The organism is Kitasatospora terrestris (genome assembly GCF_039542905.1).
Lineage (GTDB): Bacteria > Actinomycetota > Actinomycetes > Streptomycetales > Streptomycetaceae > Kitasatospora > Kitasatospora terrestris.
This window is the reverse complement of the sequence record NZ_BAABIS010000001.1, coordinates 4456459-4679480: the sequence shown is the minus strand read 5'-3', so window position 1 is coordinate 4679480 and position 223022 is coordinate 4456459. Positions and strand designations below refer to the sequence as shown.

The window sequence follows — 223022 nt, the reverse complement described above, 5'->3', positions numbered from 1 at the left end:
TCCTTGCTGCCCACCGGCTCGGCGCCCAGCGCCACCGCCTTCGCGTACCACGCCGCCGGGATGTCGTAGTGGTCCCGCTCGAAGCCCTTCGCGGGCGCGCCCAGGCGCTCCGCGAAGGCGTGCAGTTCCTCGTACGACACGTCGCTCACCAGGTGCGACCACCACTTGCCGTGCCCGGGCCAGTTCGGCGGGTCGATCAGGATCACGCCAGCTCCCCGACCGGCGCCACCACCACGCCGCGCTTGCCGCACACCCAGTGCGGGTCGGGCCCCAGCTCCGGCTCCACGCTCAGTGCGTGCGGGTCGTCCTCCTCCGCCGCGCAGGCCGCGCACAGCGGCCACCGCCCGTACTGCTCCAGCAGCGCGTCCTGGACGTCCTGCGCCACCAGCCCGAGCACGTACTCGGTGCCTTCCGGCCACTGCTCCGCCCACCACCGCCGGTGCGTCACGGCGTCCTCGACCAGCGACACCACGGCCGCGTCCGCGACGTCCCGCGCGGTCAGGTCGGCGAGGATCAGCGCACGGGCGCTGTGCAGGGCGGTTTCGATCTCGGTGCTGGCCATCCCCCCATTCTCCCGCACCCCGGAACGCCGCGAGGGCGGCCTCCCCGTGGTGGGGAGACCGCCCTCGCGGAGCGATCAGGAGCGTCCGATCCCGGAGGATCAGAAGTCCATGTCACCGCCCGGCATGCCGCCGCCGGCGGCCGCGGCGGCCTTCTCCGGCTTGTCGGCGATGACGGCCTCGGTGGTGAGGAACAGCGCCGCGATGGAGGCGGCGTTCTGCAGGGCGGAGCGGGTGACCTTCGCCGGGTCGATGATGCCCTGGGCGATCAGGTCGACGTACTCGTTGGTCGCGGCGTTCAGGCCGTGGCCGGCGGGGAGGTTGCGCACCTTCTCCACCACGACGCCGCCCTCGAGGCCGGCGTTGGTCGCGATCTGCTTGATCGGGGCCTCCAGCGCCACGCGGACGATGTTGGCACCGGTGGCCTCGTCGCCCTCGAGCTCCAGCTTGTCGAACGCGACACCGGCCTGCAGCAGGGCGACGCCACCACCGGCGACGATGCCCTCCTCGACGGCGGCCTTGGCATTGCGGACGGCGTCCTCGATGCGGTGCTTGCGCTCCTTGAGCTCCACCTCGGTGGCCGCGCCGGCCTTGATGACGGCCACGCCGCCGGCCAGCTTGGCGAGGCGCTCCTGGAGCTTCTCGCGGTCGTAGTCCGAGTCGCTGTTCTCGATCTCGGCGCGGATCTGGTTGACCCGGCCGGCGACCTGGTCGCTGTCGCCGCCACCGTCGACGATGGTGGTCTCGTCCTTGGTGATGACCACCTTGCGGGCGGTGCCCAGCAGGTCGAGGCCCGCGTTCTCGAGCTTGAGGCCGACCTCCTCGGAGATCACGGTGCCGCCGGTGAGGATGGCGATGTCGCCGAGCATGGCCTTGCGGCGGTCGCCGAAGCCCGGGGCCTTGACGGCGACGGACTTGAAGGTGCCGCGGATCTTGTTCACGACCAGGGTCGACAGGGCCTCGCCCTCGACGTCCTCGGCGATGATGACGAGCGGCTTGCCGCTCTGCATGACCTTCTCCAGCAGCGGGAGCAGGTCCTTGACCGAGGAGATCTTGGAGTTGGCGATCAGGATGTACGGGTCCTCGAAGGAGGACTCCATGCGCTCCAGGTCGGTCGCGAAGTACGCGGAGATGTAGCCCTTGTCGAAGCGCATGCCCTCGGTGAGCTCGAGCTCCAGGCCGAAGGTGTTGCTCTCCTCGACGGTGATGACGCCTTCCTTGCCGACCTTGTCCATGGCCTCGGCGATGAGCTCGCCGATCTGGGTGTCGGCGGCGGAGATGGAGGCGGTGGAGGCGATCTGCTCCTTGGTCTCCACGTCCTTGGCCTGGGCCAGGAGCTGGTCGGAGACGGCGGCGACGGCCTTCTCGATGCCGCGCTTGAGGGCCATCGGGTTGGCGCCGGCGGCGACGTTGCGCAGGCCCTCGCGGACGAGCGCCTGGGCGAGCACGGTGGCGGTGGTGGTGCCGTCACCCGCGACGTCGTCGGTCTTCTTGGCGACCTCCTTGACGAGCTCCGCGCCGATCTTCTCGTAGGGGTCCTCGAGCTCGATCTCCTTGGCGATGGAGACACCGTCGTTGGTGATCGTGGGGGCGCCCCACTTCTTCTCCAGGACGACGTTGCGACCCTTGGGGCCGAGCGTGACCTTCACTGCGTCGGCAAGCTGGTTCATGCCACGCTCAAGGCCGCGGCGGGCTTCCTCGTCAAAGGCGATGATCTTGGCCATCAGAAGTGGTCCTCCGGGACACGGTCGACTGCTCGGACCAAGGGGTGCCCGCGACGGACGGCCCTGCGAGCGGGGGTCTCGTCCCCTACCGCTCCCGGGACCTCACCGACCCGGTCCGCTTATCACTCTCACACTGTGAGTGCTAACGCCAATGATTAGCACTCTGGGGTGGCGAGTGCAAGCCCGTTCGGCAGATGTCCCAGACATGGCGACAGGCCCGCACGGAGGATCCGTGCGGGCCTGCTGCCGGTGCTGCGGGGATCAGGCCTCGGGCGAACGGACCATGTCCGCCTGCGGACCCTTCTGCCCCTGCGAGATCTCGAACTCAACCCGCTGGCCCTCTTCGAGGGTGCGGTAGCCGTCCATCTGGATCGCGCTGTAGTGGACGAACACGTCCGCACCACCGTCGACCGCGATGAAGCCGTAGCCCTTCTCGGCGTTGAACCACTTGACGGTGCCCTGAGCCATTCCGAACTCCCCTAGTGCTGTGCTGGCCCTTCACGGACCCGCACGCCGCGGGCCCAAGGTCTTGAAGGCCGGCCTGGGGAACCCCCCCGGAGGCAAGCCTTGTCGCGGCTGAATGTATCCGGATAAGTGCCCTCTGCAACAGGGTCAACTTCCGGGAAATCACCGTCCCCGACAAGGGATATGACGGGATGAAAGCCGCATCCACGGCAATTCACAGGGGACATAACGGACCGATCACCGCATATCCCTCGGAGAATCCTGACGACGACCTGACAGGATCGGGGTCGCACTGTCCCAGGTCCGTCTCAGCGGCCGGACAGGCCCTGCGTACCCGACCCGCGGCGGGCCGCACGGAGTGCGGGCGTTCGCACTCTATACCTCCCGACGTGCGGGAATTCCCACGGGCAATGCCGAGAGCCGCCGTCCGGACCGGAAATCCAGGTTCCGGCCCCGACGGCGGCTCTCAGGCGCTAATGGGCGGGTGACGGCGGCTCAGCAGCCGCCGGCCACCGCGGGGATGATCGAGACGGACGCGCCGTCCTTGATCTCGGTCGCCAGGCCCTCGGCGAAGCGCACGTCGTCGTCGTTGACGTAGACGTTGACGAAGCGGCGCAGCGCGCCGGCGTCGTCCAGGATGCGGGCGGAGATGCCGGTGTGGTTGGCCTCCAGGTCCGCGATCACGGCGGCCAGGGTGTCGCCCTCGGCGGTGACCTCGGCGGCGCCGCCGGTGTAGGTGCGCAGGATGGTCGGGATGCGGACGGTGGCGCTCATGCGGGCACTCCTTGGGTCGAGCGGGGGGCGGCGAGGGGCTGCGCGGGGGCGGTTCAGGCGGTGGCGAGGCCGGCGGCGCGGAAGGACTCCAGCGACGGCTTGATGACGGCGGTCATCCCGGCGTCGGAGACGGCGTCCAGGGTCTTCAGGCCGTCGCCGGTGTTGATCGCGACGGTCTCCTTCGACGGGTCCAGCTGACCCGTCTCGACCAGCTTCTTGAGCACGCCGACGGTCACGCCGCCCGCGGTCTCGGCGAAGATGCCCTCGGTGCGGGCCAGCAGCTTGATCGCCTCGACCACCTGGGCGTCGGTGACGTCCTCGACGGCGCCGCCGGTGCGGCGGGCGATGTCCAGCACGTACGGGCCGTCGGCCGGGTTACCGATCGCCAGCGACTTGGCGATGGTGGCCGGCTTGACCGGGCGGATCACGTCGTGGCCGGCCTTGAAGGCGGCGGAGACCGGGGAGCAGCCCTCGGCCTGGGCACCGAAGATCTTGTACGGCCGGTCCTCGACCAGGCCGAGCTTGATCAGCTCCTGCAGACCCTTGTCGATCTTGGTGAGCTGGGAGCCCGAGGCGATCGGGATGACGATCTGCTCCGGCAGCCGCCAGCCGAGCTGCTCGCAGATCTCGAACGCCAGGGTCTTGGAGCCCTCGCCGTAGTACGGGCGGAGGTTGACGTTGACGAAGCCCCAGCCCTCGCCGGCCGGGTCGCCGATCAGCTCGGAGCAGAAGCGGTTCACGTCGTCGTAGTTGCCGTCGATGCCGACCAGCTCGCCGCCGTAGACACCGGCCATCACGACCTTGCCCTGCTCCAGGTCGTGCGGGATGAACACGCAGGACTTGAAGCCGGCCCGGGCGGCGGCCGCGCCCACCGCGCCGGCCAGGTTGCCGGTCGAGGAGCAGGAGAGGGTGGTGAAGTCGAAGGCGCGGGCGGCCTCGATCGCGCAGGCCACCACCCGGTCCTTGAAGGAGTGGGTCGGGTTGCCCGAGTCGTCCTTGATGTGCAGCTGCGCGGTGAAGCCCAGCTCGCGGCCCAGGTTGTCGGCCTTGACCAGCGGGGTCCAGCCCGGGTTCAGGTTCGGCTTCTCGGCGACGTCGGCCGGGACGGGCAGCAGCGGCGCGTACCGCCAGATGCTGGTCGGACCGGCCTCGATCCGCTTGCGGAGCTCCTCGGCCTCGTACGAGCCGTAGTCGTAGGCGATCTCCAGCGGGCCGAAGCACTCCAGGCACGCGAAGCTCGGGCCGAGCGGGAAGCGGGTGCCGCACTCGCGACAGGACAGCGCGGCGGCGGGGCCGAGGTCGACGGTCGCCGAGGGTGCGGGGGTAGCGGTAGCCATGATGGCGGAGGCCTCTCTCCTCATCTTCCCCGTGGCACAGGTCGTGCCACAGGCCGGAATTGGCACCTGTCCCGCGGGGGCCTGCTACAGCCGCGCGGGAGGGTTGCCGGGACGTCAACGGGCCGTTCCCTCAGTCCCTCTGGATGAGCTCTGTGAAGTTGTGGTCATGCGCTGCGGGCGACCCCGGCGTGCGAAGGTCTGATCGCAGTACGAAGACTGTATCCGAAGGCCCGGACGGCGACCGCATACCGTCCGCCACCCGAGACAGACCCGACGAGGGAGTGAGATCTTGCCCGCCGAGCATGACCTGGGGGTCCTCCCGGAGGTGGCCGACTGGCTGCGCCGCCGCTCCTGGACGGCCGCCGACCGGCCGCTGGAGCAGCTGCTCGCCGCCAAGCGCGCCGCCGGGGCGGCCGGCACCGTCAGCGTGGTGCTGCCCGCCCTCGACGAGGAGCCCACGGTCGGCGAGATCGTCTCCGCGATCCGCACCGAGCTGATGGAGAAGGCGCCACTGGTGGACGAACTGGTGGTGGTCGACTCCGGTTCGGTGGACCGCACCGCCGAGACCGCCGCCGCGGCCGGCGCCCGCGTCGTCCACCGGGACGCGATACTCCCCCGGATCCCCGCCGAGACCGGCAAGGGCGAGGTGCTCTGGCGCTCCCTGCTGGTCACCTCCGGCGAGATCGTCTGCTTCGTCGACGCCGACCTGCGCGAGTTCGACCCCGCCCTGGTCCCCGGGATCGTCGGGCCGCTGCTCACCGATCCGGCGATCCAGCTGGTCAAGGCCATGTACGACCGGCCGCTGGAGACGGACGGCGCGGTCGTCCCGGCGGGCGGCGGACGGGTCACCGAGCTGGTCGCCCGGCCGCTGCTCAACCTGCACTGGCCGCAGCTGGCCGGCTTCGTCCAGCCCCTCGGCGGCGAGTACGCGGCCCGCCGCTCGCTCCTGGAGCGGCTGCCCTTCCCCACCGGCTACGGCGTCGAGCTCGGCCTGCTGGTCGACGCCCTCGACGAGGTCGGCCTGGACGCCCTCGCCCAGGTCGACGTGGGCGTCCGGCACCACCGCCACCAGGACGGCCAGGCGCTCGGCCGGATGGCCGCCACCATCTACCGCACCGCGCTGGAGCGGCTCGACCGCACCCACCGCCTCAAGGCCTCCACCGACCTGGTCCGCCCGCAGCTCACCCAGTTCACCCGCACCCCGGCCGGCTTCGCCCCGCACACCCACCCCGTCGGCGCCACCGAACGCCCCCCGGTGACCAGCCTCCCCGAGTACCGCAGCAACCGCTGAGCCCGCCCCGGGCCCCCGTCCTCCCGGGGAGGACGGGGGAGGACACGGGCCCCGCGCGACCTCCGCGGCGGCCGGACCCGTGATCGGTCGCCGGGTGCCCGCCGCGTCGAGTGGTTTGTACCGGCCGGTGCCCGGCAAGGTTGGCTGTATGGCCGATCTCGCGTCCGAACGTTCGAACCAGCCCGGCTCCGCCCCGATCCTGGTGGCCTCCAACCGCGGGCCGGTGTCCTTCATCAGCGAGGACGACGGCTCGCTGACCCTGCGCAGAGGCGGTGGCGGCCTGGTATCCGGGCTGTCCGCGATCGACGACCCGTCCGCGGTCTGGGTGTGCGCCGCGCTCTCCGAGGGCGACCGGCAGGCCGCCCGGCAGGCGCCCGACGGGCGGCTCGACCTGGCCGGCCACGACGTCGGCGGGCAGGCCGTCCGGATGCTGGACATCGACCCGGGCACCTTCGCCCGCGCCTACAACGGCGTCGCCAACTCCACCCTGTGGTTCGTCCACCACCTGCTGTACGACACCCCGACCACGCCGAACTTCGACGACCGCTTCCGCCGCGAGTGGGAGTCCTACACCGCCTACAACGCCGCCTTCGCCGAGGCGCTGGCCGCCGAGGCGGCCCCCGGCGCCGCCGTCCTGGTCCAGGACTACCACCTGTCGCTCGCCCCGGCCCTGCTCCGCGAGCTCCGCCCGGACCTGCGGATCGGCCACTTCTCGCACACCCCGTGGGCCCCGCCGGAGTACTACCGGCTGCTGCCCGACGACGTCGCCGCCGCCGTGCTCACCGGCATCCTCGGCGCCGACCGGGCCGGCTTCCTGACCAGGCGCTGGGCGCTGGCCTTCGCCGACTGCTGCGAGAGCGTGCTCGGCGCCGAGGTCGACCGCGAGGCGCTCACCGTCACGTACGGCGGCCGCACCACCGCGCTCGGCGTGCACGCCCTCGGTGCGGACGCCGACTTCCTGCGCGAGCGCGCCCACCGCGCCGACGTGGACGCCCGGCTCGCCGCCCTGCGCGAGGCGGTCGGCGAGCGCCGCACCGTCGTCCGGGTCGACCGCACCGAGCTGAGCAAGAACATCGTCCGCGGCCTGCTCGCCTACCGGCACCTGCTGCGCACCCGGCCCGAGTGGCAGGACCGGGTGGTGCACATCGCCTTCGCCTACCCCTCCCGGCACGACCTGCCGGAGTACCGCGAGTACACCGCCGCGGTCCAGCGGATCGCCCACGAGATCAACGACGAGTTCGGCACGGCGACCTGGCAGCCGCTGATCCTGCACGTCAACGACGACTTCCCGCGCTCGCTGGCCGCCTACCGGCTGGCCGACGTGGCGCTGGTCAACCCGATCCGGGACGGCATGAACCTGGTCGCCAAGGAGATCCCGGTGGTCTCCGACGACGGTTGCGCGCTGGTGCTGTCCCGGGAGGCCGGCGCCTTCGCCGAGCTCGCCGAGGACGCGATCACCGTCAACCCGTACGACGTGATCGCCACCGCGGACGCCCTGCACGCCGCGCTCACCATGCCCTCGGCGGAGCGGGCCGACCGGACCAAGCGGCTGGCCGCCGCGGCGACCGCGCTGCCGCCGCAGCAGTGGTTCCTGGACCAGCTCGCCGCGCTCTGACACCGGCTCGGCCCGCCCCCGACGGGCCGGGCTCAACGCGCCCGGATCAGCTCCGCCAGACCGCTCAGCAGCTCCACCACGCCGGCCGGGCCGGGCACCACGACGTCCGCCCGGTCGGCGAGTTCGCGCACCGGCGGCTCACCGGTGACCGGCCCGCTGCACACCAGCAGCGCCGGCAGGCCCTCGGCCCGCCGCCGCTCGACCGCCGCGTACGCGGGCAGGTCGCCGAGGTCGTCCCCGGCGTAGACCACCGGGCCCGGTCCGCGCTCGGCCAGGTAGCCGGTGAGCGCGGCGCCCTTGTCCACGCCCGGCGGGCGCAGCTCCAGCACCATCCGGCCGGGCTCCACGATCAGCGCGTGCCGCTCGGCGAGCTCCGCCAGCGGGGCGCGCAGCAGGTCCAGTGCCGCGTCCGGGTCGGCGGTGCGGCGGGTGTGCACGCCCAGGGCGCGGCCCTTGTCCTCCACCCAGGTGCCCTCGGGCGCGCCCGCCCGCGCCAGCGCGGCGGGCAGCTCCGCCCGCACCCCGGCCACCCCCGGGTGCACCTCCGGCGCCACCACCTCGCCGGTGGCGGCCTCCCAGCGCTCGGCGCCGTACTGGCCGAGCACGGTGAGGCGCTCCAGCCCGGGGACGTCCGCCAGCCCTCCGTACTCCACCGCCACGGCCGCCGGCCGGCCGGTCACCACGACCACCGAGTCGACCAGCGGGGCCAGCGCGGCCAGGGCCGCCGCGGCGCCCGGGTGCGCCCGCGCGGACGCCGGGTCGGCCACGATCGGCGCCAGCGTCCCGTCGAAGTCCAGTGCCACCACCGTCCGCGACGGCTGTGCCACCACCCCGGCCACCCCGTCCCGCCCGGCGGCCGTCATGCCCTCTGGAATACCCATGCACCGACAGTAAGCCCGGAGGGCCGTCCTCCGGGCGCAGGGGGCCGGGAGGCCTACCGGCTCCGGCGCTTGGCCTCCCTGACCCGCCGTAGGCGGTTGACCAGGACGGGGTCGTGGGCGAGTGCTTCCTCCCGGTCGAGCAGGGCGCCGAGCAGCTGGTAGTACCGGGTGGCCGAGATTCCCAGCTCCTCCCGGATCGCCCGCTCCTTGGCGCCCGTCGTCCGCCACTGCCGCGCCTCCAGCGCGAGCACGGCGAGGTCACGCTCACTCAGCCCAGCCATGGGCCGAGCCTATCGCCGGACCTTGCCCGCCTCGGCGGCCGCCACTCCCTGCAGGTCGGCCAGCGCCTTGTCGCCGTCGGGCCGGACGGCGGCGCCGATCTTCTGCTTGACCAGCACGCTGACCTTGTCCCACGAGGGGTCGCCGAGCGGGTAGAAGTTGGCGTTCGGCAGGGCGTTCAGGAACTCGCTCAGGTCCTGGTGGTTGCCGCTGCCGGTCATCTCGGCGCGGGTGTCCTGGGTGACGGGCAGCAGGTTGTACTGCTCGTCGAACTTGAGCGTGTTCTCCTTCTGGTAGACGAAGTTGAGGAACTTCTTGATCTGCGCCTTGTGGCCGTTGGCCTTGAAGGCCATGATCCAGTCGGCGACGCCGAGGGTGCTGGGCTTGGCCGCCGCGTCCCGGCGCGGGATGGCGGCCGTGCCGTAGTCGATCTTCGAGTCGATCGCCTTGCGGACCAGGCCCGGGTGCCCGTTGAGCATGGCGACCTTGCCGGCGGCGAAGTCGGCGAACGCGGTCTTGCGGTCGACCGTCCCGGGGTCGGCGTAGGTGAGCTTCCGGTCCACCAGGTTGGTCCGCAGCCAGCTGAAGGTGGCCCGGTTCTGCGGCGAGTCGATGGTGTAGTTGCCGGCGTTGTCGGCGAGCGAGCCGCCGCCGCTCATGGTCCAGATCATCGACTCGCCCTGGGCCTCCTCGGGCCCGAGCGGCAGCGCGTACGGGGTGACCCCGGGCACCTTCGCCTTGATCAGCTCGGCGTCCTTGCGCAGCTCGTCCCAGGTGACCGGCGGCGCGGTGATGCCGGCCTTCTGGAAGACCGCCTTGTTGTAGACGAACACCCGGGTGGAGGCGACGAACGGGATGCCGTACTGGCTGCCGAAGACCTGGCCGGCCTTGGAGAAGGCGTCCAGCATGTTGACCTGGGTGTCGATCGACAGCACGTCGCCGGCCGGGTAGAGGCGCTCGGCGGCGACCTGGTCGGCGTAGCCGCCGGTCTGCACGATGTCGGGCGTCTTGCCGGCGGCGATCAGCTCGCCGACCCGCTTGTCGATGTCGGTCCAGCTGACCGTCTCGACCTTGACCTTGATGCCCGGGGTGGCCGCCTGGAAGCGCTGGACCACGTCGTCCCAGTAGTGGCTGGTGCTGTTGGCCTCGCTGTCGCCGTAGTCGGCGGCCACCATCCGCAGGGTGACGTCACCGCCGTCACCGGTGAGCGTGCCGCATCCGGCGAGCAGCAGCGAGCCGGCGAGGACGCACGGGAGCAGCACAGATCTGTTCAAAAGAACCGCCTCACGGGAAAGGTAGCGGCGGCCACCCTCCCAGCCGGGCCCCCAGTGGTCCAGACCTGTAATGCGGGAAGTTATCGAAGTGTCAGTCGACGTTGCATCAGGTGCAACGCACCGGTCACGCGATGATCACCTCGACGCCGGCCTCGGTGAAGGCGTCGGCGAGTTCCTCGCTTACGCCCTCGTCGGTGACCAGGGCGTCCACCTGCTCGACCCCGCAGATCCGGGCGAAGGCGCGGTGGCCGAGCTTGGAGGAGTCCGCCGCGACCACCACCCGCCGGGCGCGTTCGGCCAGCAGCCGGTTCACGCTGGCCTCGCCCTCGTGGTGGGCGGTCGCGCCGTGCTCGACGTCCAGCGCGTCGACGCCCAGCACCGTGACGTCCAGGGCGAGTTCGCCGAGCACCAGGCTGGCCAGCGGCCCGATCAGCTCGTACGACTGCGGCCGGGCGACGCCGCCGGTGACCACGATCTTCACCTGCGGACGGACGGTCAGCTCGTTGGCGATGTTGAGCGCGTTGGTGACCACCGTCAGGCCCTGGCCGGGGCCGCCCTCGGGCCGCTCGGTGAGTTCGGGGCGCACCGCGAGCGCCCGGGCCACCTCGGTGGTGGTGGTCCCGCCGTTGAGCCCGACCACCTCGCCGGGCGAGATCAGGCCGGCGACGGCGGCGCCGATCCGCTGCTTGGCGTCCGCGTTGCGCGCGGTCTTGTAGCGCAGCGGCAGGTCGTAGGAGACGTTGTGGGCGACCGCGCCGCCGCGGGTGCGGGTGACCATCTGCTGGCGGGCCAGCTGGTCGAGGTCGCGGCGGATGGTCGCGGCGGAGACGCTCAGCGCCTCGGCGGCCTCCTCGACCTCCAACTTGCCGTGCTCGGTCAGCAGTTCCAGCAGTGCGTTCCACCGCTCATACCTGGACACGGGCGTCGCCCCTCCTGCGCACTCACCGCGCGGGACCGCGCGAAACACGCACAGCTTTGCACATGCGCACCCCCGTCCGCCCCGTTTCCGAGCGCCGGACCCCCCACCCATTGCGCAATCGTGCTCGAAACGGCTATAAATCAATCAGCTTTACGCAGCTATGGATCTCACCCGAGGGAACCGCGAAGGAGCCCGTACCCATGCCGCACCCCTCTCTGACCGGCGAGGAGATCGCCACCCAGCCCGCCGACTGGCGCACCGCGGCCTCCCAGGCCGTCGCCTCGGCCGCCGACCTGCCGCAGCGCGGCGAGCGCGTGGCCGTGGTCGGCTGTGGCACCTCGTGGTTCATGGCGCAGGCGTACGCCGTGCTGCGCGAGACCGGCGGCCACGGCGAGACCGACGCCTTCGCCGCCTCGGAGTTCCCGGCCGGCCGCACCTACGACCGCGTGCTGGCGATCACCCGCTCCGGCACCACCACCGAGGTGCTGCGGCTGCTCTCCGAAGTGAAGGCGCCGAGCACCGCGATCACCGCGTGCGTGGACCAGCCGGTCGCCGCGGTCGCCGACCGCCTGGTCGACCTGGGCTTCGCCGACGAGCGCTCGGTCGTGCAGACCCGCTTCGCCACCACGGTGCTCGCCCTGCTGCGGGCCCACCTGGAACTGGAGGGCGCGCTGCCCGCCGGGGTGGGCAGCGCGGCCCGGGCGGCGCTGGACGCCGAGCAGGCGGTGGCCTGGCAGGTGCCGGCCGAGCTGCTGGCCTGCGAGCAGTTCACCTTCCTCGGCGCCGGCTGGACCAACGGCCTGGCCCAGGAGGCCGGGCTGAAGATGCGCGAGGCCGCGCTGGCCTGGACCGAGGCGTACCCGGCGATGGAGTACCGGCACGGTCCGATCTCGATCACCGCCCCGGGCCGCGCGGTCTGGTCGCTGGGCGAGCCGCCGCAGGGCCTGGCGGACGACATCGCCGCGGCCGGCGGCCTGCTGGTGGCCGGTTCGGGCACCGGCGGACTGGACCCGCTGGCCGACCTGGTCCGGATCCAGAAGCTGGCCGTCGCCCTGGCCGAGAGCCGGGGGATCAACCCGGACCAGCCGCGCAACCTGACCCGTTCGATCATCCTCGGCTGATCCACCCGATCGGTAAGGATTGTTGTCCAAGGATCCACAAACCGACCAGGAGCTACCACAACAGGACGAATATCACCCCCATGGAATAGACCAATCGAGCAACTGGACTAGACCTCTCCGACCTGGCCAAGGGAAACTGTCCCCCGTGAAGCACGTCATCGCACTCGATGTAGGCGGCACCGGCATGAAGGCCGCGCTGGTCGCCCAGGACGGCTCCGTGCTGTTTGAAGCACGCCGACCGACCGGGCGGGAGCACGGCACGGAAGCCGTCGTCGCCACCATCCTCGACTTCGCCGCCGACCTGGCGGACGAGGGCCGCGCCCGCTTCGGGTGCGCGCCGCTCGCCGCGGGCGTCGCCGTGCCGGGGACGATCGACGAGAAGAACGGGATCGCGGTCTTCTCCGCCAACCTCGGCTGGCGGGACCTGCCGATGCGCAAGCTGCTCGGCGAGCGCCTCGGCGGCCTGCCGGTCGCCCTCGGCCACGACGTCCGCTCCGGCGGGCTGGCCGAGGGACGGATCGGTGCCGGCCGGGGTGTCGACCGCTTCCTGTTCATCGCGCTGGGCACCGGCATCGCCGGCGCCATCGGCATCGAGGGACGGATCGAGGCCGGCGCCCACGGCTACGGCGGGGAGATCGGCCACGTCGTGGTCCGCCCCGGCGGCCCGAAGTGCGGCTGCGGTGCCTCGGGCTGCCTGGAGACGCTGGCCTCGGCCTCCGCGGTCTCCCGGGCCTGGGCCGAGGCCAGCGGCGACCCGGACGCGGACGCGGCGGCCTGCGCCGCCGCGGTCGACTCCGGCGACCCGAGGGCGCTCGCGGTCTGGCGGAACGCGGTGGACGCGCTCGCCGACGGCATCGTGCTGGCCCAGAGCCTGCTCGACCCGTCGACGGTGATCGTCGGCGGCGGGCTGGCGGAAGCCGGTGACACGCTCTTCACGCCCCTGCGCGCCGCGGTGTCGGAGCGGCTGACCTTCCAGATGCCCCCGAAGGTCGTACCGGCCATGCTCAAAGACACCGCCGCATCCCTCGGCGCGGGTCTGCTCGCCTGGGATCTGCTCTCCATGGAGGTGACCGCGTGACAACCGCGGACCGCAAAGCATTCGCCGGAGCCCGTCTGGTGCTGCCGGGTGGCGTCGTCGAGCACGGCCGGATCTCCGTCGAGGGCTCGCGCATCGCGGGCCTCGGCGGCGAGCCGGAGCCGGGCGACCTCGACCTCACCGGGTACACCGTCGTTCCTGGCTTCGTCGACCTGCACGTGCACGGCGGCGGCGGCGCCTCGTACGCCTCCGGCATCGCCGAGGAGGCGCTCACGGCGGCGCGCACCCACCTCGCGCACGGCACCACCACCACCATCGCCTCCACCGTCACCGGGGAGATCGACGAGGTGTGCCGGCAGGCCGCGGTCCTGTCCGAACTGGTCGAGGACGGGGTGCTGGCGGGCATCCACTTCGAGGGGCCGTTCATCTCGCACAACCGGTGCGGCGCCCACCGCCCCGACCTGCTGCGCGACCCGGACCCGGCGCTGGTGCGCAAGCTCGCCGACGCCGCCCGCGGCCACGCGAAGATGTTCACCCTCGCCCCCGAGCTGCCCGGCGGCCTGGAGTCGGTCCGGATGCTCTCCGACCTCGGCATCATCGCCGCCGTCGGCCACACCGACTCCGACTACGACCTGACGCTCGCCGCGGTCGACGCCGGTGCCACCGTCGCCACCCACCTGTTCAACGCGATGCCGGGCATCCAGCACCGCGCGCCCGGCCCGATCGTCGCCCTGCTGGAGGACGAGCGGGTCACCGTCGAGCTGATCAACGACGGCATCCACCTGCACCCCTCGGTGCTGGAGCTGGCGTACGGCACGGCCGGCGCCGAGCGGGTCGCGCTGATCACCGACGCCATGGGCGCGGCCGGGATGGGCGACGGGCTCTACCCGCTCGGCCCGCTCCAGGTCCGGGTCGAGAACGGCGTCGCGCGGCTGGTCGAGGGCGGCTCCATCGCCGGCTCCACCCTCACCCTCGACGTCTCGTTCCAGCGGGCCGTCAACGTCCTGGGCCTCTCGCTGAACCAGGCCGTCACCTCCCTGTCCACCGTCCCGGCGCGGCTGCTCGGCCTGTCGGACTCCATCGGCTCCCTGGAGGCAGGCAAGAACGCCGACCTCGTCGTGCTCGACTCCGAAACCCTCGACCTCGTCGCGGTGATGCGCCGCGGCGAGTGGATCGTCGGCGCGGACCGCCTCACCAGGGCCCACGCGGCCTGAGCCCTCCCCGTCCTGCCGGGAGGGTGAGCAGCGGATTCACCTGCGCCTCGCTACTCACCTTCCCGGGGACACCCATGCCTCTCGCCCGTACCTCCGAGCTGCTCGCCGACGCCGTCGCCGCCCGCACCGGACTGCCCGCCTTCAACGTCATCACCCTGGAGCACGCCGAGGCCATCGCCACCGGCGCCGAGGACGCCGGCACTCCGGTGATCCTCCAGATCAGCCAGAACGCCGTCGGCTTCCACGGCGGCCGGCTGCTGCCGATCGCCCGGGCCTGCGCCGAGGTGGCCGCCGCCGCCCGCGTCCCGGTCTCGCTCCACCTGGACCACGTCGAGGACCTCGACCTGCTGCGGGCCGCGCCCGCCGCCGGCTTCTCCTCCGCGATGTTCGACGCCTCGCACCTACCGCACCACGAGAACGTCAAGGCCACCGCCGAGGCCGCCGACTGGGCGCACCGGCACGGCCTGCACCTGGAGGCCGAGCTGGGCCGGGTCGGCGGCAAGGACGGGGCCGCGCCGCTGTCCGCGCACGCCCCCGGCGCCCGGACCGACCCGGACGAGGCGGCCGCCTACGTCGCCGACACCGGGGTGGACGCGCTGGCCGTCGCGGTCGGCTCCTCGCACGCGATGACCGCGCGCACCGCCTCCCTCGACCACGGCCTGATCGGCCGGCTGGCGGCCGCCGTGCCGGTGCCGCTGGTGCTGCACGGCAGCTCCGGCGTGCCGGACGGCGAGCTGGCCGCGGCGGTCGCCGCCGGCATGGTGAAGATCAACATCGGGACGGCGCTCAACCTGGCCTTCACCCCGGCCGTCCGGGCCCACCTGGCCGGCGACCCGGCCGTCACCGACCCGCGCAAGTACCTCGACCCGGGCCGCCGGGCGATGGCCGCCACGGTGGCCCACCTGGCCGGGGTGGTCACTTCGTCGGGTAGGAGTTGACCCCCATCCCGGTCAGCGCCACCTGGTCCAGCAGGACCGAGCCGCCGCTCCCGGCGGGCAGGGACACCGTGAGGGTGTTCGTGCCCGCCTGCAGCTGCGGCCATATGTTCGTGGAGAACCAGGCCTGGGCCGGGTCGGTGTTGCCCTTCGAGTAGTTCTTGAAGGTGACGCCGCCCTCGCGGTCCTGCCCGTTGACGGCGACCGCCGCTGGGAGGTCGCCGCCGGTGTTGTTGAAGTGCAGCCAGAACTTGTACTGCCCGGCGGCCGGCACGCTCACCGTCCAGGTCACCGTGGAGCCCGGCTGCAGCGTGAGGTAGCCGCCGTCCGCCGAGACCGCGCCCTTGACGGCGTTGCCCGGGGCGGCGCCCTGCGCCTGCAGCTTGCCGGCGTCGGCCACCGGGTCGGTCGAGGCCGTGGCGCTCGCCGAGGCGGACGCGGAGGCCGAGGCCTGGGGGCTGGGCTGGGCCGGGGCGCTGGAGTGCCCGCCGCCCGCCGACGGCTTGCCGTCCGGGTCACCGGTGGACAGCGCGATGCCCGCGCCGATCGCTATGGCCGCGACCACCGCGACCGCGCCGATCACCGCGGCCTTGCCGCGCCCGCCGCCGGGCCGCTCCTCGCCCGGCTGCGGCCGGGAGCGCTCGGCGTACCGGGACTGCTGCGGCACCGCCATGGTGGGCGCCTCCGGCGGCGCCGGCCGGGCGTACGCCGGCTGCGCGGGCCGGTCGTAGCTGGCCCGTCCGACCTCCATCGGGCGGCTGTACGAGCTGCGCGGACGGTCGCCCGGCGCCTCGCCCTCGGCGGGGCGGTACAGGTACGCGAAGGGGTCCTCGTCGCCCGCGCTCTCGGGCGCGTCGTTGCTGCCGGCCGTGGTCACGGTCAACTCCCCAGTCCTGGACGCTCGTACCCAGGGCACCCTACCTGCCGTCCCCGACGGCGGGAAAAGCCGGTCAGCGCGGCGCTTAGCCCGCTCGGCGGTGTGAACGCTCCCCCCGCGCGCCCCTCACCGCTCCTCCACGCGCCCGCTTCTCGTCGTACATGCGCTCGTCGGCCGCCTGCAGCACCTCGTCGATGGACATCCCGCAGCCCGCCCAGCCGATGCCCAGGCTGACGCCGACCCGCATCGCCCGGTTGTCGATCCGCATCGGCGGGATGATCGCGTTGCGCAGCCGGCCCGCGAGGTCCTTGGCCTCCTCGCGGCCGATGCCGTCGGCCAGCACCACGAACTCGTCGCCGCCCATCCGGGCCACCGTGTCGCCCTCGCGGACGACCTGCTGGAGCCGCCGGGCGACCTCGATCAGCACCGCGTCGCCGGCGTTGTGGCCGAAGCGGTCGTTGACCGACTTGAAGCCGTCGAGGTCGCAGAAGAGCACCGCCAGGCCCTTGTCGGACGGCGGCGGCCCGCCGCGCCGGCCCCACAGCTCGCCGGCGGGCCCGTCCGCCGGGACCACCGCGTGCACGTGGTCGGCCGGGGAGCCGCTGTAGCGCAGCACGTGCCCGGCGGCGAACGCCTCCCGGTCGCGGTCCAGGGCGTCGTCACGGCCCGCGTAGCCGTGCGCGGAGGGTCCGGGCACCGCCAGACCGTCGTAGGCGCTGTGCGCGCTGTAGGAGGCGCTCTGGTAGCCCTGCGGGGCCATCGCGGGCGGGCCGGCGGGGGCGGCGTGGCCGCCGTGCTCCGGGTGGCTCCCGTGGCCGCCGTGCCCCGCGTACGCCGGTTCGCCCGCCGGGGCGCCGCCGCCGACCGGCTGCGGCAGGTTGCACAGCCGCCGGCCGAGCCGGGCCCGCAGCTCGGCGCCGTTCGGCAGGCCGGTCAGCGCGTCGTGGCTGGCCCGGTGGGCCAGCTGCAGCTCGTGCCGCTTGCGGTCCTCGATGTCCTCGACGTGGGTGAGCAGGAAGCTCGGGCCCTCGGTGGCGTCGGCCACCACCGAGTTGCGCAGGCACACCCACTGGTAACCGCCGTCCCGGCGGGACAGCCGCAGCTCCGCGCGGCCGCCCTCGGCGCTGGTGCGGCGCAGCAGCTCCAGGTCGTCGGGGTGGACCAGGTCGGCGAAGCGCTGCTGGCGCAGGGTGGCGCGGGGGCGGCCGAGCAGCCGGCAGAGCGCGTCGTTGACCCGGGTCAGCTGGCCCATCGCGTCGCCGTGCAGCTCGGTGATGGCCATCCCGCTGGGCGCGTACTCGAACGCCTGGCGGAAGCTCTCCTCGCTGGCCCGCAGCGCCTGCTGCTCCTTCTCCAGCCGGGCCAGGGCGCGCTGCATCTCGGCCCGCAGCCGGGCGTTGCCGATCGCGATGGAGGCCTGCAGGGAGAACATCTCCAGCGCCTCGCGGGTCCACGCGCCGGGCCGCTTGCCGCTGCGCGGGCGGTCCACCGAGAGCACGCCGAGCAGGTCGCCGCCGGCGCTGTACATCGGGGCGAGCAGGACGTCCTGCGGGTGCCAGTCGTTGGAGTAGACGGGCAGCGGGCCGTCGCCGGTCCACACCGGGATGTCGGTGCCCACCGCCCAGCCCCGGTCGAAGGGGAGGAAGCGCAGGGTGCCCCAGTGGTCGCTGACGCTCAGCATCCGCTCCCAGGACTCGCGGGAGCCGACCTGGCCGAGCAGCACCGCCGGCCCGCCGAACGCGCTCTCCTCGATCTCCCAGACCGCCGCCACCACCAGGTCGCCGTCCGGCCGCACCAGGCTGACCGCCGCCGCGTCGAACCCGAGCCCGTGCACCGCGCCCTCGACCACCGCCTGGAGCGTGCCGGCCAGGCTCCGGGCAGCGTTGAGGTCCGCCACGACCCGGTGCAAGGTGCGGAGGGTCGCGAGGCGGACGTAGGGCTCCGACTCGGCTTCCATGCGGGGGCTCCCCGGCTGCTTCGGATAGGTCTTGATGGTTATCGTCCGATTGCCAGAAGAACTGAATCACAGGGAGCACTGCGATCGGCACGCTCGGTCAGCAATAGGTAGCCACTGTGACTCAAATCACACAATGTGCACGCCAGCAAACTGCGCAGTACCTGCGAATACCAGGGCAATCCCTGACACCGGACCACCTTCTGGTCGGCCCGCCGCGAGCCGGACTCAAGCCGTGCTCACTCCTGAGAGTGATGGGGCGCCCGGGACCAGCGGCCGAGCGGTCCTACGACCAGGGCCCGATACCGGGAGCCCCGGACGGCGACTACGGTGCGGTACGTGTACAGCTCCCCGCAGCCCTCCTCCGCCGCCGCCTCCGCGACACCCGACGAGTTCCGCGCCGCCCTCGGCCAGCTCGCCTCCGGGGTGTCCCTGGTCACCTGTCACGACCCCGAGGACGGCGAGGACGTCGGGATGACGGCGACCTCGTTCCTCTCGGTGTCGCTGGAGCCGCCGCTGGTGCTGGTCTCGGTCCGCGAGGACTCCCGGATGGACGAGCTGCTCGCCCGCACCGACACCTGGGCCGTCTCCCTGCTCGGCGAGGAGCACCGCCCGCTCGCCTCCCGCTTCGCGATGAAGGGCCGGCTCAGCGACCGCCTGCTGTTCGCCGACGCGCCGCACCGCCGCGGCCCGCACACCGGCGCCCCGCTGATCACCGGCGCCCTGGCCACCGTCGAGTGCCGCACCGAGCAGCGGATCCCGGCCGGCGACCACACCCTCGTCCTCGGCCGCGTCCTGGAGGCGCACGTCACCGGGGCCGGCACCGGCCCGCTGCTCTACTTCCGCGGGGCGTACCGGCAGCTGGGGAGCTGAGCCGGGCGCTCAGAAGTCCTTGACCCGTCCCCGGGTCTGCTTCAGGCCCGCGCGCCGGCGCTTGTCGTCCAGCCGCCGCTCGACCATGCCGCGGCTCGGCTTGGTGGCCCGCCGGGCCTTCGGCGGCGGGGCGGTCGCCTCGCCGAGCAGCGACGCCAGCCGGGCCGCCGCGACCTCGCGGTTGCGCCACTGCGAGCGGTGCTCCGAGGCCCGGACGACCAGCACCCGCCCGTCCACCAGCCTTCCTGCGAGCCGCTCCAGGGCGCGCTCCTTCCACACCGGGGGCAGCGCCTGGGACGCCGCCAGGTCGTACCGCAGCTCGACCTGGGTGTCCGAGGTGTTGACGTGCTGGCCGCCGGGGCCGGAGGAACGGGAGAAGCGCCAGACGAGCTCGGCGTCAGGGACGACCACCGACCCCCGCACGCGTATGGGCTCAGTCATGCGCCCATCATCCCGCCGACCGGCACCCGGGTCACCCGGTTAACCCGGTAGACCCCGACCACCCGGTCAACGGGAACCCCCGCGCACCGCGACAATGACCGGTGTGATCGAGCTCGGATACTCCCTCTCCAACCGCTTCCCCGACCCGCCGCAGACGGACTACCGCACCGCGCCGGTCCGCACCCTGCGCCACGACCTGTTCTGCGGGGACGTCTACCTGGACGTGGAGGGCGAGGAGTTGGCCACCCGGTGGGCGTGGGTGCCGGTGCTCGACTTCGCCTGGGCGCTGTGCGACATCGTCGAGGAGCTCGACCTCGACCCCCGGGGCAGCCGCTCGGCGACGGTGCGCACCGCCGACCTGGACTTCACCCAGAACACCGAGCTGCTGCGGTTCGCGCGCCGGTTCGGCCTGGTGGAGGTCTCGGCGACCTGGCTGCCCGACGCGGAGCCGCTGGTGGTGCGTCACGCGGACCTGCGCCGGGAGTCCCGCGACTTCCTCCAGGACGTCCTCGCCGACCTGACCGACCTGCACGAGGGGCTCGCCGACAACCCCCACATCTGGACCGTCCAGGGCCGTTTCCCGAGAATCTGACCAAGAACCCGCCGTACCGGTGGAACCATGGACCCGTCTGCCGGCGTTCTTCCGGCAAAAGCGACGAAGGGACACCACAGACCATGCCAGTGAGCCTCTCCAAGGGTGGCAACGTTTCGCTGACCAAGGAGGCCCCCGGCCTGACCGCGGTCACCGTCGGCCTCGGCTGGGACGTCCGGACCACCACCGGCGCCGAGTTCGACCTGGACGCCAGCGCGATCGTGCTCAACAACGACGGCAAGGTGTACTCCGACCGTCACTTCGTCTTCTTCAACAACACCGCCACGCCGGACAACACCGTCGTCCACACCGGTGACAACCGCACCGGCGAGGGCGCGGGCGACGACGAGCAGATCAACGTCAACCTCGCCGGGCTGCCCGCCGACGTCACCCGGATCACCTTCCCGGTGTCGATCTACGACGCGGTCACCCGCGGCCAGAGCTTCGGCCAGGTCCGCAACGCGTACATCCGCGTGCTGAACGCCGCCGGCGGCGCCGAGATCGCCCGCTACGACCTCTCCGAGGACGCGGCCACCGAGACCGCCATGATCTTCGGCGAGCTCTACCGCAACGGCGAGGAGTGGAAGTTCCGCGCCATCGGCCAGGGCTACGCCTCCGGCCTGGTCGGCATCGCCCAGGACTTCGGCGTCAACGTCTGACCACCGCCCCGCAACGGGTGATGCCCCGGTCCCCCTCGCGGGGGCCGGGGCATCGGCGTACCGACGGCGGGTCAGGAACCGCTCAGGAGCGGCCCGCCCGCAGCTCCGGGAGCTCCAGCAGCTCGGTCTCGTCGTGCGGGGTCAGGTCGACCACCTCGGGCGCCGCCTGCGGCTCGCTGCGCTGGTGCGCCGGGGCCTGCTCGACCGCCTGGTGCTCGGGGGTGCCGCCGTCGGCCGGCCGCAGGGCGGCCTCGGCCGCGTAGCGCTCGCTGTCGGCCACCGCCTCGTCGCCCACCACGTCCGCCAGGTCGCCCACCGCCGGAGCCGGCGCGGCCGCCCGGAGCGCCGCCCGCGCCGTGCCCGGGCGCCCGAAGAAACTGAAGTTGCCGCCCCGCGGCCGGTGCACCGCCGCCGCCGGGGCGGACGCCGGGGACGCCTGCGCGGGCAGCGCGCGCGGCTGCGACGGCGCCTGCGGCTGCGCCGCGGGCATCGGGGTCACCACGGCGGAGGCGGGCGCCACCGGACGCAGGCCCGGGTGCACCGGCTGCAGGGTGGGCCCGGCAGCCGGCTCGGCCGCCTTCGCCGCCTGGCCGGCCGGCACCGGCTGCGGCATCTTCGGCCGCAGCTCCAGCTGCGCCCGCTGGTCGCTCTCCCGGCGCGCCTCGTCGACCACCGCCCGGCGCTCCAGGTGCCGCAGCGCGGCCGCCGCCCGGACGTACGCGGCCGGGCTGGCCGGGTGCTTGGGCCGGGCCGCCTCCAGCGCCTTCTGGACCGCCTCGGCCTCCTTCAGCGCCTGCTCCGCCACCATCACGGCGCGCTCGCGCAGCAGCCGGGCGATCTCCGTCTCCGCCTTCGCCAGCCGCGACTTCTCGGCCGTCAGCCGGCGGCCGAAGCGGGTCGCCCGCTCCTCGGCGACCTCGGCCGCGTACTCGGCCTCGGCGAGCTGCTCCTCGAAGCGCTCCTCGGAGCGCAGCCGGCGCACCATCGCCAGCTGCGCCGCCGTCCGCGCGGCCTTGTCGCGCTGGCGCAGCAGGACGCCCAGGCCGACCGCCGCGACCACCGCCGCGACGCCGACCGAGCGGGCCACGAGCGGATCCGGACTGGCGACCAGCGCGGCCAGCGCCGCGACGATCAGCACACCGGTGGCGACCGGGGGCAGGGACCGGCCCAGGAGGGAGGAGTGACGGTGGCGTCCGCGAGACATGCCAAGAAACTAGCGTGCGAATTGGTGCCCTGTCAGCCTGGACACTCATTCAGCTCTTGACAGTCCGTCGGAACTACGAGCCGTGACCGGGCTCTCACCCGGCGCTCAGCGCGCCGAGGGCGCCGCGCCGCGGGGCCGCCGCGGGTCGTCGTGGTCCTCGGGGAGCTTGCAGATGTGCTGCAGCCACAGGCCGACCGCCATCACCGCCGCGCCCGCCAGGACCGCCAGGCCGGCGGTGATCGCCTGGTCCCGGCGCGCCGGCACGTCGAGCTGGCCGAGCAGGACGACGCCGATGCCGCCGTACAGCCCGGTCACCACGGCGGCCACCAGGGCGCTGGCCTGGCCGAGCACCAGGGCCCGTGCGGCCGCCAGCGGATCGACCCGCTTCGCACCGGGCTGCCGCTCCCGCATCGCCTTCAACCGGGCCCGCAGCGAGATCGCCACGGCGAGCAGCACCACCGCGACGGCCGCGAGCACGATCGGCGCGTACGCGGGCACGCCGGGCATGGTGCCCAGCGAGTCCCAGAGTCTGGCACCGCCCCAGGCCAGCACCCCGGTCACGCCGGTGACGGCCAGCAGCAGACGGAGACGGATCGGCTTCACGCGGACGAGGTCCTTCCCGACGGACACCACGGCTGGGACCAGGCCACCGTACCGGCCCGGCCCCGTCCCCTCTCTCGTACGGCCCTGCCGCCGCCGAAGTTCCCGGGGCAGGGCGGACGGCTACTCGGGCAGGCGCAGCTGGAGGTCGGCGCGCAGCCGCACGCCCTGCCCGTCGGCGCCGCCGAGGCCCTTCAGCAGCTCGGCGACCGGGCCGTGCCCGGGCACCTCGGCGGCCGGGTCGGCGTCCAGCCAGGGGGCGAGCACGAAGGCCCGCTCGTGGGCGCGCGGGTGCGGCAGCAGCAGGTGCGGGTCGTCGCTGAGGACGCCCTCGTAGTCGAGGATGTCGACGTCCAGGGTGCGCGGGCCCCAGCGGACCTCGCGGACCCGGCCGAAGGCGTCCTCGACGGCGTTGGCGCGCTCCAGCAGGTCGACCGGCGGCAGGGAGGTGCGCAGCACGGCGACGGCGTTGAAGTAGCTCGGCTGGTCCGCGGGGCCGCCTACGGCGTCGGTCTCGTACACGGCGGAGAGCGCGGTCACCCGGACCCCGGGGGTGTCCGCCAGCGCGTCCACGGCGCCCTGGAGGGTCTCCAGGCGGTTGCCCAGGTTGGAGCCGAGCGCCACGACGGCGTGCCGGGTGGTGTGCAGGGTGGATTCGGCAGTGTCCACCCGGCGCTCCAGGTCGAACGTGGTCGGCGAGGCGGTCGGGTCACTGGTTGCCATGGAATTCCCTCTGCTCGGTGCTGCGCGGCTCGGCCCGGTCGTGTGCGCCGTTCAGGCGCGGCCCCGGTGGATGGTGATGGTGACGTCGTCGAAGGGGACGGTGATCGGGGCGTCCGGCTTGTGCACGGTGACCTCGACCTCCTGCACCGCCTCGTGCTTCAGGCACTGGTCGGCGATCCGCTGGGCGAGGGTCTCGATCAGGTCGACCGGGTCGCCGGCGATGACCGCGGTGGCCTCCTCGGCGATGATCCCGTAGTGCGCGGTGCGGCTCAGGTCGTCGCCCTCGGCGGCGGGCCGGGTGTCGAGGAAGAGCACCAGGTCGACCACGAAGGTCTGGCCCTCCAGGCGCTCGCGCTCGAAGACGCCGTGGTGGCCTCGGGCCCGCAGGCCCCGCAGGGTGACGCGGTCCAGCAAACGAATCACTGCTCCCAGATGACGTCCCCCGCCCGTCCCCGGGCAGGGTGAACGGCGGGCACCGTCGCCCGCCGTCCCCCGAATCTACCCGCGGCCGCGGACATCACCGGACCGCCTCCCCGGCCGCGCCCGTGGCCGGGGGCGCCGATTCGGCACTTGACGCCGCGCGCCGGCCGGCTCCCGGGCGCCGGGTTCAGTCCTCGTCGTCCTCGTCGTCGTCGCCGCTGGTCAGCACCGGCGATCCGTGGTGCGACCAGAGCTTCCACCCCTGCGGGGTACGCCGGAAGAGGTTGCTGGAGACCACCTTCCCGCCGACCAGCGGGCCGAGTTCGCCCTCCTCCTCGGGCTCGCCGCCGGAGAGGATGTTCTCGGTGCAGGTGACCAGGGCCACATCGCCGAACAGCTCGACCTCGACGTCGGTCAGGAAGAACTGGATGTACTCGGTGTTCGCCATGATCAGCATGTACGACCGGGTCACCTGGGCCCGGCCGCGCAGGACCGGCCACCCGGGGTGGACGCAGACCACCCCGCCCTTGTCGTCGGCGTGCTCCGGGCCGAGCCAGATCGACTCGACGGCTTCCGGGTCGCCGTTCTCCAGGGCCTCGTAGAAGGCCTGGTTGGCCGCGATGACCGCCTCGCGGTCGGCCTCGGTGCCGGCCGCGCGGTCGTTGCCGCTGACTGCCTCTGCCACGCCTACCCCCTCTGTGCCGCCCGCTGCCAGGCCGCGACCACCCGAACGGCGTCCGCCGTGCCGGCGACGTCGTGCACCCGGACGGCCCAGGCGCCGGCCTGGGCCGAGAGCACCGAGACGGCCGCCGTGGCGTCGTCGCGCTGCCGGGCCGGGCGCGGCTCCCCGGTTTCCGGGTTGGCGAGCAGCGTACCCAGGAAGCGCTTGCGCGAAGCGGCCACCAGGACGGGCCGCCCGAGCGCGGTGAGCGCGGGGAGCCGGCCGAGCACCGCCCAGTTGTGCTCGGAGGTCTTGGCGAAGCCCAGGCCCGGGTCCAGGATCAGCTGCTGCTCCTTGACCCCCGCGGCGAGCAGGGCGTTCATCCGGTCGGTGAGTTCGCCGACCACGTCGGCCACCACGTCCTCGCCGTAGACCGCGAGGCGCTCCATGTCGGCGGACTGGCCGCGCCAGTGCATCACCACGAACGGCACGCCGGCGGCGGCGACCACCCCGGCCATCGCCGGGTCGGCGAGGCCGCCGGAGACGTCGTTGACCAGCCGGGCGCCGGCCGCGACGGCCTGCTCGGCGACAGCCGCCCGCATGGTGTCCACCGAGACCACCACGCCGGCCGCGGCGAGCTCCCGGACCACCGGGATCACCCGGCGCAGCTCCTCCTGCTCGGTGACCCGCCGTGCGCCGGGCCGGGTGGACTCGCCGCCGACGTCGACCAGGTCGGCCCCCCGGGCGGTCAGGTCCAGGCCGTGCGCGACGGCCTTCGCCGGGTCCAGCCACAGCCCGCCGTCCGAGAAGGAGTCGGGCGTGACGTTGACCACACCCATCACGGCGCAGCGGTCGAGGTCGGGCAGGCCGGGGAGGGAAGAGCTCATGCGTCCATTATCGGACGCCTCCCCGGGGCCTACGCGGCCTGGTCGAGCAGCGCCGTCTCCGGCATCAGGCCCTGCCGCTGGCGCTTGCGGCCGAACCGCGGCATGCCGAGGGTGATGAACGCCTCGGCCTGCATCGCGGCCAAGCCGATCCGCGGCAGGTCCCGGGTGGCGGGGTAGACCAGGAAGCGCGGCTCCCACTCGGGCTGGAACTTGGCGTTGAACTTGTACAGCGACTCGATCTGGAACCAGCGCGAGAGGAAGACCAGCAGCCCGCGCCAGGCCCGCAGCACCGGACCGGCGCCGATCCGCTCGCCGCGGGCGAGCGCGGAGCGGAACATCGCGAAGTTCAGCGAGACCCGGCGGATGCCGAGCGCGCCGACCTGCTGGAGGGCGGCGACGATCAGCAGCTCGTTCAGGCCGGGGTCGGCCTCCCGGTCGCGGCGCATCAGCTCCAGCGAGATGCCGTCCGGGCCCCACGGGACGAAGTGCAGCACCGCGCGCAGGTCGTCGGTCTGCGCCGAGTCCTCCTCGGGCGCCTTGTGCGCGGTGACCACCACGCAGGCGTCGTCGCCGGGGTCGCCGAAGCGGCCGAGCGCCATCGAGAAGCCGCGCTCGGTGTCGGTGCCGCGCCAGCGGGCGGCGGCGTCGGCGATCTGCCGCTTCTCCTCCAGGGTCAGGTCGCCGACCCGGCGGACCTGGCAGGAGTAGCCGTTGCGCTCGATCCGCTTCACCATCTGGCGGACGTTGCGCATGGCCCGGCCGGAGAGCGAGAAGGTCGCGGTGTCGACGATCGCCTCGTCACCGAGCTCCAGGGCGTCCAGCCCGGCCTCCCGGGTCCACACCTCGCCGCCGACCTCGCTGCAGCCCATCACGGCCGGCACCCAGGCGTGCTCGCGGGCGGTCGCCATGAACACCTTGATCGCGCCGGGCCAGGCCTCGACGTCGCCGACCGGGTCGCCGGAGGCCAGCATCACGCCGGAGACCACCCGGTAGGAGATCGCGGCCTTGCCGGACGGCGAGAACAGCACGCTCTTGTCGCGGCGCAGCGCGAAGTAGCCCAGCGAGTCGCGCTCGCCGTGCCGGGCCAGCAGGTCGCGGACCCGGACCTCGTCCTCGGGGGTGAGCTCCGGCTCCGGCTTCTCCGGACGCAGCGCCAGGTAGGCGGTGGTGAAGGCGGTGACCAGGCCGAGCGCGCCGAGGGTGTACGCGACCAGGTCGGAGACCCGGTCGGAGGTGTAGTCGATCGGGCCCTCGAAGCCGAAGAGGCCGTAGCCGACGTGCTCCAGCCGGGTGAAGAAGGACGGGTCGCCGACCTCGGACTTCCAGCGGACGCTGACGATCACCATGCCGAGGACCACCGACACCGCGGCCAGCACCAGGAAGTTGGCCACCGCGCGCCAGCGGGTGCGCGGGTCGGCCTTGGCGTAGAACTCGCGGCGGTGCACCAGCATCACGGCGAGCAGGCCGAGCGAGATCGCCGCCTGCCCGAACTGGTGCCAGCGCACCAGGTGCAGCAGCGCGCCGACCGGCAGCAGCACGCAGACCGCGCGCCAGGCGCGGGCCTTGCGGCGGCGCAGCGCGTGCGCCAGCAGCACCAGCAGCATGCCGACCATCAGGGTGCCGGCGGCGGCCAGCGTGGTGACACCGCCGGGCAGGTGGCCGGCCCAGGTGTGCATCTTGGTGAAGCGCAGCTTCGGGAAGACGGCACAGCCGATGTCGATCAGGCCGATCAGCAGGCAGGCGTACCCGACCGCGGTCGGCAGCCAGGCGCGGGGCACGGCCGCCGCCTGGGTGCGCAGCGTCTGCAGCCCCCGGCGACGGGGCTGCGGGGGGATCGGCTCAGCGGGCACGGGAAGGCTCACGAAGGGTCAGCCTAAAGGCTTCCTGGGAGTTCCCTGACACCGCCGGCGGGGCGCCGTGATGGACCTTCATGACTCTTCCCCCGTTTGGTAATCCGCACGTCAAGTGGGCGTCCACGAACGACAGATGCGGCGCCCACCTGGTGGACGCCGCATTCTAGGCCCCCGGTTGCACCCCGGGAAGCCCCTACCTGCCGATGATGAGGGACATCGCCTCGGCCCTGGTGGCGGGGTCGCGGAGCTGCCCGCGGACCGCCGAGGTGAGGGTCTTGGCGCCGGGCTTGCGGATGCCGCGCATCGACATGCACATGTGCTCGCACTCGACGACCACGATCGCGCCGCGCGGCTCCAGGATCCGCATCAGCGAGTCGGCGACCTGGCTGGTCAGCCGCTCCTGCACCTGCGGCCGGCGGGCGTAGACGTCGACCAGCCGGGCCAGCTTGGACAGGCCGGTGATCTTCCCGCTGGTGGACGGGATGTACCCGACGTGGGCGACGCCCTGGAACGGCACCAGGTGGTGCTCGCAGGTGGAGAACACCTCGATGTCCTTGACCAGCACCATCTCGTCGTGGCCGAGGTCGAAGGTGGTGGTGAGGACGTCCTCCGGCTCCTGCCAGAGCCCGGCGAATATCTCCTTGTACGCCCGCGCCACCCGGGCCGGGGTCTCCAGCAGGCCCTCGCGGTCCGGGTCCTCGCCGACCGCGATCAGCAGCTCGCGGACGGCGTTCTCGGCACGCTTCTGGTCGAAGTGCCCGATCGGCGATTCGCCGTCGAGAGTCACCGGGTCGATCATGCGTGCCTCGCTCTGTACGGGTCGGGAGGGATGGGGAACAGCACGGATGCCGCGCCTCCAGGGTACAAACCCGGGAAACGCGGCATCCATTCCGATCCGAGGATCAGCTCTCCGGGGTGGACTCCGGCGGGAGCTTCACGACGTCGACCGGGGTGGTCTCCACCGGAGCGGCGGCGCCGTTGGTCAGCGCCAGCTCCTTCGGGGACTGCACCGGCGGCCGGGTGGACGGGGTCCGGCGGGCCGAACCGGTCCAGGCCGGACGGGCCGGACGCTTGATCACCGGGGCGAAGACCTCGGCGATCTGCTCCTTGTTGAGCGTCTCCTTCTCGAGCAGTTCGAGAACGAGGTTGTCGAGCACGTCGCGGTTCTCGACCAGGATCTCCCAGGCCTCGTTGTGCGCGGTCTCGATGAGGCTCTTGACCTCCTCGTCCACCAGCCCGGCGACCTCTTCCGAGTAGTCGCGCTGGTGGGCCATCTCGCGGCCCAGGAACGGCTCCGAGTCGCTGGTGCCGAACTTGATCGCGCCCAGGCGCTCGCTCATGCCGTACTGGGTGACCATGGCCCGCGCGGTGGCGGTGGCCTTCTCGATGTCGTTCGAGGCGCCGGTGGTCGGGTCGTGGAAGACCAGCTCCTCCGCCGCCCGGCCGCCCAGCATGTAGGCGAGCTGGTCGAGCATCTCGTTGCGGGTGGTCGAGTACTTGTCCTCGTCCGGCAGCACCATCGTGTAGCCCAGGGCGCGGCCGCGGGACAGGATGGTGATCTTGTGCACCGGGTCGGAGTAGTTGCAGGCCGCCGCGACCAGGGCGTGGCCGCCCTCGTGGTACGCGGTGATCTTCTTCTCCTTGTCGGACATGATCCGCGAGCGCTTCTGCGGGCCGGCGACCACGCGGTCGATGGCCTCGTCCAGCATGCCGTTGTCGATCAGCTTGCGGTCCGACCGGGCGGTCAGCAGCGCGGCCTCGTTGAGCACGTTCGAGAGGTCAGCGCCGGTGAAGCCGGGGGTGCGCTTGGCGACGGCCGACAGGTCGACGTCGGGCGCGATCGGCTTGCCCTTCTGGTGCACCTTGAGGATGTCCAGGCGGCCCTGCAGGTCCGGGCGGTCGACGGCGATCTGCCGGTCGAAGCGGCCGGGGCGCAGCAGCGCCGGGTCCAGGATGTCCGGGCGGTTGGTGGCGGCGATGAGGATCACGCCGCCCTTGACGTCGAAGCCGTCCATCTCGACCAGCAGCTGGTTGAGGGTCTGCTCGCGCTCGTCGTGGCCGCCGCCGAGACCCGCACCGCGGTGCCGGCCGACGGCGTCGATCTCGTCGACGAAGATGATCGCCGGGGCGTTGGCCTTGGCCTGCTCGAACAGGTCGCGCACCCGGGAGGCACCGACACCGACGAACATCTCGACGAAGTCGGAGCCGGAGATGGAGTAGAACGGCACGCCGGCCTCGCCCGCGACGGCGCGGGCCAGCAGGGTCTTGCCGGTACCGGGCGGGCCGTACAGCAGCACGCCCTTGGGGATCTTGGCACCGACCGCCTGGAACTTCGACGGCTCCTGCAGGAACTCCTTGATCTCGTGGAGCTCCTCGACCGCCTCGTCCGCACCGGCCACGTCGGCGAAGGTGGTCTTCGGGGTGTCCTTGGTGAGCAGCTTGGCCTTGGACTTGCCGAACTGCATGACCCGCGAGCCGCCGCCCTGCATCTGGTTCATCAGGAACAGGAAGACCAGCACGATGATCACGATCGGCAGCATCGACAGCAGCAGGCTGACGAAGGTCGACTGCTTCTCGGGGCTGACGGTGTAGTTGTCCGGCAGGTTGCCGGCCTTCTGGGCGGCCTGCAGCTTGTCACTGATCGCCGTCGCCTGGATGTCGGAGACGTACGAGGCCTGGAACTTGCTGCCGGAAGGCTGCTTGCCCGAGCTGTTGGCGGCCAGCTTCTGGCCGTCCTTCAGCTGGATCTTGATCAGATTCGAATCACCAGTGGTGATCTGCGCCGACTTCACCTGGTTGGTGTCGATCGCCGCGATCACCTGGCCGGTGTCGGCCGTCTTGTAGCCGCTGGTGTCGGAGACGACCTGCATCAACACAACGACGGCGACGGCGGCGAGCACGATCCACATGATCGGCGCACGGAAGTATCGCTTGACGTCCATCCATGCGGGGCGTCGCCGCCCCGTCCCTCCTGCCACTCAACGGCGCTGTTTGGCTGTGGGCCTCGGCGCATCCGGGTTCCGCTCGTCACAAGAGCGGTTAATGGGACCGTACCGCAGTACCACCCCTGGGCGGCGTGAGCACGACGGCACGGCGTATTTTCCTACCTCGGCTCAACGGGCGGGAACAGTGCGCTGTTCCCGCCCGTCACCCGAAGAGTGCGGCGTTCGGCTCAGCCGCCGTAGACGTGCGGCGCCAGGGTGCCGATGAACGGCAGGTTCCGCAGCTTCTCCGCGTAGTCGAGGCCGTAGCCGACCACGAACTCGTTGGGGATGTCGAAGCCCACGTACTCGACGTCGATCTCCACCTTGGCGGCGTCCGGCTTGCGCAGCAGGGTGCACACCTTGAGCGAGGCCGGGCCGCGCGAGCCGAGGTTGCCGAGCAGCCAGGACAGGGTCAGACCGGAGTCGATGATGTCCTCGACGATCAGCACGTCCTTGCCGGCGATGTCGGTGTCCAGGTCCTTGAGGATGCGGACCACGCCCGAGGACTTGGTGCCCATGCCGTAGGAGGAGACCGCCATCCAGTCCATGGTCACCTGGGTGTGCAGCGCACGGGCCAGGTCGGCCATGACCATCACGGCGCCCTTGAGCACGCCGACGAGCAGCAGGTCCCGCCCGGCGTAGTCGGCGTCGATCCGCGCGGCCAGCTCCGCCAGCTTGGCGTCGATCTCGTCCTTGCTGATGAGCACCTTCGCGAGGTCTGCGCCCATGTCGTTCTGATCCACCGGGGATACGTCCTCAAACGTTCGGGGTCCTGTGTCGGCGGCGGCCCTGCGACCCGCTGTGCTCAGTCGCCCTGTCGCCGAAAGACCAGCGTGCCACACCTGCGGATGGCTTCGACCCCCCCGGGTAGGTGCAGCGGGCCCTGGCCGCGCCAGCCGGTGACCAGCAGGTCCACGGTCTCCAGGTGTCGGGCGAACAGCTCGCCGGCCGGGCAGCCGGCGCGCAGTGCCGCCCGGCGCAACACCCGGCGGCGGACCGCGGGGGGCAGTTCGGCGAGCCGGCCGACGTCCAGCGCGCCTTCGGCCGTTCGGAGGTCGCGCTCGGCGAGGGCGGCCCACTGGTCGAGCGCGTCGGCGTCGTCGCGGAACAGCCGGGCGGTCCGGGCGAGCGCCTCCACCACGCCGCCGCCGAGGTGCTTCTCCAGCACCGGCAGCACCTCGTGGCGGACCCGGGAGCGGGTGTACGCGGGGTCGGAGTTGTGCGGGTCGTCCCAGATCGGGATGGACTGCGCGGAGCAGGCCTCGCGGGTGGCGGAGCGGTCCAGCTCCAGCAGCGGGCGGCGGTAGCGGCCCTTCTGCGCGGGCATCCCGGCCAGCGAGCGGGAGCCGGAGCCGCGGGCCAGGCCCAGCAGGACCGTCTCGGCCTGGTCGTCGCGGGTGTGGCCGAGCAGGACGGCGATCGCGCCGTGGCGCTCCGCGGCGGCGTCCAGCGCGCCGTAGCGGGCGTCCCGGGCGGCGTTCTCCGGGCCGCCGTGCCGGCCGACCTCGACCGGGACGGCCTCGACCGGGTCCAGGCCCAGCTCGCGCAGCCGCTCGGCGACCTGCGCGGCCCGCTCGGCGGAGCCGGCCTGCAGGCCGTGGTCGACGGTGACGGCGCCGACCCGCAGGCCCAGCTTGGGCGCCTCGAAGGCGGTCGCGGTGGCCAGCGCCATCGAGTCGGCGCCGCCGCTGACCGCGACCAGCACCAGCGGGGAACCCGGTGCGGCGGGGGTGCGGGGCAGCCCGGAGGGGTGGCGGTGGGCGTTGCCGATCAGGGTGGTTCCGGCACCGGCCAGCGCGGGCTGGGAGGGGCGGGGCTGCGCGGCGCGGGCGGGCGCGACGGAGACGACTCCGGCCTCGGCGGCGAGCTCGGCGAGGGTACGGCGGACGGCGAGGCGTATCGCCGCGACGGCGGGGTGTGGGCCCATGGGGATGCGCTCCTTGACGGAGGGGGGTAGCGGGGCCGCCGGCGGCTCTCGGTCACCAGGCGCTCACAGATGGTCGCAGAATCCGGCCACCGGCTCCGCCACCCGCGCCACCGGTACGACCACGGTCCCACGTACGGGTGAATGGGGAAACGTTCATCCTTCCGCCGCGTGGACGACCGGACGGCTGTGCGCTCCCGCGGTTCAGCCGATCACCCGGGTCACCCAGGCCGCCGGGTCGTGGATCTCCTCCTTGGTGGGCAGCGTGTTCGGCGAGGTCCAGACCCGGTTGAAACCGGCCATCCCGACCCGCTCCACCACGCCCCGGACGAACACCGCGCCGTCCTGGTACTGGCGCAGCTTGGCGTCCATGCCGAGCAGCCGGCGCAGTGCCAGGTCGAGCCGGCCGGCGCCGCGGTCCCGGCGCTTCTGGAACTTCTCGCGGATCTCCGCGACGCTCGGCACCACGGCCGGGCCGACCCCGTCCATCACCACGTCGGCGTGACCCTCCAGCAGCGACATCACCGCGGTGAGGCGGCCGAGGATCTCCCGCTGGGCGGGGCTCTGCACCACCTCCATCAGGGTGCCGGCGGAGCCGTTGCCGCGGCCGCCGAGGCCGGGGACGCCGCCGAACGCGTCCCGCACCCGGTCCATCAGGGCGGAGGGGTCGACGTCGGTCTGCACCAGGAAGTCCTGCACCTCGGACTGGATGTGGTCGCGCAGCCACGGCACCGCGGTGAACTGGGTGCGGTGGGTCTCCTCGTGCAGGCACACCCAGAGCCGGAAGTCGTGCGGCGCCACGTCCAGCTCCCGCTCGACCTGGACGATGTTCGGCGCGACCAGCAGCAGCCGGCCGGGCTGCTGGTCCAGGCCCCGGCGCGGCTGGGCGAACAGCGACTCCGGGGTGTCCGGCGCGCTCGGCAGCTCGGCCGGGGCGAAGGTCTCGTACTGCCCCAGCACCTTGCCGGACAGGAAGGCCAGCACCGCGCCGACCTCGACCCCGGTGGCCTTCTCCCCCAGCGAGGCGAAGGCGGCGGATCCGGGGTTCTCCGTCCGGCGCGCCCGCAGCTTGTCGACCAGCGGCTGGACGACGGTGCGGAAGCCCGCCACGTTGGCCCGCACCCAGCCGGGCCGGTCCACCACCAGCACCGGGGTGGCCGGCGCCTCCATCAGGCTGGAGGAGCCCATCCCGGTGAACGCCCGGACGTGCTCCTCGGCCTCCAGCGCGTGGCGGCGCAGCTCGGCGACGACCGCCCTGGCCTCCTCCCGGCTGACCTCCGGGCCGGGCCGGACCAACCGGGTCGCGGTCGCGACCGCGAGATTCCAGTCGACCATGTCCGCACCGCCGCTCGCGCTCGTCATGCCTTCACCGTACGGGTTCCCGCCCCTGACGGGGAGGGAACCCGCCACCGGTCACTGGCAGCCGCAGGCGATGATCCGCGCCACGATCCGGTCCACCGCCGCGCGGGCGGCGTCCGGACCGGCCGTGGTGCGGGTCATCATGGCGAACGCCAGCACCCGGCCGTCGTTGTCGACCACGGTGCCGGCCAGCGTGATCACTCCGGCCAGGGTGCCGGTCTTGGCGCGGACGATGCCGGCCCCCTCGGCGGCCCCCGACTTGGCGCCGTAGCGGTTCACCAGGGTGCCGGTGAACGCGGCGATCGGCAGTCCGGTGATCACCGGGCGCAGCTCCGGGTGGTCCGGCGAGGACGCCTGAGCGAGCAGCTTCACCAGGGTGATCGGGGGGATCAGATTGGCCTTGTTCAGCCCGCTGCCGTCGTTCAGCACCACCCCGGTCATCGGCACGCCGAGCTTGCCGAGCGCGTCGGTCACCGCCTTCACCCCGCCGTCGAAGCTGGCCGGCTGCTTGGCGGCGATCGCCGCCTGCCGGGCCACCGCCTCCGCCAGGGTGTTGTCCGACATCGTCAGCAGCCGCTCGACCAGCCGCTCGATCGTCGGCGACTCCACCTGGCCCAGCACCGCCGCGTCCGCCCCGGCGGTCGTCTGCGCGGGCTTGCCCTGGACGGTGATGCCCTGGGCGGTCAGGAAGCGCGCGAAGGAGTCCGCCGCCTGCCCGGCCGGGTCGAACACCCGGGCCGGCGCCTCGTCGGTCGACCTGGGGTCGATCCGGCCCTCGTCCACCATCAGCGGGGTGACCGCGGCGATGTTGGTCGCGTCGTGCTCCTTGTGCAGCAGCGGGCCGGAGTACAGCGAGGTGTCGTAGCCCAGCTTCACCGAGGTGACGCCCGCCGCCTTCAGCGCGGCCGCGGTGCGCTCTGCCAGGTCGGCCATCGACGCGGGGGCGCTCTCGGCGTCCACCGGCGCGCCGCCGATCCGGATCTGGTCCGCCGGCAGCGCGGTCAGCGTCGGGTCGCCGCCGCCGACCAGGGTGATCTCGCCGGGCTTGGCACCCTGCACCACCTTGGTGGCGATCCGGAAGTCGGCGGGCAGCAGGGAGAGCGCCGCGACCGAGGTGGCCAGCTTGGTGGTGGACGCCGGGACGGCCGGGACGGACTCCCCCGAGCCGAACAGGAACTCGCCGGTCGCCGCGTCCGCCACCGCGAAGTTCAGCGTGCCGAGCGACTTGTCCTGCAGCGTGGTGCCCATCGTCTGCTGCAGCCCGTGGTTGCTCGGGGCGTGCCCCGCCTGGTCGGTCGCGGCCAGCACCGGGCCGTGCACGGGCACCGAGCGGTGCCCGCCGCGGCGCTTGCCGGTGCCCGGCTGGCCGTCGTGGCTCCCCCTGGTCCCGGGCGGGGCGGACGAGGTCCCGGGCCGGTGCTGGTCCGTGCCGCTCCTGGGGTGCCCACTGGACTGGCTCGCCCCCGGCGTCGGCTGCGCGAACGCCGGATCCACCCCGACGGTCAGCCCGCCGGCGGCCAGCGCCATTCCCACCGCACCCGCGACCGCGGCTCTCCGACCGCGGCCCGCCCCCGCTCCACCGTTCACCGACCGGCCCCTTTCCAGAGCACTCCCTGCCGTACGAGACACTTGGATTCTGTCAGTCCCTACCGTTGGAGGAACCGTTGGAGTTCGACGTCCTGATCGAGATCCCGAAGGGCTCGCGCAACAAGTACGAGGTCGACCATGAGTCCGGCCGACTGCGCCTGGACCGCATGCTCTTCACCTCGACCCGCTACCCCGCCGACTACGGCTACGTCGAGGGCACCCTCGCGGACGACGGCGACCCGCTGGACGCCCTGGTCATCCTGGACGAGCCGACCTTCCCGGGCTGCCTCATCAAGTGCCGCGCCATCGGCATGTTCAAGATGACCGACGAGGCCGGCGGCGACGACAAGCTGCTCTGCGTCCCGGCGACGGACCCGCGCTGGGAGCACCTGAAGGACATCCACCACGTGTCGGAGTTCGACCGTCTGGAGATCCAGCACTTCTTCGAGGTCTACAAGGACCTGGAGCCCGGCAAGTCCGTCGAGGGCGCCGACTGGGTCGGCCGCGCCGAGGCCGAGGCCGAGATCGTCGCCTCGATCAAGCGCTTCGAGGAGCAGGGCGGTCACTGACCGCTCCCGTCAGGGGCTGCTCACGCACGCGAAAGGGGCGCGGGAGGATTTTCCCGCGCCCCTTTGGCGTGTCCGGCGTCTTCGGCGCGTCCGGCGTCGCCCGGTCAGTCGTCCAGGCGGAACCCGACCTTCAGGCCGACCTGGTAGTGCTCGATCTGCCCGTCCACGATGTGCCCGCGCACCTGCACCACCTCGAACCAGTCCAGGTTGCGCAGCGTCTGGGAGGCCCGGGTGATCCCGTTCTTGATGGCCGCGTCGACTCCGTCCTTCGAGGAGCCGACGATCTCGGTGACACGGTAGACATGGTCGGACATGGCGGTCTCCTGAGCAGTCGTCGTACGGAGCGGCCCCCCGTCCAACCGTGCAACAGGCTGACCGCGCCAGCAACCACAGCCGGGGTTCAGAAGGCCGCGCGGACCTCCCCGACCACCTGGCCGCCGCCGTGCAGGGGCTCGGCGCCGATCCGGTCCAGGACCGGGTCGGTGACGCCGGCCCGGCGGAGGGCCGCGGCGAGGACCGGGCCGCGGGCGCGCTCGGCGCCGTCGTCGATCTTGAAGGCGAGCGCCCGGCCGTCGGCCAGGGCGACGACCTGCACGGCCTCGGCGCCCATCTTGGAGAGCGAGCCCGGCACGGCCCGCATCAGCCAGGTGTCGGCCCGCCGGGTGCCGGCCACGTACTCGGGGTGGGCGCGCATCGCGTCCGCGACCTGCCGGCCGACGCTGCCCTCCTCCGCCACCACCAGCGCCCGGAAGCCCCGGGCGAGGCCGGTCAGGCTGACCGCGAGCAGCGGGGCGCCGCAGCCGTCGGTGCCGACGTGCGCCGCGTCCTCGCCGGTGAACTCCTCCAGCGCCTCGCGGGCGAGCAGCTGGACCGGGTGGTCGACGGCGAGGTAGCCCTCCAGGTCCCAGCCGTTCGCGGCGCTGGCGGCGAGCCAGCCGGCGTGCTTGCCCGAGCAGTCCATCAGGATCGGCGCGCGTCCGCCGCCGCCGCGCAGCAGCCGCTCGGCCTCGACGGTGTCGAGCGGCAGGTCGGCGGGGGTGCGCAGGGCGGCCTCGGTCAGCCCGGCGTCGGCCAGGATCCGCCGGACCTCGTCCTGGTGAAACGATTCTGCGGAGTGGCTGGAGGCGGCCAGCGCGAGCTGCGCGCCGCGCAGCGGGAGGCCGGCCCGCAGGGTGGCGACGGCCTGGAACGGCTTGGCGGCGGAGCGCGGGAAGACCGGCGCGTCCGGGGCGCCGAGGGCGAACTCGACCGAGCCGTCGGGCGCCAGCAGGACCAGGGAGCCGCGGTGGCTGCCCTCGGTGAAGCCTGACCGTATGACGTCGGCGAGCGCGGGCAGGACGACGGACTGCGACATGAGGGTGGACTCCGGGGTCGTGCGGGTGGAGGTGTGGCCCGGCCCGCCGTTCCCGCTCCTCAGCCCCCGCTGAGCAGGTCGTCGACCCGTGCTTCCCCTTCACGGTACCTGCGGGTGATCTCGGCGCTGCAGTCGTCCGCCGTCCGCTGCAGCGACTGCCGCCGGGCGGAGACCTCGCGCTCGTGCGCGGTCAGCCGCTCGACGGCGGCGAGCAGCGCGGCCGTCGGGTGCGCGGCCAGGTCGACCAGCCGGACGTCACCCATCAGGACGTCCGCCTCGCGCCGGTACTGCTCGCCGCGCGGCGGACCGAGCGTCACGTGCCGGGCCGGGCGGCGGACCGAGGACGGCGCGTCGGCGAGGATCGCCGGCAGCCGCTCCAGCAGGGCCGGCTCGCCGATCGCGGGGCCGGCCGGCTCCACCCGGCGGCGGTCCAGCTCGGCGCGCAGGATGTCCAGCCGGCCGTGCAGCAGGCGGCGCAGGTACGAGAGGTCGGCCTCCTGCTCCTGCGCGTCCCGGCGGAGCGTGCGCAGCTGCTCCAGACCGAGCCCGGCGAGCTCGGAACCCTCCCGGTGGGCCGTACCGCTCGCGTCCATCAACCAACCACCTGCCGTCGTCGCTGTGCCCACCCTGAGGCACGTCCGGCCGGTCCGGGCGGGCCCCGGTCGCGCGCGACGCCACCCGGTCGGGTGACGGGGCGGGCCCGGGTGGCGGGTCCTCGTGCCGTCCGACAGCGTGCCACCCCGGGTCGTCAGGTGCACGCCCGAGCACCCGAACGGCCCCGTGGCGAACCGGCCTGGCTAGTACTACTGATCAGCGCCACCGGCTCACCTGCACGAATAGGAGCGCACGCGCACGGAGACCGGCGCGCAGATGTGGTGCGTGCGCCCCCACCGGCCGGGCCGGGAGGGCCGGGCGCGCTTGGCACAATGGCGGCATGCGAGCAGTGGTGCAACGGGTCGCCGAGGCGGCCGTGGTGGTGGACGGCGAGACGGTCGGCGCGATCGAGGGGCCCGGGCTGTGCGTCCTGGTCGGCGTCACGCACGACGACACGGCGGAGAAGGCCGCGCAGCTGGCCCGCAAGCTGTGGTCGCTGCGGATCTTCCCCGGCAGCCCGGAGCGGTCCTGCTCGGAGCTGGCCGCCCCGCTGCTGGTGATCAGCCAGTTCACGCTCTACGGCGACGCCCGCAAGGGCCGCCGGCCCACCTGGAACGCCGCCGCCCCCGGCCCCGTCGCCGAGCCGCTGGTCGACGCCGTGGTGGCCGAACTCCGGGCGCTCGGCGCCAAGGTCGAGACCGGCCGCTTCGGCGCCGACATGAAGGTCTCGCTGACCAACGACGGCCCCTTCACCGTCCTCCTGGAGCTCTGACCCGCCCGCTCAGGCCGGGACGATGACGTCCTGGGTGGCGGGGACGCCGTCGGCGAGGAGGGTGGCGTCCAGCGGGGTGTTGCGCTTCACCAGGGCGAGGGCGATCGGGCCGAGCTCGTGGTGGCGGGCGGCGGAGGTGACGAAGCCGACCGGGCGGTCCTGGCCGTCCACGCGGACGTCGGCACCGCGGGCGGGCAGCTTCTCCTCGGTCCCGTCGAGGTGCAGGAAGACCAGGCGGCGCGGCGGCCGGCCGAGGTTGTGCACCCGGGCGACGGTCTCCTGGCCCCGGTAGCAGCCCTTCTGCAGGTGGACGGCGGTGGCCAGCCAGTCCACCTCGTGCGGGATGGTGCGGTGGTCGGTCTCGAAGCCCAGCCGCGGCCGGTGCCCCTCGATCCGCAGCGCCTCGTACGCCCAGACGCCGGCCGCCGGACCGAAGCCGGCCACCTCGGCGGCGAGCGCCTCGCGCGGCAGGAACAGGTCGCGGCCCCAGGAGAGCTCGCGGACGGCCGCGGCGCCGGAGGCGTCGGCGGTGGAGCCGGCCGGGAGGAAGACCACGGCGTACCGGTCGGTGGCGTCGGCGACCTCGACCCGGTTCCAGAACTTCATCGACTCCAGGTAGCCGATGAGCGCCTGCTGGGTGCCCGGCTCGACGTGGATCCAGACCGTCGCGCCGTCGTCGACGAGGTAGAGCGCGTGCTCGACGTGCCCGTTCGGCGAGAGGACCAGCGCCTCGGTGGCCTGCTGCGGGCGCAGGTCGCTGACGTGCTGGGTGAGCAGCAGGTGCAGCCAGGAGAGGCGGTCCGGCCCGGTGACGGTGACGACGCCGCGGTGCGAGAGGTCGACGTACCCGTGGCCGGCGGCGAGCTCGCGCTGCTCGCGGAAGATGTTGCCGTAGTGGGCGGCGACGCCCTCGTCGGGGCCCTCCGCGGGGACGGCACCGGGCAGGGCAAGCAGCGGGCTCTTCATACCGGCCAGCTTACGACTGCGCGTTCTCCTTCTTGGCGGTGCAGTCGGCGCAGCGCCCGAAGATCGCGAAGTGCTTGAGGTCGGTGTCGAAGCCGTGCTGGGCGCGCAGGCTGTCGATCAGCGGCGCGGCGATCGCGGTGTCGGTCTCGGTGACCTTGTCGCAGTCGCGGCAGACCAGGTGGAGGTGGGTGTGCCGGCCGGCCAGGTGGTAGGTGGGGGCGCCGTGGCCGAGGTGGGCGTGCGAGACCAGCCCGAGCTCCTCGAGGAGTTCGAGGGTGCGGTACACGGTGGAGATGTTGACGCCGCTGGCGGTCTTCCGGACGTGCCCGAGGATCTCGTCCGGGGTCGCGTGGTCCAGGACGTCGACCGCTTCCAGGACGAGTTGCCGCTGCGGGGTGAGGCGGTAGCCGCGCTCGCGCAGGTCGGCCTTCCAGTCGAAGGTCTCGGTATCAGCCACGCAGACAAGTGTAGGGACCGGCCACCGGGCCGGTCCCTACCTCGCGCACGTTCCGATCAGCGGAAGAAGGCGATGCCGTCGTCCGGCAGGTCGTTGATGTCCTTGATCAGCTGGGCGGGGCTGAGCACCTTGCGCAGCTGGGCCGACATGTAGGGCCGCAGCGGCACCTCGGGAGCGGCCTTCTCGCCGACCCACAACAGCTCGTCCTTGACCAGGCCGAAGAGGCGCTTGCCACCGCTGTACGGGGCCGCGCCCTCGATCCGGGCGACCGCGTCGGTGGCGAGGTCGATCTGCGGCTTGCCGTCGTGCAGCTTGCCGTACCAGATCTCCACGGTGCCGTCGTCGCGGACCGAGGAGACCTCGATCTCGCGCTCACCGCTGGTGCCGTGCTGGTTGCTGGTCACGCGCCAGAAGGAGTGCTCGTTCTCCAGCGGGCGGACCTTCTCGCCCTGCTCGTCCAGCACCCAGGTGCGCGAGCGGTACTCGAGGAAGGCCCGGCCGTCGTGCCGGAAGACGACTTCCTGGCCGAAGTTGCACTTCTCCGCGCCGGGGAAGTCGAAGACGCCGGCGCCTTCCCAGGTGCCGAGCAGGAAGGCCAGCGGGACGACGTCCTTGTGGAGGTCGGAAGGAATCTCGATCACAGCATCAACCGTACGGCAGGATCAGCGCTGGCCCTGGTACAGCTTCATGACCGAGAAGATGGCGAACCAGATGGTCGCGATCGCGATCAGGACCAGCAGGCTGTCGAAGAAGATTTCCAGACTGGACACGGGATGCTCCCAGGGGCACAGGGGTCGGCGAGGGTACGACCCGCCGAGTCTATCGGGGCCCCCCTTGGCGCGTACGCTCTGGGGCATGTCGAAGAAGCTGGTCATCAAGGTCACCGCGGGCGCGGACGCGCCGGAGCGCTGCTCGCAGGCGTTCACGGTGGCGGGGGTCGCCGTGGCGAGCGGCGTGGAGGTCTCGCTCTGGCTGACCGGCGAGTCCGCCTGGTTCGCGCTGCCGGGGAGGGCCGCGGAGTTCGGCCTGCCGCACTCGGCGCCGCTGCCGGACCTGCTGGAGGCGGTGCTGGCGGCGGGCACGGTCACGCTGTGCACCCAGTGCGCGGTGCGCCGCGGCATCGAGGAGGAGGACACCGTCGAGGGGATCCGGATCGCCGGCGCCCAGGTGTTCCTGAACGAGGTCATGGCCGACGGGGTGCAGGCGCTGGTCTACTGACCCCAGGGGTTGCGCCGGTCGTCGCCGGGGCGGTCGGGCGGGGATCCGTCGGGGCGGTCGCGGTCGTGGCCGGGGCGGTCCCAGTCCGGGTCGTCCCAGCGCGGGTCGTTCCACCAGTCGTCGTCCGGGTCCCGCTTGTTGGCCAGGATCGCGGCCACCGGCGGGATGACCATGGCGACCAGGCACAGCGCGATGGCGGCGCCGACCGACCAGAGGCGCACCAGGCCCCCCGCCAGGGCGAAGAGACCCACGCACACGCCCATCATCACGAAGTAGCGGACATGCCGCCGGTGCGCCTGCACGCTTCCAGGGTATGGCCGGGGCCCCCTGCCGCGGCAGGGGGCCCCAGTCGTGCGCAGCAGCGTCGGCGGTCGTCAGACCGCGATCGCGACCTCGGTGAACTCACCCTGGGCGGCGACCACCTGGCGGTCCACGGTGGCGCCGGGGACCAGCGCGCGCAGGGTCCACTTGCCCGGACGGGCGAAGAACCGGAACTGGCCGGTCGCCGAGGTGGGCACCTCGGCCGTGAACTCGCCGTTCTCGTCGAGCAGCCGCACGTAGCCGTTGACCGGCTCGTCGTTGCGGGTCACCGAACCCTGAATGATCGTCTCGCTCGCCACGTCAACTCCTGCCAGGTCCGGGCCGCCGGCCTTCGCACCGCACATGTCTTGTGTTCCCTTCTTGTGCTTCGAGCCGGTGGCTCAGTTGGAGCCGAGCTCGATCGGCACGCCGACGAGGCTGCCGTACTCGGTCCAGGAGCCGTCGTAGTTCTTGACGTTCTCCTGGCCCAGCAGCTCGTGCAGGACGAACCAGGTGAGCGCGGAGCGCTCGCCGATCCGGCAGTAGGCGATGGTGTCCTTCGCCAGGTCGACGCCCTCGGCCTGGTAGAGCGCCGCGAGCTCCTCGTCGCTCTTGAAGGTGCCGTCGTCGTTGGCGTTCTTCGCCCACGGGATGTTCTTCGCGGTCGGGACGTGGCCCGGACGCTGCGACTGCTCCTGCGGGAGGTGGGCCGGGGCGAGCAGCTTGCCGGAGAACTCGTCGGGCGAGCGGACGTCGACCAGGTTCAGGTTGCCGATCGCGTTGACCACGTCGTCGCGGAAGGCGCGGATCGAGGAGTCGGCGGCCTGGGCGGTGTACTGGGTGGCGGCGCGGGTCGGCACCTCGACGACCAGCTCGCGGGAGTCGAGCTCCCACTTCTTGCGGCCGCCGTCCAGCAGGCGGACGTCACCGTGGCCGTAGAGCTTGAAGTACCAGTAGGCGTACGAGGCGAACCAGTTGTTGTTGCCGCCGTACAGCACCACGGTGTCGTCGTTGGCGATGCCCTTGGCGCTGAGCAGCGCCTCGAAGCCGGCCTGGTCGATGAAGTCGCGGCGGACCGGGTCCTGGAGGTCGGTCTTCCAGTCGATCCGGACGGCGTTGCGGATGTGGTTCTTCTCGTAGGCGGAGGTGTCCTCGTCGACCTCGACGATGACGACCTTCGGGTCGTCCAGGCGGGCCTGGACCCAGTCGGCGTCGACCAGGACGTCGCTGCGGCTCATGGTGATGTCTCCATCCGGGGGCGGTGTGGCGGAAGGTGCTGCTGCTTCGGGGTGCGCGCCACCATCCGAGCATCTGTCCGAATGTCGAGACAGGGCGGATCACGGGTGACGCATGAGGTCAGTCTGGAAGGCGGAAGCGCCGGGGAAATCGGACAGGCCGGGAGATACCGGTCAGAACTGCCCGGTCAGCGCATTCGACAGAGGCAGCTCGACACGCGGCAGTGGTCTACCGCCCGCCGCTTCGTGAGGTCTGCCTGTCGCTTCATGGGGACGATGCTAGGGACACTCAAGGGCTGCTGTCATCAGCGTGTCGAATGCTGAGACCAGAACGGTCGGATGCTGAGATTTGCCCCGGCGCCGCCCAGGCGGGAGGCGGCAGGGGGTGGCCGGACCGCCTCCGCGGGCACCCGGGGAGGCGCTCCGCGGGCCGCGTCTGGACGGGCCGTCTCGCGGATCGGGACGGCGGGAGCCGCCCGCTCAGCCGATCAGGCTGAGGTTGCTGCCGGTGAACTCGAGCCGCAGGCCGTCGCTCTGCGGTGCGGCCGAGGCCAGGTTGAGCCCGGCCGGCAGGTTGGTCAGGGTGAACCGCCGGGCGTTCAGCCTGTCTCCCGCCATCCCCTTCAACGCCGCCGCGGCGCCGGTGAGTTGGAGGTCGTCCACGATCACCGTGTTGCCCTCGTTGCGCAGCCGGCCCTCGATCGCCCCGCCCGGCACCACCGACTTCACCCGGCCCGGCCCGGCGTACTCCAGCCCCAGCGGCACCACGCCGACGGTCAGCCTGGACAGGTCCGCGTAACTGATCAGCCCGCTGCCGCTGCCGCTGCGCACGGTGGCGTCGCGGTACGAGTCGGCGACCTTCACCCCGGATAGCCGGGCCTGGAAGGAGTGCAGCGCGACCTGCTCCCGGCCGTTGCTGACCGTCATGCCGTCGGCGGTCAGCCGCACCTCGTCGAACTCGCCGGACAGCGCCTGGGTGAGGAAGGGGAAGCCCTCGATGGTGACCTCGGGCCGGGAGCCGACCCGGCCGCTGCTCACCAGCTTGTCGGCGGCCTCGTCCTCGGCCACCCCGACCGCCAGCCGGTCGGCCCCGACCAGCAGGCCGGCCAGCACGGCCAGGCCGATCAGTGCCTTCACCGGTCCACGCATCGCCACTTCCCCCAGCCTCGGTACGCCTCGGGAGTACGACGATCACACCCCGAGCCCTGGTTCCCCTGTTCCGTCCCGCGCCCGCCCGCGGGCCGCTCAGCCGCCGGCGAAGGGCGGCAGCGCCTCGACCGTCCACCCCTCGGACAGCTCGACCTCGGCGTGGTCCCGCCCGCCGACCGGGTCGCCGTCCACCAGGAAGGAGCAGATCCCGAGCACCTTGAGCAGCTGCGGCCGGTCCGCGTGCCGGCTCCGGGCCCCGGCCAGCGCCTCGGCCAGGGTCGCGGCCTCGTAGCGCTCCTCCGCGGTCCCGGCGGCGGACTTGGCGGCCGCCCAGTAGCGGAGGGTCCCGCTCACCCGCGCGGGTGAGGCGGGCGTGGCGCGGACGTCGGCGGTGGCGGTCATGGCAGAGCCCTTCCAGGTGGTCCTCGCCCGGTGCGGCGGCCGGCTCGGTGCCGGGCCGCCCACGCCAAGGTGTACACGTACCGTGCGGCCGGTGCGGCCTCCATGATGGACCGACCGGCCCCCCGGGCGGCAATACCCCACGTCCCCGGCAGCGCGCCAAGTGTCGATAGTCACGGCCGGAAGGTGCCGCAATCGGCCGCGCGCACGCTGCGCGCCCCTCCCGGAGCGGGGTGTGGTCGGCTATTCTCGTGGCGTAAGGGATCCGGGCAGAGTCGCCCCCGGGTCCTTTTGTGCTTTCAGGACGCCAGTACGGACGTGCTTGCGAACCCGGTGCCCCACCCGCACCGCTCGCACGTACGGACGACCCCACCGGGGCGCCACAACGAGGTGCGCGCCGCCGGCGGGACAGACCGGAAGGTTCGCGGATGGGCAGCAGGTCAGCGGCACGGCGCAGGGGTTGCGGGACCTCGCACGCGCCGGGGCGGCCGTCCTGCCCAGCGGCGTATCGGCCGGTTCTGCGGGCGCTCCCCCACCCAACCCCGCGGAAGGACCGGTCCCCCCGGTGCCCCGCGACCGCGACCACCCGGAAAGGGGACTAACCGGGTATGAGTTCTCTCCTCCTGCTCACCAACGCCCTCCAGCCGTCCGCCGAGGTCCTGCCCGCGCTCGGCCTGCTGCTGCACAACGTGCGGGTCGCCCCGGCCGAGGGGTCCGCCCTGGTGGACACCCCGAGCGCCGACGTCATCCTGGTCGACGGCCGCCGGGACCTGCCGCAGATCCGCAGCCTGTGCCAGCTGCTGCGCTCCACCGGCATCGGCTGCCCGCTGATCCTGGTGGTCACCGAGGGCGGCCTGGCCGCCGTCACCGCCGAGTGGGGCATCGACGACGTCCTGCTGGACACCGCCGGCCCGGCCGAGGTCGAGGCCCGGCTGCGGCTGGCCATGGGCCGGCTCCAGGTCGCCGTGGACGACAGCCCGATGGAGATCCGCAACGGCGACCTGTCGGTCGACGAGGCCACCTACTCCGCCAAGCTGAAGGGCCGGGTGCTCGACCTGACCTTCAAGGAGTTCGAGCTGCTCAAGTACCTGGCGCAGCACCCGGGCCGGGTCTTCACCCGGGCCCAGCTGCTCCAGGAGGTCTGGGGCTACGACTACTTCGGCGGCACCCGCACGGTGGACGTGCACGTCCGGCGGCTGCGCGCCAAGCTCGGCGTCGAGCACGAGCAGCTGATCGGCACCGTGCGCAACGTCGGCTACCGCTTCGTGGTGCCGGAGAAGGCGGAGAAGGGCGAGCGGGCGGGTGCCGAGCAGCCGCGGGCGGCGGCCACCCGCGAGGCCTGACCAGGATTGTTGCCAAGGTGTGAGCAGGGAGCCGACCGACGGGTGGACCACCCGCGTAGACTCCCTGCGTGGCCAAGGTGACGCGCGACGATGTAGCCCGACTGGCTGGGACCTCGACCGCGGTCGTCAGCTACGTCATCAACAACGGGCCGCGCCCGGTCGCGCCCGCGACCAGGGAGAAGGTCCTGGCCGCGATCGAGCAGCTCGGCTACCGGCCGAACAGCGTCGCCCAGGCCATGGCCTCCCGCCGCACCAACCTGATCGGCATGGTGGTGCCCGACGCCCGCCAGCCGTTCTTCGCGGAGATGGCGCACGCCGTGGAACGGGCCGCCTCCGAGCGCGGCAAGCTGGTGCTGATCGGCAACTCCGACTACGTGGACGACCGCGAGGTGCACTACGTCCGCGCCTTCCTCGGCATGCGGGTGTCCGGGCTGATCCTGGTCAGCCAGGGCCCCTCGCAGCGGGCCGCCGAGGAGTTCGCCGCGATGGAGGGCGCCAAGGTGGTGCTGCTGCACCGCCGCCCCGAGGCGATCGACGACGTCGCGGTGGTCACCGACGACGTCGGCGGCGCCGAGGCCGCCGTCCGCCACCTGCTGGAGGTCCACGGCCACCCGTACGTGGTCTGCTTCGGCGGCCCGGTGGAGTCCCCCGCGCCCGGCGACCCGGTCATCGACCACGTCGAGGGCTGGGAGCGCGCGATGTCCGCGCACGGCCTGCCCACCGAACCGCACCTGGTCGACGCCCCCTTCCACCGCTACGGCGCGTACGAGGTGGCCGTCGAGCTGCTGCGCTCCGAGAACCGCCCGCCGGCGATCTTCTGCTCCACCGACGACCAGGCGATCGGCGTGCTGCGGGCCGCCCGCGAGGTCGGCCTGCGGGTGCCGCAGGACCTGGCGGTGGCCGGCTTCGACGACGTCCCGGAGGCGGCGCTCGCCGACCCGCCGCTGACCACCGTCGCCTCGGACCGGGACGCGATGGCCCGGGCCGCCGTCGACCTGGTGCTGGACGACTCGCTGATGGTGCCCGGCAGCGACACCGAGCGGGTCCGGAAGTTCGAGTCGCGGCTGGTCGTGCGGCGTTCCTGCGGCTGCGGAGAACCCTCGGCCTGACCAGGCTTTATGAGAAGCTGACGGGCTTCTCGGACAGCTCTGACCACGCTCTCATCGAGTTCTCACGAACCGGGCGGACGTTGGTTGCCATGAGCGACGACCAGTACCCCCAGCAGCCGTACCCGTACGAGCCCCGGCAGCCGCACCCCGGGCACCCGTACCCGGAGCAGCCCGCCGAGGCGCCGACCGCCCACGTCGTCGAGGGCACCGTGCTGCACAGCACCCAGGAGCCCGACCCGCCCGAGCGGGGCGGCCGTGCCGGGCGGGGCTTCCTCAAGGGCCGCCTCGCCCTGGTCACCGCCGTGGCCGCGGCCGCCGCGATGCTCGGCGGCGTCACCGGCGGAGTGCTCGCCCAGGCCGACCGGCACTCCTCGGCGTCCGGGACCACCGTGGTCAGCCCGGTCTCCGCCAAGTCGGACGGCAGCGCGGACGTCTCCGCGATAGCCGCCGCCGTCTCCCCCGCCGTCGTCCAGCTGACCGTGAAGACCTCCGGCGGAACCGCGACCGGCACCGGCGTGGTCATCACCTCCGGCGGGCAGATCCTCACCAACTACCACGTGGTCTCCGGCGCGGTCGACGGCGGCGGGCAGATCACCGTCACCTTCAAGGACGGGAAGACCACGACCGCCACCGTCACCGGCACCGACAAGTCCCTGGACGCCGCCGTCGTCACCGCCTCCGGCGTCAGCGGGCTGACCGCCGCAGCCCTCGGCGACTCCGACGCCGTCCAGGTCGGCGACTCGGTGGTCGCCATCGGCAATCCGGAGGGCCTCACCGGCACCGTCACCTCCGGCATCATCAGCGCCAAGGACCGCAAGGTCACCGTCCAGGTCGACGAGTCCACCACCAGCGGCAACGGCGGCTTCGGCTTCCCGAACCTGCCCGGGATGCGCGGCTCCACCTCCTCCGGCGGCTCCTCCGCCGGCGACACCGCCACCTACCAGGCGCTGCAGACCGACGCCGCGCTCAACCCCGGCAACTCCGGGGGCCCGCTGATCAACGCCGCCGGGCAGGTCATCGGCATCAACTCGGCGATGTACTCGGCCTCCGGCTCCAGCTCCACCGCCGGCTCCTCCACCGCGGGCAGCGTCGGCCTCGGCTTCGCCATCCCGATCGACAGCGTCAAGCAGGTCCTGCCGAAGATGCAGGCCGGTCAGAACCTGTAGTCAGCCACTGTCCGACGGACAATGGCCACACCATCACGGACACCGAGAGGGCCCGAGCCGATGAATCCCCCCGCCGACGACCGCACCCCCGCCGAGGCCCAGGGCGCCGGAGCCCGCGTCCTCGTGGTCGACGACGAACCCGCCCTGCGGGACGCCCTGGAGAGCAGCCTCGCCTTCGAGGGCTACCAGGTGGTCACCGCCACCGACGGCTACGAGGCCCTGGAGGCGGTCGAACGCGAGCACCCCGACCTGGTGCTGCTCGACATCATGATGCCCCGGATGGACGGCCTGACCGCCGTCCGCCGGATGCGCTCCCGCGGCGACTCCGTCCCGGTCCTGATGCTCACCGCCCGCGACGCCGTCGGCGACCGCGTCACCGGCCTCGACGTCGGCGCCGACGACTACCTCGCCAAGCCCTTCGAACTCGACGAACTGCTCGCCCGGGTCCGGGCCCTGCTCCGGCGCAACGCGCTCGCCGCCGAGGCCGCCGCGCGGATCGCCGGCGGCGACGACGAGGACGAGGTGCTCGCCTTCGCCGATCTGCGGATGAACACCGCGACCCGGGAGGTCACCCGCGACGGCAAGCCGATCGAACTGACCCGCACCGAGTTCATGCTGCTGGAGATGTTCCTCTCCCACCCCCGCCAGGTGCTGACCCGGGAACAGATCCTCAAGGCCGTCTGGGGCTTCGACTTCGAGCCCTCCTCCAACTCGCTCGACGTGTACGTGATGTACCTGCGCCGCAAGACCGAGCAGGGCGGCATGCCGCGGCTGATCCAGACCGTGCGCGGCGTCGGCTACGCCCTGCGCGCCGCGACCGGCGCCGCGGCGTGAAGCGGCTCGGCCGGCTGACGGGGTGGTTCCGCGGCAGATCGCTGCGGAGCAGGCTGGCCATGCTCACCGCCGCCGCCGTGGCGGTCACCATCGCGCTCGCCGCGCTCGCGTGCTGGTTCGTCGTGGAGGGGAAGCTCTACGACCAGGTCCGCAACGATCTGGCGCGCGCGCCGTACGACGTGATGAGCAACTGGCGGCTGGGCCGCAGCCCGGTCCAGGTCGCCGAGTGCGACACCACGGCGGCGGGCGCGGTGGAGAAGGCCCAGGCGACCGCCGCGAAGCTGGAGAGCACCACCGGCGGGACGGGCACCCCCGGCCCGCGGCCCGGCGCGGCCGGCCCGTGGAACGTCCAACTGCTCTCCGAGAGCGGCGACGTCTGCGCGCCGTTGAGCAGCCCCTACAAGGCCTTCAAGATCGAACCGTCCGACGTGGACGCGACCACGCTCGGATGGCACAAGGCCACCTACCGCGACGGGTCGTACGTCGACGGGACGCCCGCCATGGTCCGGCAGAGCAGTTGGACGGGAACGCTGGTGGACGCCGACGGGAAGACGACCACCGGGACGTTCGTGATGCTCACGGCGGTGCCGGTCACCAGTGTCCACGAGTCGCTCCAGCAGCTGGCGCTGGTACTGCTCGGAGTGGCGGCGGTCGGCGTGATCGGTGCCGGTGCGACGGGTCGGGTGGTGGCGCGGTCGGCGCTCAAGCCGGTGGACGACCTGACGGACGCGGTGGAGCACATCGCGCGGACGGAGGAGGTCGGGACGACCATCCCCGTCCACGGGAAGGACGAGATCGCGCGGCTGTCGACCTCGTTCAACTCGATGTCGACGGCGCTGCTGAACTCGCGGGAGCGGCAGACCCGGCTGATCGCCGACGCCGGGCACGAGCTGCGTACGCCGCTGACCTCGCTGCGGACCAACGTGGACCTGCTGATCCGCTCGGACGAGACCGGGCGGGCGCTGCCGCCGGCGACGCGGCAGAAGCTGCTGGGGAGCATGAAGGCGCAGATGCAGGAGCTGACCGTGCTGATCGGCGACCTGTTGCAGCTGTCGCGGCCGGATTCGCCGCGGCCGGGCGGGAGTCCGGCGGTGGTGGCGTTCCACGAGATCGTCGACCGGGCCGTGGAGCGGGGCAGGCTGCGCGGACCGGGCCTGCGGTTCGAGGTGTCGGTGGAGCCCTGGTACGTGCGCGGGGACGCGGCGGCGCTGGAGCGGGCGGTGGTGAACCTGCTGGACAACGCGGTGAAGTACTCGCCGCCGGGCGGGACGGTGGCGGTGGAGCTGCGGCAGGGCCGGCTGGTGGTCCGCGACCACGGCCCGGGCATTCCGGCGGACGAACTGCCGTACGTCTTCGACCGGTTCTGGCGGTCGCCGTCCTCCCGGCAGCTGCCGGGGTCGGGGCTCGGGCTGTCGATCGTGGCGCAGACGGTGCGGGAGACCGACGGCGAGGTGGCGCTCGGCCCGGCGCCGGACGGCGGTGCGGGGACGCAGGCGACGATGCGGCTGCCGGGCCGGTCGGACCGGCCGTAGCGACGGCGGAGGGGCGGGGCACCCGACCGGTGCCCCGCCCCTCACTGGTCCGGAGCAGGTGTCAGTCGACGTCCTGGCCGACACCGATGATCTTGATGCGGTCCTGGGCCGGGGCGGCCAGCGGGGCCGCCGCCGTGGAGTTGGCGGTCAGGTAGGCGGTGAACAGGTCCAGGTCGGACGCGCCCACCAGCTTGTCGGTGCCGGCCGCGAAGGCCGGGAAGCCGTCGCCGCCGCCGGCCAGGAACTCGTTGGCCGCGACCCGGTAGCCGGCGGTCGGGTCGATCGCCGCACCGTTCAGCTTGACCGAGTCGACCAGGACGCGGGCGGCGCCGGTCTTGTTCATGTCCAGGGTGTAGGTCAGGCCCTTGGAGCTCTGCAGGATCTTCGGCGCGGCCTCGTTGAGGCCGCTGACCTGCTGCTGCAGCAGCTGGATCAGCTGGGCGCCGGTCAGCGTCTTGACCTGCATCATGTTGGTGAACGGCTGGACGGTGAAGGCCTCGCCGTAGGTCACCACGCCGTCGCCCTCGCTGCCGGAGGCCTTGAAGACCAGGTCGGAGCGGATGCCGCCGGGGTTCATGAAGGCGACCTGGGCGCCGCCCTTCTCGGCGGGCGCGAGGCCGGCCAGCTGGGCGTCGGCGATCACGTCACCGAGCGGCTTCTCCAGGTCGCCGGAGCCGCGGCCGTTGATGTCCCCGGCGATGAAGCCCACCGCGCGGCCGGCGATCGGGGCGGCCAGCTTGGAGTAGTACGCGATCAGGTCGGTCATGTCCGGGGCCTTGTCCACCGTGCGGCGCACGATGTGGTTGGCGGCGGTCACCGACGGCCGGACGATCGCGCCGGTGCGCTTGTCCAGCTTGAGGTTGATCTCGGTGAACAGCCGGCCGAAGGACGCGGCACTGGTCACCGAGCGCGGGACGCCGTTCGGGTCCGGGATGGCGCAGGAGTACGCGTTGTGGGTGTGGCCGGTGACGATCGCGCCGATGGCCGGGTCGAGGTTCTTGGCGATGTCGACGATGGGGCCGGAGATGCCCGCGCCGGCGGCGCCGCAGTCGTAGTTGTAGACCTGGCTGGCCGGGAGGCCGCCCTCGTGGATCAGCGCGACGATCGAGTTGACGCCCCTGCGCTTGAGCTCGGCGGCGTACTTGTTGATCGTCTCGACCTCGTCGCCGAACTTCAGGCCCTTGACGCCCTCGGCGGTGACGATGTTCGGCGTGCCCTCCAGGGTCGCGCCGATGAAGCCGACCTTGACCCCGTGGACGTTCTTGATCCAGTACGGGTCGAGGATCGGCTTGCCGGTCTTCTCGTTGGTGACGTTGGCCGCCAGGTACTCGAAGTCCGCGCCCTTGAACTTGCGGCCCTTCACGTAGCAGCCGTCGGTCGGGTGGCAGCCGCCGTTCTGCAGGCGCAGCAGCTCGGTCTTGCCCTCGTCGAACTCGTGGTTGCCGACGCTGGTGACGTCCAGGCCGAGCTTGTTCATCGCCTCCACGGTCGGCTCGTCGTGGAAGAGCGCGGAGACCAGCGGGCTGGCGCCGACCAGGTCGCCGGCGGCGACGGTGACGGTGTTGGGGTGGCCCTGGCGGGCCTGGCGCAGCGCGGTGGCCAGGTACTCGACGCCGCCGGCCGGGGTGGAGACGGTCGCGCCGGTGGCGTCGATCTCCTTGACGGTGCCGGAGGAGCCGGCCGGGGGCTCCAGGTTGCCGTGCAGGTCGTTGATGGCGAGCAGCTGGAGGTCCTCGGTCTTCGGCTTGTTCCAGCCGTGGCCGTGGGCCTGGGCGACGCCAGGGAGGGCCATCGTGCCGAAGAGGGTGGCGGCGGCGACGAAGGCCAGCGCCGTTCGGCGGCGGCCGATCGAGGCGGAAATGGGCATGCGGGTTCCCCTGCACCGTCGGGGCCCCACATCAGCGTGGGGGCCGGGCGTGGTGTGACCAGTGCAGCCTAGGGTCAACGCGCGTAGCTGTCAGGGTCTCAGACGTAACGAGAGGGTTTCCAGCCGCCGACCTGCGGCTTGAGTACCGGTACTGTGGCCCACCATGACGCTGCGCAACACCCGGACGGCCGCCTTCGCGGTGGCCGCGTACTGGCTGGCCGGGCTGCTGGTCGCCGTCGGCCACGTCCTGCTGTCGGTCCGTCCGTTCGGCGGGTCCGCGGACGCGCCCGGCGAGGACGGGCTGGTGCGGGCCGTCCAGGCGATCGTCGAACTCGGCGCCGGCGCGACCCTGCTGGTCCCCGCGGTGCTCTGGCTGGCGGCCGCGATCCGGCTGGGCGGACGGCGCCGCTCGGGCCGCTCGCTGCTGATCGCCGCCGCCGTGTACGGCACGGTCAACGCCGCCGCGCTGGTCCTGGTGGCCTGGGCGCTCGCCCCGTGGCCGCCGACCTACGGCTACCTGGCGCTGGGCAGCGTGCTGGGCCTGGCGGTCCTGCCGCTGGCCACCAGGCCCGAACTGCTCGCCGAACTCACCGTCGCGGGCTGAGCCCCGACCCGGTGCCCTCCGACCCTCAGCGCCGGGGCTCGGCGGCCAGCAGCTGTTCGGCGCGCTCCCGCTCGGCGACCGCGTCCTCGGTCATCGCGCGGTCGGTGTACACCAGCGGGCGCTCCGACTCGGTGATGATGTGCTTGACCACCTGCACATTGCCGTTGACGTCCCAGACCGCGATGCCGGGCGACAGGGTCGGGATGATCTCCACCGCCCAGCGCGGCAGGCCCAGCACCCGGCCGGTGGCTCTCGCCTCCTCGGCCTTCTGCATGTAGATGGTCCGGGTGGAGGCCATCTTGAGGATCGCCGAGGCCTCCTTGGCGGCCGCGCCGTCCACCACGTCGGACAGGTGGTGGACCACCGCCACGAAGGACAGCCCGAGCCGGCGGCCGAACTTCAGCAGCCGCTGGAACAGCTGGGCCACGAAAGGGCTGTTGATGATGTGCCAGGCCTCTTCGACCAGGAAGATCCGTTTCACCCGGTCGGGCCGCAGCCAGGTGTGCTCCAGCCAGACGCCGACGATCGCCATCAGGATCGGCATCGCGATCGAGTTGCGGTCGATGTGCGAGAGGTCGAAGACGATCAGCGGCGCGTCCAGGTCGATGCCCGCGGTGGTCGGGCCGTCGAACATGCCGCGCAGGTCGCCGTCGACCAGCCGGTCCAGCACCAGGGCCACGTCCAGGCCCCAGGACTGCACCTCGCCCACCTCCACGCCGAGCGACTCCACCGCCGACAGGTCGGGGTTGCGCAGCGTGTCGATGATGTCGTCGAGCACCGGCTGACGGTCCTTCACCGTGGCGTGCACGTACGCGTGCGCGGCCTTCAGCGCGAAGCCGGCCCGCTCCTCCAGCGGGCGGGCCATCGCCACCTCGATGATGGTGCGCAGCAGCGACAGCTGGCCGGTGGTGGTGATCGCCGGGTCCAGCGGGTTGAGCTTCACCCCGCCGTCCCGGGCCGCCATCGGGTCCAGCCGGATCGACTTTATGCCCAGCGCGTCGGCGATCAGGTTCCACTCGCCGACGCCGTCCTCGCCCTGCGCGTCCAGCACCACCACCTGGCGGTCCCGGAAGCGCAGCTGGCGCAGCACGTACGTCTTCTCCAGCGCCGACTTGCCGTTGCCGGACTCGCCCAGCACCAGCCAGTGCGGGGCGGGCAGCTGCTGGCCGTACAGCTGGAACGGGTCGTAGACGTAGCCCTTCCCGCTGTACACCTCGCGCCCGATGATCACCCCGGAGTCGCCGAGGCCGGGCGCCGCGGTCGGCAGGTAGACCGCCTGCGCCTGGCCGGTGGAGGTGCGCACCGGCAGCCGGGTGGTCTCCACCTTGCCGAACATCATGCTGGTGAAGGCGTCGGTGAGTCTGCTGAGCATCTGCGGCCTCCAGGGGTCAGCGGCGGATGCCGGTGGCGAACGGCAGGGTGTTGGCGAAGGCCCGGTGGTGCTCGCGGTCGCACCACTCCAGCTTCAGGTAGCTCTTGCCCGCCGAGGCGCGGATGGTCCGCTTGTCACGGGCCAGCGCCTCGGGGCTGCGGGAGGAGACCGTCAGGTACCCCACCAGGTTGACGCCGGCCGCGCCGGAGGCGAGGTCGTCGCCGCGCTGGTCGACCCGGCCGGTGTGCGCCAGGTCCCGCGGGTCGATGGTGCGGTTCATCTTCGCCGCGCGGTTGGCCTCGGCCTCGTCGTTGGTCTTCTCGGTGAGCATCCGCTCGATCGCGACGTCGGTCGGCTCCAGGTCCATGGTCACCGCGACGGTGCGGATCACGTCCGGGGTGTGCACCAGCAGCGGGGCCAGGAAGTTCACGCCCACCGGGGTGAGCGGCCACTCCTTGACCCAGGCGGTGGCGTGGCACCACGGGTCGCGGGTGGCCGCCTCCCGGGTCTTCGCGGTCAGGTACTGCGGATGGGTCGCGTCCAGCTCGGCCGGCCAGGCGTTGCGCCTGCTCATCGCCTGGATGTGGTCGATCGGGTGGTCCGGGTCGTACATCGAGTGGATCAGCGAGGCGAGGCGCGCCTGCCCCAGCGGCTGCCGCACCCGGATGTCCGCCTCCGCGAGGCGGGCGCAGATGTCGGTCAGCTCACGGGCCATCACGGTGGCCAGGCCGTCGTCGTCCCGGGCCCGCCGGCCGTCCGCGGTGCGGCCCATCGCGTGCGCCTCGGCCGCCAGGTCGCGGGTGTAGTGCATGCAGGCCACCAGGTACGCCCGGTGCTGCTCCGAGGAGGTCGACACCATCGACTGCAGCTGGTCGTAGCTGTCCTTCAGCCAGCGCGGGGCCGTCCGGTCGCCGCGCCGCTCCACGTCCTTGGCGTGCGCGTCCGGGTCGGCCGGCAGCGTGCGGGCCAGCATCTGCAGCCGGGTCACGAAGCCGTCGCCGTTCGCCACGTGCTTCAGCAGCGTGCCGAACCGGTCGACCAGCGCCTCCTGGTCCTCCGAGTCGCGCAGGCCCACGCCCGGGCCCTCGATCTCGATCGCCGCCGTCACCGTGCGCCGCTCCAGGTGCATCAGCACCGCGACCTCGTCCGGGCCGAACGGCGCGCTCAGCCAGCGCAGCCGCCCCACCCCCGGCGGCGGGCCGATCTCCACCTCGCGGCCGTCCAGCCGGGTGCCGAGCTCGTGCACGTCCGGCTTCCACAGCGCCCGGCCGCTGCGCACCGTCCGCCGGTAGGTCCGGTTGATCTCCACCCACTTGTAGAACGTCCGGCGCCGGTAGGGCACGTACACCGCCATGATCGCGAGCAGCGGCAGGCCCACCAGGCCCGCGATCCGCAGCGGGAGGACGGGCATCAGCAGGCCCCACATCATGCCGAGGAACGCGCCGAAGATGATCAGCACGATCTCGCCGGTCTCCCGGTTGCGGCCGATCGGCGCGTTGGGGCGCGACTTGCCGATCAGGTACGTCCGGCGCTGGTGCACGTACGGCTGGGCGTACTGGGTGCCGTACTGGCCGAGCGGTTCGCTGCTCACCTACCCGTCACCCTCCCTTCGTTGGATTGCTCGACGGAGCCTGGACTGCGGACTGCGGAGGCGGCGAGGCCGGCCGCGGCGGGGACGCCGGGCCGCGGCCCGCGTGCGCGGCGATGCCCGGCGCGACCCCGCCGCCGCCCGCACCCGGGCTGGCGTTGGCGGTCTGCGGGCCGCCCCGCGAACCGTGCGTGGAGATGCCCTGCTTCACCAGGTTCGCCGGACCGTTGATCATCGCGCTGCCGGCCTGCACGGCATTCGCCCGCGCCCCGCGCATCGCCAGCATCTCGTCGCCGAACCCCGGCACGAAGCGGTACACCGACGCGCTCGCGAAGATCGACAGGAACAGGATCGCCAGGCCCGACAGCACCTTCGCGAAGTCGTCACCCGCCCCGGCCCCGGTCGCCACCGCGCCCGCCAGCCCCAGGATGATCACGATGATCGGCTTCGCCAGGTCCACGGCCAGCATCAGGCCCGCCCAGCGGCGCACGTGCTTCCACAGCTGCTTGTCCACCAGCCCCGCGTACACCGCCGTGCCCAGCAGCGCGCCCACGTACAGCATCGCCGCGCGGATCAGCAGCTCCAGCCAGAGCACCGCGGCGGCCAGCACCGCGACCAGCGACACGATGATCAGGATCAGCGGCCCGCCGCCCAGCGTGCCCTTCTCCAACGTGTCCGCGAACCCGCCCAGGTACGTGCCGGTGTCCGACTTCGTCCCCGCCGCGATCGCCGCCGTCAGACCGTCCGTCGCGCTCACGACCGTGTACAGGATCAACGGCGTGAACGCCGACGCCACCACCGTCAGCCACAGGAACCCGATCGCCTCCGAGAACGCCTGCGTCAACGGCGCCCCCCGCACCGCCCGCTTCGTCACCGCCAGCAGCCACAGCACCAGCGTGATGATCGTCGAACCCGCGAACACCACCGCGTACTGCTGCAGGAACGCCGCATTGGTGAAGTCCACCTGCGTCGTCCCGTCGATCCCCGCCGACAGCTGCCGCACCACCCAGGCCGCCGCCTGCGCACACCCCTTCGCCAACGACCCCAACGGATCGGCGACGCTCCCCACACTCTCCGACCCCGGAATCACCGTCGCCCCGGCAGGAGCGCAGATCTGATCCGCTCCGGCCACCGGGAGGTCGACGTTGCAGCTGGCCGCCGGGCTCGGGCTGGGAGCTGCGGAGACCTGGTGCGCCACGGTCAGGACGGCAAGCTGGACACCGGCGAGCGCCGTGCCCACTGCAGCCGCGCGGCGAATGATTCCCGTAGGACCGTCAGCGTGCATAGCGGAAGCCTCCGAACTGCTGGACGGCGCCGGTGATCTCCTCGGAGGTCGCGGCCTGCTGGTCGCCGGGGACGGGGGCCGGGCCGGCCTTCCGGCTGTAGTCGGTGAGCTTCCAGTCGCTGCCGGTCCAGCGCATGGTGAGGGTGAGGGTGAACCAGTTCTCGCTGACCGGGAGGGTCGAGCTCTGGCCGGCGAGGCCGAGCAGGCCGGTGCACCAGACCTCGATCCGGGTACCGGTGTCGGAGAAGTTCACGGTCTTCGTGCCGACCGGGGTGGTGCGGCTGACGAAGGTGAGGCCCTTGGGGGCCTTGCCCTGGGCGTCGAGGCCGAACCTGGCGGTGGTCTCCGGGGTGAAGGCCTGGTCGAGGCGGGATTGGAGTTGGGGGAGGACGGTGGGGTCGGCGAGGGTGGTGACGATGGTGTGGCGGGGGTCGGTGCGGAACATGTCGGCGGAGCCGAGGGCGACGGCGTAGTTGGCGGCGGCCGACTGCGCCCCTTGGTCGCTGTGCGGGAAGCCGCCGGCGATGCCGTTGGTGGCGGTGGTGACGGGTTGCTGGCCGGTGGCGGCGGTGTCGGCGGGGGCGGGCGTGGCGGCGCCCGCCCGGTCTGCGGAGCCGGTGCCGCCGGTGGGGCGGCCGGGGTCGGCCTTGTCGCGGTTGGCGAAGGAGATGGCGAGGACGAGGAGGGTGACGACGCCGAGGACGGTCAGCAGGGTGCGGACGGGGCGGGGCTGACGGCCGCTCAGTTGGTGGGCGGACTGTTCGGCGACCGGTAGCCGCGTACGGGTGTGCGGCTGGTCGTCGGACAACGGCACGGCGGCCCTCCTGGGTCCTGGTCCTGATGGTCGTGGTGGCTGGACGGCCTGGGGAGGCCGTCCGGTCGTCGGATCGTCAGATGGCCATGCCGTAGACAATGGTGAACAGGGTGCCGAGGGAACCGATGATGAACACGCCGGTCAGGCCGGCGATGATCAGCCCCTTGCCCTGTTCGGCGCTGAAGGTGTCGCGCATCGCGGTGGCGCCGATCCGCTGCTTGGCCGCCCCCCAGACCGCGAGGGCCAGGCAGGCCAGGATGGCCACGGCCATGACGACCTCGACCATCACCCGGGCCTCGGAGCCCAGGCTGGCGAAGGGGCCCCAGTCGGGGGCGATTCCGCCGATGATGGTGTCGATATTGGCCTTCTTCGGCGGGTCCTCGGCCAGGTACCCGATGACCTTGCTGTCCGCCACGCTGCTCAGGTTCATTTCATCTCACCGCCCGATCAGGCAAATTCAAGGCCCCGGACCAGGGTGGAGCGAAGGGGCAGGTCCTATTCTTGGCCAGAACTGATGTCGACTTGGCTACTTCTCGTGGATTGGTCGTGAGGTCAGGGGCACGTACGGGAGGATGTCCACGGTACGAAGGATACTGCTCACTCTTTGTATCTCTGATGATTGCACTGGGCAACGCCGTACAGGACACTGCTGCTGACGCTTCGTCGGGATGGTGCTGATGGTACTCCGCAAGGCAGGCGCCGCCGCCGGTGCGGCGGCAGTTGTGGCCGTGGGCTTCACGGCCGTGGTGGTGCTGGGGACGTACGCGGCCAGTGGGACGCCCCGTCAGGCCTCCAGCCACCTGGCGCTGTCGGGGAAGACGGTGCCCGCCGAGTACCGGTCGACGATCGAGCGCTGGGGCGTGCTGTGCGCGGAGATCTCCCCCCCGATGCTGGCGGCGCAGTTGTACCAGGAGAGCGGATTCGACCCGAGGGCGAAGAGTCCGGCGAAGGCGTACGGGATGGCGCAGTTCCTGGAGGGCACCTGGGCGACGTACGGGACGGACGGGAACGGCGACGGCAAGCGGGACATCTGGGACCCGTCGGACGCGATCGCCTCGGCGGCGACCTATGACTGCGCGCTCGCCAAGGACGTGTCGAAGGTGCCGGGCGACCGGCAGGCGAACATGCTCGCCGCTTACAACGCCGGCCCCTACGCGGTGATAAAGAACGGCGGTGTCCCGCCGTACCGGGAGACCCAGGGGTACGTGAAGAACATCCAGGCGCTGGCCCGGAACTTCACCGCGCCGGCCGTCGGCAGTTCGATCAGCCTGTCGCGGCAGGCGGCCGGGGCGATCTACTACGCGCAGACCAAGCTGGGCACCGACTACCTGTGGGGCGGTGAGGGCCTGCCCTCGCAGAACGGGCGGTTCGACTGCTCGGGGCTGACCCGGGCGGCCTTCGAGAGCGTGGGGATCACCCTGCCCCGGGTGGCCAACGACCAGTGGAACGCCGGGCCGCACCCGTCCAGGGACCAGCTGAGCCCGGGCGACCTGGTGTTCTTCGCCTCGGACCCGGAGGACCCGCGGTCGATCCACCACGTCGGCATCTACGTGGGCGGCGGATACATGATCGACGCGCCGCACACCGGAGCGAAGATCCGCTACGACACGATCGACCAGAGGGAGTACTACGGCGCGACCCGGGTGACCGCGGACGGCGCCGAGGCGTTGCCGGTGCGCGGGGACGACGGCTCGATCACCGCGGGTCAAGGCCCGGCAAAGAGCTGACCTGCCGTTCGATCGGCGTGTGCATGCCGCGTGGACGGCCAGTCAAGTTTCCATAACGTCGCCCGGCTGCGGAAACCCCCGGCCGCGCACCCGGCGTTGTGATCACTGTGGTCCGTACCGGCGGACACCCGGGCGGACACCGGAGGACGGACAGGGAGGTGCGGCGTGGCGACGCTGCTCGCCGACACGGGCAACGCCGACATCGGCCTGCTGCGCGCCGTGAACGGCCTGGCCGTCGGGGCGCCGCGCTGGCTGGACTCGGCGGTCTCCTGGATCGGGGAGTACGGCATCCTGCTGGGCCTGGCCGCGCTCGGCCTGGCCGCCTGGCTGCGGGCCCGCCGCCGGCCGGACGCGCCGGTCGCGGTGGCCGGCCTGCTCTGGGCGCCGCTGGCGGTGGCCCTGGCCGAGCTGGCCAACCTGCCGATCTCCCGGATCGTCGACCGGCCGCGCCCCTTCGTGGACCACCCGGAGCTGGTGGTGCTGGTGGAGGGCAAGGAGGGCACGCTCTCCTTCGTCAGCGACCACTCGGCGATGTCGATGGGCATCGCGGTGGCCCTGCTGCTGGTCGACCGCCGGATCGGCCTGGTCGCCGGCGCGCTGGCGCTGCTCCAGGGCCTGTGCCGGATGTACCTGGGGGTGCACTACCCGACCGACGTGCTCGGCGGCTACGCGCTGGCCACCGCCGTGGTGCTGCTGCTGGCGCCGATCGCGATGGCGGTGCTGGTGCCGTTCTGCCACTCGCTGACCCGGACGGCGCTGGCCCCGCTGGTGGTGGCCCGGCGCCGCGGCGGCGAGTCCGGCCGGCGCCGGCGCGGGCGGGGTGCCCCGGCCCGGGCGGCCCGCAGCGAGGAGCCGGCCCGGGAGTCCGACCTGGCCGCCTGAGCGGCCCGGCCGGGCCCGGCGCGCCACCGGCAGCCCCGGGCCCGGCCCGTACAGCTCCGAGGGGCCCCGGAAGGGCCCCTGAGCGGGTGTCAGCCGGGTTCCGGCGGTCCGGCCGGGTGTTCGGCCAGGTGCTCGCCGACGTCGCGGCGGGCGCGGTCCCGGGAGCGGCGGCCGGGTGCGAACCAGCCGCAGGAACAGGTGGCGAAACAGAAGGAGCCGCGTTCCTCGACGACGGCCCGGTGGGCGGCCGACGGAGCGGTCCCGACGCGGGCGGGCGGCTCGCTGTTCACGTGCTTCACCGTAACGCGGGCACCCGTCCGGACGAAACGCCCTACCTGTGCGTAACCTCCTGCGCCCCAACTCGTTTGACGGACAAGAGCTCTGCCCATCCGGGGCGGCGGCTTGCCGGGCACCCGGGGCCCGAGGGGGTTTGTCGAGAAGTGAAGAAGCTGCATCTGTCCGCCGCCGTCGCCGTGCTCGCCGCCGCGCTGTCCGCCTGCTCGGGCGGAGGTGGCGGCCACGCCCAGGACGCGTCCGCGGACCAGCTGGCCGCCGATCCGGTGACGGCGATCCGCAACGCCGCCGACATCACCGGTCGGACCGGTTCGGTGCACGCGAGGACCGAGCTGACCACCGAGTCCGCCGAGAAGAAGGCCGTGTTCAACGGCACCGGCGGCTACGACTACGTGAAGCGGCTGGGTCGGCTGGAGATCGACGTCCCGCCCGGCGCCGCCACCACCGGCAGGATCACCGAGGTGGTCCTGCCGGGCACGGTCTACCTGCAGAACAGCGGGGCCAAGATCCCCGAGGGCAAGTGGGTCAAGCTGGACGTCCGCCAGTTGCCGGACGGCAACCTGGTCTCCAGCGGCGCCACCGACCCGGCCTCCGCGGCGGGTGCGCTGCGCGGCGCGCAGACCGCCGAGCTGGTCGGCTCCGAGACGGTGGGCGGGGTCGAGCTCAAGCACTACAAGGGCACCCTGGACCTGGCCAAGGCCGCCGAGGTGACCGGCGGCCGCGGTGCGGACGGGCTGCGGATGGCCGCCCAGACCTTCACCGTCAAGGAGGTCCCGTACGAGGCCTGGCTGGACGCGCAGGGCCGGCTGCACAAGGTGGTGGAGACCTTCGCCTTCGCCGGGGTGGCCGGTTCCAAGGCGCCCAAGGACCAGGTGAAGGTGGTCTCGACGACCTCGCTCAGCGACTTCGGCAAGCCGGTGGAGGCCGCCGAGCCGGCCGCCTCGGAGATCTACTCGATGAAGGCCTCGGCGCCCGCGAAGTGAGCCCGGAGTGGGCCCGCGGCAGCGGCGGCCCCACCCGTTCGGTGCGGCAGAGATGGCCCGTCCGTGCCATGTGGCCGGGGCCTTCGCTGCCTACGCTGGACGGACGGGGCTGCCGTCCTGACCGGCAGGTGGCGCTGAAGGGGTGGTGCAGGTGGCGTCCGCGGACGGCCGTGCAGGTGCAGGCGGCCACGACAAGACCGCGCTCGACGAGATCGAGCTGGCCGGCGAGCTGATGATCGCCGCCTCGGCCAGCAGCGGCGAGCGGCTGGCCGACGAGGAGATCGACGAGGTGCTGCTGGACCGCCGCACCGGGGACGGCGGCTGACCGCCGGTCAGGAGCGCAGCAGCCGGGCGATGGCGGCGGTGGCCTCCGCCACCTTGCCGTCCAGCTCGGCGCCGCCCTCCTCGGCCGCGGCCGCGACGCAGTGCCGCAGGTGCTCCTCCAGCAGGGAGAGCGCGAAGGCCTGGATCGCCTTGGTCGAGGCCGAGACCTGGGTCAGGATGTCGATGCAGTAGACGTCCTCGTCGACCATCCGCTGCAGACCGCGGATCTGGCCCTCGATCCGGCGCAGCCGCTTGAGGTGCGCGTCCTTCTGCTCGCTGTACCCGTGCGGTCCGTGGTGGCCGTGCTGCTCCGCGTCCTGGGTGTCGGTGGTGGTCATCCGCGCCGCCTCGTGTCTCGCCCTGCTCGCCCTTGTCGGGCGTCATTTTCCAACACCCGCGGCGCCCGCGCTGTTCCTCCGTCCGGGCGTCTGCTGAGGGATCCCCGTGCACAGCGGGAGCAAACCGGGTGACCTTGGGCCAGACTGGTGCCTCGCGCGTCAGCCCCCGTTTGGGCAGTTCGAACGGCTTGCGCCTAGCATCGCCTGTGTCCGTACCCCGCACATCGGAGATCTCCGTGCGTTTTAGCCTGACCCCGAAGGAGACGAGCTTCTACGACATGTTCGCCGCTGCGGCGGAGAACCTGGTCGTCGGATCGAAGCTTCTGTTGGAACTGCTGGGATCAGACGTGTCGGCCCGCGCGGAGATCGTCGAGCGCATGCGCGCCGCCGAGCACGCCGGTGACGACACCACCCATGCGATCTTCCACCAGCTGAACTCCTCCTTCATCACGCCCTTCGACCGCGAGGACATCTACTCCCTCGCCTCGTCGCTGGACGACATCATGGACTTCATGGAGGAGGCCGTCGACCTGGTCGTCCTCTACGACATCGAGACCCTGCCGAAGGGCGTCGAGCAGCAGATCGAGGTGCTGGCGCGGGCGGCCGAGCTGACCGCGGACGCGATGCCGCGGCTGCGCGGGATGAGCGGTCTGACCGAGTACTGGATCGAGATCAACCGGCTGGAGAACCAGGCCGACCAGATCCACCGCAAGCTGCTGGCCCACCTGTTCTCCGGGCAGTACGACGCGATCGAGGTGCTCAAGCTCAAGCAGGTGGTCGACGTCCTGGAAGAGGCGGCTGACGCGTTCGAGCACGTCGCCAACACGGTGGAGACCATCGCCGTCAAGGAGTCCTGACCGCCGTGGACATGGCAGCACTGATCGCCGTCATCGGCGTGGCCTTCTTCTTCACCTACACCAACGGCTTCCACGACTCGGCGAACGCGATCGCCACCTCGGTCTCCACCCGGGCGCTCACCCCGCGGGCGGCCCTGGCGATGGCAGCGGTGATGAACCTGGCCGGTGCCTTCCTGGGCAGCGGGGTGGCGAAGACCGTCTCCAAGGGCATCATCGAGACCCCCACAGGCTCGCAGGGCATGGCGATCCTCTTCGCCGCGCTGGTCGGCGCGATCGCCTGGAACCTGACCACCTGGTACTTCGGCCTGCCGTCCTCCTCCTCGCACGCGCTGTTCGGCGGCCTGGTCGGCGCGGCGCTGGCCGGCGGTACGGCGGTGATCTGGAGCGGCGTGGTCGACAAGATCATCATTCCGATGGTGATCTCCCCGGTGGTCGGCCTGATGGGCGGCTTCCTGGTGATGCTGGGCATCCTGTGGCTCTTCCGGCGGGCCAACCCGCACCGGGCCAAGCGCAACTTCCGGGTGGCGCAGACCGCCTCGGCGGCGGCGATGGCGCTGGCGCACGGCCTGCAGGACGCCCAGAAGACCATGGGCATCGTGGTGATGGCCCTGGTGATCTCCGGCCACCAGCACGGCAACGACATCCCGATCTGGGTCAAGATCTCCTGCGCGACCATGCTCTCGCTGGGCACCTACGCGGGTGGCTGGCGGATCATGCGGACCCTCGGACGCAAGATCATCGAGCTGGACCCGCCGCAGGGCTTCGCCTCCGAGGCCACCGCCTCGACGGTCATGTACATCACCTCGTTCGTCTACGCGGCGCCCATCTCCACCACCCACGTGATCACCTCGGCGATCATGGGTGTGGGCGCCACCAAGCGGATCCGCGCGGTCCGCTGGGGCGTGGCGAAGAACATCGTGCTCGGCTGGTTCATCACCATGCCGGCCGCGGCCCTGGTGGCCGCGGCGATGTACGGGATCCTCGCGCTGGTCTTCGACTTCTGAGGCCGGCCGGGCTCCGCCCGCACCAAGGTGAAGGCCCGCCCCCCACAGCACGGGGGGCGGGCCTTCGGGCTTCGCGGCGGCACCGCCATGCAGCACCGCGAAGCGGCTCGGGGGATCAGCCGAAGCGGCCGGAGATGTAGTCCTCGGTGGCCTGCACGGACGGGTTGGAGAAGATCCGCTGGGTGTCGTCCAGCTCGATCAGCTTGCCCGGCTGGCCGACGCCGGCCAGGTTGAAGAAGGCGGTGCGGTCGGAGACGCGGGCCGCCTGCTGCATGTTGTGGGTCACGATGACGATCGTGTACTGGGACTTCAGCTCGCCGATCAGGTCCTCGATGGCGAGGGTGGAGATCGGGTCGAGGGCGGAGCAGGGCTCGTCCATCAGCAGGACCTCCGGCTCGACCGCGATGGCGCGGGCGATGCACAGGCGCTGCTGCTGACCGCCGGAGAGGCCGGCGCCGGGCTTGTTCAGCCGGTCCTTGACCTCGTTCCAGAGGTTGGCGCCCTTGAGGGACTTCTCCACCACGCCGTCCAGCACGGACTTCTTCTTCACGCCGGCGAGCTTCAGCCCGGCGACCACGTTGTCGTAGATCGACATGGTCGGGAAGGGGTTGGGGCGCTGGAACACCATGCCGACCGAGCGGCGGACGGCGACCGGGTCGACGTTGTTGCCGTACAGGTTCTCGTCGTCCAGCATCACCTTGCCCTCGACCCGGGCGCCGGGGATCACCTCGTGCATCCGGTTGAGGGTGCGCAGGAAGGTGGACTTGCCGCAGCCCGAGGGGCCGATGAAGGCGGTCACCGAGCGGGGCTCGACGGTCATCGAGATGTCCTCGATGGCCTTGGTGGAGCCGTAGAAGGCCGACAGTCCGCTGACGTCGATGCGCTTGGCCATGATCTTTCTTCTCTCTGCTTCGTCTCGTACGTCAGTCGTCAGTGGCCGGTCCTGGGCGAGCGCCAGCGGGCGATGCCGCGCGCGATGAGGTTGAGACCCATCACGAAGGCGATCAGCACCAGCGCGGCGCCCCAGGCGCGGGCGTAGCCGAAGTCGTTGTTGACCATCGAGTACTGCTGCCAGATGTAGAGCGGCAGCGACTGCTGCGGCCCGTTGAACGGGTCGCTGTTGATGAAGTCGGCACCGAACACCAGCATCATCACGGGGGCGGTCTCGCCGGTGATGCGGGCGACCGCCAGCATCACGCCGGTGGTGATGCCGCCGATGGCCGTCGGCAGGACGATCCGCAGGATGGTCTTCCACTTCGGCACGCCGAGCGCGTACGAGGCCTCGCGGAGCTCGTTCGGGACGAGCTTGAGCATCTCCTCGGTCGAGCGGACCACGACCGGCATCATCAGGATCGCCAGCGCGAGGCTGCCGGAGAAGCCCGAGTACTGGAAGCCGAGGGCGATGTTCCAGAGCGAGAGGATGAACAGACCGGCGACGACGGACGGGACACCCGTCATGACGTCGACGAAGAAGGTGACCCAGCGGGCGAGCCGGCCGCGGCCGTACTCGACCAGGTAGACGGCGGTCAGCAGACCGACCGGGGCGGCCATCAGGGTGGCCAGCAGGACCTGCTCCAGGGTGCCGATGATGGCGTGGTAGATGCCGCCGTCCGGGGTCATCGAGGCGACGACGCCCTTCATGGAGTGCGTCAGGAACTCGCCGTCGATCGCGCCGATGCCCTGCTGGACCGTGTAGAAGGTCAGCGCGGCGAGCGGCACCACGGCCAGGACGAAGGCGACCCAGACCATCGAGGTGGCCAGGCGGTCCTTGGCCTGTCGGCGGCCCTCGACCCTGGCGGCCACGGCGTAGCCGATCAGGACGTACAGCAGCGCCGAGATCAGGCCCCACTGCAGGTGGCTCTCCAGGCCGGCGGCGGCGCCGATGCCGCAGCCGAGGGCGACGGAGACGGCGGCCACGGCGGCCGGGGCCCAGCTGGGCAGCTGGGCGTTGGTCAGCCGCCGGTGCAGCCGGGAGTCGGAGGGAGCGGTGGTCAGCGTGCTCATGAGTTGGCCCCCGAGTACTCCTTGCGGCGGGCGATGATCAGTCGCGCCGCGCCGTTCACCAGCAGGGTGATGACGAACAGGACGAGACCGGAGGCCATCAGGGCGTCCCGCCCGAAGGGCTGGGCCTCGTTGAACTTCAGCGCGATGTTCTGCGCGAAGGTGCCGCCGCCCGGGTCGAGCAGGTGCAGCGACAGGATGCTGTTGGTGGACAGCACGGTGGCGACCGCGATGGTCTCGCCGAGCGCGCGGCCGAGGCCGAGCATCGAGGCCGAGATGATGCCGGGGCGGCCGAAGGGCAGCACCGCGGTGCGGATCATCTCCCAGCGGGTGGCGCCGAGGGCCAGGGCCGCCTCCTCGTGCATCCGCGGGACCTGGCGGAACACCTCGCGGGAGACCGCGGTGATGATCGGCAGGATCATGATCGCCAGCAGGATGCCGACGGTGAACAGGGTGCGCGGCGGGACGCCGGACTTGGTCTGGTCGAAGATGTACGTCCAGCTCAGGTACTGGTCCATCCAGCTGCTCAGGCCGTCCATGTGCGGGACGAGGAAGAGCACGCCCCACAGGCCGTAGACGATCGAGGGGACCGCGGCCAGCAGGTCCACCAGGTAGGCGAACGGCTGGGCGATCCGGCGCGGCGCGTAGTGCGAGATGAACAGCGCGATGCCGACCGCGATCGGCACGGCGATCACCATCGCGATGAGCGCGGAGACCAGGGTGCCGAAGACCAGGACGGCGATGCCGAACTTGGGCTCCGCGGCGTCCGGGGTCCACTCGAAGGTGGTGAGGAAGTTGCCCGTGTTCCCGGACAGCGCGATCGAGGACCGGTACGCGAGGAAGCCCGCGATCGCGGCCATCACGACCAGCAGCAGGATGCCCGATCCACGGGAGAGGTTGAAGAACACGGCGTCACCGAGGCGGCTGTCGCCCCGGCGTCGGCGGGCCCTGCCCTGCGTGGTGGCAGGGGGTGAAGAAGTCATGATCGATAACTCCGGTCTGACGGCGCTGCCCCGCGAGGAGGGCGGCACCTGGCGGCGGTGCCCCGGACGGTCTTGGTTCCCGGTGGTGCTGTGGTGCTGTCCTGCCCGGCCGGGCGGCCCCGCCCCCCTCCGTCGGAGGCCGCCCGGCCGGTGGTTCGGCGGCTCGGGATCAGGCGAGCGCGGTGACCGCGGCCTGGACCTTGGCGGCCAGGTCCTTCGGCAGCGGCACGTAGCCGGTGGCGCCGATGGCCTGCTGGCCGGCGTCGCTGGCGGTGTAGGTCAGGAAGGACTTCAGCAGCTCCAGGCTGTCGGCCTTGTTGCCCTTGTCGCAGACGATCTCGTAGGTGACCAGGGTGAGCGGGTAGGCGCCCTCCTCCTTGGTCGCGTAGTCGATGGTCAGCGCCAGGTCGGCACCGGTGCCGGCCGGCTTGGCCTTGGCCAGGGTGGTGGCGGCGTTGGCGGCGGTCGCCTCGACCGGCTTGGCGGCGCCCGTGTTGATGGCGGCGCTGTTCAGCTTGTTGGTCTGCGCGAAGGAGAGCTCGACGTAGGAGATCGAGTTCTTGACGCCCTTGACCTGGGCCGCGACACCGGCGGAGCCGTTCGCGGACTGGCCGCCCTTGCCCGCCCAGGTCTTCGAGGCCGGGTAGGTCCAGGCACCGCCCGAGGCCTTCGCCAGGTACTTGGTCAGGTTGTCGGTGGTGCCCGAGTCGTCCGAGCGGTGCACGGCCTGGATGTCGGCGGCCGGCAGGTTGACGCCCGGGTTCAGGGCGGCGATGGCCGGGTCGTTCCACTTGGTGATCTGCGAGTCGAAGATCTTCGCCAGGGTCGGCGCGTCCAGGGTGAGCTTGTCGACGCCCTCGATGTTGAAGACGATCGAGATCAGGCCGCCGACCATCGGCAGGTTGATGCCCTGGCCGCCGGTGCAGACCTGCTTCGAGGCGTCGACCTCGGCCGGCTTCAGGGCCGAGTCGGAGCCGGCGAAGGCCACCTTGCCCTGGTTGAACTGCTGGACACCGGCGCCGGAGCCGCCGCCGCCGTAGGTGATGGTCGAGCCGGAGCAGGCAGCGGCGTACGCGGCCTTCCAGACGTCGATCGCGTTGCCCTGCGCGGTGGAGCCCGCGGCGAGCAGCGCGCCGCCCTTCGCACACGCGATCGCAGCCTTGGTGGCGGAGGCCGAGGCACCGCCGGTGGAGCCGGAGGTGTTGTTCTCGTCGGTGCCGCAAGCGGCGAGAGACAGAGCGGAGACGAGCGCCGCGGCACCGATGGCGAGGGCCTTGGGCTGGAGCTTCACAGGGGTGTCCCTTTCAGAGCGGGGCCCGTTTCGGCCCTCCGGTAACCCCGAAGTTAGGGAGCACAGGTGACGCATCAGCCGGTCGCAAATGAACGGACAGTGAACCTCGGACGGATGTCAGGAAACTGCGGTCGGTAGTAACGGTTGCGTCACAGCAAGGCCGCGACCAGATCACCCGGCCTTGATCGGGCCCGATCAAGGCCCCGATCAGCGGCCCAGCAGCTCCAGCAGGGCGTCCACCAGCAGCCGGTCCTGCGCCCGGGTCAGCCGCGCCTTCGCCTTCTTCGGCGCCAGCCACTCCAGCCGGTCCACCTCGCGGTTCGGCCGGAAAGCGCCGCCGGTCGGCACCGCCGCCCAGTACCGGACCTCCTTCGGCCGGCCCTGCACCCGGTAGTGCTGCGCCGGCAGCTCCTCCCCCAGCACGCAGCTCATCCCGGTCTCCTCCCGGACCTCCCGCAGCGCCGCCACCCGCCAGCCCTCCCCCGGCTCCAGCTTCCCCTTGGGCAGGCTCCAGTCGTCGTACTTCGGCCGGTGGATCACCGCGATCCGGGGCTTCTTCCGGTCCACCCCGTTCTTCTTCAACGGCCCCGGCACCCACAGCACCGCACCCGCCGCCAGCACGGTCGACAGGCTCGGCGCGGTCGACCGGCTCGACGGTCCCGACACCTGGCGCACGCGGTATCCCACTTCAGCCCTTCCGTGGAGCCGGCGGTCCCTCCCAGTGCCCCAGACCGGGAGCGAGGACGGGCCACTGCAGCCCGAAGGCGTACCTGGCCGCCTCCACCTCGAGTCGCTGATCAGCATGCACCACGCCGAGCACGTACGCCGTCGCCGGGGTGATCCGCGGCGTACGCGCCGCGGTCGCCGCCGTCACCGCCGCGTCCGACGCCTCCTGGTGGCGGCCCAGCACCCGGTCCAGCTCGTCCAGCCCGGCCACCGGCGAACCGCACACCTCCAGCGCGTACCGGGCCCGCTTCAGCAGGATCCGCGCCCGCAGCCACGGCTCGTCGTCCGCCGCCAGCACCGCCTCCGAGTCCGCACCCGTCCGCGCCGCCCCGGCCCCCGGCGTGCCCCCCGAGCCCAGCCGGTGCAGACCCTCACCGCCGTACGGCACCGCCGAACGCTGCAACGGCAGCAGCTCCGCCGCCTCCGCCAGCGCCCCCAGCGCGGCCGCCGCCTGCGGCAGCAGCGCCTCGGCCGGCTCCCCCGCGCAGCCCTCCGCCAACGGCACCTCGCCCGCCAGCAGCGTCATCCGGTCCGCCAGCGCGTGCAGCCGCGCCGAGCGCAGCTCCTGCAGCACCGCGGTGTGCGCCCGGGTCCGGGCCAGCGTCAGCTGCCGGTCCAGCAGCGCCCGCGCCTTCGGCGCGCCCGCATGCCCGGCCAGCATCCCCGGCGCGTCCGGCCCCGGGTCCGCCAACGAGTCCAGCGCCGCCAGCAGCCGGGCCGACCGCCGCTGGTACGCCGGCTCCGACGCCAGCAGGTTCAGCAGCCAGCGCAGCTCCGCCCGCGACTCGCGCGCCCAGGCCGGCTCGAACGCCACCGCGAAGGTGTGCAGCGCACCACCCACCCGCCGCACGGCGCGCAGCAGGTCGTCCGCGGCCGCCGCCGACGCCGGCAGCGCCCCCGGTCTGGACCCCGCCTCGCCCACCGCCTGCGGCAGCGCCCGCAGGAACACCCCCGCCTGGGCGGTCAGGTAACCCGCGAGCACCTCCCCGGCAGAGGTCGAAGACGCGGCAGGCGCCACCGGGGCCGTCGTCGGCGCATCGGTCATGGCTGTTGGCTCTCCCCGATTTCGTCCCGGACTTCCGTGCCCGGGGCTCAGGCCCGCGCCGGCTGGTCACCGGCGGGGGCGGCGCCGACCGCCCGGCGAGCAGCCGGTCGGTCGGCCGTGCGCTGGGGCTCAGCGAGTGCGCTGGGCCTCAGCGGGCGGCGGCCGCGTTGCGGTGGCGTCGCCGCGAGTCGATCAGCAGGTCCTGCACGTGCCGCAGCGGCCGCCCCTCCGCGTCCTGCGAACGGCGCGTCCACGACCCGTCCGGCCCCAGGTGCCAGGAGTCCGTCTCGTCCGACACCCCCAGGTCCAGCAGGCCCGACAGCTCGGCCCGCTGCGCCGGGTCGGCCACCCGCACCAGCGCCTCGATCCGGCGGTCCAGGTTGCGGTGCATCATGTCGGCACTGCCTATCCACACCTCCGGATCGCCGCCGTTGCCGAAGACGAAGAGCCGCGAGTGCTCCAGGAAGCGCCCCAGGATCGACCGCACCCGGATGTTCTCGCTCAGCCCCGGCACGCCCGGCCGGATCGCGCAGATGCCGCGCACCCACACGTCCACCGGCACCCCGGCCTGCGAGGCCCGGTACAGCGCGTCGATCACGACCTCGTCGACGATCGAGTTGACCTTCAGCTTCACGTACGCCGGACGCCCGGCCCGGTGGTGCGCGATCTCCCCGTTGATCCGCGAGATCAGCCCGTCGCGCAGGCCGCGCGGCGCGGTCAGCAACCGGCGGTAGGACTCCCGCCGCGAGTACCCCGACAGCCGGTTGAACAGGTCGGAGAGGTCCGCGCCGACCTGCGGGTCCGCGGTCAGCAGCCCCAGGTCCTCGTACAGCCGGGCCGTCTTCGGGTGGTAGTTGCCCGTCCCCACGTGCGAGTACCGCCGCAGCGTCTCGCCCTCCTGGCGGACCACCAGCGACAGCTTGCAGTGCGTCTTCAGCCCGATCAGGCCGTAGACCACGTGGCAGCCGGCCTCCTCCAGCTTCCGCGCCCACTTGATGTTCGCCTGCTCGTCGAACCGCGCCTTGATCTCGACCAGCACCAGCACCTGCTTGCCGGACTCGGCCGCGTCGATCAGCGCGTCCACGATCGGCGAGTCGCCCGAGGTGCGGTACAGCGTCTGCTTGATCGCCAGCACGTGCGGGTCCGCCGCCGCCTGCTCCAGGAACGCCTGCACTGAGGTCGAGAACGAGTCGTACGGGTGGTGCAGCAGCACGTCCCGCTCGCGCATCGCCGCGAAGATGTCCGGCTGCGACGCCGACTCCACGTCGGTCAGCCCGCGCGCCGTGCCCGCCACGAACTTCGGGTACTTCAGCTCCGGCCGGTCCAGGTCCGCGATCCCGAACAGACCCGTCAGGTCCAGCGGCCCGGGCAGCGGGAAGACCTCCGCCTCGGTGATGTTCAGCTCGCGCACCAGCAGGTCGAGGATGTAGGGGTCGATCGACTCCTCCACCTCCAGGCGCACCGGCGGGCCGAAGCGGCGCCGCATCAGCTCCTTCTCCAGCGCCTTCAGGATGTTCTCGGTGTCGTCCTCCTCCACCTCCAGGTCCTCGTTGCGGGTGACCCGGAACGCGTGGTGGGCGAGCACCTCCATCCCCGGGAACAGCTCCTCCAGGTGCGCCCCCATCACGTCCTCCAGCGGCACGTACCGCTGCGGCGACGCCTCCAGGAACCGGGACAGCGACTGCGGCACCTTCACCCGGGCGAAGTGCTTGTGCCCGGAGACCGGGTTCCGCACCACGACCGCCAGGTTCAGGCTGAGCCCCGATATGTAGGGGAACGGGTGCGCCGGGTCGACCGCCAGCGGCGTCAGTACCGGGAAGATCTGCTGGCGGAACAGCGTGTGCAGGCGCGCCTGCTCCTTGTCCGACAGCTCCGGCCAGCGGACCAGCTCGATGCCCTCCGTCGCGAGGTCCGGCAGCACCTCCTGCTGGAAGGTCGCCGCGTGCCGCGCCATCAGCTCCCGGGACCGACGCCAGATCAGGTCCAGCACCTCGCGCGGCTGCAGGCCGGACGCGCTGCGCTGCGCCACCCCCGTGGCGATCCGGCGCTTCAGCCCGGCCACCCGGACCATGAAGAACTCGTCCAGGTTCGAGGCGAAGATCGCCAGGAACTTGGCCCGCTCCAGCAGCGGGATCTCCGGATCCTCCGCCAGCTCCAGCACCCGCTCGTTGAACGCCAGCCAGCTGCGCTCGCGGTCCAGGAAGCGGCCCTGGGGCAGCTCAGCGTCCTCCGGCCGCGCGGTCGACGAGCCGCCGGCGATCCGGCCGTCGGCCGTCACCAGGCCGAGCGCCGCCGAGACGGCCGCCGGCAGGGCGGTGGACGCCGTGGGCTGCGCGGCAGCGGCGGGCTGTGGGGTGGCGGGCTGTGAGGAGGCGGCGGGCTGCGGCTCGGTCTCGGGCACCGCGGCGCCCTTGGCCGGGGCGGAACGCTTGGCCGCGGACTTCGCGGTCGACCGGTTGCCGGCGGCCCGGGACTTGGTGGTTCCGGCCTTCACACCGGCCTTGTCGGCCGACTCGGAGACAGGGCGGGGGATGGTCATCGTTTCCAGCTCCTCCTGCGGGGCGCAGTCCGGGCGTGGCGAAGGTCGAGGACCGTCCGCGGGCCCCTCGTCACGACCGTCCCACGCCCACCCGCCGGGCGCCGCCGGAGCGGAGCCGAGGACAGCGCGTGGAGCGCGACTACGGGGCAATACGGACGTCATCCTGCGATCTTCGCGGCGTCAATTGAATCCACGGTAAACACCGCATGGCCGGGAGGAAAGCTGAGTAGGTCACGCCTGTGGCTGCATGCGGACAACCCCTTCCGCCCAGGTCACCCCGGTCAGTGCCGCTCCACCCGGTACATCAGATCCACCTCGTGAATGGTGAACCCCAACCGTTCATATACCCGGACCGCCGCCGGATTGTCGGCATCGACGTACAGCAGCACCGATCCGGTCTTCCGGTCCAGCAGCAGGTGCCGCAGTCCGGCCGCCGTCAGCGCCCGCCCGAGCCCGCTCCCCTGCTCCGACGGCGCCACCCCGACCACGTACACCTCGCCCAGGCCGTCCGGATGCACCTTCGTCCAGTGGAAGCCCACCAGCTCCCCGTCCCGCTCCGCCAGGAAGAAGCCCGCCGGGTCGAACCAGGGCTCGGCGATCCGGTCCGCCAGGTCCGCCGCCGTCCACGACCCCTGCTCCGGGTGGTGCGCGAACGCGGCCGCGTTCAGTGCCAGCCACGCCGCGTCGTCCGCACCCGGGACGAACGTCCGCAGCGTCACCCCGGCGGGCAGCGGCTGCTCGTCCGGCGCGTCCGCCGTCCGCCGCATCTGCCGCAGCTCCCGGACCAGCTCGGCGCCGTACGCACCGGCCAGGTGCCGGGCCGCCGGGTGGCCGCCGTGCGCCCAGAAGTCCAGCGGACCCGGCTCCGCGCCCAGCACCGCGTCCACCAGCCGGCGGCCCCAGCCGCGGCCCCGCGCCGCCGGGTGCACCGCCAGCTCCACCGTTACCGGCCCGCCGCCGCCCTGCTCGACCTGCGCGTACCCCACCGGGTCCGCCCCGTCCGCCACCAGGACGTGCCGGACGTCCGCCCGGGGCTCGTCCACCCGCAACCGCAGCCGGCCCGCCTCCGACACCGCGTCCCGCCCGTCGGCCTCCGCCGACGCGGCCAGGACCGCGCGGGCCACGGCCAGGTCCTCGGCGGTCAGAACGGAAGTGGTCCGGATGTCGGCGCCGTCCGGTGCGCCGTGCGAAGTCTCCATGCCTGCGACCTTACGTCCCGTCAGCGAATACGACACCCAAGTCGCCCCGTGAACGCGAAAAAGCCCCTCCCGGGACCCGGGAGGGGCTTTCTCTGAAAGATTGTTCGGCGGCGTCCTACTCTCCCACAGGGTCCCCCCTGCAGTACCATCGGCGCTGTGAGGCTTAGCTTCCGGGTTCGGAATGTAACCGGGCGTTTCCCTCACGCTATGACCACCGAAACACTATGAAACTGTCGAGCCAGACGATGAGTCTGTTCGTGGTTTCAGAACCAACACAGTGGACGCGAGCAACTGAGGACAAGCCCTCGGCCTATTAGTACCGGTCAACTCCACCCCTCACGGGGCTTCCATATCCGGCCTATCAACCCAGTCGTCTACTGGGAGCCTTACCCTCTCGAGGAGGTGGGAGTGCTCATCTCGAAGCAGGCTTCCCGCTTAGATGCTTTCAGCGGTTATCCCTCCCGAACGTAGCCAACCAGCCATGCCCTTGGCAGGACAACTGGCACACCAGAGGTTCGTCCGTCCCGGTCCTCTCGTACTAGGGACAGCCCTTCTCAACACTCCTACGCGCACAGCGGATAGGGACCGAACTGTCTCACGACGTTCTAAACCCAGCTCGCGTACCGCTTTAATGGGCGAACAGCCCAACCCTTGGGACCTACTCCAGCCCCAGGATGCGACGAGCCGACATCGAGGTGCCAAACCATCCCGTCGATATGGACTCTTGGGGAAGATCAGCCTGTTATCCCCGGGGTACCTTTTATCCGTTGAGCGACGGCGCTTCCACAAGCCACCGCCGGATCACTAGTCCCTACTTTCGTACCTGCTCGACCCGTCGGTCTCACAGTCAAGCTCCCTTGTGCACTTACACTCAACACCTGATTGCCAACCAGGCTGAGGGAACCTTTGGGCGCCTCCGTTACCCTTTAGGAGGCAACCGCCCCAGTTAAACTACCCACCAGACACTGTCCCTGATCCGGATCACGGACCCAGGTTAGACATCCAGCACGACCAGAGTGGTATTTCAACGACGACTCCACCATGACTGGCGTCACGGATTCACAGTCTCCCACCTATCCTACACAAGCCGAACCGAACACCAATATCAAGCTATAGTAAAGGTCCCGGGGTCTTTCCGTCCTGCTGCGCGAAACGAGCATCTTTACTCGTAATGCAATTTCACCGGGCCTGTGGTTGAGACAGTCGAGAAGTCGTTACGCCATTCGTGCAGGTCGGAACTTACCCGACAAGGAATTTCGCTACCTTAGGATGGTTATAGTTACCACCGCCGTTTACTGGCGCTTAAGTTCTCAGCTTCGCCCGACCGAAATCGGACTAACCGGTCCCCTTAACGTTCCAGCACCGGGCAGGCGTCAGTCCGTATACATCGCCTTACGGCTTCGCACGGACCTGTGTTTTTAGTAAACAGTCGCTTCTCGCTGGTCTCTGCGGCCACCACCAGCTCAGGGAGCACGTCCCCTCACCAGCCGTGGCCCCCCTTCTCCCGAAGTTACGGGGGCATTTTGCCGAGTTCCTTAACCACAGTTCACCCGAACGCCTCGGTATTCTCTACCTGACCACCTGAGTCGGTTTGGGGTACGGGCCGCCATGAAACTCGCTAGAGGCTTTTCTCGACAGCATAGGATCATCCACTTCACCACAATCGGCTCGGCATCAGGTCTCAGGCTCGTGTTGTGCGGATTTGCCTACACAACGCCCTACACCCTTACCCCGGGACTACCACCGCCCGGGCTGGACTACCTTCCTGCGTCACCCCATCGCTCACCTACTACAGACTTGGACCGGCGGCTCCACCACGTCCCATCGTCCGAAGACTCCGGGCCGGCTTCACGGCCTTAGCATCACCTGGTTCGACGTTGGCGCTTCAAAGCGGGTACGGGAATATCAACCCGTTGTCCATCGACTACGCCTGTCGGCCTCGCCTTAGGTCCCGACTTACCCTGGGCAGATCAGCTTGACCCAGGAACCCTTGGTCAATCGGCGCAAGAGTTTCCCACTCTTGTATCGCTACTCATGCCTGCATTCTCACTCGTGAACCGTCCACAACTGGATTCCTCCGCTGCTTCACCCGGCACACGACGCTCCCCTACCCATCACAGCAGGCGTTGGCCCTCTTGCTGCAATGACACGACTTCGGTGGTGTACTTGAGCCCCGCTACATTGTCGGCGCGGAATCACTTGACCAGTGAGCTATTACGCACTCTTTCAAGGGTGGCTGCTTCTAAGCCAACCTCCTGGTTGTCTCTGCGACTCCACATCCTTTCCCACTTAGCACACGCTTAGGGACCTTAGTCGGTGTTCTGGGCTGTTTCCCTCTCGACCATGGAGCTTATCCCCCACAGTCTCACTGCCGCGCTCTCACTTACCGGCATTCGGAGTTTGGCTAAGGTCAGTAACCCGGTGAGGCCCATCGCCTATCCAGTGCTCTACCTCCGGCAAGAAACACGCGACGCTGCACCTAAATGCATTTCGGGGAGAACCAGCTATCACGGAGTTTGATTGGCCTTTCACCCCTAACCACAGGTCATCCCCCAGGTTTTCAACCCTGGTGGGTTCGGTCCTCCACGCGGTCTTACCCGCGCTTCAACCTGCCCATGGCTAGATCACTCCGCTTCGGGTCTTGGGCATGCAACTCAATCGCCCTGTTCGGACTCGCTTTCGCTACGGCTACCCCACACGGGTTAACCTCGCTACACACCGCAAACTCGCAGGCTCATTCTTCAAAAGGCACGCAGTCACAGCCCGAAGGCTGCCCCCACGGCTTGTAGGCACACGGTTTCAGGTACTATTTCACTCCGCTCCCGCGGTACTTTTCACCATTCCCTCACGGTACTATCCGCTATCGGTCACCAGGGAATATTTAGGCTTAGCGGGTGGTCCCGCCAGATTCACACGGGATTTCTCGGGCCCCGTGCTACTTGGGTGTTCTTCAAGCGAGCCGTACAGATTTCGCCTACGGGGGTCTTACCCTCTACGCCGGACCTTTCGCATGTCCTTCGACTATCCATACGGTTTCTGACTCGCCGACCGGCCGGCAGACCGATCAAGAAAAAACCCACGACCCCGTCACGGCAACCCCTGCCGGGTCTCACACCATGACGGTTTAGCCTCATCCGGTTTCGCTCGCCACTACTCCCGGAATCACGGTTGTTTTCTCTTCCTGCGGGTACTGAGATGTTTCACTTCCCCGCGTTCCCTCCACATACCCTATGTGTTCAGGTATGGGTGACAGCCCATGACGACTGCCGGGTTTCCCCATTCGGACACCCCCGGATCAAAGCTCGGTTGACAGCTCCCCGGGGCCTATCGCGGCCTCCCACGTCCTTCATCGGTTCCTGGTGCCAAGGCATCCACCGTGCGCCCTTAAAAACTTGGCCACAGATGCTCGCGTCCACTGTGCAGTTCTCAAACAACGACCAGACACCCACCTCACCAAGCATGGGACCGGCACTGAGACAACGTTTCCGTTCCCTCAGGACCCAACAACGTGCCCGACACACCCACTGAGACCAACCCTGTTCCACGCCGAAGCAGTACTGGGGGAAGACCCACTGTGTGTGCCGAATAGTCAACGTTCCACCCATGAGCAACCGTGCGAGACATTCGCTCGCAACCGGCCATGTGCTCCTTAGAAAGGAGGTGATCCAGCCGCACCTTCCGGTACGGCTACCTTGTTACGACTTCGTCCCAATCGCTGGTCCCACCTTCGACGGCTCCCTCCCAAGGGTTAGGCCACCGGCTTCGGGTGTTACCGACTTTCGTGACGTGACGGGCGGTGTGTACAAGGCCCGGGAACGTATTCACCGCAGCATGCTGATCTGCGATTACTAGCAACTCCAACTTCATGGGGTCGAGTTGCAGACCCCAATCCGAACTGAGGCCGGCTTTTTGGGATTCGCTCCGCCTCGCGGCATCGCAGCCCTTTGTACCGACCATTGTAGCACGTGTGCAGCCCAAGACATAAGGGGCATGATGATTTGACGTCGTCCCCACCTTCCTCCGAGTTGACCCCGGCAGTCTCCTGTGAGTCCCCATCACCCCGAAAGGCATGCTGGCAACACAGAACAAGGGTTGCGCTCGTTGCGGGACTTAACCCAACATCTCACGACACGAGCTGACGACAACCATGCACCACCTGTACACCGACCACAAGGGGGCGCCCATCTCTGGACGTTTCCGGCGTATGTCAAGCCTTGGTAAGGTTCTTCGCGTTGCGTCGAATTAAGCCACATGCTCCGCTGCTTGTGCGGGCCCCCGTCAATTCCTTTGAGTTTTAGCCTTGCGGCCGTACTCCCCAGGCGGGGAACTTAATGCGTTAGCTGCGGCACCGACGACGTGGAATGTCGCCAACACCTAGTTCCCAACGTTTACGGCGTGGACTACCAGGGTATCTAATCCTGTTCGCTCCCCACGCTTTCGCTCCTCAGCGTCAGTAATGGCCCAGAGATCCGCCTTCGCCACCGGTGTTCCTCCTGATATCTGCGCATTTCACCGCTACACCAGGAATTCCGATCTCCCCTACCACACTCTAGCCTGCCCGTATCGAATGCAGACCCGGGGTTAAGCCCCGGGCTTTCACATCCGACGCGACAGGCCGCCTACGAGCTCTTTACGCCCAATAATTCCGGACAACGCTCGCACCCTACGTATTACCGCGGCTGCTGGCACGTAGTTAGCCGGTGCTTCTTCTGCAGGTACCGTCACTTGCGCTTCTTCCCTGCTGAAAGAGGTTTACAACCCGAAGGCCGTCATCCCTCACGCGGCGTCGCTGCATCAGGCTTTCGCCCATTGTGCAATATTCCCCACTGCTGCCTCCCGTAGGAGTCTGGGCCGTGTCTCAGTCCCAGTGTGGCCGGTCGCCCTCTCAGGCCGGCTACCCGTCGTCGCCTTGGTAGGCCATTACCCCACCAACAAGCTGATAGGCCGCGGGATCATCCTGCACCGCCGGAGCTTTCCACCAACCCCCATGCAGAGGAAGGTCATATCCGGTATTAGACCTCGTTTCCAAGGCTTGTCCCGGAGTGCAGGGCAGATTTCCCACGTGTTACTCACCCGTTCGCCACTGATCCACCCCGAAGGGCTTCACCGTTCGACTTGCATGTGTTAAGCACGCCGCCAGCGTTCGTCCTGAGCCAGGATCAAACTCTCCGTGAATGATTACCCGTAATCGGGTGCACACTCGCGTCGAGCGGCACGGCAACCACCGGAATAAGGCGGCCCCGCGCACTGCGTCCTCGCTAGTGTTACTTCAAAAGGAATCTCCAACCCCAGAAGACTCTGAGGCCGGGGATGTCAACATATCTGGCGTTGACTTTTGGCACGCTGTTGAGTTCTCAAGGAACGGACACTTCCTTCGGACCGCCTTCCAGCGGGCCCTCCGGGCGCTTCGTTCTTTCGTGTTTCCAGCTTATCAGATCCGCACCGTGTGCTTTCCCGACTCGCTTTCGTCTTCCGCGGCCTGACGGCCCGTCCGACGTTTCAAACTCTAGCCGATCCCCGCTCCGAAAAGCGAATCCGGCCGCAACCCAATTAAACGCGCACGACAAATACGAACGGAGACGCGAACAGACGCGACCCGTCACGGATCAGAAGTGGTGTTCCAAGGATTGGCCGCCCCGGGACCGTCCACGCAGACACGTGTCCGGTGCTCCCTGTCAGGCAACTCGAAGAACTTTACACACCGGACGCCCCGGGTTCAAGTGGCACCTGGAAGGCGAGCACCGCCACGTCGTCGTCGTGCTCGGCGGTGACGCCCATCGCCCGGAGCAGGCGGGAGCAGACCACGTCGGGGGTGCCGGTGGCGCCGGCGAGGGTGCGGGCGAGTTGGTCGAGCCCTTGGTCGATGTCCTCCTCGCGGCGCTCGACCAGGCCGTCGGTGTAGAGGACGCCGGTGGTGCCGGGGAGGAGGCGGAGGGTGTGGGAGAGGTGGGTGCCGCCGCCTGTGCCGAGCGGGGGGCCGTTCTGTTCCTCGCCGCGCAGGACGGTGCCGTCGGGGCAGCGGAGCAGGAGGGGGAGGTGGCCGGCGGAGGCGTAGTGGAGGCTGTGGGTGGCCGGGTCCCAGACGGCGTACGCGCAGGTGGCGATCTGGTTGGCGTCGATCTCCATGGCGAGGCCGTCGAGCAGGCCCATCACGCGGTCGGGCGGGAGGTCGAGCCGGGCGTAGGCGCGGACGGCGGTGCGCAGCTGGCCCATGACGGCGGCGGCGCGCAGTCCTCGGCCCATGACGTCGCCGATGACCAGGGCGGTCCGGCCGCCTTCGATGCCGATGACGTCGTACCAGTCGCCGCCGACGGCGGCGTCGGCGCCGCCGGGTTGGTAGGTGGCGGCGACCCGGAGGTCGGCGGGCTGTTCGAGCTTCTGCGGGAGGAGGCTGTGCTGGAGGGTGACGGCGGCCTCGCGCTGGCGGCGTTCGGCTTCGCGGAGACGGCCGGCGGCCTGGACCTGGTCGGTGACCTCGGCGGCGAAGACGAGGACGCCGATCGGGGCGTTGGTGTCGGCGCCGAGCGGTACGCAGGAGATGTTGTAGTACCGGCTGCCGTTGAGGCCGAGGATGCAGCGCGCCTTGACGGCGCGGGGACGGCCGGAGCGCAGGACCTGGTCGAGCAGGGGGAGCACGCCGAGGGTGCTCAGCTCGGGGAGGGCGTCGGCGGCGGGCAGGCCGATGGTGCGGGTGCCGAAGAGTTCGCGGTAGGCGCGGTTGGCGTAGCCGAGCTGGTGCTGGGGTCCGTAGGTGACGGCGACGGGGGCGGGCAGTCGGCGCAGGACGTCCCGCTGGTCGTTGAGGAGCTCCAGCTCGCACGGGTCGAGGAGGCCGGGCGGCACGACGGGGTCCCGCGGGCCGGGGACGGTGACCGGCTCGTCGGCGGTGGGCGGAGCGGCGCGCCACGGGGCTCCGGTGAGCCGGGCGCTCCAGCGCATGAGGTTCAACGTCGGCCGCTTCTTCGGTACGGGTACGGGGTCGGGGCAGTCTGGCGTCGGGAAGGGTCCGTAGGAAAGAGAGGGGGCAGGTTCCAGATTAGGTACGATCATCACGATTTGCGTACAGCCAAATACTCGGCGTGATGATCCGATGGGGCTGATCCTGTCAGGCCCCCGGGTGGTTTCGGAAGTCGCGCCCTGATCGTGGCGCGTCCGTGGTTTCATGCGCCCCCGCTACGACTCCGGGCGCGCCCCCGGGATCCTGTTCTCGGTGAAGCCGGCCTCGAACTCGGCGCGGGGGTTCTCGACGGCGCCCAGGGTCACCACTTCGCGGCTGAACAGGCCGCCGAGCAGCCAGTCGGTGAGGACCCGGATCCGCCGGTCGGTGCTGGGCAGGCGGCGCAGGTGGCGGGCGCGGTGCAGCCACCAGGCGCGGCGTCCGGTGACCCGGTTGCCGCTGCGGGTGTGGGCGACGGCCTTGCGCAGGCCGAGCGAGGTGGAGCAGGCGGCCGGTCCGGGCCGGTACTCGGTGAGCGCCCGGCCCGTCAGGACGGCGACCAGGTTCTCGGCGAGCAGGGCGGCCTGGGCGAGGGCGTGCTGGGCGTTGGGGGCACAGGGGTCGCCGTCGCGGGTGGGGTCGGGGACGGCGGCGCAGTCGCCGGCGGCCCAGGCGTCGGGCAGTACGGTGCCGTCGGCGGTGGCGACCTGGAGGGTGGGCAGGCAGGGCACCCGGCTCTCGGCGTCGAGCGGGAGGTCGGTGAGGCGGAGTACGGGGGCCGGGCGGACGCCGGCCGTCCAGACCAGGGTGCGGGCGGCGAAGCGGCTGCCGTCGGAGAGCACCATCAGGCGGTCGGCGGCGGACTCCAGCTTGGTGGAGAGCCGGACGTCGACCGCCCGGTCGCGCAGCTGGGCGAGGGTGTGGGCGGCGAGCTCGACGGACTCCTCGGGGAGGATCCGGTCGGTCGCCTCGACCAGCACCCAGCGCAGGTCGTCGGTGGTGAGGTTGTGGAAGCCCTTGACCGCGTACCGGGCCATGTCCTCGAGTTCGGCGAGCGCGCCGACGCCCGCGTAGCCGGCGCCGACGAAGACGAAGGTGAGCGCGGCCTGGCGGAGCTCGGGGTCGCGGGTGGTGGAGGCGAGGTCGAGCTGTTCGAGGACGTGGTTGCGCAGGCTGACCGCCTCGCCGACGGTGGCGAAGCCGAGGCCGTGCTCCGCGAGGCCGGGGACGGGGACGGTCCTGGAGACCGCTCCCGGCGCCACCACCAGCACGTCGTAGGGGATTTCGGTGGGCAGCCGGAGCTCGCCGCGCGGGGCGGCGTCGACCCAGGCCCGCTTGGTGGCGTGGTCGATCCTGGTGACCCGGGCGGTGAGCACCCGGCAGTCCGGCAGGGCGCGGCGCAGCGGGACGACGACGTGCCGCGGGTCGATGGAGCCGGCGGCCACCTCGGCGAGCAGGGGCTGGTAGGTCAGGTAGGGCTGCGGCTCGACGACGGTGATCTCGGTGTCACCCGATCGGAGTTCCGTGCGGAGCAGCTGCTGGAGGCGGCCGGCGGTGGTCATGCCGGCGCAGCCGCCGCCGATGATCAGGATCCTGATGGGGCACCTCCGGCCGCCGTCTGTGCTGTGATCCGCTTCACGTCCTTGTTGTGTCCCCCTATGACGCACCCCCGGGAGGCCTCTTGTCCACACTCCGGATCGGATCGGATGGGCATCGGATGGGCAAAGGTCCACTTCTTCCGCGAACTTCCTTGAACTATGGTCGGATTGTGCGTCGGGCCGCCGAGGGAGCCGGTCCGGGCCCGGCTGCTCCGGAGCCGCCCGCGAGCCGCCCGACTGGAGGGCGGGGTTCCGGGGAAGGGTTGCACCGGGGGGTGCGCTGGTTGGACTGTTCGGCGCCCGGGGCGGGCGCCTTCGGGGGAGGTTGAGATGACTGATCAGGAACGCGCGACGGTACTGCCGGTGGCCGTGGGCCGGCATGTGGTGCCCGAGCAGCGCGGTCCGGTCGAGGTGGAGCAGGGGGCCGGCCGCGGCGGCGGATCCCGGCTGCGGGTGGACGCCCGGCGGAACCTGGAGAGCGTGCTGCGGGCCGCCCGTGAGGTGTTCGGCGAACTCGGCTACGGCGCGCCGATGGAGGAGGTCGCGCGCCGCGCCGGGGTCGGTGTCGGCACCGTGTACCGGCGTTTCCCGAGCAAGGAGGTGCTGGTCCAGCGGATCGCGGCCGAGGAGGTCGCCTGGCTGACCGCGCAGGCCCGGGAGTCGCTGTACGGCTCCACCGCCGGTCCGTGGGAGGCGCTGTCGGGCTTCCTGGAGCGGGCGGCGGCGTCGGGCGCGGGCAGGCTGCTGCCGCCGGACGCCTTCCGGTACGCGGAGGAGATCGGTCGGGTGCCGGAGCAGCGTGGTGCGGAGCAGCGGGCGTTCGCGCCGGTGCCGGACGAGCCGGTCGAGGAGTCGGCCGATCCGCGGCTGCTGCTGCACCTGCTGGCGGCGCTGGTCGCGCGGGCCGGTGCGGCAGGGGAGCTGCGGCCGGGAGTGAGCGTGTCGGACGTGGTGCTGGTGCTGACCGCGGCCGTTCCGGTGCACGCGGCCGCGGCGCGGGCGGCGGCCGGGCGGACGGACGGTTCGCCGGGCGAGCGGCTGTTGGAGATCCTGCTGCAGGGGCTGCGGGCGGCCTGAGCGACCGGGGGCGGGCCGTTCCGGTTCGGGCAGTCGGTCGGCTGTCCGAACCGATCGGCGGGCGCTGCCCGGAAGAGTGGGTCGGGCCGGTCCGGCTACCGGTGGACCTCGCGCTATGCCATTCTTTGCCCGTGGTTGGAGCCATTGTCCCATTGCGTGCCGTTCCCTCCCCCGAGCTGTCCGGAGGTCGGGGGTGAGCGCCGAGGAGCAGAGCGAGTACGGGCCCGGCGAGTTCAGGCCCGGACTGGGGACGCCCGGCCACGTGCCGGACCAGGGCGGCAGCCCGGCCCGTGAGTCGCTGTCCGGCCGGGTGCCGGGTCAGGCGGCCGCCGGGCAGGGCGGGGTCAGCCCGGCGGCGTTCGTCGGGCCGCGCGAGTTCGGCCGCCACGCCGAGGCCGATGCGGTGCGGGCCGTGGTGCCCGCGCCCGCCGATCCGGTCGACGGCGAGCGCCCGCCCTCCGACGCCGAGTTGACGGCCCGGGTCCGGGCCGGGGACGACGCCGCGTACGAGGAGATCTACCGGCGGCACGCCGACTCGGTGCGCCGCTACGCCCGGACGTGCTGCCGGGACAGCTTCACCGCGGAGGACCTGGCAGGCGAGGTGTTCGCCCGCACGCTGCAGGCGCTGAAGGCGGGCAAGGGGCCGGAGTTCGCGGTCCGCGCCTACCTGCTGACGGCGGTGCGCAACGTGGCGGCGGCCTGGGGCCGCAGCGACCGGCGCGAACAACTGGTCGACGACTTCAGCCTGTTCGCGGAGACCTCGGCCGCGACCGTGGAGTTCGACCTGGCCGATCCCGGGGCGGACGCCTGGGCGATGGCCCTGGCCGACCGGCGGATGGTCATGCAGGCCTACGCCGAGCTGCCCGAGGACGACCGGGTGGTGCTCTGGCACACCGAGGTCGAGCGGGAGTCGCCGAAGACGGTGGCGGTGATGCTCGGCAAGACCGCCAACGCGACGGCGGTGCAGGCGCACCGGGCGCGCGACCGGCTGGCCGCCGCCTTCCTGCAGGCCCACGTGTCGGGCAGCCAGGCCTCCGGCTGCGCGGCGTACGCCAACCGGCTCGGCGCGTACGCGCGCGGGTCGCTGCGCAAGCGGGCCTCGGCGGAGGTCGGGAAGCACATCCAGGAGTGCGACCGCTGCACGGCGGCGTACCTGGAGCTGGCCGACATCAACCACAGCCTGCGGGCCGTCCTGCCCGGGGGCGTGCTGCTCTGGGTCGGGTCCGGGTACTTCACGGCCGCCGCGGCGGCCGTGGCCGGTGGTGCGGTGGTGGCCGGCGGCGTGGTCGCGGGCACGGCGGCGGGCGGTGCGGCGGCGGGAACGGCGACGGCGGGCGGAACGGCGGCCGGCGGCGCGGGTGCAGGTGCGGCGGCCGGCGGCGCGGGTGCGGCCGGCGGGTCCGGCTCGGGTGTCGGGGCGGTGGCCGGGGAGGGGCTGGGCGCGGCCGCCAAGGCGGGCATCGCGGCCGGTGTCGCGGTGGCGGTGGCGGCGGTGGCCGCGTACGCGCTGACCGGCTCGCCGGAGCAGGCGCCGCCGGCCCCGGTGGCCGCTCCGCCCGTGTCCTCGGCTCCGGCCGTGCCGCCGGTGGCCCCGCCGCCGCCCGCGCCGAGCCCCGCGCCGTCCGAGCCGGAGCCGGAGCCCAGCCCGACCCCGACACCTTCACCCACACCCACGCCGGCGTCGCGGGCGGTGCCCGTGCCCAGCCCGACCCCGACGCCGGAGCCCCCGGCGGTCGAGTCGCCGACGCCGACGCCCCCGCCGGTGCCGACCCCGACCGTCACTCCCCCGGAGCCGCCGCAGCCTCCGGAGCCGCCGGTGGTCGAACCGCCGGTGGTGCAGCCGCCGAGCACTTTCTGGCTGGACGAGCTGCCGTTCGTCGGCGGCAACCGGGTGCCCGAGGACAGCCCGGTGATCCGCGGCCGCGGGCAGGTGGTGCGCACCGGCGGGTCCTGGGTGGGCGGGTCGCACTACGCGCACGTCCTGGCGGTGCGGGTGCCGTCCAGCGTGCGGATCGACCTCAACCGGCCGTGCGACTCGTTCGACGCGGTGGCCGGGCTGGACGACCTCGGCCTGAAGCTCGGCCGGGTGGAGTTCTCCGTGCAGGGCGGCGACGGCCGCACGCTGTGGACCTCGGGCCGGGTGGGTGCCGGGGACGGGGCGGTGCGGGTGCACGCCCCGCTCTCCGGGCAGCGCTGGATCCGGCTGGTCGTGGAGCCCGCGACGGGCGGGCTCGGCCGGCTGGACGTGGCGGACTGGGCGTCGGCCAGGTTCAGCTGCTGAGCCCGTCCCGGTCCGGGGACGCGGTCAGACCGCGCAGGCGTCGTCGGCGCAGCCCTCGGCCGGGGACGGGGCGACGGCGCCGGTCTCGGCGGCGACTTGGCGCAGCACGGAGAGGAAGGTGTCCGCCTCCTGCCCGCCCTGGACCGCCCAGCGCCCTTCGAAGACGAAGGTCGGCACCGCGCTGATGCCCAGGTCGCGGGCGGCGGCCAGCTGGGCGCGGACCTCGGCGGTGCCCTCGTCGCCGGCCAGGTAGGCGGCGACCCGCTCGGCGTCCAGCCCCGCGGCCGCGGCGATCGCGGTGAGCGCGGCGCGGTCGCCGACGTTGACGCCGTCGGAGAAGTGCGCCTTGAGCAGCCGCTCCTTGAGGTCCGTCTGCACGGCCGGGCCGTACGCGGTCTCGGCGAGGTGCAGCAGCCGGTGCGCGAGCAGGGTGTTGACCTCGATCGCGGCGTCGAAGTCGTAGCTGATGCCCTCGGCGCGGCCCAGCTCGGCGACCCGGGCGTCCATCGCGACCGACTGCGGACCGTAGCGCTCGGCCAGCCACTCGCGGTGGTTGCGCGGCTCCTCGGACGCGTCCGGCACCAGCTGGTACGGCCGGAAGACCACCTCGACGCCGTCCTTGCCCTCGAAGCGCTCCAGCGCCTGCTCGAAGCGGCGCTTGCCGATGTAGCACCAGGGGCAGGCGATGTCCGAGTAGATCTCGACCTTCATGACGCGGGACTCCAGGGGTTGCCGTACGGGGTAACCATTGGTGAACGCTCAACCATCTGGTCGGCATTCCCCCGCGGCGGCCGCTCAGGTCACCGGGGGCGCCGGGACGACCAGTACGGGGCGCGAGCAGTGGTGCACCGCCGCGGTGCTCACCGAGCCCAGCAGCAGCCGGGCGAAGCCGCCGTTGCCCCGGGTGCCGACCACCAGCGTGTGGTGGGCGGACGCGGTCTGCAGCAGCACCTCGATCACGTTGCCGAGCACCACGTGCAGCGAGAGCTCGCCGCCGTACGGCCGCTCACGGGCCGCCTGGACGGTGGAGACGGCGCGGCGCAGGCCGTCCGCCATGCTCGCGGTGAGGTGCTCGACGCTCTCCTGCACCAGCTCGGCCATCCCCGGCGGGTACCCGGTCGGCGACGGGTTGACCACCGCGAGGACGTAGAGCGGCAGCCGGAACAGCTCCGCCTCGGTCATCGCGCGGTCGAGCGCCCACAGCGAACCGTCGGAGCCGTCGCACGCCGCCAACACCCCGGGGCGCCCGGCCGGCGCCTCACCGAGCACGGGGAATGGTTCTCTCACCCGGACCATGATTCCCGCTGGGCGCGGCCGCTCCCGGTCGGCACGCCGCACGGCGGGAGCCCGGGCGGGCGCTCGGGCGGGCGCTCGGCGCCGGGCGCTCAGGGCCGGGGGTCCAGGGCGGGGCGACGGGGGCCGGGGAGGTTGGTCCAGGAGGAGCCGTGGCGGCGGGCCGCGGTGCGGCGGAGCCAGAGTTCGGTGGCGATCAGGTCGGCGAGGGCGCCGACGGTCGCCGGGGGCAGCGGGTGCTCCGGGTCGGTGGCCAGGGCGAGGGTGCGGCGGACGGCGGGGACGTCGATCAGCCCGGCGTCGCCGAGCAGCGGCCGGTGGAACAGGTCGGCGAGGGTGTCGGCGGCCAGGCGCAGACCGGTCCGGGCGGGCGTGAGGCGGTCGGGTCGGGGGCCGCGGCCCCAGTCGGCGGGCAGGTCGGCCCGGCCGGTGCCGGCCAGGACGGCGCGCAGCAGGGCGTGCCGGGCACCCGGTTGCAGCCGGGTCTCGTCGGGGAGCAGCCGGGCGGCGCGGACCACCTGGTTGTCGAGGAAGGGTGCGTGCAGCCGCTGGCCGTGCTGTTCGGTGGCGTGGACCAGGGTGCGGAAGTCGGCGGCGTGCCGGTGTAGGGCGAGCCGGGCGCGGCGGGCGCCGGGGTGTTCGGCGGGTGCGGGCCCGCGGGCGGCGGTGCGCAGCCGCTGGGCGAGGACGGCGAGGGCCTCGTCGGAGAGCAGCCGGGCGGCCGGGGCGGGGACGGTCCAGGCGAGGTCGGCGGCGGCGCCGGTGCCGGCGGTGACGGGGTCGGGGACAGCCGGTCTGACGGTGAGCCGGACGGCGAGGTCGTCGAGGGCCTCCGCGTAGCGGGTGCGGGCGAGCCGGCGGGCGGCCCGGAGCACGGTGACCGGGGTGCGGACGGTGCCGGTGAGCGCGCCGGCGGTGGCCCGGTCGGCGCCGGCCAGGGCGGCGACCGGGGCGAGGAGTTCGCGGGCGCGGCCGGTGCGGATCAGGTCGGCGAGCCGGGCGGGGTGGCCGTCGAGGACTTGGCGGGCGCCGTAGCCGGTGAGGTGGTCGGCGCCGCCGGCGCGGTGCGCGGCGGCGAAGCGGTCGGCGGCGAGCAGGGCGGTGCCGGGTGCGTCGGTGAGCGGTCCGGCGAGCGGGTCGGCGGACAGGTCGGTGTACGGCAGCGCGGCGGGCAGCAGGATGTGCCGCAGCCGCGGCGCGTCGACCGCGAGGGCGAGGGTGCCGGGGCGGTCGGCGGCGTCCGGGCCGTCGTGGGCGGCGAGGGTGACGGCGGCCAGGGCCGGCCCGGCGTCATCGCGGTCCTCGTCGTCCTCCCGGTGGGCGGTGGGGCGGGCCCAGGAGCCCTTGACCGCGCCGGTGCGGACGGGCGGGTCGGTCGTCCTCCGGGCGGTGGGGGCGGGGCCGGCCGGGAGCGGGACGGCCGCCGCGAGCAGCGCGACCGTCGCGGAGGCGGTGCCGTACGAGAGGTCGACGCCGAGGCGGGGCCGGTCGGAGGTGGGCTCGGGGGCGGTGCGGACGCGGCAGCGGACGGCCTCCAGCAGGGCGCGGGTGAGTTCGCGGACGGCCGGGGGTTCCTCGCGGGGCTCGGGGCCGGGCTCGGGTTCGTACGGGGAGAGGTAGGGGCGGCCGGACCGGATGCCGAGGGTGTGGCCGGGCGGGACGCGGTGGACCCCGGCGTACGGGGTACGGGTGCCGGTGGCCTCGGGCGAGTCGGGGACGGCCAGGTGGGCGGCGAGGTACTCGGGGTCGACGGGGGCGCCGGTCAGGTCGGCGAGCGGGAGTGCGGCCGTGGCGTACGCGGTGCCGCCGGCGAAGGGGGTGTGGAAGACCGGGAGCGCGCCGGCCAGGTCGGTGAGCAGGACGGTGGAGCGGGCACCGGTGGAGAGGACCACCGTGTAACTGCCGGGCCAGTGGGTGAGGTGCCGGACGGCGCCGCCGCGGGCCGCGGCGAGGCCGGCGGCGAGCTCGCGGTCGGAGGCGCCGCAGCGGCCGAGCACGGCGAGCCGGACGGTGGCCGGGGAGTCGGCGGCGGCGGTCAGCTCGGTGGGGTCGAGGGGGGTGAGCCCGCCGGTGACGGTGGCCGGGGCGCCGGGGCGGAGGGTGGCGAGGCGGATCTCGTCCGGGCGCCAGTCGCCCACCGCCCAGAGCGGATTGGGCCCGGCCCAGAGCGTGGTCGCGGCGAGCGGGCGGACCGCGGCCAGCGCGGGGTCGGCGGCCCGGGTCAGGCCGCTCCAGCCGGTGAGCCACCGCATCGCGCGCCTCCGCCTGACGAGGAACCGGGCACGCGGGACCCGCGGGGCGGGGAGCGCGCCGTCAGGAGACATCGTGCCACCGCAGTGGCGCCGGGGAACCCCTGTTGCGCAGCTCAGTACGAGGATTGACGCCCGATCGGGACGCCGGGGCGGGTCGTGCCCGGCCCGGGGAGCGGGCGGCGGGAGGCGGTCGCGGAGGGTGACGGGGGGCTCGGCGGGCGCGCCGCACGCCGGTGGTGGCGTGCGGTGGCGCGGTGCCGGGCGGCGGACGGGCCGCGCGCGGGCGGGGGCGGAGCGTGGCGGGGTGGCGGGGGGTGGCGCGGGCCGGGCCGCCCCCTCCGGGGCCCGGGCCGTGCCGTCCTGCCGTTCCGGCGGTGGATTCCGGGCCGGACGGGGCCCGGAAATGGCCGAAAGGCGTCGCACGCCCGGGAGGGCATCCGCATGCCCTCCCGGACCGCTCGCTGCCCGCGGGGATCACGGCAGCGTTTCCCCCGGCCCGCCGGGTCCTCGACGGCGGGCCGATCCACGGCCTCCAGCGAATCGCCGACCTGCCCGCGAGGCCAGGGGGCACGAGTGGCGCACGTGGGCACGGCGCCGGAGCACGGGCGTCCGCGACGGCCCGGCGGGGGCGGCCGCGTCCGCCCGGGCGCCGGTCGACGGTCGGCCTCGCGGGTGCGCGATCCCGCCATCCGGAATGCCGACCCTTAACCCTCGGAACCCGGACGACTACGCTAGGTGCAGCAGCAGCCCGGTGGCGCGCCGCTGTCCGCGTTCGCCACCGTCCGCGCACCACGTCGCCAGGGGGTGCCACCGCCACCATGACCGCCAGCTCTCGAGGCCCGAACGATCGGCTCGGTGCACTCCTCTCGCTCGCCCAGATCTCCAACGCGGGTCTCGCCCGCCGGGTCAACGACCTCGGTGCGCAGCGCGGCCTGACGCTCCGCTACGACAAGACGTCGGTGGCCCGGTGGGTCACCAAGGGCATGGTGCCGCAGCGTCCGGTGCCGCACCTGATCGCCACCGCGCTGGGCAACAAGCTGGGCCGGCCGGTGCCGTTGGAGGAGATCGGCCTGGCGGACTCGCACCCGACGCCGGAGCTGGGCCTGGAGTTCCCGCGCGAGGTGCCGGAGGCGGTGCGGTCGGCGACCGAGCTGTGGCGGGTCGACCTGGACCTGCGGCGCGGCCCGGGCGGCGGCCGGTGGAGCGACAGCCTGGCGGGCACCTTCTCGGTGTCGGCGTACGCGACGCCGGTGTCGCGCTGGCTGATCACCCCGGCGGACGGCTCGGTGGCCCGCGAGGTGCTGCCGGACCCGTCCGGCTACCGGGTGGGGCACACCGACGCGGCGAAGCTGCGCGAGGCGGCCCAGGAGGCCCGCCGCTGGGACTCCAAGTACGGCGGCGGGGACTGGCGTTCGTCGATGGTGCCGGAGTGCCTGCGGGTGGAGGCGGCGCCGCTGCTGCTGGCCTCGTACAGCGACGCGGTCGGCCGGGCGCTGTTCGGGGCGACCGCCGAACTGACCAGGCTGGCCGGGTGGATGGCGTTCGACACCGGCCAGCACGAGGCGGCGCAGCGGTACTACATCCAGGCGCTGCGCCTCGCCCGGGCCGCGGGCGACGTGCCGCTCGGCGGCTACGTGCTGGCCTCGATGAGCCTGCAGGCCTCGTACCGGTCCTTCCCGGACGAGGCGGTGGACCTGGCGCAGGCGGCGCTGGAGCGCAACCGGGGCCTGGCGACGGCGCGGACGATGAGCTTCTTCCACCTGGTGGAGGCGCGGGCGCACGCCAAGGCGGGCAACGCGGCGGCGTGCGGGGCGGCGCTGTCGGCGGCGGAGGCGGCACTGGACCGGTCCCGGCCGGGCGACCCCGACCCGACCTGGATCGACTTCTACGCCTACGACCGGCTGGCGGCGGACGCGGCGGAGTGCTTCCGCGACCTCGGGGTGCCGTCCAAGGTGCGCCAGTTCACCCGGGAGGCGCTGGCCCGGCCGACCGAGGGGTTCGTCCGCTCGCACGGCCTGCGGCTGGTGGTCTCGGCGATGGCCGAGGCGGAGGCCGGCGACCTGGACGCGGCGGTCGCGGCCGGGGAGCGGGCGGTCGAGGTGGCGGGCCGGATCTCCTCGCACCGCAGCCGGGAGTACGTGGTGGAACTGCTGCGGCGGCTGGAGCCGTACTCGGACGAGCGGCGGGTGAAGGAGCTGACCGAGCGCGCGCGGCTGGTGCTGGCGGGGTCCGCGTAATTCGCGTGCGGGCCCGTCCGCCCGCTGGTTATCGTCTCTCTCGTCCAGGTGCGCAGGCGGAGGTTACTTCCACTGTAAATGGGCGGGTTGCGGGTTCGAATCCCGTCACCGGCTTCGGGCCGGTGTAGCTCAATCGGGAGAGCAGCTGATGTCACCTCAGCCGCTTCTGTTCTCTGGACACCTATTCTTGAATACGCACCTCCCGGTGCGCAGGCTTCGGTTACTTCAGGTAACGCTCCCTCCGGGGAGCCGCGGTTCAAATCCGCACGAGCAGGTCCCCGTACCGATGCCGCCTTTGATCTCGGGAGGCACAGCACCGGGAGCGCCCGGTGCGCGGGCCGGGGTTACTTCGTGGAGCGCCTTCGTGGTGCGGTGAATCGGACCGGACACCCCTGCCGTTGCCGTCGGCTCGCCGGAGCCTGCGGCTCGATCTCGGGCGCGCCCTTCTCCGCCATGCCTCCCCCTGACTTTCTCCCAGGGGGATTTTTCATGTCCCGTTTCAACGTCAAGCGCAAGAAGCAGATGTCGCCGGTGGCCACCACCGGGCAGCGGGTGGCCAGCCACGAGGGCGGGGTCGGGTTCCTGCGGGACGAGAAGTCCGAGCTGTTCCTGCTCGCGGTGGGCAACCTGGTCGGGCAGGACACCTTCTACGAGCGCGGCGGCGACCGGGACGACCGGTACACCGCGCTGGTGCGGCAGCTGGCCGTCGCGGATCCGGAGTGGACGCTCGGCCTGCTGCGCTGGCTGCGGCACGGGGCGCACATGCGGACCGCCTCGCTGGTCGGCGCGGCCGAGTTCACCCGGGCCCGGCTGGACGCCGAGGCGCCCGGCCACTCGCGGCAGGTGATCGACGCCGTGCTGCAGCGGGCCGACGAGCCGGGCGAGTTCCTCGCCTACTGGACCGGACGCTACGGGCGGAACCTGCCGCAGCCGGTCAAGCGCGGTGTCGCGGACGCGGCCCGCCGACTGTACGACGGCCGGTCGCTGCTGAAGTACGACACCGCCTCGCAGGGCTACCGCTTCGGTGACGTCCTGGAGTTGACGCATCCCTCGCCGGACCCGCGGAAGGCCTGGCAGGGCGAGCTGTTCCGGTACGCGCTGGACCGCCGGCACCGGCCGGAGGAGGCCGTGCCGCCGGCCGGCGCCGCGCTGCTCACCGCCAACCGGGCGCTGCTGGCGCTGCCGGTGGAGCAGCGGCGGGCGGTGCTGACCGGCGAGGACGGACCGGAGCGGCTGGCCGCGGCGGGGCTGACCTGGGAGGCACTGGCCGGCTGGCTGCAGGGCCCGATGGACGCCGCGGCGTGGCAGGCGATCATCCCGTCGATGGGGACGATGGCGCTGCTGCGGAACCTGCGCAACTTCGACCGGGCCGGCGTCACGGACGAGGTCGCGGAGCAGGTGGCGCGGCGGATCGCCGACCGCGGCGAGGTCCGCAAGGGACGGCAGTTCCCGTTCCGGTACCTGGCCGCGTACCGGAACGCACCGTCGCTGCGCTGGAGTTGGGCGCTGGAGAAGGCGCTGGGCCACTCGCTGGAGAACGTCCCGGCGCTGCCGGGACGGACCCTGGTGCTGGTCGACCGGTCCGGGTCGATGTTCGACCGGCCGAGCGCGCAGACCCAGCTCAACCGGGCGGACTCGGCGGCGATCTTCGGTACGGCGCTGGCGCTGCGGGCCGAGCACGCGGACCTGGTGGAGTTCGGCACCGGCAGCTCCGTGATCGAGCTGCGGCGCGGCGAGTCGGTGCTGAAGGCGGTGGAGCGGTTCGGGAACCTCGGCGGGACCGACACCGCGAGGGCGGTGCGCACGCACTTCGGCGGGCACGACCGGGTGGTGGTCGTGACCGACGAGCAGGCCTCCTCCGGGGATCCGCTCGGCGCGGTCCCCGCGCGGGTTCCGGTGTACACCTGGAACCTGGCGGGCTACCGGCCGGGCCACGGGGTCTCCGGCGCGAGCGGCCGGCACACCTTCGGCGGGCTGAGCGACGCGGCGTTCCGGCTGATCCCGCTGCTCGAGTCGGGCGCCCGGGCCGACTGGCCGTGGCTGTAGCGGGACCGAACGCCCCGAGCGCCTGACGGCGCTCGGGGCGGGGTGCCACTATCGAGCCTGTGACGGATGTGGTGGTGGTCGGGGGCGGGATCGTCGGGCTGTCGACGGCGTACGCGCTGACCCGGGCGCGGCCCGGGGTGTCGGTGGTGGTGCTGGAGAAGGAGGGCGGCCTCGCCGCGCACCAGACGGGGCGCAACAGCGGGGTGATCCACTCCGGCGTCTACTACCGGCCGGGGTCGTTGAAGGCGCGGTACGCCACCGGGGGCGCCGCCGAGATGGTGGAGTTCTGCCGCGAGCAGGGCGTCGCGCACGAGGTGACCGGGAAGCTGATCGTGGCCACGGCGGCCGAGGAGCTGCCGCGGCTCGCGGCGCTCGCGGAGCGCGGGCGGGAGAACGGCATCCCGGTCACCGAGCTGGACGCGGCCGGGATCCGGGAGTTCGAGCCGGAGGTGACCGGCGTGGCCGGGCTGCACCTGGCGACGACCGGCATCTGCGACTTCCCGGCGGTGGCCCGGCGGTACGCCGAGCTGGCCCGGGAGAAGGGAGCGGAGCTGCGGCTGGGCACCGAGGTCCGGTCGATCGTGCGGCGCTCCGACGGGGTGACGGTGCGGACGGCCTCGGGCGAGCTGCGTGCCGGGGTGCTGGTGAACTGCGCGGGCCTGCACAGCGACCGGGTGGCGCGGATGGCCGGGGACGACCCGGGGGTGCGGATCGTGCCCTTCCGCGGCGAGTACTACGAACTGGCGCCGCACCGGCGCGGCCTGGTCCGCGGGCTGGTCTACCCGGTGCCGGACCCGGCGTTCCCGTTCCTCGGGGTGCACCTGACCCGGGGCATCCACGGCGACGTGCACGTGGGCCCGAACGCGGTGCCGGCGCTGGCCCGGGAGGGCTACGACTGGCGCACGGTGAAGCTGCGGGACGTGGCGGAGACGGTGCGCTTCCCGGGGACGTGGCAGATCGCCCGGCGGCACTGGCGCTACGAGGTCGGCGAGCTGCACCGTTCGCTGTCCAAGCGGGCGTTCACGGCGGCCGTCCGCCGCCTGCTGCCGGCGGTGACCGAGGCCGACCTGGTCCCGGCCGCCGCGGGCGTGCGGGCGCAGGCGGTGGCGCGGGACGGTTCGCTGCTGGACGACTTCGCGTTCGCGGGCTTCGACCCGGCGGACCCGGGGTCGGCGCGGCGGGTGGTGCACGTGCTGAACGCACCGTCCCCTGCGGCGACCGCCTCGCTGGGGATCGGCCGGGAGGTGGCCCGCCGGGCCCTGGCGGCCCTGGACGCCGGCGGCTGAGCGGTCGGCGTCCGGGGCCGCCGACGGGCGCAGGCGGGCGGCTGAGGAATCCGTCACGCCCGGGTCCGGTCGGCGGGGCACCGCCGTAGACTGGTGCGATTGTGACTGCTTCTGCCCCGTCCTCCCAGTTGACCCCGTCCGCCCGGATGTCCGCCGCACCGGCGGCGTACCCCGCGCCGATGTACCCGCACAAGGCCACCGAGGAACAGCACCGCGAGCGCCGGATCCGCACGTTCCAGCCGCGCCGCGGCCGGATCACCAAGGCGCAGGCCGGTGCGCTGGACCGCGGTTGGGAGCGGTTCGGCCTGGCGATCGACGGCACCCCGCTGGACCTGCCGACGCTGTTCGACGGCCGGCCGGTGACGCTGGAGATCGGCTTCGGCATGGGCGACACCACCGCGGCGATGGCGGCGGCCGACCCGTCGACGGGCATCCTGGCGGCGGACGTGCACACCCCGGGCCACGGCAACCTGCTGCAGTTCCTGGAGCGGGACGGTTCGGAGAACGTCCGGCTGGCGGCGGGCGACGCGATCATCCTGCTCCGCGACATGCTGCAGGACGCCTCGCTGGCGGGCCTGCGGGTGTACTTCCCGGACCCGTGGCCGAAGCCCAAGCACCACAAGCGCCGGCTGATCCAGGACTCCTTCCTGGACCTGGTGCTGCCGCGGCTGGCCCCGGGCGCGCTGGTGCACTGCGCGACCGACTGGGAGCCGTACGCCGAGCAGATGGCCCAGGTGCTGGCGGGGCGGCCGGAGTTGGAGAACGTCCACCCGGAGGGTGACGGTTCGGGCTGGCTGGAGCCGTCCGAGCACCCGGAGGGCTCGGTGCCCGGCTACGCGCCGCGGCCCGAGTGGCGGCCGGTGACCAAGTTCGAGCGGGCCGGCCTGGCCAAGGGCCACGTGGTGCACGACCTGCTGTTCCGTCGCCGCTGAGCAACTCCCTTATCACGCTGGGTACTCTTCCGGGTACGGACTGCGCGGAGACCTCCCCGGGCACGGGGTGCGTCGCCTACTCTCGTGCGCGTGAGCAGTCCGTACGGTGTGCCCGTCGGGCCCCGGGCGCGCCGAGCCGCCCCCGGGCTGCGGTCGCACGCCCGCCGGGGCCGGTGGCTGGGCCGCCTCACCGCGCTGCGCCGGCCCGCGCTGTCCTCGGCGCTGGCCGCGTTCGCGCTGGCCGGGTCGGGGCTGCTGATCCTGCGCCTGGTGCAGCGGCAGACCGGGACGGTCGGGCTGCTGGTCGGGATGGGCCTGGCGCTGCTGCCGCTGCCCTTCGTGCTGGGCTCGCTGGCCTGGCTGAACCGGACCGCCCGGGTGCCGATGCGGCACGCCCTGTTCTGCCTGGCCTGGGGGGCGTGCGCCGCCACCACGGTGGCGATCATGGCGAACGGCTGGGCCAGTGACTTCCTGATCGCGCACCAGGGCAGCGCCCGGGGCGAGACGCTGGGCGCCGAGTTCGCGACGCCGCTGATCGAGGAGACCGCGAAGGCCGGCGCGCTGCTGGTGCTGCTGCTGCCGTTCCGCCGGCGGTCTCGCTGCCGGGCCGCGCCGCCGTGCGGCACGGTGCGGCGGGACGCCCGGGCGGCGACGGGGCGGCGGGGCCCGCTCGGGTCGCGGGTCGTCCGGCTGCGGACGGGCCGCCCGGTCCGGTCCCGGGGGCGCGCCCACTCGTACTTCCGGCCGGCGCCGCACGGACGGCTGCGGGCCCGGCTCGGCCCGCGCACGCTGGCGGCGGGCACGGTGCTCGGCGGGGTGACCGCCTGCGGGTTCTCCTTCACCGAGAACGCGCTCTACCTGGGCCGGGCGTTCAGCGCCGACCGGCAGGCCCGGCTGGACGCGATCGGCCTGGGCCAGGCACCGAGCCTGCGGGACTTCGACTCGACGGTGCACACCTTCGTGCTGCGCGGCCTGCTCTCGCCGTTCGCCCACCCGCTGTTCACCGCGCTGACCGGGCTGGGCATCGCCGTCACGCTGACCACCGGGCGGCGCTGGCTGGCCCGGCTGGCCGCCCCCGGCGGGCTGCTCCTGGCGATGGCGATCCACGGCACCTGGAACGCCGCGGCCGGGCTCGGTACCGACGGCTTCCTGCTGGTGTACGGGCTGGTGATGGTGCCCGCCTTCGCGGTGCTGGTGTGCTTCGCCGTGTGGGCGCAGACCCGGCGCGGACGGCAGCCGGCGGTCGCCGCCGCACACGGCTGAGGAGGCGCGCCGGACCCTCCCCGGTAACCGATTTCCCTTCTCGGCGACTCTCCCGTACTGTTGTGTTCACCGACGCGGGGTGGAGCAGCTCGGTAGCTCGCTGGGCTCATAACCCAGAGGTCGCAGGTTCAAATCCTGTCCCCGCTACTCAGTAGCACGAAGGCCCGGAGGCTCGCCTCCGGGCCTTCGGCCTTTTCGTCCCCGATAAATCCGTTGCCCCGTGCGGGGCGGGTTGCTTATGGTGGCTTCAGAACACGGAAAGGAGGTGATCCTGAGTGAGTAACACCACGACTGCGCCGCAGAGCGCGTCTGACTCGCTCGGGCGCGCCTCCGTGGAGTTCGCGGCCTAGGTCGTAGCTCCACGGCGGAGAGCGCAGAAGTTGTCGAGCCCCCGGGGCGGCCTCATGGCGAGGTCCCGGGGGCTTCGGCATTCCCGGGCGCCGAGCCGGCCGGTCCGTTCCGTGAAGCGAACCCCCGCCCATTCGTCATACCGAACGGTGGGCGCCCTTGGAGCCGAATCCGGGGTCGTTCAGGTGGGGCTTCTGCTCGGCCCGGTAGTGCAGCAGCAGGACGGAGTGGACGGTGCCGTCCAGCGCGGTGTAGCTGTGCGGGCTGCCGGCGTCGAAGCCGACGTAGTCGCCGGGGCCGAGCTCGACCTGCCGGCCGTTTACCGTGACGCCGAGCCGGCCGGACTGGACCACGGTGTGCTCGGTGCCGGCGTGGCCGAGCGAGTCCTGGGTGCAGCCGGCCCGCACCTGCTGGTCGTACACCTCGATCACCGAGTCGCCGGACTCGATCCGGCGCAGATGGCGCAGGTCGACGCCCTCCCCGGCGAGCACCTCGACCTCGGCGGCGCGGACCACCGTCAGACCGGCGGCCGGTCTGTGGTCGACCAGGTCGGAGATCGGCACGTCCAGCTCCCGGGCGAGGCTGAAGACGGTCTCGATGGTGGGGTTGCCGGTGCCGGACTCCAGCTGGGAGAGGGTGGCCTTGCCGATCCCGGAGCGGCGGGACAGCTCGGAGAGGGAGAGCCCCTTCCGGGTGCGCACCCGCTTCAGGTTGGCGGCCAGGACATCCCGGACCGATCCCTCGGAGCCGTTCACGGCGTCCCCTTTCCCTCGGATCGGCGTTCGGTATACCGTACGGATCGCGCCAGCAGACGGGTTCATTATGCCGATCGCTCCGAGCCCGCTCGATCCGCCGATCAGCATCAGTGATCAGAGTCAGGAGACGGTTGTGGACCAGGCCGAGAACAACAAGCCGCGCAAGAACGGGCTGACCCGGGGAGTGACCGAGGCGCTGGCCGCGAACATGCGGCAGGGCTGGGCGGACACCGAGCGGCACGACCTGGAGCCGATCCCGCAGGCCGCGCACACCGCCCGCCGCCGGGCCGCGCTCTCCGCCCGCTACCCCGGCGAGCTGCTGGTGGTCCCGTCCGGCACCCCCAAGGTCCGGGCCAACGACACCGACTACCCCTTCCGTCCGTCGTCCGAGTACGCCCACCTGACCGGCGACCAGTCGGAGCGCGCGGTGCTGGTGCTGGAGCCGACCGCCGACGGCCACCGCGAGGCCGCCTACCTGCAGCCCCGCTCGGACCGGGACAACGGCGAGTTCTGGCTCGACAACCACGGCGAGCTCTGGGACGGCCGGCGCAACAGCCTGACCGAGAACGAGCGGCTGCTCGGCCTGGAGTGCCGCGACCTCCGCACCCTGGACGAGGCACTGGCCGCCGCGACCGGGCCGGTGCGGGTGCTGCGCGGCCACGACGCCGGGGTCGAGGCCGCGCTGGCCGGCCGGACCGGCGCCGAGCGGGACGAGGAGTTCCGCGAGACCCTCGCCGAGCTGCGGCTGGTCAAGGACGAGTTCGAGATCGCCGAGCTGCGCTTCGCCTGCGAGGCCACCGCGCGCGGCTTCGAGGACGTGATGAAGGTCCTGGCGACCGCCGGGCCCACCTCGGAGCGGCTGATCGAGGGCACCTTCTTCGTCCGCGCCCGGGTCGAGGGCAACCACGTCGGCTACAGCACCATCGCCGCGGCCGGCCCGCACGCCACGATCATGCACTGGGTGCGCAACGACGGCCAGGCCCGGCCCGGCGAGCTGCTGCTGCTGGACGCCGGCGTGGAGACCCGCAACCTCTACACCGCGGACCTGACCCGGACCGTGCCGGTGAACGGCACCTTCTCCCCGCTGCAGCGCAAGATCTACGACGCGGTGTACGCCGCGCAGGAGGCCGGCATCGCCGCGGTCAAGCCGGGCGCCGCCTACCGCGACTTCCACCACGCGGCGCAGCGGGTGCTCGCCGAGCACCTGGTCGCCTGGGGCCTGCTGGGCGACCTGACGGCGGACGAGGCGTTCGCCCGGGGCCTGCACCGGCGGTGGACGCTGGCCGGCACCGGCCACATGCTCGGCCTGGACGTGCACGACTGCGCCGAGGCCCGCACCTCCACCTACGTGGACGGCACGCTGGAGGCCGGCATGGTGCTGACCGTCGAGCCCGGCCTGTACTTCCAGCAGGAGGACCTGACGGTACCGGAGGAGTACCGCGGCATCGGGGTGCGGATCGAGGACGACATCCTGGTCACCGAGAGCGGCAACGAGAACCTCTCGGCCGGCCTCCCCCGGCGGGCCGACGAGGTCGAGGCCTGGCTGGCCCGCCTGCGCGGCTGAGCCGGCCCCGCTGGCGCCGCGCCCGCCGCCGCCTGATGGTTGGTCAGGACGGCGCCGGGGAACCGCCCTGCCGACCGGATCGATAGGGTTTCGGCGGCTGACGGGCCGGGCCGGGCCGCGACGGGGAGGCGGGGACGATGGAGCTGGAGCGCGGCGGGGAGCCGGTGCCGGCGGTGAAGTTCGGTCTGGGCGCGGTGGTCGCCGCCGGGCTGGTGGGCATGGCGCTGTACGCGTCGGCGAGCGGGCACTGGGCGGCGGCGCTCGGCGGCGGGCTGATCGTCGCGGCGACGTTCACGGTCGGCGGCGGGCTGGTCGGCTTCCTCTTCGGGGTGCCCCGGCTGCTGACCAGCGGCGCGGCCGCGCACCCGGACGACCAGGGGGCCACCTCCACCGCCGGGTACGCCCCCAACACCAACCTGGAACAGGTCTCCGACTGGCTGACCAAGATCCTGCTCGGCGCCGGGCTCACCCAGATCGGCACCCTGCCGCACCGGCTGCGGGAGCTCGGCGAGTGGCTGTCCCCGGTGGTCGGCGGCGCGGCCGGCGACCGCGGCGGCGCCGCCGGGTTCGTCTCGGCGCTGGCCGTGTACTACACCGTGGTCGGCTTCGTGGCCGGCTGGCTGCTGACCCGGCTGCTGCTGGCCCGGGCGCTGACCGCCGCCGACCGGCAGACGCTCGCCGACTCGGTCGCCAAGACCGTGGTCGCGGCGCCCTCGCTGGGCTTCGGGCCGGAGCGCGTCCGCGAGCTCTTCGAGACCGGGGTGGAGGGGCTGCGGGTGCAGGCGCTCGCGCTGCTCCAGGGCGCGCCGGACGCGCGGAACGTCGACCTGATCACCCAGGCCATCGACCGGCACCTGTCGCCGTTCGAGCTGCTGCAGGCGCTGCTCGCCGCCAAGGCCGCCGCCGGGCTGCCGGACCTGGGCGAGGCCGACCGGGCCGCGCTGCGCTCGGCGGTCGCCTACAAGCTGCGCAACACCCGGACCGTCCCGCCGTACTCGCGCCGCCGGGCGGTGGCGGAGGACGTCCTCAAGCGGCTGCCGGAGACCGCGGCCGCGCCCGCTCTGATCCCCACCCAGGCGCAGGGCGAGGCCGAGGCCCTGATCCCCACCCAGGCGCAGGGCGGGGCCGAGGCTCTGGGCCGGATCCCGGCGCGGAACGGGGATCAGCCGGAGGCGGCGGCGAAGGACTGAGCCCGGGGCCTGCGGGCCTCCCGCGCCGGGGTGCGCAGGACCAGCAGGCGGTGCGGACGTGCCCCGGGCCGGGCCGCGGGCACCTCGCGCATCTCGGTGGCGATCCGGTGGCCGCCGAGGGCGGCGCGCAGGCCCGGCAGGTGGGGGCAGCGGCGGCCGGTGCCGTCGTGCAGCGGGTAGACCCGGACCTCGCCGCCGGGCCGGGTGACGCGCGCGAGTTCGAGCAGGGCGGCGAGCTGGGCCTGCGCGGAGAACACCTCGGGGTAGGCGAAGAGCAGGTAGGAGCTGAGGGTCAGCGCGAAGGTGCGGTCGGCGAACGGCAGGCGGGGCAGGGCGGCGGCGATGTAGCGCTCGGGGTGGGCGGCCCGGTCGGCGGTGAAGATCCGGCGGGCGCGGTCCCAGCTGCGCAGGTACTTCTCCGGGGAGCGCCGGTCGGCCGGCAGGTACCGCCCCGGGTCGGTGCGGGCGGCGGCCTCGGTGGCCCGCCGCCCGGCCCGGGCCAGCTCGGCGAGGACCGGGGGCGGCAGCGCGTACACCGGGTCGGCGGCGATCACCTCGCAGCCGAGCTGCCGGGCCTCGGCCGCCAGCCCGGCCGCGCCGCCCGGGCAGTCGAGCACCGGGCCGCCGACCGCACCCAGCCGACTGCGGGTCAGGCCGAAGAGCCGGCAGTACTCGTCGAGCGGACGGGAGGTGATCAGCGTCGGCGCCTGGTGGTCCATCACGCTCCTCGGGCGACTCGCGGGCGACCGCTTCATCGGACCACGGCCCGTCGGCCGCCGCACCCCGGACCGGGGCGGGGTGACCGCCGGTCAGCGGGCGCCGAGCAGGCCGCGTATCGCCAGGCGGCTGACGTTGGTGACGCCGCGGATGATCTGCGGGGTGAGCAGGACCAGCAGCACCCCGAGCAGGGAGACCCCGGCGATCTGCCACGGCTCGGTGACGTAGGCGTGGTGCTCGACGCCGGCGCGGTCCGTGTACTCGTAGAGCTGGTACCCGGGCCAGGGCGTGTAGCGGGCGAACACCCAGTGGTAGAGCGGGTAGAGCGCCAGCGACCAGCCGACCGTCAGGAAGACCACCGACAGCGTGAAGGAGAGGATCGCCCAGGGCAGCATCAGCACCTGGTAGAGCGCGGCGCGCCAGCCGGCGCCGTCGGCCAGCCGGGCGGTGACCGCACCCCAGAAGCCCTCGCGCTCGGGGCGGACGGCGGGCGGGGCGGTCACCTCGGTGTCGAGCATGGTGCGGGCCCGCTGCCGGTCCAGCGCGCCGAGGCCGCGGGCCAGGACCAGCAGCAGCGCCAGCACCGGCAGGCCCAGCGCCGTCACCACCAGGCCGAGGCCTGCGCCGAAGAGGGCCACGGTCACCACGAACCCGGCGATCGCCACCGGCAGGCCGGTGAGGGTGAAACCGAGCTCGCGGTAGGTGCTCGCGGCGAACGGGGCGCGCCAGAAGGCGGGCCGGTGCGGCCCGGCCGGGCGGGTGCGGAAGGTGTCGGCGCGGTGCAGCGTACTGGTCGTCATGTCGGGCCCCTCGGCGTCGTGACTGCTCACGGTGCAACGGTGCCCGAGCGGGGAGGGTCGGCGGAATGAAGCCTGCTGCCGACTTCGGGGTGGGGTTGTCCCCACCCCCTCAGGTGGTGCGGGCTGCCGCCCACTCCGGTTCGAGCAGGGAGTACTGGAGCGAGTCGCGCCAGCTCCCGCCGACCCGCAGCTCGTGCCGGATCCGGCCCTCCAGCCGGAAGCCGGCCCGCTCCACCACCCGCGCGGAGGCGGTGTTGTCCGGGTCGATGCGGGCGGCCAGCCGGTGCAGGCCGAGCGTCCGGAAGCCGAACCCGCAGAGCAGTTCGGTGATCTCGCCCGCGTACCCCCGGCCCCAGGTGTCCCGGCGCAGCGCGTACCCGACGAACGCGGCGGTGTCCCCGTCCCGGGTGAACGCCGCCTGCCCGATCGGCACCCCGCCCTCGCCGTCGTCCCCGGCGTCGGCGAGCGGCACCACCGCCAGGCGGTAGTAGGTGCGCGGCTCGCGCTCCGCCTCCTCCAGGTAGTGGCCGATCTGGTCGGCGCACTCCTCGACGCCGCGCGGCTCGAACGGCAGGTACCGGGCGGTCTGCGGGTCGCCGAAGACCGCGTGCAGCGCCTCGGCCTCCTCGGGCGTCTGCCGGTACTCGCGACAGATCAGGCGCGGTCCCGTCAGCCGGATGAGTTCCATGGGCCCCGACCCTACCGCCGCAGGTGAGCGGGGTCGGCGGAGCCGGTTACCGTACCTGGGTGACTGACGAGGACCTGCGGCTCAGCCCGCGCACCCGCACCGCCGAGCTGCTGGCCTGGGCCGGGGAGGAGGGCCGCCCGCCGGTGCCGGACGGGGCGCTGCGGACCGTGCTGACCCTGCTGGAGCTGGGCGGCGCCCGGCTGCACGACGGCTACCCCGAGCTGAACTCCGCCCAGCTGGAGCAACTGCTTTACGAGCGCCTGTACCTGTACGTGCAGCCGGTGGACGAGCCCGGGGCGTACGAGGCGTACGGCGAGGCCGTCCGGCTGCTGATCGACCGTCAGCGGGCGGCCCGCCGGCTGAACGCCAAGCGGTGGGAGCGGCTGCACGAGGAGGCGGAGTGGCAGGGCGAGGTGCTCTGCGGGCTGCTGCGCCGGGCCGACCTGGTCACCTGGCCGCGCCTGTACACCCTGCTGCTGCGGGCCGACGGGATCGACCCGGCGGACGGGGGCGCGGTGCGGGCTTGGCTGGACGGGTTCCGGGAGCTGCCGGAGGAGGAGCGGCTGGGGCGGTACGCGACCGCGCCCGGACTGGTGGCGGCCGAGGGCCAGGAGGAGTGGGACGCGGCGCGGCTGCTGCTGGTCGGCATGGCGACGGACGGCGCGCGGCGGCTGCTGGAGCAGGGGCTGATGCAGCGCAGCTACCGGAACCTGGCGGAGCTGACCGCGCGCGGGCTGCCGATGCCGGAGGAGCTGGCCGGGGACTTCGACGGGTTCGAGGCCGCGGTGGAGGCGGAGGCGCTGCGGCTGTACGGGGAGTGGACGAGCCCGGGGCTGGCGGCGCTGCTGGTGGCGGAGTACCCGGACCTGGCGCCGGAGCCGGGCCCCGGGGACATCGAGGCCTACCTCGCGGAGCGGGACGAGCCCGGCGAGGGCTGAGCCGGGAGCGGGCCGGACGGCACCGGACGGCGGCGGGTGGCCGCGCGGAGGGCGGAACCCGCGAGCGGTCCGGCGCCGTCCGGCCGGAGGGGCCCTGCGCACGGAGCGGACCGGGCCGGACAGAGCCTGCGCACGGAGCCGGTCAGGGCGGGCTCCGGGCCGGGTCCGACGGGCCGGGCGCGGGGAAGGGGCCGCGGCCCGGCTGCCGTCGGGAGCGGCTACGGGGTGAGGCCGTGCGATCCGAGCCAGGTGAGCGGGTCGATCGGGGCGGCGCCGTCGGGGCGGACCTCCAGGTGGAGGTGGGGACCGGTGACGCCGGTGACGTTGCCGGTGGCGCCGACGGTGCCGAGCACGGTGCCGGTGGTGACGGGGCCGGCCGGGGTGGTGATCCGGGCGAGGTGGCAGTACCAGAGCTCGGTGCCGTCGGGCAGGGTCTGGATCACCCGGTAGCCGTACGGGCCGGACCAGCCGGCGGAGGTGACGGTGCCGCCGGTGACGGCGGTGACCGGGGTGCCGGTGCGGGCGGCGAAGTCGAGGCCGGTGTGCAGGTGGGCCCAGTGCGCGCCGGCCTGGGCGAACTGCGCGGCGAGGCGGTAGCCGGTGACCGGCAGGGCGTGGTCGCCGAGGGGGACCGCGGCCTCCTGCGCGGCGCGCCTGGCCTCGGCCTCCTGGGCGGCGGCGATCCGGGCGGACTCGTCGGCGGCGGTGCGCCGGCCGTCGGCCTGCTGCTGGATGCGGGCGGCGAGGGCGAGTCCGGGGTCGGCGGACAGGACGGTCCCGGAGGCCTCGTCGGGGGCGGTGACGGAGGGGGCGGCGGGTGCGTCCGCGGCGTGGCCGGCCGGGGCGGCGGCGAAGCCGGTGGCGCCGAGCGCGGCGGTCATCGCGGTGACGCCGAGCAGCGGGCCGGTGCCGCGGGACTGCCGGGGCAGCCGGTGCCGGGTGTCGTGCCCGGTCGGGTGGTCGAGCAGGCTGGTGGCTGCGCCGGAGCTGTCAGCGGTCTGGGTGGACGCCACGGGGGCGCACTCCTTCCTTCCCTCTCGCCGACCGGGTTAGCTGACGGGTTCGGAGGTGGAAGGTCTCCTACGGCCGGTGGCCCGGGGGCCTGGCCGATTCACCCCAGGGAACGTGGTTCCCCGGCTCCTGGGCGCGCCCGCGAGGGGGCGGCCCGGTGGATTAGGCGACCGCGCGCGGTGCCGTGTGGGTACGGCGTTGCCGACCGCGCTGCGTTATCAAACGTTAATCCTATGGACCCCCTGTTTCCAAGCGTCTCGGGAGAGGCAGTGATGCCCTCCTGACGACCTGTGGGCGATTTGTGATGATTCGACGGGCCCGACGGAGGGGTTGACGGCTAAGGCTATTAGCCTTAGCTTTATGGCTAACAGCAATCGGCACCGCCGACGCACGCAGCCCGCAGGAGGCCCGCGATGAGCTCCACGACCACCCCCACCCGCTTCTTCGACGTCCCCGGCGGCCGGATCGCGTTCGACGACACCCCGGGCGAGGGACTGCCGGTCGTCCTGCTCCCGGGCATGCTCGACCAGCGGGCCGCCTACCGGCACCTGGTCCCGCTGCTCACCGCGGCCGGCCACCGGGTGATCACCATGGACCTGCGCGGCATGGGCGAGTCCTCGGCCGAGTTCGTCGACTACTCCCCGGCCGCGATCGCCGCCGACCTGCTCGCCCTGCTCGACCACCTGGGCATCGAGCGGGCCGTGCTGGCCGGCAGCTCGTACACCGGCGCGACCGTGGTGAAGGCGGCCGGGCTGGCGCCGGAGCGGGCGGCCGGCGTGGTGCTGATCGACGCGTTCATCGAGAACCTGCCGCTGAACGCCTTCCAGAAGGCGTTGTTCGGCGTGGTCGGCCCGGTGGTCAAGGCGTTCCCCGGGGTGTGGGGCACGCTGCAGAAGTTCTACTTCCCGACCGAGCGCCCGGCCGACTTCGACGCGTACCGGGCGGGCCTGTCGGCGATGCTGCGCGAGCCGCACCGCAAGGTCGCGCTGGCCGGTTACCTCTCCGGCGACTCGGCGCCGGTCGGCTGGTCGGCGGCGGTCCGGTGCCCGGCGCTGGTGCTGATGGGCACCGAGGACCCCGACTTCCCGGACCCGGAGCTGGTGGCCGACCGCCAGGCGGCGGCGCTGAACGGCCGCAAGGTGATGATCGAGGGCGGCGGCCACTACCCGATGGCCGGCCACCCGCAGGCCGTCGCCGCCGCGCTGCTCCCGTTCCTGGCGGAGGTCGCCTGATGCCCCGGGTCGGACTCACCCCCGCCGCCGTGGTCGACCGGGCGCTGGAGCTGGTCGACGAGCACGGTGTCCAGGAGCTCACGCTGGCCGCCGTGGCCGGCCGGGCCGGCGTGGCCACGCCCTCGCTGTACAAGCACGTCCCCGGCGGCCTGGCCGAGCTGCGCCGGCTGGTCGCCGTCCGGGTCACCGGCGAGCTGGCCGACCGGCTGGCGGACGCGGCGCTCGGCCGCTCCGGCGACGCGGCGGTGGCCGCGCTGATGGCGGCGTACGCGGCCTACGCCACCGAGCACCCGCGGCGGTACGCGGCGGTGCCGCAGGCGCCGCAGGAGGACGACCCGGAGCAGCTGGCGGCCGCCACCCGGCTGGTGGAGGTGGTGCTGCGGGTGCTGGCCGGCTACGGGCTGGACGGCGCGGAGGCGATCCACGCGACCCGGACGGTGCGGGCGATGGCACACGGGTTCGCCTCGCTCGCCACCGGCGGCGCGTTCCGACTGGCCGAGGACCGGGCGGTGACGCTGGACCGGATGACCCGGGTGCTCACCGAGGGCCTGCGCTCCTGGCCGTGAGCCGCGGGGCCCGGAGGCCGTGACCGATGCGCCGGACGGGCGTTGGGCAGGGCATGAAGAAGCGCTCGATGCTCGCCTTTGCCTCGCTCGCCGTCGGTGTGGTGGCCTCCCTGACCGCCCCCAGCGCGCACGCCGTCCCGCAGGTGCCCGCGGGCCCGCTGACCGACGCGATCACCGCCCCCGACCTGCCGCTCGGCCTCGACCGGGTCGAGACCGTCACCCCGGAGCTGCCCGACCTCCAGGCCTGAGGCCCGCGTACCGGCGCGCGCCTCCGGCAGGGGCGCGCGCCGGTACGTCTTCGGATTGCCTTCGATACCGTTCCGTCACCGTTCACGCGTAAGACTGTCAGCCCAGCGGGAAGTACTACAGTCGGGTCGACCCACGACCCGTCAGCTCACCCGGCGGCAGCACGGAGGACAGGAACGATGACGCAGACGGCGCAGCACACCGAGCCCGTCACCGGCCTGGTCCCGGCACCCCGCCGCCCGCTCGACCCGGAGCCCGCCCCGGCGGCCGAACCGCGCAGCACCCCGGTCGGTGAGCTCCGCCGGGCGTTCGCGGTGCTGCGCGGCCTGCGCACGCTGCGCCCGGTGGCGGCGCGCCCGCAGCCCGGCTACGGCGAGGTGGACGGGCAGTAACGGACGGGGGCCCGGCACGGGGAACGGCACGGGAACCCGGCCCGTCGACCCGCGCGGGAAGCGGCACAAGTACGACTATCCGGACATTCGGCGATAAATTGAGCTGAACCAGCGGATCGTCAGCGGCCTGTGCCCGCGTACCGGCGGAGGTGCCGTGCCCGCAGTCACCACCGTCGCCAGGAGGGCCGGCGCGCGGCTGCGCCGCAGCCCGCTCGGGCGGTGGCTGAGCCGGCTGCTGGACGGCGACCCGGCCGCCGAGCGGGCCGCGCTGGCCGTGCTGGTGGTGCTCTCGTCCACCCTCACCTGGCTGGCGATCCTGAAGCCCGATCTGTGCCCGCCGTCCGCGCTGGTCTTCCCGGTGATCCTCGGCGGCTACCTGCTGCACGTCCACCGGCAGTACCTGCTGATCGGCGCCGTCGCGCTCTGCCTGGTCGCCGACGGGCTGCTGCGGCAGCCGTACGGGGTGCGGCCGGGGTCGGTGCTGGTGATCGCGTCGGCGGCGGCGCTGGTGCTGGCCACCTCGCGCTACCGGACCCGGCTGGGCCTGCGCGGCCTGCGCGGCGACACCATGCTGGTCGAGCTCGCCGAGCACGCCCTGGCGCTCGGGCGGCTGCCCGACGGGCTGCTGGACTGGCGGTTCCACCAGGCGGTGTCGCCGGTGCGGGGCACGCTGTTCTCCGGTGACTTCCTGCTCGCCGCGCACCAGCCGGAGCGGGACCTGCTGGAGGTGGTCCTGGTGGACGTCTCCGGCAAGGGCAGCCGGGCGGCCGCCCGGTCGATACACCTGTCGGGGGCGTTCGCGACGCTGCTCGGCTCGGTGGAGCCGGAGCGGTTCCTGCCCGCCGCCAACGACTACCTGGCCAAGCTGGACTGGGAGGACGCCTTCGCCACCGCGGTGCACCTGGCGATCCGGCCGTCGGACGGGCGGTACCGGGTGTTCAACGCGGGGCACCCGCCGGCCGTGCAGTACTGCCGGGCCGGCGGCGGCAGCTGGCTGCGGGCGGGGGTCGGCGGCCCGGCGCTGGGGGTGCTGGCCTCCGTGCCGTACCCGCCGCAGCGGGGGCGCCTGGCGCTCGGGGACTCGCTGCTGCTGTACAGCGACGGGCTGGTGGAGGTCCCGGGCGAGGACATCGACGAGGGCATCGACCGGCTGCTGGCGGCCGCGGCGCCGCTGCTGCGGTACGGCGGGACCGGGGACCCGGCGCAGACGCTGGTGCGGACGGTGGCCCCGGACGTGCAGGACGACCGCTCGGTGATCGTGGTGCGCCGGCTGGGAGCGGGCGCCTGAGACCCGGTGGTTCGCAACCGGCCGGGTGAGCGATCTGTCAATAGGATGTTCAGCAACAGTGAAGGCGCACGCGGCGCGCGGCACGACCGGAAGGGCCTGGTACCGCCATGGACCTGACCTCGAACCGCCGCGCCACCCGGACCGAGCTGCGCTGCGTCCGGCTGCTGCTGCGCGCGTCGAGCGCGACCGAGCTGCTCGGGACGGTCCTGCTGGAGGGGCCGAGCTGGATCACCCGCGAGGGGTCCGCGCTCTACCTGCTGGACTCCGCCGGGATGCTGCGCCTGGCGGCCTCCGACAGCCTGCCGGAGTGGGCGCACGAACGCTACGGCGTGGTCGACCCGGCCGGCGACCTGCCGGCGGCACTGGCCCTGCGGCGGCGCGAGACGGTGCTGCTCAGCCCGGAGCAGACCAGCGCCGACTACCCGGACACCAACGCCGGCCGGGGCACCGGACTGGTCGCGCTGGCGGTGATGCCGCTGGTGGTGGACGGCGACCCGATCGGGGCGCTGGCGCTGGCGCTGGCCCACCGGGGCACCGTGCCGCGCCGCGACCTCGACACCCTGGAGACCCTCGCGGAGGCCTGCGCGACCCGGCTGTCGCACCTGATCGACCACGTGCACGCGGCCGCCGGCCCGGTGCCCGACGGCATCCGGGCCGAGCCGCGGCCGGTGGACCCCCAACTGCTGGCGCTGGCCGTGCGGGCGGCGGGGGCCGGGGCGTTCGAGCGGGACCTGGTGACCGGGGAGACCACCTGGGACGCCCGCGCCTACCAGGTGATCGGCCTGCCGCTGCCGGAGCGGCCCAGCGCCCAGGCGCCCGACCTGGCCCGGGTGGTGCACCCGGAGGACCTGCCCGACCTCCAGGCGGGGATGGCCGAGGCGCTGGCCGCCGGCGGCCCCTACCGGCTGAGCTACCGGGTGGTGCGGCCCGACGGGACGGTCGCGCGGGTGGACGAGTCGGGCGAGGTGATGCTGGACATCCACCAGCGGCCCGTCCGGGTGGCCGGGCTGCTGACCGACCGGGCCCGGGTGGAGCGGCCCGAGCCGGCCGCCGCGCCGCAGGGCGCGACGCCGACGGTGGGCGCCCGCACCGCGCTGCTGCTGGCGCTGACCCGGGCGCTGTCCCGGGCGGTCACGGTGCGCGAGGTGACCACGGCGCTGACCGACATAGCCCGGCCGGCCCTCGGCGCGGCCAGCGTGGTGCTGGACCTGGTGGACGAGGGCCGGCTGCTGCCGGTCTCCCCCGCGGTGTTCGGCGGGCCGTACCGCACCGAGCTGAACCGGCTGCACGAGCTGTCCTCCGGGGTGATGGAGCACGCGCTGAGCCGGGCCACCCCGCTGTTCAGCGAGCCGGGCGGGCGGGCCACCGGCAATCCGCTGGCCCCGGCGGCCTGGGCGGTGCTGCCGCTGGTGGCCTCCGGCCGGCAGGTCGGCTCCTGCCTGATCACCTTCGCCACCGAGCGGGTCTTCGGCCGCGAGGACCGCACCATGTACTCGGCCTTCGCCGGCATCCTGGCGCAGACCCTGGAGCGCGCCCGGCTGTACGACATCCACCACCACCGGGCGACCGAGCTGCAGCGCGCGATGCTGCCGCGCTCCCTGCCCCGGCTGCCCGGCGTGGCGTCGGCGGCCCGGTACCTGCCGTCCACCGAGGGCATGCAGATCGGCGGCGACTGGTACGACCTGCTGCGGCTGCCGGACGGCCGGGTCGGGCTGGTGATCGGCGACGTGCAGGGCCACAACGCCGAGGCCACCGCGGTGATGGGCCAGCTGCGCAGCGGGCTGCGGGCGTACGCCACGGACGGGCACGACCCGGCGGCGACGCTGGCCAGGACCAGCCGGCTGCTGGCGGAGCTGGACACCGACCTCTTCGCGACCTGCCTGTACCTGACGCTGGATCCGGCAGACGGGACGCTGCGCGGGGCGCGGGCCGGGCATCCGCCGCCGGTGCGGATCTCCGACGGGAAGGCGTCCGAGCTGGACCTGCCGGGCGGTCCGCCGCTCGGGGTGGAGCCGTGGGCGGAGTACCCGCTGGCGGTGGGTGGGCTGGCGGCCGGCGAGACGCTGCTGGCGTACACCGACGGCCTGGTCGAGGTCCGGGACGAGGACTACGACGAGTCGGTGCAGCGGATGCTGGGCGGGCTGGAGCTGTGGGCCCGGCAGACCGGCGAGCCGGTGCTGGGCGGTCCTGACGAGGCGTTGGACCGGCTGGCGGACCTGCTCACGCTGAACGTGACGGAGCGGAACTCGCGGCCGGACGACGTCGCGGTGCTGCTGCTGCACCGGCTGTCGACGGCCGGTGGGGACTGATCCGGCTCCCGGTACCCGTGTACCCCCCTGGGCTCGGTGTTCGCTACCGTGACTGGTTCATACAGCCGGATCGCGACATCACATGGGGGAAACGTGCGACCTGTCGATCCAGGGGGCTCGGGCGGTACCGGGTTCCGGGTGATGCCCGACGAGCTCGACGGCGCGGGCAACACCGCGCGGAGCACCGCCGAGCAGGTTCCGAACGAGACCTCGGGCGTCCTGGCCGCGTCCGACACCGCCGAGGGGGGCCTGCGCGGCTTCCTGACCGGCAGTGAGCTGAACTCCTGCACGGACGAGTGGAAGCGGCTGCTCGACGAGCTCTCCAAGGAGATGGACCGTCAGGGCGACAACCTGAAGCGGACCGCGGCGAACTACCGGAAGTCCGAGCAGGAGGCCTCGCGCGGCCTGTCCGGCGCCGGGGCGGGGAGGTGACCGTGGACGTCCCCACCCTCCGTGACGCCAAGCCGGACGACCTGTACCGGGCGGCCGACGCGTACGCCGACCTGTCGGCCAAGTTCGCGCAGCACGCGGGCATCTGGAAGGACGGCGTGGACACCCGGGTGCGCAACTCGGGCTGGACCGGCGACGCCGCGGACAGTGCCGAGCAGTCGCTGACCCGGACCACCGGGAAGCTGACGGCCGCCCAGATCGAGCTGGAACGGATCGCGCCGATCCTGCGCGAGGGCGCGGAGGCCTTCCTGATCGCCCAGGCGAAGCTGAAGGCCGCCCTGGACGAGGCGAAGGCGAACGGCTTCGACGTCGCGAACGACGGCGGGGTCTCCTGGCCGCCGCCCAGCCAGGCCGAGCGCCACGACCCGGACTTCCGCAACGACCGCCAGCAGCGCGGCACCGACCTGCGGGACCGGATCTCGCAGGCGCTGTCCGAGGCCGACCACGCCGACCAGGTCACCTCGGAGCGGCTGCGCCACTACACCGACAACGCGCGGACCGGCGACGGCCTCAAGACCGAGACCGCCTCGATGGACCTGAACAGCGCCGTGATGGACGCCGTGACCCCGTGGGGCGGTCCGGAGGACCTGGTCAAGGCCGGCATGCCCGGCCCGGACGCGCCGCCGACCGAGGTGAACTCCTGGTGGAAGGCGCTGCCCGAGTCGGAGCGGCAGCGGCTGATCCACAACTACCCGGACGAGATCGGCAACCGGAACGGCATCCCGACGGTCGACAAGGACCAGGCCAACCGGATCCACCTCGACCGGATGATCAAGAACATGGAGGGCCGCAAGGACCTCGACGACAACCAGAAGCGGCAGCTGGAGGGATTCCAGGCGGTCCGCAAGCGGCTGGACGACGACAAGGGCAAGCAGCCGCCGGTCTTCCTGATGGCGATCGACGACGAGGGCCAGGGCCGCGCCGCGATCTCCTACGGCAACCCGGACACCGCGGACGACGTGGTGGCCTACGTGCCGGGCCTGAACACCGAGGTGAAGAACATCGGTGGCGGCGACGGCAACCGGGCCCGCGACCTGTGGCAGTCGGCGCACGACGCGGACCCCACCCGGTCCACCGCCTCGATCGCCTGGCTCGGCTACGACGCGCCGCAGGCCGACGGCGTCAACGCGGAGAGCCTGGCGGTCAGCGGCCCGGAGCGCGGCCAGCAGGGCGGCAAGAACTACCAGGAGTTCCTGCAGGGCCTGCGGGCCTCGCACGAGGGGCAGCCGGCGCACGTCACCGCGCTGGGCCACTCGTACGGCTCGTTCACCGTGGGCCAGGCCGCGCAGCGGCCCGGCGGCATCCCGGCGGACGACATCATCCTGGTCGGCAGCCCGGGCACCGGCGCGCAGCACGCCTCGCAGCTCGGGGTCGACCCGAGCCACGTGTGGGTCGGCGCGGCCGAGAACGACCCGGTCAGCCACCTGCCGAGCCACGACGAGGCGAAGGGCATGGGGACCGGTGCCGCCATCGGCGGCGCGGTCGGCGGTCTGCCCGGCATGGTGGTCGGCGGTTTCATCGGCGACCAGATCGGCAAGTCGGACGACCCGCACGAGCTGTGGTTCGGGCAGGACCCGGCCAGCAACGACTTCGGCGCGCACCGCTTCGACGTCGACGACGGCCCGCTGGGCATGTCCTCGCACTCGGACTACTGGGACAGCGGCGACGGCCGGGACGGCCACTCGCTGCGGAACATGGGCAACATCGTCTCCGGCCACGGAGACCGGGTCTACGGACAGGACCGCCGATGAACGACTACGGACAGGCCCCGGTGACCGACCTGGGCACCGCCCGGGCGCAGATCGACGCCCTGCTGGACGGCACGCTGGCCGCGATCACCCCCGCGGTGGAGTGGGCGGACGGGCCGTACGTGGCCAGCGAGCACGACGACCCGTTCACCAAGGAGCCGGACGGCACGGCGCGGCTGGAGAAGCGGCGCTACCTGCTGACCCGGTTCGCCGCCGCCCGGTACGGCGCGCTGCTGGGCGTGGTGGAGCGGGAGTGGCAGGGCCGCGGCTGGCGGATCACCTCGATGGACCCGGACCCGGTGCTGCCGGACGTGCGGGCCGAGGCGCCGGGCGGCGCCACGGTGGAGCTGCGGGTCGGCCGCCCGGGCAACGTGACGCTGATCGCCCGGGTGCCCCGGGTGCCGGCGGTCGGCACCAGCTACCCGTTCGGCGGGGACAGCACGGTGCCGCTGCGGCCGGACGGCACGATCGACACCGTGCCGAGGTTCGACGACCCGTTCTGGTCCGCGTGACCGACTGATCTGGGGTGGGCCCCGGCCTCGGCCGGGGCCCACCGCTTCGAGGAGTTCGAGGTGGGAGTGGTTGTGAAGCTGCGGGTAGTGGGGGCGGTGGCGGCGGTGCTGCTGGGCGGTTCGCTCGCGGCCGGGTGCGCGTCCTCGGGCGGTGGCGGGTCCGCGGACCACGCGCTGGTGGAGATCGGCACCGCGCGGACCGAGATCGACGGGCTGCTGGACGGCACCACCAAGGCGGTCTCGCCCTCGCTGAAGTACGCGGACGACGCGTTCCAGGCACGGGCGCACGAGGACGGGGTGAGCCGGGAGGCGGACGGTTCGGCGCAGCTGACGCGCCGCCGGTACGTGCTGACCAAGGTGGCCCGGGGCAACCAGGCGAAGCTGCTGGAGAAGGTCCGGGAGTACTGGAAGGCGCAGGGGTACACGATCACCGAGAGCGCCTCGACCTTCGAGGCGGGGGCCCGCACCGAGGACGGGGTCGGGATCACGGTGAGCATCGGCGCGCCGGGCAACGTGACGATCAGTGCGAACGCCTGGGTGAAGGACCCGAAGTCGGAGCAGCCGTTCGGGGCCGCCCCGAGTCCGCTGCCCACCAAGGCGGACGGAACGGTCGACACCATGCCGAAGTACGACGACCCGGAGTGGTCGCGCTGACCTCCGCAGGGGCGTTGACGTGGTCAGATCAGCCAAAGGATGGGCTGTTCATACGCTCGTAGGATCACCACCCTAGAATTCGCCGCGTGACGATGACTCAGTGGTGCGCGGTGGCCGCCGGATTGCTCACCGTTCTCTCGTTGGCGGCCGCCGCGCGCTACCGCGCCGTCACCGCGACCCTGCGCGAGCGGCTCGCCGAGCAGGAGCACCGGCTCGCCACCGCCACCGGCCGGCTCGACGCCGAACTGGCCCGCCGCGGCGCCGAGACCGCCGCCGCGCAGCACGAGCAGGAGCTCAACGCCGCCACCCGGCGGGCCTTCCTCAGCGTCGCCCGGCGCATCCTGGTGATGGCCCACGACCAGCAGGCCGGGCTGGACGAGATGGAGCGCACCCACGACGACCCGGCGCTGCTCGACGGCCTGCTCAAGGCCGACCACGCCGCCGCCCAACAGGCCCGGCTGGCCCAGACGCTGGCCGTGCTGTGCGGCGCCCGGGCCGGCCGGCACTGGCCCGAGCCGGTCGCGCTGGAGGACGTGGTGCGCGGCGCGCAGTCCCGGATCCTGCCGTTCCAGCGGGTCGTGGTGCGCAGCCGGGTGGAGTCCGCGGTGGTCGGCGCGGCCGCCGAGGCGCTGATCCACGCGGTCGCCGAGCTGCTCGACAACGCCACCCGCTACTCCCCGCCCAGCACCCAGGTGTTCGTCACCCTGATGCCGGTGCACAACGGCGCGGTGATCGAGATCGACGACTGCGGCGTGGGCATGCCCGAGCAGGCGGTGGAGAAGGCCGCGGTCGCCCTGGCGGGCGGCGGCACCCTGGAGGTCTCCCGGCTGGGCGAGGTCCCGCAGCTCGGCCTCGCCGCGGTCGGGCGGCTCGCCGAGCAGTACGGCTTCCGGGTCACGCTCTCCTCCGCGCCCTCGCCGTACGGCGGCGTGCGGGTGGTCGTCCTGCTGCCCAACGCGCTGCTCACCGACGTCCTGCCGGGCAGCGGCGGTCCGGCCGGGCCGCCGCTGCCGGCGCCCGAGCGCGACCCGGCGATGGACCGGGACTTCGGGTACGGCCCCGGCGCCGACCGCTCGCTGTTCGAGCGCCCGGCCGAGCGGCCGCTGCCCCGGCGGCAGGCCACCGAGCGGTCGGCGGCCGAACCGCCCGCCGCCGAGCGGCCCGCCGGCCCCCCGGCCGGCGGCGAGCTCCCCCGGCGGGCCAACCGGCGCGCCGCCGCGCCGGCCGCCCGGCGCACCCCCGCGGCCGGTGCCCCCGCGCCGGAGCGCTCCGCCAGGGAGGCCCAGGCCTTCATGGCGCTGTTCCAGGCCGGTACCGCCAGCGGACGCTCGGCGGCCCGGCAGCACCAGATCGACCCCGACGCTTCGCCCGCTTCCCCCCAACTTCCCCAGCGCTCCGGAGAGTTCCATGACCACCAACCCTGATCTCGGCTGGCTGCTGACCGACATCGTCACCGTCCCCGAGGTGCAGCACGCCGTCGTGGTGTCCAACGACGGCCTGGAGATCGGCCGCAGCGAGCGGATCGGCCGCGACGACGCCGAGCGGCTGGCCGCCGCCTGCTCCGGTCTGCAGTCGCTGGCCCGCGGGGTGGCCCAGGGCTTCGGCGGGCGGCAGAGCGCCACCCGGCAGATCATCATCGAGTACGGCGGCGGCTACCTGTTCATCGTCGCGGCCGGGGCGGGCGCCCACCTCGCGGTGGTGACCAGCGAGGCGGTGGACGCCGGCCTGGTCGCCTACCAGATGCAGGTGCTGGTGGAGCGGATCGGCACCCACCTGACCAGCCCGCCGCGGGTCGAGCACCCGGCCGGGGAGCTCCGGTGAGCCGGGGGCCGGTCCGGCCGTACGTGATCACCGGGGGGCGCAGCCGGCCCAGCCGGAACGTGCTGGCCCTGGAGAGCCTGGTCAGCGCCGTCCCCGGCATCAGTCCGGAGCCGGACGCGCTCAACCGGGAGCAGCAGGCGATCCTGGCGATCTGCCGGCGGCTGCTGTCCGTCGCCGAGATCGCCGCCCATCTCGGCCTGCCGATCAGCGTGGTGAAGGTGCTGATCGGCGATCTCTGGGACCTCGGCGCCGTCCAGGTGGTCCCGCCCGTCCCGCAGGCCGAGCGCCTGCCCACCACTCTTCTGGAAGAGGTGCTCGTTGGCCTCCGCCAACTCCGCTGAGCCGTCCTACCTGCCGCCCACCGTCCAGGGCGCGGTGAAGATCCTGGTCACCGGCCCGTTCGGGGTCGGCAAGACGACCCTGGTCGGCTCCCTCAGCGAGATCTCCCCGCTGCGCACCGAGGAGACCATGACCGCCGCCGGCGTCGGCGTGGACGACCTCTCCGGGCGCCCGGAGAAGACCACCACCACGGTCGCCCTGGACTTCGGCCGGATCACGCTCAACTCCCGTCTGGCGCTGTACCTGTTCGGCACCCCCGGGCAGCAGCGTTTCTGGCCGCTGTGGGAGGACCTGTCGCGCGGGGCGCTCGGCGCGATCGCGCTGGTCGACACCCGGCGGATCGACGAGTCCTTCGACGTGCTGGGCCAGTTGGAGGAACAGGGCATCCCGTTCGCGGTCGCCGTCAACCTCTTCCCGGACACCCCCCGGTACCCGGAGGAGGAGCTGCGCGCCGCCCTCGACCTGCTGCCCGAGGTGCCGATCCTGCAGTGCGACGCCCGCAACCGGCGGGCCGCGTACGACGTCCTGATCGACTTCGTCGACCACCTGCACTCCACCGCCGTCCTGGAGCTCGCCCGATGACGACCGGCCCCACCCCCGACCAGGCACTGGTGCCGCCGCCCGGCTGCCCAGCGCACCGGGGCGCCACCCCGGCCACCACCCCGCTGTACGGCCCGGTGGTCGCCGACGACCCGCACGGCCTGTACGCCCGGCTGCGCGAGCAGCACGGCCCGGTCGCCCCGATCGAACTGGAGCCCGGGGTCGAGGCCTGGCTGGTCCTCGGCTACCCCGAACTGCTCGAACTCACCCGCAACGAGCAGCTGTTCTCCAAGGACTCGCGCCGCTGGCGGGTCCCCCGCGAGGGCCGTCTGCGCAGCGACTCGCGGCTGCTGCCGATGACCGCCTGGCGGCCCACCCTGCTCAACCTGGACGGCGCCGAGCACCAGCGGCTGCGCGCCGCCGTCTCCGACACCCTCTCCCGGATCGACCACCGGCAGCTGCGCGAGACCACCGAGCAGGCCGCCGACGCGCTGATCGACAGCTGGGGTCCGGACGGCACCGCCGACCTGATCGCCCAGTACGCGCGCAAGCTCCCGCTGCTGGTGTTCACCCGGCTGCTCGGCCTGCCGGCCGAGACGGGCCCCCACCTGATCGAGCTGATCAGCCACTTCGTGGACAGCAGTGAGAAGTCGGTCCGGGCCAACGCCGAGTTCCAGGCGATCCTGGTCGACCTGGTGCGGCAGCGGCGCGAGCGGCCGGGCGCCGACCTGACCAGCTGGCTGCTCGCCCACCACGCCGGGCTCAGCGACGAGGAGGCCGTCCACCACCTGGTGGTGATCCTGGTCGCCGGCAACGAGACCACCATCAACTGGACCGGCAACACGCTGCGGCTGCTGCTCACCGACCGGCGCTTCCGGGCCACCCTGGCGGGCGGCCGGCTGACCGTCTCCGACGCGCTCGACGAAGTGCTGTGGCGCGACCCGCCGACCCAGAACTTCCCCGGCCGGTGGGCGACCTCGGACACCGTCCTGGGCGGCCAGTACATCAGCGCGGGCGACATGCTGGTGCTCGGCCTGGCCGCCGCCAACGCCGACCCGGTGGTCCACGGCGGCGCGGGCGGGGACGGCCTCGCGGGGAACCGGGCGCACCTCGCCTGGGGTGCCGGACGGCACGTCTGCCCCGCGCAGTCGCCCGCCCGGCTGATCGTCGAGACCGCCGTCGAGACGCTGCTGCACCGGCTGCCCGACCTCCAACTGGCGGTGCCGGGCCACGAACTGGCCTGGCGGCCGTCCCCGTGGTCGCGGGCGCTGGTCGCCCTCCCGGTGCTGTACAGCGCGTTCACCCCGCCCCGCGCGGCCGCTCCTTCTCCCGAGAGGTCCCCATGGACACCGACACCGCAGACCGGCCCGTCAGACTCGACCCCTTCGGCCGCGACCAGCACGCCGAGAACGCCCGACTCCGCGAAGCCGGGCCCGCGGTCCTGGTGGAACTCCCTGGCGGGGTGGTGGTCTGGGCGATAACCCACCACGACACCCTCCAGGAGCTGCTCGCCGACCCCCGGGTCGGCAAGAACGCCCAGTTGTGGACGACCTTCCGGGAGGGGCGGCTGCCGGAGGGCTGGCCGCTGCTCAACTTCGTCACCGTGCCGGGCATGGTCACCGCCGACGGCGCCGACCACCGGCGGCTGCGCTCCCTGGTCACCCAGGCCTTCACCCCCCGCCGGATCGCCGAGCTGGCGCCGGCGGTCGAGCGGCGGGCGGCCGAACTGCTCGACGGGCTCGCCGGCCTGGAGGGCGGGTTCGACCTGCGCGAGCACTTCGCGTACCCGCTGCCGATGTGGGTGATCGGCTCGCTGCTCGGGCTGGAGCAGGAACAGCAGGACGCCCTGCACGAGCTGTCCAACACGCTGGTCAGCAGCTCGGCGACGCCGCAGGCCGCGATCGCCGCGCAGCAGGGCCTGTACGCGCTGCTCGGCTCGGTCGTCGCGGCCAAGCGGGAACGCCCCGGCGACGACCTGACGAGCGACCTGATCGCCGCCCGGGAGGCCGGCGACCGGCTCAGCGAGCAGGAACTGGTCGGCACCCTGCTGCTGATGCTGGTCGCCGGGCACGAGACCACGCTCAACCTGATCACCAACGCGGTGCGGGCGCTGCTCGCCCACCCGGCCCAGCTGAAGCTGGTGCTGGACGGCGCCGCGGACTGGTCGGCGGTGGTGGAGGAGACCCTGCGGTACGACTCGCCCGTCGGGCAGTTCCCGCTGCGGTACGCGAGCGAGGACATCCCGGTCGGCGACGTGGTAATCCGCCGCGGGGAGGCACTGCTCGCCTCGTACGCGGCCGCCGGGCGGGACTCCGGGCACCACCCGGACGCCGACGCCTTCGACATCACCCGGGAGGGGACGCGGCACCTGTCCTTCGGGCACGGGCCGCACTTCTGCCTCGGTGCCGGGCTCGCCCGGCTGGAGGCGGAGACCGCGCTGCGGGGGCTGTTCGGGCGGTACCCGGGCCTGCGTCCGGTGGACGGCGCGCAGGCGGAGCCGATCGCCTCGTTCGTCAGCAACAGCGTGCGGAAGCTGATGGTCCGGGTCGACTGATCGGCGCAACGGGGGTGACCGGGCGGGCGGCGCGGTCGTTGGTACGGCCATGAAGAGGACCACGGCGCTCGCCGCACTCACCATGGCCGGACTCGCCATGTCCGCCGCCCCCGCCGCCGCCCTCCCGGGCGGCGCGCCGACGGGGCTGTCCGGCCTCGGCCACGGCCTGTCCTCCGCCCATGGCGTCGACACCCCGGCCGGGACGATGGACGGCGCGGGCTTCTTCGGGTCGACGGTCTCCACGACCGACCTGTGCCACAAGGACCTGGAGCAGTACCCGGTCGTCGGCCCGCTCGCCGACCGCACCACGGGCGCGTGCGACGCGATCGGCGAGACGGTGGACCACCCCCCGACGTTCTGACCGCTCCCGGCGGGACCCGCGACGAGCGGGGCCGCCGCCGCGGGCTTCCCGCCGACCGGGCCGAAGGCGCCTGCGGCGGGCCAAGTACCCGACGGGATCCGCGACGAGCGGACCGCCGCCGCAGGCAACCCGGCGTTCTGAAGACGCCTGCGGCGGGCGAAGTGCCCGGTGCCCGGCGGGATCCGCGACGGGCGGGCCGCCGCTGCGGGCAACCCGGCGTTCTGACGACGCCTGCGGCGGGCGAAGTGCCCGGTGCCCGGCGGGATCCGCGACGGGCGGGCCGCCGCCGCAGGCATCCGGCCGACCGGGCCGAAGGCGCCTGCGGCAGGCCAGCTGCCCGGCGGGGATCGCGACGAGCAGGCCGCCGCCGCAGGCATCCGGCCGACCGGGCCGAAGGCGCCTGTGGCGGGCCAGGTGCCCGACGGGATCCGTGACGAGCAGGCCGCCGCTGCGGGCAACCCGGCGTTCTGACGACGCCTGCGGCGGGCGAAGTGCCCGATGCCCGGCGGGATCCGCGACGAGCGGGCCGCCGCCGCAGGCATCCGGCCGACCGCGCCGAAGGCGCCTGCGGCGGGCCAGGTGCCCGGCGGGATCCGCGACGAGCGGGCCGGCGCCGCAGGCGTTCCGGCGTGGGGGTCCGGACGGCGGGTCCTAGCCGAACAGGGCGTTGAGCTCCGCGTAGTCGAGGCCGCCGGCGAGGGTGTCGTAGGTGCCGGTGGTGTAGATCTCGGTGGCGGCGTCGCGGACGGCGGCGTAGGCCGACTTGGCGAGGGCGGGGCCGAGGCTGATCCGGGCGACGCCGAGGGCGGCGAGGGCGGCCACGGTCGGGGAGCCCGGTCCGGCGAGGACGTTGAGCGGGGCGGGGATCTCGCGGGCGAGGACGGCGATCACCTCCGGGTCGGCGACGCCGGGGACGAACACGCCGTCCGCGCCGGCCGCGAGGAAGGCCTTGGCGCGGGTCAGCGCCTCGTCCAGCCGTCCCTCCGCCGGGCCGACCGCGCGCAGGAAGACGTCGGTCCGGGCGTTGAGGAAGAGCGGGATCCCAGCCGTTTCGGCGGCGGCGCGGGCCGCCGCGACCCGGTCCGCGGCGTCGGCGAGCGGCCGGACGCCCGGCCCGGCGGCGTCCTCCAGGTTGAGGCCGACCGCGCCGGTGGCGAGCAGGGCGGTGACGGTGTCGCCGACCCCGGCCGGGGTGTCCGCGTAGCCGCTCTCCAGGTCGACGGTGACCGGGAGCCCGGGGACGTTGGCGACGACGAGCGCGGCCTGGGCGAGTGCGAGGTCGCGGCCCAGCCGGTCGCCGTCGGGCACGCCGAGGGTCCAGGAGACGCTGGCGCTGGCGGTGGCGACGGCGGGTGCGCCGGCCGCGGCGACCAGCCGGGCGGTGGCGGCGTCCCAGACGTTGGCGAGCACCAGCGGGTCGCCGGGGCGGTGGAGTTCCCGCAGGCGGGCGGCGCGGTCGGACTGGCTGCTGAGGGTCATGGGTGTCACCCTGTCAGATCGGCCGGGGGGCTCAGGCGGTCTTCGGCGCGGGGCTGAGCCGGGAGGTGACGGCGATCCGGTTCCAGGAGTTGATCGCGACGATCATGCCGATCAGGTGGGCCAGCTCGCCCTGGTCGAACTCCTTGGCGGCGGCGTCGTAGACCTCGTCCGGCACGTGGTGGGTGGCGAGCAGGGTGACGGACTCGGTGAGGGCGAGGGCGGCGCGCTCGCGGGCGGTGAAGTAGGGGGTCTCCCGCCAGGCGGCGAGGGTGTGCAGGCGGTGCTCCTGCTCGCCGAGCCGGCGGGCGTCGGTGGCGTGCATGTCCAGGCAGAAGGCGCAGCCGTTCAGCTGGGAGGCGCGGACCTTGACCAGTTCGGTGATCAGCGGGTCGTGGAACCCGGCCTTGGCGGCCTGCTCCAGCGCGCGCATCGCGGCGTAGAACTCGGGGGCCTGCTCGGGCAGCGAGATGCGCTGGACGGGGGCGGGGACGAGGGCGTGGTCGCTCATGGCATCCACCGTAGGTGCGAGGTGGCCCGCCGGTGTGGTTCATTTGCCGTATGGGATCCTGGGCCACTTTCGGCGGCGACCTGCACCTCGACCTGTCGGCCGGCCGGTCGCGCGGGCTGGGCGTCCGGGCGGCGCTGGAGGACGCGCTGCGCTGCGCCGTCCGGGAGGGCCGGCTGCCCGCCGGGACGCGGCTGCCGTCCTCCCGGGCGCTCTCGGCGGACCTCGGGATCGCCCGGAACACCGTGGCGGAGGCGTACACCCAGTTGGTGGCGGAGGGCTGGCTGGCGTCCCGGCAGGGCTCGGGCACGGTGGTGGCGGAACGCGGGCCGCAGCCGGAGCCGCCGGCCGCGCCGCCGGCGGAGGCCGGTCCGGCGGCCGCCCGGCACGACCTGATGCCGGGCAGCCCGGACCTCTCGCAGTTCCCCCGGTCGGCGTGGCTGGCGGCGACCCGCCGGGCGCTGGCGTCCGCGCCGCACACCGCGTTCGGCTACGGCGACCCGCGGGGCCGGATCGAGCTGCGCCGGGCGCTGGCCGACTACCTGGCCCGGGTCCGCGGCGTGCGCACCGACCCGGACCGGCTGCTGGTGTGTTCGGGCTACACCCAGGGTCTCGGGCTGGTCTGCGCGGCGCTGCACGGGCGGGGTCTGCGCAGCGTGGCGGTGGAGGAGTACGGGCTGCCGCCGCAGCGCGCGGTGATCGCGGCCGCCGGGCTGACCGCGGTGCCGCTGCCGCTGGACGGCGACGGCGCCCGGACCGACCTGCTGCCCGCCACCGGGGCCGGCCTGGCGGTGCTCACCCCCGCCCACCAGTTCCCCACCGGCGCCGCGCTGCGGGCGGCCCGGCGGGCGGCCGCGGTGGCGTGGGCCCGGGCGTACGACGGGGTGGTGCTGGAGGACGACTACGACGGGGAGTTCCGCTACGACCGGCAGGCGGTCGGTGCGCTGCAGGCGCTCGACCCGGAGCGGGTGGTGTACGCGGGGACGGCCAGCAAGTCGCTGGCGCCGGGGGTGCGGCTGGGCTGGCTGGCGCTGCCGTCGGCGCTGGTGGAGCCGGTGCTGGAGCGCAAGCGGCTGGCGGACGGCCAGACCGGTGTGCTGGAGCAGCTCGCGCTCGCCGAGCTGATCACCTCGGGCGACTACGACCGGCACATCCGGCGCAGCCGGCTGCGCTACCGGCGGCGGCGCGACCAGTTGGTGGCCGCGCTGGCCCGGCGGGCGCCGCAGGTGCGGGTGACCGGGATCAACGCCGGGCTGCACGCGGTGCTGGAGCTGCCGTCCGGCGCGCCGGACGAGGCGGAGCTGCTGCGCCGGGCCGAGCGGGCCGGGGTGCGGCTGCACGCCCGGGGGTGGTGCCGGGCGGCCGGGGCGGACGGCCCGGCGGCGGGGTCGGCGCTGGTGATCGGGTTCGGCACGCCGTCGGACCACGCGTTCCCGGCCGCGCTGGAGGCGCTGTGCGCGCTGGTCGCGGCCTGACCCGCCGGGGGCGGGTCAGTGGCCGCGTCCGCCCAGTTCGAAGAGCAGGATGACGAAGCCGGCGAAGGCGTGCGTGGCGGCGATGTAGACGGTCGCCCGGATCCACACCCGCCGGTCGGTGCGGCGGCCGGCGTCGAGGGTCGGGGCGTGCGCCGCGGGTCGGGCGGGCGCGCTGGTGGTGGTGTCGGTCATCGGATCCTCCCGGGTCACAGTCGGGGTGCGTCGCCGAGGCAGAGTTCGCCGCCCGGGCTCTGCAGCAGGGTGTGGACGAAGATCAGTTCCAGCCGGTCGTCCGGGTCGGCGGCCGCGATGCAGTGCGGCGTGAGCGAGTCGAAGTGCGCGGAGTCGCCGGCCTCCAGCAGGTGGACGGCCTCGCCGAGGGTCAGCCGCATCCGGCCCCGGGTGACGTACAGCCACTCCTCGCCGGGGTGCACCCGCACCACCGCGTCCTGCACGCCCGGCGGGACGTGCACCCGCAGCGCCTGCATCGCCCGGCCGGGTGCCCCGGCCCGCCGGTAGCCCCAGCCGCCGGCCCGTCCGGGCTCGATGGAGCCGCCCCGGATCACCGGGTCCGGCTCGCCGGGCTGCTCGCCGAGCAGCCCGGAGACCGAGGTGCCGTACGCCCGGGCCAGGCCGAGCAGCACCGGCAGCGAGGGCTGCCGGCGCCCGGTCTCCAGCCGGGACAGATACGCTGGGGACAGCCCCACCCGGGTGGCGGCCGCCTCCAGCGTCAGCCGGCTGCTCAGCCGGTGCTCCCGCAGTCGCGCGCCCAGGCCCGCGACCTCCTGGTCGTCGCTCATGGGACCAGTCCACACCCGCCGTGCCGCCGGGGCAAGAAATTTGCCTCAGAGGCAAATCCCCCGCGCCCGGCGGCGGGCCGGCTCCCCCGGGTCAGCCCACCAGGACCGGCTTCCCGTCCTGCTGCTGCTCCTCCTCGGCCGGCCGGTCCGCGGCCGGGTGCGCGTCCCGGGCGGTGCGCCGCGGCAGGGCCGTCATCAGCGCGAACACCGCGAGCAGGCCGATCGCCACCCACCACATCGCGTGCTCGAAGGCGTCCACGAACACGCCCTCGACCATGCCTCGCCGGTCCACCACCCCGAAGAACGCCACCGAGGACAGACCCAGGCCGAGCGCCATGCCGAGCTGACCGGTGGTGTTGATCAGGCCGGACGCCGAACCGGCGTGCTCCTGCGGCACCTCGGACAGCACCGCGTCGGTCAACGGCGCCACGATCAGGCCCATGCCCAGGCCCATCACCACCAGCGGCAGCGCCATCTGCCACGGCGCGATGGCCGCGCCGTACCGGTCCGCCCCGGCCAGGTAGAGCAGCGCACCGGCCGACATCGTCAGCGCACCCGCCTGCAGCACCCGACGGCCGAACCGCGGCACCAGCTGCTGCACCGACAGGCCCGCCGCCAGCGACACCGCGATCGAGAACGGCACGCCCGTCAGACCGGCCTTCAGCGGGCTCCAGCCCAGGCCGAGCTGCATGTACAGCGTCCAGACCAGGAAGAACAGGCCGTTGGTCACGCCGAACAGCAGCTGCACGCCGATCCCGCCGGCGAAGCTGCGCACCCGGAACAGCGACAGCTCCACCAGCGGCGAACCGTCCCGCGCGGTCTTGTACCGCTCGTACCGGACGAAGCCCAGCAGCACCAGCACGCCGCCCGCCATCAGCAGGTGGCCCCAGAGCGGCCAGCCGTTCTCCCGGCCCTGGGTCAGCGGGTACAGCACCATCAGCAGGCCCGCGCCGACCAGCGCCATGCCCACCAGGTCCAGCTTCAGCGCCCGGGGCGCCCGCGACTCCTCGATGAAGCGGCGGCCGAGCAGCAGACCGGCGACCCCCACCGGCAGGTTCACCAGGAAGATCGGACGCCAGCCCAGGCCGAACAGGTCCCACTCGGTCAGCAGCGCGCCCACCAGCGGGCCCATCACCGCGCCCAGGCCCACCACCGCGCCGAACAGGCCGAACACCTTGCCCCGCTCGTGCGCCGGGAACCCCGCGTGGATGATCGACAGCACCTGCGGCACCATCAGCGCCGCCGTCGCGCCCTGCAGCACCCGGGCCGCCACCAGCAGGTCCGGGCTGCCGGCCAGGCCGCACAGCGCCGACGCCGCCGTGAAACCGCCGATGCCCAGCAGGAACAGCCGCTTGCGGCCGTAGATGTCACCCAGCCGGCCGCCCGTGATCAGGCCGACCGCGAACGCCAGCGCGTAGCCGGCCGTGATCCACTGCAGGGCGCTGAACGACGCGCCGGTGTCCTGCTGGATGCTCGGCATCGCGATGTTGACGATCGTGACGTCGACCAGGTCCATCAGGCTGGCCGTCATCACCACCGCCAGTGCCAACCAGCGCCTGCGGTCGTTGACTTCGGTGGACATGGCTCTCCCTGAGCTCGTGGAATCCCTTGGTTGCGAGAGCCACGCTAGGGGGCATACAGGTCAGATCCTGACCGCTTCGCGCGTCATCATGGAGGGCATGACGGACACCCCCGGCAGGCTCCTCGGCCTGCTCTCGCTGCTCCAGACACCGCGCGAATGGCCCGGCAGCGAACTCGCCGACCGGCTCCAGGTCAGCCCGCGGACCATCCGGCGCGACATCGACCGGCTCCGCGAGCTCGGCTACCCCGTCGAGGCCACCCGCGGGCCGGTCGGCGGCTACCGGCTGGTCGCCGGGGCCGCGATGCCGCCGCTGCTGCTCGACGACGAGGAGGCGGTGGCCATCGCCGTCGGCCTGCGGACCGCCGCCGGGCACGCCGTCGAAGGCATCGAGGAGGCCTCCGTCCGGGCCCTCGCCAAGCTGGTGCAGGTACTGCCCGCTCGGCTCCGGCACCGGGTCGCCACCCTCAACGCGGCCACCGTCCCCGTCCTCCCGGGGGACGGCCCGCGGATCGACCCGGAGGACCTGGCCGTCCTCGCCTCCGCCGTCGCCGCGCGCGAACGCCTGCGGTTCGACTACCGCGACCGCGGCGGCGCCGCCACCCGCCGGCAGGTCGAACCGCACCGGCTGGTCTCCTACGGGCGGCGCTGGTACCTGGTCGGCCACGACCTCGACCGCGACGACTGGCGGATCTTCCGCGTCGACCGGCTCGCCGACCCGCAGCGCACCGGGCTCCGCTTCGAGCCGCGCGAGCTGCCCGCGGCGGACGCCGGCGCGTACGTGGCGGGCAAGCTGGCCCGGCACCAGGACACCCACCGCGCGGTCGTCACGCTGCACGCCCCGTACGAGCGCCTCGCCACCCACATGTCCGCCGCGGCGGGCGAGTTGGAACCGATCGACGAGCACAGCTGCCGCCTGCGCACCCGGGCCGACTCGCTGGACTGGCTGGCCGTCCGGCTGGCCACCGTCGGCTGCGACTTCGAGGTGCACGAGCCGCCCGAGCTCCGCGACCACCTGCGCGCGCTCGCCACCCGCATCGAGCGCTCGCTCGGGGCCGCCGGCAACTCCTAGGGGCGGGGGATGTTGCGCAGGTTGGAGCGGGCCAGGTCGATCATCCGGCCCACGCCGCCGGACAGCACGGTGCGGCCGGCCGCCAGGGCGAAGCCCTTGAGCTGGGCGGCGGTGATGTGCGGCGGGATGGAGAGCGCGTTGGGGTCGGTGACCACGTCGACCAGGACCGGGCCCGGCCGGGAGAGCGCGTCGGCCAGCACCTCGCGCAGCCTCACCGGGTCGGTGACCCGCTCGGCGGGCACCCCGCAGGCCCGGGCGATGGCGGCGTAGTCGACGTCGCCGTTGTCGATCTCGGACTCGGGGTAGCCGCTGACCAGCATCTCCAGCTTGATCATGCCGAGCGCGCCGTTGTTGAAGACCACGGTCTTCACCGGCAGCCGGTACTTGGCGACGGTGAGCAGTTCGCCGAGCAGCATGCCGATCCCGCCGTCGCCGGACATCGAGACGACCTGGCGTTCGGGGAAGGCGAGTTGGGCGCCGATCGCGTGCGGGAGGGCGTTGGCCATCGAGCCGTGCAGGAAGGAGCCGATCACCCGGCGGCGGCCGTTGGGGGTGAGGTAGCGGGCCGCCCAGACGTTGCACATGCCGGTGTCGACGGTGAACACGGCGTCGTCGGCGGCGAGCTCGTCGAGGACGGAGGCGACGTACTCGGGATGGATCGGCCGGTGCCCGGCGATGTCGCGGGTGTAGGCGCCGACGACGGTCTCCAGCGCCTTGCAGTGCTTGTCGAGCATCCCGTCGAGGAAGGACCGGTCCTTCTTCTGCTCCAGCCTCGGCAGGACGGCCCGCAGGGTGGCGCCGACGTCGCCGTGGACGGCGAGTTCGAGCGGGGTGCGGCGGCCGAGCCGGGTGGGGTCGTGGTCGATCTGGACGGTGCGGGTGCGCGGCAGGAAGGAGTCGTACGGGAAGTCGGTGCCCAGCAGCAGGACCAGGTCGGCCCCGTGCAGCGCCTCGTGGCAGGCGCCGTAGCCGAGCAGTCCGCTCATCCCGACGTCGTACGGGTTGTCGTACTGGATCCACTCCTTGCCGCGCAGCGAGTGCCCGACGGGGGCGTTGAGCAGCCCGGCGAGCTCCATCACCTCGGCGTGGGCGCCCCGGACGCCGGCGCCGGCGAAGACCGCGACCTTCTCGGCGCCGTTGAGCGCCTCCGCGAGGGCGGTGAGCTGCCCGGCGGGCGGCTGGACGGTGCCGGGTTCGGTGAGGAAGCGGGACTCGCCGGTGGGCCCGGCGGCGGGCAGCGCGGCGACGTCGCCGGGGAAGGCGAGGACGGAGACGCCTCGGGCGCCGAGGGCGTGCTGGACGGCGACCCGGAGCAGCCGGGGCAGCTGGGCGGGGGTGGAGAGCATCTCGCACCAGCTGCTGCAGTCGGTGAACACCCGCTCGGGGTGGGTCTCCTGGAAGAAACCGGTGCCGATCTGCCCGGACGGGATGTGCGAGGCGAGCGCGAGCACCGGGACGCCGCTGCGCTGCGCGTCGTACAGGCCCTGGATCAGGTGGGTGTTGCCCGGCCCGCAGGAGCCGGCGCAGACCGCGAGCCGTCCGGTGAGCTGGGCCTCGGCGGCGGCCGCGAAGGCGCCGGCCTCCTCGTTGCGGACGTGCACCCAGGAGATGCCCTCGGTGCGGCGGATCGCGTCGACCAGCGGGTTGAGGCTGTCGCCCACCACGCCGTACACGCGCTCGACGCCGGCCTGCCGGAGGACTTCGACGATCTGCTCGGCCACGGTCACCATGCCGGCCAGCCTAGGGACACCGGGCCCGCGCGACCGGGAGGCGGCGCCGGGCGGGCCCGTACTGTCCGGAGTTCAGCGCCTCACTCCGCGGGGAGGTGGTCGACGGTGCCGACCTGGACCCCGGCCTGGCCGTGCCGGCGGGCCGGCTCCCGGCCGGGCGGCTGGACGGCCCGCTCGGCCGGGGTCTGCGGCGTCTGGGTGGGCCGGACGACCGGCCGGCCCTTCTCGACCCGCAGCGACTCGCCCTCGTGCAGGATCGGCAGCACCCCGCCGCGCAGCAGCGTGTACGTGGTGGTGGCGTGGGTGATGTCGATCCGCAGCAGGTGCTCGCGCACCGCCATGGAGAACGCGAGGCGCTGCAGCCCGGAGGGGAGCCTGGGCCGGAAGGAGAGGTGCTCGTCGTGGTCGCGCAGGCCGCCGAAGCCGGCCACCAGGGCGATGCAGGCGCCCGCCAGGGAGGCCATGTGCAGGCCGTCGCGGGTGTTGCCGCCGAGGTCGCGCAGGTCCATCAGGGCGGCTTCGGCGGTGTAGTCGTAGGCGAGGTCGAGCTGGCCGACCTCGGCGGCGATCACCGCCTGGGTGCAGGCGGAGAGCGAGGAGTCCCGGACGGTGAGCCGCTCGTAGTAGTTGAAGTTGCGGACCTTCTGCTCCTGCGTGAAGGCGTCGCCGCGCACCTGCATGGCGAGCACCAGGTCGGCCTGCTTGACCACCTGCTTGCGGTACAGGTCGAAGTACGGGTAGTGCAGCAGCAGCGGGTACTTCTCCGGCGGGGTGCCCTCGAAGTCCCACAGCTGGTGGTCGGTGAAGCCGTCGGCCTGCGGGTGGACGCCGAGCTTCTCGTCGTAGGGGATGAACATCTTGTCGGCGGCGTCCCGCCAGGCGGCCGCCTCCTCGGTGTCCACGCCGAGCGCCGCCGCCTCGAACTGGTGCCGGGTGGCGCTCTCCGCGGCGCTGCGCAGGTTGGACTGCGCCATCAGGTTGGTGAACACGTTGTTGTCGGCGACCGCGCTGTACTCGTCCGGCCCGGTGACGCCCTCGATCCGGAACCGGCCGTGCGCGTCGTGGTGGCCGAGCGAGCGCCACATCCGGGCGGTCTCCACCAAAAGCTCCAGGCCGTAGGCCCGTTCGAACTCCAGGTCGCCGGTGGCCCGGATGTAGCGGACCACCGCGGCGGCGATGTCCGCGCCGATGTGGAACGCCGCGGTGCCGGCCGGCCAGTACCCGGAGCACTCCTCGCCGCGGATCGTCCGCCACGGGAACACCGCTCCGGCCAGACCGAGTTGGGCGGCCCGGTCACGGGCCATCGGGAGCGTGGTGTGCCGCCAGCGCAGCGCCTGGTTGACCGCCGCCGGCAGGCAGTAGGTGAGCACCGGCAGGACGAAGGTCTCGGTGTCCCAGAAGCTGTGCCCGTCGTAGCCGGGCCCGGTCAACCCCTTGGCGGGGATGGCCCGTTCCTCGCTGCGGGCACCGGCCTGCAGGACGTGGAAGAGCGCGAAGCGGACCGCCTGCTGCAGCTCGACGTCGCCCTCGATCTCGATGTCGCTGTCCGACCAGAAGCGGCCCAGGTACTCCTTCTGCTCGTCGACCAGCCCGTCCCAGCCGGTGTAGCGGGCGGCGGTCAGCGCGGCCTCCACCTGGTCGCGGACGGCGGGCAGCGAGCGGGTCGCCGACCAGCCGTACGCGATGAACTTCACCAGCCGCAGCCGCTCCCCCGCCTTCAGCACGGTGGTGGCGGTGATCCGGGCCTGGTCCTCGGAGCTCTCGGCGGTGGTGTCCACCCGGCCCGGACCCTCGATGACGTGGTCGATGCCGGCCGCGACCCGCAGCCCGCTGAACCGGGTCCGGTGCACCAGCACCGCCTTGCTGCCGGCCGCGTGCCGCAACTCCGCGGCCAGCGGCGCCTCCAGGACCGCGGCGGCCCGCGGATCGCCGTCGCCGAGCGGCAGCTGCTCGTTGGCGACCAGCTCGGACTGGACCACGATCCGGACCGGACCGTCGACCGCCTCCACCGTGTACTCGACGGCGGCGACCGCCCGCTGGGTGAGCGAGACCATCCGCTGCGAGGTGACCCGGACGGTCCGTCCGGCCGGGGAGGTCCACTCGGCGCTGCGCCGCAGCAGGCCCTCGCGGAAGTCCAGGCTGCGCTGGTGGCCGCGCACCTCGCCGTACCGCAGGTCGAACGGCTCGTCGTCGACCAGCAGCCGGATCAGCTTGCCGTTGGTGACGTTGATGACGCTCTGCCCCGACTCCGGGAAGCCGTAGCCGCTCTCCGCGTACGGCAGCGGGCGCAGCTCGAAGACGCCGTTCAGGTAGGTGCCGGGCAGGCCGTGCGGCTCGCCCTCGTCCAGGTTGCCGCGCAGCCCGATGTGCCCGTTGGACAGGGCGAACACCGATTCGGCGCGGGCCTGCCCGGCCAGGTCGAAGCCGTGCTCGACGACGCCCCAGGGGTCGACCGCGAAGGGGTCGGGGGTGGTCACGGCGCCTCCCCGGGGATCAGGTCGGCCAGGTCGTCGACGACGACGGTGGCGCCGTGCGCGCGCAGCGCGTCCGCCTGGCCGGTGCGGTTCACGCCGACCACGGCGCCGAAGCCGCCGGCCCGGCCGGACTCGACGCCGGCCAGCGCGTCCTCGAAGACCGCGGCGTGCCCGGGCTCCACGCCGAGCTGCCGCGCGGCGGCCAGGTAGGTGTCCGGCGCGGGCTTGCCGGCCAGGCCGTCGCGGCGGGCCGTGAGCCCGTCCACCACCACCTCGAACAGCCCGTCGATGCCCGCGGCGCGCAGCACGTCCTTGCAGTTGGCGCTGGACGACACCACCGCGCGCGGCAGGCCGAGCACCCGCAGCCGGTGCAGGTACTCCACCGAACCCGAGTAGGGCTGCACGCCCTGCTCGCGGATCATGCGCAGCACGGTGTCGTTCTTGGCGCTGCTCAGGCCGTTGACCGTACGGGTGCCCGGCGGGTCCTGCGGGGTGCCCTCGGGCAGGTCGATGCCGCGGGCGGCGAGGAAGGTGCGGGTGCCGTCGAGCCGCGGCCGGCCGTCCACGTAGCGGTCGTAGTCGACGACCGGGTCGAACGGGACGAACTCCTCGCCGTCCCGGGCGGCCTCCGCCCGCAGGAAGGAGTCGAACATGTCCTTCCAGGCGGCCGCGTGCACCTTGGCGGTCTGTGTGAGGACGCCGTCCAGGTCGAACAGGAAGGCGCGGATGTGATCCGGAAGTCCCAGCATGTCTGCAGTCTCACCCGCACGGGGCGTACGAATCGCCATTCCCGGCACGTATGGCGCGTCGTGCGCCCACCGCGGCCGGGAACCGGCGGCGGACGGCCGTCAGGCGGACCGGACGACCGCGAAGGCGGCGCCCTGCGGGTCCCGGACCCGGGCCACCCGGCCCCACGGCGAGTCGGCGGGCGGGAGGAGCACCGAGCCGCCCCGCCTGACCAGGGCGTCCACGGTGGAGTCGGTGTCGTCCACCGCGAAGTAGGTCAGCCAGTGCGAGGGGGTGCCCGCCGGTGACTCCGGGTCCAGCGGGCACAGGCCGCCGACCGTGCGGGCGTTCACCGAGAACTGCCAGTAGTGGTGCGCGCTCCCCATCGGCGGGGTGGCCACGGACAGGGCCGCCTCGTAGAAAGCCCGCGCGACGTCCGGGTCGGTGGTGTGCAACTCGTTCCAGGTGAGCGCCCCGGGCTCGTTGACCACCTGGGCGCCCGGGAACTCCAGCGGCTGCCACAGACCGAACACGGCGCCGGTCGGGTCCAGCGCCACCAGCATCCGGCCGGTGTCGCCGACCTCCAGCACCGGGGTCAGCGAGGTGCCGCCGTTCGCGGTGATCGCGGCGAGCGCGGCGTCGGCGTCCTCGGTGGCCAGGTACGTGGTCCAGACGGCCGGCGGCGGCGGCGCGCCGTCCGGCGCCTCCGCCTGGCCGATGCCCGCGACCGGGCGGCCGTTCAGCGTGCACACCGTGTACCCGCCGAACTCCGCCGGGCCGATCTCGCCCTGCCAGCCGAACACGTCGCGGTAGAAGTCGAGGGCCTCCTGCTGGTTCTTCGCCATCAGGTCGACCCAGCACGGAGTGCCGGGGAGATAGCGCTCGGTCACCTCGGGCATGGCGCCTCCAGGGAGGGACGGGTCAGGGGTCAGTCGACGGGCTGGTGGGCGTGGACCCGGGGGACGAAGTACGGCTGGACCTTGCCGCTCTGGACGTAGTCCTTCAGCCGCACCAGCAGCTCGGCCCAGGTGCCGGCCACCATCGGGACGGTGCGCTCGGTGCCCGGGCGCCAGCCGAGGTGGCGGAAGAGCAGGCGGGTGCGGTGCGGGTCGTCCGGGTGGTCGAACAGGTCCCAGGTGACGGTGGTGTCCAGCCAGTCGGGCGGGAAGGCGCCGACGCTGGTCCAGGCGACCCGGTCCTCGTCGGCGCGGTCCCGGCGCAGCCGGAACGGCTCCGGGGCGTCCGGGAACTCGAACAGGAGATCGTCGCCGTCCCGGGAGACGCCGGTGGTCCACCAGGCGGTCAGGCCGTCGTGGGTGTCCAGGGCCGCCAGCAGGCGGGAGCGGGACGCCGCGATGTCGATCTGCAGGGCGATCTCGGGCATGGGACTCACCTCCGTCCCACGATGACCCACCACCCGACCCACCGCGAACCGGGACGGACCTCGTGGCCGGGCGCATCCACGCGTTCGCGCAGGGTGGCGGGCGCCCGGCCCGGTGGGGCCGCCGACCGGGGCGCTGGGGGGGGAGCGCCCCGTTCGGCGGTTCTCATCCTGGCCGGAGGGGGCCCCGGGGGCACGCCCCTCGGGGACAGCGTGTCAGGTCAGCTGGGCGCCGACCCGGTCGGCGATCAGCGCCAGGTGGTCGAGGTCGTCGAGGTCGAGGATCTGGAGGTAGATCCGGCCGCTGCCGGCCTCGCGGTAGCGGCCGATCTTCTCGACCACCTCGTCGGGGGTGCCGGCCAGACCGTTGGCCTTCAGCTCCTCGACCTCGCGGCCGATCGCGGCGGCCCGGCGGGCGACCTCGGCGTCGTCGCGGCCGACGCAGGCGACCAGGGCGCTGGAGTACACCAGGGAGTCGGCGTCGCGGCCGCGCTCCTCGGCGGCGGCCCGGACCCGGCCGATCTGGGTGCGGGTGGCGTCCAGGGAGGCGAACGGGAGGTTGAACTCGTCGGCGTAGCGGGCGGCCAGGGCGGGCGTGCGGGACGGGCCCATGCCGCCGACGATGACCGGGACGCGGTTCTGGAAGGGCTTGGGCAGGGCGGGCGAGTCGGCCAGCCGGTAGTAGCGGCCGGCGAAGTCGAAGGTGTCGCCGAGCTTGGTCTCCCACAGGCCGGTGACGATGGCCAGCTGCTCCTCCAGCCGGTCGATCCGCCGGTCCGGGAAGGGGATGCCGTAGGCCTTGTGCTCGGCCTCGAACCAGCCGGCGCCGAGGCCGAGTTCGATCCGGCCGCCGCTCATCGCGTCGACCTGGGCGACCTGGATCGCGAGCACCCCGGGGAGGCGGAAGGTGCCGGCGGTCATCAGGGTGCCGAGGCGGATCCGGGAGGTCTCGCGGGCCAGGCCGGCCAGCGTGATCCAGGCGTCGGTGGGGCCGGGCAGGCCGTCCGCGTCACCCATCCGCAGGTAGTGGTCGGAGCGGAAGAAGCCGTCGTAGCCGAGTTGTTCGGCGGTCGTCGCGACCCGCAGCAGGGTGTCGTACGAGGCGCCCTGCTGGGGCTCGGTGAAGATGCGCAGGTCCATGGTGTCCATCATCGGGGGTCGGTCAGACGGTGGCGTGGAAGCGGCTCAACGGCCCTGTGCAGTGGGCGGGTCGGGCCAGTGCGGCGCGTTCGTCGCAGGCGGCGGGCAGGTCGTCCACGGTCCAGCCGTCACCGGGGTGGGGGGCGGCGAGGGTGACCGGGCCGGGCCGGTCGGCGGCGACGGGGAGGCGCCGGGGGGCGGTGCGGGGCAGGTCGGCGGCCTTGCGCAGGGCCTCCTTGCGGGTCCAGGCGCGCAGGAAGGCGCCGGTGCGTTCGCCGCCCGGCAGGCCGGCCAGCCAGGACAGCTCCTCGGGGGCGAGGCAGTGGGCGGCCAGTCCTTCGGTGTCGAGCGGGCGGATCCGCTCCAGGTCGGCGCCGACCGGGTCGCCGACCGCGAGGGCGAGCAGCCAGCTGCCGTCGGCGCGGGCCACGCTGAGGTGGACCGGGGTGCCGTCCGGTCCGGGGGTGGCCCAGCGGGCGGCGCCGGTGCGCTCCAGGGGCAGCGCGGCCGGGTCGGCGTCGAGGTAGCGGGCCAGGATCCGCCGGGTGCCGGCCCAGGCGGCGGCGCACCGGGCCCGGTCGGCGGTGGAGCCGTGGCGCAGGGCCCGCTCCCGCTCGCCGGCCGGGAGCAGGGCCAGGTCCCGCTCCGGTTCGGCGGCGGTGGTGCCGCCGAACCAGACGTGGGTCGCGCCTCGCGGCGGGAGGGTGGGTGCCGGGGTCACGGCCTCGCTCTTCTCGGCTCTGGCGGACAAGGGCTCAGGCTGCCTGCTCGGCGAGCTCGCGGGCCGGCTCGCCGGGGGCGGGGGCGGCCTCGCGGCGGGCGCCGGCCAGGCTGAACAGGGCGCAGCCGACGGCGATCGCGGCGACCACGTACCAGTTGAGCCCGGGGATGCCGGTGGTGTTGGCCAGGTCGTAGAGCGCACCGGCGGCGAGGGTGCCGACCATGTTCCCGAAGCTGCGGAAGAAGTGCATCGAGCCCATCGCGCGGGAGAGGTTCTCGCGCGGCATCTGCTTGGCCACCCACAGGTCGAAGGACGGGGTGAACAGGATGTCGCCGAAGACCACCACGAAGCAGCCGACGATCACCCAGAGCGCGCTGCGTCCGGCGCCGAACAGCAGGTAGGCGGCGGTCATCGCGGCGAAGCCGACGGCCATCACCTGGCCGGGCTGCAGGTGCTTGTTGAGCAGGCGCAGCACCGGGAACTGGAGCAGCAGCAGGGTGATCCCGGTGATCCAGAACGGCATGGAGATCGGCAGGCCCTGGGCGTACTCCTGCATGTGCAGCGGGATGCCGACCAGGAAGCTGATCGACAGCAGCCAGAAGACGCTGGACAGGACGAAGTACCGTCCGCCGCCGCCGAGCCGGATGCCCTTGAGGACGGCCAGGCTGAACAGCGGCGCCCGCCGGGTGTCCTCGGCGGTGGGCGTGGTGTCGGCGGGGATCACGAACACGGCGGCCAGGCAGTACACCGCGAACAGCGCGAAGACGGTGGTGAACAGCACCTTCAGGTCGACGTGCAGGAACAGGCCGCCGGCCAGGGCGCCGCCGATCGCGCCGAGCTGGCAGGACATCTGGAAGGCGGAGAAGGCCTTGGGCCGGTCGGCCTCGGGGAAGGCGGAGAGGATGTTCTTCAGACCGGGGAAGGACATGCCCGAGCCGAAGCCGATCAGGAAGGCCAGCACGCTGTAGAGCGGGACGCCGTCCACGAAGCCCATGCCCCAGAGGGCGAGCGCTTCGAGGGCGACACCGGCGATCACCGAGCCGCGGACGCCGAGCCGCTGGGCCAGCCCCTCGTAGCTGAAGGTGGAGGCGAGCCGGCCGACGTAGGTCAGGAACATCACGAAGCCGGCCCAGAAGCCGCTGTACGCGGTGCCGAGGGTGGAGACCAGCAGCGGGAACCAGATGTAGTTGCCGACGTGGGCGAGCGCGATGCCCAGGTTGATGCCCCAGAGGGTGCGCCTCAGTTGGCTGTTCACAGCACGACCTTTCCTGTCGATGCCGAGTCGCGGAGGGTGCGGATCTCCCGGGCGATCGCGGCGCGGTCGACCGGGGTGCCGGCCACCACGGTGGCGTCCGGGAGGGTGGAGAGCGGGGTGTCGTCGGCGCCGCGGGCGGCGGCGAACAGGTTGTAGGTGGCGGGGGCGCCGACCGAGATCGGGTGGGCGCCGGCCTCGCGCTGCGCGAGGCGGTGGAAGAAGTGCCAGTTGTCGACGGTGGCGGCGTGCCGGATGCCGTGCCGCAGCTCCGGGTCGGCAGACTCCCCGGCGAGCAGGTCGAGTTCGCCGAGCAGGCTGTAGCCGTGGAAGGCACCGGTGTTGCCGCAGTCGGTGCCGACCAGCATCCGGCCGCGGCGCAGGGCGGCGAGGTTGTTCTCGCGCATCACCCGCAGGGCGGCGGTGCGGGTGTCCTGGCACTTGTACTGGATGCCGTAGGGCTCCTCGATCCCGGCGACGAACTCCAGGTTGGCCGGGTCCTGGGTGGCCAGGAAGCCGGGGCGGCCGTACTCGGCCTCGAACTCCGCGCGCTCCATCACCATCGGGCGCAGCCCGCTGAGCGTGGTGACGAAGCGGGCGTCGGCCAGCAGGTCCCAGTCCTCGTCGCTGAGCACGAAGTCCCGTACCGGGTGGGCGAAGAGCCGGAAGCCGATCCGGTACGCCTCCAGCACCTCCTCGCGGGTGTTGCAGTCGAGGACGGCGGGGACGCCCTGCTCGCGGGTGACCCGCTCGGTGTGCTCCAGCACCTTGGGCGAGAGCCGGGAGAACCGGGCCTCCATCTCCGGCTGCTCGGTGCCGTCGGTGAACATCACCTTGAGGAAGGTGCCGCCGCGCGCCCGGTTGGCGTGCAGCACGTCGGCGAGGTCCTCCTCCATGCCGAGCATGAAGACCGGGGAGGGGAACTCCACGCCGTGTCCGGTCAGGCCCATCGCGTCCCGGGTGGCGGTGGCGGCGTAGCCGCAGTGCACCAGTTCCGGGTACGGGTGGGCGGAGGCGGCGGCGCCGGCCTCCCAGCGGGACTTCAGCAGCGGGAAGCCGAACAGGTCGGCGACGTGGGTGACGCCGTGGTAGAGGTACGACAGGGCGCTGATCCGGGGGTCGTCCAGCGAGTCGTCGAAGTTGGCGGGCAGCGCCAGGTGGGCGTGCGCCTCGACGTAGCCGGGCCACAGTTCGGTGATCGGTCCGGGCTGGTCGGCGCGGCGGTCCACGGCCTCGATCCGGGTGAAGACGCCGTCCTCGATGTCCACGTCGTACAGCTGCTCGCGGTCCAGGCTGGGGATGGCGACCCGGCGGAGCACCGAGCGGGCGGTCATCGGGCGACCTTGACCGAGACCTGGACGTCGATGCGGTCCAGCGCGGCCTCGGCGCGGCCGTGCGCCTGGTCGCGGTCGGTGCCGGTGAAGACCAGGTGGCCCAGCCAGTCGAAGTTGCTGGTGGAGAGCTTGGAGACCTGGCGGCCGGCGGCCCGGTAGCTGAGCGCCTCGTGGAAGCCGGGCAGCTCCTCGACGGCCGCGAAGTCGATCGACTCCAGCACGCCCTCGACCGGCGAGCCGAACCAGCGGCCGGTGGCGATCACCTCGCCGGGGAACGGCAGCTCGGGGGTCTCGCCGAGGGCCTGGCGGATCACCTCCAGGTACGGGTCGACGCCGCAGGAGATCTTCATCAGGCCGGGCACGATGCCGCCGACCAGCCGGCCGTTGACCTCGCAGAGCACCGGGCCCTCGGGGGTGAGGAAGTACTCGGTGTGGATGAAGCCGAAGTCGATGCCGAGGCCGGCCAGCACCTTCTCGTTCATGGCGAACAGCTGCTCGCGCAGCGGGTGGTCGGCGAAGTAGGTGGCGCCCATCTCGATGAAGTACGGGAAGCCGCTCAGGGTGCGGTCGGTGATGCCGAGGTTGACCACGGTGCCGTCGGCCAGCACGCAGGCCTCGACCGAGACCAGCTCGCCGGTGACGAACTCCTCGACCAGCAGGTCGGGGATCCGGGTGACGCCCCGGCCGTAGTCGGAGACCTTCGCCAGCTCGGCGAGGTAGGCCTGCAGCTCGTCCTCGTTCGTCAGGTGCAGGACGTGCAGGCTGGCGGTGCCGTCGGAGGGCTTCACCACGCACGGGAAGCCGACCTCGCGGATCGCGGCCTCGATCCCGGCCGGGTCCTCGACGTGCGCGAAGCGCGGCTGGCGGACGCCTTCGGCGCCGCGCAGGGCGAGCCGGGTGCGGTGCTTGTGGCGGGCGTTGAGCGCGCCCTCGACGCTGAGGCCGGGCAGGCCGAGCGCGCGGGCCACGGTGGCGGCGTGCACGGTGTGGTACTCGCTGTAGGTGGTGACGCCGTCCACCGGGTGGGCCGCGTGGATCTCCTTGACCAGCTGCTCCAGCGCGTCGATGGAGAAGGCGTCGGCGCTCTTCACCACCTCGCAGTTGGGGTGCGCGTAGGCGTCGGCGGCCAGCGGGGAGGCGTTCAGGTAGAAGTCGGGGTCGGCGGTGACCAGGGTGACCCGGTGGCCGAGGCGCAGGGCGTTGGCGATGCCGGCGATGCCGTTCGGGTTGCACTCCACCATCACGATGTGCATGGGAAAGTCCTTTCGGGAAGCGGGGGTTCAGAGGGTCGCGGCGAGGACCGCGGGCAGGTCGAGGCCGAGCTGGGCCATCACCTCGTGGTGGTCGCCGCCCTGGGTGGGCCAGGCGTGGCCGGCGTTGACGCCGACCACCTCGCGGCCGGGCAGCAGCAGGGCCAGCGCCTCGGCGGCGCCGCCCTCGGCACGGTGCTCCTCGACCACCACCAGGCGGCCGGTGGTGGTGGCCAACTCCTCGGCGGCCAGGGACAGGTGGGCGTGGTCGAGGTAGACCAGGTGGGCGTGGCCGAGCTCGGGGCGGCGCTCGCGGGCCTCCAGGGCGAGCCGGGTGCCCTCCTCGCCGACCGAGACCAGCACGGTCGCGCCGGGCTCGCCGCGGTGGTCCCAGGTGACCGGTCCGGGCAGCTCGCCGTCGAACGGCAGGCTGTCGTAGACAGCGTTGCGGCCGGTGCGGATGTAGTGCGGGCGGCCGGAGGCGGCCGCGGCCCGGACCACCGCCCGGGTCTCCGCCTCGCCGTAGGGCGCGGCGATGGTGACGCCGGGGATCGAGCGGAGCACCGCCAGGTCCTCCAGGCAGTGGTGGGTGGTGCCGAACCAGGCGCCGGAGACGCCCGCGTACGGTGCCACCACGGTGACCCCGGCGTTCAGGTAGCCGAGGGTGAGCTTGAGGCTCTCGGCGGCGCGCAGCGCGGCGAACGGCGCGAAGGTGGAGACGAAGGGCTTGTACCCGGCGGAGGCCAGGCCGGTGGCCATGTCGACCATGGCGCCCTCGGCGATGCCGAGGTTGAAGAAGCGCTCCGGGTGGGCGGCCTGGAAGGGGTGGCCCTTGCCGCCCAGGTCGGCCTCCAGGCAGAGCAGCGCGGGGTCCTCGGCGGCGAGGTGGGCCAGTTCGTGGCGGTAGGCGTCGCGGCCGGAGAGGGTCGAGGCGGTCATCGGATCAGTCGCTTCCACTTGGCGGCGCGCGCGGCGTCGATGGTCACGTAGTGCGAGCCGGCCTTTCCCTCCACCGCGGGGACGCCCTTGCCCTTGACGGTGTCGGCGATCACCGCGAGCGGCCGCTCGGCGCCGGTGCGGTCGGCGCCGAACACCTCGCCGAGCCGGGCCAGGTCGTGCCCGTCCACCTCGACGGTGTCGAAGCCGAAGGCGGCGAAGCGCGCGGCCAGGTCGGGCAGCGGGGAGATGTCGGCCACCATGCCGTCGTTCTGGCCGCCGTTGCGGTCCACCACCAGGACGAAGTTGCCGAGCCGCTGGGCGGCGGCGACCTGGCAGGTCTCCCAGACCAGGCCCTCCTGCAGCTCGCCGTCGCCGGCCACCGCGATGCCCAGGCCCGGCAGTCCGCCGAGTCGGCGGGCCATCGCCCAGCCGGCGGCGTACGGGACGCCGTGGCCGAGGCTGCCGGTCGGGAAGCGCACGCCGGGCACCTTGGGCCCGGGGTGGCCGGTGTACGGGTGGCCGAGCTGCCCGTACAGCGGCGCCGGGTTCTCGGGGAGGATGCCGGAGACGTGCAGGGCGGCGTACAGGCCGGCCGCGGCGTGGCCCTTGCTGAGCACCACCTCGGTGCCGTCGCCGAGCGAGGCCCGGTGCAGGGCGGCGATCAGGACGTCCAGCACCGAGAGGCTGCCGCCGAGGTGGCAGCCGCGCGGGCTCGCGGCCATGTCGACGACCAGCCGGCGGGCCTCGGCGGCCCGGGCGGCGAGGTCGACGGGGGTGTCGACGGCGACGGTCATCGGGCACCGCCCTCGAACCAGCGGCGGACGGCGTCGGCGAGGACGGTGCGGGCGAGCCGGTGGTCCTCGGCGGTGAGGTGCTCGACGTCGGTGTGGTCGAGCGCGGAGTCGCCCGGACCGTAGGCGACCATCGGCACGTCGCGCCAGGTGGTGGCGAGGGTGTTCATGTCCGAGGTGCCCTTCTTCACGACGTAGGTGGGACGGATGTCGGCCTGTCCGAAGGCCCGGGTGAAGGCCTTGACCAGCGGGGTGGTGCGCGGGCCGGCGTGGCCGGGGGTGGCGCGCAGCACCTCGACGGCGACGCCCTCGCGGACGTGGCCCAGGGCGGCGTCCTTCAGCGCCGCCAGGTCGGCGAGCGGCGGGACGCGGAAGTTGAGGACGCCGACCGCGCGGTGGCTGGCCGGGCCGGTCTCGCAGCGGATGTCGATCACGGCGCTGAGCGCGTCCGAGGCCTCCTTCTCCACCGAGCCGCGGATGTCCTCCAGGACTCGGATCAGGGCGTCCGGCGCGGAGACCGCGTCCATCCCGGCGGAGTGGCCGCTGGCCACCTCGGCGGTGACCCGCAGCTTGAACAGGCCGAAGTAGCCGAGGGTCAGCTTCCGGGCGCCGCTGGGCTCGCCGATCACCACGGCGTCGGCCGGGTAGTGGTCGCGGGCGTGGAAGGCGCCCTTGGAGGAGGAGATCTCTTCCTCGACCGCGCCGACCACCCGCAGCTGCCCGTCCTCGGGGACCTCCGCCTCGGCCAGCACCTGGAGGAAGTTCACCAGGCTGCCCTTGGCGTCGACGCTGCCGCGGCCGTGCAGTTCGCCGCCGCGCCACTCGACCGGCCAGCGGTGCGGGACGGTGTCCAGGTGGCCGAGCAGCAGCAGCCGGCGGATGCCGTCGCCGCGGGTGGCGACCAGGTTGCCGGCCTCGTCGATCCGGGCCTCGATGCCGTGCTCGGCGCACCACTGGACCAGGTACGCGGCGAGCTCGCGCTCGTCGCCGGAGACCGAGGGGACGCCGACCGCGCGGCCGAGCAGGGTGAGGTCCGGCTCGGGCGCGGGGGTGCGCCAGAAGCGGGTCCAGCCGCTCGGGTCGGCCATCGTGTGCGGGCCGGTGATGGCCACGTCCGCCGCGCCGTCCAGGGCGAGTTCGGCGGCACGGACCTTCTGCCGCATCCGGCCGCCGGCGTACTGTCCGGCCTCGCCCGGGTGGGCGTGGCGCAGCGTGGACGCCGGGTCCTTCGGGTCGGTGAGCAGCCCGGCGGTGCCGGTGACCAGGCGCAGGTGGTCGGCGTCCAGGGCGTTGGAGAGGGCGGCGGCGAGCACGTCGGCGTCCACGTTGAGCGGGGCGCCGCCGGCCTCGTCGCGGACCGGCGGGGAGAGGCAGACCACGTCGTAGGCGTCCAGCAGGGCGTTCAGCCGGACGGTGTCCACCTCGGTCGGCACGCCGGCCCGGTGGTCGCGGACCACGGTGGCCTTCCCGCTCGCGCCGACCGCCTTCAGCGGCCGGTTGGCCCGGCCGGCGACCAGGCCGCCGCGGGCGGCGACCGCCGTGAAGACGCTCACCCCCAGCTCCCGCAGGCCCTGCTCGACGCCCGGCAGGGTGACCCGCTCGTACGCGTCGACCAGGTGGGCCATCTCCTCGGGCGGGCAGTAGCGGACCGCGTCGCCGTTGGCCAGGCGCAGCTCCGGCATGGCGCGGCCGATCGCGGCGTAGTGCCGCTCGATGCCGACCGCGCCGCCGGCGACCAGCAGCACCCGGGCGCCGCGGCCGACCAGCTCGGCGAGCTCGGCGTGGATGTCGCCCCGGTCGAGGGTGGCGCTGCCGACCTTGACCACGTAGAGCGGCTTCACGGCGACACCGCCGTCCGCGGCAGTCCGGCGGCCTCGTCGAAGCCGCTGATCAGGTTCATCGCCTGGATGGCCTGCCCGGCCGCGCCCTTGATCAGGTTGTCCAGCGCGGCGACGGCGACGCACTGCTCGCCCTTGACCGCGACCGCCACCTCGGCGACGTTGGAGCCGTTGACCGCCTTGAGCATCGGGAAGTCCTGCGGCGCCTTGGGCGCCGGGCGGACCCGGACGAAGGGCTTGCCGACGTACGCCTTGGCGTAGGCCCGCTTGACGTCCAGGGCGGCGGTGCCGGGCCTGAGCCGGCTGTAGGCGGTGACCATGATGCCGCGCGGGACGTCCAGGCTGTGGGTGGAGAACCGCAGTTCGGGCGCGGTGCCGGTGAACTCGGCGATCGCCTGGCGGATCTCCGGGGTGTGCCGGTGCCCGTGCAGCTTGTGCACCCGGAAGTTGCCGGAGCGCTCGGCGGGCTGCTCGCTGGAGCCGCGGCCGCCGCCGCTGGAGCCGGTCTTGGCGTCGACCACGACCTGCGGCTCGACCAGCTGCTCGGCGAACAGCGGGTAGAGCGCGTAGATGGTCGCCACCGCCATGCAGCCCGGCAGGTTGATGAACCGGCCCTCCGGCACACCCTGCGACAACTCGGGTACGTAGTAGGCGAATTCCTCCTCGGACGGGGTGGCGGCGGTGCGCGGGTAGAACTCCTGCACCTCCTGCGGGTCGCGCAGCCGGAAGTCGCCGGCCAGGTTGAGCACCCGCTTGGCGCGCTCGGCGAGCAGCGGCAGCTTGCCGGGCAGGGTGCCGGTCGGCAGGCAGCCGAAGGCCACGTCGACCTCCTCCAGCTCCGCCAGCGGGCGGAACTTGAGGCCGGCCGCGCCCGGGTGGTTGCGCAGCCAGGGATGGACCGCTCCGATCGGGGTGCCGGCGCTGCGCTCGGCCGAGAGGAAGGCGAGTTCGACGTCCGGGTGGTCCAGCAGCAGCCGGATCACCTCGCCGCCCGTGTAGCCGCTGGCCCCCGCGACCGCGACTCGGATCTTGTCAGCCAAGGCGGGCCGCCTTCTCGTACGGCCGGCGGTATTCGCCGCCCTCGACCAGCTTGCGGATGGCGTCCGGCCGGCGGGCCACCTTGGCGAAGGCGTCCGCGTAGCGCAGCGCGCGCTCGTACTCGACCGGGGCGCGCAGCTCGCGGCAGAGCACCAGGGTGGAGTCGAGCATGCCCTGGGTGACCGGGAAGTCGTCCGGGGTGTGGTGGCGCACGGCCTCCGGGTTGAGGGTGAACGGGTAGCCGTTGCCGAAGCCGGCGCGGTGCTGGAAGGGCAGGTGGCAGGGGATCGGCGTGTTCTGCCACTCGCGGGCCGGGACGCCCTCGGCGACCAGCAGCTCGTGCACCGCCTCCTTGACCGCCCAGACCGGCAGGTCGTCCAGGCCGATCGCCTCGGGGGTCAGGGTGATCCGGTACATGTTGTAGGCGTGGGTGTGGCCCTCGGGCACGTACGGCTTGTGGAACAGCCCGGTGCCCTCCAGGGCGTCGCCGATCAGCGCGGCGTTGCGGGCGCGGATCTCGTCGTAGTAGGGCAGCCGCTTGAGCTGGCTGGCGCCGAACGCGCCGGCCACCCAGGACATCCCGTAGTCGATGCCGTGCCGCTCCAGGTAGTCGGCGGCCCGCTGGTGGGCCTCGGCGGTGGCGAAGAAGGCGATGCCGCCCTCGCCGCCGAGCGGGAAGTTCTTGTCGGCCATCAGGCTCTGCCCGGCGGCGTCGCCGAAGGAGCCGGCCACCTGCTCGCCGATCTTCGCCGAGTGGGCGTGCGAGGCGTCCTCGACCAGGGCGATGCCGTGCCGGTCGGCGAGGGCGCGGAGCGCCGGGACGTCGGCGGGCAGGCCGTGCACGTGGACCGGCATGATGGCCCGGGTGCGCGGGGTGATCTTCGCGGCGGCGGCCTCGGGGTCCATGCAGTAGGTGCGCGGGTCGATGTCGACGAAGACCGGTATCGCGTGGGCGGCGACCACGGCCTGCGCGGTGGCGATGAAGGTGAAGGCCGGGACGAGCACCTCGTCGCCGGGCTGCACGCCCGCACCGACCAGGGCCAGGTGCAGGCTGGAGGTGCCGCTGGCGGTGGGCAGCGCGTACTCGGCGCCGACGTAGCGGCGGTAGGCCTCGGTGAAGTCGGCGACCACCTTGGCCGGGCTGGTCCGCTGGGCCAGCATCAGGTTGAACACGTCCTCCTTGGTGATGACCGGGAAGAGCGTGCGCCGCAGGTCCTTGGGGATGATCGCGTCGCCGCCGAACGCGGCCAGTTCGGCGGCGAGTTCGTCGGCGTTCGGCAGGGGCAGGGGACGTGAGGGGAAGTCGGTGATCACGTGGTGGCTCCGGAAGTGGTGAGGGGCCGGGCGGCCTGGCCGAGCGCCATCCGGACGCAGGCGGCGACCAGCGGGCTGAGCCGGTAGTTGAACTGGACGCCGGGCACCAGCTCGGCGGCGTCCTCCTGCTGGGTCCACATGGTGCGCAGGTCGTAGGCGCCGAAGATCTTCAGCCGCTCGGCGCGGGCCCAGATCTCCGGGTCGTCGGTGAGGACCGCGGCGGCCGGGCCGAAGCCCAGGCCGGTCAGGTCGACCACCAGCGCCGGCGCGGTGACCCCGGCCGCCAACTCGCCGAGGCGGTCGGCGTTCTCGGCGTCCAGCGTGATCTTCTCGAAGGCCACCGGGCCGCCGTCGGCGCGCTCCTCGCGCACCTCGACGCCCAGCCAGGCCAGGAAGCGGCGGTCCGGCTCGCTGAGGACCGGCGCGCTGATCGCGTCGCCGTGGCCGATGCCCTGGCCGGCCAGCGCCGCGTGCACCGCGCCGCTGCGGCTGTTCAGCAGGACGGCCTTGGAGCGGCCGGTCTGCTTGGTCAACAGGCGTTCCAGACCGGGCAGTTCCCGGTCGCTCTTCTCGATGCTCATGACCACGCCCGAGGTCAGTACCCGGGTCAGCACGGTGGCCGTGTCGAACAGTTCCATGGTTCGTCGCAATCCGTCTCGTCTCACGCGGCCGCAGCGTCAAGGCTGCGCCCGTACGTCTCGGCCACATGCGCGGCGAGCAGGCCCGCCACGTTCACGCCGTGCAGGGCGGAGGAGCGCGCGAACTCCGGGTTGGCGTTCACCTCCAGGACCAGCAGCTCGCCGGTGGATCGGTCCTCCACCAGGTCGACCCCGTAGAAGCCGTCGCCGAGCGCGTCCACCACCTGGGCGCAGCGCTTCTCGATCTCGTCGGTGATCTCCACCCGCTTCACCTCGGCGCCGAGGTGGGTGTTGGTGCGGAAGTCGTCCGAGACCCGCTGGATCGCCACCACCGGGGTCCGGCCGACCACCACCACCCGCAGGTCGTGGCCCGGCTTGTCGATGTACTGCTGCACCAGGACGGGGAAGAGCTTGCCGCCGGCGTCCGCGGACTCCCGGCCGCCGACCCACGCGTCCACGCAGGCCTCGTCGGCCATCCGGGTCACCCCGCGGCCCCAGGAGCCGCTGACCGGCTTGATCACCGCCGGCCAGCCCAGCTCCTCGACCGCCGATCGCACCTGGGCGTAGCTGTACGCGTGCCGGGAGAGCGGGTGCGGGACTCCGTGCCGGGCGAAGACCAGGGCCTGCAGGCCCTTGTCGTTGCAGGTCTCGATGGTGGCGGCGCGGTTCAGGGTCTCCACCCCGACGTACTCCAGCCGCCTGGCGACTCCGATCGCCTCACGATGGGAGAGGTTCCTGATCAGGGCGAGGCCGGGCGGGGCCGAGTGCCCCGCCACCACCTCCGCCAGGTCCTCCAGCAGTACCGGCCGGACCGGCAGCCCCTCGGCGCGCAGCGCCTGCAGGAGCAGCTTCTCGTCCGGACGGAGCATGGTGACCGAGAGCAGGACCTCGGGTTCCGAGGAGGTCACTCGCCCCAGTCCTCCTCGACCTCGGGGGCCAGCTCGACCCGGACGGCGGCGTCGGTCTTCTCGACCACCTCGTGCTCCTGCCCGCAGGCGCCGCACTCGGCGATCTCGCCCTTCTCCCAGTCGTCCTGCACCTCGAACTCGGTGTCGCAGACGAGGCACTTCGGCGTCTCGATGGCCGTGGTCATGTGCGTACGTTTCCTTTCAGTGTGTTCACGATCAATGTCTGACGGTCCGTCAGATCTTGAAGGGCACGGATGCCGTGCCGCAATGGACCGAACATGACATAGCGAGGGTGGTGCCGTGGCCCGGAATCCCCAGGTGGGGAATCGTGTAGACCCGCCGCCAGGACTACATCGGCGGCATCGGCCAGATGATGTCGTCGCCCAGGGCGGCGGCGGAAACCGGCGAGTACGCAGCGAAATCGAGCTTCATGACGGATCCCCTCCTTGTCGGCCGCCGCTGGAAAACCCCGGCGGTTTCTCTCTGGAACAACCGTGCCCGACCGGTCGAACCGAGCGCCACTCCTGCCCGGTGATGACAAACAGCAAGTGACAACCACTCACCAGCGAAGGGCGTGCCGATGCACACCAGCCCACCCACCGCCGCCGACCCAGCGGTGCCGGTGGACGCCGACGAGGACACCCCGCGGCTCGGCGAACTCCACACCGCGCTCTACCGCCGCGCCCTGGAACACGGCTGGCTCGACCCCGTGAAGGCCGCGATGCGGCTCGGCGTCCGGCTCGCCGAGGTCGAGGCCGCCGTCCGCGACCTGGCCCGGCTGCACCTGCTGCGCCGCGACGCCGGCAGCGGCGCCTGCGGCACCGACGACCACCCGGCGGGCTGGATCCCGTGCAGCCCCAACGCGGCCGCCGCGCACCTGACCGGCTCGATCGAGGCCGAGATCCGCCGCCGGCACCGCGAGGCCGAGCGGCTGCGCAGCCACGTGATGGCGCTCAACCCGGTCTTCGAGGACTCCTGGCAGGGCAGCTCCCAGCAGAACCCGATCGTCCACCTGACCCTGCCGGACACCGTCCGCTCCTCGCTGGAGCAGCTGTCCGCCGGCGCCCGCCAGGAGGTCGCCGCCGCGCACCCGCTGCTGCCACCGCCCGAAGCGCTGACCGAGGGGCTGGCCCGCACCACCGAGGTCCTCGGCCGGGGCGTCGCGATGCGCACCCTGTACCCGCACTCGGTGCTGGCCCACCGCTACATGCAGCAGCACCTCGGGCGGATGACCGCGCTCGGCGCGGAGATCCGCACCGCCGGCCACATCCCCGACCGGATCCTCTTCTTCGACCGGGAGAGCGCCGTCATCGCCGACAGCGCCGCCGGCTCCGGGACCGGCGCGGTCGTCATCCGCGACCCCGCCCTGCTCGGACACCTGTACCGGGCCTGGGAGAGCACCTGGGACGCCGCGCTGCCGTTCAGCTCGGCGCCCGGCGGCACCGGGTACGGCTCCGCCAAGGACGAGCTGCGCCGCTCGGTGCTGCGCCTGCTGGAGTCCGGCCTGAAGGACGAGGTGGCCGCCCGCCGGCTGTCCATGTCCACCAGCACCTACCGGCGGCACGTCACCGAGCTGATGAACGACCTCGGCGCGGACAGCCGCTTCCAGGCCGGCAGCCTCGCCCGGCGCAACGGCTGGTTCGACAGCTGACCGGGCGGGCGGAGGTCAGCCGCGCTGCGCCTTGCGCTCCTCGGCACGGCGGACCAGGTCGAAGCAGAGCACCCCGGCGGCGCTGGAGACGTTCAGCGACTCCACCCCGCCGGCCATCGGGATGTGCAGCGAGCGGTCCACCCACTCCTCGGCGGCCGCCGACACGCCCTCGGTCTCGTTTCCCAGCACGAACGCCGACTTCGCCGGGAACTGCTCGCCGTACAGCGAGGTGCGGGCCTCGCCGGACAGGCCGTAGATCCGGTACCCGGCGTGGTGCAGCGCCTCCAGCGCCTCCGTCGCGGTGCGGCAGCGCAGGATCGGCGCGTGGAACGCCACCCCCGCCGAGGCCTTGATCACCAGCGGGTCGATCGACGGCGACCCCACCCGGGGCAGCACCACGCCGGTCATCCCGGCGGCGGTCGCCGTGCGCAGGATCATGCCCACGTTGGACGGGTTGTTGACGCCGTCCAGCACCAGGATGCCGCGCCCGCGCACCTTGGCGTTCCGGGTGCGCTCCAGGAACTCCTCCAGCGGCGCCATCCGGGGCGCCACCACGTCCGCGATGATCCCCTGGTCGTGCTTGCCGTTGCCGGCCAGCACCTTCACCCGGTGCGCCGACGCCTCCCGGACCGGCACCCCGCGCCGGTCCGCCAGCCGCAGGATCCGGTCCAGGTTGTCGCCGCGCGCGTTGTCCGCGACCACCAGCTTGTCCACCTGCAACGCGGAGTCCTGCAGCACCTCCAGCACGGGCATCCGCCCGTACACGGTGATGAAGGTGTCCTTCGGGGAGCGCTGGGCCGGCTGTGCCCCGCCCCGCCGGTCGTCGCGGTAGTCGTCGGTCATGCCCCCGATTCTCCCCTACGCGGCCGCCCCGCCGGTCCGGGCCGGCCCCGGAGCCGGGCGAGGGCGTCGCGGGCGCGGGCGCCGGCCGCGGTGCGCGGCACCATCAGCCGGACGTTGGGGCCGATCCGCTGCCTGCGGCGGACCGTCGGCCGGTGCTCGGCGAGGTACCGGGCGAACGCGGCCCGGTGGTCGCCCCGGTGGGCGGCCAGCGCGCCGGCCAGCCGGTCCGCGCCGACCAGGGCCAGTTCGGCCCCCGCGCCGGAGGCGGGCGAGGCGCACCAGGCGGCGTCGCCGACCAGCACGACCCGGCCGGCCGACCAGTCCGGCAGCGCGACCTGGCTCAGCGCGTCGAAGTAGAACTCCGGGTCGGCCAGTGCCCCTTCGAGCAGCTCCGGGACGCGCCAGGAGGTGTCGCCGCCGAACGCCTCGCGCAGCAGCAGCCGCTGCCGGTCGGTGTCGCGGTGGTCGAGGTCGAGCGGGGCGGAGCGGAACATGAAGTACGCCTTGGCCTGCTCGTGGGTGCCCGAGCGGTAGAGGCCGGCGACCTTGCCCGGGCTGTTGTGCAGGGTGACGCAGCGGTCCTCGCCGAGCGCGGCGTCGGCGTCCGCGAAGGCGAAGTAGTGGCCCTTGAAGCGCAGGTACCGCTGCTCCGGCCCGAAGGCCAGCCGGCGGACGGCGGAGTGCAGGCCGTCGGCGCCGGCCACCAGGTCGAAGCGGCGGGGCGCGGCCCGCGCGAACTCGACGTCCACGCCCCCGGGGTCCTGCCGCAGGGCGGTCACCGTGTCGTCGAAGAGGAACTCGACGTCGGCCCGCGCGCGCAGCAGGGCGACCAGGTCGCCGCGCATCACCTCGACGGAGTCGGAGGCGCGGAGGTCGAACCGGGCGGTGGTGCGGTCGTGGTCGTCGACGAACCGCAGGCCGCGGACGTCGGCGGCGGCCGCCTCGACGGCGGGCCGGATCCCGACCCGCCCGACCACGTCCAGCGCCCGGCCGCGGACGTCGACGCCGTTGCCGCCGGGCCGTACCGCGGGGGCCCGCTCGACCACGGTGGGCCGGAAGCCGTTGCGGGCGAGGAAGTGGGCCAGGGTCAGTCCGGCGATGCTCGCGCCGGAGACGAGGACGCGCTCGTTCACAGGAGTCCCTCCACCGGGGGATAATTGGAACCGAGGTTCCATATGAGTATGTGGAAGGAGCGTTCCAGATGTCAACGCCGAGGAGCGGTGGCCGCCGCGCGGACGCGGTGCGCAACCGGCAGCTCGCCCTGGAGGCGGCCACCGCCCTGCTCTCCGAACCGGGCGCCGCGCTGACCGTCGAGGCCATCGCCGGACGCGCCGGCCTCGGCGCGGGCACCGTGGTGCGCGCCTTCGGCGGCAAGGACGCGCTGCTCGACGCCGCCGTCTCCGACCTGCTCGAACCGGTCGTCCGCCGGGCCCGCGAGCTGTGCGGCCACCCCGAGCCGGACCTGGCCCTGCGCACCTTCCTGGCCGAGCTGATCGCCTTCCAGTCCGCGCACCACCCGCTGAACGACCGGCTCGGCGGGCTCGACCTGCCCGCCACCACCGCCCGCCGCGCCGAACTGGTCGCCGCCGTCGAGGAGATGCTCGACCGGGCCCAGGCGGCGGGCCTGGTCCGCACCGACCTCGAAGCCCCCGCCCTGACCACACTGATCGGGCAGACCGCGTACGCCGTCGCCCGTTCCCGGCCCGCCGCGCCGGAGCTCGTCGACGCCTACCTCACCGTGCTGATGGACGGCCTGCGCCCGCCGCGGTAGCCCGCGGCCGGGAGACCGCCGCCGCGGGCCACCGACGGGCGGCCGCGTCACGGGCCGGCCGCGACCGGCCGTGCCTTCACGCCCCGGCCGGGCACCACCGCAGCCCCGGCACAGCGCCGATCATGAAAAAAGCGCGCCTCCCCTTTCGGGGAAACGCGCCGGTCGGGCATGTTTCGATCTGGTGGGCCGCCAGGGGCTCGAACCCTGAACCTACGGATTAAAAGTCCGCAGCTCTGCCAATTGAGCTAGCGGCCCGCCGACGGGCACCGACCGTGGTGGTACAGCGCCTGCCAGGGCGATCCTACCCGGTGATCCCCAAGGGTTGGCCATTGGATTGCCCGGCGGCGTCGCAGGTCCGTCAGGTGGGACGGCGGAGGTCAGGCGGGGGTGAGGTGGGTGGCCCGGACGGCGCGGAGCCAGGCCTCGGCGGGGGCCTCGTCGGGGGCGTCGGGGAGGGCGCCGGGCCGGTCGAAGCGCTGCTCGGCGTCGGCGAGCAGCGGGGTGGCGTCGGCCGGGTTCTCGGCGAGGTGTTCGCCCAGCTCGCGGACGCGCTCGGGTTCGGCGAGACGGACGGTCACCTCGCCGGTCTCGTGCAGGGCGAGGCCCTGTTCGAGCAGCCGGACCAGGTGCCGGGCGTTCTTGGCGCCCTGGGCCCGGGAGCGCGGGTCGCCGGGGTCGCGGGTGGTGAGTTTGCGGAACTGCTGGGTGGCGTAGCCGAGGTAGGAGTTGCGGACGGCCCGGGCGCTGAGGAAGGACCGGCGGATGGCGATGAGTTCGTCGCCGAGCGGGGTGCGCACCTCGTACAGGTCCTCGGGCAGCCAGACCAGTTCGGAGGCGGTGGGGTTGCAGCTCAGGGCGAGCCGGCACCACTTGGCCGCCTCGTGCAGGGTGCGGTCGGGCGCGGTGGAGACGTGCGACTCGGCGGGCCGGTGCAGGCCGTGGAACTCGACGGTCGGTGCGGCGAACAGGCCGAGCCGGTCGACGTCGGAGTCGGCGTGGGCGAGGCCGTAGGCGGTGGAGCCGACGACACCGGAGAGCAGGACGTGCATGGGTCGCCTCCTCGGCGAACGGACCTGGGTCCTGCGCAGTGTGACCCGGCTAGGGCGGCCCGCGCGAGCGAATTCCGGGCGGCACGGGCCGCATCAGCGGCCGGGTCGCTGCGCCGCGCCGCGCCCGGGCGCGCCGATACTGGGCGCATGGCGAACACGGACATCCCCGCGGTGAAGCTCCGCGCCTGGTGGGCGCACCGGCAGTGGCTGGACGGCGGCCGTGCGGGCGCGTCCCCGGCCGAGGTGCTGGCGGCGACCGGGTGGGCGCGCTCGGTGGGCGGAGCGGCGCCGTACTTGGGGATGTTCGCCCGGGCGGGCCTGGGGCGGGCGGCGGTGGACGCGGCGGTGGCGGCGCTGGAGGTGCACGAGCTGCCGTCCGCCCGGGGGTGCACGTACGTGCTGCCGGCGTCGGACTTCGCCCTGGGGCTGGCGGCCGGGGCGGGTGCGCCGGAGGCGGACATCGCCTCGGCGTCGCGGCACCTGGGGGTGACCCGGGACGAGATCGAGAAGCTCTGCCTGGCCGTCTCCGAACTGCTGTCCCCCGATCGGCCGTTGGATCCGCCGGCGATCCGGGAGGGGGTGGGCGGGGCGGTCCGGAGCCTGGGCGAGGCGGGGAAGAAGCGCGGGCAGTCGACGACGCTGCCGCTGGCGCTGGGGCTGCTCCAGGCGCGCGGCCGGATCCGCCGGGTGCCGGTCAACGGCCGTCTGGACCAGCAGCGTTACGGCTACGTGGGGTGGGACCAGACGGTCCGCGGTTCGGCGGCGGAGCTGGCCGAGCGGTACTTCGCGTGGGCGGCTCCGGCGTCGGTGAGGCACTTCCGCTGGTTCTCGGGGTTCTCCGCGGCGACCGCGAAGGCGGCGCTCACCCCGCTGGACCTGGCCGAGCTGCCCGGGACGGACCTCCTGATGCCCGCCGCGCTGGTCGAGGAGTTCCGGGAGTTCACCGTCCCGGACGAGCCGTCGTACGCGCTGCTCGCCGGGATCGACGGGCTCCACCTGCTGCACCGCGACCTGCCCCGGCTGATCGACCCGGTGGACGCGGACCGCCCGGTGCCGGGGGCGAAGGAGGGGCGGGTCCTCGGTACGGAGGTCGATCCGCAGGGCCACGTCGTGGTGGACCGCGGCCGGATCGTCGGTTTCTGGGAGTACGACACCGAGCGGTCCGAGATCGTGCACAGCCTGTTCGTGCCGGCCGACGAGGCGCTGCTGACCGCGATCGCCCGCACCGAGGCGTTCGTCCGGGACGAGCTGGGCGACGCCCGGGGCTTCAGCCTGGACTCGCCGAAGAGCCGGGCCCCGAAGATCGCCGCGATGCGGGCCGCGGGTCAGAGCTCCGCCGGCAGGTAGTCGAAGCCGGCCACGCCCTCGCGGGCCCGGGCCAGCCCGGCCAGCAGGTCGGCGGGCGGCGCGGCGTACACGGTGGTGTAGTGGTGGTCGCCCCGCGCCGGGTCGTCGGCCCAGGCGGTCCGCTCCTCGGCGGGGGCGGTGGCGAACCGGCCGTCGGCGCCGTTCCGGTTGCCGCGGGCGTCGAGCCGCACCCACTGCCCGGTCTCCGGCCAGTACACGGCGTTCAGGCCGTGCAGCACCTCCAGCTTCTGGTAGCACAGGCCGGCCGGGATCCCGTTGGCCCGCAGCAGGGCGGCCAGCAGGTGGGACTTGGCGTGGCAGATGCCGTTGCCCCGGGCGAGCACGTCCGAGGCCCGGTACGCGGCGCTCCACACGTCGACGTCCGCCGAGTGGTCGATCTCGTCGCGGACGTACGCGAAGGCGGCCCGCGCGGTGGCCTCGGCGTCGGCGCCGCGCAGCCGGGCGGCGAGGGCGGCGATCTCCGGGTGCCGGTGGTCGATCACGGCGTCGGCGGCGAGGTAGGCGTCGAGGTCGGCGGTGTCGGGGGTGAGCGGTCCGAGCGGCGAACCGGTGGTGGTGTCGGTCATGCCGCCATGGTCGGAGCAACGGCGGGCGGCCGGCCGGGATTTCCAGCATGTGGGCTACGGTCGGGGAGCAGTGGTACCGGTACACGCGGAGGTGGCGGATGTCCGAGGTGGTCGTGGTGACCGGCGGCGGTCGGGGGATCGGGGCGGCGACGGCCCGGCTGGCCGCCGCCCGCGGGTACGCGGTGTGCGTCAACTACCGGTCCGACGAGGCGTCGGCGGCCGCGGTGGTGGCGGAGATCGAGGCCGCGGGCGGCACCGCGCTCGCGGTGCGGGCGGACGTCTCGGGGACGGCCGGGGTGGAGCGGCTGTTCGCCACCGTGGACGCCGAGCTCGGGGTGCTCACCGCGCTGGTGAACAACGCGGGCGTGCTGGAGCGGCAGTGCCGGCTGGACGAGCTGGACGAGGCGCGGCTGGAGCGGATCTGGACGGCGAACATCACCGGCCCGTTCCTGTGCGCGGGCGCGGCGGTGCGGCGGATGTCGACCCGCTACGGGGGCAAGGGCGGCGCGATCGTCAACGTCTCCTCGGCGGCCTCCCGGCTGGGCTCGCCGAACGAGTACGTGGACTACGCGGCCTCCAAGGGCGCGGTGGACTCGATGACCCGCGGCCTGGCGCTGGAGGTGGCGGGCGAGGGGATCCGGGTGAACGCGGTCCGCCCGGGGCTGATCCACACGGACATCCACGCGCTGGGCGGCGAGCCGGGTCGGGTGGACCGGCTCGGCCCGGGACTGCCGATGGGCCGGGGCGGGCGGCCGGAGGAGATCGCCGAGGCGATCCTCTTCCTGCTCTCCCCCGCGTCCTCGTACGCCACCGGGGCGATCCTGGACCTCGCCGGGGGGCGCTGAACCGGTCCGGGCGAGGGGATCCGGGTGAACGCGCCGGGTGAACGCGCCGGGTCGACGGCACCGGACGGACGCGCCGGGTGAACGCTTCCGGGCCCGGGAGGGAATCTCGGGAATCGCCGCGAAGCGGGGCGGGCGGTCCGCCTAACGTTGCCGGCATGACCGATAGCGCATACGACGCCCCCGTCCTGCTCGACGTCCCCGATGTGCCGAACTTCCGCGACGCGGGGTGCGGCGTGCTCCCGCCGGGCCGGCTGTACCGCTCCGGCGGGCTGTTCCACATGACCGAGGAGGGCGCCGGGCGGCTGAAGGCGCTCGGCGTCCGGGTGGTGATCGACCTGCGCAGCCGCCGCGAGCTGGACGTCTGGCCCGACCGGCTGCACGGCCTGGAGGTCGAGTACCGGCACCTGCCGCTGCTGCCCGACCCGGCGGACAGCGGGCTGCCGTGGCCGCAGACCCCGGCGGAGCTGTACCCGTTCATGGCGGAGGTCGGCGGCGCGGCGCTGGCCGGTGCGGTGCGGGCGCTGGCGGAGGGCGGCGCGGTGCTGGTCCACTGCGCGGTCGGCAAGGACCGCACCGGGCTGACCGTGGCCGCCGTGCACACCCTGCTCGGCATGCCGGAGGGCGACCTGGTGGCCGACTTCCTGCGGTCCAACCCGGCCCTGGGGCTGGACGCCGGCCCGGTGCCGTACACCGACGAGGAGGGCCGGGAGCGGATGTCGAACCCGGTCGAGGCGCCCAACCTGCGGGCGGCGCTGGCCCGGATCGCCGAGCTGCACGGCTCGCTGGACGGCTACCTGCTCGCGCACGGCGCCACCGCGGAGGACCTGGCAGCGGTCCGGGCCCTCCGCGCGGGCTGAGCACCGGTCAGTCGACCGGGACGGCCCGGGCCCGCTGCGCCGCCGGGCGGCGGGCCCGCAGCTCCTCGAAGCCCAGGACCACCGCCAGCAGGGCCACCGTGCCCGCGAGTTCGGCGAGCGCCGAGACCCGGGTGCCGAGCGGCAGGCCGAGCGCCAGGACGGCGGCCGCCCCGACCAGCCGGGGCAGCAGCGGGCTCAGCCCGATGGTGCGGCGGATCGCGGTGTTGGCGGCCAGGAAGAGCGCCACCCCGACCGCCAGTGCCCCGGCGGTGTCGGTGTGCAGCACCTCCTCGGGGTGGGCGACGGCGGACTTGGCGCCGGTGGCCAGCAGGATGACGCCGAGCAGCAGCAGGTAGTGCCCGAGGTTGTAGAGGCGGACGGCGAGCCGGTTGCGCCGGGCGTCGTCGAGCCCGGCCATGAAGTGCACCGCCCGCTCGTCGTCGTCCTCGCCGAAGTACGCCCACCACAGGCCGACGCAGACCGCCAGCACCAGCATCGCGGCGGCGATCAGGGTGGCGGTCAGGTGCGCGTCGCCGATGCCCACGCCGATCGCGATCACCGACTCGCCGAAGGCGATGATCATCACCAGGCCGTGGCGCTCCACGAAGTGGTCCGAGCGGAGCTGGAACTGCGGCAGGTCGACCAGGTACGGGTTGGCGAACTGCAGCGCGAACGCGGCCGTCCAGAGCAGCAGTTCGGTGGTCCCCTGCAGGTAGCCGCCGGCCACCACCAGGGCCGCGTTGACCAGGTTGAGCTGGCCCATCCGGGCCACCGCGCGCCGTGACACGCCGGCCCTGGCGAACATCCCGGTGTGCACGGCCACCACCAGCACGTACGCCCAGCCGAACGCCACGCCGCTGCCCTCGAAGGCGTGCGGCACGGTCAGCGAGATCACCAGGAAGCCCGCCATGCCGAGCAGCAGCAGGCCGCGCCGTGGGTGGGTCTGGGGCGGCATGGCGTTGGTCAGCCAGATGAAGGCGTCGTACATCCACCAGATGACCGCCAGCATCACCAGCACCCGGGCGAAGCCGCTCGGGTCCAGGTGGTGGGCCAGACTGTCCGTCAACTGGGTGACGGTGAAGACGAAGACGAGGTCGAAGAAGAGCTCCAGCGGGCTGACCCTCAGCTCGGGTCGGGCCGCCGCCGGACGGGATGCGTCGGATATCACGCCGCGAGTATGGATCACCGGGCGCCCGGCCCGGGGCACCACCGGTTCAGTTCGCGAAACGTTTCTCGAACGCGGCGCGGTTCGCCGACTCCGGGACACGGTCCCAGACCGCGAAGACCACCCGGCCGAACGGGGCGCCGTGGGTCTGCAGCGCCCGCTCGAACGCCTCCGCGACCACCGCCGGGTCGTTGCGGAACACCCCGCACCCCCACGCGCCGAGCACCAGCTCCTTCACCCCGTGCCGGGCCGCGACCGCCAGCACCCGCACCGCCCGCTCGGCCAGCTCCGGCCCGACGTCCACCGGCCGCCCGCCCGAGCGCAGGGCCAGCTGCCCGGCGTTGGGCGCCGGCGAGGTGAGGAACGAGACCGGGTACGGCTGCGCCAGCAGGTTCGCCCGCTCGTCGCGGACCACCGGCACCTGCGGCGACCAGATCACCCGGTGGCTGTAGCGCAGGTCGGTGGAGGCCCGGTGCGCCTCGTAGTAGTCCGGTGCCTCCAGCAGGCAGCGGTAGAGCAGCGCGCTCCGGCACAGGTCCTCCTCCTGCGCCTTGGCGCCGCGCAGGTAGCCGCCACCGGGGTTGCGGGCCGAGGCGAAGTTGAGCACCGCGACGTGCTCGCCGCCCTGTACCAGCAGCCGCCGGGCGGCCGTCATGCTGCCCTCGGCCGTCACCTCCGGCATCCCGGCGAACGGCCCGGTGGCCGCGCCGGGATCGGCGTCCGGCGGGTACGACACGGTGCCGGCCCGGGCGGCGGCCAGCGACTCGCCGATCCGCACCATCTCGCCGGACGGGGCGCGGTAGCTCCCGCGGTCGGCGATCTCCTCGTTCTCCACGGACAGGTTCCGGTTGCGACTGCTCATGGCGGCGACGCTACACCCAGTTGTTCTCAGATGGAGAATGATTAATCGGGGAGGGCCCCGGAAACGCGGACGAGCCCGCCCCACCGGAGTGGGACGGGCTCGTCTCAGGAGTGCTGGGCGTCAGTTCTTCCAGCGCGGCTTGTTGCGGTCGCCGCCGCCGTTGAAGCCGCCGCGGTCGCGGTCACCGAAGGAGCGGTCGCGGTCGCCGAAGGAGCGGCCGCCGCGGTCGTCGCGGTTGAAGCCACCCGGGCGGCCACCGGAGCGGTGGTCGTCGCGGCGGGCGAACGGACGGCTGCTGCTGCCACCGCGGTCGTCGCGGTTGAAGCCGCCGCGCTCGCGGTCACGGTCACCGAACGAACGGGCCGGACGGTCGCCGAAGGAGCGGCCGCCGCGGTCGTCGCGGTTGAAGCCACCACGGTCACGGTCGCCGAACGAGCGGCCGCCGCGGTCGTCGCGGTTGAAACCACCGCGGTCGTCCCGGTTGAAGCCACCGGAGCGGCCACCGCGGTCGTCGCGGTTGAAGCCGCCGCGCTCGCGGTCACGGTCACCGAACGAACGGGCCGGACGGTCGTCCCGGTTGAACCCGCCCGAGCGGCCGCCGCGGTCGTCGCGGTTGAAACCACCGCGGTCGTCCCGGTTGAAGCCACCGGAGCGGCCACCGCGGTCGTCGCGGTTGAAGCCGCCGCGCTCGCGGTCACGGTCACCGAACGAACGGGCCGGACGGTCGTCACGGTTGAACCCGCCCGAGCGGCCACCGCGGTCGTCACGGTCACGGTCGAAGGAACGGGCCGGACGCTCGGTGCGCGCCTCGCGGTACGAGGGGGTGCGCTCCTCGGCCGGAGCGGCCGGAGCGGTCTCCTCGGCCGGGGCGGCCTCGGCGGTCGGCTCGGCGTCCTCCTCGATGCCCAGCTCGGCACGCTCGCGGGCGGCACGGGCGGCCAGGCGGTCGGCCTCCTCGCGCAGCTCGGTGGCGCGGCGCTGCGCGCGCTCCAGCTCGCGGGTCAGCTCGGCGACCTCGCGCTCGGCGGCGCCGGCGATGCCGGACGCGCTCTCGGCCTGGACCTCGACCAGCGAGCGGGCGCCGGTGATCTTGGCGACCTCGGCGTCGAAGGCGTGGTCGAGGATGTGGCGCGAGGCGTCCACGCCCGCGTCCTCCATCAGGCGGAAGACGCCGCGGCGCTGGTGCGGCAGCACCAGGGTGACGACGGTGCCGGAGCGGCCGGCACGGGCGGTGCGGCCCGAGCGGTGCAGGTAGTCCTTGTGGTCACCGGCCGGGTCGACGTTCAGCACCAGGTCGATGCCGTCGACGTGGATGCCGCGGGCGGCGACGTCGGTGGCGACGACCACGTTGAGGTAGCCGTCCTTGAAGTCGCCGAGGACGCGGGTACGGGCGCCCTGGGTCATGCCGCCGTGCAGCGCGTCGGCCTTCACCCCGGCCTCCAGCAGCTGCTGGGCGACCCGGTCGGCACCCATCTGGGTGCGGACGAAGATGATCGTCCGGCCCTTGCGGGCGGCGATGGCGTTGGTGATCGGCGCCTTGTCCTTGGGCTTCACCACGAGGATGTGGTGGGTCATGGTGGTGACCGCGCCGGCCGACGGGTCGACCTCGTGGGTGACCGGGCTCTTCAGGTAGCGCTTGACCAGGGTGTCGATCTCGTTCTCCAGGGTGGCGGAGAACAGCAGGCGCTGGCCGCCGGCCGGCACCAGGTCGAGGATCTCGGTGACCTCGGGCAGGAAGCCCATGTCGGCCATCTGGTCGGCCTCGTCCAGGACGGCGATCTCGACGTCGTCCATCTTGGCGGAGCCGCGGTTGATCAGGTCGCGCAGACGGCCCGGGGTCGCCACCAGGACGTCCACGCCGCGCTCGAGCGCGTAGATCTGGTTGGACATCGAGGTGCCGCCGCAGACCACCTTGAGGCGCAGGCCGAGCACCGAGCCGAAGGGCTCCAGGGCGTCGGCGACCTGCATGGCCAGCTCGCGGGTCGGGACCAGGATCAGGCCGCGCGGGTGCTTGGCACGGGTGCGGTCGCCGCCGGCCAGGCGGGTGAGCAGCGGCAGGCCGAAGCTCAGGGTCTTGCCGGAGCCGGTGCGGCCGCGGCCGAGCACGTCCTTGCCGGCCAGGGCGTCCGGGATGGTCGCGGCCTGGATCGGGAACGGGGTGGTGACCTCGCGCTTGGCGAGGGCGCGGACGACCTCGTCCGGCAGGCCCAGGTCACCGAAGGTGATGGTGGGCTCGGCGGCGGCCTCGTCCGCCTCGTCGGCGGTGTCGAGGTCGGCGGAGTCCAGCGAGTCGAGGTCGTCGTCCAGCTCGGCCTCGATGTCGAGGTCGGCGGGGACGAGGGTGTCGGCGGCGTCGTCACCGTTCGCGGGCATGGCGAAGCGGGCGTCGTCAACGAGAGACATGAAAAACCTTCCGGAAGTGGCACGCGCCAAAGTCCGGGGTTCTGTTTAAAACCGCCTCTATGCGGTCAGCCACGGATCGCCGGAACGCGCCAAGGGCGCCGAGTGGGTGTAGGGCGCCAGCCAAATAGGATCAAACGAACGATCTACCACCATAGGGGAACCTCCGGATCAAAGGCAAATGCGCTGGCCAGACCGTCAATGCGGGGACGGGGCCTCGCTCGCGGCCGGGGAACCCGGGGCACTGGGCGAAGGATCCGGCTGCGCCGACGGCGACGCCGCCGGGCTCCCGGCGGTCGCACTGGGCGAGGGCTGCGCCGGGGCGGAGGGGCTGGCCCCCGGCCCGCCCGCGCTCGCCGAAGCGGACGGGTGCGGCTCCGCCGACCCGCTCGGCCCCGGCACCACCACCGGCGGCCCCGGCACCCCGGCCACCGGCGGGGTCGCCCCGGGGGCGGGCGCCGACGCGGACGCCGAAGCGACCGGCGAGGCCGCGTCGATGGAGAGCGTCCCGCCGTGCTCACCGCGCTGCCCGGCCGTGCCGCGGCCCGCGCTCGCGGCGCCGCCCGCCTTCCCCGCCGGGCCCGTCTGCCCGGACTGGCTGGCCCCGCCGGGCCCCGGCGCCGCGTCCGAACCGACCGACATGCACCCCGACAGCCCCAGCCCGGCGACCACCGCCAGCGCCGTGCCCACCGCCGCCCGGACCGTCCGGCGCCCCGCCCCGGCCGCCCTCACCGTCGGAACCGTCGAAACCGTCGAACCAACCGCCACCACCGAGCCACCTCCCGCGCAGGCCCGGACCGGGCCGCACCGACGTTCTCGGTGCCCAACGCGCGGGCCCCCCGGCGGACACGGCCGACCGCCCCGAACGGCCCCGTGCGCCCGCGTACGCCCCACCCCGGCCCTCCCCGACCCGGACAACCGGCCCTGGCCCGGACAGCGGCCCCCGCCCCGGACGGCGGCCGGACCGCCCGACCGGACCGGCTCAGCCCCAGAACGCGTGACCCAGCGCCGAACCCACGTACGCCGCACCCAACCCGGCCATCAGCGTCCCCGCCACGTTCGCCACCGCGTAGAACCGCGCCCCGCTCTCGGCCAGCCGCAGCGTCTCGTACGAGAACGTCGAGTACGTGGTCAGCGCCCCGCACAGCCCGGTGCCCAGCAGCAGCCGCACGTCCGGCGTGGCGACGGCGACCAGCAGCCCCAGCAGCAGGCTGCCGGACACGTTCACGGCGAACGTGCCCCAGGGGAACACCGAGTCGTGCCGGGACTGCACCACCCGGTCGGTCAGGTAGCGCAGCGGCGCGCCGACGGCGGCGCCGGCGACCACCAGCAGCCAGCTCACGCCGGGTCCGCCTTCCGCCCGCCCCAGCGGTACACCTCGCAGCGGTCCAGCAGCACCGGCCCCCGGACCGCCAGCTCGTCCAGCTGCGGCAGGAACGCCCGGACCCGCTCCTCCTCGTCCACCACCACCACCGCGACCGGCAGGTCCTCGGCCAGCGACAGCAGTCGCGCCGTGTGCACCACCGAGGACGCGCCGAAGCCCTCCACGCCCCGGAACACGCTCGCCCCGGCCAGGCCCGCCGCGTGCGCCCGGTGCACGATCTCGCTGGACAGCGGCCGGTGCCGCCACCGGTCGTTCTCGCCCACCAGCACCGTGAGCCGCAGCACGGACCCGATCACCCCGCACCCCTCCGCTCCAGGGCCGCCAGCGCCCACCGGGTCGCCGCGGCCGCCGCCCACACCGCGCCGAGCGCGGCCGGCAGCGTGCCCGCCAGATACGCCAGCCCGCGCCCGGGCAGCCCGTGCTCGAACAGCTGCTGGATGTCCACCGCGTACGTCGAGAAGGTGGTGAACCCGCCCAGCACCCCGGTGCCGAAGAACGGGCGCAGCAGCGGATGCGGCCGCACCGGCCCCTCGGTGATCAGCACCAGGAACACCCCGATCACCGCGCAGCCCACCACGTTCACCAGCAGGGTCGTCCACGGGAAGCCGTCCGGCGCGGTCGGCCACAGCAGCCCCGCGCCGTACCGGGCGCACGCCCCGAGCACCCCGCCGACCGCCACCACCGCGACCGCCGGACCCTGCCCGCGCAGCGGCCCCGGCGCCCGCACCGGGGCCGCCGGGCCGGAGGTCTGCAGACTGGCCGGATCCGAACGCACACCCCACAGTCAAGCACCCGCCCGGGCAAACTCCCGCGACGATCCCGGCGATCACCTGGCACGGCGTCACCGCACACCCGACAATGAGGCCGTGGAGATGAACCGGGACGAGTTCGAGACGCTGGTCGCCGACGCGCTCGACCAGATCCCCCCGCAGCTCGCCGCGATGATGGACAACGTCGCGGTCTTCGTCGAGGACGAGCCCGACCCCGCCACCCCCGACCTCCTCGGCCTCTACGAGGGCACCCCGCTCACCGAGCGCGGCGAGTGGTACGCCGGGGTCCTGCCCGACCGGATCATCGTCTACATGGGCCCCACCCTGCGGCACTGCGAGACCTACGACGAGACGGTCGACGAGGTCCGCACCACGGTCATCCACGAGGTCGCCCACCACTTCGGCTTCGACGACCACGAGCTGCACGAGCTCGGCTGGTCCTGACCCCCTCCCGCCACGCCCGACCCGGCCGGCCGACACGACACCGACGGCCCCGCCGCAATCGTTTTGGTGTTCCCGCCCGGCATCCCATATGCTTCTCGACGTCCCCGGAACGCTGGAAACAGCGGAAACGGGCCGCAAGCCCTCATCGTCTAGTGGCCCAGGACGTCGCCCTTTCAAGGCGGTAGCACGGGTTCGAATCCCGTTGGGGGCACGCAGTACCGTAGTAAGGTCCTGTGCGGAGCAGTTCTCCGCGCCAGGTCCCGTGGAGCAGTTGGTTAGCTCGCCACCCTGTCAAGGTGGAGGTCGCGGGTTCAAGTCCCGTCGGGATCGCTCGTCTCGCAAGAGACGGTGCAGTACGGCCAGGTAGCTCAGTTGGTACGAGCGTCCGCCTGAAAAGCGGAAGGTCGCCGGTTCGACCCCGGCCCTGGCCACAAGCGCCTGAAAAGGCAAAACGGCCCCGGAGAGATCACTCTCCGGGGCCGTTTTCATGCCTGGTGCACCAACCCGTACGCCAACAGATCAGGCGAGTCGGTCACTGAGCGAGCCGAGGGCTTTTCGCTGCTCGTCCAGCGAGGCGTGGGCGTAGACCTTCATGGTCACCCCGATATCACTGTGGCCGGCGATCTGCCGCACGATGTGCGGCGGCACTCCGAGGTCCAGCAGCAGGGTCACGCAGGTGTGCCGGAGGTCGTGGAACCGGAGCGTGAGCCCGAGCCGGTCCCGGAGCGGGTACCAGCTCCGCCGCAGGTTGTCCGGCTCGATCGCCGTGCCGATCCGGCTGGTGAACACCAGGCCGCTGTCCGTCCACCGCTCGCCGGCCGCCACCCGCTCCTGGGCCTGGCGCTCCCGGTGGGCCCCCAGGGCCTCCGTGACGAGCGGCGGGAGCGGCAGTGTGCGGAGCGAGGAAGTCGTTTTGGTCGGGCCGAGCTGCAGGGCGCCGTCCACCCGCTGGAGGTTGCTGGACACGATCAGCGTGCCGCGGTCGAGGTCCACGGCCGCCCAGTGCAGGCCCAGCAGCTCTCCGCGGCGCATCCCCATGGCCAGGGCCAGGACGTAGAGCGCGTGGAGGCGGTCCGCGCTGGCCGCCTTCAGGAGGAGGCGCGCCTGCGGCACCGTGAGCCCCCTGCCGGTGCCGTACTCCGGCGTGGGCACCTGCACCAGCTTCGCGACGTTCCGCAGGATCAGCTCCTCCCTTACGGCGTTCTCCAGGGCGTTCCGCAGGACAGCGTGGATCGACTGCACCATGCGGCGCGACAGCCGCGAGTCGCAGCACTCCCCTGCCGCACAGCACTCCGGCGTGCGGCGGGCCGCGTCCCACCCGTTCTTGCAGCACTGGCACGTCGAGGCGACCCGGGCGAGCCAGGTCCGAACCTCGGCGGCCTTGAGGGTCCGGAGCTTCTTGTTGCCGAGCCCGGGGATCAGGTGGACCCGCACAACGCTCTCGTAGCCCTGGTGTGTCTTCGGACGCCGGTTGACCTTCACGACCGCGCCCAGCCAATAGGTCAGGTACTCGGCCATCTTCACGTTCGTGTCGGGGACCGGGATGCCCTGGTGGTCCTGCGCCTGAAGGGCCGTGAGCTTCTCGCGAGCCTCGTCGCGGGTCTTGCCGTAGACCGAGACCCGCTTGCGCAGGCCCGAGGTCGTCGTCACGTAGGCCCTCGCCAGGTACAGGTCCCGGTGCGGAACCTTGGTGATGCTGCCGTCGCCATTGGCACGCTTGGGCATTAGGCGTTTTCCTCCATCTTGGTGCGGATGTAGGCGGCGAGGGCGTCTGCCGGGATCCGGCGACTGCGGCCCTCGGTGAAGGTGGCGAGCTTCTTCGAGCGGATGAGGTCGTAGACCTTGCTGCGGCTGAGCCGGAGGGCGGCCATGACCTCGGGAACGGTGAGGACTGCGGGGATGGCGGTGGCCAACGGGGGTCCTTCCCGGTGCTGGGTTGGGGGTGGAAAGGGTGGAAAGGGGTGCTAAGCCCGGTGACCTGGGCTTTTGTGCTGCAGGGTGGGGGTGAGAAGGGGGTGGAAAGGGGGGTGGAAAGGGTCGGACGTCCCGGGAGGCGAGTTGGGGGCGGGGGCTTTCCACCCCCCTTTCCACCCCCTTTCCACCCCTCCCTCTCACGGCGTTTTCGCAGGTGGGAGGGCTTAGCACCCCTTTCCACCCTTTCCACCCCCTGGGTCAGGTGGGCGGGGCGTAGAGCAGGACGGTGGCGTGGCGGCCGGCGCCGGGGATCTGGGCGCTGCCGTAGCCCTCGAGCTGGAGGAGGGCTGCGACGAGGCGGTCGCGTTCGTCCTTGGTGGACTTCTTGAACAGGCGGTAGACCTCGTCGCCGGTCAGGCCGCGGGGGCCGACGGTGCGGACGGCGGCGGCGAGCTTGTCGAGCTTGCGGTCGCCGGTGGTGTGCTCGACCAGTCCGAGGACGTGGGCGGCGGAGGCGCGGGAGTAGGTGACGAGGGCGTGGGCGGCCCGCAGGTGGTCCTCGCCGATCTGCCGCTGGTGGTCGAGCAGGGCGTAGACCATGGCGAGGCGGAGCGTGTAGGGGGCGGCGCGGGCGGTGAACTCGGCGAGTGGCCCGTCGCCGTCCTCGTCCCCGCACAGCGCGGGGTAGACGTCCTCGCGCCAGAGCTTGCGGGCCGCCTCGTCGAGGGTGACTTCGCCGGCCTGGCGGGCGTCGGCGAGGACGGTCCGCCAGGCGGTGGCCAGGTTGTCCACCAGCTGGGGATCGGCGCCGCGGGACTCGGCGAGGATCAGGTTGCGGTGGACGAAGATCGGCAGGTAGCGGTTGTAGGTGCCGCCGGCCATCTCGGAGTCCTGCATCTTGGCGCGCAGTTCGCGGGGGCTGATGTGCCCGATGATGGCGAGGTGCGGGGCGGTGACCCGCAGCGCGGCGCGGTTCATCAGGCCGAGGTCTTCGCCGTTCCATGCCTGGCGGAGGATGCCGCCGAGCGAGTTCCCTTCGCGGCGGGAGCGGGCCATGGTGACGCCGTACTCGGACTCCACGATCCACCGGCGCTTGTCGATCACGCCGGGGTCGTCCTCCTTGGTGGGGTCGCCGTCGCGGACGGCTTCGATCAGGCCCTCGCCGGAGGACAGGCCGGAGAGCATGTTGCCCTTGAAGAACTCCGGCTCGGCTGCGGCCAGCAGCAGGCGGGCGGTGTTGGTGCCGGCGCCCTTGCGGCCGGCGGCGGTGGCGCCGATCGTCAGGGCCCAGATCAGGGCGGGGTGGGTGTCGTTGCCGATCCGCAGGTGCGGGCCGGAGCCGAGCATCGCGCCGGCGGCGGAGAGCAGGTTGACCAGCACCCCGACCGGGTCGGCCTCCGTGGTGGGGTCGAGGTCCCGCACGGTCTGGCCGACCCAGCCCTGAAAGACCGCCATGTCCGGAACCGGACCGGGGCGGGCGGGCCGCTCCACCCCGAGCAGCGGCCCGTAGAACACGTCCTGCACCGGCCCGGCGGTGGCGGCCGGGGTGGCGGTTGGAGGGGCCTGGGCGGGGACGCTCACGCGGCCTCCCGGCGGCGGGCCGTCTCGCGGGTGTGCTGGGCGCGGCGGGCGGTGGATGCCATGGCTCTGGTCCCTTCGGGTCGACAGCGGCGGGCGTGATCGGCGGCGTGGCGGAAGGCGGGGGCTGGAGAAGCGCTTCTCCGGCCTCGTGCGGCACGGGGCGGGCTGTTCAGGCGGCGGGGCGGAGGGTGCCGGCGCCTCGGGCGAGGCCGCGGCGGATGGTGTGCTCGCACTCGGCCGGGCTCAGGCCGGTGGCCGTACCGGCCTCCAGCAGCGTGTCGAAGGCCAGGGCCTCGTCCAGAACGCCCGTGGGCAGGTGCCGGCCGAGGGCGGCGGCGGAGGCGAACAGCCGCTTCGCCCGTCCCGGGTAGGTCTGGGCGCGGACAAGAGCGGCTTCCCGGTCGAGGGCGGCCTGTACGTAGGGCTTCTGGTGGTGGATCCGCTCCCGCAGCCCGGCCGCGTCCACGACCGGCACGGCCGCAGCGGGCGGTGGGGTGAGAAGGGCCAGCAGTTCCGGCGGGCACGGTGCGATCAGGTTCGGGTCCGTTCCGGGTGCGAAGCCGTACCGGCCCGTGGTGCCGAGGGAGCCGGGGCCGACCAGGTAGCCGGCGGGGCCGCGTACGTCGATCCCGGGCGCAACGGCACCGACGGAGTTCGGGAACACCGCCTCGGGCGGGGCGGCGAGCCACAGGTGCAGGCCGCCCGAGGGCGTGGCCACGGTCGCCGTGTTCGGAACGGTGAAGCTGTGTTCGGTGGCGAGGCGGGCGAGGTCGGCGATGCCGTCGAGGCCGTTTTTGCGGTCGAGGTCGAGGCCGATCAGGTGGTGCGGGGCCCGGGCACAGGCGATGCCGTACCCGGTGGCCCACCGGGCGGCCCGGAACATGGCGTCGATCCGGGCGTGGTCGTCGGTGGCGTCGTGGACGCCGTGCCCGAACCGGCCGCAGGCGGCCCGGCACTGGTCGCGCTCGCGGCCGGGCGGGTGCGGCGAGGGGATCGCGGGCTTCTTGGATCGGGCGAGGGTGAACACGGCCATGCCGCGTTCGGCGGCGAAGTGCGCGGCGGCCAGCGCACGGTCCCAATCAGTCAAGGACTCCTCCTGCTGGTCAGGTTGGGTCAGCAGCCCGCCCGCCGTGGCGGTTACGGCGGGCGGGCTGCTGACGTCGGTGGTGTCCTGCTGCTGCTCGGCGCAGACCTTGTGCGAAGGCCTGCACTGGTCGTCCCGCAGCGGGGTTGGGTAGCCGCACCAGCGGCACGGAAGGGTGCGGGTGCGGTCGTAGTGCGTCGCGCCAGTCGAGAGCGGCCACGACGGGGCCGTTCTCAGGCGGCGCGGCGGGTGTCGAGGTCGATGACGGCCGCGAGCCGCGGGGCCTCAGTGGGGGCGGGGGCGGGCTGGCCGCCGTCCGGCGGGATGGGGGCCGCGTCCTCGGTGTCAGCGAGGACGGCGCGCTCGTAGGCGGAGTGGGCGAGGACGGCCTGGACGCGGGCGGAGTCGGCCTTGGCGTCGCGCTGGGAGGCGATGACGGGGATGGAGAGCAGGGCGCCGGGTCCGAAGAGGACGGCGGCGGTGATCAGGTCGCTGGTGGTGCTCACTTGGTGCCTCCCGTTGCTGCGGTGTGGGCGAGGACGTCGAGCAGGTCGGTGCCGAGCTGGTTGAGGCGGTGCTGGATTCCGGCCCAGGACTCGGGGTCGATGTGCATGAGCGCGGCGAGGGCGAGGGCGGGGTCGCCGTTAGCGGTGGCGGTCAGGGCCTCGCGGAAGTGGGTGGCGGCGAGCGGCCGGATGGCGTTCTGGGACACGGCAGGGCTCCCTTCCGGGACGGTGCCAGGCCCCGCCCGCGATGGTTCGGGCGGGGCCTCGCTGGTAGCTGTGCGTAGCCGTACTGGGGTGGCTACTGGCTACTGGCTAGTGGGTAATCCGCAGGACAGAACCCGGTTCAGGGCCCGCAGGGCCCGTCTACTGGCTACTGGCGCGGTGCCAGTAGCCAGTAACCAGTAGCCGAGAGTGACGAGCGGTCAGGCGTGGTCGGGGTGGAGGAACACGGACTGGGGGCCGTTCTCGCGGTAGACCAGTTCGCCCCGGTCGGCGGCTTCCTGGAGTGCGGTCCGGACGGTCTGGCGGCTTCGGGAGACCATGTCGGCGACGGTGGCGACCTTCAGGCCCATCGGCCCGGCGGACTCGATCGCGTCGATCGCCTCCGCCAGCCACGGCGGCCCCACCGGGGTGGCCGGCGGCTGCGGTGCGGCGGCGGGGGTGCTCTCGCGCAGGGAGGAGAGGTTCAGGCCCGGGGGCCGGTTGTTCGGGAAGGCGATGACCTCCGCCAGCCCCTCCCCAGCCGCGTCGCCCCCGGTGGTGGTGTCCTGGGTGCGGAGCGCGGAGAGGTTCAGCCCGCCCCCGGACGCCCGAGCGGGCGCCGGGGCGGCCGGTGCCGCGGTGGTGGTGCCTTCCCAGAGCCATCCGGCGCGGTCCGCGTCCCAGCGGCGGGCGTAGTCCTCGCCAGCCGCAGCGGCGGAGATCGGGTCGAGGCGGGGGCGGCGGGCGTTGGTGGCGAGGACGACCTGCCGGGCCATGCTCGGCGACGTACGCCAGCCCTTGAAGCCGGTGGGGGCGAAGCCGTCCGCGCCGGCGGCGCCGATGACTCCGCAGCCTTTCGCCTTGAGCTGCCGGGTGTCGACCTTCGCGCCGGGGAACAGCTTGTTCAGGTTGTTCCCGGACGACTCCCCGGAGGTCAGCGCGACCCCGACCGGGGAGAACTTGCGAACAGCGGTGTCGCCGAGTGCGGACACGTTGCCGTCCACCGCGGTGAGGACGAAGCGGATGCCCATGGCCCGGGTGGTGCGCATGGCCTTCTTCACCGCTTCCTGGAGGGCCTTCATCGTCGGGTCGCCGAACGAGCCGGCGGACAGCAGCTCCGCGCCCTCATCGACCACGATCTCGATCTGCGGAATCTCCGGCGACACCGGCAGCAGCGTCGTGTCCCTGGCGTCGAGGAGGTCCTGGTAGCCGTTCTGGCGGGCCGAGTTGATCCGCAGCACCGCCTCCATCAGCCGCAACGCTTCGCCCGGGGTGGAGGCGAGCCAGTCGATACCGGGCTCGGTGTCCTGCGGCACCGGCACGGCGCCGGCTTTCGGCGCCTTCAGGCCGCGGGCCTCCAGCCAGGGCCGGACCCAGGGGATCCCGGCGGCGCCGGCCTTCAGGTCGATAACGAAGGTCAGCACATCGGTGCAGCGGGCGAACCCGGCAAGGACCACGTCGATAAACGTCGACTTGCCCGATCCGGGCGGGCCCAGGATCAGCGCACACGCCTCCCGCAGCAGCACCGTTGCGACGTCGGAGTTCGGCAGCAGGCCCCACGGGATACCGGTCAGGATCGACAGCGCCTTGTAGTCGTCCGGATAGGGGAAGTCCTGGGCCATCACGTTGACGGTCGCGACGTCGAGAACCACGCGGCCCTGCCGGTCACCCTCCTCCACCCACACCGTGCAGCCCAGCGGCAACCGCGCGTCGGTGGCGAGCGCGCGGGCCTGGGAGGCGATCCGGTCCCAGGTCGCGGCGCCGCCGGGCAGCTCGGCGGCGAGGGAGAACCCGGCGCCGGTCTTCCAGAACTCGACCGCGAACACGGCCACCTGGATCCCGGTGACGCGGTGGATCCGCTCCGCCCACTCCCGGGCGATGGCCTCGCGCTCCCCGTTCATCTTCGCCGCGGCGGTGCGGGCCTCCGTGCTCATGCGCTCCAGCTCCACGGCCTCCTCGCGGATCGCCGCGTTGGAGGCCATGGCGCCGATGCCGACGCCGAGCGCGGCCAGGGTGCCAGCGGCGGCCCAGGACAGGGGGCCGGTGGCGATGGCCCAGGTGGTCCAGCCTCCGGCGAGCAGCCACGAGGCGGCGCGGCCGGCCATGGTGCGGCCGGTCAGGCGGCGCCGGACGCCGGCGCCGATGCCGTGCCCGACCGCACCGGCGACACCGACGTAGAGGGGGATGCCGGGGGGCATGTGGGTGGCGGCGCCGAGCAGGGCCAGGGCCCCGGCGCCGGTCGCGGCCGAGACCGCGCCGGAGACCGGGCCGTGGGTGGCGGCCCAGTCCAGCGGCGGCAGCAGCGACGTCTTGGCCGCCTTGGTGCGGGGCTTGCGGGTAGTGGGCTGGGGGACGTTGGTCAGGTGCAGGGTGTGCTGTGGCTCGGCCATGGCAACTCCACGCGGCAGAAGGACTGTTGGAAGGCGGTGCGTGGTGCGGGTGTGCGGCGGGCCGCCCCGTGACGTTCGCGGGGCGGCCCGAAGTGCGCTTCTCCGGCCTCGCGGCCTACTGGTTGTTGCCGATGTCCCACTTCTCCTCACCGGTGCGGGGGTCCTCGTGGCGGGCGATGTCGCTCTCGTGGGAGCTGCGGAAGGCCTTGCCGACCTCCTCGGCGGCGGACATGGCCTGCATGAGGAGGGTGTAGACCTCGTTCAGGGCCTCGCCGACGTTCTTGTCGAGGGGGAACTCGCTGTCGGAGCGCTCGGCGAGGACGCGGAAAGTGTTGGCGATGGACTCCAGGCCCTCGGGCATGGACTCGATCGCGGCGAGGACCTGCATCATGCCGTCGGGGTCGTAGTTCATCGCCGCGCTGTACATCTCGGACGCGGTGTCGGAGAAGCTGAAACCGGACTCGGCGGTGTTGGGCACGTCGCCTCCCAGGGCGGTCAGTTCGGGCTGGGCGTTGTGGTTCTTCGGGGCGCGCGGCACCGTCTCGCCGACGGGCTGCGGGGTGTTCTCGGGCTGGTCGAGTGCGTCGTCGACGGCCTGCTCGGCCTCGGCGAGGTCGGTTCGGATCTCGGTGTCGCGCTCGGTGCGGGCGTCGGCGGCCTGCCCGGCCAGACGGCGGAACAGGTGCCGGCCCGGGTACATCAGCCACGCGGCGCCGAGCCGGCGGCCGAGCGGGGTGGTCAGCATCCCGACCAGACCGACCGGCAGGGCCAGCAGCGCAGCCAGCAGGCGGCGGCCGTGGAACCGGGCGGCGGACTTGCGAAGCCGCGTGCTCGCCGCCCGGCGGAGCGGGGCCTTGCGGGCCTCCCGGCGGGCGTCCGCCACCTTCCGCCCCGTGCGCTCGTCGGCGGTGGTGCGGTTCTTAGTGCGGGCCTTGTCCAGCGACTGCCGGACGGCGCCTGCGGGCTTGGCCAGTGCCTTCCCGGCGCGCCCGCGCTGGGCGTTCTTCCGCTCGCGCTCGACCGTCTTGGCGTTGCGGTGGGCATCAGCTACCTGCCGGCGGGCCGTGGTCTGTGCGGTGCGGCGCTCGGCCCGTGACGGCATCGCCGCACGGTCCGCCGCGCGGATCGCCTTCACCTCACTGGCCCGCGAGGCGAGACGGCCCACGGCCGACTTCCCCGCACCCGGCGACGACTTCAGCACCGACCCGACCAGCGCCCCGGCGGCCGAACCGCGGCGAGGTGCCGCCGACAGCTTTGACGGCGAGGCGACCGACGCGGAGCGGGCGCCGGAACCGGCCGGGCCGTTCGCGGGCCGGGTCTGACGGGGCAGGCCCGCCGATCCCGAACCACGGCCGCCGGCAGGCGACTTGACCAGGGACAGGTGCCCGGCACGCTGACCGGCGTTGCCCCGGGCGGCGCCGGCGGCGCGCCGGGCGGCCTTGGCGGTGGTGCGGCGGGTGGCGATGGCGCTGGTCGCCACGGTGCCCAGCGTCGCGGCGGCCGCGGCCAGCGGGCCGGATGTCAGCACGGCGGCCGACCCCAGGGCCACCAGGCTGTTGATGGTGGTCACCGTGAGCGGGACGGCCGGAAGACCGCCCCGGGTGTGCGGGACCGGAGAAGCACCCTTCCGCGGCTCAGGCTGGGCGGCGGCGGGCGGCCGGGCCTCGGCGGGCGCCTGGCTGGGCGTGGGAGGGGTGAGGGGCGGTTCGGCGTAGGTCTGGGACATGAGTTGGTTCCCCCAGTTCTCGCGGGTCAGGCGGCGATCCGTTCGCCGTCGTGGCAGTTCAGGCAGCAGCCCAGGTGGGCCGGGAGGACGTAGCCCGCGTCGCGCCCGCAGTCCGGGCACAGGCGGCGGGCCCGGTTCGCGGCGGCGAGGGCGCGGTGCCGGGCATCGGTCATGGGGCGTACGGGGGCGGCGAGTTCGGGCCGGTACAGGAACGCGGCCCGCACGTCCTTCGACTTGCGGGAGCGCCACAGGATCTGGGCCGCAACGGGTTGGCCGTTCGGCCGCAGGCCCCGGGCACGGAGCTGTCGGCGGGTGAAGTAGCCGTCCGGGGCCATCCGCCATGGGAACGTGGGGATGCCGAACCGCTCCCCGTGCGGGTCCCAGAACCGGGGGCGGCTCATTCGGCCGGCGCGGGGTCGGTGAATCGGAAGTAGCCGATGACCTGCACCGGGACTCCGGACCACTCGCCGGAGACCTCCAGCCAGTTCGTGTAGTCCTCGTCCAGGCTGGCGCGCACGGCGGCGGGGTCCAGGCCCAGGGCCTCGCGCCACTGCTCGAAGTGCCCGAGGCCGTCGTGCAGGGCGAGAGAGACGCCCCACGTGAACTCGGCGCTGGAGGCGCTCTTGGGGAGACGCTCCAGTCGAGGCGCCGGGGCCGGCAGGTCGCGGAACACGGCGGCCATGGTCACCAGCACACGGGCGGCGTTGATCTGCTCGGCGGCGGTGCGGGTGATCACGATGCCTTCTCCTCGTCGGTGGGCTCGATGAGGGCGTCCGGCCGGTCGTCAAGGGCCCGGAGCTGGTCCATGGCGCTCGGCTCACCTGGGTGGGCGGTGTCGTAGTCGATGGCGGCCAGGGTGACGGCGGTGGTGAGCGCGGTGTCGGCTCCGCCTCGGGCGGCCTGGTACTGGTCGAGGACGGCCGGCGCGAGCGGGCCCGTCAGATGCCGGCTGTCGGCGGCGCGCTCGGCCTTGAGCGTGTCGCGCAGCATCCGGGCGCGGGCCGGGGAGGTGCGGAGCGTGGTGCGGATCCGATCGGCGGTCAGCTCCGCATCCGACCAGCGATACGCCACCGATCGGGCCTCGGCCAACAGGTCGTCCTCGCTGCGGGCCGGCACCCTCGTGCGGGCCGACTTCGGCACCGCACCGGTCGCCCGACGCGGCCGACTCCCCGCCGCAGCAACAGCCCGCACCGACCGGACCGGCACAGCCTCGGCGACTACCGGAGTCGGCTCCGCGACCGGCGCGGGATCGGCCGACTCGTACACCGACTCGAACCCGTCCGGATCGGCCGATCCGGCCAGGTCAGACCCCGACCGGTTTACTGCGGTCTGGGTTTTTTGTGACGATTCGGGCTTGTGGTGGAGGACCTTCGCCACCAGGTCGGAGCCGAAGAAGATCGAGCCGACCGGCAGGCACGACGCGAGCAGCACCAGCGCGTAGTGCGCGGGCGGCCAGACCGCGAGTCGGACCCGACCGCCATCGTGCAGTCCGGGCACCAGGCCGTGCACGTAGTTGAGCACCAGCGAGGCGAGGGTGTAGCCGCCCAGCACCCACAGCGCGAACCTGCGGTCCCGACCGGTCAGCACCAGCGCCGCGATCAGGGCCAGCGCCATCAGCCCGTCCACCACCAGCGGATAGAGGTCGGCAGCCAACCAGTCGGCCCCGACCGCGTGGGCCACGTCCTTCAGCGCGTTCCACGACACCCGGAACGCCATGGCGACGACCACCAGCAGCGCGGCGACCATCGAGAACTTCGCCCGCCGGCTCACGCCGCCACCCCCAGCCGCACAGCACGGCCGACCGCGGTGCGGCGGGCGGTGTGCAGCGGCCGCGGGACCTGGGTCATCAGGCGCTCGGCGTAGGCGGCCAGATCCGGGTCCTCCCTGCGCAGGTCCGCCAGCACGTCCAGCGCCGCATCCATCCGGACCCGGTACTCGGTGGCGGTCTCACCGGCCACGCCGGCGAACAGCTCCGAGTCCACTCCCAATGCCAGCTCCGCGAACTCATCCGGGTTCGCGGCGTGCTGGCCTGCAACAATCGACTTCACGGGTCTACCTCTTCCTAGAAGGGGGTGGGCCCGAGGGCCGCCGCGCGATCCTTGGCCGGAGCGCGGCGGCCCGTTCTCATGGACCCAGGCAACTCGCCATGTACAAGTAGCCATGGATCTCGACCCGCCCCATGAGAGGGCGGGTCGGTCACCAAAGTCACTCGTTCATGAAGGCGAGCCCGCGGCCACCGTGGTGGCGCAAGCCCGCAGTGCCGTCCTCTCGGGGAGCGCGCTCCCCGCATAGGCCTGGACGGCTGATCTTTCGATCTCTGCCCTCCGGGACTGACAAGGCGCCCGGGTGCCTCCCCCTCATCACTTGCGAGGGCTCCTGCCCCTGGGCGCGGCAGTAGCCGCCCATTCGCGGGGCTGAGATTGCGCATGTTGGAGCAGCCCAAAGAAGGCCCCTCTTTGCCGCTCCCGCATCCCCGGTTGCGACACACTCAACATAGACAACCTGCCTAGGCAGGTCAAGACAGTTGGGTTTCTCGCGCATGTTGGGCACCTGCCCTAGCATGGGTGACATGAGCCTTGACCCGGATGACTCCCGCCCGCCGTATCAGCAGGTCAGCAGCTCTTTGCGGGCCTCGATCCTCACGAAGAAGCCCGGCTTCGAAACCGGCGACAAGCTTCCGTCCGGTCCCGAACTCGCCAAGCACTTCGGTGTGGCACGAGGCACGATCGACAAGGCCCTCGACCTACTCAGGACTGAGGGACTGATCGTGACCCGCCAGGGCAGCGGGTCCTTCGTGCGCGAGCGCACGTCACGGCCGGTTGGCCTTCGACCGCACCTCGAAGCAGCCTTCGAGCAGAAGCAGGTGACGTTGGACTTCGCCGGCTTCTCCAGCGAGACCCTTCACAACGCCCTACAGGAACCGCTGGACAAGGTCCGCTCCGGCAGGCTCGCCCCGGAGTCCATCACCGTGCGTCTTCTGCTGCCGGACACCGATGGGCCCATGGCCGTGCCCGTGCTGGTGGAAGGCCTCAAAGACGAACCGGCTCTCCGGGAGCGAGCCCGGAGCATCGCGCTGACCAACGCCGGCGGCATCGCCCACTCAGTCGAAATGCTGGCGGAACTTGGTCTCGTGCAGAACGCCACGGTCCAGGTGAAGGTGCACCGGGCATCTAGCCTCTTCAAGCTCTACATCCTGAACCGCTCGGAGGCGTTCTTCGGGTTCTACCCGCTCCGAGAGCGGACGGTGGCGATCAACGGTAACGATCACACGTTCTACGACGTCACCGGCAAGGACACCACCCTGTTCCACCACGCAGCCGGACCAGACGATGCCTCACTCGGCTCGCAGTACGTCCAGCAGGCACAGATGTGGTTCGACAGCGTCTGGTCCACGATCGCCTACGAGCGTCAGCCATGACCGGCGCCGCCCCGTCGCTCAAGGACGTGCTTCGCCCGGTAAAGCATGTCCTGCTCGACTTCGACGGCCCAGTCTGCTCAGTCTTCGCGGGCATGCCGGCGCCGGAAATCGCACGACGCCTCCGCCTCGGCATGGTCGATGCCGGCGTCCAAGGCACGGACAGCCTGGCGGACGAGACTGACCCCCTTGCCCTACTTCGCCTAATCGCAGCGTCCCGCCCAGACCTTACAGCGACAATGGACAGTGAGCTTGCACTGCTTGAGACGAAAGCCACACGGATTGGCCGCCCAAATCCGGGGGGTGAATCGGTTCTCCGCGCCTGCGCCGAGTCTGGCCGTTTGGTTTCGATAGTCAGCAATAATGCTGGCACGGCGATCGAGGAGTACCTGGACCGCCAGGGGCTTAACTGCTATGTGACAGGCGTCTATGGCCGCACACCAGGCGACCCATCATCAATGAAGCCGAGCCCACGACTCCTCCTAGAAGCCATGAACGCGGCGCGCAGCAAGCCGGAAGAGTGCATTTTTATTGGGGATGCCGTGCGGGATGTTGAGGCTGGAGACGCCGCAAATGTGCCAACAATCGGATACGCCAACAAGCCAGGCAAAGAAGCACGCCTAGCCGCTGCTGGCGCAATTTTTGTCGTCGAGTCCATGCAGATTATCGCAGACGTTATGCCGCGACCCGAATAGACCGGTTATCCAAAACCCCAAGTCACGCCATACCGCCCAGCCACATCTATGCATTACTCCTGGAATCAATACCACCAGAATGCGCACGCCCGCGCCCGGCTCTGTGAATCGGTAGCGGGCCATGATTGCCCAGGAGCAGGTCAATTTCCGAGACTGTGATTCGCTTGTTGGTGCGCAGCATACGCATGGCACTATAGGGGTCGCCTGTTGATCTCCGCATGCCATACCCAGCCCGTGAAGTCAGGCGCGTGAGGACCCAGGACCCGCCCGACACCTCCTCCACCTGATACTTTACGGGCTGACTATTTTGGATTCTATAGCCGCCAAGTGAATTCCCCGACCGCCCCTGACGAGTCCCCCCTCTCGCCTTCTTTAGGGGAGCACGAGGCGCAGCGACGCGCCGCCAAGCGCTTTCGAAAGTCTTCCGTTCGATTCGGCGCGCATAGAACTCGCCCATTGAATTAATTTCGGCCAGTGAAGGCACAGGAACTTCGCCCAGAAGCGTCCCACCCAGAGACTGCGATGAATCGGCAAAACCAACCGACCCATCTCGAAACATCTCTACCTTGCGTCGCTCGTATCCATCTTCGCCGATCTCGCTCAGAATAACGATCGGCTCGTCGTTCGAGTCATGCCGCCACAGGACCTTAAGATACTGCACGATTACGCCACCCCGCTGTTCTTGATCCGCCCGCTAAGACCCAGGGGATAATCCCCTTCGACGAGATACACACTTTCGCGACACGGCTTTACCTCTAGACCGGTCACATCAATCTCAACGTAGTGCGTGAATCTACGACCGGCAAAAGGAAGCCTGACAAGAGCGTACGAAAGGACGGAAGGAGAGACCTTTCCGGGCGGGATGTCCGTAAGGTATTGCCCATTCCCATAGAGGGCATCTCGCGGATTCTCGCTCTTTAGTGACGGCCAGAGTTCCTCGCTAGCCAAGATCGCCTGCATACTCCGCTCGGTCGTGAAGTGGAAAAGGGTCGACGGCGGTCCACTTGCCGACGATTCGGCGATCTGAGCCATCGAGCGAGGGCCTTTCAAGAGCGGGCAGCGACGTGCGGCGTGACGCACAGGGACTTGTCATGGCCATATCCGAAACTGTCGACGGCCGAGCCTACGCGCTCCGCCGCTTCCCCTCAGCCTATGGGGCTGCACTGCCACTAAGCGACTACCTGTAGCGACCTGCCCGCCTCCGATCCGACCACGGCGGTAGGTGCCCCACCCGTATGCCAACCCGTATGCCAACAGCGGCGCACAGGGAAGACCTACGAACGACGGTCGAGCACCTTCAACTCCGCCCGAGCCGCTACCTAGCCGCTACTTGCGCGGCCTGAAAAGCGGAAGGTCGCCGGTTCGACCCCGGCCCTGGCCACCAGCCTTGACCAGGCACGATGCCCTCGAAGCAGCCCGCTTCGGGGGCATTTTCGCGTTGCTTGACGCCAACGGCGCAGCGGACGGTCACTCCCCTCACGAGCCCCAGCGAGTACGTGACGTACTTGACGTACTTGACGTACTTCCTCCCGGAGGGCGATCCTGGTTCTCGGACGAGGAGGCTTCCCATGACAGCGGTCCACTACGAGAGCTACACAGAAGCCCGAGCACATCTGAAGGACCTGCTGGACGCAGCGGGCCAGGGCCGTATCGCGACCGTTCGCCGGGACACCGGATATGCGGCGGTCGTCGACGCGGGACGGCTGCGCCACGCGCTCACGCTGCTGTGCCCGTCCAAGGCCGAGGTGGTCGCAGAGGGCGGCGGCTGGTCGGTGTTCTTCCCCGGCCTCCCGGTCGCCGCGGACGGCGGCACGTTCGATGAGGCCATCGACGAGATGATCGACGCGCTCCGCGAGTACGCGGAGGACTGGCAGGACCGGCTCCTGAGCGCTCCGAACCACCGCGACAACTGGGGCCTGGTCCAGTTGATCGGTCTCAGCGACGACGCGCAGCTCCGTGATTGGCTGCTCGGAGTCGCGAAGTGACCTGGCCTCAGCCGACACGCGAACGACACGAGCAGTTCTGCAAGGTTGAAGGCTGGGACCGTGTACGTGACGCGCGAGGCCGCACCGGCACCCACCACATCACCTATGAGTTCGGGCTCCCCGATGGGCGGATCCTTCGCACTCGGGTGTCACATCCGGTCGACCGCACCGTGTACGGCGCGAGCATGTGGGCACACATCCTCCGCGATCAGCTGGACGTGACGGAGGATGTCTTCTGGCCATGCGTCCTGGACGGCACGCTTCCCGATCGAGGCACGCCTGAGCCACCACGCGAGGCGCTTCCCGTAGATCTGGTCTACATGCTGATCAACCGCGTCGGACTCACCGAGGACCAGGTCGCCGCGCTGGACAGGGCCCAGGCGATCGCGCGGCTCCAGCAGTTCTGGACCGAGGGGCACTGATTCCGGTCGCTGGATCGCGACCCAGAGCCACCCGATCTCCCTGGCGAGCCCCACGCGAGGGAAAACGTGCGTCAGCCCCGCAGCGCCCGATCGTCGAGGCGGCGCAGCAGGCCTGGCAGGTGCCGGTGCTGGTCACGGAGCGCGGCCAGCCGCTGCCGAAACTGGAGGTCGCGCCCGATGTGGTCGCAGGCGTCACGGAGCTCGACCAGGAGTGCCACGGCGGTGTCGTAGCGGGCCGCCTGCTTACGGGCGACGTAGTTCTCGACCTCGCGCCAGATCGCTTCTTCGTCGGCGGCCAGGGCGGTCAGCTTCGTCGCCCGCGCCTCTGCTCGGACCCGGTCAGCACGCTGTCGGCGCTCGGTGGCTCGCGTGTGCGCCGCGTCCAGCAGTTCCGCAGCGGAGCGCTGCCCCGGCACAGTCACGGCAGACGGTTCGCCGCGCAGCCGGCGCACAAGTTCGGCTCCCAGGTGAGGCTCAACACCCAGCGCGAGGCGCAACAGGAGGTCGTTCTTCTCCTTCTCGGGAAGTGCGGCGATCAGCGGCGCCAGTTCCATCTTCCCGGGCCTCTTCCGGGGCGCAGGAGCGGGCGGGCTGGCCCGGGCGGCGACTGCCAGCAGATCGGCGTCCACTCGCAGGAAGTCCGCGAGCGCCCGCTGCGGTGCGGTCAGCCGGTCGAGCCCGGCCGGCACCGGGGGCTCGACCGCTGCCCGGTAAGCCTCCTCGTCGTCCTCCTGGAGTGCCCAGGCGCCGATGGCGGACAGCCATGCGAGGTACAGAGCGCAGTAGTCTCCGGAGGCCAGTTCGGCCCGAACCCCGGCGATGGCACCCAGTGAGTCCTCGGCACCCTCGTCCCAGTCCCCGCCCTCGTCCTCGCTGCGCAGGTCCAGGAAGAGGTGGGTCTCGGTCGTCCATGCCTCGACGCACTCGTCGAAGCAGTACGGCTCCAGCGCCCGCAGCGGGAGCTGCCCCTTGGGCAGGCGCAGGATCACCTGACGGGTGCCCCAGTTGGCCAGGTAGAGGTGGGCGTCGTAGTACTGCTCCACTATTCGCCTGGGGTCGCCGCGGAAGTTGCCCCACTGATATTCGTTGGTGAAGCCGGTCGCGGTGATCCGGGCCCGGGTGGACAGCGCCCGCAGCTGCTCCTGCTCGTCGCTGGTCAGCGGCCGGTCGATCGCCAGGAACTCGTAGTACTGGTACTCACCCATCGCTGCGACCCTAGCGGGGATGGCGGTCCTCGATGATGGAAATCCGTCAAGCCCGGAGCAGACAGGAAGCGGCGATGGAATCCGAGCAGCCACGCACCGTCGAGCAGGTCCAAGGTCTCGTCAGCTGGATCGGCGCGGGACGCAAGCTCACCCAGACGGGCAAGGTCACCCTCGCGGACGCGCGGGCCCTGGTTGCTCTTCTGGAGACCGGGGACACCATCGACCCGGCCATCGGTGACAGGACCTTCAAGACCAAGTCCAGCCAGGAGCTGTACCACCTGAACTTGCTGGTCGAATGGGCCAAGGCGGCCCGGCTGCTGCGGGTCGGCAGCGGCCGGCTGGTGCCCGTCAAGAAGAACGCGCGTGTACTGGAGGACCCCGAGCGCATCCTTGACGTGCTGTTCGAGGCCCTGCCACGCATCGGCGAGGCGGTCCCCTCCGAAGTCGCCGCTGTCGCCGTCGAACTGGTCTCCCCCTCCAGCCCGGAGAACGACTGGGTCGGGAAGGTGCGCGACTATCCGCTGATGGGGATCCCCCTGTACCTGTTGATCGACGCCAGGCAGAAGACCGTCACGCTCTTCAGTCGCCCCGACAGCACGAAGTACCACCGTCGCGAGGACATCGAGTTCGGCGAGACGCTGCACATCCCCGAACCGTTCGACTTCGATCTGATCACGACCGAACTGCTCCCGTACTGACCGGGGCCTGCGCGCAGAAAGCTGCCGGTTGGCGCATCTCGACGCCATGGCGTGGCCTGAGGAGCGGAAGGCCGCCGGTTCGACCCCGGCCCTGGCCACAGGTGCTGAAATGCAGGAGGCCCCCCGGTGAGTTCACTCACCGGGGGTCTTCTGCTGTCTCCTGCGCCAACCGGTGCGCCATCGGCTCACGGGCGGGCGCGGCCCCGGGAGCGGTCTCCCGGGGCCGTTCGCGGGTCAGAGGCACTTCTCCTCGGTGCCGAAGAGGGAGACCGCGGTCACCTTGGCGGTGTCGGTGGCGAAGAAGAGTTCCCAGCCGGGGGTGCCGTCGAGGGGGAGGGACCAGCCGCCCTCGACGGCTTCGGCCTTCGGGTAGGCCTTCTTCAGGTCGTCCACGGTGGAGCCGGTGCCGATGCCTTCGGCGGTGCGGGCCTTGGGCGGGGCGATGAGCTGCTTGAGGTGTCCGGTGGTGCCGAACTTGGCGCCGCCGACGGCTTCGAAGGACTTGTCGCGGGCGGCCAGCAGCGTGGTCTCCTCGGCGATGGCCGCGGTGGAGTCGGAGAGCAGCTTGGCGACCTGGGCGGACCGGGCGGCGGCATCGGCGTACTCGCGGGCGGAGGCCCCGGCGCCGGGCTGTCCGGCGGCCGCGGCGTCGGCCTGGGCCTTGTCGGCCGCGGCGCCGGTGTCCTTGACCTTGGTGGTGGCGGCCGCTTCGGCGGCGATCACGGCCGGGTCGGCGGCGGGACCGTCGTGGTAGCCGTAGAGGGTGCAGCCGCTGAGGGCGGACAGCGGTGTGCTCTGCAGGGCGCCGCCGGCGAGGGCGGTGTCCTTGGTGGTGCCGGGGCCGAGGCCGCGGTAGCCCTTGGGGCCGAACACGTCGGAGGCCTGGTTCGGGGAGCCGCCCGGGCCGGTCCGGGCGTCGGTGCAGGCGACCGCTCCGGCCAGTAGGGCGGCCGTGGCCAGGGCGGTGGCGAGGAGTCGGGTGCCGCCCCGGCGCGGTGCGAATGTCATGCAGGTGTCCCCGTGCTGGGTCGAGAGTGTCGTGGAGCGGCCGCCGCCTCGCGGCGGCGGCCGCCGGACAGGCTCTCAACAAGATCGGGAACGATCAACCGATTATCCGGCCGCCGGTCAGCAACGAGCAGCTGCTCGTCAGCGGTCGCCGGTCGGCAACGAGCGGCTGCTCGTCAGCGGCGGGCGGCCTGGCGGGTGCGGCGGGCCAGGCGGTGCAGGCGCTGGACGGCGACGAAGCGGTGCATCCGGTTGGCGAGGGTGAGCTGGTACTTGAGGCGGAGCTGCCCGTTGAGGGCGGCGAGCTGCTCGGTGCCGATGGCGTCGACCAGGCGGGCGACGTGCTCCTGGTAGGCGGCGCGGAAGGTGCGGTCGCCGTCGGGGACGGACCAGAAGAACATCGGGATCTCCTCGACCAGGCAGTTGCGGTCGTAGGAGCGCAGGTGGTCGCGGAACTTCGGGTCGGTCTGCTCCAGCAGCCAGGCGCGGACCAGCTCCATCGACTTCACCCGGTCGACGACGCCCTTGGGGTCGGACTTCTGCTGGGTGATGGAGCGGTCGCCGTCCTCGCGGATCCGCCAGTGGTAGATCGGCTCGGAGAGCACGTCGACGCTCTTGGCGAGGTAGTGGTGCGGCACGCTGACCGGGGCGTCCTCGTAGAGGATGCCCTCGGGGTAGAGGATGCCGGCGGTGTCGAAGAAGGAGCGGCGGTAGACCTTGTTCCAGGCGGTGCGGTCGGTGACCAGCGAGGGGATCTCCTGGATGGAGGTGCGCAGCCGGGTCTGCTCGAAGGGCTTGCGGTGGGCGTGCGAGGGGTGCAGGCCGTCGGAGCGCAGGCGCAGGGCCTTGCCGGTGCAGAAGTCGGAGCCGGTCCGGTCGAGGGTGTCGACCATGAGCTGGTAGGCGCCGGGCGGGAGGGTGTCGTCGCTGTCGACGAAGGCCAGGTACTCGGTGCCGTCGGTGAGGTGGCGCCAGCCGGTGTTGCGGGCGGCGCCGAGGCCCTTGTTCTGCTGCCGGACCACGCGGAACCGGCTGTCCTTGGCGGCGTACGCGTCGGCGATGGCGGGGCTGGTGTCCGTGGAGCCGTCGTCGACCATGACGCATTCGAAGTCGGTGAAGGTCTGGGCGGCGATCGAGTCGAGGCACTCCTGGAGGTAGCGCTCGACGTTGTAGACCGGGACGACGAGGGAGAGGCGGGGGGCCATCGCGGGCCTTTCACGGGGTGGGACGGACGGGCCGGTGGACGGCCGCTTCAGTGAGTGTGCCCGATGGTGGCGACCGGACGGGAGGAGGGCAGCCCCCATTCGCTCCAGGAGCCGTCGTAGACGGTGACGTCGCAGTAGCCGGCCAGGGTTGCGCCGAGGGCGAGGACGCAGGCGGTGACGCCGGAGCCGCAGCTGGTGACGAGGCGGTCGCGGCCGTCGGCGCGGTCGGCGATCCGGGTGCGCAGCTCGGCGGCGGGGAGCATCCGGCCGTCGGGGTGCTGGAGCTCGGCGAAGGGCAGGCTGCGGGAGCCGGGCATGTGGCCGCCGCGCAGGCCGGGGCGGGGTTCGGGGGCCTCGCCGGTGAAGCGTTCGCGGGTGCGGGCGTCGAGGACGGCGGTGTCGGGGTCGGTGAGGGCGGCGGCGACGGTGTCGGCGTCGACCAGCAGGTGGGGCCGGGGGCGGGCGGTGAAGTCGCCCGGGGCGGGTGCCTGCGGGGCGGGGTCGCCGTCGGGCAGGCCGGCGGCGGTCCAGGCGGGGCGGCCGCCGTCGAGGACGGCGGCGCGGTCGAAGCCCATGGCGCGCAGCATCCACCAGGCGCGGGCGCTGGAGTAGATGCCGTTGTTGTCGTAGACGACGACGGTGCCGGTGTCGTGGAGGCCGAGGGCGCGCATCGCGGTCTGGAACCGTTCGGCGTCCGGCATGGTGTGCGGGAGCGGGGAGCCGTGGTCGGAGAGCTCGCCGTCGATGTCGAAGGTGCGGGCGCCGGGGAGCGGGGGCAGGGTGCCGCGGGCGGGGCCGACGCTGGCGTCGAGGAGCAGCAGGCCGGGGTGGTCGAGGTGGTCGGCCAGCCAGTCGACCGTGACCAGGGGGCCGGGCAGGGGCAGCGCGTCCATCGGCCGCCTTCCTCTTCCTCGCGGTCGGGGCGCTCCCGTTCCTCGCGGTCGGGGCGGTCCCGACGGACGCCATCCTGCCCTGTGGGCGGGCCGGGGTGGAACCCGGGAGTTCGGCGGGGGGAGGGTCGCTCTGGCGCCGTTGCCCACCCCCGTGGGGCAGCGGCGCCCGAGCCTCAGGCTGCCGATCCTGCCGGGGCTGCTGAGCGCCTGTCAACTATCGTGGATTCCCGGGTGGACGAATCGGCGTCCATCGAGCCCCACCCGCACCGTTTGGGCACACGGTCATCAACGATCGTGCAGATCGCTCCGTGGAAGGGATCCCGGGCGACCATCGGAACGTTCTATGATCCGCCTCATGACCACGGATTCTCCACGCGCGAGCGCTGCGGAAACCCTTGACTTCGCGAGCAGGTTCCGACGCCTGATCGCGGTGATCTATCCCAAGGATCTGGGCCGGCCCTGGCGGGACTCGGAGATCGCCGAGGGCACCGGGCTGAGCGGCACGTACATCGGGAACCTGCGCAAGGGCACCCAGAAGCCCAGCCTGGAGAACGCCGTGAAGATCGCCAAGTTCTTCGGCGTCCCGCTGGACTACTTCAACGACTCCGCGACCGCGCAGGCGGTCGAGCGGGACCTGCGGAAGATCGAGGCGCTGCGCGACGCCCGGGTGGAGCGGATCGCGATGCGCGCGGCCGGGCTGCCGCCGGAGATGCAGGACGCCGCGCTCACTATGGTGGAGCAACTGCGCCGGGCGGTCGGACTGCCCGACGACGGCAGCCCCAAGGACTGACCGCGCCGTGGTCGAGCACCGGGGGGTGCCGCTGGGGCGCTGGCGGTTGCCGGAGGGGGAGCACGTGCGGGGTGTGGGTCGGACGCGGCGCCGGATGCGGGCGGTCGCGCGCGGGCTGGAACTGCCGCCGCTCAGCACGGTCGAGGAGCTCTGCGAGGCGGTGGCCGAACGCTGCGGACGGCCGATCAGGCTGGAGCCGCGCCGGATGCGGGTGGGCGAGCCGTCCGGCTTCGTGGAGCGGCGGGCGGACGCCGACGTGATCCACTACGAGCAGGAGACCTCGGGCCTGCACCGGGCGCACATCATCTGCCACGAGCTGGCGCACCTGCTGTGCGGGCACCTGGCCGAGGTGCCGCCGCTGGACGAGGAGACCGCGCGGGTCGAACTGCCCACCATCGACCCGGAGATGCTGCGGCTGGTGCTGGGCCGCTCGCACTACGACGACGCGGCCGAGGAGGAGGCGGAGGTGCTGGGCGCCGAGCTGCTGCGGATCCTGGTGCTCGCCCCCGGCGACGGCACCACATCGCAGCTGGCGCCGGCCATGGAGCACCGCAAGGGGCAGCATGTCTGAGCTGCCCTTCGACGTCGTCTACCTGGGCATCGGGGTGCTGGCCTGGGTGGTGGCGGTCTCCAAGTTCCGGGCCTGGCGGCGGGATCCGTCGTTCGGGCTGCTGGTGGTGGCGCTGGCGATCGCCTCGCCGTCCACCGCGTTCCTGTGCGCGGCGCCGCCGGTGTACCGGCTGATCGACCGGCTCACCGGGGTGGGCAACCTGGCCACCCTCTTCGTGTACCTCGGCATCATGGGCTTCTCCGCGGCGACGGTGGTGCTGGCGCTGCTGTGGACGCCGCCCGAGGCGCGGGCCGGCGGCGCGGGCGTCTGGGCGGCGGCGAGCGGCGGGACGGTCCGGCGCCGGGTGCGCGGGCGGCTCGCGGTGTTCGCGGTGGCCGTGCCGGCGATGGCCGGGCTGTTCCTGGCCGGCGGCCCGTACCGGCCGGAGACGCCGCTGACCTTCGACACCACGTTCGCGACGGGCGGCGCGGTCGCCCTGTTCCTCGCGATCTACCAGGGGCTGTTCGCCTTCGCGCTGGTCGACATCGGCCGGGTCTGCCTGGGCCACGCCGCCCGGCTGCCCGCGGGGTGGCTGCGGCGGGGCATCCGCTCGCTGGCGGCCGGCGCGCTGACCGCCTGCGGGTACGTGCTGTGCAAGATCGTCGCGATCGGCGCCGCGTACGGCGGGGTGGGCGGGCTGGAGTGGCTGAGCACCGGCGTCGGCCCGGCGTTCGCCGCGGCCGGCGCCGTCCTGATCACGGCCGGCTTCGCGGGGCCGGCCGGCGCCGCCTGGACGCGCCGGCGCAGCGACTACCGGGCGCTGCGGCCGCTCTGGGACCTCGCGTACCGGGCCGACCGGCGGCTCGCCCTGGAGGCCCCGCCGCCGCTGTGGCAGGAGCGGCTGGCGCTGCGCGACCTGGAGTGGCGCACCACCCGCCGGGTGCTGGAGATCCGCGACGGGCAGCTCACGCTGCGCCCGTGGGTCGACCCGGCGGTCGTCGCGGCCGCGCGGGAGGCCGCGGAGCGGGCCGGGCTCGGCCCGGAGCTGCGGGACGCGCTGGTGGTCGCGGCGGCGCTGCGGGCGGCCGTGGAGGCGCTGGACGGCGGGGCGGCCCCGCGTCCGCGGGAGGAGCAGGTCACGCTGCCCGGGCTGGACGCGGAGCCGGTGCAGGAGCGGGCGCACCTGGTACGGGTGTCGCGCAGCCTGTCGGCGCCCGAGGCCGCGCCGGGCGCCCGGCCGGTGCGGGTGGGCTGACGGTGCCCGGGGACGCGTTCGCGCGGCTGGTGCTGGAGGACCTGCCGCAGTCGGCCCGGGTCGGGCTGACCCTGGGGTTCGTCCGCACCTACGGGGTGCCGGAGATCGCCCGGGTGCTGCACGGCAGCGGGGAGCTGCTGACCGCCCCGAAGGCGCGGGCGAAGGCGACCGGGGCGACCATGTTCGCGCTGATCCGGCACGGGGTGGAGAGCGCCGAGGGGCGCGCGCTGGTGGCGCGGCTGCGCGAGGTGCACCGGCGGCCGGGCGTGGACGGCGAGCTGATGGCGTACGTGCTGGGGTGCTTCACGGTGTGCCCGGTGGCGTTCGTCGACGCGTACGGGCGGCGGCGGGCGACGCCGGCGGAGCGGGACGGGGCGTTCGCCTTCCTCGACGCGCTGGGGGCGGCGCTGGAGCTGCCGTCGGTGGGGCGGGACTTCGCCGAAGTTGCCGGGTGGATGGCCGAGTTCGAGCGGTCGCGGTTCGGGCGCAGCGAGGCCGGGCAGGCACTGTGGGCCGCCACGAACGGCTTGCTGGCGAGCCGCTTGCCCCGACCGGTACGACGGCTGGCCCCGTTCGTGGCGGCGGCACTTCTCGACCCGGGGCTCGCCGACGCCCTGGGGGTCCGGCGGCCGCCGCGGCCCGTCCGGTGGCTCACCGGGCGGGCGCTCGGCCTGCTGCGGTAGCCGCCGGGCCCGGGCCGCCCGTCGGCGGGGCGGCCGGCCCGGCGGCCGGCGAGGCCGTCAGTGCGGCCGTCAGCGCGGCGGGATGTTGAAGTTGACGCGGAAGAGGTTCTCCGGGTCGTACGCCGCCTTGACGGCGGCGAGCCGGCCGTAGGTGGCGGCGTCGAAGGCGCGGCTGACGGACTGTGCCCCGGCGTCGTCGATGCCGAAGAAGTTGGCGAACGCCCCGCCGGTGCTCCACGGGCGCAGGCTCTCGTGGAGCGTGGTGTGGGCGGCGCGGATCTCCTCCAGCCGGCCCGGCTCCAGGATGCAGGTGGAGAAGAGCATGTAGCGGGCGTCGCGGCCGCCGACCGCGTTGGCGACGGCCGGCTGCCGGGCGTAGGCCCCGCCCTGCTGGCGGATCTCGGCGATCAGCGGGGAGCCGGCGTCGGGCCCGGCCAGGTCGAGCAGGGTGTCGAGGGTGGCGGGCTCCAGGGTGCGCAGCGCGGTGTTGCGGTCGAACGCGGGGTGCGGCATCGGCGGTTCGTGGTGGATGCTGCCGGCCTCGGTGAACGGGAGCTCGCGCAGGGTGTCCAGCAGGGGGGTGCCGAGCGCGCGCAGCGGGGCGACCAGGGCCTCGCCGTCGGCGGTGGCGCCGCTCCAGGCGATCCGGACGTGGGCGACGTAGCGGCCGCGCAGCGGTTCGGGGAGGACCGGCAGGTCGGGGTAGCGGATCAGTTGGAGGGAGGAGGACATCTCCTCGGGCAGGTCGGCGGTCCAGCCGGCCCAGCCGCGCAGCACCTCGGCGGCGTCGTCGGCGCCGAAGTAGAGGCCGCCGCCGTAGAGCGTGGTGAGCGGGAAGAGGTCGATCTCCATCTCGACGACGACGCCGAAGTTGTCCTTGCCGCCGCGCAGCGCCCAGAACAGGTCGGGCTCGTGGTCGGGGGTCGCGGTGCGCAGTTCGCCGTCGGCGGTGACGACGGTGAGGCGGCGGACGTGGTCGGCGGCGAAGCCGTGGCGGCGGCCGAGGAGTCCGATGCCGCCGCCGAGGGTGTAGCCGACGGCGCCGACGTCCGGGTTGGAGCCGCTGAGCGGGACCAGGCCGTGCGGGGCGGTGGCGGCGAGCACCTCGTGCCAGCGGACGCCGGCGGCGACGGTGGCGGTGCGGGCGGCGGCGTCGACGGTGACGCCCTTCATCCGGCGGGTGGAGACGACCAGTTGGCCGTCGGTGGGGACGGAGATGCCGTGCCCGGTCGCCTGGACGGCGACGCCGAGGCCGTGGTCGGCCGCGTACCGGACGGCGGCCTGCACGTCCGCCGGTCCGGTGGCGCCGACCACCAGCGCGGGGTGGTGGTCGAGCGCGAGGTTGTAGCCTGCGCGTTCTGCGTCGTAGCCGTCGTCGCCCGGCCGGAACACCGGCCCTGTTGTCCCGATCATGCCGTCGACGCTAGCGGTGGTCGCGGGGCCCGCGGGGGCCGGCCGGGCGCTCTGTGTCAGGTCCGGCGGCGTCGCGGCCGGGCGCCGGTTACGGTTCATGCGCCGATGTCGTAGGGGCGGGTCATGACCTCCAGGGCGTGGCCGTCCGGGTCGTCGAAGTAGACGCCGCGGCCGCCGTGCCAGGCGTTGATCCGGCCGGGCTGGCGGTGGAACGGGTCGGCCCAGTAGGTGAGCCCGCGGTCCTTGATCCGGCCGAAGATCTCGTCGAACTCGTCCTCGCCGACCAGGAAGGCGTAGTGCTGCGAGGTGATCGGCCCGTCGGCCCGGATCACGTCGAGCGAGATCTCGTTGCTCAGCTGCACGACCTGGAACGGCCCGTACTCGACCGGCTCCGGCAGGCCGAGCAGCTCGACCAGGAATCGGGCCGAGGCGCGGTTGTCGCTCGCGTTCAGGATGGTGTGGTTCAGCTGGACGGCCATGCTCGGGCCCTTTCGTCGGACGGCGGTCGTTGTGTCACGACCGTAGAACTTCAAGCCCGCTTCAAGTCAAGGGGAACCTCCGTGGAGCTGACCGTGGTTGACGTCGCGCCGGACGATCCGGCGCTGGTCCGGGACGTGGCGCCGCTGGTCCGGCTGCTGCGTCCGCGCCTCGACGCCGAGGGCTTCGCCGCCTTCGCCGCCGAGGCGCAGGCGCAGGGGCTGGTGTTCACCGCCGCGTACGACGGCGCGGGCCGCTGCCTGGCGGTGGCGGGGCACCGGGTGCTGGCGACCAGCCGCGGCCGGCTGCTCTTCGTCGACGACCTGGTGACGGCCGACGCCGCGCGGTCGACCGGCGTCGGGGCGCGGCTGTTCGAGGAGCTGCGGGAGCGGGCCCGGCGGCACGGGTGCGTGCGGATCGAGCTGGACTCCGGGACGGCGAACCACGGCGCGCACCGTTTCTACCACGCGCGGCGGATGGCGGTCACCGCGCTGCATTTCGGCCTGGAGATCTGAGCCGGGGCATTCTGTGTCAGGTCCGCCGACGGACTTGACGGACCCCGCCGGGCGTCTTTGACCGCCCTTCCGGCGGCTCGCCAGGATTTCGGCCATGGGCGAAAACACGATCGAAAACACGCCGCTTTTCCAGGTCCGCGCCGAGCGCCGCGTCAACGCCGCGCCGGCCGCCGTCTACGCCGTGGTCAGCGACCTCCCGCGCAGTGGCGAATGGAGCCCGGAATGCCAGGGCGGGGAATGGATCTCCGGCGCGCCGGGCGAGGTCGGCTCGGTGTTCCGCGGTGAGAACCTGCGCAGCGAGGAGGTCGTCTCCTGGGCGCCGGTGGTCCGCGGCACCTGGCACACCCACGCCGAGGTGGTCGCCGCCGAGCCGGCCCGCACCTTCCGCTGGGCGATGCAGGACAGCCGGGGCCGGGCCCAGCAGTCCGTCTGGGGCTTCGACGTGGAGCCGGACGGCGAGGGCAGCGTCCTGGTCCACCACTTCGAGATGGCCTCGGCCACCGAGGGGATCCGCGGCATCACCGCCGAAATGGACGACGTGGAGAAGAAGCAGTTCTTCACCGACTGGGGCGTCAAGCTGGAGCAGGACCTCGGCGTGACCCTCGAACGCATCAAGCTCGTCATCGAAAAGAACTGATCGCTTTTTCCCGCGCGGACTGAGAGGGCGGAAAGGTGCTTCTTCAGCGTATTGCAAACCGGGGTATCCGGCTCGGCACGCTTTTTGAGCGGGCCGCGGTCAAGCAGGGTGCCAATGTCGTGATCCTGGACCACGACCTCGACATCGCCCCCGGTCTGGGCCGCCGGGCGACGGTCGCGGAGATCGCCGATCTGATCGACGACTTCGCGTCCCGGCTGTGGGCCGCCCGGGTCCGCCCCGGCCAGCGCGTGGTGGTGTACAAGTCGGACGGCTTCGACATCACCCTGCTGGCGTGCGCGGTGGCGCGGGTCGGCGCCGTCCCGGTGCTGCTGTCGCCGAAGCTGGACGGCGCCACGGTGGCCGAGCTGGTCCGCCGCACCGACGAGCCCTTCCTGGTCACCGACCAGGACAAGCTGGAGCACGAGCTGCCCGCCGCCGTCTTCGACCTCGCGGACAAGGTGCTGCTGACCAAGGGCAGCTGGGAGGGCGCGGTCGAACTGTCCGCGCTCGCCGGCTCGCCCCGGGTGCCGGCCGTCACCATGCCGCCCGAGCACCCGACGCTGATCACCCACACCTCGGGCACCACCGGCACCCCGAAGCTCGCGGTGCACACCGGCCGTACCCTGCAGGCCCGTTACCGTCCGCAGGCGACCGTGGTGCGGCCGCTGATCCCGGGCCGGGAGACCATCGCGATCCACGTCTCCTTCGTGCACTCGCGCCTGATCACCGCACTGGCGATCTCGCTGTTCCGCGGCTTCCCGATCCTGGTGCTGCGCGAGTCGGACCCGGCGCACGTCGGCGAGCTGTTCGCCCGCCTGAAGCCGGGCATCCTGGAGGCGCACCCCAACTCCTTCATGGAGTGGGAGGAGCTGGTCCACGACCCCCGGAAGCCGCTGGCCAACGTCAAGCTGTTCTCCTCCACCTTCGACGCGATCCACCCGCGCACCGTCCAGACCATGCTGAACGCCTCCGAGCGCACCGCGCCGGTCTTCGGCCAGCTGTACGGGCAGAGCGAGATCGGCCCGGCGGTCGTCCGCTCCTTCACCAAGCGGCGCGGACTGGACGCGGACGGCCGCTGCGTGGGCATGCCCTTCCCCGGCTTCACCGACATCCGGGTGGTCAGCCGGGACGGCAACCCGCCGTCGGCGACCAACCCGGGCTTCATCGAGGTGAAGAGCGACGGACGGATCGTCACCTACCTCGGCGAGCAGGACCGCTACGACAAGCAGGTCAACGACGGCTGGTGGCGGATGGGCGACGTCGGCTACCGCACCAAGTGGGGCTGCGTGCACCTGCTGGACCGCGAGGTCGACGTGATCGAGGGCTTCGGCTCCACGCTCGCCGCCGAGGACACCCTCTTCGCCAAGCTGGACCAGCTCGCCGAGGTCGTCATCATCCCCGGCCCGGACGGCCGCGCCGTCCCGGTGGTGTGCACCAAGGACGACGAGCCGCTGGACCTGGACGCCTGGAAGGCCGCCGCGGCGACCCTCCCCGCGATGGCCCCGCCGGTGCAGTGGAAGCTCGGCTCGCTGCCGCAGACCGCCACCACCAAGATCAAGCGGATCGAGCTGGCCGGCCTGATCGCCTCCGGCGGTGCGGCATGAGCGAGCCCCGGATCGTCATCGTCGGCGGCGGGATCGGCGGCCTGGCGGCCGCCCTCGCCGTCACCCGCCGCGGCCACCGGGTGACCGTGCTGGAGCGGGCCCCGGAGTTCGCCGAGATCGGCGCCGGCATCCAGATCGCCCCGAACGGCATCCGCGCCCTGGAGCGGCTGGGCCTGGGCGACCGGGTCCGGGCGGGCGCCGTGCACATGGCCGAACTGCGCTTCATGGACGGCGTCACCGGCGAGCACGTCACCAGCCTCCCGCTCACCGAGGAGTACCGGCGCCGCTTCGGCAACCCGTACGTGGTCGTCCACCGCGCCGAACTGCACGCCATGCTGCTCGACGCCTGCCTCGCCGACGAGAAGGTCGAGCTGCGGGCCGGCGTCACCGTCACCGGCTACCGGCAGAGCGGCGGCACCGCCACCGTACTGCTGGAGAACGGCGAGGAGATCACCGGCGACGCGGTGATCGGCGCGGACGGCATCCACTCCGCGATCCGCCGCCAGCTGGTCGGCGACGGCGCGCCGCGCAACTCCGGGATCACCGTCTACCGGGCGATCATCCCGATGGAGCAGGTGCCGGAGGAGATCCGCTGGGCCACCTCGGTGACCTGGTGGGCCGGCCCGCACTGCCACTTCGTCCACTACCCGATCGCCGGCGGCAAGTACCTCAACCTGGCCGCCTCCAGCGACAACCACGCCACCGAGGCGACCGCCAACGTGCCGGTCACCAAGGAGCAGGTCCGCGAGCAGTTCGCCGGCCTCGGCGCCGACGCGCACCGGCTGCTGGAGCTCGGCGAGGGCTGGCGCTCCTGGGTGCTGGTCGACCGCGACCCGGTCACCGACTGGACCGACGGACGGGTCACCCTGCTCGGCGACGCCGCGCACCCGATGCTGCACTACGCGGCCCAGGGCGCCTGCCAGGCCCTGGAGGACGCCGTCCTGCTCGGCGACCTGCTCGACTGCACCGCCGACGCCTTCCCCCAGCGCTTCGAGAAGTACAACGCCGAGCGGCGCGAGCGCACCGGCCGGGTCCAGCTGACCGCCCGCGACTCGATCCGGCTCTGGCACCCGGCCGGCGAGGACGCGGAACGGCGCAACGCCCTGCTCCGCTCGCTGTCCGAGTCCGACCTGCACGACCAGGTCGCCTGGATGCACGGCGTCCGCGCGTTCGGCGCGGCCGACAACGAGACGGACGGAGACCAGTCATGACCGAGCGCCAGCTCCAGATCTGCATCATCGGCGCCGGGCCGCGCGGACTGTCCGTGCTGGAGCGGCTCTGCGCCAACGAGCGCCGCGAGCGCTCCGGCGAGAGCGTCACCGTGCACGTCGTCGACCCCTCCGCGCCCGGCGCCGGCCGGGTCTGGCGCACCAGCCAGTCCCGGCACCTGCTGATGAACACCGTCGCCTCCCAGATCACCGTCTACACCGACGAGTCGGTCCGGGTCGAGGGCCCGATCGAGCCCGGCCCCACCCTGTACGAGTGGGCCAAGTCCCTCCCCGAGACCGGCAGCCCGGCCGACTACGACGACGAGACCCTCGCCGAGGCCCGCGACCTCGGCCCCAACACCTACCCCACCCGCGCCTTCTACGGCCGCTACCTGCACGACTCCTTCCTCGCCGTGGTCGCCGGCGCCCCCGCGCACGTCACCGTCCGGGTGCACCGCTCCCGCGTCGTCGCCATGGCCGACACCCACGGCGTCCCCGGCGGCCCCCAGGGCGTCCGCCTGGAGGACGGCACCCGGCTCAACCGCCTCGACGCCATCGTCATGGCCCAGGGCCACGTCCCCGCCCGGCTCTCCCCCCGCGAGGCCAAGGCCGCCAGCCTCGCCCGCATCCACCACCTCACCTACGTGCCGCCGGCCAACCCCGCCGACGTCCACGTCGGCGCCATGCCCGGCCAGAACGTCCTGCTCCGCGGCCTCGGCCTCAACTTCTTCGACCACATGGCCCTGCTCACCCTCGGCCGCGGCGGCACCTTCACCCGCCGCGCCGACGGCAAGCTCTCCTACCAGCCGTCCGGCGAGGAGCCGATGCTCTACGCCACCTCCCGGCGCGGCATCCCGTACCACGCCCGCGGCGAGAACGAGAAGGGCGCGTACGGGCGCTACCTGCCCCGGCTCCTCACCCCCGAGGTCGTCGCCGGGCTCCGCGAGCGCAGCGGACGCGGCGACGCCGTCAACTTCGCCACCGACCTGTGGCCGCTGATCTCCCGCGAGGTGGAGAGCGTCTACTACGGCGCCCTGCTCACCGCACAGGGCCGCGACGCCGAGCGCGAGGCCTTCACCCAGCGGTACCTCACCGACGAGCGGCCCGAGCAGGTGCTCGACTCCTTCGCGATCGCCGACGCCGACCGCTGGAACTGGGAGAAGCTCGGACGCCCCTACGGCGACCGCGAGTTCACCTCCCGGCTCGACTTCCGGCGCTGGCTGCTCGACTACCTGGCGAAGGACGTCGCCGCCGCCCGCGAGGGCAACCTCAGCGGGCCGCTGAAGACCGCGCTCGACGTCCTGCGCGACCTGCGCAACGAGATCCGCCTCGCCGTCGACCACGGCGGCCTCGACGGCGACTCGCACCGCGACGACCTGGAAGGCTGGTACACCCCGCTCAACGCCTTCCTCTCGATCGGCCCGCCCGCCGAGCGGATCGAGCAGCTGATCGCCCTGGTCGAGGCCGGGGTGCTCGAACTGCTCGGCCCCGACACCGAGATCCGCATCGACACCGACGCGCCCGCGTTCGTCGCACAGTCCCGGGCCGTGCCCGGCGCGGCCGTCCGGGCGACCGTCCTGATCGAGGCCCGGCTGCCCGAGCCCGACCTGCGGCGCACCGCGGACCCGCTGCTGCGGCACCTGCTCGAAACCGAGCAGTGCACCACCTACCGGATCGGCTCCAGCGGCGGCTCCGGCTACGAGACCGGCGGCCTCGCGGTCACCGAGCGGCCCTACCGCCTGCTCGACGCCCGCGGCCGGGCACACCCGCGACGCTTCGCGTACGGCATCCCCACCGAGTCCGTGCACTGGGTCACCGCCGCCGGCATCCGCCCCGGCGTCGACTCCGTCACCCTCGGCGACTCCGACGCCATCGCGCGCGCCGTCCTCGCCCTCCCCCCCACCGCCGACGTCCCCACCGCCGTCCGTCCCACCGCCACCGAAACCGACCTCCAAGGCGTCCTGGTATGACCACCGGCCCCCACCAGCCCCCCGCCGGCCACTCGGCGAACCCGCCGCGCGGAGCTTCCGCGGAGCCGACCGGGGACGCGGCCCGCAAGCCCGCCGCAGGCACACCGCTGCGCGGGGCCCCGGCGGAGCCGACCGGGAAAGCGCCCCGCGAGCCCGCCGCAGGCGCTTCGGCGCAGGCCGGCGAGGCGCAGCCACTGCGCACGGCCACGGCGCAGCCGACAGGCGAGCCCGCCGCAGGCACACCGCTGCGCGGGGCCCCGGCGGAGCCGACCGGGGAAGCGCCCCGCAAGCCCACCGCAGGCGCTTCGGCGCAGCCGACAGGCAAGCCCGCCGCAGGCGACCCGGCGCAGCCGACAGGCAAGCCCGCCGCAGGCGACCCGGCGCAGCCGACAGGCAAGCCCGCCGCAGGCGACCCGGCGCAGCAGCCGGCCGCGGATGCCGGGTTGTTGGCGCCGGTGCGGGTGGGGGTGCCGGTGGAGGCGGTGGTGTCGGACGTGGCGTGGCTGCAGGCGATGCTGGACGCCGAGGCGGCGCTGGCCAGGTCGCAGGCGCGGCTGGGCACGGTGCCGGACTGGGCGGCCGCGGCGATCACCGCGGCCGCCCGGGCGGACCGGTTCGATCTGCGCGGCCTGTCGCTGGCCGCCCGGGAGACCGCGAATCCGGTGGTGGGCCTGGTGCAGCAGTTGGCCCGGGTGGTGGCCGAGGTCAGTCCGGCGGCCGCCGAGTACGTGCACCGCGGTTCGACGAGCCAGGACGTGTTCGACACCGGCGCGATGCTGGTGGCGCGGCGGGCGGTGGAGCTGATCAGGGCGGATCTCGACCGGGCGGCCGCCGCGCTCGCGGCGCTGGCCGAGGAGCACCGGGACACCGTGATGCCGGGCCGCACCTTGGCCCTGCAGGCGGTCCCGACCACGTTCGGCCTGAAGGCCGCGGGTTGGCGTGCGCTGCTGCTGGACGCGGAGCGCCGGCTGGCGGCGGTGCTGGAGGGCGGCCTGCCGGTGTCGTTGGGCGGTGCGGCGGGCACGCTGGCCGGCTATCTGGAGTTCGCCCGGCTCGATGCCCCCGACGAGGGGGGCGACCCGGGTGGGTACGTCGACCGTCTGGTCGACGCGTTCGCCGCGGAGACGGGCCTTGCCCGTCCGGTGCTGCCGTGGCATTCGCTGCGCACTCCCGTCGCGGACCTCTCGGCGGCGTTGGCCTTCACGGCCGGCGCGCTGGGCAAGGTCGCGGTGGACGTGCAGTCCTTGACCCGGACGGAGGTCGGCGAGGTCGCCGAGCCGACCGCCGCCGGGCGGGGGGCGTCGTCGGCGATGCCGCACAAGCGCAATCCGGTGCTGGCGACGATGATCCGTGCGGCGGCGTTGCAGGTGCCGGCGCTGTCGGCGGCGTTGACGGCGTGCATGGTGCACGAGGACGAGCGTTCGGCGGGGGTCTGGCACGCCGAGTGGCTGTTGCTGCGCGAGTGCCTGCGGCTGGTGGGCGGCGCGTCGTTCACGGCGGTGGAGCTGGCGGAGGGCCTGACGGTCCGTCCGGTGCGGATGCTGGCGAACCTCGAACTGACCGGTGGCCAGATGGTCTCCGAGCGGGTGGCGGCGGTGCTGGCCCCGTCGCTGGGCAAGGCGGAGGCGAAGCGCCTGTTGGGCGAGGCCTCGGAGGAGGCGGAGTTCAACGGCATTCCGCTGGCGGTGGTGCTGGCGGGTCGCGGTCTGGTGCCGGCGGCGGTCGCCGCGGAGCTGTGCGACCCGTCCGCGTACACCGGCGCTGCCGGTGCCCTGGTCGACCGGGCCCTGAAGTCCTGAGGTCCACAAACCCTGTAGCAGCACGCCCGGAGAGGTAGGAGTCATGAGGCGCACCCTGAAGCACTGGGATCCGGAGAACGAACTCGCCTGGCAGCGGGGTGACAGCCGGGTCGCGTGGCGCAACCTGGTGTTGTCGGTGCTGTCCGAGCACGTCGGCTTCTCGGTGTGGAGCCTGTGGTCGGTGCTGGTGCTGTTCATGTCCCCGGCGATCGGCCTGGGCTTCTCGCCGAGCGAGAAGTTCCTGATGGTGGTGGTGCCGACGCTGGTGGGCGCCTTGCTGCGGCTGCCGTACAGCTGGGCGGTGACGCGGTTCGGCGGGCGGACGTGGACGGTCTTCGCGACGGCCGTGCTGCTGGTCCCGGCGACGGCGGCGCTGGTGTTCGTGCAGCGTCCGGGCACGCCGCTGTGGGTCTTCCTGCTGATCGGCGCGGCGACGGGGGTGGGCGGCGGCAACTTCGCGTCGTCGATGACCAACATCACCGCGTTCTTCCCGCAGCGGTACCAGGGCCGGGCGCTCGGTCTGAACGCGGGCGGCGGCAACCTGGGCGTGGCGGCGGTGCAGTTGATCGGCCTGCTGGTGATCTCCACGGCGGGTGCCGGGCATCCGGCGTACGTGATCGCGGTCTACCTGCCGCTGATCGTCCTGGCGGCGCTGCTCGCCGCCGCCGGCATGGACGACCTGCCGGCGGACCGGGCCGGCCGGGCCGACCGGGGGGCGCAGCTGGAGGCGCTGCGGTGCGCCGACACGTGGTGGATCTCGCTGCTGTACGTGGGCACCTTCGGCTCGTTCATCGGGTACGGCTTCGCGTTCGGGCTGGTGCTGCAGACGCAGTTCGGCGCGACGCCGCTGCAGGCGGCGGGGTACACCTTCCTCGGGCCGCTGCTGGGGTCGTTCGCGCGTCCGCTGGGCGGCTGGGCGGCGGACCGGCTGGGCGGTGCGCGGGTGACGTGCCGGGTGTTCGCGGCGATGGCGGCGGGCACGCTGGTGCTGCTGGCGGCGTCGGCGCTGCACTCGTTCCCGCTGTTCCTGGTCGGGTTCGCGGTGCTGTTCGTGCTGAGCGGGATCGGCAACGGCTCGACGTACAAGCTGATCCCGGCGGCGTTCGCGGCGCGGGCGGAGCGGGCGGTGCTGGCGGGGCGTCCGGCCGGGGCGGCGTTCGCCCGGGCGCGGCGGCTGTCGGGTGCGGTGATCGGGATCGCGGGTGCGGTCGGGGCGCTCGGCGGGGTGGCGGTGAACCTGGTGTTCCGCGCCTCGTACGGGCATCCGGGCGGCGGGGGCACGGGCGCGTTCCTGGCGTTCCTGGGCTTCTACGCGGTGTGCGTGCTGGTGACCCGGGTGGTGTACCTGCGTCCGGCCCCGGCGGTGCCCGCGGTGGCGCGGACCTCGGAGCGTGCCCGTGTCCGGGTCTGACGGCGGTGGCGGCCCGGAGGTCGCCACCCACTGCCCGTACTGCGCGCTGCAGTGCGGCACCGTGCTGGCCGGCGGGCCGGGCGCGGTGGCCGTCCGGCCGTCCGACTTCCCGGTGAACCGGGGCGGGCTGTGCCGGAAGGGCTGGACCGCCCCGGCGCTGCTGGACGTCCGCGACCGGCTGCGCGAGCCGCTGGTGCGCGACGCGGACGGGCGGCTGCGCCCGGTGGACTGGGCGACGGCCCTGGACACGGTCGCCGAGCGGCTGCGCCGGATCCGGGCCGAGCACGGTCCGGACGCGGTCGGGGTGTTCGGCGGCGGCGGGCTCACCAACGAGAAGGCGTACCAGTTGGGCAAGTTCGCCCGGGTCGCGCTGGGCACCAGCCAGATCGACTACAACGGCCGGTTCTGCATGTCCTCCGCGGCGGCGGCCGGGATCGCCGCGTTCGGCGTGGACCGGGGGCTGCCGTTCCCGGTGGCCGACCTGGGCCGGGCCGAGGTGGTGCTGCTGGCCGGCGCCAACCCGGCGGAGACCATGCCGCCGCTGATGCGGCACCTGGAGCAGGCGCGGCTGGTCGTCGTCGACCCGCGCCGCACCAGGACCGCCGAGCGCGCCGCCGTCCACCTGCAGCCCGCCCCGGGCACCGACCTGGCGCTCGCCCTCGGGCTGCTGCACCTCGCGGTGGTCGAGGGCCGCACGGACTCCGGCTACCTGGCCGAGCGCACCACCGGCCTGGAGGACGCCTGGCAGCTCGCCGCCGGCTGGACGCCGGAGCGGGTGGAGCGGCTGACCGGCGTCCCGGTGGCCGAACAGCGGGAAGCGGTGAGGCTGCTGGCCGAGGCCGAGCGGGCGTACGTGCTCACCGGGCGCGGCGCCGAGCAGCACAGCAAGGGCGCCGACACGGTCGCCGCGTTCATCAACCTGGCGCTGGCGCTGGGGCTCCCGGGCCGGGAGGGCAGCGGCTACGGCTGCCTGACCGGCCAGGGCAACGGGCAGGGCGGGCGCGAACACGGCCAGAAGGCCGACCAGTTGCCCGGCTACCGCTCGATCACCGACCCCGCCGCCCGGGCGCACGTCGCCGGCGTGTGGGGCGTCGCCCCGGAAAGCCTGCCGGGCCCCGGGCGCAGCGCGTACGAGCTGCTGGACGCGCTCGGCGGGGACGTCCGGGCGCTGCTGGTGTTCGGCTCCAATCCGGCGGTCTCGGCGCCGCGCGCCGCGCACGTCACCGAGCGGCTCGCCGCCCTGGACCTGCTGGTGGTCGCGGACTTCGTGCCGTCCGAGACGGCGCGGCTGGCCGACGTGGTGCTGCCGGTCACCCAGTGGGCGGAGGAGGAGGGCACGCTCACCAATCTGGAGGGGCGGGTGCTGCGCCGCCGCCGGCTGCTCGGCCCGCCGCCCGGCGTGCGGAGCGACCTGGAGGTGCTGCACGGCCTGGCCGTCCGGCTCGGGCAGGACGCCGAGCGCTGGCCGACCGAACCGGAGCGGGTGTTCGCGGAGCTGCGCCGGGCTTCGCGCGGCGGCGCCGCCGACTACTCCGGCATCGACTACCGGCGGCTGGACGCGGGCGAGGCGCTGCACTGGCCGTGCCCCGAGCCGGGCCACCCGGGGACGCCCCGGCTGTTCCTGGACCGCTTCGCGCACCCGGACGGCCGGGCCCGGTTCGCCGCCGTCGACCACCGCGACGCGGCCGAACTCCCGGGCGAGCGGTACCCGTTGTTCGGGACGACCGGCCGGGTGCTGGCGCACTACCAGTCCGGTGCGCAGACCCGCCGGATCGCCGAACTGGCCGCCGCCGTACCGGAGCCGTACGTGGAGGTGCACCCCGACACCGCGGCCCGCGCGGGCCTGGCCGACGGCGACCTCGCCGAGGTCGGCTCGGAGCGCGGCACGGTGACCGCCCGGGTGCGGCTGAGCGGGTCGCTGCGCACCGACACGGTGTTCCTGCCCTTCCACTTCCCGGGCGCCGGGCGGGCCAACCTGGTCACCAACCCGGCGCTCGACCCGCGGAGCCGGATGCCCGAGTTCAAGGTCTGCGCGGTCCGGCTCTCCCCCGCGACGGAGTCACGATGAACGCTCGAGTCGGCACCCCGGCCGGCGCGGCCGCCCCGGCGGGCCGGGTGGTCGTGGTCGGCCACGGCCCGGCCGGGCACCGGCTGGTGCAGCGGCTGCTGGCCCTCGGCCACCGGGGCCCGGTCACCGTCCTCACCCGGGGCGCCCGCGCGGCCCACCCGTCGGACGCGGTCGACCTGCGGGCGGGCGTGCGGGCCGTGCGGATCGACCGGGTGCGCCGCCTGGTGCACGCCTCGGACGGCTCCGCGCACCGCTACGACACCCTGGTCCTCGCCACCGGCGCCCGGCCGGCCGCGGGCGCCCCCGCGGCGGCCCCGCCGGCCGGCCCGGTGGCGGTGGTCGGCGGTGGCGAGGAGGCGGTCCGGACCGCTCTGGCACTGCGCGCGGCGCACCGGGACGTCACGCTGGTGCACCGGGAGCCGCAGCTGCTCGGCGGTCACCTGGACCCCGCCGCGGCGGAGTTGCTGGGCCGGGCGGTCGCCGGGGCCGGGATCCGGCTGCGGCCGGGCCGCACCGCCCTGCAGCACGCCGGTGGCCGCCTCGCGCTGGACGACGGCGAGTCGCTGCCCGCGACCGCCGTGCTGCGCCGCGAGCCGCCGGTGCCGGAGACCGCGCTCGCCCGCGCGGCGGGGCTGGCGGTCGGCCGGGGCATCGCCGTCGACGCCCGGCTGCTGACCTCCGACCCGCGGATCCACGCGCTCGGCGCCTGCACCGGCCCCGGCCGGGACGGCTGGGCGCAGGCCGACGCGCTGGCCCGGCTGCTGACCGGCACGGCGCCCGGCCCGGTGCCGGAGCGGCCGCTCCTGCGGCTGTCCGCCGCCGGGGTGGACCTGCTCGCCGTCGGCACGCCGGGCGACGGGGACCTCGAGGTGCTGCTGCGCGACCCCGCGCGCGGCCGGTACGCCCGGCTCGGGCTGCGGGACGGCCGGATCGCCTCCGCGGTGGTGCTCGGACTCCCCCGCGCGATCGCCGCCGTCACCCAGCTGTACGACCGCGACCTGCCCGTCCCGGCCGACCGGCTCGCGCTGCTGCTGGGCACCCCGGCCGCACTGCCCGGCGGCGCCGAGCCGGGGCCGGACACCGTGCTCTGCCACTGCGCCGGCGTCACCCGGGGCGCCGTCGCCGAGGCCTGGCACGCCGGGGCCTGCGACGTCCCCGCGCTGGCCGCCGCCACCCGCGCCACCACCGGCTGCGGCGGCTGCGGCCCCGACCTGCGCGCCCTGTGCGCCTCGCTCGCCCGCGCCTCGGCCGCCGGGCCCGCGCGCCCCCGCGAGCTGGCCGACCAGCCGGCCTGACGCCGTACCCGCCGCGCCCCACCCGCCCGCCGTCCGGCGGCCGGGTGGGGCGCCCGTCTGTCGACACCTCCCGAACGGAGCCCCCATGATCCGCACCCTCGTCGTCGTCGGCCACGGCATGGTCGGCCACCACCTGATCGAGCAGCTCAGGTCCCGCGACCGGACGGACGCCTGGCGCGTCGTCGTCCTCGCCGAGGAGAGCGTGCCCGCGTACGACCGGGTGGCGCTCTCCTCGTCCGTGGAGGGCCGCGGCGCCGACCACCTGGCGCTCGCCGGGCCCGGCTTCCTCGCCGACCCCTCGATCCACCTGCTGCTGGACACCACCGCGCTCGCCGTCGACCGCCGCCGCCGGCTGGTGCGCTGCGACGACGGCACCGTGGTGCACTACGACGCCCTGGTGCTCGCCACCGGCGCCCGGCCGTTCGTCCCGCCGGTGCCCGGGCACGAGCTGCCGGGCTGCCACCGCTACCGGACCCTGGCCGACCTCGACGGGATCCGCGCGGCGGCCCGCCCGGGCCGGGCCGGCGTGGTGATCGGCGGCGGCCTGCTCGGCCTGGAGGCGGCGAACGCGCTGCGGCTGCTCGGCATGCGGCCGCACGTCGTGGAGCTGGCCCCGCGCCTGATGCCGGTCCAGGTGGACGACGGCGGCGGCGCGGTGCTCGCCCGGCTGATCGCGGCCCTCGGCGTGGAACTGCACCTGGGGATCGGCACCGCGGCCGTCGAGGCCTGCCTGGACGGGCGGGTGCGCCGGGTGCGGCTGGCCGACGGCAGCGCGGTCGACACCGAGCTGGTGGTGTTCGCGGCGGGCGTCCGGCCCCGGGACGAGCTGGCGCGCGGCGCGGGCCTGGCGGTCGGCGAGCGCGGCGGCGTCCTGGTGGACGACCGCTGCCGCACCGAGGACCCGCGGATCTGGGCGGTCGGCGACTGCGCGGCGGTCGAGGGCCGCTGCTACGGGCTGGTCGCGCCGGGGTACCGGATGGCGGAGAGCGTGGTCGGGCAGCTGCTCGGCGTCGACAGCGTCCCGTTCGCGGGCGCGGACACCGCCACCCGCCTCAAGCTGCTCGGGGTCGAGGTCGCCAGCCTCGGCGACGCCCACGCGACCACCGCCGGCGCGGTGGAGCTCGCCTACACCGACGCCGCGGCCGGCACCTACGCCAAGCTCGTCCTCGCCGAGGACGGCCGCACCCTGCTCGGCGCGGTCCTCGCGGGCGACGCGAGCGCCTTCGGCACCCTCCGCCCGTACCTGGGCAAGGAGCTCCCCACGTCCCCGGACCAGTTGCTGACCCGGCCGTGAAGGGGTGGGGGCGCCGCGCGCCCCCACCCGGGAGCGGACAGTCGCGAGCCCCCGGCTCGGGGAGTAGCCGGGGGCTGACGGGGGCTGACGGGGGTCTTGCGGCGGGTCAGTCGCGGATGACGGTCTTGGTCCGCATCAGGAACTCGCCCAGGTAACCGTCGTGCGGGACGCCGGGGCGGATCCAGTAGGTCGGGTGGTCGCCGCGGTAGACGTTGCTGATGCTCGGCTCGTCGAGCAGCCGGTCGACCAGCCGGTCGTCCTCGGTGAAGACGGTCAGCACCAGGCTGCCGCGCAGCGGCGCGACGCCCGCCTCCGGGCTCCACGGCGCGACCCACACGCAGGGGAACGGGAGCTCCACCGAGGCCTGCTCGGCGTCGTGCCGGTCGAGCTGGTGGACGGCCGGGCGCAGGACGGCGCTGCCGTCGCCCAGCTCCTCGACGACTCCGTCGCCGCCGAGCCAGGCCTTGGTGCCGGCGGCGCGGGCGAGCAGGAAGCGCTCGATGGCGCGGGCCGACTCGACGGGCTGGACGGCGAGCACGGCCTTCTCGTCCTCGGGCGGCAGGCTCGGGATGGTGGCGAGCCGTTCCGCGATCGCCTCGGCGAGCGGGCCGGGGTCGCCGTCGACCAGCACGGTGGTGGCGTTGATGCAGGCGACGCCGCCCTGGTGGCTGATCGAGTCGACGATGGTGTCGAGGTGGTCGCGCCAGTCGGCGTCGGCGGTGACGAGGATCTTGGAGCGGCCGGGGCCCTGCGGGAGCACGGTGCTGCCGGAGTACTTCTTGACCACCTCGTCTCCGCCGTAGACCAGGCCGAGGTCGGCCAGGGCGAGGATCTCGTCGGCGGCGTCGTGGTCGGTGGGGAGCAGGACGACCTGGTCCTCGCCGAAGCCGGCCGCGCGCAGCGCGGTGACCAGGCGGTGCGGGGTGAAGGGTTCGCGCCGCGAGGGGCGGACGGCGATCCGGTAGCCGAGGGCGAGCGCCTCCAGCCACAGCGAGTGCGGCCCGGGGTGGTTGCCGGCGGCGTGGACGGCGAAGACGCTGCCCTTGCGGGTCCACACCGCGCTGCCGCTGCGGGTCTCGTCCGACCGCCAGTCGCCGACCGCGCCGACCGGCTGTGCCCGGTAGGCGGCCCAGCCGGACTTCTCGGCGGAGTCGACGATCGCCGCGGTGGCGTCGCGGACCACGGAGAGCGGCACGCCGGAGACCCGGGCGACGGTCCGCTCGTACTGGTCGAAGGTCAGTCCGTCGATGACGTCGTCGGCGAAGATCCGGCCGGCCCGCGCCAGCCTGGCGATCCGCTCCTCGGCGGGCAGGCTCTCGGCCCCGTGCAGGGCCTTCATCGCGCGGGTCACGAACAGCTTGGGGACGATGCTGAGTTCGGCGACCGGCACCCCGGTGACGTCGGTGACGGTGAGCCGCTTGCGGGCCCGGAAGGCCCCGCTCGGCCCGAGTGCGTCGAGCTGGATGAGGTCGTCCATCAGTACACGCCCTCGATCACGGTCTCGTTGTCGAACTCCTGGACGGGGGCGATGTCGGCGACCGAGTCGCCGATCTGCCCGGGCAGGCCCGGCAGCCGGGTGCCGTAGTCGCGCTCCAGGTTGTTCGGCATCAGCAGGCTCTTGGAGACGTGGTGCATGACCACCTGGCCGCGCTGCCCGTACTCGACGGTCTCCCCGGTCTTCGGGTCGACGGCGCCGAAGCTCATGTACGGCGAGTACGGGTCGTAGATGCACGGGTCGTCGTCGGTGAGGCCGTGCCGCTCGCTGGCGTTGCCGAGGATCATGGTGGAGCCGTAGCCGCTGTACAGGACCGCGTTCGGGAAGACCTCGGTGCGGTAGAGGTGGCGGGTGTCGGGGTCCATCTGGGTGCCGACCCAGTTGATCGCGCGGACCTTCTCGTTGACCAGCTTGGCGAGGTCGTCGCGGCGGGCGATCCGCTCCAGCACCGGCGGGGTGCACATCAGCACGCCGATGTCCTGGGTCTCCAGGGCGAACGCGACCTGGTCGACGATGTGCTCGGCGTAGGCGCCGGCCTCGGCGGCCTTGCCGTCGCCGATCAGCTTCTTGACCCAGCGCGGGTCGAGGTCGACGGTGAAGGAGAGGCCGCCGCGGTGGGCGGTCTGCTGCTTGATGACGTCGCCGACCATGTGCGGGCCGTTGGGGGCGACGATCAGCCAGTTGACGTCCTTCGGGACGCCGTGGCCGTCGAGCTGGGCGCTGGACCAGCCGAGCAGCTTGTCCAGCCAGTCGCGCAGCAGCACGATCCGCTTGGGGGCGCCGGTGGTGCCGCCGCTCTCGTAGATGCCGACCACGTCGGGGCGCTCGCCGTAGCCGCGCGGGATCAGGTCCTCGACGCGGGCGAAGCGCAGCTCGTTGGCCAGGTTGGGGAACCTGGCCAGGTCCGCCCAGCTGCGGATGTCGGTCAGCGGGTCGAAGCCGAGGCTGTCGGCGCGCTCCAGCCAGAACGGGGAGCCGGTCTCGGGGGAGAAGTGCCAGCGCATCGCGGCGCTCAGGTACTCCTCCGGGTCGGGCTGGACGTCGAACGGCAGGTCCAGCACCGGGTCAGCGGCAGTCGACACAACAATCCTTCCAGAGTGGGGAGTTCAGCGGTCGATACCCGACGGGTTGTCGATCGCGTAGCGCCAGCGCCCGTCGGGGCCGCGGCGGGCGACATCGGTGGCCGAGCCTTCGAGCCGGATCGGGCCCTGGGGGCCGTCGCCCTCGATCAGGTAGTCCCCGATCAGCAGGGCGAGGTCGCCGGTCACGTAGCTGTGGCGGAGCGTCAGCTTGATCGGCACGCCGAGGGCGAGGAACCGGGCGTTGGCCTTCAGCCGCTCCTCGCCCCGGACGGTGCGGCCGGGCTCGGTGACGAACAGGGCGTCGACCTCGAAGAGCCGGTCGATCGCGGCGAGGTCGCCGGAGTTGAAGGCGTCCGCGAAGACGTAGGGCAGTTCGGCGGGATCGGTGGGGGCGATCGTCATGACGGCGGGCCCCTCAGCCGGTCTGCACGCCGGCGGTGGCCCCGCCGAGCTGCGGCTCGCCGGGCAGCCGGTCGAGGCTGAAGCCGAAGTGGGTCTTGTACGCGGCGAGGACCCCGGCGTCGTCCGGGTAGGTCTCGGAGCTGCGCTCCTTGCCGGCCAGCACGGAGAGCTGGTTGCCCTTGAGGGTGATCCGGCCGTCCTCGGTCCGCAGCGAGCAGAACACGTCCTGGAGGAACGGGGACTCGGGGGAGGTGCGGTACCACCACAGGGTGGGGCGGAAGTCGGCGATGCGCACGGCGCGGTCGTCGAGCCGGTAGAGCGGCTTGCCGTTCAGCAGGACGTCGATGCCGCCCTCCTCCGCGTCGACCAGCAGGTACTCGCCGTCCGGGTCGCTCTGCACCTCGCGGGAGGCGAGGTCGAGCGGGTGGCGGCTGTTGCGGCCGAAGCCGGTGTCGACCAGCCACTGCCGGCCGTCCAGGGTGACCCGCAGAGCGAGGTGGCACATCGCGGCGCCGAGCTCCCCGCCCGGCCGGTGGACCCGGCCGGGGAGGATCTCGACCTGGTAGCCGAGGGCGGTCAGCAGGAAGGAGAGCGCCGGGTTGACCTCGTAGCAGCCGCCGCCGCGGTGCTGGCGGACGATCTTGTCGAGGACCTGCTCGTCCATGTGGATCGGCTCGTCGAGGTGGTAGCCCAGGTTCTCGAACGGCACCGTGAGGACCTGCCGCTCCTGCAGGTGGCGCAGGCCGTCGAGGTCGGGCTGTGCGGGGCGCCGGGCGCCGATCCGCGCGAGGTACGCGTCCACCAGGGTGTCGTCCAGCACCGCTGTCTCCTTGTCGGGTGGTGAGGGTCTGTGAAGTGGGGGGGGTGGTGGTGCGGCCGGCTACCAGCGCAGCAGGGCGAGGCCCATGGCCATGCCGCCGCCGAAGCCGGCCAGCAGGACCAGGTCGCCGGGGTTCAGCTGCCCGCTGCGGGCGGCCAGGTCGAGGGTGACGGCGACCGAGGCGGAGCCGGTGTTCCCGTACTCCTGGAAGCTGGTGCTGAAGCGCTCGAACGGGATGCCGATGGGCTCGGCGAGTTCCTCGAGCATCCGACCGTTGGCCTGGTGCGGCACGAAGCGGGCGATCTGGTCGGGGGTGACGCCGGCGTCGGCGAGGAAGGTCCGGACGGCGGGGGGGACCTCGGCGTTGACGAAGTCGCGCACGCCGCGGCCGTTCATCCGGAACCAGTGCAGGCCCTCGCTGACGGTCTCGGCGGTGGCCGGCAGCCGGCTGCCGCCGGCCGGGACCTCGATCAGGTGGCGGTCGGCGCCGAAGCTGGCGAGCCGGCCGGCCAGCAGGCCGCGGTCGGGTCCGGCCGCCGGGCCGAGGACCACGGCGCCGGCGCCGTCGCCGAACAGGATGGCGGTCTTGCGGTCGGCCGGGTTGAGGATCCGGGAGTACACGTCGGCGCCGATGACGAGCGCGTACTGGGAGCCGGAGTCGCGCAGGATCCGCTCGGCGGTGGTCAGGGCGAAGACGAAGCCGCTGCACACCGCGTTGACGTCGAAGGCCGCCGTGCCGGCGTCGCAGCCGAGTTCGTCGGCCACCAGGCAGGCGGTCGGGGGCTGCGGGGAGTCGGGGGTGGAGGTGGCGACCACGATGAGCGAGAGGTCGGAGGGCGTCAGCCCGGCGTTCTCCAGCGCGGCCCGGGCGGCGATCACCGCCAGGTCGCTGGTGGCCTCGTCGTCCTTGGCCCGGCGGCGGTTCAGAATTCCGGTCTTCGCGTGGATCCACTCGCCGGTGACCCCGGCGGGCTCGCCGACCTCGGAATTCGTCACCACGTGGGACGGAAGGTACGAGCCGGTTCCCACGATGCCGATCCCGGAGTTCGGCCGGCCTTTCCCGGGAATTCCCGTAGTGATCATTCCTATTTCCCCTCGCTCAATCGGATTCGTCCGCGTATTGATGGTCGCGCCGGAGGATTGCGTCGGGCAAAGGCCGGACACTGACCTTGTCAGGTGTCGGCGAGTGCGGCCCCGAGCCGGGCAAGCGTGGGCAGTTGGTGGATGCCCTCGGTGGTCGCCTCGACCTCGAAGGTCAGCCGCTCGGTGGGCAGGAAGCCGATCAGCTCGGCGGCCCGGGTGGAGAGCGGCTGGGCGGCCGCCTCGGCGGACTCCCAGAGCTGGAAGGCACCCCAGCGGTTGCGCTCGCGGTCGGCGATCCAGACCTTGAGCAGCAGGCCGGGGAAGGCGGCCCAGCGCTCGACCGCCTCCTCGCGCAGGAACTCCCGCAGCGAGTCGACGGTCTGCGCCGAGCCGTCCAGGTCCCACCAGGCGACGACCGCCCTCATCGGGCGCCCGCCGGCACCGCGGTCTCCAGCACCGCCGGGGGCGGCACCGCGGAGTCCAGCACGGCGGCGATCAGGTCGCCGGTGATCCGTACGCCGTCCTGGGTGAGCACCGATTCGGCGTGGAACTGCATGGACGCGAAGTGCGGTCCGCGCAGGGCGTGCACCTCGCCGGTGGCGGGGTCGCGGCTGACCCGGACGGTACCGACGCCGGCCGCCTCGAACGCGTCGCCGGCGCTGTTGGCGGCGAAGGTGTTGTAGAAGCCGACCCGCTCGGACCTGCCGAACAGGTCGATCGGCCGCTGCACGCCCTGGTTGGGCACGTCGCGGCGGCGCAGCTCCAGCCCGAGGGCGGTGGAGAGCACCTGGTGGCTGAGGCAGACCGCCAGGAAGGGCTGCCGGCGGTCCAGCAACTCGGCCACGGCGGAGCGCAGGTGGGCGATCTTCGGGTGGCCGGTGTGCCGGGGGTCGCCGGGGCCGGGGCCCATCACGACCAGGTCCCAGCCGTCCAGGGAGTACGGCTCGTCGAACCGGCGGACCGTCACCTCCAGTCCGAGCGAGCGGAGTTGGTGGTCGATCATCGAGGTGAAGGTGTCCTCGGCGTCCACCACCAGGACCCGGCGGCCGGCGAGGCCGGCCCGCGGGCTCTCCCGTTCGGCGTCCTCGGCGAGCCAGAACCCGGCGATCGAGCGGTTGCGCTCGGCGAGCGCGGCCCGCACGCTCGGGTGCGAGCCGAAGCCGGTCCGCTCCCCCGCCTGCAGGGCGGCGATCAGCCCGGCGGCCTTGGCCCGGGTCTCGGCCACCTCGGAGAGCGGGTCGGAGTGCCGGACCAGGGTCGCGCCGACCCCGATCCGGACCCGGCCGCCGGCGTCGATGTCGGCGGTGCGGATCAGGATCGCCGAGTCCAGCGTGCGCTCCCCGGCCGCGTCCCGGCCGATCAGCGCGGCGACGCCGCTGTAGTAGCCGCGGCCGGCCGGCTCGTACTTGCCGATCACCCGGGCCGCCGACTCCAGCGGGCTGCCGGTGACGGTCGGCGCGAACATCGTCTCGCGCAGGATCTCCCGCGGGTCGCGGTCGGTGCGGCCCTCGATGAAGTACTCGGTGTGCGCGAGGCGGGCCATCTCCTTGAGGTACGGGCCGACCACGCGGCCGCCCGTCTCGCAGATCCGGGCCATCATCTTGAGTTCCTCGTCGACCACCATGTACAGCTCGTCTGCCTCCTTGCGGTCGGCGAGGAAGTCCATCACCTCGGGCAGCGAGGGGCCGGCGGCCGGGTAGCGGTAGGTGCCGCTGATCGGGTTCATCACCGCGGTGCCGCCGTGCACGCTGATGTGCCGCTCGGGGGTGGCGCCGACCAGGGTGCGCTCCCCGGTGTGCACCACGAAGGTCCAGTACGCGCCGTGCTCGCGCTGGAGCAGCCGGCGGAACAGGGCCAGCGCGGCGGCCGGGGTGTAGCCGGTGATGTCCGCGGTGAAGGACCGCTTGATCACGAAGTTGGCGCCGGCGCCCTCGCCGATCTCCTCCGCGATCACCCGGCGGACGGTCTGCGCGTACTCCTCGTCGGCGACGTCGAAGTGGCCGCCGACCAGCTCGATCGGCACGTCCGGGATCCTGGCCAGCACCTCGGCGAGCGGGTGGACGGCCTGCTCGGTGACGGTGAGCGCGAGCAGCGGCGCGCCGTCGTCGGGCGCCTCGAAGCCGCGCTCGGCGATCTGCCGGTACGGGACCAGGGCGAGCACCTCGTGCCGGGGGCCGCCGCCCGGGGAGGTGTCCCCGGGCAGCGGGATCTCGGCGAGGGTGGCGGGCTCGGCGACCTCGCCGCGCACCACGTCGACCAGGCCGGGCCCGGTCGTCTCCGGCCGGTACATCAGCGCGAACGGCCGCTGCTGGTCGGCCAGGACGGCGTCGAGAAGGGTCATGCCGCCACCTCCTGGGCGGTGAGCACGACGGCGCAGCGCTGGGCCGCGTACTCCAGGGCCATCCGGTGGTGGTCGGCGGAGAAGTCCGCGACGGCGTCGGCGACCAGGAAGGTCTCGATGTCGTTGGTGAACGCCTCCACCGCGGTCATCAGGATGCCGACGTGCGCGTAGACCCCGCAGACCACCAGCTGGTCGCGGCCGCTGGCGCGCATCCGCTGCAGGAAGTCGTTGTTGTGGAAGGCGCTGTAGCGCCACTTGGTGACCAGCCAGTCCTCCGGGCGGGGGGCCAGCGGGTCGACGATCTGACGGTCCGCCGGGTCGACCTTCATGCCGGGTCCCCAGAAGTCCATCAGCAGGCCGCGCTGCTCGGCGGTCATGCCGCCGGGCTGCGCGGTGTAGGCGACGGGCACGCCGTGGGCGACGGCCCAGTCGCGCAGCCGCACGGCGTTCTCCAGGAGCTCGGCGTCGTCGCCGAGCGGCTCGAGGAAGTAGCGCTGCATGTCGTGGACGAGCAGCACGGCCCGGTCGGGGTCGACCTTCCAGGTGGCGGTGTTGGCGGGGAGCTCCTCCGCACTGGGCATCGGGTAGGGGGCGATGGCGGGTATGCCTGCCATGGGGCGTGTCTCCTGCCTCGGCTGGGTGGGGACGCTGCTAGGCACCGAGTCCGGCACCTCCGTCCACGGTGAGGTCGTGCAGGGTGATGTGGCCGGCGTCGTCCGAGAGCAGGAAGACGACGGCGTTGGCGACGTCCTTGGGGGCGGCCAGCTTGCCGAGCGGGATGCCGACCCGGTACGAGGACGGGCGGCCCTCGATGGTGCCGCGCCGGCCGCTGTCGTCCTGCCACATCGAGCTGAGCATCCGGGTGTCGGTCGAGCCGGGGGCCACCAGGTTGCAGCGGATGCCGTACTGGGCGACCTCCAGCCCGAGGCTCTTGGTGAAGAGGGTCGCGGCCGCCTTGGAGGCGGAGTACGCGGCCATCTCGGTCCGCGGGGTGACGGCCGCGTTGGACGCCACCGTGACGATCGCTCCGGAGCGGCGGGGCACCATCCGGTTGACCACCGCCCGGGAGACGTGGAAGACGCCGTCGACGTTGACGGAGAAGGTGATCCGCCAGTCCTCGTCGGTGAAGTCGCGGACGTCGCCGAGGCGCAGCACGCCCGCCGCGTTGACCAGGTAGTCGATCGGGCCGAGCCGCTGCTCGACCTCCTCGACCATGGCCTCGACGGAGGCGCTTGCGGTGACGTCCGCGGGGAAGGACTCGACCCGCAGGCCTTCTGCGGCGAGTTTGCCGACCGTCTCGTCGAGGCGGTCCGCGTCGCGGTCCGCGGCGGCCACGAGGGCCCCGCGTTCGGCCAACGCCTGGACGACTGCGGCACCGATGCCGCCGGCCGCTCCGGTGACGAGGGCCACCTTGTTCTCCATGGTTCCGGACCTCCCTGTGCCGGTCCGGTTCGCGGACCGGCGGCCGTGGGTTGGGGATGTCCGCGACCCGCGGTCAGGCTCGCCAGGCCGAGACCACCGCGATGGCCTGGGCCGGGTTGAGCCGCGGGTCGCAGAAACTCGTGTACTTGTCGCCGATGCCGGGCAGGCCGGAGGCGTCGTGCGCGCACTCGGTGACGTCGTCGGGGGTGGTCTCCAGGTGGAGGCCGCCGGCGGTGCCGCCGGCCGTGCGGACGGCCTGCTGGAAGGCCTCGACCTCCTGGATCACGGTCTCCACCAGGCGGGTCTTGAGGCCGTCCGGTCCGCTGACGGTGTTGCCGTGCATCGGGTCGGTGAGCCAGACCACCGGGTGGCCGGCCGCGCGGACCGCCTCGACCAGCGCGGGCAGCTTGGCGGCGGCGTTGGCCGCGCCCATCCGGGAGATCAGGGTGAGCCGGCCGGGCTCGCGGTCCGGGTCGAGCAGCTCGCACAGGCGGCGCAGCTCGTCCGGGCTCATGGTGGGGCCGACCTTGCAGGCGATCGGGTTGACGACCTTGGCGAGCAGGGCGACGTGGGCGCCGTCCAGCTGCCGGGTGCGCTCGCCGATCCAGGGGAAGTGCGTCGAGGCGAGCAGCAGTTGGCCCTCCTCGTCGCGGCGCAGCAGGGGGATCTCGTAGTCCAGCAGCAGCGCCTCGTGGCTGGTCCACACCGGCGGGCAGGTGGGCGAGCGGTGCCCGCCGTCGAGCCAGCCGAGGTGGCCGATCGCCTCGCGGGCGGCCTGGTAGCCGTCCAGCAGGCGGCGCGGGTCCGGGATCCGGCCCTGCGGGTCGGGCTCCGGGCTGTTGACCATGTGGCCGCGGTAGACCGGGAGTTCGACGCCGCCGACCAGCTCGGTGGCGCTGGAGCGGGGCTTGCCGAACTGGCCGGCCATCCGGCCGATCCGGACCACCGGGCGGTGAGTGGTGATCTTCAGGACGCCGGCCAGGGCGTCCAGCAGGCCCGCCTTGCGGGCGACGTAGCCGGAGGTGCACTCGGCCGGGTCCTCGGCGCAGTCGCCGGACTGGACCACGTGGGCCTCGCCGTCGGCCACCTGCGCGAGCAGCGAGCGCAGTCGGCGGACGTCGTGGCCGGTGACCAGGGCGGGCCGGACGGCCAGCTCCTCCCGTACGGACTGGAGTTCGACCGCGTCCGGCCAGTCGGGCTGCTGCAGGGCAGGCCGCACCTGGTACGTCTCCTCCGTCGACCCCCCGGCTTCGGACGGGAGTCTGAGGTCGAGCAGGGCGTTGTCCACTGATGTCTCCATGGGGTGGGATGCGCGGCCCGGGGCGGGCCTGGCTCAGGCGGCGGCGTTCAGGTTCCGGACGAGCGAGGCGACCTGGACGACCCGGCGGGCCTGGTACTCGACGGCCGCCAGGTTCTCCTCGTGCACCTGGCCGGGACGGTTCCGCGAAACGGCGCTGCTGCCGTACGGGTTGCCGTTGTTCGGCTGGAAGAGGACCGGGTCGGTGGAGCCGTTGGCGAGGATGAGCGAGCCCCAGTGGCAGAAGGCGTTGTGCAGGGCGAGGATGGTGGTCTCGTGGCCGCCGTGCGGGGCCGAGCCGGAGGTGAAGGCCGAGACCGCCTTGTTCGCCAGGCCGCCGGGGATGGACAGCGGAGCGGTGGAGTCGATGAACGCGGAGACCGGCGCTGCCGGCAGGCCGAAGCGGACCGGCGATCCGATCAGGATCCCGTCCGCCCAGGCGAGGTCGTCCAACTCCGCCTCGGGGATGGTGAGATTGCGCTCCCGCAGGACCTCGACCGCCGTCTCCGTACCCGGCACGAAGGTCTCCCGCTCGGGGTCGGCGATCCGGCGCAGCCGGACCTCGGCGCCCGCCTTCTCCGCGGCGGCCGCGGCGGCCTCGGCGAGTTTTGCGACATTCCCGGTCGACGAGTAATAGATGACGGCTATCTTGGTCATGGCCATGAACTCCTACGGGTGGCTGCTCGTTCAGCAGATCCTGGGCAGCGCCGGCAGGGGCGGCCAACGGCCGGGGCGGCACTTCGTCAGGTGACGGATACTCCATCAACTACTTCATCAGGTGGATGATTTGGCGCCGACCTGACATTGCTTCGGCCGCGGGGTTTTCCGGGCACGAATCGATCCATATCCTCGTGGCCCCAGCACCCTATTCAGGCTGACGCAGAGCCGAGGAGCAGTGATCCCGCGTGAAGGAAAGCCCGGTCGCCCCCGTGTCCCACGGAGACCTGCGACCACTGGTCGCGGAAGGCGTCTCCCCGTGGCTCGACGGCTTCCACCGGAAGCTCGCCTCGTCCGGCCTGCTGGCCCGCCTGGTGGCGGAGACCGGCCTGCGCGGCGCGACCTCCAACCCGGGCCGGCTGGCCACCCGGCTGCGCGACGACGGCGACGCCTACGGCGCGCAGCTGGCCCGCCTGGCCGAGCTGGACGTGTCGGTGGAGAGCGCCCTGTGGGCACTCTCCGTCCAGGACCTGCGCCTGGCCTGTGACGTGATGCTCCCGGTGTTCGGCGAGACGCACGGCTACGACGGCCTGGTCTCGATGGACCTGGACCCGAGGATGGCCCACGACCCGGCCGCCACCACCGCCGAGGCACTGGAGCTGGCCCGGGCGGTGGACCGTCCGAACATGCTGGTGAAGGTCCCGGCGACCGCCGAGGGCCTGCTGGCCGTGCGCGACTGCGTGGCGGCCGGCGTCGGCGTGCACATCACCGGGGTGTTCTCGGTGACCCGCTACGGCCAGGCCGTGGACGCGTACTTCGACGGCCTGGAGCGCGCGCTCGCGGCCGGCCGTCAGCTGTCCACGATCGCCTCGGTGGCCTCCCTGCCGGTCGGCCCGGTGGACCGCGAGGTGGACGGCCGGCTGGCCGACATCGGCTCACCGGACGCGGGCGCGCTGCGCGGCCGGGCCGCCCTGGCGGTGGCCCGGCTGATGTACCGGGTGTACGAGGAGCGGCTGGGCAGCGCCCGCTGGCGGGCCCTGCGCGCCAACGGCGCGCGTCCGCAGCGGCTGCTGTGGACCGCCTCCGCGCTCGCCGATCCGGCCGCCGCCCGGGCCCGCTACGTCGAGGGCCTGGTCTCCTGGGGCACCGTGCACGCGATGAACTGCCCGGTCCTGGACGAGGCCGCGACCAGCCTGCAGCTGCGCGGCGACACCTTGATGGGTCAGCACGAGGCGGCCCGGTCCGTCCTCGACGGGCTGGGCCGGCTCGGCATCGCCTACGACGCCGTGGTGCGCCGCCTGGAGTCCGAGGCCGTCACCGGTCTGGTCGACGCCTGGCTCGGCCTCCACGCGGCGCTCGCCGCACGGCTGCGGGCCGCCGGCCTCAGCCGGCCGCTGCCGTCGCCCGCTGCCGGTTCCGGCTCCGGTCCCCGTTCCTGAGTTCCAGTTCCCCTCCGGTCAGCGCCAGCATCGGCGCGGCCTTCACCACCGTCTCCTCGAACTCCGCCGCGGCGTCCGACAGGGCGATCACCGCGCCGCCCACGCCGTACCGGATCCGTCCGGGGGTGACCACGGCGGTGCGGATCACCACGCTCAGGTCGGCGGTGCCGTTCAGCGAGAAGTAGCCGATCGCACCCGAGTAGACCCCGCGCGGCCCGGCCTCCAGCCGGTCCAGGATCTGCATGGTGCGGCGCTTGGGCGCGCCGGTCATCGAGCCGGGCGGGAAGGCGGCCCGGACGCAGTCCACCGCGGAGTGCCCGTCGCGCAGCACCGCGCGGACGGTGGAGACCAGCTGGTGGGCCTTGGCGTAGGTCTCCAGCCGGAACACGTCCTCGGCCTCGACCGTGCCGACCTTGGCGCACCGACCGAGGTCGTTGCGGACCAGGTCGACGATCATCAGGTTCTCGGCGCGGTCCTTCTCGTTGCTGATCAGGTCCTCGGCCAGGGCACGGTCCTCGCGGTGGGTCGCGCCGCGCGGCCGGGTGCCCTTGATCGGCCGGGACTCGGCCCGGCGCTCGCCGTCCACCCGCAGGAAACGCTCCGGCGAGCTGCTGAGCACCTGGACCTTGCCGAACTGCAGCAGGGCGGCGAACGGCGCGGGGCTGACCCGGCGCAGGAAGCGGTAGCCCTCCCACGGGTCGATCCGGCCGGGCGCCTCCAGCATGTTGGTCAGGCAGGCCTCGTAGGTCTCGCCGGCGGCGATCTCCTCCTGGCACCGCTCGACCAGGCCGAGGTACTCCTCGCGGTCGTGGCGCATGGCGATCCGGCCCAGCGGCATCGGCTGGGCGGCCATCCGCAGCCGGTTGCCGACGGACTCGGCGAGCCGCTCGGAGGCGTCCCGCAGCCAGGCCTCGGCCGCCTCCTCCTCGCCCTCCTCGGCGAGCGCCAGCAGGTGGCTGGTGTTGGTGGCGTGGTCGAGCACCAGGGCGCGGGCGCTGAACACCAGGGCGGCGTCCGGCAGGTCGGAGCGGTGGGCGCGGTCGCCGCCGCACTCGGCCTTGAGCTCGTAGCCGAGGTAGCCGACCCAGCCCAGCGCGAAGTCGAAGGGCAGCTCGGGGATGTCCACGGCGTGCTGCCGCAGGTCCTGGTCGAGCCAGTCCAGGAAGGTGCCGGAGACCACCTCGGCGCCGGACTGGTCCCGGACCACCACGGTGGAGTTCCAGGCGTCCGCGGTGGCCACCCGGCCGAGCGGGCCGGCCGCGTCACCCATGATCGAGAAGCGGCCCTGGTTGTCGTCCGGACGGCTGCTGTCCAGCCAGTACGCGAACGGGCCGCCGCGGAACAGCCGGTCGTAGGCGACCTCGTCCTCCCAGCGGGTGGCCAGTTCGCGGGTGAGCACCTTGAAGCGGCGGCGCGGCAGGAAGCGGGCGTCCGGTTCCGGCTGCGGGCGCGGGGTGCGGCGCACCGTGCGGCCGGTGCGGTGGTTGTGCTCGTCGGCCAGGTCGCGGAAGTTCTCCAGCAGCCGGTGGCCGTAGCTGCCGCCGATCGACTCGGGGTGGAACTGCACTCCCCACAGGGGCTTCTGGCGGTGCTTCAGGCCCATCAGGACGCCGTCCCGGGTCCACGCGGTGGCGGCCAGTTCGGGCGAGAGCCGGTCGACCGCCAGCGAGTGGTAGCGGACCGCCTCGAACGGCGAGGGCAGGCCGGCGAACAGGTCGGTGCCGTTGTGCACCACCGCCGAGAGCCGGCCGTGGTACGGCTCGGGGGCGCGGGAGACCCGGCCGCCGTGCAGCGCCGCGAGGCCCTGGTGGCCCAGGCACACCCCGAGCACCGGCAGGCCGCCGCGCTCCAGGACCTCCCGGCAGATGCCGAAGTCCGAGGGCCGCTCGGGGCTGCCCGGACCGGGCGAGAGCACCACGCTGTCGAACTCGGCGAGCCGGTCGAACTGCCAGGCGGGGTCGTCGTTGACGACCACCTCGGGCTCCTCGCCGTTGACCTCGGCCAGGTAGTGGAAAAGGTTGTACGTAAACGAATCGTAGTTGTCGACCAGTAGCGTGCGCATCGTCGGCTCCTCGCCCTCAGCCCCGGCGGCCCTGCTGCGGCACCGCGTCCGTGCGGGTGCCCGGCACGGACGGCGTCCGATGACGCGGGGCGATCTCTATCAACATGTGCTGCACCTCGTGCTCGCCCTCCTGGACCGGCAGGACGCGCACCATCCGCAGCGCCCGGTCGACCTCGCCCGCGATCCTCATCAGGCTGAGCAGGTCGCCCCGGCTGGAGAAGTGCAGCAGCACCGAGCCGTTCGGGGTGAGCCAGGACGGGGCCTCGGCCAGGAAGCGGCGGTGGGCCGCGTACCCGGCGTCCACGTAGGCCCGCTCGTGCGGGTGCTCGTACGCGTAGTCCTCGGGGGCCAGCACGTAGTTGGAACTCCAGAAGATGGTGTCGAAGCGCTCGCCCGGCTCCAGGGCGTCGAACAGGTCGCTGTGCACCGCGTGGACCTTGTGGCCGACCCCGTGGCGCGCCGCGTTCAGCTGCGCGTTCTCGGCGGCGAACGGGTTGATGTCGGAGGCGACCACCCGCTCGCTGCCGGCCAGGGCCGCGGTCACCGCGATCACCCCGGTGCCGCAGCCGATCTCCAGCACCGAACCGTGCGTGCGGGCGTCCGGCGAGGCCAGACCCAGCAGGTCCAGCGCGATCCCGGTGGACGGCGAGTCGGTCGGGGCGAACACCCCCGGCAGCTGGTCCCACTCGCGGCCCTGCATGGTGAACACCGACGCCCCGTCCCTCCGCATCCGCGAGAGGCGGCTCCGCTCGAGCGAACGGCGGTAGTCCATCACGTCCTGCATTGCTGCTCTCCCCAGAAGCTCTGCACAGGCCGGCTGCCTGACGTCTCGTTAGTGGCTCAAGCCTCACTCAAGGCCCATGCGCACCGGAAGGTGATCGGGCAACACACCCGGTGACCGCCATCGGTGGCCGGGGCACCGGTGGGCCGACCACACGGCGCGGCACCTCCTTGACCAAAGCTTGACGAAGCCGTACACCTGCGCATACCGTCCGATCGCAGACTGTCACGTAGGCTTGATCGACCTTGATCAACTCAGCAGGCGGGCGCCGGGGGGTGCCGAGGGGGGAAGGGGACAGTGGTGGGTCGGCTGGCGGACTCCGTCGCCTTCAGCGTCCTGGAACTGCTGGCGAGCGAGGCACCCCTCGCCAGGTTCGAGGAGCTCCTGGAGGAGGCCCGCCGCACCTGCGGCAGCAGCGAGGAGGAGCTGGAGTCGGTCGGCCGGCTCCGCGAGCTCGGGCTGTCGATCCGCTCCCAGTCCAAGCGCCGCCAGCAGCGCGAGGCCGGCCTGTCCGCCCTGGTGGACACCGCCCGCGACCTGGCGATGCCCTACGACCTGGACTCGCTGCTCAAGGTCATCACCCGCCGCGCCCGGCTGCTGCTGGGCGTCGACATGTCGTACATCAGCCTGCCCGACGAGGAGCAGGGCTACGTGTACGTCCGCACCTCCGACGGGCACACCTCGACCCTGAGCGTCGGCCTCAAGCTGCCGCAGGGCTCCGGGCTCGGCTCCGACGTGCTGGCCAACCCCTCCCCGTTCTGGACCCCGGACTACCTGGCGGACCAGCGGATCAACCACAGCCCGGTGATCGACGAGGTGGTCCGGGCCGAGGGCCTGCACGCCATCATGGCCGTGCCGCTCAGCCACCGCACCCGCCCGTTCGGCGTGCTGTACATCGCCGACCGCAGCGTCCGCTACTTCACCTCGGACGAGATCGCGCTGATGACCTCGCTGGGCGACCTCGCGGGCGTGGCGATCGAGAAGGCCAAGCTGCTGGAGGAGGCCGGCGCCACCGTCTCCCGGCTGGAGCTGGACACCTCCCGGGCCGAGGCCGGCCTCCAGGAGGTCCGCGAACTCGCCGACGCCCAGCAGGTGCTGCTCGACCTCGCGCTGTCCGGCACCGACCCGCACGCGCTGATCAGGGAGGCCGGCCGGCTGCTCGCCTCGGGCCTGCGGATCTACGCCTCGGACGGCACCGTGCTCAGCTCGGCCGGCGAGCTGCCCGACCTGGACGAGCCGACCGTGGTGGCCGCCGCGATGGACGCCCACACGGTCCGCCTGCCGGTCCCGCTCCCGGACAACCTCTGGGCGGCCGCGGTCCGGGCCGGCTCCACGCACCTGGGCACCCTGATGCTGCGCCCGTCCGCGGCGCACGCCGCGCACGCCGACCGGGTCGCCCAGCTGATCGCCCAGGCCGTCGCCGTCCCGCTGCTGCTGGACAGCAGCCGGGCCGCCACCGCGCTCGGCCACGTCCGGGACGAGCTGCTCGACGAGCTGCTCGCCACCCCGCAGCGCCCGCCGCAGCAGCTCGCCATGCGGGCGCAGCGGATCGGCATCGACCTCTCCCGCCCGCACGTGCTGGTGATAGCCCGGCCCGAGGGCGACTCCCAGGGCAAGGCGGCCACCTGGGCCTCGCTGTACGCGCACCGGATGAGCGGCCTGAAGCGGGTCGACAACGGCCGCGCCGTCCTGCTGCTGCCCGGCACCGACCCGGGCGCGGCCGCCCGCGCGGTCTCCGAGGAGCTCACGCCGCTGCTCGGCACCCCGGTCACGGTCAGCTCGGCCGGCCCGGCCAGCGACCCCGTGTCGGTGTTCCACGCCCACCAGGAGGCGCTGCGCTGCCTGGACGCGATGACCTCGCTCGGCTCGACCGGGCGCGCCGCCTCGGCCCGCGAACTCGGCTTCATCGGCGTGCTGCTGTCCGACAACCACGACGTCGACGGCTTCATCGACTCCACCATCGGCCCGGTCCTCGACTACGACCAGCAGCGGTTCACCGAGCTGGCCCGCACCCTGGGCGCCTACTTCGAGACCGGCAACAGCCCGACCTACGCGGCCCAGAAGCTGCACGTGCACACCAACACGGTGGCCCGCCGCCTGGAGCGGATCAGCGAGCTGCTCGGCCCCGAGTGGCAGAAGCCCGAGCGCGCCTTCGAGATCCAGCTCGCGCTGCGGCTGTCCCGGGTGCGCCGGCAGCTGCTCGACCGCACCGGCGAGGGCCCGGCCGCCGCGCCGGCCGAGGAGTCCTGACCGCACGTCAGGAAGCGTGGCCGAAACGGGCGTCCGGCATCGCGCCCCGCCCGAGCGCCACCACCGCGTGCGCGGCCGAGGCCAGCGACATGTGCCGGTGCCAGCCGCTGAACGAGCGCCCGGCGAAGTCCCGCACCCCGACCCGGTCGGCGATCTGGACGAAGTCCCGGTCCACCCGGTCGACCAGCCGGCCGAGCCGCAGCAGGCCGGACAGCTGCAGGTCGACCAGGTCGGTCAGCCACAGCTCGCTCGGCCAGCGCCGCCCGGGCACCCCGACACCCACCAGCATCAGCTCGTCGCCGCGCAGGCCGGGTATCGTCCGGGCGCTCTGACCGGGCACCCGCACCCGCACCGCGGCGACCAGGCTGGTGCGCACCGCACCGGTGTGGCCGGACCACACCAGCGGACGGCGCAGGTCCCGCGCGGCACCCATCACCTGGAACGCCGGGGTCGGCTCGACCGGCCGGCCGGCGATCGGGGTGGCGGGCAGCAGCGGGAAGGACCCGTTGATCCGGGCCAGCAGCGGTACCCGCTCCGCGCGGAGGCGGCGCACGGTGCGCAGCGCGTCGGCGTCCCGGGCGTCCAGCACCACCGGGCGGGTGGGCAGGCCCCAGCGGGCGGGCAGGCCGAGCACGGCCTCCAGCCCGCAGTCGGCCACCGTCTCGGCGTCGACCTCCTCGGGGATCAGCGCCTGGCTGCGCCGCGGTTCGCTGTCCAGCCAGGTCTGCGGCAGGTGCAGCCGCCAGTTGATCGGGCAGCTGAAGCTCTCGGAGGCGGCCCACACCCCGACCGCCTGCTGGGCGTTGAGCACCTGCCCGAGGGCGGGGATGAAGCGGCGGTCCACGCCGACCGAGTGGTCGCCGGCCTTGGGGATGACCATCGGGCGCAGCACGTACGCCTGCGGCGGGGCGATCCGGGCCAGGTGCTGGGCGAGCGCCTGGCGGACCGGGCCCCAGTCCCAGGTGGAGCTGGTGATGAAGTGGTGCAGGCTCTGCTCGGCCGCCTGGCCGCCGACCACGGTGGCGATGTTGCGGATCGACTTGCGGCCCTGGGCCCCGAGCAGGCCGCGCAGGTACTGCGCGCCCTTGTGGCGCTGGTCGCTCCGGGGCAGGGAGGCGAACAGGACGGAGCACAGCTCCGACAGCAGGACGTCGTGGGTGTGGGAGTGGTCCGGGGCCGGTGCGTGGCCCGGGGCCTGAACCTCCCGGGAGTACAGGGTGAGACCGCTCATGGGAACCCCTCGGCTGATTGGTGGGCTGGTGCGGCGATTCCCAACGCTAGGAATTCCGGGCCCGCTCGCTAAGGTGCGCAGCTCACCCCTCTCGACCCTCCGACGGGTGTCCGACCACACCCCCCTGGCCGGGCGGCCCGGTTTTCCGGGGCCGCCGGCCGGATCGGGTGTGGCCCAGCCACCACCGCCCGGGGACGCCGCGAGGCCCCCGCCGGAGCGGGGGCCTCGCGTGGGGGGGGACGGGCGGGTCAGGCGGTGAAGTCCGCGGCGTGGTCCTTCGCCCACTCGGCGAAGGTCCGGGCCGGGCGGCCGGTGATCTTCTCGACGTTGTCGGTCAGGTGGCTCGGGACGTTGTCGGAGCCGGCCCAGTAGCCGACCACGGCGTCCATCACCCAGATCGGCACGATCGGGGAGAGCGCCTCGCGGGCCTCGGCCTCGGTCAGCTCGACGTACTCCAGCGGGCGGCCGAGCACCTCGGAGAGGATCTCCAGCTGGCGGCGCTGGGTGATCGACTCGGGGCCGCTGATGAAGTACGCCTGGTTCTCGTGGCCGGGCCGGGTGAGGGCGGCGACCGCGACGGCGGCGATGTCCTTCTCGTGGATGGCGTCGCTGTGCGACTCCGGGTACGGGAAGCGGACCAGGCCCTCGGCCTTGATCGACTCCGGCCAGCCCCACATCAGGATGTTGGTGGCGAAGTTGTGCGGCCGCACGAAGGTGTAGGCGATGCCGGAGGCGACGATCGCGTCCTCCACCGTGCGGTGCATGACGGTGATCGGCTCCTGCACCGGGAAGGCGTCCACCACGGTCTGCGAGGAGAGCAGCACCACGTGCTCGACGCCGGTGGCCTTCGCGGCCTCCAGGAAGGTCTCGATGCCCTGCGGCACCGCGTACAGGAAGACCTTGGCGACGCCGTTCAGCGCCTCCTTCAGGCTGGCTCCGTCCGTCAGGTCGGCCTTGACGACCTCGACGGCGGCCGGCAGCGACAGCTTCTCGGGGTTGCGGGCGCCGGCCCGCACCTCGGCGCCGGCCTCCAGCAGCTGCTCGACGACCGAGGCGCCGACCTGGCCGCCCGCGCCGATGACCAGGATCTTGCTCATGGGAGCTCTCTCTTTCGTGGGACGGTGGGTCAGGCGGACTGCTTGGCGCGCGGCTTGGAGAAGCGGCGGACGATCGGGGTCTCGACCAGGCGGTAGAGCGCCCAGGAGAGCAGCACGGTGGCGACGGCCGAGCCGAGCAGCAGGCCGACGCCCTCGGCGGTGGAGAACATCCGGGTGCCGAGCAGGCTGCGCAGGTACGCCAGCACGATGAAGTGCAGCAGGTAGAAGGCGAAGGAGATCTCGCCGAGCCAGGTCATCGCCCGGTTGCGGAAGAGGGTGAAGCGGCCCTCGTTGTCGGCGATCGCGGCGGCGGCGATCAGCAGCGCGATCGGCACGATGGTCATCACGCGCTGGCCGTACAGGTACGGCACGTAGTTGGTGGCGACGTAGCCGGCCACCAGCAGCAGGGACGACCAGACCATGCCGATGTTGCGCCAGCGGCCGTTGCGGACGGCGTACGCCACCAGCATGCCGAGCGCGAAGTCCATCATCCGCACCGGCGGCAGCACGTAGGTGACCCAGTACTGCAGGACCGAGCTCTGCAGACCGCCGGGGACGGTCGGGGTGTCGGGCAGCAGGGCGTAGGCGAGCGCCGGGGTGGCGATGATGCCGGCCACCATGCCGAGCACCCAGTACTTGAGCTGCTGGGCCGGGATCTTCTTGAAGCCGCGGTGCAGCAGCGGGAAGGCCAGGTAGAAGATCGCCTCGGCGCCCAGCGACCAGCTCGGCGGGTTGACGCTGAAGTAGGTGTTGAAGTCCGGTATCCACACCTGGAGCATCAGCAGGTTGGCCAGCGCGGTGCGCAGCGGCGTGTACGCGGAGGCGAAGAGCGCCATCGCCAGCGCCCAGGTGACCACGTAGTTCGGGTAGATCTTCACCAGGCGGCGGCGCCAGAACCCGGTGGTGGTGTCGCTGTCCCGGGCGGACCAGGTCAGCACGAAGCCGCTGAGCACGAAGAAGAACGAGACGCCGAGGCCGCCGGCCTGGCCGGCCAGGTCGACGAACCTGAACTCGGTGGCGTCGTCCCCGAAGAAGCGCAGCGAGGGGATCGGCAGCGCCGCGTGGTAGGCGAACACGGCGAGCGCGGCGGGGAAGCGCAGACCGGTCAGCGAGGGAAGTCTGGTGGTGAACGGGCGCTGCGGCTGCGCGGGCGCCGTCTCGACCGCCGGCTGCGGCCGGGCGATGAGTTGATCGGTGGCCATGGTTTCCGTCCTTGGGGTGTGGTGGCGACGGGAAACAAGTACCGGCCGCCGGGCGCGGCCCGCGCGCTGCCGACCGGCACTGCGTCAAGTCGAACCCCTGTCCCATCCGGCCGTCCGGAGTAAGGGAGTTGACGAACGAT

213 protein-coding genes, 6 tRNA genes, 3 rRNA genes and 2 riboswitches (1 of these 224 running past the window's edge) are annotated in these 223022 nt (G+C 73.1%); of the genes, 86 read left to right on the top strand and 136 right to left on the bottom strand.

Annotation, left to right across the window (positions count from 1 at the left end):
- The 6 genes from ABEB06_RS21675 to thrC form a co-directional block, all read right to left on the bottom strand.
- On the bottom strand, nucleotides 1-206 hold the 5' portion of the coding sequence (locus ABEB06_RS21675) for a DUF4031 domain-containing protein (RefSeq protein WP_345698535.1). 64 nt of this gene lie to the left of the window's left edge; the window shows 206 of its 270 coding nt (coding positions 1-206); the start codon lies at nucleotides 204-206; the stop codon falls past the left edge of the window.
- Nucleotides 203-562 (bottom strand): hypothetical protein, encoded by a 360-nt coding sequence (locus ABEB06_RS21670; protein WP_345698534.1) that lies wholly within the window; start codon nucleotides 560-562, stop codon nucleotides 203-205. Before ABEB06_RS21670 ends, ABEB06_RS21675 begins: the two co-directional genes overlap by 4 nt.
- A 99-nt stretch (nucleotides 563-661) precedes the next feature.
- On the bottom strand, nucleotides 662-2284 hold the full coding sequence (groL, locus tag ABEB06_RS21665) for a chaperonin GroEL (protein ID WP_345698533.1): 1623 nt from the start codon (nucleotides 2282-2284) through the stop codon (nucleotides 662-664).
- 261 nt (nucleotides 2285-2545) lie between these two features.
- Nucleotides 2546-2752, bottom strand: coding sequence for a cold-shock protein (locus ABEB06_RS21660; protein WP_345698532.1), 207 nt, complete (start codon nucleotides 2750-2752; stop codon nucleotides 2546-2548).
- Between the two features lie 492 nt (nucleotides 2753-3244).
- Entirely contained in the window at nucleotides 3245-3523 is a 279-nt protein-coding gene (locus tag ABEB06_RS21655; RefSeq protein WP_345698531.1) for a MoaD/ThiS family protein, read from the bottom strand.
- A 53-nt stretch (nucleotides 3524-3576) separates the two neighbouring features.
- A complete protein-coding gene (gene thrC / locus ABEB06_RS21650; RefSeq protein ID WP_345698530.1) occupies nucleotides 3577-4860 on the bottom strand; it encodes a threonine synthase in 1284 nt (427 codons plus the stop codon).
- A 17-nt stretch (nucleotides 4861-4877) separates the two neighbouring features.
- A riboswitch (SAM riboswitch) is annotated at nucleotides 4878-5010 on the bottom strand.
- Nucleotides 5011-5149: 139 nt separating this feature from the next.
- Between thrC and ABEB06_RS21645 the strand changes: the two genes are divergently transcribed.
- A complete protein-coding gene (locus tag ABEB06_RS21645; RefSeq protein ID WP_345698529.1) occupies nucleotides 5150-6151 on the top strand; it encodes a glucosyl-3-phosphoglycerate synthase in 1002 nt (333 codons plus the stop codon).
- Between the two features lie 148 nt (nucleotides 6152-6299).
- Nucleotides 6300-7766 carry an alpha,alpha-trehalose-phosphate synthase (UDP-forming) gene (locus ABEB06_RS21640; RefSeq protein ID WP_345698528.1) on the top strand — a complete coding sequence of 489 codons (1467 nt, stop codon included), beginning with the start codon at nucleotides 6300-6302 and terminating at the stop codon, nucleotides 7764-7766.
- Nucleotides 7767-7798: 32 nt separating this feature from the next.
- Here ABEB06_RS21640 and otsB read toward each other — a convergent pair whose 3' ends face one another.
- The 4 genes from otsB to ABEB06_RS21620 form a co-directional block, all read right to left on the bottom strand.
- Nucleotides 7799-8647 (bottom strand): trehalose-phosphatase, encoded by an 849-nt coding sequence (gene otsB, locus ABEB06_RS21635; RefSeq protein ID WP_345698526.1) that lies wholly within the window; start codon nucleotides 8645-8647, stop codon nucleotides 7799-7801.
- 53 nt (nucleotides 8648-8700) lie between these two features.
- The gene (locus ABEB06_RS21630; protein ID WP_345698525.1) at nucleotides 8701-8928 is read right to left on the bottom strand and encodes a DUF3263 domain-containing protein; all 228 of its coding nucleotides are present in this window, start codon (nucleotides 8926-8928) and stop codon (nucleotides 8701-8703) included.
- Between the two features lie 9 nt (nucleotides 8929-8937).
- The gene (locus tag ABEB06_RS21625) at nucleotides 8938-10200 is read right to left on the bottom strand and encodes an extracellular solute-binding protein (RefSeq protein WP_345698524.1); all 1263 of its coding nucleotides are present in this window, start codon (nucleotides 10198-10200) and stop codon (nucleotides 8938-8940) included.
- A gap of 124 nt (nucleotides 10201-10324) precedes the next feature.
- Nucleotides 10325-11119: a DeoR/GlpR family DNA-binding transcription regulator gene (locus tag ABEB06_RS21620; protein ID WP_345698523.1), complete on the bottom strand. Its 795-nt coding sequence runs from the start codon at nucleotides 11117-11119 to the stop codon at nucleotides 10325-10327.
- Nucleotides 11120-11319: 200 nt separating this feature from the next.
- On the opposite strand from ABEB06_RS21620, the gene ABEB06_RS21615 reads away from it, so the two are divergent.
- From ABEB06_RS21615 to ABEB06_RS21600, 4 genes are all read left to right on the top strand, one after another.
- Nucleotides 11320-12240: an SIS domain-containing protein gene (locus ABEB06_RS21615; RefSeq protein WP_345698522.1), complete on the top strand. Its 921-nt coding sequence runs from the start codon at nucleotides 11320-11322 to the stop codon at nucleotides 12238-12240.
- A 145-nt stretch (nucleotides 12241-12385) separates the two neighbouring features.
- The gene (locus ABEB06_RS21610) at nucleotides 12386-13318 is read left to right on the top strand and encodes an ROK family protein (protein WP_345698521.1); all 933 of its coding nucleotides are present in this window, start codon (nucleotides 12386-12388) and stop codon (nucleotides 13316-13318) included.
- Complete coding sequence (nagA, locus tag ABEB06_RS21605) at nucleotides 13315-14490, top strand: N-acetylglucosamine-6-phosphate deacetylase (protein ID WP_345698520.1); 1176 nt, start codon at nucleotides 13315-13317, stop codon at nucleotides 14488-14490. Before ABEB06_RS21610 ends, nagA begins: the two co-directional genes overlap by 4 nt.
- Before the next feature lie 74 nt (nucleotides 14491-14564).
- Complete coding sequence (locus tag ABEB06_RS21600) at nucleotides 14565-15428, top strand: class II fructose-bisphosphate aldolase (RefSeq protein ID WP_345698519.1); 864 nt, start codon at nucleotides 14565-14567, stop codon at nucleotides 15426-15428.
- Here ABEB06_RS21600 and ABEB06_RS21595 read toward each other — a convergent pair.
- Both ABEB06_RS21595 and ABEB06_RS21590 read right to left on the bottom strand, forming a co-directional pair.
- Nucleotides 15406-16308: a carbohydrate-binding protein gene (locus tag ABEB06_RS21595; protein ID WP_345698518.1), complete on the bottom strand. Its 903-nt coding sequence runs from the start codon at nucleotides 16306-16308 to the stop codon at nucleotides 15406-15408. The genes ABEB06_RS21600 and ABEB06_RS21595 overlap by 23 nt on opposite strands.
- Nucleotides 16309-16387: 79 nt before the next feature.
- Nucleotides 16388-18259, bottom strand: a complete 1872-nt coding sequence (locus tag ABEB06_RS21590) for a GGDEF domain-containing protein (protein WP_345698517.1) — start codon at nucleotides 18257-18259, stop codon at nucleotides 16388-16390.
- A gap of 336 nt (nucleotides 18260-18595) precedes the next feature.
- Here ABEB06_RS21590 and ABEB06_RS21585 point away from each other — a divergent pair, with 336 nt between their 5' ends.
- The gene (locus ABEB06_RS21585; RefSeq protein WP_425559670.1) at nucleotides 18596-19129 is read left to right on the top strand and encodes a flavin reductase family protein; all 534 of its coding nucleotides are present in this window, start codon (nucleotides 18596-18598) and stop codon (nucleotides 19127-19129) included.
- Nucleotides 19130-19138: 9 nt separating this feature from the next.
- Here ABEB06_RS21585 and arfB read toward each other — a convergent pair whose 3' ends face one another.
- On the bottom strand, nucleotides 19139-19570 hold the full coding sequence (gene arfB / locus ABEB06_RS21580; RefSeq protein ID WP_345698515.1) for an alternative ribosome rescue aminoacyl-tRNA hydrolase ArfB: 432 nt from the start codon (nucleotides 19568-19570) through the stop codon (nucleotides 19139-19141).
- 103 nt (nucleotides 19571-19673) lie between these two features.
- Between arfB and ABEB06_RS21575 the strand changes: the two genes are divergently transcribed.
- Both ABEB06_RS21575 and ABEB06_RS21570 read left to right on the top strand, forming a co-directional pair.
- Entirely contained in the window at nucleotides 19674-20162 is a 489-nt protein-coding gene (locus ABEB06_RS21575; RefSeq protein WP_345698514.1) for a hypothetical protein, read from the top strand.
- Between the two features lie 83 nt (nucleotides 20163-20245).
- The gene (locus ABEB06_RS21570; protein ID WP_345698513.1) at nucleotides 20246-20821 is read left to right on the top strand and encodes a TerD family protein; all 576 of its coding nucleotides are present in this window, start codon (nucleotides 20246-20248) and stop codon (nucleotides 20819-20821) included.
- An 82-nt stretch (nucleotides 20822-20903) separates the two neighbouring features.
- On the opposite strand, the gene ABEB06_RS21565 is transcribed toward ABEB06_RS21570, so the two are convergent.
- From ABEB06_RS21565 to dacB, 13 genes are all read right to left on the bottom strand, one after another.
- Nucleotides 20904-22025, bottom strand: a complete 1122-nt coding sequence (locus ABEB06_RS21565; protein ID WP_345698512.1) for a hypothetical protein — start codon at nucleotides 22023-22025, stop codon at nucleotides 20904-20906.
- A gap of 105 nt (nucleotides 22026-22130) precedes the next feature.
- Nucleotides 22131-22628 (bottom strand): DUF3180 domain-containing protein, encoded by a 498-nt coding sequence (locus ABEB06_RS21560; protein ID WP_345698511.1) that lies wholly within the window; start codon nucleotides 22626-22628, stop codon nucleotides 22131-22133.
- A 120-nt stretch (nucleotides 22629-22748) separates the two neighbouring features.
- Entirely contained in the window at nucleotides 22749-23348 is a 600-nt protein-coding gene (folK, locus tag ABEB06_RS21555) for a 2-amino-4-hydroxy-6-hydroxymethyldihydropteridine diphosphokinase (RefSeq protein WP_345698510.1), read from the bottom strand.
- Nucleotides 23349-23399: 51 nt separating this feature from the next.
- Nucleotides 23400-23759, bottom strand: a complete 360-nt coding sequence (gene folB / locus ABEB06_RS21550; RefSeq protein WP_345701932.1) for a dihydroneopterin aldolase — start codon at nucleotides 23757-23759, stop codon at nucleotides 23400-23402.
- 196 nt (nucleotides 23760-23955) lie between these two features.
- Nucleotides 23956-24453, bottom strand: a complete 498-nt coding sequence (locus ABEB06_RS21545; protein WP_345698509.1) for a nuclear transport factor 2 family protein — start codon at nucleotides 24451-24453, stop codon at nucleotides 23956-23958.
- Nucleotides 24454-24455: 2 nt separating this feature from the next.
- Nucleotides 24456-25316 (bottom strand): dihydropteroate synthase, encoded by an 861-nt coding sequence (gene folP / locus ABEB06_RS21540; RefSeq protein WP_345698508.1) that lies wholly within the window; start codon nucleotides 25314-25316, stop codon nucleotides 24456-24458.
- A 29-nt stretch (nucleotides 25317-25345) separates the two neighbouring features.
- Nucleotides 25346-27124 carry a phosphatidylglycerol lysyltransferase domain-containing protein gene (locus tag ABEB06_RS21535; RefSeq protein WP_425559791.1) on the bottom strand — a complete coding sequence of 593 codons (1779 nt, stop codon included), beginning with the start codon at nucleotides 27122-27124 and terminating at the stop codon, nucleotides 25346-25348.
- 238 nt (nucleotides 27125-27362) lie between these two features.
- The gene (gene folE, locus ABEB06_RS21530; protein ID WP_345698507.1) at nucleotides 27363-27968 is read right to left on the bottom strand and encodes a GTP cyclohydrolase I FolE; all 606 of its coding nucleotides are present in this window, start codon (nucleotides 27966-27968) and stop codon (nucleotides 27363-27365) included.
- Nucleotides 27969-28071: 103 nt separating this feature from the next.
- On the bottom strand, nucleotides 28072-30111 hold the full coding sequence (gene ftsH / locus ABEB06_RS21525) for an ATP-dependent zinc metalloprotease FtsH (RefSeq protein WP_345698506.1): 2040 nt from the start codon (nucleotides 30109-30111) through the stop codon (nucleotides 28072-28074).
- Between the two features lie 230 nt (nucleotides 30112-30341).
- Nucleotides 30342-30881 carry a hypoxanthine phosphoribosyltransferase gene (hpt, locus tag ABEB06_RS21520; RefSeq protein ID WP_345701930.1) on the bottom strand — a complete coding sequence of 180 codons (540 nt, stop codon included), beginning with the start codon at nucleotides 30879-30881 and terminating at the stop codon, nucleotides 30342-30344.
- Between the two features lie 77 nt (nucleotides 30882-30958).
- Nucleotides 30959-32080 carry a tRNA lysidine(34) synthetase TilS gene (tilS, locus tag ABEB06_RS21515; RefSeq protein ID WP_345698505.1) on the bottom strand — a complete coding sequence of 374 codons (1122 nt, stop codon included), beginning with the start codon at nucleotides 32078-32080 and terminating at the stop codon, nucleotides 30959-30961.
- Between the two features lie 201 nt (nucleotides 32081-32281).
- Nucleotides 32282-33439, bottom strand: coding sequence for a zinc-dependent metalloprotease (locus ABEB06_RS21510; RefSeq protein WP_345698504.1), 1158 nt, complete (start codon nucleotides 33437-33439; stop codon nucleotides 32282-32284).
- A gap of 51 nt (nucleotides 33440-33490) precedes the next feature.
- Nucleotides 33491-34963 carry a D-alanyl-D-alanine carboxypeptidase/D-alanyl-D-alanine endopeptidase gene (dacB, locus tag ABEB06_RS21505; protein ID WP_345698503.1) on the bottom strand — a complete coding sequence of 491 codons (1473 nt, stop codon included), beginning with the start codon at nucleotides 34961-34963 and terminating at the stop codon, nucleotides 33491-33493.
- A gap of 137 nt (nucleotides 34964-35100) precedes the next feature.
- On the opposite strand from dacB, the gene ABEB06_RS21500 reads away from it, so the two are divergent.
- Nucleotides 35101-35592 carry an inorganic diphosphatase gene (locus ABEB06_RS21500; protein WP_345698502.1) on the top strand — a complete coding sequence of 164 codons (492 nt, stop codon included), beginning with the start codon at nucleotides 35101-35103 and terminating at the stop codon, nucleotides 35590-35592.
- Between the two features lie 104 nt (nucleotides 35593-35696).
- On the opposite strand, the gene ABEB06_RS21495 is transcribed toward ABEB06_RS21500, so the two are convergent.
- From ABEB06_RS21495 to ABEB06_RS21485, 3 genes are all read right to left on the bottom strand, one after another.
- Nucleotides 35697-35906 carry a dodecin gene (locus ABEB06_RS21495; RefSeq protein WP_345698501.1) on the bottom strand — a complete coding sequence of 70 codons (210 nt, stop codon included), beginning with the start codon at nucleotides 35904-35906 and terminating at the stop codon, nucleotides 35697-35699.
- A gap of 86 nt (nucleotides 35907-35992) precedes the next feature.
- Nucleotides 35993-36946 (bottom strand): asparaginase, encoded by a 954-nt coding sequence (locus ABEB06_RS21490; protein WP_345698500.1) that lies wholly within the window; start codon nucleotides 36944-36946, stop codon nucleotides 35993-35995.
- Nucleotides 36947-37005: 59 nt separating this feature from the next.
- Nucleotides 37006-37539 carry an RsiG family protein gene (locus tag ABEB06_RS21485; RefSeq protein ID WP_345698499.1) on the bottom strand — a complete coding sequence of 178 codons (534 nt, stop codon included), beginning with the start codon at nucleotides 37537-37539 and terminating at the stop codon, nucleotides 37006-37008.
- A gap of 341 nt (nucleotides 37540-37880) precedes the next feature.
- On the opposite strand from ABEB06_RS21485, the gene dtd reads away from it, so the two are divergent.
- Nucleotides 37881-38312 carry a D-aminoacyl-tRNA deacylase gene (gene dtd / locus ABEB06_RS21480; protein ID WP_345698498.1) on the top strand — a complete coding sequence of 144 codons (432 nt, stop codon included), beginning with the start codon at nucleotides 37881-37883 and terminating at the stop codon, nucleotides 38310-38312.
- A gap of 9 nt (nucleotides 38313-38321) precedes the next feature.
- On the opposite strand, the gene ygfZ is transcribed toward dtd, so the two are convergent.
- The 3 genes from ygfZ to ABEB06_RS21465 are packed head-to-tail and all read right to left on the bottom strand — an operon-like array spanning nucleotide 38322 to nucleotide 40376.
- Nucleotides 38322-39278, bottom strand: a complete 957-nt coding sequence (gene ygfZ, locus ABEB06_RS21475) for a CAF17-like 4Fe-4S cluster assembly/insertion protein YgfZ (protein ID WP_345698497.1) — start codon at nucleotides 39276-39278, stop codon at nucleotides 38322-38324.
- Nucleotides 39279-39288: 10 nt separating this feature from the next.
- Nucleotides 39289-39735, bottom strand: a complete 447-nt coding sequence (locus tag ABEB06_RS21470; protein WP_345698496.1) for a Fur family transcriptional regulator — start codon at nucleotides 39733-39735, stop codon at nucleotides 39289-39291.
- A gap of 56 nt (nucleotides 39736-39791) precedes the next feature.
- On the bottom strand, nucleotides 39792-40376 hold the full coding sequence (locus ABEB06_RS21465) for a heme-binding beta-barrel domain-containing protein (RefSeq protein ID WP_345698495.1): 585 nt from the start codon (nucleotides 40374-40376) through the stop codon (nucleotides 39792-39794).
- A 214-nt stretch (nucleotides 40377-40590) separates the two neighbouring features.
- Here ABEB06_RS21465 and ABEB06_RS21460 point away from each other — a divergent pair, with 214 nt between their 5' ends.
- Nucleotides 40591-40953 carry a DsrE family protein gene (locus ABEB06_RS21460; RefSeq protein WP_345698494.1) on the top strand — a complete coding sequence of 121 codons (363 nt, stop codon included), beginning with the start codon at nucleotides 40591-40593 and terminating at the stop codon, nucleotides 40951-40953.
- Here ABEB06_RS21460 and ABEB06_RS21455 read toward each other — a convergent pair.
- The 5 genes from ABEB06_RS21455 to ABEB06_RS21435 all read right to left on the bottom strand — a co-directional run bounded on the left by ABEB06_RS21455 (nucleotide 40947) and on the right by ABEB06_RS21435 (nucleotide 44039).
- Nucleotides 40947-41255 (bottom strand): DUF3099 domain-containing protein, encoded by a 309-nt coding sequence (locus ABEB06_RS21455; protein ID WP_345698493.1) that lies wholly within the window; start codon nucleotides 41253-41255, stop codon nucleotides 40947-40949. The two genes, ABEB06_RS21460 and ABEB06_RS21455, sit on opposite strands and share 7 nt — an antisense overlap.
- Nucleotides 41256-41327: 72 nt before the next feature.
- Complete coding sequence (locus ABEB06_RS21450) at nucleotides 41328-41618, bottom strand: DUF1416 domain-containing protein (RefSeq protein WP_345698492.1); 291 nt, start codon at nucleotides 41616-41618, stop codon at nucleotides 41328-41330.
- A 36-nt stretch (nucleotides 41619-41654) separates the two neighbouring features.
- The gene (locus tag ABEB06_RS21445) at nucleotides 41655-42491 is read right to left on the bottom strand and encodes a sulfurtransferase (protein WP_345698491.1); all 837 of its coding nucleotides are present in this window, start codon (nucleotides 42489-42491) and stop codon (nucleotides 41655-41657) included.
- A 477-nt stretch (nucleotides 42492-42968) separates the two neighbouring features.
- Nucleotides 42969-43637 (bottom strand): LmeA family phospholipid-binding protein, encoded by a 669-nt coding sequence (locus ABEB06_RS21440; protein WP_345698490.1) that lies wholly within the window; start codon nucleotides 43635-43637, stop codon nucleotides 42969-42971.
- A 96-nt stretch (nucleotides 43638-43733) separates the two neighbouring features.
- Nucleotides 43734-44039, bottom strand: coding sequence for a MoaD/ThiS family protein (locus ABEB06_RS21435; RefSeq protein WP_345698489.1), 306 nt, complete (start codon nucleotides 44037-44039; stop codon nucleotides 43734-43736).
- Nucleotides 44040-44644: 605 nt separating this feature from the next.
- Between ABEB06_RS21435 and ABEB06_RS21430 the strand changes: the two genes are divergently transcribed.
- The 5 genes from ABEB06_RS21430 to ABEB06_RS21410 all read left to right on the top strand — a co-directional run bounded on the left by ABEB06_RS21430 (nucleotide 44645) and on the right by ABEB06_RS21410 (nucleotide 50020).
- The gene (locus ABEB06_RS21430) at nucleotides 44645-45379 is read left to right on the top strand and encodes a response regulator transcription factor (RefSeq protein WP_345698488.1); all 735 of its coding nucleotides are present in this window, start codon (nucleotides 44645-44647) and stop codon (nucleotides 45377-45379) included.
- 68 nt (nucleotides 45380-45447) lie between these two features.
- The gene (locus ABEB06_RS21425; protein WP_345698487.1) at nucleotides 45448-46488 is read left to right on the top strand and encodes a LacI family DNA-binding transcriptional regulator; all 1041 of its coding nucleotides are present in this window, start codon (nucleotides 45448-45450) and stop codon (nucleotides 46486-46488) included.
- A gap of 89 nt (nucleotides 46489-46577) precedes the next feature.
- Nucleotides 46578-47654 carry a S1C family serine protease gene (locus ABEB06_RS21420; RefSeq protein ID WP_345698486.1) on the top strand — a complete coding sequence of 359 codons (1077 nt, stop codon included), beginning with the start codon at nucleotides 46578-46580 and terminating at the stop codon, nucleotides 47652-47654.
- A 60-nt stretch (nucleotides 47655-47714) separates the two neighbouring features.
- The gene (locus ABEB06_RS21415) at nucleotides 47715-48488 is read left to right on the top strand and encodes a response regulator transcription factor (protein WP_345698485.1); all 774 of its coding nucleotides are present in this window, start codon (nucleotides 47715-47717) and stop codon (nucleotides 48486-48488) included.
- A gap of 59 nt (nucleotides 48489-48547) precedes the next feature.
- Nucleotides 48548-50020 carry a sensor histidine kinase gene (locus tag ABEB06_RS21410; RefSeq protein WP_345698484.1) on the top strand — a complete coding sequence of 491 codons (1473 nt, stop codon included), beginning with the start codon at nucleotides 48548-48550 and terminating at the stop codon, nucleotides 50018-50020.
- 61 nt (nucleotides 50021-50081) lie between these two features.
- Here ABEB06_RS21410 and ABEB06_RS21405 read toward each other — a convergent pair whose 3' ends face one another.
- A complete protein-coding gene (locus tag ABEB06_RS21405; RefSeq protein WP_345698483.1) occupies nucleotides 50082-51887 on the bottom strand; it encodes a bifunctional metallophosphatase/5'-nucleotidase in 1806 nt (601 codons plus the stop codon).
- Nucleotides 51888-52050: 163 nt separating this feature from the next.
- Between ABEB06_RS21405 and ABEB06_RS21400 the strand changes: the two genes are divergently transcribed.
- A complete protein-coding gene (locus ABEB06_RS21400; protein WP_345698482.1) occupies nucleotides 52051-52491 on the top strand; it encodes a hypothetical protein in 441 nt (146 codons plus the stop codon).
- A gap of 25 nt (nucleotides 52492-52516) precedes the next feature.
- Here the strand turns inward: ABEB06_RS21400 and ABEB06_RS21395 are convergent, their stop codons facing one another.
- The 5 genes from ABEB06_RS21395 to ABEB06_RS21375 all read right to left on the bottom strand — a co-directional run bounded on the left by ABEB06_RS21395 (nucleotide 52517) and on the right by ABEB06_RS21375 (nucleotide 57980).
- Nucleotides 52517-53863, bottom strand: a complete 1347-nt coding sequence (locus ABEB06_RS21395) for an ATP-binding protein (RefSeq protein ID WP_345698481.1) — start codon at nucleotides 53861-53863, stop codon at nucleotides 52517-52519.
- A gap of 16 nt (nucleotides 53864-53879) precedes the next feature.
- Complete coding sequence (locus ABEB06_RS21390; protein WP_345698480.1) at nucleotides 53880-55454, bottom strand: SCO6880 family protein; 1575 nt, start codon at nucleotides 55452-55454, stop codon at nucleotides 53880-53882.
- Between the two features lie 7 nt (nucleotides 55455-55461).
- Entirely contained in the window at nucleotides 55462-56736 is a 1275-nt protein-coding gene (locus ABEB06_RS21385; RefSeq protein ID WP_345698479.1) for a hypothetical protein, read from the bottom strand.
- Nucleotides 56726-57550, bottom strand: a complete 825-nt coding sequence (locus tag ABEB06_RS21380) for a hypothetical protein (protein WP_345698478.1) — start codon at nucleotides 57548-57550, stop codon at nucleotides 56726-56728. Before ABEB06_RS21380 ends, ABEB06_RS21385 begins: the two co-directional genes overlap by 11 nt.
- 76 nt (nucleotides 57551-57626) lie before the next feature.
- On the bottom strand, nucleotides 57627-57980 hold the full coding sequence (locus ABEB06_RS21375) for a hypothetical protein (protein WP_345698477.1): 354 nt from the start codon (nucleotides 57978-57980) through the stop codon (nucleotides 57627-57629).
- A gap of 247 nt (nucleotides 57981-58227) precedes the next feature.
- On the opposite strand from ABEB06_RS21375, the gene ABEB06_RS21370 reads away from it, so the two are divergent.
- Together ABEB06_RS21370 and ABEB06_RS21365 are read left to right on the top strand one after the other, a co-directional pair.
- Nucleotides 58228-59277, top strand: a complete 1050-nt coding sequence (locus ABEB06_RS21370) for a C40 family peptidase (RefSeq protein WP_345701929.1) — start codon at nucleotides 58228-58230, stop codon at nucleotides 59275-59277.
- 165 nt (nucleotides 59278-59442) lie between these two features.
- Complete coding sequence (locus ABEB06_RS21365; protein ID WP_345698476.1) at nucleotides 59443-60159, top strand: phosphatase PAP2 family protein; 717 nt, start codon at nucleotides 59443-59445, stop codon at nucleotides 60157-60159.
- An 89-nt stretch (nucleotides 60160-60248) separates the two neighbouring features.
- Here ABEB06_RS21365 and ABEB06_RS21360 read toward each other — a convergent pair whose 3' ends face one another.
- Nucleotides 60249-60449 (bottom strand): hypothetical protein, encoded by a 201-nt coding sequence (locus ABEB06_RS21360; protein ID WP_345698475.1) that lies wholly within the window; start codon nucleotides 60447-60449, stop codon nucleotides 60249-60251.
- 150 nt (nucleotides 60450-60599) lie between these two features.
- On the opposite strand from ABEB06_RS21360, the gene ABEB06_RS21355 reads away from it, so the two are divergent.
- On the top strand, nucleotides 60600-61436 hold the full coding sequence (locus ABEB06_RS21355) for an SCO4651 family lipoprotein (RefSeq protein ID WP_345698474.1): 837 nt from the start codon (nucleotides 60600-60602) through the stop codon (nucleotides 61434-61436).
- Between the two features lie 151 nt (nucleotides 61437-61587).
- Complete coding sequence (locus ABEB06_RS21350; RefSeq protein ID WP_345698473.1) at nucleotides 61588-61761, top strand: hypothetical protein; 174 nt, start codon at nucleotides 61588-61590, stop codon at nucleotides 61759-61761.
- Nucleotides 61762-61768: 7 nt separating this feature from the next.
- Here the strand turns inward: ABEB06_RS21350 and ABEB06_RS21345 are convergent, their stop codons facing one another.
- Entirely contained in the window at nucleotides 61769-62098 is a 330-nt protein-coding gene (locus tag ABEB06_RS21345) for a metal-sensitive transcriptional regulator (RefSeq protein WP_345698472.1), read from the bottom strand.
- 236 nt (nucleotides 62099-62334) lie between these two features.
- On the opposite strand from ABEB06_RS21345, the gene ABEB06_RS21340 reads away from it, so the two are divergent.
- Nucleotides 62335-62955, top strand: a complete 621-nt coding sequence (locus tag ABEB06_RS21340; protein WP_345698471.1) for a DUF47 domain-containing protein — start codon at nucleotides 62335-62337, stop codon at nucleotides 62953-62955.
- A gap of 11 nt (nucleotides 62956-62966) precedes the next feature.
- Nucleotides 62967-63959 carry an inorganic phosphate transporter gene (locus ABEB06_RS21335; RefSeq protein WP_425559790.1) on the top strand — a complete coding sequence of 331 codons (993 nt, stop codon included), beginning with the start codon at nucleotides 62967-62969 and terminating at the stop codon, nucleotides 63957-63959.
- 115 nt (nucleotides 63960-64074) lie between these two features.
- On the opposite strand, the gene pstB is transcribed toward ABEB06_RS21335, so the two are convergent.
- The 13 genes from pstB to ABEB06_RS21270 form a co-directional block, all read right to left on the bottom strand.
- On the bottom strand, nucleotides 64075-64851 hold the full coding sequence (pstB, locus tag ABEB06_RS21330; RefSeq protein ID WP_345698469.1) for a phosphate ABC transporter ATP-binding protein PstB: 777 nt from the start codon (nucleotides 64849-64851) through the stop codon (nucleotides 64075-64077).
- A 38-nt stretch (nucleotides 64852-64889) separates the two neighbouring features.
- Nucleotides 64890-65963, bottom strand: a complete 1074-nt coding sequence (pstA, locus tag ABEB06_RS21325; protein ID WP_345698468.1) for a phosphate ABC transporter permease PstA — start codon at nucleotides 65961-65963, stop codon at nucleotides 64890-64892.
- On the bottom strand, nucleotides 65960-66943 hold the full coding sequence (gene pstC, locus ABEB06_RS21320) for a phosphate ABC transporter permease subunit PstC (RefSeq protein ID WP_345698467.1): 984 nt from the start codon (nucleotides 66941-66943) through the stop codon (nucleotides 65960-65962). The genes pstA and pstC overlap by 4 nt, the downstream gene beginning before the upstream one ends.
- A gap of 169 nt (nucleotides 66944-67112) precedes the next feature.
- Nucleotides 67113-68234, bottom strand: a complete 1122-nt coding sequence (gene pstS / locus ABEB06_RS21315; RefSeq protein WP_345698466.1) for a phosphate ABC transporter substrate-binding protein PstS — start codon at nucleotides 68232-68234, stop codon at nucleotides 67113-67115.
- Nucleotides 68235-68441: 207 nt separating this feature from the next.
- Entirely contained in the window at nucleotides 68442-68900 is a 459-nt protein-coding gene (locus tag ABEB06_RS21310) for an NUDIX hydrolase (RefSeq protein WP_425559789.1), read from the bottom strand.
- 22 nt (nucleotides 68901-68922) lie between these two features.
- Complete coding sequence (locus ABEB06_RS21305) at nucleotides 68923-70005, bottom strand: CHAD domain-containing protein (protein WP_345698465.1); 1083 nt, start codon at nucleotides 70003-70005, stop codon at nucleotides 68923-68925.
- Between the two features lie 148 nt (nucleotides 70006-70153).
- A complete protein-coding gene (locus ABEB06_RS21300) occupies nucleotides 70154-72544 on the bottom strand; it encodes an RNA degradosome polyphosphate kinase (RefSeq protein WP_345698464.1) in 2391 nt (796 codons plus the stop codon).
- A gap of 281 nt (nucleotides 72545-72825) precedes the next feature.
- Entirely contained in the window at nucleotides 72826-73743 is a 918-nt protein-coding gene (gene mshD / locus ABEB06_RS21295; protein ID WP_345698463.1) for a mycothiol synthase, read from the bottom strand.
- Nucleotides 73744-73845: 102 nt separating this feature from the next.
- Nucleotides 73846-73962 (bottom strand): 5S ribosomal RNA (rrf, locus tag ABEB06_RS21290).
- Between the two features lie 74 nt (nucleotides 73963-74036).
- Nucleotides 74037-77141: ribosomal RNA gene (locus tag ABEB06_RS21285) — 23S ribosomal RNA — on the bottom strand.
- A gap of 255 nt (nucleotides 77142-77396) precedes the next feature.
- Nucleotides 77397-78918, bottom strand: a 16S ribosomal RNA gene (locus tag ABEB06_RS21280).
- Together the 16S, 23S and 5S rRNA genes form the textbook arrangement of a ribosomal RNA operon.
- A gap of 519 nt (nucleotides 78919-79437) precedes the next feature.
- Entirely contained in the window at nucleotides 79438-80682 is a 1245-nt protein-coding gene (locus ABEB06_RS21275; RefSeq protein ID WP_425559788.1) for a PP2C family protein-serine/threonine phosphatase, read from the bottom strand.
- Between the two features lie 234 nt (nucleotides 80683-80916).
- Nucleotides 80917-82347, bottom strand: coding sequence for an NAD(P)/FAD-dependent oxidoreductase (locus ABEB06_RS21270; RefSeq protein WP_425559669.1), 1431 nt, complete (start codon nucleotides 82345-82347; stop codon nucleotides 80917-80919).
- A gap of 261 nt (nucleotides 82348-82608) precedes the next feature.
- On the opposite strand from ABEB06_RS21270, the gene ABEB06_RS21265 reads away from it, so the two are divergent.
- Nucleotides 82609-83355, top strand: a complete 747-nt coding sequence (locus ABEB06_RS21265; RefSeq protein WP_345698462.1) for a TetR/AcrR family transcriptional regulator — start codon at nucleotides 82609-82611, stop codon at nucleotides 83353-83355.
- Nucleotides 83356-83548: 193 nt separating this feature from the next.
- Entirely contained in the window at nucleotides 83549-85636 is a 2088-nt protein-coding gene (locus tag ABEB06_RS21260; protein ID WP_345698461.1) for a sigma-70 family RNA polymerase sigma factor, read from the top strand.
- A gap of 24 nt (nucleotides 85637-85660) precedes the next feature.
- Here the strand turns inward: ABEB06_RS21260 and ABEB06_RS21255 are convergent, their stop codons facing one another.
- The 3 genes from ABEB06_RS21255 to ABEB06_RS21245 all read right to left on the bottom strand — a co-directional run bounded on the left by ABEB06_RS21255 (nucleotide 85661) and on the right by ABEB06_RS21245 (nucleotide 89181).
- Nucleotides 85661-86347: a DsbA family oxidoreductase gene (locus tag ABEB06_RS21255; RefSeq protein ID WP_345698460.1), complete on the bottom strand. Its 687-nt coding sequence runs from the start codon at nucleotides 86345-86347 to the stop codon at nucleotides 85661-85663.
- 84 nt (nucleotides 86348-86431) lie between these two features.
- Nucleotides 86432-86923 carry a universal stress protein gene (locus ABEB06_RS21250; RefSeq protein WP_345698459.1) on the bottom strand — a complete coding sequence of 164 codons (492 nt, stop codon included), beginning with the start codon at nucleotides 86921-86923 and terminating at the stop codon, nucleotides 86432-86434.
- Nucleotides 86924-87021: 98 nt separating this feature from the next.
- Nucleotides 87022-89181, bottom strand: a complete 2160-nt coding sequence (locus ABEB06_RS21245) for an asparagine synthase-related protein (protein WP_345698458.1) — start codon at nucleotides 89179-89181, stop codon at nucleotides 87022-87024.
- A gap of 818 nt (nucleotides 89182-89999) precedes the next feature.
- Between ABEB06_RS21245 and ABEB06_RS21240 the strand changes: the two genes are divergently transcribed.
- From ABEB06_RS21240 to ABEB06_RS21210, 7 genes are all read left to right on the top strand, one after another.
- The gene (locus ABEB06_RS21240; protein ID WP_345698457.1) at nucleotides 90000-91418 is read left to right on the top strand and encodes an NsdA family TPR-like regulatory protein; all 1419 of its coding nucleotides are present in this window, start codon (nucleotides 90000-90002) and stop codon (nucleotides 91416-91418) included.
- A 52-nt stretch (nucleotides 91419-91470) separates the two neighbouring features.
- Nucleotides 91471-91532 (top strand) — tRNA-Ser (locus tag ABEB06_RS21235).
- A gap of 375 nt (nucleotides 91533-91907) precedes the next feature.
- Nucleotides 91908-93464 carry a TROVE domain-containing protein gene (locus ABEB06_RS21230; RefSeq protein ID WP_345698456.1) on the top strand — a complete coding sequence of 519 codons (1557 nt, stop codon included), beginning with the start codon at nucleotides 91908-91910 and terminating at the stop codon, nucleotides 93462-93464.
- 59 nt (nucleotides 93465-93523) lie between these two features.
- Nucleotides 93524-94750, top strand: coding sequence for an L-2-hydroxyglutarate oxidase (gene lhgO, locus ABEB06_RS21225; RefSeq protein ID WP_425559668.1), 1227 nt, complete (start codon nucleotides 93524-93526; stop codon nucleotides 94748-94750).
- A 101-nt stretch (nucleotides 94751-94851) separates the two neighbouring features.
- A complete protein-coding gene (gene trmB / locus ABEB06_RS21220; protein ID WP_345698455.1) occupies nucleotides 94852-95682 on the top strand; it encodes a tRNA (guanosine(46)-N7)-methyltransferase TrmB in 831 nt (276 codons plus the stop codon).
- 90 nt (nucleotides 95683-95772) lie between these two features.
- Complete coding sequence (locus ABEB06_RS21215; protein WP_345698454.1) at nucleotides 95773-96945, top strand: PrsW family intramembrane metalloprotease; 1173 nt, start codon at nucleotides 95773-95775, stop codon at nucleotides 96943-96945.
- 73 nt (nucleotides 96946-97018) lie between these two features.
- Nucleotides 97019-97092: transfer RNA gene (locus tag ABEB06_RS21210), tRNA-Met, on the top strand.
- Nucleotides 97093-97430: 338 nt separating this feature from the next.
- Here ABEB06_RS21210 and ABEB06_RS21205 read toward each other — a convergent pair.
- Nucleotides 97431-98048 carry a helix-turn-helix domain-containing protein gene (locus ABEB06_RS21205; RefSeq protein ID WP_345698453.1) on the bottom strand — a complete coding sequence of 206 codons (618 nt, stop codon included), beginning with the start codon at nucleotides 98046-98048 and terminating at the stop codon, nucleotides 97431-97433.
- Nucleotides 98049-98115: 67 nt separating this feature from the next.
- Here ABEB06_RS21205 and ABEB06_RS21200 point away from each other — a divergent pair, with 67 nt between their 5' ends.
- On the top strand, nucleotides 98116-99612 hold the full coding sequence (locus ABEB06_RS21200; protein WP_345698452.1) for an aminopeptidase P family protein: 1497 nt from the start codon (nucleotides 98116-98118) through the stop codon (nucleotides 99610-99612).
- 137 nt (nucleotides 99613-99749) lie between these two features.
- The gene (locus ABEB06_RS21195) at nucleotides 99750-100802 is read left to right on the top strand and encodes a hypothetical protein (RefSeq protein ID WP_345698451.1); all 1053 of its coding nucleotides are present in this window, start codon (nucleotides 99750-99752) and stop codon (nucleotides 100800-100802) included.
- Here the strand turns inward: ABEB06_RS21195 and ABEB06_RS21190 are convergent.
- The 3 genes from ABEB06_RS21190 to ABEB06_RS21180 form a co-directional block, all read right to left on the bottom strand.
- Nucleotides 100775-101521: a hypothetical protein gene (locus ABEB06_RS21190; RefSeq protein WP_345698450.1), complete on the bottom strand. Its 747-nt coding sequence runs from the start codon at nucleotides 101519-101521 to the stop codon at nucleotides 100775-100777. The two genes, ABEB06_RS21195 and ABEB06_RS21190, sit on opposite strands and share 28 nt — an antisense overlap.
- A 90-nt stretch (nucleotides 101522-101611) precedes the next feature.
- Nucleotides 101612-102319 (bottom strand): sensor domain-containing protein, encoded by a 708-nt coding sequence (locus tag ABEB06_RS21185; protein ID WP_345698449.1) that lies wholly within the window; start codon nucleotides 102317-102319, stop codon nucleotides 101612-101614.
- A gap of 109 nt (nucleotides 102320-102428) precedes the next feature.
- Complete coding sequence (locus tag ABEB06_RS21180) at nucleotides 102429-103007, bottom strand: GNAT family N-acetyltransferase (protein ID WP_345698448.1); 579 nt, start codon at nucleotides 103005-103007, stop codon at nucleotides 102429-102431.
- Nucleotides 103008-103066: 59 nt separating this feature from the next.
- Here ABEB06_RS21180 and ABEB06_RS21175 point away from each other — a divergent pair, with 59 nt between their 5' ends.
- A complete protein-coding gene (locus ABEB06_RS21175) occupies nucleotides 103067-103945 on the top strand; it encodes a hypothetical protein (RefSeq protein ID WP_345698447.1) in 879 nt (292 codons plus the stop codon).
- Between the two features lie 218 nt (nucleotides 103946-104163).
- Here ABEB06_RS21175 and ABEB06_RS21170 read toward each other — a convergent pair whose 3' ends face one another.
- Nucleotides 104164-104958: a M23 family metallopeptidase gene (locus ABEB06_RS21170; protein WP_345698446.1), complete on the bottom strand. Its 795-nt coding sequence runs from the start codon at nucleotides 104956-104958 to the stop codon at nucleotides 104164-104166.
- A gap of 10 nt (nucleotides 104959-104968) precedes the next feature.
- Nucleotides 104969-105102, bottom strand: a riboswitch (cyclic di-AMP (ydaO/yuaA leader).
- Between the two features lie 267 nt (nucleotides 105103-105369).
- Between ABEB06_RS21170 and ABEB06_RS21165 the strand changes: the two genes are divergently transcribed.
- From ABEB06_RS21165 to ABEB06_RS21080, 18 genes are all read left to right on the top strand, one after another.
- Nucleotides 105370-106188 carry an alpha/beta fold hydrolase gene (locus ABEB06_RS21165; RefSeq protein ID WP_345698445.1) on the top strand — a complete coding sequence of 273 codons (819 nt, stop codon included), beginning with the start codon at nucleotides 105370-105372 and terminating at the stop codon, nucleotides 106186-106188.
- Nucleotides 106188-106754 carry a TetR-like C-terminal domain-containing protein gene (locus tag ABEB06_RS21160; RefSeq protein WP_345698444.1) on the top strand — a complete coding sequence of 189 codons (567 nt, stop codon included), beginning with the start codon at nucleotides 106188-106190 and terminating at the stop codon, nucleotides 106752-106754. Before ABEB06_RS21165 ends, ABEB06_RS21160 begins: the two co-directional genes overlap by 1 nt.
- 68 nt (nucleotides 106755-106822) lie before the next feature.
- Entirely contained in the window at nucleotides 106823-107002 is a 180-nt protein-coding gene (locus ABEB06_RS21155) for a hypothetical protein (protein WP_345698443.1), read from the top strand.
- Nucleotides 107003-107179: 177 nt separating this feature from the next.
- Nucleotides 107180-107392 carry a hypothetical protein gene (locus ABEB06_RS21150; RefSeq protein ID WP_345698442.1) on the top strand — a complete coding sequence of 71 codons (213 nt, stop codon included), beginning with the start codon at nucleotides 107180-107182 and terminating at the stop codon, nucleotides 107390-107392.
- Between the two features lie 154 nt (nucleotides 107393-107546).
- Nucleotides 107547-108680: a PP2C family protein-serine/threonine phosphatase gene (locus tag ABEB06_RS21145; RefSeq protein ID WP_345698441.1), complete on the top strand. Its 1134-nt coding sequence runs from the start codon at nucleotides 107547-107549 to the stop codon at nucleotides 108678-108680.
- Between the two features lie 107 nt (nucleotides 108681-108787).
- A complete protein-coding gene (locus ABEB06_RS21140) occupies nucleotides 108788-110989 on the top strand; it encodes a SpoIIE family protein phosphatase (protein ID WP_345698440.1) in 2202 nt (733 codons plus the stop codon).
- A 141-nt stretch (nucleotides 110990-111130) separates the two neighbouring features.
- Nucleotides 111131-111421: a WXG100 family type VII secretion target gene (locus tag ABEB06_RS21135; protein WP_345698439.1), complete on the top strand. Its 291-nt coding sequence runs from the start codon at nucleotides 111131-111133 to the stop codon at nucleotides 111419-111421.
- Nucleotides 111422-111423: 2 nt separating this feature from the next.
- The gene (locus ABEB06_RS21130; protein ID WP_345698438.1) at nucleotides 111424-113190 is read left to right on the top strand and encodes an alpha/beta hydrolase; all 1767 of its coding nucleotides are present in this window, start codon (nucleotides 111424-111426) and stop codon (nucleotides 113188-113190) included.
- Nucleotides 113187-113699 carry a hypothetical protein gene (locus ABEB06_RS21125; RefSeq protein ID WP_345698437.1) on the top strand — a complete coding sequence of 171 codons (513 nt, stop codon included), beginning with the start codon at nucleotides 113187-113189 and terminating at the stop codon, nucleotides 113697-113699. Before ABEB06_RS21130 ends, ABEB06_RS21125 begins: the two co-directional genes overlap by 4 nt.
- Before the next feature lie 60 nt (nucleotides 113700-113759).
- Nucleotides 113760-114353: a hypothetical protein gene (locus tag ABEB06_RS21120; RefSeq protein ID WP_345698436.1), complete on the top strand. Its 594-nt coding sequence runs from the start codon at nucleotides 113760-113762 to the stop codon at nucleotides 114351-114353.
- Nucleotides 114354-114445: 92 nt separating this feature from the next.
- Nucleotides 114446-115777, top strand: a complete 1332-nt coding sequence (locus tag ABEB06_RS21115; protein WP_345701925.1) for an ATP-binding protein — start codon at nucleotides 114446-114448, stop codon at nucleotides 115775-115777.
- Nucleotides 115761-116174, top strand: a complete 414-nt coding sequence (locus ABEB06_RS21110; RefSeq protein WP_345698435.1) for a roadblock/LC7 domain-containing protein — start codon at nucleotides 115761-115763, stop codon at nucleotides 116172-116174. The genes ABEB06_RS21115 and ABEB06_RS21110 overlap by 17 nt, the downstream gene beginning before the upstream one ends.
- A complete protein-coding gene (locus tag ABEB06_RS21105) occupies nucleotides 116171-116515 on the top strand; it encodes a DUF742 domain-containing protein (protein WP_345698434.1) in 345 nt (114 codons plus the stop codon). The genes ABEB06_RS21110 and ABEB06_RS21105 overlap by 4 nt, the downstream gene beginning before the upstream one ends.
- Nucleotides 116493-117095, top strand: a complete 603-nt coding sequence (locus ABEB06_RS21100) for a GTP-binding protein (protein WP_345698433.1) — start codon at nucleotides 116493-116495, stop codon at nucleotides 117093-117095. Before ABEB06_RS21105 ends, ABEB06_RS21100 begins: the two co-directional genes overlap by 23 nt.
- Nucleotides 117092-118534 (top strand): cytochrome P450, encoded by a 1443-nt coding sequence (locus tag ABEB06_RS21095; RefSeq protein ID WP_345698432.1) that lies wholly within the window; start codon nucleotides 117092-117094, stop codon nucleotides 118532-118534. The genes ABEB06_RS21100 and ABEB06_RS21095 overlap by 4 nt, the downstream gene beginning before the upstream one ends.
- Nucleotides 118498-119607 (top strand): cytochrome P450 family protein, encoded by a 1110-nt coding sequence (locus ABEB06_RS21090; protein WP_345698431.1) that lies wholly within the window; start codon nucleotides 118498-118500, stop codon nucleotides 119605-119607. Before ABEB06_RS21095 ends, ABEB06_RS21090 begins: the two co-directional genes overlap by 37 nt.
- 49 nt (nucleotides 119608-119656) lie before the next feature.
- Entirely contained in the window at nucleotides 119657-119968 is a 312-nt protein-coding gene (locus ABEB06_RS21085) for a hypothetical protein (protein WP_345698430.1), read from the top strand.
- Nucleotides 119969-120220: 252 nt separating this feature from the next.
- The gene (locus tag ABEB06_RS21080) at nucleotides 120221-120439 is read left to right on the top strand and encodes a hypothetical protein (protein WP_345698429.1); all 219 of its coding nucleotides are present in this window, start codon (nucleotides 120221-120223) and stop codon (nucleotides 120437-120439) included.
- Nucleotides 120440-120619: 180 nt separating this feature from the next.
- Here the strand turns inward: ABEB06_RS21080 and ABEB06_RS21075 are convergent, their stop codons facing one another.
- Both ABEB06_RS21075 and ABEB06_RS21070 read right to left on the bottom strand, forming a co-directional pair.
- Nucleotides 120620-121447, bottom strand: coding sequence for an isocitrate lyase/PEP mutase family protein (locus ABEB06_RS21075; protein WP_345698428.1), 828 nt, complete (start codon nucleotides 121445-121447; stop codon nucleotides 120620-120622).
- A gap of 31 nt (nucleotides 121448-121478) precedes the next feature.
- The gene (locus ABEB06_RS21070; protein ID WP_345698427.1) at nucleotides 121479-121955 is read right to left on the bottom strand and encodes a carboxymuconolactone decarboxylase family protein; all 477 of its coding nucleotides are present in this window, start codon (nucleotides 121953-121955) and stop codon (nucleotides 121479-121481) included.
- A 50-nt stretch (nucleotides 121956-122005) separates the two neighbouring features.
- Here ABEB06_RS21070 and pdxR point away from each other — a divergent pair, with 50 nt between their 5' ends.
- Nucleotides 122006-123427, top strand: a complete 1422-nt coding sequence (pdxR, locus tag ABEB06_RS21065) for a MocR-like pyridoxine biosynthesis transcription factor PdxR (protein WP_345698426.1) — start codon at nucleotides 122006-122008, stop codon at nucleotides 123425-123427.
- A gap of 15 nt (nucleotides 123428-123442) precedes the next feature.
- On the opposite strand, the gene ABEB06_RS21060 is transcribed toward pdxR, so the two are convergent.
- From ABEB06_RS21060 to ABEB06_RS21050, 3 genes are all read right to left on the bottom strand, one after another.
- Nucleotides 123443-123619, bottom strand: a complete 177-nt coding sequence (locus tag ABEB06_RS21060; RefSeq protein WP_345698425.1) for a DUF6126 family protein — start codon at nucleotides 123617-123619, stop codon at nucleotides 123443-123445.
- A 14-nt stretch (nucleotides 123620-123633) separates the two neighbouring features.
- A complete protein-coding gene (locus ABEB06_RS21055; RefSeq protein WP_345698424.1) occupies nucleotides 123634-124227 on the bottom strand; it encodes a helix-turn-helix domain-containing protein in 594 nt (197 codons plus the stop codon).
- A gap of 91 nt (nucleotides 124228-124318) precedes the next feature.
- Complete coding sequence (locus ABEB06_RS21050; protein WP_345698423.1) at nucleotides 124319-125809, bottom strand: MFS transporter; 1491 nt, start codon at nucleotides 125807-125809, stop codon at nucleotides 124319-124321.
- 97 nt (nucleotides 125810-125906) lie between these two features.
- On the opposite strand from ABEB06_RS21050, the gene ABEB06_RS21045 reads away from it, so the two are divergent.
- A complete protein-coding gene (locus ABEB06_RS21045) occupies nucleotides 125907-126878 on the top strand; it encodes a helix-turn-helix transcriptional regulator (protein ID WP_345698422.1) in 972 nt (323 codons plus the stop codon).
- Here the strand turns inward: ABEB06_RS21045 and ABEB06_RS21040 are convergent.
- From ABEB06_RS21040 to ABEB06_RS20955, 18 genes are all read right to left on the bottom strand, one after another.
- Nucleotides 126875-128608: a pyruvate dehydrogenase gene (locus ABEB06_RS21040; protein WP_345698421.1), complete on the bottom strand. Its 1734-nt coding sequence runs from the start codon at nucleotides 128606-128608 to the stop codon at nucleotides 126875-126877. The two genes, ABEB06_RS21045 and ABEB06_RS21040, sit on opposite strands and share 4 nt — an antisense overlap.
- 80 nt (nucleotides 128609-128688) lie before the next feature.
- Complete coding sequence (locus ABEB06_RS21035) at nucleotides 128689-131085, bottom strand: glycoside hydrolase family 65 protein (protein WP_345698420.1); 2397 nt, start codon at nucleotides 131083-131085, stop codon at nucleotides 128689-128691.
- Nucleotides 131082-131831: an HAD family hydrolase gene (locus ABEB06_RS21030; protein WP_345698419.1), complete on the bottom strand. Its 750-nt coding sequence runs from the start codon at nucleotides 131829-131831 to the stop codon at nucleotides 131082-131084. The genes ABEB06_RS21035 and ABEB06_RS21030 overlap by 4 nt, the downstream gene beginning before the upstream one ends.
- Before the next feature lie 99 nt (nucleotides 131832-131930).
- On the bottom strand, nucleotides 131931-132707 hold the full coding sequence (locus ABEB06_RS21025; RefSeq protein ID WP_345698418.1) for a VOC family protein: 777 nt from the start codon (nucleotides 132705-132707) through the stop codon (nucleotides 131931-131933).
- 29 nt (nucleotides 132708-132736) lie between these two features.
- Entirely contained in the window at nucleotides 132737-133192 is a 456-nt protein-coding gene (locus ABEB06_RS21020) for an SRPBCC family protein (RefSeq protein ID WP_345698417.1), read from the bottom strand.
- Nucleotides 133193-133405: 213 nt separating this feature from the next.
- Nucleotides 133406-134329 carry an LLM class F420-dependent oxidoreductase gene (locus ABEB06_RS21015; RefSeq protein ID WP_345698416.1) on the bottom strand — a complete coding sequence of 308 codons (924 nt, stop codon included), beginning with the start codon at nucleotides 134327-134329 and terminating at the stop codon, nucleotides 133406-133408.
- A 22-nt stretch (nucleotides 134330-134351) separates the two neighbouring features.
- Nucleotides 134352-135080, bottom strand: coding sequence for a 4'-phosphopantetheinyl transferase family protein (locus tag ABEB06_RS21010; RefSeq protein WP_345698415.1), 729 nt, complete (start codon nucleotides 135078-135080; stop codon nucleotides 134352-134354).
- Between the two features lie 4 nt (nucleotides 135081-135084).
- Nucleotides 135085-136305: an MFS transporter gene (locus ABEB06_RS21005; protein ID WP_345698414.1), complete on the bottom strand. Its 1221-nt coding sequence runs from the start codon at nucleotides 136303-136305 to the stop codon at nucleotides 135085-135087.
- Nucleotides 136302-137636 carry a hydrolase gene (locus ABEB06_RS21000; protein WP_345698413.1) on the bottom strand — a complete coding sequence of 445 codons (1335 nt, stop codon included), beginning with the start codon at nucleotides 137634-137636 and terminating at the stop codon, nucleotides 136302-136304. Before ABEB06_RS21000 ends, ABEB06_RS21005 begins: the two co-directional genes overlap by 4 nt.
- Nucleotides 137633-138889, bottom strand: coding sequence for an ATP-grasp domain-containing protein (locus ABEB06_RS20995; protein WP_345698412.1), 1257 nt, complete (start codon nucleotides 138887-138889; stop codon nucleotides 137633-137635). Before ABEB06_RS20995 ends, ABEB06_RS21000 begins: the two co-directional genes overlap by 4 nt.
- Nucleotides 138890-138916: 27 nt before the next feature.
- A complete protein-coding gene (locus ABEB06_RS20990; protein WP_345698411.1) occupies nucleotides 138917-139825 on the bottom strand; it encodes a transketolase family protein in 909 nt (302 codons plus the stop codon).
- Complete coding sequence (locus ABEB06_RS20985) at nucleotides 139822-140619, bottom strand: thiamine pyrophosphate-dependent enzyme (RefSeq protein ID WP_345698410.1); 798 nt, start codon at nucleotides 140617-140619, stop codon at nucleotides 139822-139824. The genes ABEB06_RS20990 and ABEB06_RS20985 overlap by 4 nt, the downstream gene beginning before the upstream one ends.
- Nucleotides 140616-142457: a M20/M25/M40 family metallo-hydrolase gene (locus ABEB06_RS20980; protein ID WP_345698409.1), complete on the bottom strand. Its 1842-nt coding sequence runs from the start codon at nucleotides 142455-142457 to the stop codon at nucleotides 140616-140618. The genes ABEB06_RS20985 and ABEB06_RS20980 overlap by 4 nt, the downstream gene beginning before the upstream one ends.
- Nucleotides 142454-143494, bottom strand: coding sequence for an N-acetyl-gamma-glutamyl-phosphate reductase (gene argC / locus ABEB06_RS20975; RefSeq protein WP_345698408.1), 1041 nt, complete (start codon nucleotides 143492-143494; stop codon nucleotides 142454-142456). The genes ABEB06_RS20980 and argC overlap by 4 nt, the downstream gene beginning before the upstream one ends.
- The gene (locus ABEB06_RS20970; protein ID WP_345698407.1) at nucleotides 143487-144806 is read right to left on the bottom strand and encodes a DegT/DnrJ/EryC1/StrS aminotransferase family protein; all 1320 of its coding nucleotides are present in this window, start codon (nucleotides 144804-144806) and stop codon (nucleotides 143487-143489) included. Before ABEB06_RS20970 ends, argC begins: the two co-directional genes overlap by 8 nt.
- Complete coding sequence (locus ABEB06_RS20965) at nucleotides 144803-145444, bottom strand: PLP-dependent aminotransferase family protein (protein WP_345698406.1); 642 nt, start codon at nucleotides 145442-145444, stop codon at nucleotides 144803-144805. Before ABEB06_RS20965 ends, ABEB06_RS20970 begins: the two co-directional genes overlap by 4 nt.
- A gap of 23 nt (nucleotides 145445-145467) precedes the next feature.
- On the bottom strand, nucleotides 145468-146352 hold the full coding sequence (locus ABEB06_RS20960) for a RimK family alpha-L-glutamate ligase (RefSeq protein WP_345698405.1): 885 nt from the start codon (nucleotides 146350-146352) through the stop codon (nucleotides 145468-145470).
- Nucleotides 146349-146537 carry a lysine biosynthesis protein LysW gene (locus ABEB06_RS20955; protein ID WP_345698404.1) on the bottom strand — a complete coding sequence of 63 codons (189 nt, stop codon included), beginning with the start codon at nucleotides 146535-146537 and terminating at the stop codon, nucleotides 146349-146351. Before ABEB06_RS20955 ends, ABEB06_RS20960 begins: the two co-directional genes overlap by 4 nt.
- Before the next feature lie 395 nt (nucleotides 146538-146932).
- Between ABEB06_RS20955 and ABEB06_RS20950 the strand changes: the two genes are divergently transcribed.
- A complete protein-coding gene (locus tag ABEB06_RS20950; protein ID WP_345698403.1) occupies nucleotides 146933-148003 on the top strand; it encodes a helix-turn-helix transcriptional regulator in 1071 nt (356 codons plus the stop codon).
- Between the two features lie 15 nt (nucleotides 148004-148018).
- On the opposite strand, the gene ABEB06_RS20945 is transcribed toward ABEB06_RS20950, so the two are convergent.
- Both ABEB06_RS20945 and ABEB06_RS20940 read right to left on the bottom strand, forming a co-directional pair.
- Complete coding sequence (locus ABEB06_RS20945) at nucleotides 148019-148846, bottom strand: TrmH family RNA methyltransferase (protein WP_345698402.1); 828 nt, start codon at nucleotides 148844-148846, stop codon at nucleotides 148019-148021.
- Nucleotides 148843-149979: an FAD-dependent monooxygenase gene (locus tag ABEB06_RS20940; RefSeq protein WP_345698401.1), complete on the bottom strand. Its 1137-nt coding sequence runs from the start codon at nucleotides 149977-149979 to the stop codon at nucleotides 148843-148845. The genes ABEB06_RS20945 and ABEB06_RS20940 overlap by 4 nt, the downstream gene beginning before the upstream one ends.
- Nucleotides 149980-150047: 68 nt before the next feature.
- Here ABEB06_RS20940 and ABEB06_RS20935 point away from each other — a divergent pair, with 68 nt between their 5' ends.
- Nucleotides 150048-150617: a TetR/AcrR family transcriptional regulator gene (locus tag ABEB06_RS20935; RefSeq protein WP_345698400.1), complete on the top strand. Its 570-nt coding sequence runs from the start codon at nucleotides 150048-150050 to the stop codon at nucleotides 150615-150617.
- Between the two features lie 179 nt (nucleotides 150618-150796).
- Here the strand turns inward: ABEB06_RS20935 and ABEB06_RS20930 are convergent.
- Nucleotides 150797-150872 (bottom strand) — tRNA-Lys (locus ABEB06_RS20930).
- Nucleotides 150873-150994: 122 nt separating this feature from the next.
- Nucleotides 150995-151666, bottom strand: coding sequence for a nucleotidyltransferase domain-containing protein (locus ABEB06_RS20925; protein WP_345698399.1), 672 nt, complete (start codon nucleotides 151664-151666; stop codon nucleotides 150995-150997).
- 147 nt (nucleotides 151667-151813) lie between these two features.
- Here ABEB06_RS20925 and ABEB06_RS20920 point away from each other — a divergent pair, with 147 nt between their 5' ends.
- Entirely contained in the window at nucleotides 151814-153013 is a 1200-nt protein-coding gene (locus ABEB06_RS20920; protein ID WP_345698398.1) for a DNA glycosylase AlkZ-like family protein, read from the top strand.
- Here the strand turns inward: ABEB06_RS20920 and ABEB06_RS20915 are convergent.
- Nucleotides 152992-153600, bottom strand: a complete 609-nt coding sequence (locus ABEB06_RS20915; protein WP_345698397.1) for a transglutaminase-like domain-containing protein — start codon at nucleotides 153598-153600, stop codon at nucleotides 152992-152994. The genes ABEB06_RS20920 and ABEB06_RS20915 overlap by 22 nt on opposite strands.
- A 98-nt stretch (nucleotides 153601-153698) precedes the next feature.
- Between ABEB06_RS20915 and ABEB06_RS20910 the strand changes: the two genes are divergently transcribed.
- Together ABEB06_RS20910 and ABEB06_RS20905 are read left to right on the top strand one after the other, a co-directional pair.
- Nucleotides 153699-154445, top strand: a complete 747-nt coding sequence (locus tag ABEB06_RS20910; RefSeq protein WP_345698396.1) for an SDR family oxidoreductase — start codon at nucleotides 153699-153701, stop codon at nucleotides 154443-154445.
- A 155-nt stretch (nucleotides 154446-154600) separates the two neighbouring features.
- The gene (locus ABEB06_RS20905) at nucleotides 154601-155302 is read left to right on the top strand and encodes a tyrosine-protein phosphatase (RefSeq protein ID WP_345698395.1); all 702 of its coding nucleotides are present in this window, start codon (nucleotides 154601-154603) and stop codon (nucleotides 155300-155302) included.
- 7 nt (nucleotides 155303-155309) lie between these two features.
- On the opposite strand, the gene ABEB06_RS20900 is transcribed toward ABEB06_RS20905, so the two are convergent.
- The 6 genes from ABEB06_RS20900 to ABEB06_RS20875 all read right to left on the bottom strand — a co-directional run bounded on the left by ABEB06_RS20900 (nucleotide 155310) and on the right by ABEB06_RS20875 (nucleotide 161888).
- Entirely contained in the window at nucleotides 155310-156470 is a 1161-nt protein-coding gene (locus tag ABEB06_RS20900) for a low temperature requirement protein A (RefSeq protein ID WP_345698394.1), read from the bottom strand.
- A 46-nt stretch (nucleotides 156471-156516) separates the two neighbouring features.
- Nucleotides 156517-157329, bottom strand: a complete 813-nt coding sequence (locus ABEB06_RS20895; RefSeq protein ID WP_345698393.1) for a TIGR02452 family protein — start codon at nucleotides 157327-157329, stop codon at nucleotides 156517-156519.
- A gap of 120 nt (nucleotides 157330-157449) precedes the next feature.
- The gene (locus ABEB06_RS20890; RefSeq protein ID WP_345698392.1) at nucleotides 157450-159732 is read right to left on the bottom strand and encodes a DEAD/DEAH box helicase; all 2283 of its coding nucleotides are present in this window, start codon (nucleotides 159730-159732) and stop codon (nucleotides 157450-157452) included.
- A gap of 979 nt (nucleotides 159733-160711) precedes the next feature.
- A complete protein-coding gene (crcB, locus tag ABEB06_RS20885) occupies nucleotides 160712-161071 on the bottom strand; it encodes a fluoride efflux transporter CrcB (RefSeq protein ID WP_345698391.1) in 360 nt (119 codons plus the stop codon).
- On the bottom strand, nucleotides 161068-161409 hold the full coding sequence (locus tag ABEB06_RS20880) for a DUF190 domain-containing protein (protein ID WP_345698390.1): 342 nt from the start codon (nucleotides 161407-161409) through the stop codon (nucleotides 161068-161070). The genes crcB and ABEB06_RS20880 overlap by 4 nt, the downstream gene beginning before the upstream one ends.
- Entirely contained in the window at nucleotides 161406-161888 is a 483-nt protein-coding gene (locus ABEB06_RS20875; RefSeq protein WP_425559667.1) for a fluoride efflux transporter FluC, read from the bottom strand. Before ABEB06_RS20875 ends, ABEB06_RS20880 begins: the two co-directional genes overlap by 4 nt.
- Before the next feature lie 97 nt (nucleotides 161889-161985).
- Here ABEB06_RS20875 and ABEB06_RS20870 point away from each other — a divergent pair, with 97 nt between their 5' ends.
- The 4 genes from ABEB06_RS20870 to ABEB06_RS20855 all read left to right on the top strand — a co-directional run bounded on the left by ABEB06_RS20870 (nucleotide 161986) and on the right by ABEB06_RS20855 (nucleotide 162758).
- The gene (locus ABEB06_RS20870; protein WP_345701923.1) at nucleotides 161986-162327 is read left to right on the top strand and encodes a metallopeptidase family protein; all 342 of its coding nucleotides are present in this window, start codon (nucleotides 161986-161988) and stop codon (nucleotides 162325-162327) included.
- 138 nt (nucleotides 162328-162465) lie between these two features.
- Nucleotides 162466-162538 (top strand) — tRNA-Glu (locus tag ABEB06_RS20865).
- A 45-nt stretch (nucleotides 162539-162583) separates the two neighbouring features.
- Nucleotides 162584-162657 (top strand) — tRNA-Asp (locus tag ABEB06_RS20860).
- A gap of 27 nt (nucleotides 162658-162684) precedes the next feature.
- Nucleotides 162685-162758, top strand: a tRNA-Phe gene (locus tag ABEB06_RS20855).
- A gap of 88 nt (nucleotides 162759-162846) precedes the next feature.
- Here the strand turns inward: ABEB06_RS20855 and ABEB06_RS20850 are convergent.
- The 12 genes from ABEB06_RS20850 to ABEB06_RS20795 form a co-directional block, all read right to left on the bottom strand.
- Nucleotides 162847-164052, bottom strand: a complete 1206-nt coding sequence (locus tag ABEB06_RS20850; protein ID WP_345698389.1) for a site-specific integrase — start codon at nucleotides 164050-164052, stop codon at nucleotides 162847-162849.
- The gene (locus ABEB06_RS20845) at nucleotides 164052-164240 is read right to left on the bottom strand and encodes a helix-turn-helix domain-containing protein (protein ID WP_345698388.1); all 189 of its coding nucleotides are present in this window, start codon (nucleotides 164238-164240) and stop codon (nucleotides 164052-164054) included. Before ABEB06_RS20845 ends, ABEB06_RS20850 begins: the two co-directional genes overlap by 1 nt.
- A gap of 259 nt (nucleotides 164241-164499) precedes the next feature.
- Nucleotides 164500-165822, bottom strand: a complete 1323-nt coding sequence (locus ABEB06_RS20840; RefSeq protein WP_345698387.1) for a DUF3987 domain-containing protein — start codon at nucleotides 165820-165822, stop codon at nucleotides 164500-164502.
- Nucleotides 165823-165991: 169 nt separating this feature from the next.
- Nucleotides 165992-166909 (bottom strand): bifunctional DNA primase/polymerase, encoded by a 918-nt coding sequence (locus ABEB06_RS20835; protein WP_345698386.1) that lies wholly within the window; start codon nucleotides 166907-166909, stop codon nucleotides 165992-165994.
- 230 nt (nucleotides 166910-167139) lie between these two features.
- Entirely contained in the window at nucleotides 167140-167412 is a 273-nt protein-coding gene (locus ABEB06_RS20830) for a hypothetical protein (RefSeq protein ID WP_345698385.1), read from the bottom strand.
- Nucleotides 167409-167618: a hypothetical protein gene (locus ABEB06_RS20825; RefSeq protein ID WP_345698384.1), complete on the bottom strand. Its 210-nt coding sequence runs from the start codon at nucleotides 167616-167618 to the stop codon at nucleotides 167409-167411. Before ABEB06_RS20825 ends, ABEB06_RS20830 begins: the two co-directional genes overlap by 4 nt.
- 216 nt (nucleotides 167619-167834) lie before the next feature.
- Nucleotides 167835-170003 (bottom strand): hypothetical protein, encoded by a 2169-nt coding sequence (locus ABEB06_RS20820; protein WP_345698383.1) that lies wholly within the window; start codon nucleotides 170001-170003, stop codon nucleotides 167835-167837.
- A 115-nt stretch (nucleotides 170004-170118) separates the two neighbouring features.
- The gene (locus tag ABEB06_RS20815) at nucleotides 170119-171729 is read right to left on the bottom strand and encodes a hypothetical protein (protein ID WP_345698382.1); all 1611 of its coding nucleotides are present in this window, start codon (nucleotides 171727-171729) and stop codon (nucleotides 170119-170121) included.
- Nucleotides 171730-171755: 26 nt separating this feature from the next.
- Nucleotides 171756-172130, bottom strand: a complete 375-nt coding sequence (locus ABEB06_RS20810) for an RRQRL motif-containing zinc-binding protein (protein ID WP_345698381.1) — start codon at nucleotides 172128-172130, stop codon at nucleotides 171756-171758.
- Nucleotides 172127-172465 carry a hypothetical protein gene (locus ABEB06_RS20805; protein ID WP_345698380.1) on the bottom strand — a complete coding sequence of 113 codons (339 nt, stop codon included), beginning with the start codon at nucleotides 172463-172465 and terminating at the stop codon, nucleotides 172127-172129. Before ABEB06_RS20805 ends, ABEB06_RS20810 begins: the two co-directional genes overlap by 4 nt.
- On the bottom strand, nucleotides 172462-173499 hold the full coding sequence (locus ABEB06_RS20800) for a DUF2637 domain-containing protein (protein ID WP_345698379.1): 1038 nt from the start codon (nucleotides 173497-173499) through the stop codon (nucleotides 172462-172464). Before ABEB06_RS20800 ends, ABEB06_RS20805 begins: the two co-directional genes overlap by 4 nt.
- On the bottom strand, nucleotides 173496-173777 hold the full coding sequence (locus ABEB06_RS20795; protein WP_345698378.1) for a hypothetical protein: 282 nt from the start codon (nucleotides 173775-173777) through the stop codon (nucleotides 173496-173498). The genes ABEB06_RS20800 and ABEB06_RS20795 overlap by 4 nt, the downstream gene beginning before the upstream one ends.
- Nucleotides 173778-174298: 521 nt before the next feature.
- Between ABEB06_RS20795 and ABEB06_RS20790 the strand changes: the two genes are divergently transcribed.
- Nucleotides 174299-175147, top strand: a complete 849-nt coding sequence (locus tag ABEB06_RS20790) for a GntR family transcriptional regulator (protein ID WP_345698377.1) — start codon at nucleotides 174299-174301, stop codon at nucleotides 175145-175147.
- Nucleotides 175144-175839 (top strand): HAD family hydrolase, encoded by a 696-nt coding sequence (locus ABEB06_RS20785; RefSeq protein ID WP_345698376.1) that lies wholly within the window; start codon nucleotides 175144-175146, stop codon nucleotides 175837-175839. The genes ABEB06_RS20790 and ABEB06_RS20785 overlap by 4 nt, the downstream gene beginning before the upstream one ends.
- A gap of 46 nt (nucleotides 175840-175885) precedes the next feature.
- Here the strand turns inward: ABEB06_RS20785 and ABEB06_RS39395 are convergent, their stop codons facing one another.
- Complete coding sequence (locus ABEB06_RS39395; protein WP_425559666.1) at nucleotides 175886-176500, bottom strand: DUF6881 domain-containing protein; 615 nt, start codon at nucleotides 176498-176500, stop codon at nucleotides 175886-175888.
- Nucleotides 176501-176502: 2 nt separating this feature from the next.
- On the bottom strand, nucleotides 176503-176871 hold the full coding sequence (locus ABEB06_RS39390) for an HYD1 signature containing ADP-ribosyltransferase family protein (RefSeq protein ID WP_425559665.1): 369 nt from the start codon (nucleotides 176869-176871) through the stop codon (nucleotides 176503-176505).
- Nucleotides 176872-177407: 536 nt separating this feature from the next.
- On the opposite strand from ABEB06_RS39390, the gene ABEB06_RS20780 reads away from it, so the two are divergent.
- Together ABEB06_RS20780 and ABEB06_RS20775 are read left to right on the top strand one after the other, a co-directional pair.
- Entirely contained in the window at nucleotides 177408-177824 is a 417-nt protein-coding gene (locus tag ABEB06_RS20780; RefSeq protein ID WP_345698375.1) for a prevent-host-death protein, read from the top strand.
- Nucleotides 177821-178246 (top strand): cytotoxic translational repressor of toxin-antitoxin stability system, encoded by a 426-nt coding sequence (locus tag ABEB06_RS20775; protein ID WP_345698374.1) that lies wholly within the window; start codon nucleotides 177821-177823, stop codon nucleotides 178244-178246. Before ABEB06_RS20780 ends, ABEB06_RS20775 begins: the two co-directional genes overlap by 4 nt.
- Nucleotides 178247-178317: 71 nt before the next feature.
- On the opposite strand, the gene ABEB06_RS20770 is transcribed toward ABEB06_RS20775, so the two are convergent.
- Entirely contained in the window at nucleotides 178318-179451 is a 1134-nt protein-coding gene (locus ABEB06_RS20770; protein WP_345698373.1) for a hypothetical protein, read from the bottom strand.
- A gap of 74 nt (nucleotides 179452-179525) precedes the next feature.
- Here ABEB06_RS20770 and ABEB06_RS20765 point away from each other — a divergent pair, with 74 nt between their 5' ends.
- Complete coding sequence (locus ABEB06_RS20765) at nucleotides 179526-180149, top strand: Uma2 family endonuclease (protein WP_345698372.1); 624 nt, start codon at nucleotides 179526-179528, stop codon at nucleotides 180147-180149.
- A gap of 234 nt (nucleotides 180150-180383) precedes the next feature.
- Here ABEB06_RS20765 and ABEB06_RS20760 read toward each other — a convergent pair whose 3' ends face one another.
- The 3 genes from ABEB06_RS20760 to ABEB06_RS20750 form a co-directional block, all read right to left on the bottom strand.
- Nucleotides 180384-181157, bottom strand: coding sequence for a hypothetical protein (locus ABEB06_RS20760; RefSeq protein WP_345698371.1), 774 nt, complete (start codon nucleotides 181155-181157; stop codon nucleotides 180384-180386).
- A gap of 173 nt (nucleotides 181158-181330) precedes the next feature.
- Complete coding sequence (locus tag ABEB06_RS20755; RefSeq protein WP_345698370.1) at nucleotides 181331-182359, bottom strand: glycosyltransferase family 2 protein; 1029 nt, start codon at nucleotides 182357-182359, stop codon at nucleotides 181331-181333.
- Nucleotides 182360-182406: 47 nt separating this feature from the next.
- The gene (locus tag ABEB06_RS20750) at nucleotides 182407-183252 is read right to left on the bottom strand and encodes a sulfurtransferase (RefSeq protein ID WP_345698369.1); all 846 of its coding nucleotides are present in this window, start codon (nucleotides 183250-183252) and stop codon (nucleotides 182407-182409) included.
- 430 nt (nucleotides 183253-183682) lie between these two features.
- On the opposite strand from ABEB06_RS20750, the gene ABEB06_RS20745 reads away from it, so the two are divergent.
- Genes ABEB06_RS20745 through ABEB06_RS20730 form a run of 4 tightly spaced genes read left to right on the top strand, consistent with a single transcriptional unit; the run spans nucleotide 183683 to nucleotide 186530 of the window.
- Complete coding sequence (locus ABEB06_RS20745; protein ID WP_345698368.1) at nucleotides 183683-184042, top strand: helix-turn-helix domain-containing protein; 360 nt, start codon at nucleotides 183683-183685, stop codon at nucleotides 184040-184042.
- 7 nt (nucleotides 184043-184049) lie between these two features.
- The gene (locus ABEB06_RS20740; RefSeq protein WP_345698367.1) at nucleotides 184050-184613 is read left to right on the top strand and encodes a ParH-like protein; all 564 of its coding nucleotides are present in this window, start codon (nucleotides 184050-184052) and stop codon (nucleotides 184611-184613) included.
- Entirely contained in the window at nucleotides 184606-185847 is a 1242-nt protein-coding gene (locus tag ABEB06_RS20735) for an MAB_1171c family putative transporter (protein ID WP_345698366.1), read from the top strand. Before ABEB06_RS20740 ends, ABEB06_RS20735 begins: the two co-directional genes overlap by 8 nt.
- Before the next feature lie 2 nt (nucleotides 185848-185849).
- Entirely contained in the window at nucleotides 185850-186530 is a 681-nt protein-coding gene (locus ABEB06_RS20730; protein ID WP_345698365.1) for an oxygenase MpaB family protein, read from the top strand.
- A gap of 69 nt (nucleotides 186531-186599) precedes the next feature.
- Here ABEB06_RS20730 and ABEB06_RS20725 read toward each other — a convergent pair whose 3' ends face one another.
- A complete protein-coding gene (locus ABEB06_RS20725) occupies nucleotides 186600-187943 on the bottom strand; it encodes an FAD-binding oxidoreductase (RefSeq protein WP_345698364.1) in 1344 nt (447 codons plus the stop codon).
- 95 nt (nucleotides 187944-188038) lie between these two features.
- Complete coding sequence (locus ABEB06_RS20720; protein ID WP_345698363.1) at nucleotides 188039-188422, bottom strand: VOC family protein; 384 nt, start codon at nucleotides 188420-188422, stop codon at nucleotides 188039-188041.
- 93 nt (nucleotides 188423-188515) lie between these two features.
- Between ABEB06_RS20720 and ABEB06_RS20715 the strand changes: the two genes are divergently transcribed.
- From ABEB06_RS20715 to ABEB06_RS20670, 10 genes are all read left to right on the top strand, one after another.
- Nucleotides 188516-188935, top strand: coding sequence for a GNAT family N-acetyltransferase (locus ABEB06_RS20715; protein WP_345698362.1), 420 nt, complete (start codon nucleotides 188516-188518; stop codon nucleotides 188933-188935).
- Between the two features lie 94 nt (nucleotides 188936-189029).
- Complete coding sequence (locus tag ABEB06_RS20710; RefSeq protein ID WP_345698361.1) at nucleotides 189030-189572, top strand: SRPBCC family protein; 543 nt, start codon at nucleotides 189030-189032, stop codon at nucleotides 189570-189572.
- 35 nt (nucleotides 189573-189607) lie between these two features.
- Nucleotides 189608-191176 (top strand): AMP-binding protein, encoded by a 1569-nt coding sequence (locus ABEB06_RS20705; RefSeq protein ID WP_345698360.1) that lies wholly within the window; start codon nucleotides 189608-189610, stop codon nucleotides 191174-191176.
- Nucleotides 191173-192387 carry a 3-hydroxybenzoate 6-monooxygenase gene (locus ABEB06_RS20700; RefSeq protein WP_345698359.1) on the top strand — a complete coding sequence of 405 codons (1215 nt, stop codon included), beginning with the start codon at nucleotides 191173-191175 and terminating at the stop codon, nucleotides 192385-192387. Before ABEB06_RS20705 ends, ABEB06_RS20700 begins: the two co-directional genes overlap by 4 nt.
- Entirely contained in the window at nucleotides 192384-194354 is a 1971-nt protein-coding gene (locus ABEB06_RS20695; RefSeq protein ID WP_345698358.1) for an FAD/NAD(P)-binding protein, read from the top strand. The genes ABEB06_RS20700 and ABEB06_RS20695 overlap by 4 nt, the downstream gene beginning before the upstream one ends.
- 443 nt (nucleotides 194355-194797) lie before the next feature.
- Nucleotides 194798-196153 (top strand): nitrosuccinate lyase, encoded by a 1356-nt coding sequence (locus ABEB06_RS20690; RefSeq protein ID WP_345698357.1) that lies wholly within the window; start codon nucleotides 194798-194800, stop codon nucleotides 196151-196153.
- A 43-nt stretch (nucleotides 196154-196196) separates the two neighbouring features.
- Entirely contained in the window at nucleotides 196197-197564 is a 1368-nt protein-coding gene (locus ABEB06_RS20685; RefSeq protein ID WP_345698356.1) for an MFS transporter, read from the top strand.
- Nucleotides 197551-199632, top strand: a complete 2082-nt coding sequence (locus tag ABEB06_RS20680) for a molybdopterin oxidoreductase family protein (protein WP_345698355.1) — start codon at nucleotides 197551-197553, stop codon at nucleotides 199630-199632. Before ABEB06_RS20685 ends, ABEB06_RS20680 begins: the two co-directional genes overlap by 14 nt.
- Entirely contained in the window at nucleotides 199629-200927 is a 1299-nt protein-coding gene (locus tag ABEB06_RS20675) for an FAD-dependent oxidoreductase (RefSeq protein ID WP_345698354.1), read from the top strand. Before ABEB06_RS20680 ends, ABEB06_RS20675 begins: the two co-directional genes overlap by 4 nt.
- A gap of 85 nt (nucleotides 200928-201012) precedes the next feature.
- On the top strand, nucleotides 201013-202221 hold the full coding sequence (locus tag ABEB06_RS20670; RefSeq protein ID WP_345698353.1) for an NAD(P)/FAD-dependent oxidoreductase: 1209 nt from the start codon (nucleotides 201013-201015) through the stop codon (nucleotides 202219-202221).
- 106 nt (nucleotides 202222-202327) lie between these two features.
- On the opposite strand, the gene ABEB06_RS20665 is transcribed toward ABEB06_RS20670, so the two are convergent.
- From ABEB06_RS20665 to ABEB06_RS20615, 11 genes are all read right to left on the bottom strand, one after another.
- A complete protein-coding gene (locus ABEB06_RS20665; protein ID WP_345698352.1) occupies nucleotides 202328-203698 on the bottom strand; it encodes an aldehyde dehydrogenase family protein in 1371 nt (456 codons plus the stop codon).
- Nucleotides 203698-204798: a phenylacetate--CoA ligase family protein gene (locus ABEB06_RS20660; protein WP_345698351.1), complete on the bottom strand. Its 1101-nt coding sequence runs from the start codon at nucleotides 204796-204798 to the stop codon at nucleotides 203698-203700. The genes ABEB06_RS20665 and ABEB06_RS20660 overlap by 1 nt, the downstream gene beginning before the upstream one ends.
- Before the next feature lie 24 nt (nucleotides 204799-204822).
- Complete coding sequence (locus tag ABEB06_RS20655) at nucleotides 204823-205200, bottom strand: YybH family protein (RefSeq protein ID WP_345698350.1); 378 nt, start codon at nucleotides 205198-205200, stop codon at nucleotides 204823-204825.
- Between the two features lie 13 nt (nucleotides 205201-205213).
- On the bottom strand, nucleotides 205214-206020 hold the full coding sequence (locus ABEB06_RS20650) for an arylamine N-acetyltransferase family protein (protein ID WP_345698349.1): 807 nt from the start codon (nucleotides 206018-206020) through the stop codon (nucleotides 205214-205216).
- A gap of 60 nt (nucleotides 206021-206080) precedes the next feature.
- On the bottom strand, nucleotides 206081-207016 hold the full coding sequence (locus tag ABEB06_RS20645; protein WP_425559664.1) for a 3-oxoacyl-ACP synthase III family protein: 936 nt from the start codon (nucleotides 207014-207016) through the stop codon (nucleotides 206081-206083).
- Nucleotides 207017-207192: 176 nt separating this feature from the next.
- Nucleotides 207193-207528 carry a hypothetical protein gene (locus ABEB06_RS20640; protein ID WP_345698347.1) on the bottom strand — a complete coding sequence of 112 codons (336 nt, stop codon included), beginning with the start codon at nucleotides 207526-207528 and terminating at the stop codon, nucleotides 207193-207195.
- Complete coding sequence (locus tag ABEB06_RS20635; RefSeq protein ID WP_345698346.1) at nucleotides 207525-209444, bottom strand: anthranilate synthase family protein; 1920 nt, start codon at nucleotides 209442-209444, stop codon at nucleotides 207525-207527. The genes ABEB06_RS20640 and ABEB06_RS20635 overlap by 4 nt, the downstream gene beginning before the upstream one ends.
- The gene (locus tag ABEB06_RS20630; protein ID WP_345698345.1) at nucleotides 209441-210058 is read right to left on the bottom strand and encodes an isochorismatase family protein; all 618 of its coding nucleotides are present in this window, start codon (nucleotides 210056-210058) and stop codon (nucleotides 209441-209443) included. Before ABEB06_RS20630 ends, ABEB06_RS20635 begins: the two co-directional genes overlap by 4 nt.
- Nucleotides 210059-210095: 37 nt before the next feature.
- Nucleotides 210096-210866: a 2,3-dihydro-2,3-dihydroxybenzoate dehydrogenase gene (locus ABEB06_RS20625; protein WP_345698344.1), complete on the bottom strand. Its 771-nt coding sequence runs from the start codon at nucleotides 210864-210866 to the stop codon at nucleotides 210096-210098.
- Between the two features lie 73 nt (nucleotides 210867-210939).
- Entirely contained in the window at nucleotides 210940-212154 is a 1215-nt protein-coding gene (locus tag ABEB06_RS20620) for a 3-deoxy-7-phosphoheptulonate synthase (protein WP_425559663.1), read from the bottom strand.
- Between the two features lie 45 nt (nucleotides 212155-212199).
- Nucleotides 212200-212820: a flavodoxin family protein gene (locus tag ABEB06_RS20615; RefSeq protein ID WP_345698343.1), complete on the bottom strand. Its 621-nt coding sequence runs from the start codon at nucleotides 212818-212820 to the stop codon at nucleotides 212200-212202.
- A gap of 272 nt (nucleotides 212821-213092) precedes the next feature.
- Between ABEB06_RS20615 and ABEB06_RS20610 the strand changes: the two genes are divergently transcribed.
- Entirely contained in the window at nucleotides 213093-214259 is a 1167-nt protein-coding gene (locus ABEB06_RS20610) for a transaldolase family protein (protein WP_345698342.1), read from the top strand.
- Here the strand turns inward: ABEB06_RS20610 and pabB are convergent.
- On the bottom strand, nucleotides 214204-216321 hold the full coding sequence (pabB, locus tag ABEB06_RS20605) for an aminodeoxychorismate synthase component I (protein ID WP_345698341.1): 2118 nt from the start codon (nucleotides 216319-216321) through the stop codon (nucleotides 214204-214206). The two genes, ABEB06_RS20610 and pabB, sit on opposite strands and share 56 nt — an antisense overlap.
- A gap of 16 nt (nucleotides 216322-216337) precedes the next feature.
- The gene (locus ABEB06_RS20600; protein WP_345698340.1) at nucleotides 216338-217105 is read right to left on the bottom strand and encodes a methyltransferase; all 768 of its coding nucleotides are present in this window, start codon (nucleotides 217103-217105) and stop codon (nucleotides 216338-216340) included.
- Between the two features lie 297 nt (nucleotides 217106-217402).
- On the opposite strand from ABEB06_RS20600, the gene ABEB06_RS20595 reads away from it, so the two are divergent.
- Complete coding sequence (locus ABEB06_RS20595; RefSeq protein ID WP_345698339.1) at nucleotides 217403-219352, top strand: helix-turn-helix domain-containing protein; 1950 nt, start codon at nucleotides 217403-217405, stop codon at nucleotides 219350-219352.
- Nucleotides 219353-219359: 7 nt separating this feature from the next.
- Here the strand turns inward: ABEB06_RS20595 and ABEB06_RS20590 are convergent, their stop codons facing one another.
- From ABEB06_RS20590 to ABEB06_RS20580, 3 genes are all read right to left on the bottom strand, one after another.
- Complete coding sequence (locus ABEB06_RS20590) at nucleotides 219360-220583, bottom strand: IS701 family transposase (RefSeq protein ID WP_345698338.1); 1224 nt, start codon at nucleotides 220581-220583, stop codon at nucleotides 219360-219362.
- 248 nt (nucleotides 220584-220831) lie between these two features.
- A complete protein-coding gene (locus ABEB06_RS20585) occupies nucleotides 220832-221680 on the bottom strand; it encodes an NAD(P)H-binding protein (RefSeq protein WP_345698337.1) in 849 nt (282 codons plus the stop codon).
- Nucleotides 221681-221709: 29 nt separating this feature from the next.
- Entirely contained in the window at nucleotides 221710-222882 is a 1173-nt protein-coding gene (locus ABEB06_RS20580) for an acyltransferase family protein (RefSeq protein WP_345698336.1), read from the bottom strand.
- Nucleotides 222883-223022 lie beyond the last annotated feature (140 nt).

Excerpts from the sequence above, each read along its gene's own strand:
- ABEB06_RS21670 (WP_345698534.1), bottom strand. The coding sequence starts at position 562 with ATGGCCAGCACCGAGATCGAAACCGCCCTGCACAGCGCCCGTGCGCTG.
- groL (WP_345698533.1), bottom strand. The coding sequence starts at position 2,284 with ATGGCCAAGATCATCGCCTTTGACGAGGAAGCCCGCCGCGGCCTTGAG.
- ABEB06_RS21660 (WP_345698532.1), bottom strand. The coding sequence starts at position 2,752 with ATGGCTCAGGGCACCGTCAAGTGGTTCAACGCCGAGAAGGGCTACGGC.
- ABEB06_RS21655 (WP_345698531.1), bottom strand. The coding sequence starts at position 3,523 with ATGAGCGCCACCGTCCGCATCCCGACCATCCTGCGCACCTACACCGGC.
- thrC (WP_345698530.1), bottom strand. The coding sequence starts at position 4,860 with ATGGCTACCGCTACCCCCGCACCCTCGGCGACCGTCGACCTCGGCCCC.
- ABEB06_RS21640 (WP_345698528.1), top strand. The coding sequence starts at position 6,300 with ATGGCCGATCTCGCGTCCGAACGTTCGAACCAGCCCGGCTCCGCCCCG.
- otsB (WP_345698526.1), bottom strand. The coding sequence starts at position 8,647 with ATGGGTATTCCAGAGGGCATGACGGCCGCCGGGCGGGACGGGGTGGCC.
- ABEB06_RS21630 (WP_345698525.1), bottom strand. The coding sequence starts at position 8,928 with ATGGCTGGGCTGAGTGAGCGTGACCTCGCCGTGCTCGCGCTGGAGGCG.
- ABEB06_RS21615 (WP_345698522.1), top strand. The coding sequence starts at position 11,320 with ATGCCGCACCCCTCTCTGACCGGCGAGGAGATCGCCACCCAGCCCGCC.
- ABEB06_RS21600 (WP_345698519.1), top strand. The coding sequence starts at position 14,565 with ATGCCTCTCGCCCGTACCTCCGAGCTGCTCGCCGACGCCGTCGCCGCC.
- ABEB06_RS21590 (WP_345698517.1), bottom strand. The coding sequence starts at position 18,259 with ATGGAAGCCGAGTCGGAGCCCTACGTCCGCCTCGCGACCCTCCGCACC.
- arfB (WP_345698515.1), bottom strand. The coding sequence starts at position 19,570 with ATGACTGAGCCCATACGCGTGCGGGGGTCGGTGGTCGTCCCTGACGCC.
- ABEB06_RS21570 (WP_345698513.1), top strand. The coding sequence starts at position 20,246 with ATGCCAGTGAGCCTCTCCAAGGGTGGCAACGTTTCGCTGACCAAGGAG.
- ABEB06_RS21565 (WP_345698512.1), bottom strand. The coding sequence starts at position 22,025 with ATGTCTCGCGGACGCCACCGTCACTCCTCCCTCCTGGGCCGGTCCCTG.
- folK (WP_345698510.1), bottom strand. The coding sequence starts at position 23,348 with ATGGCAACCAGTGACCCGACCGCCTCGCCGACCACGTTCGACCTGGAG.
- folP (WP_345698508.1), bottom strand. The coding sequence starts at position 25,316 with ATGAGCTCTTCCCTCCCCGGCCTGCCCGACCTCGACCGCTGCGCCGTG.
- folE (WP_345698507.1), bottom strand. The coding sequence starts at position 27,968 with ATGATCGACCCGGTGACTCTCGACGGCGAATCGCCGATCGGGCACTTC.
- ftsH (WP_345698506.1), bottom strand. The coding sequence starts at position 30,111 with ATGGACGTCAAGCGATACTTCCGTGCGCCGATCATGTGGATCGTGCTC.
- hpt (WP_345701930.1), bottom strand. The coding sequence starts at position 30,881 with ATGGGCGCAGACCTCGCGAAGGTGCTCATCAGCAAGGACGAGATCGAC.
- tilS (WP_345698505.1), bottom strand. The coding sequence starts at position 32,080 with ATGGGCCCACACCCCGCCGTCGCGGCGATACGCCTCGCCGTCCGCCGT.
- ABEB06_RS21510 (WP_345698504.1), bottom strand. The coding sequence starts at position 33,439 with ATGACGAGCGCGAGCGGCGGTGCGGACATGGTCGACTGGAATCTCGCG.
- dacB (WP_345698503.1), bottom strand. The coding sequence starts at position 34,963 with ATGGCGCTGGCCGCCGGCGGGCTGACCGTCGGGGTGGATCCGGCGTTC.
- ABEB06_RS21495 (WP_345698501.1), bottom strand. The coding sequence starts at position 35,906 with ATGTCCGACCATGTCTACCGTGTCACCGAGATCGTCGGCTCCTCGAAG.
- ABEB06_RS21490 (WP_345698500.1), bottom strand. The coding sequence starts at position 36,946 with ATGTCGCAGTCCGTCGTCCTGCCCGCGCTCGCCGACGTCATACGGTCA.
- ABEB06_RS21485 (WP_345698499.1), bottom strand. The coding sequence starts at position 37,539 with ATGGACGCGAGCGGTACGGCCCACCGGGAGGGTTCCGAGCTCGCCGGG.
- dtd (WP_345698498.1), top strand. The coding sequence starts at position 37,881 with ATGCGAGCAGTGGTGCAACGGGTCGCCGAGGCGGCCGTGGTGGTGGAC.
- ygfZ (WP_345698497.1), bottom strand. The coding sequence starts at position 39,278 with ATGAAGAGCCCGCTGCTTGCCCTGCCCGGTGCCGTCCCCGCGGAGGGC.
- ABEB06_RS21460 (WP_345698494.1), top strand. The coding sequence starts at position 40,591 with ATGTCGAAGAAGCTGGTCATCAAGGTCACCGCGGGCGCGGACGCGCCG.
- ABEB06_RS21450 (WP_345698492.1), bottom strand. The coding sequence starts at position 41,618 with ATGTGCGGTGCGAAGGCCGGCGGCCCGGACCTGGCAGGAGTTGACGTG.
- ABEB06_RS21445 (WP_345698491.1), bottom strand. The coding sequence starts at position 42,491 with ATGAGCCGCAGCGACGTCCTGGTCGACGCCGACTGGGTCCAGGCCCGC.
- ABEB06_RS21440 (WP_345698490.1), bottom strand. The coding sequence starts at position 43,637 with ATGCGTGGACCGGTGAAGGCACTGATCGGCCTGGCCGTGCTGGCCGGC.
- ABEB06_RS21435 (WP_345698489.1), bottom strand. The coding sequence starts at position 44,039 with ATGACCGCCACCGCCGACGTCCGCGCCACGCCCGCCTCACCCGCGCGG.
- ABEB06_RS21430 (WP_345698488.1), top strand. The coding sequence starts at position 44,645 with ATGAGTTCTCTCCTCCTGCTCACCAACGCCCTCCAGCCGTCCGCCGAG.
- ABEB06_RS21420 (WP_345698486.1), top strand. The coding sequence starts at position 46,578 with ATGAGCGACGACCAGTACCCCCAGCAGCCGTACCCGTACGAGCCCCGG.
- ABEB06_RS21415 (WP_345698485.1), top strand. The coding sequence starts at position 47,715 with ATGAATCCCCCCGCCGACGACCGCACCCCCGCCGAGGCCCAGGGCGCC.
- ABEB06_RS21410 (WP_345698484.1), top strand. The coding sequence starts at position 48,548 with ATGCTCACCGCCGCCGCCGTGGCGGTCACCATCGCGCTCGCCGCGCTC.
- ABEB06_RS21405 (WP_345698483.1), bottom strand. The coding sequence starts at position 51,887 with ATGCCCATTTCCGCCTCGATCGGCCGCCGCCGAACGGCGCTGGCCTTC.
- ABEB06_RS21400 (WP_345698482.1), top strand. The coding sequence starts at position 52,051 with ATGACGCTGCGCAACACCCGGACGGCCGCCTTCGCGGTGGCCGCGTAC.
- ABEB06_RS21395 (WP_345698481.1), bottom strand. The coding sequence starts at position 53,863 with ATGCTCAGCAGACTCACCGACGCCTTCACCAGCATGATGTTCGGCAAG.
- ABEB06_RS21385 (WP_345698479.1), bottom strand. The coding sequence starts at position 56,736 with ATGCACGCTGACGGTCCTACGGGAATCATTCGCCGCGCGGCTGCAGTG.
- ABEB06_RS21375 (WP_345698477.1), bottom strand. The coding sequence starts at position 57,980 with ATGAACCTGAGCAGCGTGGCGGACAGCAAGGTCATCGGGTACCTGGCC.
- ABEB06_RS21370 (WP_345701929.1), top strand. The coding sequence starts at position 58,228 with ATGGTACTCCGCAAGGCAGGCGCCGCCGCCGGTGCGGCGGCAGTTGTG.
- ABEB06_RS21345 (WP_345698472.1), bottom strand. The coding sequence starts at position 62,098 with ATGACCACCACCGACACCCAGGACGCGGAGCAGCACGGCCACCACGGA.
- ABEB06_RS21335 (WP_425559790.1), top strand. The coding sequence starts at position 62,967 with ATGGCAGCACTGATCGCCGTCATCGGCGTGGCCTTCTTCTTCACCTAC.
- pstB (WP_345698469.1), bottom strand. The coding sequence starts at position 64,851 with ATGGCCAAGCGCATCGACGTCAGCGGACTGTCGGCCTTCTACGGCTCC.
- pstA (WP_345698468.1), bottom strand. The coding sequence starts at position 65,963 with ATGAGCACGCTGACCACCGCTCCCTCCGACTCCCGGCTGCACCGGCGG.
- pstC (WP_345698467.1), bottom strand. The coding sequence starts at position 66,943 with ATGACTTCTTCACCCCCTGCCACCACGCAGGGCAGGGCCCGCCGACGC.
- ABEB06_RS21305 (WP_345698465.1), bottom strand. The coding sequence starts at position 70,005 with ATGACCGATGCGCCGACGACGGCCCCGGTGGCGCCTGCCGCGTCTTCG.
- ABEB06_RS21300 (WP_345698464.1), bottom strand. The coding sequence starts at position 72,544 with ATGACCATCCCCCGCCCTGTCTCCGAGTCGGCCGACAAGGCCGGTGTG.
- mshD (WP_345698463.1), bottom strand. The coding sequence starts at position 73,743 with ATGGAGACTTCGCACGGCGCACCGGACGGCGCCGACATCCGGACCACT.
- ABEB06_RS21275 (WP_425559788.1), bottom strand. The coding sequence starts at position 80,682 with ATGCGCTGGAGCGCCCGGCTCACCGGAGCCCCGTGGCGCGCCGCTCCG.
- ABEB06_RS21265 (WP_345698462.1), top strand. The coding sequence starts at position 82,609 with ATGACTGATCAGGAACGCGCGACGGTACTGCCGGTGGCCGTGGGCCGG.
- ABEB06_RS21255 (WP_345698460.1), bottom strand. The coding sequence starts at position 86,347 with ATGAAGGTCGAGATCTACTCGGACATCGCCTGCCCCTGGTGCTACATC.
- ABEB06_RS21245 (WP_345698458.1), bottom strand. The coding sequence starts at position 89,181 with ATGCGGTGGCTCACCGGCTGGAGCGGCCTGACCCGGGCCGCCGACCCC.
- ABEB06_RS21240 (WP_345698457.1), top strand. The coding sequence starts at position 90,000 with ATGACCGCCAGCTCTCGAGGCCCGAACGATCGGCTCGGTGCACTCCTC.
- ABEB06_RS21230 (WP_345698456.1), top strand. The coding sequence starts at position 91,908 with ATGTCCCGTTTCAACGTCAAGCGCAAGAAGCAGATGTCGCCGGTGGCC.
- ABEB06_RS21200 (WP_345698452.1), top strand. The coding sequence starts at position 98,116 with ATGCCGATCGCTCCGAGCCCGCTCGATCCGCCGATCAGCATCAGTGAT.
- ABEB06_RS21195 (WP_345698451.1), top strand. The coding sequence starts at position 99,750 with ATGGAGCTGGAGCGCGGCGGGGAGCCGGTGCCGGCGGTGAAGTTCGGT.
- ABEB06_RS21190 (WP_345698450.1), bottom strand. The coding sequence starts at position 101,521 with ATGGACCACCAGGCGCCGACGCTGATCACCTCCCGTCCGCTCGACGAG.
- ABEB06_RS21185 (WP_345698449.1), bottom strand. The coding sequence starts at position 102,319 with ATGACGACCAGTACGCTGCACCGCGCCGACACCTTCCGCACCCGCCCG.
- ABEB06_RS21180 (WP_345698448.1), bottom strand. The coding sequence starts at position 103,007 with ATGGAACTCATCCGGCTGACGGGACCGCGCCTGATCTGTCGCGAGTAC.
- ABEB06_RS21165 (WP_345698445.1), top strand. The coding sequence starts at position 105,370 with ATGAGCTCCACGACCACCCCCACCCGCTTCTTCGACGTCCCCGGCGGC.
- ABEB06_RS21160 (WP_345698444.1), top strand. The coding sequence starts at position 106,188 with ATGCCCCGGGTCGGACTCACCCCCGCCGCCGTGGTCGACCGGGCGCTG.
- ABEB06_RS21155 (WP_345698443.1), top strand. The coding sequence starts at position 106,823 with ATGCTCGCCTTTGCCTCGCTCGCCGTCGGTGTGGTGGCCTCCCTGACC.
- ABEB06_RS21150 (WP_345698442.1), top strand. The coding sequence starts at position 107,180 with ATGACGCAGACGGCGCAGCACACCGAGCCCGTCACCGGCCTGGTCCCG.
- ABEB06_RS21140 (WP_345698440.1), top strand. The coding sequence starts at position 108,788 with ATGGACCTGACCTCGAACCGCCGCGCCACCCGGACCGAGCTGCGCTGC.
- ABEB06_RS21135 (WP_345698439.1), top strand. The coding sequence starts at position 111,131 with ATGCCCGACGAGCTCGACGGCGCGGGCAACACCGCGCGGAGCACCGCC.
- ABEB06_RS21125 (WP_345698437.1), top strand. The coding sequence starts at position 113,187 with ATGAACGACTACGGACAGGCCCCGGTGACCGACCTGGGCACCGCCCGG.
- ABEB06_RS21115 (WP_345701925.1), top strand. The coding sequence starts at position 114,446 with ATGACTCAGTGGTGCGCGGTGGCCGCCGGATTGCTCACCGTTCTCTCG.
- ABEB06_RS21110 (WP_345698435.1), top strand. The coding sequence starts at position 115,761 with ATGACCACCAACCCTGATCTCGGCTGGCTGCTGACCGACATCGTCACC.
- ABEB06_RS21095 (WP_345698432.1), top strand. The coding sequence starts at position 117,092 with ATGACGACCGGCCCCACCCCCGACCAGGCACTGGTGCCGCCGCCCGGC.
- ABEB06_RS21085 (WP_345698430.1), top strand. The coding sequence starts at position 119,657 with ATGAAGAGGACCACGGCGCTCGCCGCACTCACCATGGCCGGACTCGCC.
- ABEB06_RS21075 (WP_345698428.1), bottom strand. The coding sequence starts at position 121,447 with ATGACCCTCAGCAGCCAGTCCGACCGCGCCGCCCGCCTGCGGGAACTC.
- ABEB06_RS21070 (WP_345698427.1), bottom strand. The coding sequence starts at position 121,955 with ATGAGCGACCACGCCCTCGTCCCCGCCCCCGTCCAGCGCATCTCGCTG.
- pdxR (WP_345698426.1), top strand. The coding sequence starts at position 122,006 with ATGGGATCCTGGGCCACTTTCGGCGGCGACCTGCACCTCGACCTGTCG.
- ABEB06_RS21060 (WP_345698425.1), bottom strand. The coding sequence starts at position 123,619 with ATGACCGACACCACCACCAGCGCGCCCGCCCGACCCGCGGCGCACGCC.
- ABEB06_RS21055 (WP_345698424.1), bottom strand. The coding sequence starts at position 124,227 with ATGAGCGACGACCAGGAGGTCGCGGGCCTGGGCGCGCGACTGCGGGAG.
- ABEB06_RS21050 (WP_345698423.1), bottom strand. The coding sequence starts at position 125,809 with ATGTCCACCGAAGTCAACGACCGCAGGCGCTGGTTGGCACTGGCGGTG.
- ABEB06_RS21045 (WP_345698422.1), top strand. The coding sequence starts at position 125,907 with ATGACGGACACCCCCGGCAGGCTCCTCGGCCTGCTCTCGCTGCTCCAG.
- ABEB06_RS21040 (WP_345698421.1), bottom strand. The coding sequence starts at position 128,608 with ATGGTGACCGTGGCCGAGCAGATCGTCGAAGTCCTCCGGCAGGCCGGC.
- ABEB06_RS21030 (WP_345698419.1), bottom strand. The coding sequence starts at position 131,831 with ATGCTGGGACTTCCGGATCACATCCGCGCCTTCCTGTTCGACCTGGAC.
- ABEB06_RS21025 (WP_345698418.1), bottom strand. The coding sequence starts at position 132,707 with ATGCCCGAGGTGACCGAGCGCTATCTCCCCGGCACTCCGTGCTGGGTC.
- ABEB06_RS21020 (WP_345698417.1), bottom strand. The coding sequence starts at position 133,192 with ATGCCCGAGATCGCCCTGCAGATCGACATCGCGGCGTCCCGCTCCCGC.
- ABEB06_RS21015 (WP_345698416.1), bottom strand. The coding sequence starts at position 134,329 with ATGGACCTGCGCATCTTCACCGAGCCCCAGCAGGGCGCCTCGTACGAC.
- ABEB06_RS21000 (WP_345698413.1), bottom strand. The coding sequence starts at position 137,636 with ATGACCGCCCGCTCGGTGCTCCGCCGGGTCGCCATCCCCAGCCTGGAC.
- ABEB06_RS20995 (WP_345698412.1), bottom strand. The coding sequence starts at position 138,889 with ATGCACATCGTGATGGTGGAGTGCAACCCGAACGGCATCGCCGGCATC.
- ABEB06_RS20990 (WP_345698411.1), bottom strand. The coding sequence starts at position 139,825 with ATGACCGCCTCGACCCTCTCCGGCCGCGACGCCTACCGCCACGAACTG.
- ABEB06_RS20985 (WP_345698410.1), bottom strand. The coding sequence starts at position 140,619 with ATGACCGTCGCCGTCGACACCCCCGTCGACCTCGCCGCCCGGGCCGCC.
- ABEB06_RS20965 (WP_345698406.1), bottom strand. The coding sequence starts at position 145,444 with ATGGAACTGTTCGACACGGCCACCGTGCTGACCCGGGTACTGACCTCG.
- ABEB06_RS20955 (WP_345698404.1), bottom strand. The coding sequence starts at position 146,537 with ATGACCACGGCCATCGAGACGCCGAAGTGCCTCGTCTGCGACACCGAG.
- ABEB06_RS20950 (WP_345698403.1), top strand. The coding sequence starts at position 146,933 with ATGCACACCAGCCCACCCACCGCCGCCGACCCAGCGGTGCCGGTGGAC.
- ABEB06_RS20945 (WP_345698402.1), bottom strand. The coding sequence starts at position 148,846 with ATGACCGACGACTACCGCGACGACCGGCGGGGCGGGGCACAGCCGGCC.
- ABEB06_RS20935 (WP_345698400.1), top strand. The coding sequence starts at position 150,048 with ATGTCAACGCCGAGGAGCGGTGGCCGCCGCGCGGACGCGGTGCGCAAC.
- ABEB06_RS20925 (WP_345698399.1), bottom strand. The coding sequence starts at position 151,666 with ATGCACGTCCTGCTCTCCGGTGTCGTCGGCTCCACCGCCTACGGCCTC.
- ABEB06_RS20920 (WP_345698398.1), top strand. The coding sequence starts at position 151,814 with ATGGCGAACACGGACATCCCCGCGGTGAAGCTCCGCGCCTGGTGGGCG.
- ABEB06_RS20915 (WP_345698397.1), bottom strand. The coding sequence starts at position 153,600 with ATGACCGACACCACCACCGGTTCGCCGCTCGGACCGCTCACCCCCGAC.
- ABEB06_RS20910 (WP_345698396.1), top strand. The coding sequence starts at position 153,699 with ATGTCCGAGGTGGTCGTGGTGACCGGCGGCGGTCGGGGGATCGGGGCG.
- ABEB06_RS20905 (WP_345698395.1), top strand. The coding sequence starts at position 154,601 with ATGACCGATAGCGCATACGACGCCCCCGTCCTGCTCGACGTCCCCGAT.
- ABEB06_RS20895 (WP_345698393.1), bottom strand. The coding sequence starts at position 157,329 with ATGAGCAGTCGCAACCGGAACCTGTCCGTGGAGAACGAGGAGATCGCC.
- ABEB06_RS20890 (WP_345698392.1), bottom strand. The coding sequence starts at position 159,732 with ATGTCTCTCGTTGACGACGCCCGCTTCGCCATGCCCGCGAACGGTGAC.
- ABEB06_RS20870 (WP_345701923.1), top strand. The coding sequence starts at position 161,986 with ATGAACCGGGACGAGTTCGAGACGCTGGTCGCCGACGCGCTCGACCAG.
- ABEB06_RS20850 (WP_345698389.1), bottom strand. The coding sequence starts at position 164,052 with ATGCCCAAGCGTGCCAATGGCGACGGCAGCATCACCAAGGTTCCGCAC.
- ABEB06_RS20820 (WP_345698383.1), bottom strand. The coding sequence starts at position 170,003 with ATGGCCGAGCCACAGCACACCCTGCACCTGACCAACGTCCCCCAGCCC.
- ABEB06_RS20815 (WP_345698382.1), bottom strand. The coding sequence starts at position 171,729 with ATGTCCCAGACCTACGCCGAACCGCCCCTCACCCCTCCCACGCCCAGC.
- ABEB06_RS20810 (WP_345698381.1), bottom strand. The coding sequence starts at position 172,130 with ATGAGCCGCCCCCGGTTCTGGGACCCGCACGGGGAGCGGTTCGGCATC.
- ABEB06_RS20790 (WP_345698377.1), top strand. The coding sequence starts at position 174,299 with ATGAGCCTTGACCCGGATGACTCCCGCCCGCCGTATCAGCAGGTCAGC.
- ABEB06_RS20785 (WP_345698376.1), top strand. The coding sequence starts at position 175,144 with ATGACCGGCGCCGCCCCGTCGCTCAAGGACGTGCTTCGCCCGGTAAAG.
- ABEB06_RS39390 (WP_425559665.1), bottom strand. The coding sequence starts at position 176,871 with ATGGCTCAGATCGCCGAATCGTCGGCAAGTGGACCGCCGTCGACCCTT.
- ABEB06_RS20780 (WP_345698375.1), top strand. The coding sequence starts at position 177,408 with ATGACAGCGGTCCACTACGAGAGCTACACAGAAGCCCGAGCACATCTG.
- ABEB06_RS20770 (WP_345698373.1), bottom strand. The coding sequence starts at position 179,451 with ATGGGTGAGTACCAGTACTACGAGTTCCTGGCGATCGACCGGCCGCTG.
- ABEB06_RS20765 (WP_345698372.1), top strand. The coding sequence starts at position 179,526 with ATGGAATCCGAGCAGCCACGCACCGTCGAGCAGGTCCAAGGTCTCGTC.
- ABEB06_RS20760 (WP_345698371.1), bottom strand. The coding sequence starts at position 181,157 with ATGACATTCGCACCGCGCCGGGGCGGCACCCGACTCCTCGCCACCGCC.
- ABEB06_RS20755 (WP_345698370.1), bottom strand. The coding sequence starts at position 182,359 with ATGGCCCCCCGCCTCTCCCTCGTCGTCCCGGTCTACAACGTCGAGCGC.
- ABEB06_RS20750 (WP_345698369.1), bottom strand. The coding sequence starts at position 183,252 with ATGGACGCGCTGCCCCTGCCCGGCCCCCTGGTCACGGTCGACTGGCTG.
- ABEB06_RS20735 (WP_345698366.1), top strand. The coding sequence starts at position 184,606 with ATGTCTGAGCTGCCCTTCGACGTCGTCTACCTGGGCATCGGGGTGCTG.
- ABEB06_RS20725 (WP_345698364.1), bottom strand. The coding sequence starts at position 187,943 with ATGATCGGGACAACAGGGCCGGTGTTCCGGCCGGGCGACGACGGCTAC.
- ABEB06_RS20720 (WP_345698363.1), bottom strand. The coding sequence starts at position 188,422 with ATGGCCGTCCAGCTGAACCACACCATCCTGAACGCGAGCGACAACCGC.
- ABEB06_RS20710 (WP_345698361.1), top strand. The coding sequence starts at position 189,030 with ATGGGCGAAAACACGATCGAAAACACGCCGCTTTTCCAGGTCCGCGCC.
- ABEB06_RS20700 (WP_345698359.1), top strand. The coding sequence starts at position 191,173 with ATGAGCGAGCCCCGGATCGTCATCGTCGGCGGCGGGATCGGCGGCCTG.
- ABEB06_RS20695 (WP_345698358.1), top strand. The coding sequence starts at position 192,384 with ATGACCGAGCGCCAGCTCCAGATCTGCATCATCGGCGCCGGGCCGCGC.
- ABEB06_RS20685 (WP_345698356.1), top strand. The coding sequence starts at position 196,197 with ATGAGGCGCACCCTGAAGCACTGGGATCCGGAGAACGAACTCGCCTGG.
- ABEB06_RS20675 (WP_345698354.1), top strand. The coding sequence starts at position 199,629 with ATGAACGCTCGAGTCGGCACCCCGGCCGGCGCGGCCGCCCCGGCGGGC.
- ABEB06_RS20670 (WP_345698353.1), top strand. The coding sequence starts at position 201,013 with ATGATCCGCACCCTCGTCGTCGTCGGCCACGGCATGGTCGGCCACCAC.
- ABEB06_RS20665 (WP_345698352.1), bottom strand. The coding sequence starts at position 203,698 with ATGGACGACCTCATCCAGCTCGACGCACTCGGGCCGAGCGGGGCCTTC.
- ABEB06_RS20655 (WP_345698350.1), bottom strand. The coding sequence starts at position 205,200 with ATGACGATCGCCCCCACCGATCCCGCCGAACTGCCCTACGTCTTCGCG.
- ABEB06_RS20640 (WP_345698347.1), bottom strand. The coding sequence starts at position 207,528 with ATGAGGGCGGTCGTCGCCTGGTGGGACCTGGACGGCTCGGCGCAGACC.
- ABEB06_RS20635 (WP_345698346.1), bottom strand. The coding sequence starts at position 209,444 with ATGACCCTTCTCGACGCCGTCCTGGCCGACCAGCAGCGGCCGTTCGCG.
- ABEB06_RS20630 (WP_345698345.1), bottom strand. The coding sequence starts at position 210,058 with ATGGCAGGCATACCCGCCATCGCCCCCTACCCGATGCCCAGTGCGGAG.
- ABEB06_RS20625 (WP_345698344.1), bottom strand. The coding sequence starts at position 210,866 with ATGGAGAACAAGGTGGCCCTCGTCACCGGAGCGGCCGGCGGCATCGGT.
- ABEB06_RS20615 (WP_345698343.1), bottom strand. The coding sequence starts at position 212,820 with ATGACCAAGATAGCCGTCATCTATTACTCGTCGACCGGGAATGTCGCA.
- pabB (WP_345698341.1), bottom strand. The coding sequence starts at position 216,321 with ATGCGCACGCTACTGGTCGACAACTACGATTCGTTTACGTACAACCTT.
- ABEB06_RS20600 (WP_345698340.1), bottom strand. The coding sequence starts at position 217,105 with ATGCAGGACGTGATGGACTACCGCCGTTCGCTCGAGCGGAGCCGCCTC.
- ABEB06_RS20590 (WP_345698338.1), bottom strand. The coding sequence starts at position 220,583 with ATGAGCGGTCTCACCCTGTACTCCCGGGAGGTTCAGGCCCCGGGCCAC.
- ABEB06_RS20585 (WP_345698337.1), bottom strand. The coding sequence starts at position 221,680 with ATGAGCAAGATCCTGGTCATCGGCGCGGGCGGCCAGGTCGGCGCCTCG.
- ABEB06_RS20580 (WP_345698336.1), bottom strand. The coding sequence starts at position 222,882 with ATGGCCACCGATCAACTCATCGCCCGGCCGCAGCCGGCGGTCGAGACG.